Here is a 208287-nt window from a genome sequence, read left to right as displayed (position 1 = left end):
GTGTCCTCGGGATTTGGGGATCAAATCGCAGCTGATCCACATGGCGTTCTGTCGTTCGGCTTGTCGACCAAGACCCATTGGCATCCTCCTTCTCGTGGAAGGATGGTCGGATGTTTCGTGGAGAAAATCAACACGCTGCTAAAGGAGCTAGAGGCCGATCACAGAACCGACGGCCTCTTGAATGCTCTTCAAATCAAATGCTGCAAATCGACCTATTATAATCGCCTCAAGTGGACAACATACGGATAACCTGACTGGTCCTGGGAATACCCGGTTTTGCCCAGAAAAGTGTTATCCGAGCCATATTCTCATTAACTATTTCAACGCATAGCAAGGCAGAAGACGTTCTTCTAAGCAGCCGTCCAGGAACCGTGTCCCTGCCCAAGCCCAACCAGCCACATCGCTTTCGCTGTACAGGAAATCGGCTGACAGGGAACTTCTGTCTGGTGTGCAGGTCAAGATATATATTTTAATCTAGTTTGGTTATGTCGATTTTTCCATCAAGTTTTTTTATCGCTTTCTTCAAAGCGCCATTACCAAGATGAGCATATCTCTGAGTCATAGCTAAGTTAGAATGCCCCATAAGTTCCTTGACCGTGTAAATGTTCGTATCACCCTGAGCCAACCAAGAGGCAAAAGTATGTCTGAGAGTATGGAATACTACTTTCTGCCGAGGATCTGAAACTCCATCGTTTAATCCAAGACTTTCAACCACCTTACGAAAGGTCTGTGAAATTTGATTGATCTTCACCCCTTCTCGCCCAGGGAAAATTAAGTCGCCCCTCCCTCCTCGCTCAAATGACATAAGCAATTTCTTGATATTCTCAGTCATAAAAGCGGGACGTGACTTTGTGTTTTTGGAATCCCAAATCATCATCTGTTCATTTTCAAAACTTACATCCCCCCATTTCAGAGAAAATATCTCACTGGCTCGTAATCCGCATTCGAAGCTGATCAAAGAGATAGCATAAACCTGGTCACTTTTATCCTTCAATGCCTTCAAAAGCATCGAAGCTTCTTCTTTTGTTAAGAACCTTCTTCGTTGGTTATCGAATTTTAGCATCTTTGTTGTTTGAGTTGGCGAGTCGATCTCAGACACATGGCAAAACTTTGCATAATTAAATACCTGCCGAATAACAGCAAAGGCATAGTTTACAGACCTTGGTGCAATATCTTTCGCTAGCATATTAGACATAATCTGATTCAGATGAAGTGCTGAGATATTCTTAAAAGGCAGATCACCTATGACGGGAGAGATCCAGAGTCGAAAGAGTTGATCTTCACGATCAGTCGACTTTTTTGTTTTTGTCGTGAGCGAATGAGGTGCATATGTTGCTATGAAGAACTTACCAAATGTAAGAGCCTTTTTGGATTCTAGCATTTTGTTTGCAGCTGTTTGTTCATCCTGATCTATTTTGAGTTGCTTGGCTTGTTTAAGGGTCTGAGGCCCCTCTCCGATATTCCGATTAGTTTTAAGTTTTTGAAAAAGTATTTCGGCTTCTGATTCAGTGTGACCTTCCGATGCCCATCCAACTGCTTCTTGATGGAACTTACAGTTAAATTTGTAAAAAATGGTATAATAGCGATCAGGCTTGCGAAGATAACGGCGTGTAGAATGTTCTCTGTACCTGACGCCTTTCGATTTGCACTTGATCCACTGGATTGCCATGAATCCCTCCATGATTGGACAGGCGCTCTCCCCTGCTTCCGAATTTCAGGATTAAGGTCCGTTGCCTTTGTTGTACAACCATAGTACAACCGACATCGGGAAATCAAGGGAATTAGCAGGATGACCATGTCTAATTATATGTTTAAAAACAAGCTAGATAGGAATATGCGGGAAGTTATGGGAACTACTAGTTAACGGACTACGAATCCGTAGGTCGCACGTTCAAATCGTGCCGGGCGCACCAAGAAATCAGGGACTTAGGCGAATGCCTGGGTCCCTTTTTCTTTGCCGATCATTTTTTGCCAATTTTTTCCCATGAAGATGGGCGGACCAACGGTTCACACATCGCCACGCGTGATGCCGCACTTGCTTAGCCCCCGTTTTTAGCCCAAGAGTACCCCGGCAAACAGTTTTATTCATTGAACACGTACCATACGGGGCGTCGTATCGGCATGCGTATGAGCTTCATCACCCAGCGTCTTCCGCGTTTCACGATGCTTCAATGGCTGGTCTGCGTGATTGCCGCCCTCGGGTTTGCCTTCGACACCTACGAGCTGTTGATGCTTCCCTTGATCGTCAAGCCGGCCCTTCTCGAGCTGGGAGGCATTCAGCCCGGATCACCAGCCTATACCCTCTGGTTCAGCCTGCTGTTTTATGTTCCGGCATTGGCCGGCGGCGTGTTCGGGCTGCTGGGAGGCTACCTGACGGACTGCTTCGGACGAAAAACCGTCCTGACCTGGAGCATCCTCCTCTATTCCTTCGCCGCTTTCCTTGGCGGATATTCCGTCAACCTGCCTATGCTTCTGGTGCTGCGCTGCCTCGTCTTCATTGGCGTCAGCGTGGAATTCGTGGCCGCGGTGGCCTGGCTGGCGGAACTGTTTCCGAATAACCAGCGGGAGGGTGTCCTGGGCATTACCCAGGTTTTCTCTTCGCTTGGGGGTGTCATGGTGGCCATCGCCAACGGCATCATCACGGCCTGGTCCGTAAACAGCCCCGCTCCGCTCTTTCTCGGGATGAATCTCCCAGCCCTCCAGCTTCCGGCCATTGCAACCCCGCCGTTGCTGGACCTCTTCGGCACCATCTCCCACCCGCACGCGCATTGGCGCTACACGCTCATGTCCGGCCTTATCCCAGCCATCCCGTTGCTTCTGGTCAGGCCGCTTCTTCCCGAATCCCCCCTCTGGAAGGAGAAGCGCAGAACAGGGCAACTTAAGCGCCCCAGCATCACGGAACTTTTTCGCCCCCAATTGCGCAGGACCACCATTCTCGTCACGGTGATGTTCACCATGGGCCACGCGGCTTTTTATGGCGCGCTCGCCCTGACGCCGCAGATTGTTCCCGATCTGCCCGAGGTGAAGGAGGATGCCAGCGCCGCTCTGAAGAAGCAGCTGCCGGAGGGCTTGCGGGAAGAACTCAGGACGCGCTGGCGTAGCGAGGGCAAATCGGACGCGGACATAGCGCAGCGGATGGGAGCCGAAGAGCGCCGCATCGCAGGCCAGATCGAGCAGGCGCACACCGCCCGTATAATGAAAACCCCGCCCCTTGGCGGACTGTTGGGAAGGTTCGTCCTGGCCTGCCTGGCCATCGTTGTCATCAGCCGGCAACGGCTGCTGCGCGGCTTTTTGTTGCCCGGCATTGCCGTGATGCCTCTGACGTTCGCGTGGGCAGGGGTGAACAGCCTGTCCTGGCTGGAAATCGGCATCTTCCTGGGCGGTTTTTTGACCGTCGCCCAGTTCAGCTTTTGGGGGAACTATCTGCCCAGGGTTTTTCCGATTCACTTGCGGGGGACAGGGGAAAGCTTCGCAGCCAACATCGGCGGGCGCATGATAGGCACGTCCTTTGCCGCCCTCACCCCGCTCATTGCCTCCTGGCTCCCGGCGAGTCTCTCCACCGGAACCAGGATTGCCTATACAGCCGCGGCGATCGGCTTCCTCTGCTACCTGATCAACACCCTCTGCTCGTTCTGGCTGCCGGAACCCGGCTCGCGAGACGTGTCCAAGTAACTAACAGCCTGTTGAAAAACTCCCGCTGTCGGCGTTGCAGCGCAAAAGTCAAACCTTCGCGTATGTCAAATACGCTTGACCAGCCCCCGTCCTGGGGGCTGCCCCTGCGGGCAACGCCCAAAGGCGTTTCCTCAAAACGCTGTCCTGCGTTTTGGTCAGCCTTGACTTTTTTCTGCGCCTTGCCAGCTGGCTTTTTGAACAGGCTGCGCAGATCGATTTTTACAACGGCTGCTAAGGCCCGAACCCCTGCGGAAACGGCCGGGACTCATGCCCCCGGCTTCACCCCGCTTGGGATTTGGTCTGGGCAAGGTCCCTAAGGCCTGCCCGATCCACCTTGCCGCCCCGCGTCAGAGGCCACTGGTCGATCCGGTGAAATGCCACGGGGACGGACTCTACATCGACCCGTGCGGACACCAGGGCGCGAAGCGCGTCCTTTGCAGGATCGTCGGCAGCAAGCCTTAGCCGGTAAAACGCCACCGGCACCTGTCCGGCAATGGCGTCGGGCAGGCCCACGAGAATGGCCTCGGCAATGGAGGGGTGCTCAAGCAGCGTATCCGTCACCAGGGCGGAAGCGACATTGATGGCGTTGCGCACGACCACATCGCTTGCTCTGCCCCTGAACCAATAAAAACCGTCCTGGTCCATGCAGGCGAGGTCCTGGGTGTCGAACCAGCCGGTGCAGGTGGTCTGATGCGTTCGCAGGGTGTCGTTCCAATACCCGGCCATCCAGTTCTGGGTGCGCACCAGCAGCCTGCCGGTTTCCCCAGGACTTACATCGCGCCCGTCACCGTCCACCAGGCGCATTTGAACTCCTTCGAGTGGCTTGCCCATGGACCCCATATTCCGGGGCCCGGCCAGGGGATGCGCGGCGATAAGGCCTATTTCCGTCATTCCGTACAGGTTGAGCAGCGGTTTTCCCGTTGCTTCCTCCACCTTGCGGACCAGGTCCGGGCCTGGGTGGTCCCCGGTCGTCAGCAAAAATCGCAGGCGGGAATGGTCGGCCGTGGCGGCTGCGGGGTGCTCGAAGAGCCTCCAGGCAAGGGCGGGCATGAGCATGCTGTAAGTGGGCCGTGCCTGCGCGTAGAGGTCCCAAAACATGCCGCTGTCCTTGGGGCTCGCCAGGACCACGGTTCCCCCCACGCGAAACATGGCCAGCACCTGAAACACGAAACTTGTGGACCGAAGGGGGGAGAACGCCAGGAGCGTCGTGTCCCGGTCCGTCAGCTCCAGTGCCGCGCAGAGGTGCCCGGTCCTTTGTGCAAGGCGGGCCTGCGTGTGCGCGATGGCCTTCGGGCGGCCGGTGGTGCCGGAAGTGAAAATGAGGAAGGCGAGAGGGTCCTGGCAGCCCGTTGCCCGCTGCGGGAGGACACCCGGCTGCGTGCCCATGAGCGACGAAAACGGTACGCCGCCCGGAGCCTGCCCATCGGTGAGGATGCAATGATCAATTGTCTTAAGCGATGCTTCCGGCAAGAGCGGGAGGCCTTCCTGGTTTGTCACCACGGCTTTCGGAGAGGCGTCCGACACATAGAGGGCGTTCAGGCCAGGGGGGGCGTCCACGGGCAAGGAAACGACGATCAGCCCGGCACGGTGTGCGGCAAGACAGGCAGTAACCAGTTCCGTGGTGCTCGGCAGCGCCAGGGCTATCCTGTCGCCAGGGCGCAAGCCCAGGGAATAAAACCCAGCGGCCAGCCGTTCCACATCCGTTGCAAGGCGGCCGTAGGTGGTTTCCTGGCCGCCGCAGACTACGGCAACGCGGCCAGGCGTGCGGGTGGCTGTGCGCTCAACAATATCCCAGATCAGCATCTGCGCCCCTCAAGGGTCGTAAAGACAAGCCTGCCGGGTATTGGGCACCCCGATCGCTTCATCGCCCAGGGCGTCTCAAGGGCCTTGCGCGACCGGCGTGTCACCCTTGCCGCGCAGGGCCCAGACGAATCACGAAAGCTCTCGAACGGGATGAGACTATTTGCCCAGATTCGCCGGGTCGTTCTTCAAAGTCTTGGCAAGCTGAGCCCGCAACTTAATGCCGTATGCAGCGCTTTTCACTTCACCGGTGCGGTCGTTGCACTTGATCTTCAGTTCCACGTCGTCTGACATGTTGCAACTGAACTCAGTACTACTCCGCGTTTTTTCACTTTTATCTGCTCGCCAAAATTCGCCTTCATGGTGCTCAGAACATCTTCCTTATCTCTGCCAACCACACGTATTATTCTGGCGTAATACTGGCCGTCGACAAAGGCGTAGGAAATGGCTGGGCACGCATTTTGATGTACCTGCAGCCGGCAATTGCCAACATAATTATAATAGGAAACACCTTCTGCCTGCTTATACAATATGAAATTTCCATCATCGAGCTCGCTGAACTTCGCACCGAAATTCAGCTTGGTGCAGTCGAACGCATACGATACAGTGCAGAAAAAAACAGACAACACAAACAAACCAGCCGCTGTAAGCACTCGCATTGCCGACCCCTTTTTCTTACAGATTACCGTTTGAAATATATATTAAAATTTATAAGACACCACTCACATTGTCAACAAGGATGCTCACGCCTGGGTTGGGCGCTCTCCAAGGCGAACCGCCGGGTGCGCCCGTCCGGGCTGGCTGGCTCGATATCCCGGTGAGCATTGCCCAGGATGAGGCCGCGCCAGAATGAAACATGAAGTATTCAAAACCCGTTGTTGCGGGTTTCAAAACGAGCTACTTTGGCAGGGCATCGTTTCCTGCTGCACGGCTCATGATTCAATATCAGTCTGGAGGTACGTATGGCCACTCGCTTAAACGACGTGATCACCTGGGTAGGCAAGACGGATTGGGAACTGAAGAAATTCCACGGCGAGGAATACAGCACCCACCGTGGTTCATCGTACAACTCGTATCTGCTTCGCGGCGAGAAGACCGTGCTCATTGATTCCGTATGGGGGCCATACGCGGGTGAATTCGTGTCTTCCCTGGCCAGGGAGGTGGACCTCGCATCAATCGACTACGTCGTGGTCAACCACGCCGAGCCGGACCATAGCGGGGCCATGCCCGAGCTTATGCGCTTGATCCCCGGGGTTCCCGTCTACTGCACGGTAAATGGCGTGAAATCCATGAAGGGCATGTACCACAGCGACTGGAATTTCCATCCCGTGAAGACCGGGGACACCCTGAACGTGGGCCCGGGCCTGGACCTCGTCTTCGTGGAAGCCCCCATGCTCCACTGGCCGGACACCATGATGTCCTACCTCACCGGTCAGGCGGTCCTCTTCAGCAACGACGCCTTCGGCCAGCACCTGGCCAGCGAGGGGCTCTACAACGACACGGTGGACGAGTGCGAACTCTTCCAGGAGGCAATGAAGTATTACGCCAACATCCTCACCCCCTTCAGCAAACTGGTGACCAAGAAGATCCAGGAATTTGTCGGCATGAATCTCCCGCTCAGCATGATCTGCCCCAGCCACGGGGTCATCTGGCGCAAAGAACCCATGCGCATCGTGGAGGCGTATCTCAAGTGGGCTGGCGATTATCAGGAAAAGCAGGTCACCATCCTGTACGACACCATGTGGGGAGCCACCCGGCGCGTTGCCGAGCTTGTCGCCCAGGGGATAAGGTCCGCAGCGCCAGGCATGACCGTGAAGTGCTTAAATATCGGCAAAAGCGACAAGAACGACGCCATCACCGAGGTGTTCAAGTCCGAAGCCGTGTTGCTTGGATCATCGACCATCAACAGGGGAATACTGAGTTCCGTGGCGGCCATTCTCGAAGAGATGCGCGGCCTCGGATTCAAGAACAAGAAGGCCGCATCCTTCGGTTCCTACGGCTGGAGCGGAGAGTCCGTGAAGCAGCTGGAACAAGGGCTGGCCGCGTGCGGCTTTGAAATCATGGCCCCGGGCCTGAAGATCGCCTGGCAACCTGACGCAGAAACGCAGGACCAATGCATCGCCTTCGGCGCCACGTTGGGGAAAGCCTTGGCTGGCTGACACTCCTGTCAGTGAAATTCAGGACCACTCAGACTGCACTAGTACCTTGATGTTCGAACGACAAGATGCACACAATGGTCTTGGCGTTGCACATTGATTTATTCGCTTGTTGGAGAAGGGTTTCTCTTCTCACATAATTTGCGGAACAGGGGATTAGACCAAAAAGGGCATATATTTCCAGTGGAATGCCCTGTGGAACCATTAATAAGCAAGGGTTGGGACAAAATCCTGACCCTTTGCTTTTATCTATGTACTAACAATTCGTATCCTACCTGCATTTAGACAATCTTGGACATCAACGTTCTACATCATGCAAACACACCCTTCAGCATGAGCCTATGAGATCATAAACATAGGTTGCGGACGATTAATTTGCCATCACAGCTGCTGACCACTGTATTTACCGCCCATAATCGCCATTACCAGTCCAACTCTCCTCCATGATGTTTCCAAATAGATCGTTTGTGCCGGCCTTACATAGGACCGGAGTCATCGTCTAAGCCTTACGGCCCCCCCTCACATCAGGCTTGCAAATAGGGGAAGAAGGTACCCATGGCATGTATGTTGCTTAAGATGCAGCAAAACCAACCTGGATAATTAAATGACCATAAACCCCGTGCTCGTCATCTTCACTTCGCATCGAATCGACTGCCTGAAACTGTGTCTTAACTGCCTTGAAAAGCACACTAACCTTAGCATTTTTAAATCAATATACATAATCGCCAACAGCGTTCCTCTTCCTCATCTGCTGTTGGCGAAAGACTTCTGCAAAAAACATCCGAATGCGCACGTGATTAGTTGCTCCCCTCGCGGGCTTGTTCCAGCCGTTATGAAGGCATTCAACGATATCATAGAGCACCACAAGAATGATGTGATATTAAAAATTGACGAAGATGTTTTCGTTACAAACAATTGGATTGAGTCATTATACAAATGCTATATAACACATAAGGAGAGGGATGACATCCTCCTCTCGGCATCACTTTGTCCAATAAGCCTATCTGTATACAATACGTACATTGAAAATGTGATGCGAAATTACCATGAAGAACTATTTTTAAAGTACAAAAATGCAAAAATGAATTTTGATGCAAATAAATATTTACATAGATATGTATGGGATTCGATTATAAACCACGACATGGAAAATAACTTTTCAAATCATTATTCGGAAGACTACTTATACGTTGACAATATAACGATAAACTGTATCATATTTGATTCGAAATTAATATCAGAAGTATATCCATTCCCAATCGAGATAGATGCTGCAACAGGATTTGGATGTGTTGACGAGCTTTCTATAAACAGAGCTCTGCACGGACGCCGCGTTGCAATACCCAAGTACCCTTTCGTCCACCACTACAGCCACTGGCGGTCAGAGGATTACATGCGCAAACATATCCCAGTGTCGGATGTGCGTTCGTTCCTTCTTGGCAATGTAAGCGGCAGTATTCACATGTCATCCTAGAATATGGACCTTTTTCCTAACCACTTCCCAGCTGTTAAAGTATCGATTCCAAGCGATCGCTCCCTTGAGAACACAAGGCCATACTCAAGGGAACGGCATCTGATCTGCCACCCCGAGCGCCAAGCGCGAAATCTCATCCAGTCTTGACCGGTAACGCCGCTTGAACGCCGAATCCAAGCCGGGATCGGCCTCAAGCTTGCGCTCCTGAGCCCCGCACCATTCCACGAGAGACGGCGTGGGCGAAATCATGGCGTATTTATGCATCATGGACAGGGTGATCTCATGCAGGGGCATGGAATCCTTAAACTCAGTTATCCATTCGGAGAAGTCGTATTGGGAGTTCCAGATGAGAAACGCCAGCCCTCTGGCGCAGTCGAAGGCATCCCCGGAACCAAGCAGCTCGGCCAGCTGCGAGTGGCCGATGTGTTCGGGCGTGAAATCCCCGCTGGACCACTCTTCTGGAATTGTTTCATCCGCATCGTATTGGACTTTCCCGGTCTTTTGGAATGCGAGAACTTTTTCCGCCACGATATCCCAAAACTCCTGCCGGACGTGCTCCACGTCACGACGCACCGACAAACGCCTCGTGTTTTCGCAGTCAAAGACCCTCAGACGCAGAAACGGAAAAAGCGCCTGAACACCGAGCCCGGTACGCGCCAGCATTCCCGCCAGGAGCCTGTCGAGGTCCAGAACCGTGCACCCGGGGATGGTCTGGGCCATGGCCTCCAACCTGCCGAGTGCCTGCGGCCAGTAGTCATCCCACCCGGCGAGATAGGAGTGCGGCGCGGGTCCGAAGGCCGGATGGTGGGAAAACCGTTTGAGTATGAGGATTGGAGCGCTCTTCTGGCTTCTGGCTAGCCCGAGCAGGTCATGGAAGCGCTCGAAGTAGCCTTCGACTGGCAGCGCTCTGGTTCGATAATTGGAATGCATGAAATGCGCGAAACGAGGTTCGGCGGCCAGTGCCCCTTTATGAATGTAGAAGCGGGTATTGTCCCGCACATTGATGTGGAAATATTCAATCTCGTTGAAGAGCGTGAAAACAATGAGAGTTGGCTCAGGGTCCGACGCGGTAAAGAGGCTGTACTGGCGATCAAGCTCGCGCCAGTTGAGGTAGTGTTCGAGGTTGAAACGCCTGACAAGATCCTTCAGGACGCGTGGAGCATGGTGTCCCTGGTTGGCCTTGAGGATTTCAGCGGATGTCAGCCAGAGCCCCTGAGCTTGCGCATACTGCGATATGCTTGAATAAAGACTTCTTGCTTGGCAATTACCAAATATTGCAATCATTTTTTCTTTACTTTCATAACCCTTATTTCCACACCGAACATTTTTCCATACAAAGATTGATCATGATTCACATACAAATGCGCTATTTCCTTGTCTGAACTTGACACGATTATCTCCACTCCATCCATCTTATATTTCCCTGTGTAGCTCCCATGCCCGCTGCTTAACTTTATACCGCCATTTGGCTCAATCAGCACTAGAGTGTCGCCATTGAAGTTGGAATACTCACCAAGTATGCTTTTATCTTTATCCCGCGAGCAACTTAAACAAACCAGCAGAACAATAATGACACAAAACATGCTTCTTTTTGTAGGAAACATGACATCCCGAGCCTTGTAGTGGGTTGCGGTGCAGGGGCGGCTATCTGGCCTAACCTCTCGTATCAATATTCTTTGAACGCCGCTTTTGTACAGTTGTCAACGGTTCCAAACCTATGCCCATCCCGGCATAGATGACTCTGCCCGGCGGAGAAGGCCCGAGAACTCGAAGAAATTCATGAAGGATCTTGAACAGTACAACGGCAAAGCCGGGGTGCTGATGTACGAGTTCAGAACCTGGTTCACGGGCCTCTGGCAGGGGCGGACCTTGGCCCGGACGTTTTTTAGCATCACCGTCTTCGTTGTCGCCGTGCTCTTCTATATGGCTCATCGTACGCCGCCTCTCCGGCGTTGACCGGGCCCTGGCCCTCACGTACGTCCGTTCCGAGCTGAACTCTCGTTTCCTCAGTCTTGAAGCATCGAACGGATTACCCGCGACAGCGGTTTATCACCTTTCCCGGAGCCGGATGCCGAACGCAAGCGCCTCATGCTGTACAAGTAGGGTTCGCAAAGGCGTGAACACCAACTCCGACAATCATGGTTCACAACAGTTCAAACCCATCCTCTGCAAGTGGACACAAGATTGGAATAGCAAAATGTCCACTCTAAGTTTATGGTTACTCTCGTGAAAACTCCCTCCCTGCTCCCAGCATGGACCATTGCCGCGCCCATCCTTGCCTGGCTGCTGTTTGCGGGCATGAGCCTTGGCTTCGGCGGTTTCTACCTCGTTCTGTTGGCGGCGGGGCTTATGGGCGGGGTATTAGCTGGCGTGCACCATGCGGAGGTGGTGGCGCACAAGGTGGGAGAGCCTTTCGGAACTTTGGTCCTGGCTATTGCGGTCACGGTCATTGAAGTGGCGCTCATCGTCTCGCTCATGCTTGCGGGCGGCCCGGAAGCAAACGCCCTTGCCCGGGACACGGTATTCGCCGCGGTGATGATCATCCTCAATGCCATACTTGGTCTTTGCCTGCTCGCTGGCGGCGCCAAGTTTCACGAACAGATCTTTGGCCTGCACGGGGCAAGCGCCGCCCTGACCACGCTGGTGGCCATCTCCGTGCTCACGCTCATTCTTCCCAACTACACGTTGAGTACTCCGGGCCCCGTATACAGCAAGAGCCAGCTCATATTCATAGCCGTGGTTTCCCTGGTTCTCTACGGCACCTTCGTGCTGGTGCAGGCGGTCCGGCACAGGGACTATTTTCTCCCCGAGGATGGCGACGGCGACGAAGAGAAGCACGCCCCACCGCCTTCCACCCGCATCGCTCTTTTCAGCGGCGTATTGCTGATAGTCTGCCTCGGGGCGGTGGTGCTTTTGGCCAAAGCCCTTGCGCCAAGCATCGAGGCGGGCGTGGCGGCCATTGGCGCCCCGAAGTCGCTGGTGGGGATAATCATCGCGGCAGTCGTTCTCTTGCCCGAGGGGCTCTCCGCCGTGAGCGCGGCCAGAGCGGACCGCTTGCAGACAAGCCTCAACCTGGCGCTTGGCTCAGCCCTGGCCAGCATCGGCCTGACCATCCCGGCCGTGGCCATGGTCGCCCTGTACACCGGCATGACGCTGACGCTTGGCATCGACATGAAATCGACCGTGCTCTTTCTCCTTTCGCTTTTCGTCTCCGTGCTTTCGCTGGCCACAGGCCGCACCACCATTCTCCAGGGCGTGGTGCTCCTGATGATCTTCGCGGTGTATCTTCTCACGTCAATCGTTCCGTAAGCGCACCGCCGGCCTCGACAGCCCTTCGCGTCCGCACGTGCCGGGTACCGAAAAAGCTCATCCCGCCAGCAGTTTGAAGTCGAAATCCGCCTCCCTCATCTGCGGGGCCAACGCGCCCACATCGGCCTTCCGGTCCATGGCGGCCCGGCACTCCTTGATCCCGGCGGTCACTCCAAAAAAGATGAACCCCTTGATGACTCCGTTTTCCATCACGATCTTCCTGTAGGAATCGGCATCCTGCCACACGGCGGATTCAAGCTTGCCATCGGCGTCGATGTCTCCCACGGATGTGAGGTCGATTCCCGCCACCTTGAGCGAGCTGCTCAACACCGTGCCTTCGTAAACCGCCTGGCCGCCGGCCATGTTCACGCCCGCCACCTCGCCCTGGGCCTTGCTGGGCGCCCAGAGGCCGTACAGGCGCCCCCTGTGCTCCACATGGTCTCCAGCGGCCCAGACGCTCGGAAGGCTCGTGCTCATCCGGTCGTCCACAATAACCCCTTTGTCCATGGCAAGGCCCAACTGCCGGGCCAGCTCCACATTTCCCCGGATGCCCGCGGAGAAGAGGACAAGACCGCCTGTGAGCGTGCGGCCATCTTCCAGGATCAACGAAAAGCCGCCGTCATCGGGGACTATCTCCTTTGAGCGCGCTCCCAGGGCGAACGAGAACCCCATGCCCTCGAGCCGCGCCTGAAGCTTGGCCGCCCCCTGAACGTCCATCTGCCGCGGTAGGAGACGGTCGAAGAACTCCGCCACCCGCACCGTGAGCCCCATGCGGGCCAAGGCGGCCCCGGCTTCCAGGCCAAGCAGCCCTCCCCCGACCAGGACGGCCGTCTTGGTTCGGGACGCCGCCTGCCCGATTGCCCGGGCGTCGTCCGCAGTGCGCAGTGAAAACACCCCGGGAGCCTGCGCGCCCTGAACCGGCGGGACCAGGGAACTGGCCCCGGTGGCCAGGAGCAGTTCGTCGTAGGGCAGGGTCAGGCCGCCGGTCGCGGTGACCGTTCGGGCCTGGTGGTCGGCTGAAATGGCCTCGGTGCCAAGAAGCAGTTCAATCCCATGGTCCGCATACCAGGATTTTGAACGCAGGGTGATGCGCTCGACTGGCACTTCTCCCGCCATGAACTCGGGCAGGCGCGGGCGCGAATAGAACGAATCAGCCTCGGCGGAGAGCATGGTGATCCGGCCGTCCGGATCGAGGCGTTTGATGCTCTCCGCAGCGGTGGCCCCGGCCACGCCGTTGCCGATTATGAGATAGCGTTTCATGCATCACTCCTTCCCGGGATTTCCGTCCGGGCGGACCAATGGGTTGGCGCCCATTCCCGCCGCCCGATATGGCACTGTGCAAACATACAGGACTGCGGCGCGAACCGGTAGCCCTTATTCGCTCACGGCCCTTCAAACGCTCCCGCTGGCGGAGCCGGACACGGTGCAAACGGCTTATGGACTTGCCCGCGCTGTGCATGTATCCTTCGAAATAGGGAAAATTCGGCGTTGCCTGTTTTTTGGGGGAGCGTGATGACCGTATCCATCCGTACCCGCTTGCTGGCGCTCATGCTCGCCGCCGCGTTGCCGGCCATGGCGATCATGGTCATTACGGGCAACGAACTCGAAGAGAACGTGGTCAGCACCGCCGAGAGCAACGCCCTGCGCCAGGTCCAGAACATGGCCGCGCACCACGAACGCATCGTCGAGAACGCCCGCCTCCTGCTGGCCACCCTGGCCAAGACGTCCGAAGTACGAAGCCTTGACCGCAAGGCCTGCCAGGAACTGCTGCAGGACATCCAGCAGCGCAATCCGGTCTATGTCTCGCTGGCCCTGGCCGATGCCGGGGGCGCCGTCCTGGCTCGCGCCCCGGCCGACACCTCCGGGAACCTGAACCAAAACATGGCCCAAGAGGCTTTTTTCAAGCAAGCCGTTTCCAGGAAGGAATTCGTCACCGGAGACTATGTCTACCTGCAAGACGTCAAACGGGTGGTCATCGATTTCGCCCAGCCGGTTTTGCAGGCATCGGGCGAGGTCCAAGGGGTTTTGCTGGCCGCCTTCGATCTCAACCATTTCGGAAGCCTTTTTGCCGATGCCGGGCTGCCTAAAGGAGCGGTCTTCACCTTGACTGACGCCGGGGGCATGCGCCTTACCCGCTTCCCGGAAACGGATAAATATACCTGGGTGCCGGACCTGCCCCAGATGATCGAGAAGATGTCCGGCCCGAGCGACGAAGGAACCTTCCGGGAAACCGGGGTGGACGGAGTGATGCGCCTCTACGGCTACAAGCGCCTGCATTTCGCCGGAGCGCCCTTCCCGTACCTGATGATCCGGCTGGGAATACCCGTGGACGAGGCGCTGGCCCGGGCGCGAAACGTGGTGGACCGCAATCTGCTCATGCTGTTCGTGGCGGCAGTATTGTTCATGGGCTCCGCCTGGATGCTCGGCGAGGTGGCCGTGGTCCGCAAGCTGAACGGCCTCCTCGCGGCCGCGGTGCGTTTGGGCACCGGCGAGCTCGGGGTCCGCTCCGGCCTGGCCCATGGCCGCGACGAAATCGGCCGCCTCGGGCAGGCCTTCGATTCCATGGCCCAGGCGCTGCAACAGCGCGACCGGGAGCGCCGGGAGGCCGAGGACGAGGTGCGCACGCTCAACCTGGAACTGGAGGAGCGCGTACGGCTGCGCACCAGCGAACTGGCCTCGGCCAATCAGGAACTGACGCAAGCCATGGAGCGCCTGACCCAGGCGCAACTCCAGCTCGTTCAGTCCGAGAAGATGGCCGCCCTGGGCGTATTGGTGGCCGGGGTGTCGCACGAGATCAACACCCCCGTGGGCATAAGCGTCACGGCGGTCTCCTTCCTGGAAGAAAAAACCCGGCAGACCCAGACGCTCTACGACAGCGGCAAAATCACCCGCGCCGAGTTCCAGGAATTCATGAACACCGTCGAAACCTCGGCCAAGATCATCGCCGACAACCTGGCGCGGGCCTCGGAACTGATCCGCAGTTTCAAACTCGTGGCCGTGGACCAATCCAGCGAGGAAAAACGCGTCTTCAGGGTCAAGGAATACCTGGACCAGATCCTTTTGAGCCTGCGGCCCAGGCTCAAGAGGACCAAGCATACCGTGGATGTCACCTGCGACGAATCCCTTGAGATCGAAAGCTATCCCGGAGTGTTCTACCAGATCATCGTCAACTTCGTCATGAACTCGCTCGTGCACGCCTTTCCCGAAGATTTCGCCGGGCGCATCGCAATATCGGCAACAGTTGAGAACAACGGTTTGACCCTGGTGTATTCCGACAACGGCCTGGGCATGGACGAGCCAACCCTGGCCCGGATATTCGAGCCGTTCTACACCACATCCCGCAAATCCGGCGGCAGCGGGCTCGGGCTTTCCATCGTCTACAACCTGGTCACCCGGACCCTGGGGGGCGAAATCCGCGCCGCCAGCGAACCAGGCAAGGGAACCGTGTTCACCATAACCGTGCCCCTCGGCAGAGGAACCGGCCATGCCTGACCCGGACGAACCGCTCTTCACGGACGAGCCGGGCTCCCCGGCGCAACCCTCCGCTGCGGCCGAGGATGCAGGCAGAGAGCCCTGGAAAGTGCTCATCGTGGACGACGAGGAAGAGGTCCACACCGTGACCAGGTTCGTGCTGGGGGGATTTCGCTTTCTCGGGCGGGGGCTTAACTTCATAAGCACCTACAACACCCGCGACACCAAAACGGTCCTGGCCGAAAATCCCGACATCGCCGTGGTGCTGCTCGACGTGGTCATGGACGAATTCGACAGCGGGCTCGCCCTGGTCCGGTACATCCGGGAGGAACTCGGCAACGCATTCGTGCGCATCATCCTTCGCACCGGCCAGCCGGGCTACGCCCCGGAACAGAAAGTCATCATCGAATACGACATCAATGATTACCGGGAAAAATCGGAACTGACCGCGCAGAAACTCTTGTCCTCGATGATCACCGCGCTCCGGGCGTTCCGCGATCTCCACGCGCTCGAGAACAGCCGCCGGGGTCTGGCCAAGATAGTCGCCGCGGCCGGAGACATCCTGGCGCTGAGCTCGCTGGAAAAATTCGTCTCCGGCGTGCTCGATCAGTTCGTCTCTCTGCTCGGGTTGCGCCAGGACGCCATGTACTGCCAATTCTCCACCCTGGCCGCGACAGAGGAAGACTCCGGGCTCGTGGTCAAGGCGGCCTGCGGCGATTATTCGAAGTACATCGGCAAGAACACGGCCGACATCCCCGACGAAGACCTCAGGGCCTGCATCCAGGAAGCGGTTTCAGGCAAACGCCCGCACCTTTGCCGCAAGCGGGTCCACTCCTGGCGGTTCGAAAGCAAAACCGGTTCGCAAGGGGTGTTCTGCTTCGAAGAGGAACGCCCCTTGAGCGATCTGGACAGACAGCTCCTGGAAATATTCTTCGCCAACGTGTCCATAGGGTTCGACAACATCTACCTGAACATGCAGGCCGAGCAGAAAGCCCTGATCGCCGAGAAAGCCCTGGCCGTAGCCGAGAAAGCCAGCCAGGAGACCATCCGCCAAATCGCCCGCAGGGTGGAAAGCCTACGGAAAATATCCGACGGCGTGGCCCACAACCTTCGAAACCCCATGACCATCATCGCCGGACTGGCCAGGCTCATGCGCGGTAAACCCGAACTCGACGCCAAATACCACGAATACCTCGACGGCATAGTAGCCTCCGCCGCCCGCGTCGAAAAAATCGTGGTGGAGGTCAACGAATACAATTCACTGCAACTTGGCCCAAGGACGGAGGTCTTTTTGCCGGACCTGATCGAACGCGCCCTGCAAATGGTCAAAGCCGTTCCCGCGCAACAGGAACCGGCCGTGACTGTGGAAGCCCTGCCCGCGTCCGTCACGTTGGACGAGAAGCTCATGCTCCTGGCGCTGACGGAGCTTGTGCGAAACGCCTGGGAGGCCATGGCCGGACGCCAGGGCGAGATCGCCATTCGGGCCAAGAAGGAAGAGGCCGGGCTTTTGATAGAAGTCCAGGACAACGGCCCCGGCATCCCGGAACATGAACTGGCCTTCGCCCTGGACCCGTTCTACAGCAGCAAAACCATCGGTATCGGCATGGGTTTGGCAAAAGTGGAACGCATCGCCCAGGAGCACAACGGAACGTTTTCCCTGCAAAGCCAGCCCGGCCTCGGAACCACCGCCCAGATCCGCATTCCCGCCGAGTGAGGAGGCAATCGTGCGCCCTCTTTGCACGGGAAAAGCGCCAGAGCCGTCCTGAGCCGTCCTGAGCCGTCCTGAGCCGCCCTGAGCTGATGGTTGATCCCGCTGACGGGAGCCTTCCCCCGCTATGGCAAGGGCGAATCCTTGGCGCGCGAAAAGGCGACACTGCCATTGCACATGGATGCGACCATCCGGCCCGTCTTCCTGGCCTGACAGTGGCCCAGCCTTGCGCGCGAGACCGATATTTGCGATGCTTTTTTATATGTCTTTTGCGAGGTTGGCACATGAAACCCGTTCCACCGCTGCTTGTAAAACTGCTTTTGGTGGTGACCAGCCGCCACGCCATTGTCATCATAAACGCCTTTCTTCTGCTCTTAAGCGCGTTGTCATTGAAGGAAATGCTGCCGCTGCTCTACAACTCCCAGGATAACCTCAAGGAAATAGAGGATATACTCGAATGTCTGGGTGTAATCCTCATCGGCTACGGGGTGGCCATCGAAGAACGGCAGGCGTTTATGCGCATTTTCCGGCTCTACCCCGAGCATGACGACCCCATCCAAAAAATTGTCGACCACCACTGCCACGAATACGGCTTGTGCTACCTCCTGCTCGGGCTGCTCTTGGAGGTCTGCGTGGCTGTGGTCAAGATACCCAACAGCATCCTCAATACCGAGAGCCTTGAAGTGACCATCTTCTGCGTCGGCATCCTGTTTTTGGCCTGGAATGCGACACTGATGAGCCGCCACTGCTGGTTCCTGCTGCGCCCCCGCGGGGAGGACGCCGGGGAATGACACTGCGGCGGGCCACGCTCATGTGCTTCAACCGGGTAGACCCGGTGGTCCAATGAGGCGTCTGCCTCCAAAACCCCATAAAAAAATTGAAGATCACTGCCCTCCTGTGTATCTTGGAGTCAAAGAGTCAATTCTGATCCGCACCAAGGACACCCGCCCATGACCACCGAACGCGTTTCCGGCATCGATGCAACCAACGGCGGTCTGGCCTTTCGTGTCGACCGGATGGCCAACCGGTTGTGCAAGGGGCTCGAATGGGCCTGCGGCCTGTGCATCGCGGCCATGGTCGTCATCGTCTGGCTGGGGGCCTTCTCCCGCTACTTTTTCGACCTGGGCTTCACCTGGACGGAAGAGCTCTCCCGCTACGTGATGATATGGGGCTCGCTCCTGGCCGTTCCCGTGGCCGCCTACCATCGTGAACACATCGGCCTGGACCTTCTCTTCAAGCACTTCCCGCCCCCGATGAAACGCGCGGTGCGCTTCCTGCTGGACTTCATCGGCCTGGCCTTTTTCCTGTTCCTCACCTGGTTCGGCATCGGCATGACCATGAAAGGGGCCAGCCAGTACGCCACCATCTTCCACATGAGCATGGCTTTTCCTTTCGCCTCCATCCCTGTCACGTCGTTTCTCACGGCGCTCATGATCGCGGCCTCCATGCTGGTAGGCACCGCCGGTCTCCCGGAGCCGGAACAGCACTCGCCGGAGCTCCTCAATGATTAGCGTGGCCATCGCCTTTTTCGTGCTCATGTTCATCGGCCTGCCCATCGGCTACGTGCTTGGCGTGTCCGGGGTGCTGGGGCTCCTGCAGATCGGGGGCGCGAATTTCATGGCCATGGCTCCCAAGCGCTACTTCGAGGGCCTGGACCTCTTTACCTTCATGGCCATGCCCTTCTTCATCCTGGCCGGGGAAATCATGAACAAGTCCGGCATCACCATACGCCTCGTGGCTTTCACGGACGCGCTGGTCGGCTGGATGCGCGGCGGGCTGGCCCATTCCAACATAGTGGCCTCCACCATTTTCGCGGGCATGACCGGGGCTGCCGTCTCGGATGCGGCGGCCCTGGGCAACACCCTGGTTCCGGCCATGGTGTCCCAGGGATACACCCGCCCCTTCGCCTGCGCGGTCACCGTGGCCGGGTCCATCATCGGGCCAACCATTCCCCCCTCGAACCTCATGGTCATCTACGGCTCTCTCATGGGGGTGTCCATCGCGGGCCTGTTCGCGGCTGGCATCCTTCCGGGCCTTTTGATCTGCGTTTCCTGCATGGCGGTGATCGCGGGCGCGGCAAAACGCCTCTGCCTGCCCAAAAGCCGGGACGGCTTCAGCCTCTGGGAGATCTTGAAAGCCTTCAAGAACTCCATTGTGCCGCTTCTCATGCCGGTTATCATCCTTGGGGGCATACTGACCGGCGTGGTCACCCCCACCGAAGCTGCGGCCATCGCCGTGCTGTATGCCGTCATCGTCGGCATGTTCGTGTTCAAGACCATCACCATCCGCGACATCTTCGAGATGTGCGTTCGCACCGGCAGGGTCACCGGCATCGTGTTCCTCATCATCGCGGCGGCCTCCATCCTCTCCTGGTGGATGACCTTCCAGCAGATCCCCCAGACCGTGGCCGCAGGATTTCTGTCTTTGTCCAAAGACCCGGCCATGATTAAGCTCATGATCCTCGTCTTGTTGCTGTTCATCGGCATGTTCTTAGACATCAACGCCGCGCTCATCATCCTGGCCCCGGTGCTCGGCACGCTGACCGCCTCCATAGGCATGGACCCGGTGCACGCGGGCATCATGATCGTTCTGGCCCTGAACATCGGGCTCATGACCCCGCCGGTGGGGGCCTGCCTCTTCGTTTTGTGCTCCATAACCGGAGAACGCCTGGAGAACATCGCCAAGTCCCTCTGGCCGTTCATCATAGTCGAAGTCATCGTGCTCTTCGTCATTTCGTACTGGACCGACCTGACCATGTTCATGCCCAGGTGGCTTCTGGCCCCATAACGTGGGTCACCCGCGAACCTAAAACCAAGGCAGGATAGGCATGCGCAGAATGTGGACCGCCCTCGTGGCCCTTAGCCTCATCGTCGGACTGCTTCCCGCAGCGGCCCTGGCCCAGAAGACCATCAAACTCCACCACATCAACAAGGACGACCCCTACGACAACCCCACCGGGGCCATGGCCATGGTGTTCAAGGCGCTGGTGGAATCCGGGACCAACCGGTCGCTTACGGTCCAGACCTTCCCCAACGGCCAGTTGGGCAAGGACAACGAGGTTCTCTCCCAGGTCAAAGACGACGTCATCCAGTCCGGCATCTTCACCGTGGGCGGGTTCGCGGCCATGTACCCAATGATCTCGGTTCTGGACGTGCCCTTCGCCTTCCCGAACATCTCCTCCACCTACAAGGTGCTGGACGGCCCCTTCGGCCAAAAGCTCTCCGCGGACATCCAGAAGAAGACCGGCTTCAAGGTGCTGGGCTTCGGCGATTCGGGCGGTTTCTTCGCCATCACCAACTCCAAGAAGCCCATCAAGACCCCCGACGACTTGAAGGGCCTGAAAATCCGCACCATGGGGCTCGAGACCCACAAGCGCCAGATGGCGGCCATGGGCGCCATGCCCGTGGTCATCGCCTGGGCCGAGGTCTACACCTCGCTTCAGACAGGCGTGGCCGACGGGCAGCAGAATCCCATTCCGGTCATCGCGTTCGGCAAGATCGACGAGGTTCAGAAGTACCTCACCCTGTCCGAGCACCTGTTCGCGGCCTACGTGTGGGTGATGAACGACAAGTTCTACCAGGGCTTGACCCCCATGGAAAAGAACGTGGTGAACTATGCGGCCAAGTCGGCCATTGTGGCCGGGCGGGGCCTGGCCCGGGTCATCGAGGCCTCCGACCGCGGTCTGCCCGCGCTGTCCAAGAAGCTTGAGGTCTACGCGCTTACGCCCGAGGAAAAGGCCAAGTTCCGCGACGCGGCCGTTCCTGTTGTGAAGCAGTATCTTGTTGAAAACTTCGGCCCGGAAGGCGAGCAGATGCTTGGCGACTTCCTGAAAGCGGTGGAAGAGGCATCCAAAGAAACGTCGAACTGATCTTCACTCCTCTTGAACAGACGAACGGCCAGGGAATGAAACGTCCCTGGCCGTTTGTTTTGCCCGGACCGCTCGCGGGGGGTACGCGTATGCCGTCCTGTTCCCTGCTATCGCATTCCCGGGCTGGCAGATCATGGAGCCTCAGCACTAGAGGCGGCGCATGCCACGCCCGACCCGTTGCCATCACAACCGGAACCCGAGGAAATTCTTAGCAACGCCAGGTAAAAAATTAGGGATACTGGCAGTAAAAAAGGAGAGGACCAACCATGCCCAAAGAGACTCTCTTCTCATTGCCTTTTACCGAATATCTTGTACTTTAAGAAATATTTCCGGATGTCAGGCCTTTACCCAGGAACGGTCGCACAGTGTGCGATCAATTTCCAACAGCCTCGTTTCTTTTACTTTTTGTACTGGCAACAGGCCTTAGGCACTCAGAGGAAGAATGACTCGTTCCGCCATTGTGTCAGCCTGCATACTTCTCTTTTTGGCGTGTCCGTCCCGGGCGGACAATTCCGACCTGGGATTCGGCCTTATTGGAACCGAATCCTCGGACACGCTGCGTGCCCTGTGGCAGCCTTTTCTGGACGACATGTCGAACTCATTGGGAATCAATATCCATTCCATGGCTTTCGAGGACTATGCAGGTGCCGTCTGGGCGCTCAAGACGAACAAGGTCCAGATCGCCTGGCTCGGCAACAAATCCGCCATCGACGCCGTTGACCGGGCGGACGGCGAAGTGGCCTTCATTGCGGCTGAAAGGGGCGGCGCCACATCATATACCTCGCAAATAATTACCAGAGTGGACTCAGAACTGCACAGTGCGGAGGATTTGCTGAACAAGGCCTCCACGACAACTTTCAGAATGGGCGATCCCAATTCGACGTCGGGAACGGTGGCTCCGTCTTATTATCTCTTTTCCGCCAAGGCGCTCGACCCGAAATCCATCTTCAAACGTCTCGACAGGGGCAGCCACGAGGCCAACTTCCTGGCCGTAATCCACAAAACAGCGGATGCGGCCACGATCAACAGCTTTGATCTGCAACGCATGCAGGACAAATACCCGGACATGTTCCCTCTGGTTCGGGTCATCTGGAATTCCCCGGCCTTGCCGTCCGACCCCATAGTCTGGCGTAAAAACCTTCCTGCCACCCTGAAAACGCGCATCCGCGCCTTTCTTTTGAACTATGGCCAGCCCACGCCGGATAAAACACCGGAAAATCTGGAGAAGGAGCGACAGGTGCTGTACGCGCTCGGCCGCACGGCCTTCAAGCCGTCCAACGACCGGCAGCTGATACCTGTGCGCAAGCTGGAGCTTTTTACGCTCAAGGAGCATGTGCTTTCGGACAAGCATCTGAGCCCTGAGGAAAAAGCGGAGAGGGCCGGGAAGATCGATAAAAGCCTGGAAGCGTTCCAGGCGATGGAGGAGGCCACAGGAAAATGAGCCTCACCCGCGAGGATGTTCCCGTCAAGAAAGCCCCGAGTGCCAGGGGGATGCGGTTTCCCCTGGCGTTCAAGATACTTGCGCCCACCCTGACCATATCCCTGCTCGGTTCCCTGCTCCTTTTCCTGTGGCTGCACCAGGTGCTTGTCCAGAAAGACGAAGAGGACCTCCAGGAGAGAATGCAGACGTTCTTGTCCACCCAGGTGGAGCAGCTGTCCGACCCGGTCTGGACTTTCGACCAGGAGAACATCGAACGGCTCATCCGAAGCTATGAGCCCACCAGCGACCTCCTTCAGGCCACCCTCTACGATACGGAAGGCAATATCCTGGCCCAGGTCCGGGGGATATCCGCCAACAACTTCGAGCGGACCTTCACCGCCGTCAAGCACATCACTCGCAAAGCCGGAGGGGCCACGTTCGAACTCGGCCGTCTGGAGGTTGTCTTTCATGATGGACGTCTGCGGGAGGCGGCCTCTTCCAGGCTTGTGGCGGAACTGAAAACCCTTGTCCTTTTGCTGTCGCTCCTCATCGGGGCGTGCGCGCTGGTGGTGCATTTCCAGATAGGAGTGCCCCTTGCCCGGCTTAAGAAGTCCCTGGAACGCAATGCCCTGCCGGAAGGCAACGAGCCCCTCGCCTGGTCCAGCAACGACGAAATCGGCGATGTCGTGGCCTCGTACAATTCCATGCTCCAGGAAGTCGACGGAAAGACCAGGCATCTCAAACTGGCGGCCAAAGTAATTGAAAACGCGCTCGAAGGCGTTCTGATAACCGATCAGAACGGCTCGATTCTCCAGGTCAACCCCAGTTTTACGGCCATTACCGGATACTCGCCGGAAGAAGTCATCGGGAAAAATCCGCGGATACTCGGTTCAGGCCGTCAATCGCCCGAATTCTACCAGGAGATGTGGAAGAAGATAAGCCAGGAAGGAAGCTGGGCCGGAGAAATCTGGAACAAACGCAAGAATGGGGACATCTTCCCTGAATGGATGACCATAAGCGCCCTTGCCAACCCTTCCGGAAGCATAACGCATTATGTTTCAGTTTTTCACGACATAACCGAGAGCAAACAGGCGGAAGACGAGCTTCGCACCGCCAAGGAATCCGCCGAGATCGCAAGCAAGGCGAAAACCGAATTCCTGGCCAACATGAGCCACGAGATACGCACCCCGCTCAACGGGATACTGGGAATGCTCCAACTGATGCAGACAACAACAACTGATTATGAGCAGGATGAATACATATCCACCGCAATAAAAACAACAAACCGTCTTTCAGGACTCCTAACCGACATCCTTGATCTTTCGAAGATAGAATCGAACAAGCTTTCCGTTCACGAATCCACCTTCAACTTCCTGGAGCTGCAGCAGTCGGTACAGGAACTATTCACCACCGCTGCCGCAGAAAAGGGATTGGACCTCATCTTCACAATCGATGACAATACGCCGAATCATCTTATCGGGGACGAGGCACGGCTGAGGCAGGTGCTTTTCAACCTTGTCGGGAACGCCATCAAGTTCACGGAAAAGGGATCGATCACCGTCAATATCTCCATGATGTCCAAACCGGACGACACCCCCGTCCGGGTACTCTTCTCGGTTCGCGATACCGGAATCGGCATCCCGTCGGACCGGCTGCAGGAAATTTTCGAACCATTCACCCAGGTGGACAGGTCCTACGTCCGCCGCCACGAAGGCGCCGGACTCGGGCTGGCCATAGTGCGGCGCATAGTGAGTCTTCTGAGCGGAGAGCTTTCCATCGACAGTGCCGAGGGCCAGGGCACTACCGTACGCGCCGTCTTCCCCCTGAAAACGCCTGCAACAGGGCGGACGCGAAGACCTTCCGGGAAGTCCCCGAAGTTAAGCAAAACGGAGCGCGGGCTTCAGATTCTTTTGGTGGAGGATGAAGCCATCAACAGAATCACCATGGCGCGAATGCTTGAAAAGAGCGGTTATGCCGTGGCCACCGCGAGCAACGGCCACGAAGGGCTGCAACTGGCCGCCAAGCACTCGTTCGACATCATCCTCATGGACATTCAGATGCCGGAAATGGACGGCATCGAGGCCACCGGCCGGATACGCTCCGGCAAGGCCGAAGGGGTCGACCCGGCCGTTCCCATCATCGCGCTGACGGCATACGCCATGAGCGGCGACAGGGAGCGCTTCCTTGAGGCGGGCATGGACTCCTACGTGTCCAAGCCGGTGGAACTTGAGGTTCTCAAGCAGGTGATGGAAAGCGTGCTCAGGGAAAGAGGCAAGCTCTAGAAAAGGGCCGGGGGTGAACCCGGCCCCTGGCGTATTGCAGGCTGCTACGCCTCGATCTTGGACCCCAACAGAACAAGGAACTTGCGCATCCACTCGGGATGGGCCGGCCATGCGGCAGCGGTGACGAGGTTGCCGTCCACGTGCGCATTGGTGAATGTTTCGTTTATTTCAAGCCATTTCCCCCCAGCCATCAACACGTCCGGCTTCACGGCCGGGTAGGCGGTGCACCCTTTGCCGTCCAGCACTCCCGCAGCCACCAGCACCTGCGGGCCGTGGCAAATGGAGGCTATGGGCTTTTTGGCCGCTGCGAAATGGCGAACGATATCCAGAACGCGCTCATTGAGCCGTATATACTCGGGTGCGCGCCCTCCGGGTATGACAAGGCCATCGTAGTCGCCGGGGTCCACCCCTTCGAAATCGTGGTTCACGAGGAAATTGTGGCCGGGTTTCTCGGTGTAGGTCTGGTCGCCTTCGAAGTCATGGACCGCCGTCTTCACCATGTCTCCGGCCTTCTTTCCGGGGCACACGGCATGGACATCGTGCCCGACCATCAACAACATCTGGAAAGGAACCATCACTTCGTAATCCTCAACGAAATCGCCGATAAGCATGAGAATGCGCTTTGCCGACATGAGTATCCTCCAAGTTGGGAGACACCACCTTACCGGTGGAGCTGGTTGGTTGCCACATACCGGATTTTCCGCCGGATGTAAGCATTTTAAGGGATGGACCGGAGGGACCGGCATGGGGGGCAGGGAATGCGTCAGGCAGGGACAAACTCTTCGGGTGTTCGCCCAAGGTGATTTTTGAAGGCTGAAACATACGCTGACAACGAGTCATAGCCTGCATCCAGTGCCACGGCGCTCAGGCTGTCTCCTCTTTCCAGGCCGGACAAAGAGGCAAGCAGCCTCAACCGCGAGCGCCATTCGAGAAACGCCAGACCGGTTTCCCGTTCGAAACGCTCGTTCAGGGTTCCTGCGGTCATGCCCGCCGCGTTGGCCAGCTCCTCCAGGGTGCTTTGTGCGTCGGGCTGTTCCCTGAGTGCGGCGCATATGCCCGCAAGCTGTGTATCGGCGGGAAACGGCAAGGTGAGTTGAGCCTCGGCCAGGCTCTCCAGCTGATCAAGCAGAACAGACACCAGCCGTGCCGGAGGGCCGTCCAATGCGTAATCCGGCGGCAAGCCGGACATGGCCAGCACCAGCTCGCGGGCCAGGGGAGTCACCTCCAGCACCCTGCAAGGCGCCGTGGCGATCCATGGGGCGGCCTCGGCATCGATATAGAGCGAGCGCATCAGGGCGGGGCCCGTTGAGAGCATGGAATGCTCGATTCCGGGGGGAATCCAGATGGCGCGCCTCGGTGGAACCATATGGCTGCCCAGCCTGGTGCGGACTTCCAGGATGCCCCTGGAGGCATAGGTGAACTGGGCCCAGCCATGGGAATGCGGTTTGGCCCAGCATCCCCCGGCAAGGCTCTCGGGCCTGGCGTGGACAGGCCGGGGCAGCTTGTCGGGGATGGGGGAAGACCTGAAGGGAGCGGTATATCCTTTTTCCGGCATGATTTTTTTTATCGCCCTGCCGGATGCGCCGTCAATGAGTATCTGCCAGGCGATCATTCTGCGCTTCTGTTTCTAGTTTGTTACTATAAATACTTATATAAACGTGAGCCGCGCGGCGATGATGATGAAGGAAAAACCGTTTTGCTCGAACCGCTGCCTCCGCAATGGACACAGAAGCGTAACATGGGAAGCGTATCGTTTCATTATTCATCCCATGGAGATTTGAATGAAACGAGTCCTTTTCATCTGCGTCCACAACAGTGCCCGCAGCCAGATGGCCGAGGCGTATTTGAAATCCCTTGGAGGAAAGGAATTTCAGGTGGAAAGCGCCGGATTCGATCCCACGGCCATCAACCCGCTTGTGGTGGAAGCCATGGCCGAGGAAGGCATGGACCTCTCCGGCAAGCGCACCCAGAGGGTTTTCGATCTCTACAAGTCGGGAAGGGTGTTCGATTACGTGATCACTGTGTGCGAAGAGTCCGACGAGGCCATGTGCCCGATATTCCCCGGTATGACCCACCGGCTCCATATCCCCTTCGAGGACCCGGCCAAGATGACGGGAAACCACGAAGAGAAAATGGCCAAACTGAGGGTGATCCGGGACAAGATTCGAACAGTGGTGCTGGAATTCATCGAATGGGCGAATGCTCCGGGCGCGACGAAACTTGGAGACCTGTGGGAATTCAAGCCCGCGCGGAAATAAAACAAGGGGCGGCCCCGCACCACGGAACCGCCCCTGCCCGTCCTTGGGGAAAACGTTATTTGGACCAGATCAACTCGGGATTCAGAGAGTATGTCCAGGGCAATCCGTAGTTTTTCCAGCCGTTCTTCATGCGCTTGCCGTTGAACACGCTCTCCGGGTCGTTCAGCATATCACCCTCGAAGCTGTCCACTATATTGTAAGCGTTGGTGAATCCTTCCTTGGCGAGCAGGTTCACAGCCGTGGCGGCCCGCTGTCCGCTGCGGCACAAGACCAAAATGGTGTCGTTCTTGCCGAGGCGCTTGGACACCTGGGCCACGAACTCGGGGTTGGCGTCCATGCCGTAGGCCTTTTTCTCAGGGTCGAACTTCGCGTTGAAAAGAAGCACGGGCACGTTCACGGCCATGTCGGGGTGGCCGACGAAGCTGTACTCCTCGGGAGTGCGCACATCCAGGATCGTCACCTCCTTGGGCTTGCCCCGCCACATGAGATATGCCTCGAGCGACGTTATGTACTTGCCGAGCGTGGTCTGTTTGCGCGTGTCAGTGGGCACCGGAGTGGCCTGCGGCGCCTGGGCGAAGGCAATGGCGCTCCAGACGGTGGTGGCGGCCAGTACAGCGGCCAGGACGAGGGTCCGGATCTTCATATTCGCACCTCTTGTGATTGTGGTTAAAGGTGTAATCATTCTAGTACGTAAGTGAGTTACACCAGCCCACGAATCGATACAACTCATTCCTTAATCAGACCAAAACGCGAGGGAATACTCTCTTCACCCCGCGTGATTCATATGAAGCGCCTTCTTACGGGCATCGCACACGGGCGCGCCGCCCTGCCTGAAACCATGGAGAGTCATTGTGCCGGTGATGAACGCTCAACACGGCGTGCCGCTTCGGACCTGCAGGAGAGCGGGGAAGCCAAAAAAACCGCGGATGTTCTTGAGATCGTCATAAAGGGCCAATGGAACTCGTCTAGGATTACGACCACCACGCACACGGAGGAACCCATGAGTGAGAAACACGTCCTGATGGACATCAAAGAGAGCGTCCTGCGCTACGACGCGGCGGTTTTGCTGAGAAAACTCGCCGATGGCCTGGCCCAGGGCACCATCGTTACAGACAACGGAAACGTCGAGATTGGTGAGTGGCTAAAGATTGAGTGCAAGGGAAAAGCCAAAGAAAAAACGGGCGGGAGCAAGGGGTCGATTGAGATCAAAGTGTCCTGGTTCACGCCCAATCCCTGACCGCGGACACCCTTCAAGACCTGCTTGGGCGCGCGCATGATTCGGTGCAATCCGTCCGGATGGCAGCCAGGATTATGCCGCGCCCTTGGCCATCAACCGGGCATAAAGCTTCGCATAGTCCAAGGCCATCCGCCCGGCTGAAAAGTGCTTGAGCGCCCTGCTCCGCGCGTTTTCACCAAGCACCTTGGCCAGCCTGGCATCGGACAGGATACCGGCGGCCGCCTCGGCCAAGCCTTCCTCATCATTCACGGGCACCAGCCTGCCGCAAACCCCGTTCTCGATCTGCTCCGGAATGCCCCCCACGCCGTAGGCGGCCACGGGCAGGGCGTGGCCCATGGCCTCGAGCACCACCAGGGGATGGTTGTCCGCCTGGCTGGGATAGACGAGCACGTCCGCGGCGCGAAGCACTGTGGAGAGCAGCTCGCCATCGACATACGGCAGGCGCATCACGCCCTCGCCCCTGAGAGATTCCTCCCCTCCCGCCAGAAGGCACAGCGCCCCGGGGACCTTGGCCGCCACACGGGCAAACAGGGCTTCGAACCTGTCTCCCCCTTTGTAGGCCGCCTTCGTTCCCCCGTGGGCCAGAAAAAGGACGACCTTGGCCGCCGGGGATATTCCCAGCCGTGACCGGGACTGGGATTTGTCCGCAAGTTGCGGTGGGGCGTCGATTCCGTTGGGGATCACTTTCACCGGGATATCCGGCCATTCGTGGCGAAGAAGGCGCGCCAGCCAGGACGAGGGCGACACCAGCACGGGGCGGAGCGAGGACACCGCCTCATGTATCAGGGATCTGGCCCGCCTCGAGTCCGGATATGCGCGCGGGCATGGATCCGGGCAGCCGAACTGATGCTGGTCGCAGAAAACCGGGTAGACGCAGCCCCCGGTGATGAGGGTGCAGTCGTGCGCCGTGACGATCAGCGGCCCGGGAGTGCCGGGTGTGGCGCGAAAACCCGCCAGAAGGGCCTGCCAGTCCCTGGTGGCGTGCACATGGACCACGCTCCCGGCCGGGGCCAGGGCGGCGAGGTCGCCCGGATCGCATTGAAATGACCGTAGCGTGTCGGCAAAAACACCGGATTCAGGAATTTCAAAGCTCAGGCTGGTGCCGGCGCCGCTTCCCGGGCTCGCGGCAAGCATGCGGGCCACCTTGGCCGTACCGCCCCTGCGCTCGAGCAGGACATGGTGGTGCACGCTAGGGCCGTCAGCCATCCACTCGCTCGAGAAGGTCGTGCTTCAAGCACCAGAGGATGAGGGCCTGGGCGTTTTCTATGGAGAGCCCGGACACGGCGCCTCGTAGCCGCACGCACAGGTTGTCCGCGTCGCGGGGCTTGCGGGCCAGCACCAGGAGGGATCGAACCGTGTCCATGTCCACGATTTCCTCCAGCCCCGCGTACACGAGAGGGAAATCCTGCCCACGATAGACGGCGCTGCCGAACCGGCTGACGACAAGATTGGTCGAAGAATCCAGAGACGCCGTCGGGTAGCCCGCGAACACCTGCGCATAGGGTACCGCACTCGGATGGCGCTGCGCCAGCCGATTGGGGACCTCCCGGGTCCACAGCCTCTCCCAGAGATCAACATGCTGCCTGGCTATTTCCCTCCAGGAATACCGGCCGGCATTTCTCCTGGCCGCCTCGCCCATGGCCAAGCGCAAGGCCGCGTCCCCGGCGAACCGGACCAGGGCGGCCGCCAGGGCCGGGACATCCACCGCCATGCGCTGGGCAAGGGCAAGATGGATATGGTTGTCGAAACTCATGGGAGCCATGATGTCGATGGCGTCGGTGGCGGATGGGCCCACAGTGGGCACAAGCACGCCCGTCTCCTCCGGGATCACCAGGTCGCGGTAGCCGTCGAAGTCCGAAGCGATCACCGGCAGCCCCATGGCTTGCGCCTCCAGAAGCGTCAGGCCGAAGGTTTCCTGGAGGTTGTCCGAAGGCGAGAGGAACACGTCCGAAGCGGCGTACAACTCCCATTTCCGGGCATCGGACGGCCGGGAAACCACGGACAGCGGGAGGCCGATGTTGCCGGCAAGATCGGTCAGGGTCTGTAACCCCCAGTCTTCCTCATCCGTCCATCCTGCCAGAACCAGGCGGACGGTCCCAAGCTGGAACCCGTCGCGGGAAGCCCTGTGAAAGGCCCGCAAAATCGGCAGGAAGTCCATCTTGGAACTGTGGCAGAGCCTGGCCAGGACCAGAAACACCGTCTCCTGGCCGAAACCGAAGGCAGCCCGCAGGGCCTTGCGGTTCTCCTCGTCCGGCGGGGGACAAACGTCTAAATCCACGCCCAGCGGGATGTGCTCCACCGATGGCTCGGGAAACAAGCCCTCGGCAAGGCCGTACCCGTCGCGAAGGTACCGGTAATAGGCCTGAACAACGCCCACCGCCGTTCGCGAGGTGGCCACCACGGCGTCGCGGGGCGTGGTGCAGGGGCTTAAATGCTTGAGGAAGTCCTGGCCGTAGCGGGCGTAGCTCAAGGAGTGCGTCACCGCCGTGACGGGAAAGATTTTCCTTGAATAGGCGTTGCGCGCGGCGGCCAGAAACCCGGGAGCCACGATGCAGTCGGACAGGTGAAAGACGTGGTGGTCGGTTTCGGCAAGCCTTCTGGGGAGTTCGCTCCGGTTGATCACCTGGATTCTGCCCGAGTCCAGAAAATCCGGCCTGAGGTCCATGATCTTCTGGGCCAGATCCTGGCAGGAGGCGGTGGAAGGCGGATAGAAGCGATACGCGTCGTAGGGGTCGAGGCTCAAGAGCCCTTTGAGAAATCCCGCGTTGGCCTGGATTCGGCCGAGCATCGGTCCGGATTCCAGAAAAGGGTCCAAACTGGCCCAGAGGCGTTTGGTTGGCATGAATTTCAAAAACACGAGGGCGCCTGGAAGTCAAACTCCCTCGCCACGCGGCAATTCCTGCCGAATGGTTCGTAATTTGCAAAGAAGTTGGCGGCGAACAATACGCCAAGACCTCGGAGGGATGCCATGAAACGCGGAAATAGACCTGATCTGATATGGGGCCTGGGCCTCGACACCGAGTTCGTCAAGGCCATCGAAGACGCCCTGGGCTCGGGCTATCATCTGCGCAACTGGCCGCTGACCGGGCTGCCTTCCAAGCGGGACATGGACAAAACGAGCCCGCTCACCGTCTGGATTCCCATGTCGGTCTGGAACGCCCTGCCGCCCTCCTCCAAGAAGCACCTGCGCGACTGGGAGCTCACCCAGCGGGTTCTCATACTCGACGGCCCCCATGATGGGCCGGATGTGGAAGAGATTCTCGAACTCGGCTTCCTCACGGCGCTCACAGCGCCGGTGACCGCGAACAAGATCCGCGACGCGGTGTTTCGGGCCAAGGAAGTGCGCGGCCTCTACGACGACATCTTCAGCATGACCAGGGAGATCATGCTCGAGCGCGAACTTTTGGCTCGCAAAACCGATCAGATCATCTTCTTGAACACGCTGCTGACCCGGGCCTCCCAGACCCTGGATCCGGGCATGATTCTCTCCAATGCCCGCGAGGACCTGAACCTGCTCTTCGCCGTTCAGGGGCTCCAGGGAGCGTTCTGGCAACCTGGTGAAGACGGCAAGCTCGAAGCGGAACTCTTCCTGGCTCCCTGCCTGAACCAGCACGGCAAGCAGCTCTGGATCGAATACCTGCTGGCCAGCGCAGCCAAGCTTGCCGGCGGCCCCGTGGACGCTTTCACGGTTGAGCAGCTTTTCCAGATTTCGCCCGACTCATGCCTGGCCGATCCCGGCCAGCAGGCGTCCATACTGCTGCCGCTCAAGGTGGCGGGCAGCGCCTTCGGCTGCCTGGCCATCGCCAAGGACAAGGACTTGCGCCTGGGCAAGGACCAGGTCGCCTCGCTCAATGCGGCCGCGAACCACCTGGCGCTCGCGCTCAGAAACGCCATGCTGTTTCGCGAAGTGAAAGCCAAGGCGGACCACGACGGGCTCACGCGCATCCACAATCGCCAATCCTTTGACGAGCGTTTGACGGACGAACTCAAGCGGCACCAGCGCTATCGCCACAACTTAAGCCTCCTGCTTTTCGACCTGGACCACTTCAAGGCCATAAACGACACCTTCGGCCACCAGGCCGGAGACATGGTGCTCAAGGACATCGGGATAATCCTGGACGAATCGTGCCGCGAGACCGACTTCGCCGCGCGCTTCGGCGGCGAGGAATTCGTGGTCATCCTGCCCCAGACCACCGAGGACCAGGCCTGGGTGCTCGCCGAGCGGCTTCGGCGCAAAATCGGCCACAAAGTCTTCCAGTATGCCGACAAAACGTTCCAGGTCACGGCGTCCATAGGCGTGGCCACCATGACCCCGGGCTCGCTCGACAAACGCGAAGACCTGATCCGCATGGCGGATCAGGCCCTCTACCTGGCCAAGTCCAGCGGCCGGAACATGGTGTGCGCGTCCCAGGCGAAAAGCAAAAAGAAGGCCATGGCACTGGCCCGGCCTGCTTGACAGAATAGGCCGCTCGGAATACTGAAAAAAATTCGCGGGCGGTTAGCTCAGTTGGATAGAGCGTTGGCCTCCGGAGCCAAAGGCCACAGGTTCGAATCCTGTACCGCCCACCATAATGATATCAAGGGGTTAGATGCACAATCTAGCCCCTTCTTCTTTTCCGTAATATTCATTTTCCAACCGCATTTCCAACCTATCCGACAAATATCAGCTCCCCCCCCTGCTGAGTGGTTGCCACTAGCGGCTACTTGCACAAAACCTGGAAATGAGGTTTCGGTACAAAAAAGCTGAGGGCCGCAACAACTGCACCCCTATTCCGCACACATCGCCAACTGCTCGGGATGATTGAAAACCATGGGATACGGCTTACGATACTACCTGTTCAAAGATGACGGAGAAATTCAGAGAATTTCAAACGTCATGTTTAATTCATTCTTTAAAGATGACGTTCATATCCCAAAATTTGCCAATCAAAAGCTAAAGCTCGCAAGCGTTATCCTTGAACTTGAAAACCGTGTTCCAATATCAATATTGGAAACGCACGGGATGATATTATCTTTTGATGAACACGGGTCCCCCAGCAAATCGACCGAACAAATCATCAGGAATGCTCTCAACAGCATCCCGTCTTTTCAAGATGAACCTGGGGTGATTCCTATCCACACTCAAATTGCTAAAAACGAACGAAAGAAATTTGAATGGAATATTGGGAAAAATGAACTTGATCTGATTGCAAAAGATATATGGAAAAAACGGAAAAAAAGATCAAAAAAAATAATCTGCATATCCAAGAATACAGCAGAGAATCACGGGAACACTGAGGAAATAGAAATGAAAGATGACAACAACAAATTCATTGAAAATCACAATAACTTTGACAAACTAAAAGAAGCCATTAGAAAAATTATTCATCTCATTGAATACGCCGAAGACTCATTCCTTGAATACGCCTTTCGGAGTGTATCTACTCATGCAATTCCAAAATCAGAAACGGAGAGAGAGCGCCTACTATGGCAAGGAGTTAAGGCCGCGCTTCAGAGTGAGCGCGAAAGAGGGAAAAGATGGAAAGCTGGCGATGGGCAGTGGGTGGCTGCCATATATCTATTTAAATGGGATGACTGGAAGCAACAGTCAGCAAAGAGTGAGATAATTGAACACACCCTGTGTGACGGCAAAAAGGCAGCAGTTACCGCCGCCAGGAAGTTAACTGTGAAACATTCTATGAAGGTTGGTGAACTTTCATATGTTGAGCCATCTGTCATGCCGCTTGATGACTGGAACGAAATTCATGGCCCTGAGAAAAGTAACGATGACGACATAGATTAACAATACATCCACACTCAACGAGGATCGCATGAATTTATTCTTTCAATTTGGCTCAATCATTAGTGGCATATTCGCTGCATACTATTGGTATGAATCATCAATAATAAAAATTCCTACACATTATGGAACAATTAGCACAACAGCTATGTCATTGGATGGGCCTGTAACTTACGGAACCAATCCAGGTCTCAAAAAACTTGCAAAATCAATAAGAAAGCAGTCTCGACTAAACAGCGTTGCAGCTCGATTTACTGCATTCTCCATATTGTTCCAAATCGGTATGATCGTCGCAGATATATTTAAGGATCATTAAATATTATTTCTGCTTTCAAAGAAATGTCGTCCATGGGGGACATATCTGCTCTCACCTGACAAGTGACAATGAAAGCTATTGTATCTTGTCCTGCAACACTTTGCCCAACATGTCGCCATCAATTGCCGTTTCGATAGCTTCCTCTTGATCACGCAACAACCCTTTAAAGAAGTTTAAGCCCGCCCTCCCCTCGATATCCCGAATTGTCATCGCATCATCCCTGGAAAGTTTCCTGCGTGGCGTCTCCTGTGGAAAGAAGAAACCCACAGCCCTGGTGTTGGCTGGGTATCCAGCTACGATGATCTTCCAGTAGCCCGAGGGCACCTTGTGCGGGGTAGTTGCTTTCGGCAGGGGCGGCACTTCCTTCTCGTAAACAGTTCCTGTCATGACAAAGACCTCACCGCCCTGGGCAAGTTGACGCTCAGCGGCCTCCAGTTGCTCCCACGGCCCCATATTGAGGGCACCCTGCTGAGGCGTGATATTCGACAAGTAGTTGGTTTTATACCAGGACTCTGTGCCCTTAAAGTCAGCAAGCGGAGCCTGATGGCCGCGCTGGTAGCCACGTTCAGACAGGTTAGAAAAGTCAGCGGGTTTCAACGCAATGTTGGTTGGCAGTAGCGGATCAGCCTGCCACTTGCGTTCTTTAACCGAAGGGCCGGTAACGGTTTTTGCGTCCAGACGGTAGACAACCCAGTCTGCGAACTTGGTATTAGGGTTTACCGACAAGGCGTAAATGTCTCGGACCACAAGCTCGTTGGTTTCACCTCCCCCAAGCGGGAGGCCAAAGGGACAAAGCTCTAGGTGGACATTTTCAAGCGGGATTGCCCGCGCGACGGAAGTTAGGGCGAGGAGGAATACAAATATAAAACAGATTCGTTTCATACCGCTACCCCGGATGATGAGTCTGTATAACTTATGTTTTAGTCGGAAATCATAAGGCGAATTTGTGGCCATTGATAGCCTACTTCGTATACTCAACGGTCAGAACAATGTCATTGTAGTCAAAATGATCCCAATCATCATCATAACCAAACATTACATATTTATCAATCTCCCCTCCTACGACATTTACACGCGGGTGATTAAGCCAATAGTTTCCTTTACTGTATCTTCCATTCAAAAAAAGTTTAAAATTTTTATGTTCCTGTGTAATGGGAAGTGAGTACGCTATAGGCTCGCATGGTATTGGATCAGCAAACATATCAAACGAAGCCACTGGACATTCGTTGTTTTCATGAATTGCAAATACAACTATTTGTACCCACTGGCCCAAAGCTGCATCTTTTGTTATTGAGAATTTGAGGGCTTTTACACCGTGTGGAATTATGTAATACATTGGATTTGTAATATCCATTAAACATTCCTCCAGATTAAAACGTGACACTCGCAATGTGGGGTGGCCGAGTGCCTAAGTTATGGATGGTTGATATATTAAATACCCCTTTTGGGGAATAGATACATAATCCCCCCCCCGCATCCTGCTGAGTGAGACGGGAGAAGCCACGATCGCATCCCCGACTGACTCCGTAACGTTGGAGATCTAGGTAATGACCGTTTCCGCTGGCCATGTCCTTGTTGTGCGCTGTCCCCTGCTCTTATCATCATGAAAAATGCAGATTGAATGCTTGGCCAACAAGCCTCTGAATGGGTAGGCAAAACGAAAAGCCCACCATCGCGGGATGGCAGGCTTTGAAAAGTAGGTCCGTCCACCAGGGGTGAAACAAAAAGCGTGTGGGGTGGCGGGACGTCTTACCTTTTCGGCGGGAAGCCTCAAGTTAGCGGACGAACCTTAGGGCTGTAAGTAATCACCGCCTGAGGTTGGTCAAGACCACACTGCATTGACTCGCCTGTGGAGCTTCGCGCTCAGGGTCTTCGCGTATGCCAAAGCTATCTGCCAGTGAGCGAATGTCCCCCCGTTACGTCCCAAGGTCACATTCAGGAAAAGGGCAGGATTCTGCCCTTTTGAAACTTCCGCCACGAAGTCCTGGGCTTGTTGTGTTTCGAGCCAAGCCTTGGGGCGGTTACGGCTCTCAGAACCTTCCATCTTCCAAAGGTCGGACGAGTACATGCATTCATAACGCCTTAATCACAAGCCATTATTACGTCGAAAGAAAGCTAAACACTTTTCCCTTGGGCATTTCCATCGCACGTTTAAAAAATTCTGTCTCGGTAATTTGCCGTGGCCAATCAATATTGACTTTTAACTTTGTTTTTGAACCGTCCCCCTCTGCACTGACCTGTATTGCTTGAAGATTTAATAGGTAGTTCAAATCTCTTATAAATGCTTTTTGTGGATTTTTGACTGTGTAAAATTGTCTGCACTTTGAGTATAGGTCGATAAAACTAAGCTCTCCACCATCTAACATCACGTTTAATACCTGCACATTTCTGGCAGACATTACTCTTTTTCGTGGCGACTTAAGCCTTCCAAATAAATCTGTAAATGTATTGCGATATAGGGCTTTAGCAACCTGCTGTCTAATCTCTGAGAATAATTTTGTGCATTGCGTTTCGATACCTTTTAATGAAAACTTCAAGAAAGGAGTTAAATCATGATTCCTACTCCTAGCTTCATTTAAAGCAGTCAAATAAGCCGTCTTTTCTTCATAGTAATAATTTGACATGGCAATAAACAGCGTGTCTCTGAGGCCAACTCGTTGAAGCATTAAGGCTTCTAGAGCGCGAGCGGTCCGACCATTACCATCTAAAAATGGGTGCATCGCAGCAAAATGATAATGCAGGGCAAGAGCCTGAATTAACGGATCATGCCGCGGGAAAACATTCCGAACGGCTTCAGAAAGACCTCTAAAAGCTTCTTGGCACTGCTTACCGCCTTCAACCCCCCGATGGCGGGGAGCCCCAAACGTCACATTCTGGTCCGGTCCTCGAAGTATACCCGGAGCACAATGATCATCGTCGCACCCTTGTACTAAACGTCTGTGTATTTCTAAAATAAGCTCTTCATTTACTGGCAACCCCTCTGAGAGTTCAGCTATCCATCTATAAGTAGATACGGCGGCAGCCGCTTGCTTTTGTGAGCGAGTTTCGAGCTGCACAGGGGTTTCCTGCATGGCTTCGTCCAATTCCCCCTCGGTGAATTCAGCTCCCTCGATCCGAGAAGTACCGGCCACCTCACGTTTAAGTTGTATGCGTTGCAGTTCATCGGCCCAGCTTCGCTGGTATGGAATTTGAGTTAGGGCGATGAGGGCTGCTTTGGCGCTGAGGAGTTCATTCGCGACCTCTAGGAAATCATACCGTGCCCAATCATTTGGAACGTCATACTTAATAATCATGGCACCTCATTATCCCGTTCATTTCCAGGATGGAAGTTATTTTTATTTATTTAATTATTTAATTTTTAAGTATTTTTAGAATGGTGAGCAAAATTTATTTCACCTCTCATTTCCATCCTTAAGGTCAAAAATCACCGTGGTCCATGAAAGAATGGATAGGTTTCAGTATGGAAGCTCTACGCGCGAGGGAGGGGAAATCATCTAGCTCGATTGGGGGCTGTGGAGGGGGGCAACCCTGGCATTCAGCTTGACCAAGCCACATCCTAAAACCCTTCAACCTGTCTTGCAACGCTTGGATCAATTCGACCTTACCGCTCCACCGCATACCCGTAGCGCTCCATCAAGTTGGACGCGTTACCCCCTGCCAGTCCCTAGGACGGAATGATAAGCACGTTTCCCGCGTCCCGCTCGGTCTCAATATCCTCCAGCGGATCAAGCGTTTTGCTTAAAAGGCATTGCCAGCGACGCCGCCAGCTTGGTTTCCCCCGTGAATCAACCACGACCTTTGAGAGAGAGAAATCAAGCAGATCATCATGTTCAATTGCCTTCACCAATGAACGGATAGCGTCTTTTCTGGATTCAGCCACCATCAACGTTAGCTGACACTTACCCTGCTCCTTTTGTCTTTTCCTATAACTGGAGGTGGACTTACGCTGTCTTTCGAGCATCCTTTTGTACTTCTTGGCATCCTGGCTATCGGACAATAACGACATAAGGCCTCCTGTTGCGTGACTGGTGAGGTCATAGATTAGGCCTTATATCACATTATATGTAGCGAATCTAGGCAGTTAACATTTTTATGCTTTTCGGCCGTTGCTATCAGATTAAAATATTCTAACAGCGCACTTATACATCGGGGCGATGTGTACAGACCCCAAATGACAAAAACAGACGTCAAAACATGGAGCCTCGCCAACACAAAATTAGCCCCGCCGAAACGGGGCTCAATTGTGGCACTCCTCCTGGCTGGCTTATTTTTGTCCGCCCTCAATAATCCCGCCAAATCCCTGCGCGGCCATGATGCGCGGCAAAAGGGCGGCGAGTTGGTATGGCCTCACGTCCGGGGGGAGCATATTTTGCCAGTCTGCGGGGGGATTAAAAAGCAGTTCCGCCAACTTCGGGGCGTTTTTCTTGAATCTCCAATCCTGGAACATCCCAGCCCACGAACCCGGAGACACCACTGTGCCGAGTTCCAACGCCTTGGATATTCCGCCCTCAACTGGCCCCATAGACGCGCCCTGGAGGGCTTCTATTGAAGGTTTGCCAGCGAAGGTCCATGACTGTCCCCGTGAACCCTGAGAAGCCAAATTAAGGCCATCCACGAGGTTTTTTAGGGCAGAGTATTGTTCCGGACTCATCCCAGCCTGCCACATGTCCATTGCCGCCTGTGACCCTCCAAGCTCTTTCCCAACCTGCCCGGAGTAGTTACCAAGTCCGCCATTGGCGCTTGTTTTGAACCCTTGAGAAGCCTGCAAAATCCTCGCGGCCATCGCGTCCTGCCAGGATTGCGGGAACTGGCCTGCAATTTGATCCTTCCAGCCCGTCACCATGGCCGGGGTGTTGGGCATGCCTGCGTTTGGGTTGAAGAGCATTCCCGGAGCCTTGCTAGCGTTGTCCGGGGTGAGGTTGCGGACCTTATTGAGTATGCTATCCCAAAAAGACTGGATAGGCCCGGAGTGGGCAGCAAACACATCATTCGCCGTCTTGAACCCAGAGATATTCCTCGTCATGTAGTCCATCAGCTCAGTCTTCACACCCATGAGTGCGGACCTGGCTTGGTTCTCATTTTCCCCGAGACCCTCAATCAGTGAATCAATACCCTGCTTCGCAGCCTGGAGGCCTTCAGGTGTATTCCGGAGCTCACCGTTAGAGAACAACTGCGCCTTGGCCTTTTCGAGTAGAGACTTTACAGCTTCGGGGGTGCCCTGCCCCGCAAGTTTCGTGTCGATAGCCTGCACGATCCCGGATGCATCAAGGGGCGTATCACTAGGCAAACGTGCCATTTCGTAGAGGGGACCAGCCGCACGGGCCCGGAAGTTTTTAAGCTCCTGCAGAGTGTTGGAAGCAGCGTCCACTATGTTCTTGCCGAGCATAGCCGGATCCGTGCTCGAGGCCATGCCCCCGGCGAAACCCTCAACAGCGTCCCGGGCGGCCAAGTTCTGCGCCTCGCTTTGCCGTTTCGCGATATCAAGGGCACCTGGGAACATCCGTAAGCGCCCCTCGGCATCCAACAATGCCGGGTTGCGGGTAGCCTGCCCCAGAGACAGCGGGATGGGAGTCTTAGCAAGGTTCTCCGCTCCGGCGGCTACTTCTCCCGGGGTAAGGTTTTTGAGAATGGGATTCCCCCCGCCAAATGTCTTGTTCACCACACCAGCAAACAAGCCAGAGAGAAGACCATTGGCCGGAACAGCGACGGTATCGGGCATACTCCAAGGGCGCTGTCTGGTTCCGTACATATCCGGCATGATGTAATTGCCGACCATGCGGCGTGCGAACTCGTCACCTGCTCCCAAGGCACCCTGCACCCAGGGCGAAGCAATGAACTCCGGGGAGCTAAAAGCTAGCGCGGCATTCCCGGCGGTACTTACGGGGTTGCTGGCGGTTGTGGCCAAGGCCTCTTTACCCAGATTTGAAAGCGATTCCTGCGGGGTCATCCCGCCAAGGCCCCCCACACGCACAGGGCCTCTCTCACTGTTGAGGTAGACCGCGCCGTCTTTAACGGTGAAGTCGGACTCCGGACGGCCCAGGGCTTGAGCGGCAACCGCCACTCGCTGCCCGTCGTCCGCCGCATACTTTATGGCGATAAGGTCTTTGATGCCCAGGGGCTTAACGGCCGATGGCTTGAGTGCTGCGGAGGTTTTGGAATCCGCCGGAGGTTGGTAGAAAACACCTTCAGGGCCGATGGCGGAAAGATCGGGTGCCTCTTCCACAGGAGCAGAGCCAGCTTCCAAAAATTCAAGGGCTGACTGCTTTCGGGGGGGCCTGGCTTCAAGGAATTCAATCGCCTTAACCATACTCTACTCCATCCCAAACTGATTTTGCAGGATGCTGGCCGCGCCCTCTTTGGTGAGAGCCCCCCTCTCGAAGGCGGACCTGACTTCCTCCGGGGTTTTATATGTCGCCCCACCATGGGGCGTAGCCATTGTGTCCTTTGTAGCCCCAACCTTTGGCAGCGGTATGGAATCCAGAATAGGATTATCCTGGATGTACTGTTCCCAGTCCTGGCGCGCCTTGTAAGCGTCCCCGCCGTGCTTCTCTGTGCCCGTCTTGTAAAGGAAGGTGGCGTATTCCTGCTTACGCTTGGCGAGCGCTTCCGCGTAGTCGAGGATGAACTTGTTTGCCTCTGTGGTGTTCCCAAGCTGGGCAAAGGTAGCCATAGCCCGCTGGGCATCGCCCTCGGTCTGTGGTCCCTTCTGTGCCATCAACTCGGTCAAGAGGTTCTTCATCACCGCGCTTTGGAATATCTGCGGCGTGGTGGCGTCGGTAAGGCCGATGTTCTTGGGGTCGATCCCTAGCGCCTGAGATATGGCCGCGACCTTAGCCTTGAGCGGGGTGAAAGCGTCCGTCTCCATACCCTTGTTGAGCAGGCCCTTAGCCACGGATATCTGCCCAAGCGCCGCGCCCGCCGCCTTAGCGTCCTGGTGCGCTAGGTCGTATTCCTTCGCCCAGTTCTTCCCAAGCTCGACCTGGAGTTCCTTCTCCCGGCTCATGTCCACATTGTTGGAAATGTTGACCTGTTGGGTCGAATTGGCCCGGTTGTACCCCTGGACTAGGTTGGCCTCATTCGCGTTTGTGGGGTCGAAGTCCCGGCCGTATTTGGCCTTGAACCACTGGGCTCCGTCGAACTTTTCCGGGGCTTGCAGTTTTTTTACTGACTCGATTGCCCCAAGGAAATTCTTGGCCCCCTCAAACCCGGAGGCCGCTCCAGCGACCATCAGATCGACGAACTTCGGGTTGTTGGCAAGGTCGATAACGCGGTAGTTCCTTCCACCAACAGGGACCATAGCGTTAGGGTTTACGCCACCGCCGAACCCCATGGGGACGTCCGTGGCGGTGTTCCCTGTGTTGGCGGCGATATTGGTTCCAATAGCTTGAGGGTCGTAATCCTGGCCGGTTATCTTCTTGATGTAGTCCCGTGTTTCTGCGGGATAAACTCCCTTGTCTACGTTGCCGGTGCCTGCGTTGTAGCCCCAGAGCGCCTTTTTTGTGTCCCCGCCGTATTTATCCTTGAGCGCTTTCATTATCTGCGCCCCGGTCATCAAGTTTTTGTACGGGTCAAAGGCGTTCGAATCGTCCAGGCCATATGGCTTCCCAGCTTCGGGCATGATCTGAGCAATTCCCCGCGCGCCCTTGGGGCTCACCTCGTTAGGATTTCCCCCGGACTCCGCCGCGATCTGGTTTCTCCAAAGTTGCTGGTCGAGCCCGTGATATCTTCCCGTCCAATCTACGAGGTCGGACATGTTCTGCGGAAGTTGTGCCGTGGGGCTGGGGGACATGCTGGGAGAGAGTGTGGGTCCTTGTCCCGGTACCTGGAGGGGCGCATTTACGACATTAGGGGGGGTGCCCGGGGTCTGTAGATCACCATTAAATAGGGCGGACATGTCACCAGTGGCGATGGCACGCATGAACGCGTCTTCCTTGGCCATCTTCCGCTGGGCCATGGTTAGCGTGTTCTCCGCAAGCCTGTTCTGCCGTTCCATGTTCTGCCGCTGGATGTCGTCCTGCTGGCGTTGACGGTAAAGCAGCATCCCTTGGATAATTCCCTGATTAAGCCCATTAAGGGCATCACCAATTTCCTTCAGCACCGGCATGTTAGAAACCCTCCTTCGGGGCATATTCCCAGGAAACAAAAACCAGATCAGACCCGCGCCCGGCATGTGGATAGTCCGCCAGGGTTCTTGAAATGGCTTGAGTTTCCGTTTCTCCGTCCCTTCGATCCAGCCAGAGCGGTACCGTTGCGCCGCATCTCTTTGACTCAAGCTTTTCCAATCTGTTCATCATTCCCATTGATGGTTCTCCTCATCGTGCGAATATTTATTTACCCTGATCATTTGCGGCGAGTCATTCCAGGACGAATGAATGCTACTTTGTCTTCACCGGATATAACTTCCCCACTGGACTCATATCTATCTCTCGCAAGAGATTCATTCTCATGAGGCTTAACAACAATGATATGCACACGCCTGTACTCGTTGTGTTTTGTCATCCTGTCCATTCTGCTTACAACACTCACGCCACGCACCCTGCTTCTATGAAATCGTGGAATCTTTGTTGCTGGTGATCGAGATAGGCTCCTTTGCTTCGGTATTGCCTGGAGATCATCTCCGCCCGATCCTGCACTTCGCCCGGAGTTATGAAGTCTAAGCGGGCCTCTACCCCTGCACATTCCACACACCACGCAGGTACTTCCCCGTTGAGTGTTGAGGGCCCCTCAAGTCGCTTCAGTCGTTTGCCTATGCCGTTCATTTCGAGTTCTCCTTCGCTTCGAGAGCACTCAAACGTTGTTCTATTTCAGCTAGTTCAATCGCTTTGCGGTGATATTCCACCAGCCCCGCCACTGCCTGCCCTTCGCTGGGCGTAATGGTCCCCTCGGCGACTACTTCCAGTATCCTGGCAGTCACCCTGGGGATGTCTACCGCCGTTTCGATTTTAGGGAGCCCGGCCAAGATGACGGGACTATCCTTCCTAGGGGGGCACAGCCTCTCAAGGCATAGCCTCAAAGCTACACAGTCGCCCTCTAAAGCCTTCTCAACCGCCTTGCGGGTCAATGCCTCGGATTCACCATCAAGAAGCGCCAAAACGGTCCTTGTGGCGTGATTTAGCGCCCCCTTGGGCTTCCCTTTGGGATTCCCGGACTGCCCAGGCTTGAACGCCGTGGAGGGGGTTATTTTCTGTTTCATTTCTGATTTTTCAGGCATGGCTTGTTTCGCGTACCTTCTTGGGGTCCCCAAGCTTTGGAGCGTTCCAACGTTCGCTCAGGCTTTCGAGCTCTGCGACGGCCTTTGCCTCGAGATCCCTCTCCTCCCGCTCGCGTTGATACTTCTCCAGGGTCCAATAAGTGGCGTACTCCGCTCCCGCTCTGGTTCCTGCCCACACGAACGGGCACCGGTAGCGCACCTGGAAAGCGAGGATGCTTTGCAGGGCTGCGTGTGGGTCCATCCTGGAGCTATAACGATGGCGGGATACGTCTTCGAGACTGGCCTCAATGACTACCGCGAAGCACTCAAGGGAGCGGGCGCGGTCAAGCTCACGTTCAAACCGATCACGGCCCATGATCAGGCATCCAATCAGATCATCAAGCGACTTGCGCTCGATGGCGACGCAATGCTCAAGGCCAGCCAGGCTGTAGTCGCCGGTTTTCAGCGTTCCACGTTCAACTTGTGCGGGGTATTTGTCGGAGGCGAAGGGGAAAGGCAGTTGTTCTCGAGTGTCTATGATAACGTGTAATGTTCGTTTTCGGGTTTTACCCTTCATCGGCAGGCCTCCGTTGATCGTAGACCGCCAGAATGTGGCTGTGGGCGACCTGGTACGCCTTCCCAGACCTAACTACGGGGTCTGGGTGGCTACTGCCGTACCCCACCAAGCTCTTGAAGGCAGGGCGAATCTTGTAGAACCAAAGGAAGTCGTTATTTTCGCCCGCATACTTCAATGCTAAGGCCTCAGCCTCTTTAAGGCGAGGCTCGAGCGTCTCTAGGGTGTCGTAGGTAAGCCTCATGCCTGTTCCCTCCAGTTTGCCAAAGATTGCCCCGTGCCGCGCGAGGAATAGATGTCCCCATAGCTCGCTGCCAAGAAACAAGACTGCAGGTCCACAGCCACGCCAAAGGGGCAATTGTCGGGGATTCGCAGCCCACGCCATGCTGGCAGAACGTTAAAACCGTGCCGCATGTGGGCGTCTTCTGCCCGCTCCAGATAGTCCTTTGCCTGTTCTGCTGACATCACCGGGATATCTGCGGGCCATTCCCAGGACTCGCGAAGCATATCCCACAGTCTCAGCGTGTCCCGGGTCCATGGTGGAGGGGCCAAGAGGAGCTTTACTCCTTTGGGGGTCTGCCAGGGAGTGAAACTATCCATAGCTGACCTCGGCGAATGGGTTTTCTGCTTCCATCACCGGGAAAGAGGCTGATGGGGTACTGGCAGGGGTACAAGGGTACACCTCTAAAGAGGTGTGTACCCCATGTACCCCCCTTGTGCCCGGTACAGAGGGGTACATGTCCCCCCTTTGTACCCCATGTACCCCAGGCAATATGGAGCAGAGGTTGTTTTCGATTTGGACGATATCCGCGCCAATGAGATCCCTTGATGCGCGGTTGAAAGCCTTCTTACGTGCCTGGGGGGTTCCCGTGGATATCCCCATCTCGTAAGCTATTCTGCGCCACTCATCTATGTGAGCCGACCCACCTGCTGACTCACAGGCTTGCTTAAGGGCATCCAAGGCAATCCGCTTTGCCCCACTAATCGCCGTACGCTCGTCTTCCAGGGGCATCTCAGTTTGGCGAAGCACGCAAGAGGTGATCTCTTCCAGCGTCTCCAGGTCAGTCCAGCCAGTTCCTACTACTTCATGCTCAAAAGCCATGCTTTGGGGCGGTTCGTGGTCCTTGCACTTTGTGTTCGAAAGGACGCGTGTCCCATTGTTGGCGGCTAACTTATATTCAAAATCAATCGCACCTCGGAGAGCACCCGATCCGCGCGAGCGATTTTTATCGGATAAGCCGCTGTGGTGCACAACAAGTACTGAACAACCGAAACGAGCTTTTAACTGGTTCATCGCCGAAATAAAGGCGTTCATGTCCTCAGTGTCGTTTTCATTGCCATCGCCAAAGTTCCTATTCAGCGTGTCCACAATGACCAGGCGGGGTTGCCCATGCTGCTCGGCAAGGGATGCAATGGAAGACGCAACGGATTGGGCGTGTTCTTTGTCGAGAAATTGGGCGGGAGCCTCGGAAATGAAAAACGGAATTTTCGAGTAGTCCGCTTTGTGGGCGACAAGCCAGGCCTGTATTCTCTTGGACAACCCGTGGAACCCTTCACCCGCTATATAGAAGACTGGGCCGGGGTTGGGGATGGCCTGGCCGTGCCAGGGCGTTGCCGAGGCGATACAAAGCCCCTGGTCGATAGCCAGAAAGCTTTTCATACTCCCGGCCTCACCAAAGAGAACGGACAAGGTGTCCGCCTCAATGTAGTTCCGGATTAGCCAGCGAGGGGGACGCGGAGCCGATAAGAGGTCCGTCAGATTTAAGAATCCAAAGTCCTGATGCGCGCGGGAGGACTGTTTTCCGCCCTCCCCTAAGTTGTGCGCTTTTTCCACAAGGGCGGAGAGATCACGTGTCGGGTTCTTTCCGCCTTCTACGAGTTCCCATCCGACCTCAATAATCGCCCGCCGTGTTGACGCCTCTTGGAGTAGCCGGACAGACTCTTGGAATCCACCGGGGATCCCGTTGGTTATCTCAGCAAGACGGACTGTCCCCCCAATCTCATCCAACTTGCCCATGCGTTCCAGGGCGTCCGCTACGGTTAGAATTCCAACCGTTCGCTTCTGACTCCAGAGCGCGAGCATGGCAGAAAATACCGCGCGATGATCGGGGGAATGGAAGTGAGCTGGGGACAGTTCCCTCGCAGCCTCGTCCATCCGTTCAGGGCGCGCAAAGATTGAGCAGAGGGCGGACTGTTCCGCGTCAAGATTGGAGGGGATATCAGTGTACGCGGCCTCACTACCAAGCGCGCATGTCCCCTTTGTTTTATGGGGGGTGGGCTTACCGCGAGAGCTCACTGAATCGCCCCTCGGGCCGACCTCGCCGCCTGGATTAGTTTGTGAATATCGCTGTATTCACCGCCGATGTGGCGATCCATCATGGCGATAATATCAACAATGACCTCGCTAAAGTATTCTAGCTCGCACTCAAACTGTGAGGCCGATGCTTCATCTCCGATGGCTCTAGCCCCATCCATTTGCCGCAGGGAAATAGCGGCTAGCTGCAGAGTGGTGTTTAAGTTTGGCTGGAGAGCATTCTCAACGAGGATCAAGGCACCTGGGCGGGGTTCATAGACAATAGGGACGTTGTTTTGCGGTTCAATTCCATGGAGTGCCATTTGCTTTCCTTGTACCCCGCGAAGAGCTTGACGGGGCCAGGAACACGGCCTATAAAAATGCCGTTGTCCCTTGTAAGGGGTTCAACCAAGTACCAAGACGCCCACTGCCGCCAAGCTGAAGGGCGTTTTTGGTTTTCTTGCGTCTGCCAATATCTGTCTGACCACCTCCCCTCTAGACTGCTTCGCGGCTAGCAAGCACGCTCTCCCGGATGCGCTGGAAATCTCGCACCACGTGTGAAGGCATTGGCCGGTATTCGTTGAGGTACTGACCAACGCTTGGCACGCTATAGCCAACTTGCTGGGCTACTTTATGTTGCGTCAGTCCGTGCTCACGAAAGAATTCCTTCCATTCTGTACCCCTTGATGGACTCATGCTGACTCTCCCATTGATTCTTCTTATTGTAGCTTTGGAGAAAAAATATATGAGTTGTCCGTTTGACACTCGATTAACCGGCAAGATATTCTTGGGATTTGAAACTATGCGCGCAGGCATTGAGAGCTGATTGTGGAGGGACCGTACGCCTCTACCTCCCTCTACAATTGTTTTGTATCGTATAACAGCGACATATTCCATAATATCACGTCGCTTACCTGGAAATAATCTCTCTTGTTACACTACCAAGGCTTGTATAGAGGTAGTTCCAGCTATACCCTACCGCTTTTAACTCTCCTTGAGAGATATTCACCACAGGGACAACTCCACGAACTATGCGTTGTATGTGGCGTTGTGATATGCCGAAACGGTCAGCTAGACACTTTGTGCTCTCTCCAGCCCTGCGAAGATCACATATCTCCTCATCCCGCCTAACATTTGCGGCATTCCCCTGCGGAAGATAACAGCCTCCTAGGTCCGCGATGATGTTATCAACAACTTTCCACGCCGTGGGGACATCGACGCCCGCCCTCGTTACACAGGCATGTAGGAGTTCGTAATAGTCCCTCCTCACGGCGTCAGTCTCCAGCCCTAGTTTTCTCATCAAACCCCATTGGCAACACCCTACCCTCTGGCCTCAGTCTGGACCTTGTGGGCGTCCATGAAGACAACAACGTCTTCCAGTTTGTACCTACAAGCTCGGCCTATCTTGGCGTATGGGATCCCCTGTTTTAGGAAGCGATCCCGCCTGAGGGTCGCGGTAGAAAGCCCCGTGATCTTCGCCACGTCTTTGTCGTTCAAATACCTAACCTCACCCATTTGGTGTTTCTCCTTCACCGTGTTTGGCAGGCCAAACAAAAAGGCCAACCGTGATGGCTGGCCTTCTAAGTCAGTAGCGAAAGAAATACCCCCCCTGCTAAGGCATTCCTTAAGGGTTAAGAGAAACCTTAGCGGTTTATGGGTTAGCCCATTGGGAGTACTTCCATCCTTTCGATGCAGTTGTTAGTCGCATCAAGAAGTTCCGCAAGTTGGTTGTCAGATTTATATTTATCAATAAAAAGTTCAGGCTTGTTGGGGTTCTGAAAGTCTTTACGAAATGCTGAGTATGTCTTTGCACGATGCTTCCATGGGATTTGATTGATGACACGATAATCCCACAACCACAGGCCAACTGCCCTAGTAAGGTTTTTTTCTTCTCTTGGCCGCCGCCGAAGAGCTCCAGTTCTTTGAATTTCCTTATAACATGCTTCATCCCAACCTTCTTTATATATTTCATCTACCTCGTTAACCATTCCATAATACATTTTAACCTCTGACAATATGGAAGCAAGTGGTGCTGAGAAATCTATAGACATAATCCTTGGCTTGCCACCACTATCTATTATAATTTCTGCGTCATATAATTTCTTAACATAATCTTGAGTTTGACTATCTGCAACAATATTCATCAGTTGTACATTAGCCCTTTTTTCGATTATTAGACTACCATAATCAAACGTATCGCTCATCAAACAACACAAAATTTCTGTTGAGCTGCAAAGAGAGTCATAGTAGTCATCCGACATTATTATCGTGTTGTATTTGTCACAAAAGTGTTCAGCAGAGATTTCTCCTTTCTTAACCTTAAAAAGGTCACTAACGAAATCTACATTTCGTTTCATATATTGGTGTTTCCAATGAGTTATAAAATACCTGTAATCTTGAGCTTCGCTGTATTCCATTTGATTTCCTCTCCCCCAATACGTCGAGCCTTACGGATCGCAGCGTCACCCCATGGGCAAAATTTCCATTTTATCGACACACTCTTTTGTCTTATCTAGCAGATCAGCGAGTTGATTGTCGCTAGCATATCCTTGTATGAATAACTTAGGATTCAATGGATTTTGATACTTATCACGAAAAGCTGAATATGACTTTGCTCGATGCTTCCATGGAATGCTGGCGCTCTCAACATAGTCCCACAGCCAAACGCCAACCGCCCTGGCTGTATTATTAATTTTTACCCTGACAAAGTTAGTTGATGTTTCTTTTGACTGAGCGAATTCCCACTCATTAGCCATTTCACGATACATCTCTCTTTTATTTCTGTCGCATAACACAAAATTTTTTACTGAATAGAGATGCTTTATTTCAAGTAACACAGTATCAAGCGGTTGCCTATAATCAATCAGCACCGACTCTGTTACATCACCCTGCGTATCCATTGAGACGTGACATGAAATTGACTTGTATCCACTTTCTTCCCTGCGTATTGGATACCTATAAACAAAAGAATGCGACAACAAAGCGATTAATATTTCATCAGAACTATCATAAAATACATCATTAACTCCATTATAATAACTAACTATATACTTACTTAACTCAACGACGTGTTGTTGAGCAGGCTCAGAAAATGCAACATCTGATTCATAATCCCCCGAGCATTCTTCCACGAAATAGTCAATGGTTGTCTCAAAGTAGTTTGTTTTCGAAATTGCTAATTCCTTGTCATACTTAAGAGCCCTCCTGGTGTACTCCCACAACCAGAATTCAATATAATCTCTTTTTTCTGAAAATGTTGCTTTTCCCATGTTTCACCTTAACCAACAGTAGATTGAAATTGCCATCATTAACGGCGGATTAGCAGCAACAAAGCGTTCTTATGTTTCTCTATCTCGCCAGCTAAATAGTTTACGTTGGCTTCCAGCGTCGCGATCTTTTTATTGTACACCTCAACATTTTTATTAAAAATAGCTACATTTTCTGACGTCTGCTTCTCAGTTGCCGTTGCCCATGAGACAAACCCTTTTGTTCGCTTATCAAAATCATCGTATAGCGCTATCATCGCTTTCAATGTTTTATCCGTCCTAGTCTTGTCCATCTCATCAACAGCTACTGCCATAGCTACTATTTGCCCTTGCAGATTCTCGATCTCTTTCTTTTGCTTTTGCTGATATTCTAGCATTTCTTGTAGGGAGTTCTTTACGGCAAGCTGAGTGGCAATTGCGGTTTCATTGCCTGCTTTTAGGCTTTTCATTTCCGACTCATGCCAGAAGAACATTCCGGCCAGGAGACACAGCAGGACAAATGAAATATTATAGCTAATTATGAGAGGTGTAGAAATACGTGACTTGCTATTCGTCGCTGAGGGTACGCCTTGCTCTTCAGACATAAAGCACCTCCGATAGCGAGATATTCAAGCGATGATTTAATATAGGCTAAAATACAAATTCTTGAAACAATCTTACCCTTCCCCACCCTAGGACATGGCGGGGCGGGAAGTTATCCCGCCCCCTGGCATGTTGACCTATCCTTTGGCCACTGCGCACAATGGAGAGTCTGCGGTCATCTTGGGCAAAACCTGACGCCAGTGATTGTGTTGGGCGACAGTTTGGGATGGGTATATGTCGCCCGGTATAGACCAACATCTCCAAAATGGTCCGCTATGCCCTGATCAAAACTTTTAAGACGACTTTCTGCGGCCTCGAGTAAGCGCTCAAGGACCATCATATCTCCCGCAATAGCATCGTTGTCTTGGTGATAGGCCCCCATACGATCTATTGCCACCCGTAGGGGCTCGATGGCCTGAAAAAGCTCGTCAGCGAACCAATTCACATAAGTATCTCCATCGTCTGCACCGGAAGGCATAACCTGCGCTTCCCTCTTTAGGGTCTGACTGGACATGGTCTCGCCTCCATACGGTTGTGGTTTGCTACGCAGCCAACTCGCACGGGAGAACAGCCCGCACCTCATCCGCCCATGGGATGCCCTCCACGTGACTTACGGGGACGTACTCGTCTCTTGCCAGCGGGATGGGGGCTCTCTTGGCTCTGTTTGCATACCTGTCCAAAGCGGGCGCATAGGGCCTACATATATGTTCAAACTCTGTCGCGAAGTAGAGTCCCCTTTGACTTAATTCGGGGGAAGACCCTGGATACATCGCCTTCCAGGCGAGCAAATTGGCACGCATCTCGGCAAATTGTTGGATTGCCCAAAACTCCACACCACCAGAGGGAATGTCTCTGTCAAATATCAACACGTTGTCCCTGGAGCGGACGTGCATAATCTCACGCCAAACGACGAAAGGATAAATATCTCCTGGGGGAACGGGTTGAAGGTCGATCCCCGAATCTTCGGAGTAGAATCCTTCCAGGTGAATCCTGTTTGCTAGAGAGATGACTGTCATCTCCCTACACCCGCGTTTGCCGAGCTTAATTCTCACCCCACTCACCATAGGATGAACAAAGGCCAACATACTGGGCGCATCTGACCAATCGTACACCTGTATTGGGACGCGTGCGTGAGTTCTGGCGAGGATGTCTAGCTTACGGAAGAGAGGCGGGGTCAAGAGGACGCTGTTGCCATCAAAAAGACCATTGGATAGGGACGGGCCAGCCATAATCGCACCTCCATGCGGTTACTGGTTAGGCTTGGCTGGGGAGGTCGCAACTCCCCAGCCAAGCCGTCCAACTATTCTACAGGCTTGAAAAACTCTTCATCAGCTCTGGTTGCCAAATCGATTAGTGATTGTATCATTATGTCTTCAATGCTTTCGGTTTTGTTGAAATGTTTAAAGTCATGGGCAGTTGAGTCATCAATTTGCCCTTTGATACCCGTGTATTCTCCATCAATATATACATCAAAGTAAGTGTCGAACCCGTCTCTTGAAACCCGAACCTCTCCCTTCACGTCACCCAGTTCAAAATCAACAATTTTTACCATCTGCATTGCACACTCCTTAACGAACAAAGTTACAAATAATGATATTTCAAGGCCGACTTAGTTAAATTATAGATTTTTCATTTTTTGTTCTATCTTCGCTATCTGTAGTCAGCTTGCTGAATATTTCCCCAGCGACTCCACTTGCCCGCTTCAGGGCATCATCTCTCAAGTGTGCGTAACGCTGGGTCATTTGCGGGCTCTTGTGCGTCATGAGTTTTTGAAGGGTGTACATATCCACGTCTCCAGAACTCGCCAACATGGTTGCGTAGACATGCCGTAAGCCGTGGATGGCTCGAAAGCTATCAGGGAGCCCGGCCTTCTGCTTGATCCGCGCTACTTGGTGGTTGATATCTACTCGCTGCTTCCCCCCCCTGCCAGGGAACACAAAAGGGCTATCAGTCCTTGGGAGTGACTCGAAAAGCAGACGGGCAGGATCGTTTAGCGGGACCTTCTGGCTTGGCCCACCTTTGGGGTCGCGGATGTGGATAAAACCCCGCTCGAAATCAACGTCTTCCCAATGGAGCTTAAACATTTCGCCGCGCCTCATGCCCGTGAGCAGGGCCATTTTCATAATGCCTGCAGCCCAGGGGTTAGGATCATCCTCCATTGCTTCGATGAGTGCCGAAAGCTGATCTGGTGTGAGATCTTCTGTTTTACAGTTGTCGACACGAGGGATTTCGAAAGAGAGCCTGGAGGGCTCAGGGGCGGGACAAAGCCCTTTAAGGACGGCGAATCGAACAAGGCGACGTAAAAGAGCTATGACATGCTTAACAGTCTGGGGGCTCTTCCCTTGTTTCTTGGTCAGAAGAACCCGTAGCCGGTCAACGTCTAATGTCAGGATCTCAGCGGGGACCTTGTTCGCGAACCTAGGGGAAATATATAGTGTATAGCGGCATTCGTCCTGTTTAAGACCCTTAATTTCTCGTTGATGTTTGTACTCTTCCCAAATGCGCTCGATGGTCCACCTATTTGCCTCAGCCTCTTTTGCGGCTGTGTCAGCTTCTCTCAAGTCTTTCCGTGACTGACGTTTCCCCTCTATCCGCTCAGCTCTGTAGGCGGCGGCCCTAGCTGGGGTCATATCATCGGCAAACTGTCTTCCAACCTTCTCTTCTATCAGCTTCCCATTCTTTTTGAAGACGACGTAGTAGACCAACTCTGTACCGCGCCCGCCAATCCTTCGGGCCTCACGAGTGAAAACACCTGGGTATTTCGTCTTTTGGCGCTTGGCCATTTTCCAACCTCAACTTTCCAACCCTATTTCCAACCTATTGGTTGGAAAATAGTAAAAGCCAGTAAAAAGTCAAGGCAATACTTATCAAATAAACCTCATAAATTTGAGCTAGTGTGGCTATCTGTAGAAACCAGTAAAAATAAAAACCTTGGGCCTCCGGAGCCAAAGGCCACAGGTTCGAATCCTGTACCGCCCGCCAGTAAAATCAAGGGTTTAGGCATGACGCCTGAGCCCTTTTTCCGTCTCTCGCCCTAAAACTTCTCAAAATCATCATCGTGCGTGTCCGAAGTCAAATTCAGGACCACCCCCTTCTTGGGTGCGGACGGCCTTTTTGGCGCGGCTTTGGGCCTGGGCGCTGCCGTTTTCGCGGGAAGGGCCTTGGGATTTGAATGGCGCACGCCCTGGGTCCCCCTGAGCTTGAAGTAACTCACGGCGGAAAGCAGCTGTTCGGCCTGGCTGGAGAGCTCTTCCGAGGTGGAGGCCATCTCTTCCGAGGCTGAGGCGTTCTGCTGGATGACCTGGTCAAGCTGCTGGATGGCCTTGTTTATCTGCTCCGCCCCGGCATTCTGCTCGCGGGAGGCGGCGGCGATTTCCTGGACCAGTTCAGCTGTTTTCTTGATGTCCGGCACCACGGCCATGAGCATGCTTCCCGCCTTTTCAGCCACTTCCACGGATTCCGACGACAAAACGGATATCTCGGAGGCGGCCTGCCCCGAGCGCTCGGCCAGCTTGCGCACCTCCGCGGCCACCACGGCAAAGCCCTTCCCGTGTTCGCCCGCCCTGGCAGCCTCGATGGCCGCGTTCAGGGCCAGAAGGTTGGTCTGGCGGGCGATCTCTTCAACTATCGATATCTTCTCAGCGATCTGCTTCATGGCGCCCACGGTCTGGCTAACGGCCCGGCCGCCTTCCTCGGCATCCTGGGCGGCCTTGAGGGCCATGGACGCGGTCTGGATGGAGTTGTCCGCGTTGTGCTGGATGTTGGAGGCCATTTCTTCCATGGACGAGGAAACCTCCTCCACGCTGGCGGCCTGCTCGGAAGCGCCCTGGGAAAGCGACACGGACGTCGCCGAAAGCTGCTGGGAGCCGGAAGCCACGTTGTTGGCCCCCTCCAACACCTCGCCCATCACCTCGTTCAAACGGCTGGACATCTCGCGCAGCGCATCGGCAAGCATGCCTATCTCGTCCTGCTGCTTCACCGTCAGGTCCTGGGACATGTCGCCCTTGGCCATTGCCTGGGCGAAAGCCATGCCCTGAACCACAGGGCCGGCAATGCCCTTGGCGATGATGTAGGCCAGCAATGCCCCCAGAATCATGGCCCCGACCAAACCGGTCAGGGAGGATTTGTAGATCACCCAGTCCAGGCCGTGCAGGGTTTCGGCCCGGTTCATTCCGAAATAGATTTTCCATTTGAATGGCGGGTAATCCTTCAAAGCGGCGACTTTCTGCGTCCCGTTGAATTCATAGGAGATAAATTTCTGTGTGTTCTCAATAAGCAGTTTCCCAAGTGCACCAAGTGTATTTACATCCTGGTTTATCAACTTCTGGTCAGGGTGGTAGACAAAGTACCCCTTGTCGTTGACGATGAATGCATACCCTTTTCCATCCACATTCACGGACTTGAGATACTCTTGCAGTTGTTTGCTGAACACGGTCTGGCCCGCAAAGATGGCACCAACAACCTTGTCGCCAGACAGAAGCGGCTTGTAGTCCACCAATTTCAGCACGCCGCCTACGGTTGCCAGGCCTGAGTAAGATTTCCCGGCGGCAAGGGCTTCATAAACGGGGCCTTCCTTGATTGAAGTGCCGACCATGCGTTTGCCTTCCTGCTCCACATTCGTGGAAATACGTACGAAGCTGTTGCCTTCGCGAAGGAAAATTGTCGCATCTGAATTATACTTTTTCTTTATACCATCCACAACCTCGAACTTGTTGTCCGTATCTTTGTTAAGTTTTGATGGATCTACACTGGCATGAAGACTGTCACAGACGGATTCCAAAAGGCTTTTTGCTGTTTGATGATACAGCATGACCGCCTCGCTGACTCCGGTCGCGGAGGTTTCCGCCAGGGCCTGACCCAATGTGAGAGCACGACTGTAAATGTTAAATACAGCTACGCCAGCTGAAACGAGAACAGCAAAGAAAACGATAGCCATCACTGCTGCCTGAAGCTTTGTCTGGATTTTCAGTCGTGCAAACACAGCTTGTCTCCTATATGTCAAGAGAATGACCACGCGCAGGAAATGCCAATTTCATCAACACTGCATTATACATGAACCGGAACAATGAAAAACACCGTCACAGTGATCACGGTTCTGGCAGCGTAAGGATTACCGGACCGAACAGATAATCTCCAACGACCGACAGCCACTGCAAGATTTCAAGGGTTCAGCCGATTAAAGCTGTCAGCCTGTAACCGCCTTACCATTGTCCGGGAAGCTTCGCAAACCTTCCCCCATGTATTTACTCGTCCGAGATCAACACCGGGAGGACTTACCCCAGACAGCATTGAGAACTCAAAGACACATGGAGATTGATCCGAGACGCCTATGAATACCATATGCATGGACCATACGGCCTAGTTCTCTCCAAGCAAGCCGTCCAAGAACGTGTGCCATTACTCTCTGATGCGCTGTTCTGAATTCGTTTCCCCGATGGCAACAGACTGGTGACACCTGGTACAACTGTTGTTGCTGTTTCATGTATGCTGTTAAGCCAGCCTATTCTGGGTTGAAGCAGAGAGGAATGCCTCTTTTTATATTCCGCGCCGCACTTCGAACAAGGCAGGAAAACACGAAAACACCGGCGCGCAAGCGGGCGAGTTTCACGCCTTGCGCACCACTGCTTGATGACTTATAAAATGGGGCTTGGCGTCCCGTTGTGACCGGACATCCGCCGCTGCGTAACCGCAACTGCATTGCGCCCGAGACAAACAAAGCCGCTGGCCGCCCCCCAGAGGCGCTCCTGGCACCTGGAACGATAACGCGGAAGCTGTTTCAACACCGAACGCCCTCGACAGAACCAACAGAAAAGCCGGACATAAGGCCATGACTTTCAAAGGCCAGCAAGCATAAAACAGGAGTTCACGATGAAGACTATATTTTCCATAATATGCGCACTTATTGTATCAGCACCTTCATTTTGTCTTTCAAATACAATAGACGGGTATCAAGACATCAAGTTCAACATGTCTCTCGATGATGTGAAGTCGAAAATAAACGCAGACAAAAACGGAATAACAACTCATGACTTATGGACAATATTTAGGCTGGCAAGATTCGAGGGAAGCCTGGGCTGTCTATTGAATGACAATGCAGTATATGAACAAAAAAATATTATTGAAGTATACAATACCGTTCGAGAGGCAGACAGCAAGCTTGTTGACGTGAAAATCCTAACGTACGCAGACATCAAAACGAAACAACAAGTTCAGATTTACTTTTACAAAAACAGGGTAATGTACATTATCCTTGCATCAAGCCACGACCACAATCTCGAAATGAAAAGCATGACTGATAAATACGGAAACCCGGTTCAATGTGGTTCAAAGTACAAAGAGGACTATTTCATTACTGGACAAGGGGCCATCAAACTCACCCGTTATTCCATAGAATACTTCAACATCCCCCTCTGCAAGGAGCATGCTGACGCAATGCGTTCCCTGGCAAAGAACTTGACGCCACAAGCCGGGCAGTAAGAATGTTACCCAATTGCCAGCTCCGGCTGCCTTAATCCGGAGTTGGCAATTGGTGCTCCACCACCCGGGAGAGGCCGTGGTAGCAACCGCCATCGCCAATCGCCCGAACATGTCCAAACGCTTCAACAAACCTCGATAATCCACCAGTACCCCCCCCAGGGCGTTCCATACGCCCGGACCGACCTGCGTTTTTACCGGCTTGCTCGCGCAGGCGGCGTGTTAGGCCGCTCCCCACCGGTCTGGACCACGACACCTCGCATCCACCCGTTTTCCTCTCCACCGGCCCGGCCGGTTCCGAACTCCACGGGAGGACGCCGGACGGGCGGCACATCATGCGCCAGAGCGACGGATCGCTCTGGGAGCTCCACTCAGGCGACGAGCAGCAGGGCCTGAAATAATTCACGCTCTCTCCCCTTGTGTGTTACAATCAGGTGACATAGATGATAAATAATGGCGTACCGCCAGCGCGTCTGGCTCGTCAGTTGGATGGCGTCCGCCTTATGCCCCTGCAACAAAGCCCGGAGCGTGACGATGTTCGGCAGGTACCTGGGACATGTTGACCTTCAGGACCCGCTGCATGCCTACATGCGCGACCATATCCTGCCGCAGCTTGGCGCCCACCCGGCCCATGCGGATTTCCGGGTTTTCCAGGCAGCCTGCTCGCGAGACGTCTACCTCTATGAGGAAAAGCACAGCAACGCGCGGCTTGTGGCCAAGTTCTATCCTCCCAAATTCCTCCACGGCCATCACCTGAGGACCGGAGAAACCGAATTCTCAAACCTCCTCCACCTTCGGGGCCTCGGGTTCGACTCCTGGCCGCACTACGTGGTGAAGCCCCTGGGCTTCAATCCGGCCATAAACAACGTGCTGATGATGGAGTTTCTCACCGGGGACTCGCTTAGCAAAGTGATCACCGAGGCCATGCACCTGGGCGCACGCGACAGGCTCTACCGCAAGCTCACCGCCCTGGCCCATTTCCTGGCCGCCATGCACAACCGGACCGTGGGAGACTGGGGGGTCATCTTCGACCACAGCTGCGCCTACATGGACCGCCTCATCGGTTCGCTCGTCACCAAGCGGGGAATGGGGCCGGACCACTCAGACGAACTCCGTTTCCTGCGTGAAGCTTGGCGCGGCCGCGGCGCCATGTGGGAAGACCGGGCCGTGCTGGTGCACGGGGACGCCACTCCCTCCAACTTCCTGTTCGGCAAGGGCCGGTCCGTCCTGGCCATCGACCTGGAGCGCATGCAATGGGCGGACAGGGCCTTCGACCTTGGAAGGCTCTGCGGCGAGCTGGCCCATTTCTTTTACCAGGGACAGGGAAATCCCGCCAATGCCGAGCCGTTCATCGGCCACTTCCTCTGGGAATACTGCTGCCACTTCCCGGACCGGGCGAGCGCCTTTGGGGCCATCACCAGGCGCATCCCCTTCTACATGGGCATCACCCTGCTGCGCATCGCGCGCAACTCCTGGATCGACTGGGGTTACCGCTGGCAATTGGTCAACCAGGCAAAAAAGATATTGAGGGCACTGCCATGAACGTGAAGGGCATCATTTTCGACATCAACGGAACCCTCGTCGACATCCAGACCGATGAAGGCAACGAGGAAATCTACCGTGGAATCAGCCATTTCCTGACCTATCAGGGCATACCGGCCCACCGCTGGGAGGTCCGGGACGAATACTACAGCATCATGGACGAGCAGCGCAAAAAGAGCACCGAGCAATTCCCGGAGTTCGACGCCGTGGAGCTGTGGCGGGAGTACCTGCGCCGCAGGCCGGAAGCCTGCAAGGCCCTGCCTCCGGGGAAGCTCAAGTGGATGCCGCAGTTCATGGCCGAGATGTACCGGGGCATCTCCCGGTACCGCTTGCAGCTCTACCCGGAAGTGCAGAACATACTGGACGAATTGTCGCAGCGCTACGAGCTGGCCGCCCTGTCCGACGCCCAGAGCGCCTGGGCTTTGCCGGAAATGCGGGCCGTGGGAATCGATCGCTACTTCGACCCCATCATCGTCTCCGGCGACCTGGGCTACAGAAAACCCGACAGCAGAATCTTTAAAGCCGCACTTGAAGGATTGGACATGCTGCCCGAAGAGGTGCTCTTCGTGGGCAACGACATGTACCGCGACGTTTTCGGGGCCAGCCAGATGGGCATGAAGACCGTCTTCTTCTCCTCCAACCAGGGCAGGAAAAAGCCGAGCGGGGCCGAGCCGGACTACATCATCTACCAGTTCGCCGAATTGCGCCAGGCCATTGCCTTTCTGGAGAACCAGAAATAATACAGGATAGCTTCTATCGATCGACCGGAGGTGCTGTCATGGCTCGCCTGCTGCTCTCGGCTGCCCGGATTCCGGCGCTGTGCCTCGTCCTCCTCGCATGGGCCGCCGAGGCTCCCGCCGCGCAGTACTCCTTCACCACAGTCAAGGACCGGCTCACCATGCCGGACGGGGTGGAACTGGCCCGCCCACTATGACGAGAACACCGGCACCACCACATACACCACCGGCGACGACGAAACCTTCACCGTGGGCAACGTCTCCGTGCGCCGCCACGAAACCAACACCTTCAAGGTAAAGGACGACGACCCGGCCCACGCCTCCTATGTGGCCGTCTCGGACTACGCCATCACCCTGCCCGGCCGGGCCATCAAGCTCGACGCGAAATACACCCTCGTATCCGACGAGAAGAACTTCAACCTGACCGTTACAAGGCGCCTGAGCGAAAACGGCAAGGTGGTGCGCGAAAAACGCTGGGACAAGATGATACCCCGGAACCTGCAGTGACGAGAAATGAGAATGTGATACCATCTCCAGAGCACGCTTTGTCCCGGAGATCGCGCCCTGCAAACAACGCATGACGGCGAAGGGCTCATGTCGGCGTTTCGAGTGTTGGCCATGATACAAAGACACCCTATCTTCACTGCGCCCTGTGTTATGCACAAGGCGCAAGCAACTTGCGCGCATCTCTTTGCATTTCAGCGTGCGCAGTAAATGTCATGTTCTGATTTTTTAAACATTGTTCGCACCCATTATACGTGCGAACAAACCGCATCTCATCAAAATACATAGGTATTTCGCCCTAGAAATCCATGCCGCACGCGTGTTGCATGAATCAGGTGAGCAAGGCAGGCAATCCGATCCATCCAAAAAAATTCAAGAACCTGCCGCACTTCGCAGGAACTTTCTTTCTTGATGTGTCCTCGCATTAGGCATAATAGAGCTGATGAAGCCAATCATTCATCCTTCCGGCTTTTATTTGGTTGCGGCTCGCAGTGGCGGCTACCCTGTCTTCAAATAATCCAGGAATCACGCCCCTGCCCCACGCTAGCCCACCGTATCCCTCTCCAGAAGCACGAGGTTGGACATGAGCTACGACAGGCAATTGGCTCTTACCGAAGTTGGCACCAATGAAGTTGAGATCATGGTTTTCTACCTGGATCTAAAGAATGGAGATTCGGTCAGCCGCGCATTCTACGGCATAAACGTCGCCAAGGTTTTAAAAATCACCCGCCTTCCCCAGCAAATAATGCGGCCGCCGGTCTCAGCGCACCATTCGGTCTGGGGGGCCTTCCATTTCAAAGACCGGGACAAGGTGGTCCCCATCGTCTCCCTGTCCAGATACCTGGAGCAGAACCAGGTGGAGGATCACGACACCCAGAAAATGATCATCACCGAATTCAACCAGGTGATGACCGGCTTTCTGGTCTCGGGCATCACCAGGATTTACCGCCTGAGCTGGGCGGATGTGGAACAGCCCAACAAGCACATCAACGAATATTCCAAGAACGCCTTCACCGGGCTTGTTAACCTTGAAGGCCACATTGTTTTCATTCTCGACATGGAAAAGATCGTCATCGAGCTCAACCCGGAATCCGGGAAGGACTTCTTCGGCGTCTCCGCGGGGATAAAGTCCGACCACAACATCAACGTGCTGCACGTGGACGACCAGCTTCTGGTGCGGCGCATGGTGAAAAAGGCTTTGGAACAGGACGAGGCTTTCAGCGTGATTTCCGCGGACAGCGGCAAGAACGCCTTGGACATATTGAAAGAAAAGGCGGAGGAAGCCAAGGAAGCGGGCGTGGAACTCACGGAGCTGGTGAACGTGGTGATCACGGACGTGGAAATGCCGGTCATGGACGGCTACACCTTGTGCCGGTCCATCAAGGACGATCCCGACCTGGCGCGCCTGCCCGTTTATCTCTTCTCGTCGCTCATCACGGAAGAGACCCAGCACAAGGGTGAATCCGTGAAGGCCGACGGGCAATTCCCCAAGCCCCAGACCGAAATGATGGCCAGGGAGATCATGGCGGACCTGGCCAGAAAATGCATCGCCAGCGCGTGAGCCCTCGCCGCTGACACGCTCCCCCTGTTCCTAGGAATTCAAACCGGGAACGTTTTCCGGACTCCCAGCGAACCGGCTTTCCAATTCGGCCAGCATAGTTTCCATTTCCTTGAGCGCGGCGGCGGCCCGCGATTGGTCGCCCTGGCGGCAGGCGCTCTCCAGAGCCTCTCCGGCCACTTGCAGCCCCGCGACTCCCCCGGACCTGGAGACGTCCTTCATGTCCCGGCCCATTCCGCCTGCCCCGGAAAGGTCCCCGGAATCAACCATTTCCTTGGCCGCCCGATATTTCGCACGCAGCGAAAGGATGAACCCCTTCAGGGCGCTCCCAAAGGGGGCACCCCCGCCCCGGCCACCGGCATGCGCGGAAGCAGCCTTATTTCCCAGCTGGCGGGCGATCTCACTTTGGACATCCCCCAACGAGACCGGCTTCGACAGGTATCCGGTCATGCCGGACGCGAGAAAGCGCTCCCTGTCTCCTTGCATGGCGTAGGCGGTCAAAGCCACCACAGGAATGTCCACGGTCCGTTCCCCGCACTCTCCGGACCGTATGCGCCGCACCACCTCCAAGCCGTTCAAGTAAGGCATCTGAACATCCAAAAAGACAATATCAAACTGATTGTCGCGCAGAAAGTCCAACGCGGCTTGGCCGTCCGGAACGGATGTGACCTGGTGCCCCAGCAGAGCCATGTACTCCTCGATGACGATGCGGTTGAAGTCGTTGTCCTCGGCCACGAGCACCCGGGCGGAACGAACCTGTGGTTGGGGTGCGTGCTTGTGTGTATCAGCTTTGTCACCGGACACTTCCGACTCGAACGCGGCGGTAAAATGAAACGCGCTCCCCTTGCCGGGCGTGCTGTCCACCCATATCCGCCCGCCCATCAGGGACGTCAGTTCCCGGCAGATGGCCAGTCCGAGCCCGACGCCCTGATACGCCTTCGAATAGGACGAATCCGCCTGGCGGAAACTTTCGAATATGGTGGGTATGTCCCCGGGGGCAATGCCCGGGCCTGTATCGCGCACGACAAAATGGAGAACGGACAGTCCGGGCCGGGATTGTTCCGCCAACGAAGCCTGTACGGTAACGCTCCCCTGTTCCGTGAACTTGCAGGCGTTACCCACAAGATTCGTCAACACCTGGCCAAGCCGGACAGGGTCCCCCTTGAGAAGATCCGGGATATCCGGGGCGATGCTGGCTAAGAGCCCTATGGCCTTTTCGCCGCAGGCGTAATTGAAGTTCGCAAGGACCTTGTTCACCACGTCCGCGAGCGAGAATCGCCTGGATTCCAAGGTGAGCTTTCCGGCCTCCACCTTGGAGAGGTCAAGCACGTCCCCGATAATGGTCAGCAGGGTCTGGGCCGAATCGGAAATCATGCTCAGGTGACGGGAGACTTTCTCGGGGTCCGGCACACGCTGCGAAAGTTCGGCCAGGCCGAGGATGGCGTTTATCGGGGTGCGGATTTCGTGGCTCATGTTGGCCAGAAACTCGCTCTTGGCCCTGGTGGCCGCCTCCATGGCCCGCACTGCCGCCTGAAGCCTGTCCTGGCTGAGCCTGCGCTCGGTGATGTCGCGCGCCACCCCGAACATTTTAACCGAGTCGCCCCGCTCGTTTCGCAGGATGCGCCCCCGTGAATGGACAAGCCGGACCTGTCCGTTGTCCGCCCGTATGATGCGGTGCTCGATGTCATACGGCGCTGTGCCGTCAATGGCCGCCTGCAAGGCAGCCTCCACGTGGGCCAGATCCTCCGGGTGGGCAAGTGGCATGACCTCATCCGGTGTGCGCGGAGGTTCTTCGACGCCGTGAATGATGAGCCATTGGTCGGAAAAGACCACTGAGTTGTCCAAAAGGTCCCATTCCCAGGAACCGAAATTGGCCAGGCTCTCGCCCTCATGGAGGATGGAGTAGCTTTTTTGCAGCGCCTCCTCGGCGCGCTTTCGGCTTGTAATGTCGCGGGAGACCCCAAGAAAGCCGGTGTGCGCCCCGCTTGCGTCAACTTGCGGCTTGACCACCACCTCAATCCAGACAGTGGAGCCGTCCTTGCGGTACTGTTCCAGCTCGACCCGCCGGGCGGGTTCGGAGTCTTCCCCCTTTTCCACCGCGCTCCGCCAGCTCTTCCATACGGCCAGCACATCGGCGAAAGACTGGGGAGTCATGGTTTCCTGAAGGGACTGTCGGCACGCTTCTTCCGGAGTCAGCCCGCGCAGACGCATGACGGATGGGCTTATGTAGGTGAAGCGAAGGTCGAGATCCAAGGTCCAGATGACATCTTCGGCATTCTCGGCCAGGATCCTGTAACGGCTGTCGGATTCACTTTGGAGGCGGTCCAAAGCGCTTCGAAGCTCGCGCACTTCCGCCAGGAGTTCCTCCCGGCTCTTTTCGCTATCCGTCTTCATCTCGGTTCCATACTGCAACTACTCCCAAGGCAACGGATCACGAGTTCATTAGGCACTGAGCCAAAATTATCCTTGTATTCCAGCCAATTCCAGGGCCCGGTCGATATAGGGCGGGATCACCAGTCCGGCCCTGGCCAGATTGTCCCTGGCCGCTTCCACCTTTGCGAGCTCTATCCCCGCCGTTTTCCAGTACGCCGCCGGGTCGTCCAAAAACGACTTAATGACGGCCAGGGCCTCAGGGTAGGACTTCACCAGATGGCAGCAGTTCACCACCCACATGGGCCCGAGCGGGGGAATCTCGGCCTGGCCCGCGCTATGGGCCGAGGAAAGCTCCTGGAACTGCTCGATGGCCTTGCGCCAGAGGTGGCCTCCGTCGCCGCCCAGGCCCATGGGGTCCACGAACACGTAGGGGGCGGGCAGGCAGTGCCCGATCTTCATGAAGGTGAGCGCCATGTTGATTTCGTAGCAGGTGCCGTAGCCGCCGATGTTGAACACCTTGAACAGCGAGCGTCGGTCCAGGATGTCTTGGCGGGTGTTTAAGGCGATGTTCACGAACTGCACCACGGCCTCGGGGGAGAAGTTCGTTTCCTGGCCGATCTTCTCGCCGTCTATGCCCACGCCGATGCGGTAGATTCCGTACCGGGCGGCCGCGTCGTCCACGGCCTTCATGACGCCCGGGCCGCTGCCGTGCGCCACGGCCAGCCCCTGCCCAAGGCGTTCGTCCCCGGCCAGGGCGGCGAAAAACTCCTCCAACTGCGGAAGCAGGATGGGCTTTAATTCGTCCACCACGGAACCGAAGAAGGCCACCGTGGTGTGCAGCCTGGAAATGCGCTCCTTGCCTTCAGACGTGACCCAGAAGCCGTTCTTGAATTCCCGGACATGGCAGTGCCCGTTCGATTCGAAAACCATGTAGAAGCGCATGCCCTCGCGCCACAGGCGGGTGATTTCCTCATAGGAGGACTGGTCGACGTAGTACTCCGGCTTGCCGCCGTTGTCCGCGTCGCGCATGTTGATGCTTTTTATGAGCACCACGCCCACGCCGTTTCTCTTGAGCACCCGCAGGGCGTCCACCGGGGGCAGCGAATCGCACACGAACACCTTGGAGAGGCTCTGGTCGCCGCCGACGTACTTGAGGTCCTGCAGGAACGACCTGAAACGCTTGGGGATTTCCTCGTCGGCCAGGACCGATTCCGGCACGTTGCCGCGCGCGCACTCGTACACCAGGCGCCACTGGAATTCCGGAATCCACCGCATGTCCTCCTGTTCCCAGGGGATGTTCACGATGCGCCCGGGCATCATGATGCGCCCGTAGAGCCCTCCCCGTCCCGGAGCGGCGGATATCTCGTCGAACAGCGCGTTGCAGGCCTCCGGGTTGAAGATGTCGGTTATTTCCGCGAAATCCACGCCCCGGCCCAGGATGGCCGTGGCCTTTCCGGGCTTCAACACCCGGCTGGAGATCGAGGCCACCCGCTCGTCCGCGGGATAAAGCTTGATGCGCACCCGCAGGTCCTTGCAGCTGACCGAATCGTCGCCTCGATTGTATATTTCCGCCTGGCGCAGGGTGCCCATGCCGGTGGTGCGCACCCCGTCCAAAAGCCTCGACGCCAGATGGAACACCGTCGGGTGGCTGAGATGCCGCGAGATGAACGCCGTGTACGGGCCAAGGGAAATGCGTATGGCGCTGACCAGAAACTCCTTGGGGCCAAGCTCCTCCGGCAGGCCTGACGGGGCTGGCTGCTGGAACATGGAGAGGCCGTGCTTGCCGCGAACGATCATCTCGGAAAAGTTGTTGGGAATGGAGATGAGGCGCTGGGAAATGATGTAGCGCACGTTCTCCAGGGGAAGCTCCACCACCCCGTGGGGGCTTATGTCGTGGTGCTCGGGAAGAAGCAGCTCTTCGCGTTCAAGCGCGGCCAGGACGTCCTCGCGCCCGAGATGGTCCCCCAGGGGCACGAAGAGCCTGCCGATGTCCACTGGGGCGCGCAGGGTCAGGGCCTGCAGGTCCGTCAGCGACTCGGCCAGGTGCCTGTTGAGGGCTGTGACCACCACCGGGAGTTCGATGGACCTGTGCTTGTCCGACACCACGGGATCGCCGTCGCCCAGGTGGATGTCTATGCCGATGCGCGAATGGCCGCTGCGGCCGCTTATGTCCAGGTAATGGTCCAGGGAGCGGGCCTGGCTCTTGGACTGCTCGGCGATATCGCGAACAAGCCCTCGCAGCGCGTCCGAAACGTGGTTCAGACGCCAGGTGCCGAAGAGCTGCGGCGCGGCCAGATCCTGATTGAAATGGATGACGCTGGCCTCGACCAGCTGCCCGTCGCCGGTGACAAAAGGAGCTTGTTTCATAAAAAGCGCGGAATCCTTTGCATGGCGTTATAATTCCAAAAAAATATTTTACGTCTATTCCTCCCACCTGGCAACAGTCACTCCTGGCCGTTCGTAACGCTCTGAACATGTTGCGGGACGGGAGGAAACAACCGCCTCACGCAACGCACCTCTGCGTGCCCATATGGTCGCCCGGCTCCCGACCGGTATTTTCCGCTTCCCTTTGGCCGAAGCATGGTTATTCTTCCCGAACGTTTTCAATTGATTCCGGAGGCAGAGATGGAAGAGATACAGTGCCTGATCATCGGCGGAGGTCCGGCCGGGCTGTCCGCCGCCATATACACGTCCCGGGCCGGGATGGACACGCTGGTCATCGGGTGCGACCCCAAGGTCGCGGGCGACTACGAGATAGACAACTATTTCGGGTTCGAAACCACCATCACCGGCAAGGAGCTCATCGAAAAGGGCCGCCGCCAGGCCGCTCGCTTCGGAACGGACATCCGCTGCGAAAAGGTGCTGGGCGTGCACCACGGGGACTTGGGCGGCTTCCACATCAAAACCGACCACGGTGAGTACCACGCCTGCGCGGTGATACTGGCCACCGGGGTAAGCCGGGCCCGGCCGAAGATACCGGGCATCGGCGACTACGAAGGCAAGGGGGTGTCCTACTGCGTTTCCTGCGACGGGTATTTCTACAGGGGCAAGCCCGTCGTGGTGGCCGGAGAGGGCGTCTTCGCGGCCAACCAGGCCCTGGAGCTGACCAACTTCACCCCGGACGTGACCATCTGCACCCTGGGCAAAAAGCCGACCATCCCGGCCGAGTTCCAGGAACGCTTAAGCGCCCTGGGAGTTCGCATCGTAACCGAAAACATAACCGCCCTTTCCGGCTCGCCGGGCCTTGAATCCGTCACCTTTTCCGAAAGCGGCGAGCATACGGCACAGGGTCTTTTCATCGCCCTTGGCGAAGCCTCGTCCACCGACTTCGCCTACACCCTGGGCGTGGCGCGCAACGGCAATTTCATCGAAGTCGATACCGAGATGAAAACCAACATCGACGGCGTGTTCGCAGCCGGGGACTGCACAGGCGGATTTTTACAGATCGCCGTGGCGGTCGGCGAAGGCGCCCTGGCCGGGAAATCCGCAATCACCTGGCTCAAATCGAAATGCCCGAAGACCTGATTCATTCATTTGTTTCTTGACAACAATGCAAAGCTTGGATTATTGACTCAAATTCACACTTGAGCTGTGGGCCTATAGCTCAGTTGGCAGAGCTTCCGGCTCATAACCGGGTGGTCCCAGGTTCGACCCCTGGTAGGCCCACCACGCACCACGAAGGAAGATTCGTTGCCGATCATCGCACGGAACACTTTTTGGGATAACAATTTGAAAATCGCTCACTGGAAGGTGCTTTCCTAGGGGTCTACCCGGAAAGCGCCTTCTTTTTTTTGACAAATGAACATAAGCGACCTCTTTGGCCTGATCGAGCAGGCCGCTCCGCCACATATGGCAGCAAGCTGGGACCGTTGCGGCGTGCAGGTGGCTGCCGCCCCCACGAGTGCCGACAAGCTGGCCGTGGCTCTCGACCCCACCCCCGAGGTCTTGAAAAAGGCTCTTGGCTGGGGCGCCCAGGTGGTGCTCACCCATCATCCGCTGGGCAAAACCCCGCGCCTGCCCGACCGGCTGGACCCTCACCACGAGGTTCTGCGTCTTCTCTTGACCCACGGCGCCTGGCTCTACGCGGCCCACACCTCCCTGGACTGCGCCCCGGCGGGCCCCGCGGCCTGGCTTGCCGACGAGCTCAATCTTTCCAACCGCCGCATTGTCGATCCTCAAGGGGTTACGCCGCGCATCATGGGCATCTTCAAGGAAGTGGCCATGGACGGGTTCGACGCCCTGGAATTTCCCGACCATCTCGACGTGGACCGCCTGCACTTCGACCGGGACGCCCTGCGCCACGCTCCCCAGGCTTTTTCCTGCCCCGAGCCCCAATGGCCGGCAATGGCGAAGATCCTGCGGGACTGTCCCGACGTTTCGGGAATGGCGGGCGCGGTCCGTCTGGCCGAGCCTTCTGAACCTTTCGGCTACGGCATCATCGGCGATCTTCCCGAGCCCGCGTCCATGGAAACCTTCCTCGAGGCATTCTGGCGGGCTGTTCCGCGTTCCTTTGTCACCCTTGTGGGCAACGCCCCCGCCACTGTCCGGACAGTGGCCTATTGCACTGGGTCCGGAGCGTCCGCGGCCGAAAAGGCTTTCGCCAAAGGCGCGGACGTCTACATCACCGGCGACGTCACGCACCACGCGGCCCTGGATGTTCGCCATCTGGGCCTTACCATCGACGCCGGGCACCGCGTTCTCGAAGAGGAAATGATGCGCCGCATGGCCAAGCACTTGGCCGACTCAACCAGCGACGCGGGGCTTACCGTGCGTTTCTTCGAAAGCCCGGACCCCATGCGGGCCATCTTGCGGCCCTAGATTCGGTTGAAAAACACCCGCGTGTTTTTTGATATATTGATGTGACCTTTTCGGCCGGCACCTGCACAGGCGGACGGTTTCCGCCACCGGCAAACAGGCCAGCAGGCAACGGCGAACACACCCGGAGACGGCAATGTACCAGAAACAGATCGAACAATTGGTTATGCTCCAGCAGATCGACGGGGAGATGATCTCTCTGCGTTCCGAGCTGGATAACGCTCCCATGGAAATCCAGGGACTGGAAAAGAAATACCAGGACATGGAAGCTTCCAGGGAAATCGTGAGGGAAAAACTCACCTACCTGACCGACCAGCTCAAGCGCCTTGAGACGGACATGGAAGAAGACCATGTGCGCCTCAAGAAGTCCAAGAGCAAGATGATGATGGTGGGCAACTCCAAGGAATACCACGCCATGGTGCGTGAGATGGACACCCTGGAGAAGCTCAACCGCTCCCGCGACGAGGAGAAGGCCGCCTTTGCCGAAGAGCAGGAGCGCCAGACCGCCCTGGACCAGGAAGTCTCCGCCCAGGTCGACACTGTGCGCGTGGAGCTGGAAGCCGCCCGCGCCGGACTTGCCGACCGCATGAGCGCCGCCCAGAAGCGCCTCGATGTGCTCGCCAAGCAGCGCAAGGAAGCCTGCAAGGTGCTGCCTCCGCCGATTCTGTCGCGCTACGAGTTCATCCGCTCCCGCCTGGCCAATCCGGTCATCGTGTCCGTGGATATGGGCGTGTGCTCGGGATGCAACATTTCCATCCCGCCCCAGGCATACATCGAGCTGCAGAAGGGACAGCAGATACTCTCCTGCCCCAACTGCCAGCGCCTTATCTACTGGGTGCAGCACATTCCCGGAGCGGACAAGGCTGAAGAGCCCCAGGTCGCCGCTGCCGCCCAGGCCTAGACGGTCCGGGCCGCAGGATTTAGTTTTCGAGGGGGAGCCGGACAGGCTGTCGCCGCGGGGAAACCCGGGGAGGAAAGTCCGGACTCCGCAGGGCAGGACGCTGGGTAACGCCCAGGGGGAGCGATCCCCGGAGAAGCGCCACAGAAAGCAAACCGCCCGGAAGGCGAAAGCCTTTCGGGTAAGGGTGAAACGGTGGGGTAAGAGCCCACCAGTTGCCGTGGCGACACGGCAAGCTAGGCATGCCCCGTCCGGAGCAAGACCAAATAGGGAAGCGATCGAGGCTGGCCCGGCCGAAGCTTCCGGGTAGGTTGCTTGAGGCGGCGGGTAACCGTCGCCCTAGAGGAATGACAGCGCTTTCGCCGCAAGGCGTGAGTCACAAAATCCGGCTTATGGCCGGCTCCCCTCTCTACTTCGTGCTCAATCCTGAACGGCCGTAAGGGTGCGTGCCTCGGCCGCGCACTTGAGGTGCTCGGACAGGGCACCCATTACAATTCTAAGACTCTCTTCCGGCTTTTCCTCATAGGCGCGCACCACGGCCTCCGGCTCAGGCGGGGCTTCATACGGTGCGCTGATTCCCGTGAAGTCCTCCAATTGGCCGGCAAGCGCCCGGCTGTAGAGCCCCTTGACGTCCTTGGCCACAAGGGTGGCCAATCCGGCCGAGCAGTACACTTCGACGAAATTGCCGATCCGCTCTCTCACCTTCTCCCGGGCCTCCCTGTACGGCGAAATGGCCGCCACAAGGCACACCCTCCCGCTCATGTTGTGCATCAGGGCGAGTTCGCCAAGCCGCCTGGTCTGTTCCAGGCGATCCTCACGCGAAAAACCCAGCTTCCAGTCGTGGCTGGAGCGAATTTCGTCGCCGTCCAGCCTCACCACCGGGACGTCCCGGGAGCAAAGCGCCTGTTCCACCAGGCGGGACACCGTGGTTTTACCCGATCCCGACAGCCCGGTGAACCAAACCGTGAAGCTCACAGAATCTCTCCGAAATACTCCCTGGGGGCGGGCACCTGCCGCGCGGCGACACATCCTCCCGCTGGCGAGTCCGGGTCGTAGCCGAGAAGGGTCATGGTCTGGTGGCAAACTTCCGAGATGAGCCCGAATTCCCCGTAGGTGTTCACATGGGAAACATGCCCGGTCTTGGCGCAGAGGGAGGCAAAGGCCGCATTCCCGGGTGCGAATGGTTCAAGTCCGCAAAATTCCAGAATGCGGTTCACGCACCCCTGGGGATCGGCCAGGATCGACTCGAATCGAACTGTCAAAAGGTTGGGCAGCCGGTCGCCCTTCTCACCCATGTAAAGGAGCGAATCCCGCCACAACCGGGCCGTGGTCCGCACGTTTCCCGCACCGAACCGGTCGACGTACTCGGCCAGCCGCGGCAGTCTGGGATAGGGAACGAAACTTTCCAGATTCATTGCCATTTTTTTACCAGAGGCGCGAATCGAACGCAATTGAGAGTCGCAGCGCTGCCAGAGCTTGACCATGGAATTGGCCGTGGGCCTCGGATCGCGGACCAGATGGATGAAGTAGGCGTCCGGAAAAAGCTCCGCGAGCACCGGGGAATACGGTATGAACCCCGGGTTCTTGCAGAAGAACCGTCTTTGACCCGGAAATTGGGCCAGAGCGGTTGCAATGGTCGAACGAATCTCTTCAATGGTGGCGGCGTCCAGGTCATCCATCCGAAACTCGTCATAAAGAAGGCATGCGGGGTCCTGGCTGAACCACTCCCCCCAGAAGGCCAGCCCTTCGGACGCTCCGTGCAGCGAGTTGACCACGGAATCTCCTATGAACCGCTCCCCCCAGGCATCGAGTTTCAGAAAGTCGCTTACTGCATAGGCGCCTCTGATGGTTTTCCGAAAATGATGCATCCAGTGCGTGAAGTATCCCAGGTCCGGATGCGAACACAGAAGCGTTTGCAGCCATGTGGAACCGGTTCTTGGCAGGCCGATGACGAAGATCGGCGCGCGCACCTCGGGCATGTTTTCCGGTTGTGGAAGACACTTTTCGACCAGCTCGAAAACCTTTGCGCCAAAGGCGGTGGAGACTATGGGAAAAGCGAACTGGCTGGAAAACCCGCCGCTCAAGAGTACTTTCGAAATGAAGTTAGGGTATTGCGTCTTCACAATCCCTCCTTGGCGCACGCGTCGAACACTTTGATCGGCTTCCAGCCAAGAAGCCGGGCGGCGTGCAACACCGCCGGAGTTGCAAGGATCATCGCCTGCGAGCAGAGCCGCTGCGTGGCCCCCTGCCCGTTCAGGGCGTGGCGGGCCCCGATGGGAATCCGGATGTAGTTCGAAGGGTCGCTCGACTCGGCCATGAGTATCCGGGAGGCCAGCCTGACCCCGTCCAGGGGGCATTCCCGAGGTTCTCCGGCAAGCACCCGCCCAAAGAGGCTACCCGAGGCCTTGACCAGTTCCACGGGCACCTGGGCGGGCGCGATGCCGTGGCAGCTGGCCGCGGCCCGCAAAGCGGTGATCGTACGCCGGTAGTGTTCGAGCCAGGGAGCGAAGTGGTCCTGATGCTTGCCCGAAGGACGCTGATACGCCACCACCTTGAAACCAGGAAGCATCTCCGCGAAAGCGGGCGGAAGCATGACGCCCTTCCATCCCAGCATGCCCGTAATGCCGTATTCCCGGGCGATGTTCATGAACCTCCTGGCGCCTTGCTCCCGGATGAGATCATAGAATCCGGCTTCCATTATCTTAAGAAACGTCAGGAAGGTGTGCTGGTTCACCCGTCCCAGGGCCTCCACGTCCGTGCAATCGAGGCCCATGCGCGCAAGGATTGCCAAGAGAAACGACGTACAGTTTCCGGTTCCTTTGCCCGGTTCACCAACACGTCCGAAATGGTCCGCCATCAGGCCGAAACGAGTGGTTTTGGAAATATCGTCCACTGCGCGAGCGCACGATGAAACATCAAGCGCGGTATGACGCAGGGCGAGCCAGTGGACCATGCTCGTGCCGGATTCTTCCCTGCTCCACGTTTCGAAAGGAATAAAACGGGTGTTTCCGCCCTCCCCTGAGCCCGACGGGTGACAATCCGCGACAAATATCCGTCCCCTCTCTTCCACGGCGATTCCGCAATGCGAATAGCCTGAAAGCATGACCGAGGCGATGGCCAGGGACTCCTCCATGGCCGGGAGCCTGAGCAGGACGTCGCCGGTTCTTATGGGTTCATGCCCGGCGTCCCCGGAAGGAACATTCTCGAACAAGCCTCCGGCGATGTACGCCCTCAGATCCCTTGTGTACTTCTCGAAGACTTCATGTGCCGATTTCGCCGCCATGGTCACCCCTCGCTCAACGATTGGACGGGGTCCATCTTTGCAGCGGACATGGCCGGAGCCAGCCCGAAAACAAACGCCACAACGCTCGCCCCTAAAAGCCCCACCACCCAGACCGACGGGGAAAATGAGACCGTGAACACCTGTACGTGATTGATCCAGGCCGTGGCGGCCAGGCTCAGCACCATGCCGGAAACCGCTCCGGCAAGGCAGAGAAACGCGATCTCGGACATGAACTGCACGAGGATGTCGCGCCTGCGTGCGCCAACGGCCATGAGGATGCCTATCTCCTGCTTGCGCTGATCGATGACCACATAGGTCAAATTTGCCAGCACGATCCCACCGACCGCCAAGGTGACGGCGGAAAACGCTCCGAGGAATATGCCGATGCCGTGCTTGAGCACCTTGAGGAAGCGTATGATCTCGCTTGAGGAGACGATGCTGAAATCGTCCGGGAATTCCGGGCGAATGCCGTGGCGATGGCGCAATAGACCGCGAAGATTCTCCAGATTCTCCGCTATGGCGTTGGCGTCGTGGAAGCGGATCCGCAGGCCGTTGACGTATTTCGGGTCCTGGTTGAAGTATCTGGTCAGGGTGCTCAGAGGTATTATCACCCTGTCGTCCATGTTGGTCTGCCCGGAAGAAAAGCCCCTGACAGCCAGCCTGCCTTTCACGGTGAAGATGTGTTTGCCAATGGTCACGGTCTGCCCCACCGGCGAATCGTTGCCGAAAAGCTCACGGCTCACGGTTTCGCCCAGGAGGCAGACCTTCCGGCTGACCGCAGCGTCGGCTCCGGTGATGTCCTCGCCTTCCTCGAGATCCCAATTCCAGGATTGGCAGAATGGCGGCGAGCTCCCGACCAGCACCTGGGTTTCATACGCCTTTGCCTCCCGGCTTACGCTCACGGACCGGATGTTGCGCCCGGACGTGACCATACGCACCCCCGGCAACTGATCGACGACGGCTTCCACATCCCCCCGGGTGAGGGTGAGCTTTCTCTGGCTGAGTTGAGCGTAGATATCCCCGCCGGTGATGAACGCGGCGTCCGCGCCGAACCATTCGACGAACTCCTCGAGCCTGGCGTCCGCGCCGTCCACGACCGCCTTGGTGATCGTGACGCTTGCCACGCCCAGGGCTATGGAGATCACCGAGAAGATGCTGCGCAGGCCATGGGCCTTGAGGCTGTTCAGGGAATAGAGGCTAAGCCGGAGGACCCGCCCGGAGGCCGAGCGATACTCCGCAGGACAGCCGCCTGTTGCAGGACCAAATCCCGGCAACAAGGCAAGAAGATCCTTCACGCGTGTGAAAACGTCACTGCGATGCACGGTGGGCATGGAACCCTTCGGTGTCTGAAGAAAACCCTCCAACATGGAACCGGCTGGACGCCGGAGCTCACAAGAGCACTCCGTCACAAGGCTCTTCATCGGAAGGCTATGATGAAGAATGAACAGCTCTGCGATTATTTGCTATCCGATCCGGCCTTCCCTTGCAACCAACGCTCTTTTGCCAGCACCCGACGCTCTGGCGATGGTGACAACGCCATGAGATTGAGGCATTGAAGCGGCTCGCAACCCAACCACATACCGAACACCCATGATTGTCTGGACTATTCTCCTGGCCGCTGGAAGCGGCACCCGAATGAAAGAGGCCGGGCTCTCCACCAGGAAGCAATTTCTGGACGCCGGAGGCGAGCCGGTCTTCTGGAAATCCGCAATGGCTTTTTCGCGTACCGCGAATGTTGCGGGCATGGTGTTCGCCCTGCCTCCTGACGAACTCGAATCCATGACCGCTCTGATTGAGGACCTGGACAGCCGCTCCCCCCTGGGGCTTGAATGGATCGCCGTATCAGGGGGAGAACGCCGCCAGGACTCGCTCGAGAACGCCCTGGCCGCGCTCCCGGCGGACTGCACCCACGTTCTGGTGCACGACGCTGCCCGGTGCTTCGTCACGCCAGACGTCATCGTCAGGGTGATCGATGCCCTGCGCGCCGGGGCCAAGGCGGTCATTCCGGCCATTGCGGTAACGGACACCATAAAGGAAGTCTCCGAAGGCGTGGTCACCTCCACACCTGACAGACAGAGGCTCATGGCCGTGCAGACCCCCCAAGGCGTCGAGCTCTCCGTTCTGCGCCAAGGGTTCGAGCACGCCAGAACACACAACCTTACCGTAACCGACGACGCCTCCCTGGCCGAGGCCCTGGGCCTGCCCGTCCGGGTGGTGGCCGGTTCGGAGCAGAACGTGAAGATCACCACACCCGAGGACCTGCGGCTTTTGGGCGGCCAGTCCGTCCCTGTGGCCATTCCCCGAGTGGGCTTCGGCTACGACGTCCACCGCTACGTCACCAAGGACACCCCGGCGAGCACGCCCGGACGTCCCATGGTTCTTGGCTGCGCCCCAATACCCGGCGCGCCCGAGGTCATCGCCCATTCGGACGGGGACGTTCTCCTGCACGCCCTGACGGACGCCCTGCTCGGTTGCCTCTGCCAGGGCGACATCGGCCAGCATTTCCCGGACACGGACCAGCGTTTCGCGGGCGTGGCCAGTTCCGTTCTGGTGAGCGAGATTCTGGCAAGGTTCGGCCCGGCCGGGCTCACCCTGGTGCATGTGGATCTTACCATCGTGGCCCAGATACCCAAGATCGGCCCCCACCGCGAGCACATCCGCCGCAATGTGGCCGGGCTCCTGGGACTTCCCCAGGAAAGGGTGAACGTGAAGGCAACTACCGAGGAAAAGCTTGGATTCACTGGAGAAAAGCGTGGCATCAAGGCCTATGCGACCGCCACGGCCGTGAGTTTTTCATCCTCCCTGTCCGGTTGAGGGGCGTAAGCAGCATCTGAAAGCACTGCCGAATCCATCTCAATTTCACTCGCCTAACAAGCGAAACCAAAGCCTGCCTTGACTTTTGCCCTCCGCTCTGCAACGGGATTCTGCCCTAGCGAGACATCAAGGAACAGCCATGCAGCTCTATAATACTCTTTCACGCTCCAAAGAAACGTTCACCCCCCTCACAGAGGGCAAAGTGAACATGTACGTCTGCGGCATCACCGCCTACGACTACTGCCACATCGGCCACGCCCGCTCGGCCGTGGTGTTCGACGTTCTGGTGCGTTATCTGCGCTCCAAGGGCCTGGAGGTCCGGTTCGCCCGCAACTTCACCGACGTTGACGACAAGATCATAAAGCGCGCCCAGGAAGAGAAGTCCACGTCCGAGGCCGTGTCCGAAAAATACATTGGCGCCTTCTACGAGGACATGGACAAGCTTGGCATCCTGCGCGCCGACATGGAACCCAAGGCCACCCAGTACATCGGCGAAATGATCAAGCTGGCCCAGCACCTCATCGCAACCGGCTATGCCTACGCCACCCCCTCAGGCGACGTGTATTTCCGCGTCCGGGCCTTCAAGCCCTACGGGAAGCTCTCCGGGCGAAACCTGGAGGAGCTCCAGTCCGGAGCGCGCGTGGCCCCGGGCGAGGAAAAGGAAGACCCGCTCGATTTCGCCCTGTGGAAGGCGGCCAAGCCCGGCGAGCCCACCTGGGAGAGCCCCTGGGGGCCGGGCCGTCCAGGCTGGCATCTGGAATGCTCGGCCATGAGCGAAGACCTCCTGGGCCTGCCCCTGGACATCCACGGCGGCGGCCAGGACCTCATCTTCCCCCACCACGAAAACGAGATCGCCCAGACCGAAGCCGCTGCGGGCAAGGATTTCTCGCGCTTCTGGGTCCACAACGGCTTCGTGCAGATAAACTCCGAGAAGATGTCCAAGTCGCTTGGCAACTTCGTCACCATCCGCGACATCTTCGGCTATTGCCTGCCCGAAGTGCTGCGCTTCTTTCTGGTCACCTCGCACTACCGTTCGCCCCTGGACTACTCCACAGACGCCCTGGACGAGGCCGAAAAGGCCATCAAGCGCATCTACTCGGCCCTGGCCCAATTGGACGAGACCCTGGCCGGGACCAAGTGGTCCGCCTCGCCCGCTCCCAAGGAGCTTCTGGACGAACTCGCGGCCCTCGAATCCGGCTTCGACCAGGCCATGGAAGACGACCTGAACACCGCCGCCGCATTGGGGCACATTTTCGGAATGGTCAGGCTGGCCGGGCGGGTCATGGAAGACAAGGGGCTGCGCAAGAGCCAGGGTGGAAAGGACATGCTTGAGCGCATCCGGGCCGGTTTCAGGCGCTACTCGGAGATACTGGGCGTGTTCGCCACTCCTGCGGCCCAGTTCCTGCTCTCGCTTCGCGACAAGAAGGCCTCCCGCAAGGGGCTCGACGCGCAGAAGGTCCAGGCGCTCCTCATTGCCCGCCAGGAAGCCCGCAAGAACAAGGACTTCCCCGAGTCCGACAGAATACGCGACGAACTGGCCGCCATGGGCGTGGAGGTGAAGGACACCCCTGCCGGAGCGGTGTGGGACGTGGCCTAACCTCCCTCCCTTGACGTACTGCCTTTTTTCCTCCACATTCGTATCATGGCGGAACTTCCCATGCTTCGTTTAAACCCATCCAGTTTTTATTCCATTCCCACGATGCTCATTTCGTATGACTGCGGCATCAAGTTCGACGTCTATATCCGCAAGGGAAAAAACTTCTTTTTGTTCGCCCGCCACGGGGAGTTGACGGACACCCACAAGCACAAGCTGAAAGAACATCATGTCGAAGTCCTCTATATCCATGCCGAGGACATCCCGAGCTATGATGAATACATCGAGATGAATTTCTCGAATCTGCTGCAGGACAATCGGATTCCGCTCAAAGACCGTTCGAAAATGCTCTACGACTATTCAATCGGCCTGAGCAAATCGCTGCTGCAATGCGAAGGAAAGATGCTTCCGTCGCAAGATACGAAAGAAAAGCTTGAAGCGCTTGCCTCGAACACCTTCGAATATCTGGCGAGAAAGAAAGGGGCGGTAAAAAGCGTCGGGGGATTTCTTTCCCACAATTACCGTACCTTCAGCCATTGCGTGAATGTTTCCATCTACGTGATGCTGACCCTGGTCGGCCTGGGAGTGGACAAGCACAGCGCGAAGATGACCGGTGCCGGGGCACTTCTGCACGACATCGGCAAAGCCAGGATACCCAAGAAGATACTGAACAAGCCGGGCCACCTGACTCCTGAAGAGCGCGAGATAATAAACACGCATCCCTCCCACGGGCTGGCGATCTGCAGGGACATGGCCCTGGACGACCTCTCCAAGGAATGCATCATCCACCACCACGAAAAGCTCGACGGTTCCGGCTATCCGGCCCAGGCCCGCTGCATTCCGGAACAGGTGCGCATAGTCACCATAGCCGACATCTACGACGCCCTCACCACGGAGCGCCCCTACTCCAAGGCCTACAACGCCTTCGAAGCGTTCAAGATAATCGCCAAGGACGCCGAAACAGGGCGCCTGGACAAGGACATCTGCAGGGAGTTCGTGAAGATTCTTACCGAAGGGCAGATTATAACCGGTTAGAAGCCGGTAGTTGAAGCGGGCCTTGCCAGATCAGGGACGTTCACCAAGCACTTCGGCCATAGCCGACGCATCCCCCCGGACGAATCATCCAGCCCCGAACAGGGCCCGCTGAAAATCCTTGAGCGTCGCTGTGCCTTTGCCTTCCACCGGCGGGTGGAAGATGGGCTTGTAGCCCAGGCGCTTGGCCTGCTTGAGCCTGGCATCGTGCCCGGAAACCGGCCGGATGCGCCCGCTTAAGTCCACCTCGCCCCAGAACACCGCCCTGGGTGGCAATGGCCGGTCATAATAGGACGACAGCACAGCGGCCACCAGACCCAGGTCCAGGCCCGGGTCGGTGAGCTTCAGTCCCCCACCGGTTTTGGCGTAGATGTCCGACTGTCCAAGCTGCATCCCGAGGCGCTTTTCCAGCACAGCCAGCAGAAGGTTCAGCCGGTTCAGATCAAGCCCCAAGGCGGTACGCCGTGGCATGGCCAGGTAGGACTTGCTGGCCAGGGCCTGCACCTCCACAGCGAAGGGGCGCTTGCCTTCAAGGGCAAGGACCACTGCGCTCCCGCTGGCCGTCTCGTCGCGTTCGCCCAGAAAGTACGTGGAGGGGTCCGGTACCGGGGTCAGCCCGTCGCCCAGCATTTCAAGCACCATGAGCTCGTCCGTGGGGCCGAAGCGGTTCTTGAAGACCCGCAGGATGCGGTAGAAATGCTGCCGGTCCCCTTCCAGGTAGAGCACGGTGTCCACCATGTGCTCCAGGATCTTGGGCCCGGCGATGAGTCCTTCCTTGGTGACGTGTCCCACCAGAATGAGCGTGGCATTGCTCTTCTTGACCGCTTCCACCAGTTCGGCGGCAACCGCCCTCACCTGGCCCGGGCTCCCGGGGACCCCGTCGGCCAGGGACGAGGCCATGGTCTGAACGGAGTCCACCACCACGATGGTCGGAGATTCTGATTGTCCAAGGATATCCACGGCATCGGCCGCGCTGGTTGTGCACGATGCCAGAAGAAGTTCGGAGTCGATGCCCAGCCTGCGCGCCCTGGATGCCAGCTGGCTAAGCGATTCCTCGCCCGAGACGTACACGGCCTTGCGCCCGGCCGAGGCAACCTTGCCCGCCAGCTGGAGAAGAAGCGTGGATTTGCCGATGCCCGGTTCGCCGCCAAGCAGCACTGCCGAGCCTGGCTGGAGGCCCTGGCCCAGAACGCGGTCCAGGTCGGGAAGGCCGCTGGGGGCTGTGGGAGCATGGTCTTGGGTGAAACCGGAAAGCGAAACCGGCCCCTCTCTGGGGCCAAGTGTGGAACCAAGGCGCGGAGGCTGTTTGACGCCCGCCTGCTGCACCAGGGTGTTCCATTCGCCGCAGCCCTGGCATTGCCCGCGCCAGCGGGGGCTCACGTCGCCGCAGGCCGAGCAGGCGTAAACGAGGCGTGTCTTGGCCACGCGGCTACTTCTTCTGGCCCGGCTGTCCCTGAGGTTGCGGGGCCACCTCGAAGTAGTCCTTCAGCTTCAGCGAAAAGTTTCTCACCGTGTCCGGGATGTTCACGAAGACGACCATGAAGGGGACTTCGTCTCCGGGCTTCACCTGGCTGTTGTTCAAAAGGATTTCCTGGCGGGAGCTGAGCCGGTTCTCCAGGTCCTCCTTGTTCAGGGTCTTGAGTTCGAAATTGGTGGCCTTGGGGCCCGCGGTGAAAATCTTGGAGACCACGGGGTTTTCCTTGGCGTCCAAGAGCGTGGCCTCGATGGAGATCTGCCCGAGCATGACCGGGGACTTGTTGGAAAGCTTGCCTTCGATGACGAAAAGCTTGCCCACCTTGTCGTTGTCCACAAAATAATTGGTGTAGGACTCGAAGGGCAGCTTGTCGGTGTAGTCCGGCCCGGCTTCCTGCTTGGGAGGCGTGGGCGCGTTTTCCATGGCCGAAGTGGCCGGTTTCTTGGCGAAGGGCCAGAATTCGAAGAAGTAGGCCGCGGTGCCGCCGATGCCCGTCAGCACCACGAGGCCGAGCACGATAGCCACAATCAGGGACCGCTTGGAAAGGCCCTGGGAAGTCTTTTCCGGTTTTCCGAAATCGATGGAGGTGAAGTCGGCCGAGGAAATGCTGGCGTCGTCGAAGGGATCTTTCTTGCGGTCTTCGGCTTCTTTCTCTTTGGCCTCGGAGAGCCCCTCTTCCAGTCCGTCCACCGGCCAGGAAGGGGTCGCGCCGGAATCGCCGAAGCCCGGAAAGTCCTCCGTCTCGGGTGCATCTATGTGAAAGACATGCTTGCACACGGTGCAACGGACGTTGGCTCCATCCGGACCGATTCTGTCATCGGGCAGGTTGTACTTCGTCTGGCAACTGGGGCATTCGACTTTCATGGCATCAAGGACCTTCTTGCTGGCTCAGTTCATAGACACCGGAAAGGCAACGGTAGTCTTCTGCAAAGTCCAAGCCGTATCCCACTAGGAAGCCCTTTGCCAGTGTAAATCCTGAAAAGTCAACTGTTACTTGCGTCTGGCGTCTCTCAGCCTTGTCGATAAGGGCGCACAACTTTACCGAAGCCGCCCCTCTGGTGCGAAGCACCGTCAAAAGCATGGACATGGAGTGGCCCGTATCGACGATGTCTTCCACAACAAGGATGTGCTTTCCCTCGCACGGGGTTTCAATATCCTCGAGAAAAGACAGCTCGCCCGGGGAGTCCTTGGAACCGTAGCTGGCCAGGCGCACGAAATCCACATGGGCCGGGACCGTGACGTGGCGCACCAGATCGGCCAGAAACATGAACGCGCCCTTGAGCACGCCCACGATGAGCAGGTCCTTGTTCTCGTATTGCTTGGAAATATCCGCGCCCAGCTGTGCCACCCGGGCGGCGATCTCTTCCTTGGTGATTACGGGGAGAAGCTTGGCCGACACGGTCACATCTCCATGACCATGGCGATCTCGTCGCATTCGGGGAACTTGGGGCAGTTGATGCAGTCCGCCCAGACCTTCTGGGGCAGCTTCTCCTTGCTCACTTCCTCGAACCCCATTTTGGCGAAGAACTCGCGCTGGTAGGTGAGGGTGAACACCTTGTACACGCCAAGAGTCACCGACTCCGACAGGCAGGCTTCCACGAGTTTGCGCCCCCAGCCCTGCTTCTGCAGGTCCGGATGCACCACCAGGGAGCGGATTTCGGCCAGTTGTTCCCAACAGATGGACAAGGCGCAGCAGCCCTTCACTTCCTTGCCCTCCTTGGAGGCCAGGACGTAGAAGTCGCGCAGGTGGGAATAGAGCTGGTTGTAGGAGCGCGGCAAAAGAAGCTCACCCTTGGCGCAGGCCATGAGCAGGCCGTGGATGGTCTTCACGTCGTCTATGCGGGCCTTGCGCAGGTAGAACCCGGGCATTCCTTAAGCCCCCATGTGCTTCTTGACGAGCTTTTCAAGTTCGGGGCCGGGCATGTAGCCCTCCTGGGAATGGATCACTTCCCCCTTGGGCGAATAGACTATGGTGCGCGGAATGGCCCGGATGGAAAACGCCTGGGACACGTCCGCCCTGGCCAGATACACCGGATAGTTGAAGCCGGTCTTGGCCGCGTACATGGCGAACATGGCCGGGTCCTGGTCCACGGAAACGCCCATGATCACCAGTTTGCTCTCCGGGATGCGCTTGCGCAGGTCCATGAGTTCGGGAATCTCCTGGCGGCACGGCCCGCACCAGGAAGCCCAGAAATTGAGCACCACCACCTTGCCCCGGGCCTGGCTGATGTAGCGCAGGATGTCCTGGCTGGAGGCCTGGGGTTCGCCCTTGCCCTGGGCATGAGCCCCGGTAGCCCCGGTGGCCGCGCCAAAGGCCAGAACAAGGACGATGAAAAACGTACGCAATGTATTCATTCAGCTGCCATAAAGTTAATGAGTTGGAACATCAGGTGGTTGTATAGCGCGTGCGTGGCTATGCGTCCATGAGCCTTTTTGCCAGCCGGACCGCTTCCACCGCGTCGGCCGCGTGGCCGTGAGCGCCGATGGACTTTGCGTAGGCGTCCGTGACCACGGCTCCGCCCACCATCACTTTCTGGTCCATGCCCCGCTGGCCAAGAAGCTTCACCGTTTCCTCCATGCGGACCATGGTGGTGGTCATGAGCGCCGAAAGCCCGATGAGCTTGGCCCCGGTCTCGGAGGCGCAATCCACGATGCGTTCGGCCGACACATCCTTGCCCAGGTCGATCACGTCGAACCCGTGGTTTCGAAGCATCAGGCCCACGATGTTCTTGCCGATGTCGTGGATGTCCCCCTCCACGGTGGCCAGCACGATCTTGGCGCGCTCCTGGCCCTTGGACGCGGCATCCAGCAGCGGGCTCAAACGCTCATACCCGCCCTGCATGGCTTCGGCGGAAAGCAGAAGCTGCGGCAGGAAGTATTCCTTGCGCTCGTAGAGAACGCCCACTTCCATGATGCCCGGGATCAATTCGCCGTTCAAAATGGCCATGGGTTCCTGGCCCTTGTTCAGGGCCTCCTCCACCATAGACAGAACGGCCTCCTTGCGCCCGGCCACGACGGCCTCGCGCAGGGAGGTGACCGCCTGGGTCTTGGCCTCACGGACCTGGACGCCGCTTACTCCGCCGTATTTCCAGTCCGCGCAGGAGGCGATGTAGCTTGCGGCCTGCTTGTCCCTGGCCAGAAGGACTTCCGAGGCCAGGCCAACTTCGCGCGGCAGGGGCGTGGACGGGTTGGAGATGTGCGCGGCCATGCCGGCGCCCAAGCACATGGTCAGGAACGTGGCGTTCAAAAGCTCGCGGGCGGGCAGCCCGAAGGAAATGTTGGAGAGCCCGAGCGTGGTCGGCAGCCCCCACACCGCGGCGCAGTGGCGGATGGTCTCCAAACAGTGCAGGGCGGCCTCCGGTTTGGAGGACACGGTAAGGGCCAGGGCGTCCACCAGGATGAGGCGCTTGGGGATGCCCAGGGCTTCGGCCTGAATCAGCAGCGCCTCGATGGCCGCGATGCGTTCCGAGGCCGTGACCGGCAGCTTTTTTCCAGCCAGGGGCAAAAGGATGAACGGCGCCCCGTGCAGCTTGCACAGCGGGCCGAGCTCGTCCATGCGCCCCGGCTCGCCGCTTATGGAATTAACCAATGCGGACCCAGGAACAGCCCACAGGGCTTCGGAAATGGCCTCGGGCTTGGTGGAATCCAGGCACAGCGGCGTAAGCAGGCGGGCAGTGAGCTGCTTGACCAGGGCGGGCAGCAGCACCTCTTCCTGAACCATGGGCGCGCCCACGTTCACATCGAGCACCGAGGCTCCGGCCTGCACCTGCTCCTCGGCCAGACGGATGGCCTCGGCGAACTGGCCGGTCTGAAGCTCTTCGGTGAGCACCTTCTTGCCGGTGGGGTTTATGCGCTCGCCGATGCACACCGCCGGAAGCCCGACGCCGATACACACCGACTTCGAGCGGGAGGTGAGCACCAGCGGGCGGCCCTGGGCGGGCTCGGGCCTGGTCCAGGTGCGCCCGGCGGCCACCTTGGCCAGGGCCCCGATATGCGCCGGGGTTGTCCCGCAGCAGCCGGAGACGCATTTGGCGCCGATGTCCAGAAACGGGATCATTCCCTGGGCGAACTCGTCGGGGCCCATGGGGAATACGGTAACACCGTTCTCCAGCCTGGGCAGGCCGGCATTGGGCTTTATGAAAAAGGGCACGTCGATGCGGGGGAGGAAGTCGCGGGCAACGTCCAGCATCTGCTCGGGGCCAAGCCCGCAGTTGATGCCCAGAAGATCGACGCCCAGGTTCTGCATGGTGTCGGCGAAGGTGGCCGACGGGGTGCCGGTGAGCGATCCGCCCGGCTCGAAGGTCATGAGGATGGCCACGGGCAGGTCGCACACCTGGCGCGCGGCCAGGACAACGGCCTTGGCTTCGGCCAGGTCGAAGTGCGTCTCCGCGATGACCAGGTCCACCCCGCCCTCGGCCAGGCCCTCTATCTGCCTGGCGAAGGCGTCCACCAGTTCGCGCATGGAAAGCGTGCCCAGGGGCTCGACGAAGTGCCCGGTGGGTCCCACGCTTCCGGCAACAAAGCAATTCTCGCCGGCGGCCTGGCGGGCCACCTTGGCAATCTCGGCGTTTACCCGCCTGATGTCCGTCCCGGAGGGCAGCTTGAAGCGGGTGCCGCCGAAGGTGTTGGTGGTGACCACCCTGGCTCCGGCCCGGAGATAGTCTTCATGCACCGAACGGACCACATCCGGGTGCTCAAGTCCCCAGAGTTCGGGCGAAGCGCCCGGCGGGAGGCCCCTGGCCTGCAGCAGGGTGCCCATGGCACCGTCAAAAACGATGATGGAATTGTCCGAAAGTGCCTTGCGAAAGTCCGCCACCGTAATTCCTCCTTGGCTCGTAAGCCTTAGGGTCGTACTGAAAAACGTTGAATCCGGCAAATGAAAAGCGTAAGAAGGAATGCTTCAGGCGTTTCTCGCTAAACGGACAGTCACAATGAGCACCAGCAAAGAAGTTCCCGAGGAGGAGAGCCTCCTTTCCGCCAACGGCGATGACGCCGCGCTTCCGGAAGACGAGACAGACCAGGACGACGGTCTGGAATCTTCCGAGGATTCCGACGTTTCCGTGGGCGGCCTGGATGAAGACATACTGAATCTTCCCGTCCCCAAGGTTCCCACCGTTCCCGCCACCGGCCGGGACAACCTGCATGTCTACCTGCGCGAGATAAGCAAGTTCCCCCTGCTTAACCCTGACGAGGAATTCGAACTGGCCCGGCGTGTCCGGGACAACGGGGACCAGAAGGCGGCATTCAGGCTGGTCACGTCGCATCTTCGCCTTGTGGTGAAGATCGCCATGGATTTCCAGCGCCGCTGGGCCCAGAACGTCGCCGACCTCATCCAGGAAGGCAACGTGGGGCTCATGCGCGCGGTGAAGAAGTACGACCCGGAGAAAGGCATCAAGTTCTCCTATTACGCGGCGTACTGGGTCAAGGCCTACATCCTCAAATACATCATGGACAACTGGCGGCTGGTGCGCATCGGCACCACCCAGGCCCAGCGGACCCTGTTCTACAATCTGAACAAGGAGCGCCAGCGCCTCACCTCCCTGGGGTTCGACCCGTCGGTCACCAACATTTCCAAGAATCTCAAGGTATCCGAGACCGACGTGATGGAAATGGACCAGCGCATGGCCCGCAACGATCTGTCCTTGAACATCACCCTGGGAGACGACTCCTCGTCGACCCGCCTGGACTATCTCCCGTCGCTCACCCCGGGCATCGAGGAAATACTGGCCAAGGACGAGATCGCCAGCCTCGTGGACAAGCACCTCCAGACCATCATGCCCGATCTTTCCGACAAGGAACGGGACCTTTTGGAGCAGCGCATCCTTTCCGACTCCCCCATCACCCTTCGAGAGATCGGAACCAAGTACGGCATCACGCGCGAGCGGGTCCGCCAGATCGAAACCAGGCTTTTGGAAAAGATCCGCGACCATTTCTCAAAACGAATCGACGATTTTTCCGCGGAGTGGATCCGTAAGGAAGAGTGATACGCATCATGCAGAAATTCATATGCGCCCTGCTCGCGGCCCTGGCCCTGGCCGCCTGCGCGCCCAAGAAAACCGCCCCCGTGGACGTGACCGCCAAAGGCCTGAGCCAGAGCGCCGCCGCGGATTATTATTTCCTCCTGTACCAGGAGCTGAGCAGACAGGGCCAGGCCAGGCAGGCCACGGCCGTTCTGGAAAAACTCATCGAGCTTGCCCCCTCGCCGGAACTCTATAGAGACCTGGCCAACCTTCACTGGGGCCTGGGCGATCCGGACAAGACCCGGGAAGTGCTCGCCCAGGGTTTGGCCAAGTACCCTGACGAGAGGATTCTCCATTTCTATCTGGCCAACTCCTATCTCCTGCAGCGCCGCTTCGACGAGGCCACCAAGGTTCTCAGGGAATACCTGGCCAAGCATCCCAAGGACCAGACCACGCTCCAGGAATTGAGCGCGGTTCTCGTGGAGGCGGGCAAGTTCCAGGAGGCTCTGGATTTTCTGACTGCAGTTCCCAAGGACAGGCGCACCCCGGCCATGTCCTATTACGAGTCCAAGGCCTACGGGGGGCTTGGCAAGCGCAAGCAGGCCATGGAAAAGCTCACCCAGGCCCTCAAGGAAGACCCGAATCTTCTGGCCGCCTGGTCCGAGCTGGCCTTTTTGTACGAGCAGAACAACGATTTCCGCCACGCCGAGGAGGCCTACCGGCGCATCCTCGACTTGGGCGAAGACGGCCCCGAAGTCTGGATCAGGCTCATCCGCCTGGCCATCAAGCAGAAAAACGAGGCCAAGGCCATCCAGTTTTTGGAAAAGGCCCCCAAGGACCGGACCATGCTTTTCGAAGCCATGGGAATGTTCGCGGACGAAGGCTACCAGCAGGGAGCTGCCAAGGTTCTCGAGATCCTGGCCGAGGATCAGCCGGGAAATCCCGACGTGCTGTTCATCCAGGCCATGCTGGCCGTGGACAAGGAAAAGAACCTGGACAAGGCCTTCAACCTTCTGTCCCAGATTCCCAAGACCCACAAGCTCTACGACAAGAGCCTGACCACACGCATTCAGCTTGCCCTGGACACCGACCAGTACGACAGGGCCATGCCGCTCATCAGGGAAGGCCGGAGCCTCTTCCCGGACCGGGTCGAATTCTGGTTTTACGAGGCCGTGCTGTACGACAAGCAGGGCAACCTGCCCAAGGCCTCGGAAATCTACTGGGACGCGGCGAACAGATGGCCCGAAAACACCGAGGCCCTCTACCGCTACGGCGTGGTCCTGGAACGTTTGAAGAACCGCACCGAATCCATGCGCGTCATGGAGCGCATCCTCTCCATGGAGCCCGGCAACCCGGACGCCCTTAATTTCGTGGGCTACGCCCTGGCCGAGGACGGACGCGACCTGGACCGGGCCCTGGAGCTCATCGGCAAGGCCCTGATGGCCAATCCGGAAAGCCCCTACTACATCGATTCCTTGGCCTGGGTGTATTTCAAGCGCGGAGAGCTCAAGAAGGCCTGGACCGAAATCCAGCGGGCCGTGGCGAAACCCTCCGAAGACCCGGCCATCTGGGAGCACTACGGAGACATCGCCAAGGCCATGGGAAACCGCAAGGAAGCTGAAAGGGGATACCAGAAGGCCTTGCAGATGAATCCTCCCAACGCCCCCGAAATCACCGGCAAGCTGGAAGGGCTGAAATGATCCCGGCTTCCGGCGCCCGCCGTTCGCCAGGCTGGTTCTCATGCTCTTTGGCCTGCTTCGCAGGGACGCCAACCCCTGTGTCGCCCTCCCGGCTTGGCCTGCTGGCGGCCCTGACCGGGGTGATTCTCCTTTCCCTGGCCGGGTGCGCGCCCAAGACCGGGCCGGCCGCGCTGGATATCGGACAGGCGCAGGCGTTCTGGTCGGCCTTCGCCGAAGGCTCAGGCGAACAGCCCAAGTCCTTCACCTTGAACGCCAGCTTGAGTTTCCAGAGCTCCCAGAAATCCGCCCGCCTGCTGGTGAAGTTCTGGGGCAACCTGGACCGCCCCCTGCGCTTGGACCTCTCCACAGGCATGGGACAGACGTTCTCCCTGTGGCGGGAGGATTCCCTGGGCTGGATAGCCGTATACCCTCTGTCGAACCAGGCCTTCACCCACTCGGATACGAAGGCGGCCCTGTCCAAGCTCGGCATGCCGTTCCCCTTCGGCTTAAAGGACCTCGCGGCCCTTGCCGTCGGCCGCTACGGCCTCATCTTCCCGCCAGCCTACAAGAGCGTGAAGAAAACCGCCAAGGGCTTCGAATACACTCTGCCCGCATCGTCCTCCGTGGCGGTGGTCACCCTTGACTTCGAAGGCAAACCCATTCATCTCACCGGCCGGGGCATCGAACCCTGGTCCGTTGAAATGGGTGAATTCACCCCTGCGGAACCAGGCCGAAAGCCATTGGCTCAGAAAATCCAATTGACCACTCCGGGCGGACTGCAGGCGCTTTTTCGAGTGAAGAAACTCGACCTGGGCACCGCCCCCATGGAAGCGCAGCTTCTGGACCTGCCGCTCCCGCCCAAGGCCAAGCACATTCTCCTGGACCGGGAAGGCGAGTTCAAGGCACCGGAACTGCCGTGATGTTTCACGCTTTCTTCGTCTCAAGCATCTTCTTGTTTTCTGACCATCCAGGCGCTTGTTTCAGGGTGTAATGTGAAATCTTTAGGGGAAACGCCATGAGTACTCCCGTCATCTTCGGTTCGGACCACGCCGGCTTCAACCTGAAGGAAGTCCTCAAGAAGCATGTCTCGGGCATGGGATTTACATGCGTCGACGTGGGCACGGACTCGCTTTCCAGCTGCGACTACCCGCTGTTCGCCTTCAAGCTCTGCGATCTGGTTATCGAGAAAAATTGCCTGGGCATCCTGATTTGCGGTACCGGTCTTGGCATGTCCATGGCCGCCAACCGCCGCCAGAACATCCGGGCCGCGCTGTGTTCCAACGAGTACATGGCCAGGATGACCAGGCTGCACAACAACGCCAACGTGCTCTGCCTCGGAGAGCGCTGGATGGGCCCGGGCCTGGCCGAGTCCATTACCGAAACCTTTCTGAACACCCAGTTCGAAGGCGGCCGGCACCAGCGGCGCATCGACCTCTTCGACAACCTTTAAAAGGAAACTGCCATGTCCTCGATCATCGAGAAGGACCGCCACGCGGTCAACGTCATCAAGGGCCTCATCATGGACCAGTCCCGCAAGGCCAATTCCGGCCATCCCGGCGGGCCAATGTCTTCGGCCGACATGGCCTACATCCTTTTCAAGGAGTTTCTGAACTACTCCCCCGACGACTCCGAGTGGTTCAACCGCGACCGCTTCGTGCTCTCGGCCGGGCATGAGTCCACCCTGCTCTACGCCCTGCTGGCCTTCCGGGGGCTTCTGACCCTGGACGACCTCAAGGCCTTCCGCCAGTGGAAGTCCCGCACGCCGGGCCACCCCGAGGTGCACGTCACCCCGGGCGTGGAGGCCACCACAGGCCCCTTGGGCCAGGGATTCTCCATGGCAGTGGGCATGGCCGCCGCCGAATGCATGCTGCGCGCCCGCCTGGGAGACGACGTCTGCGACCACTTCACCTACGCCCTGGCCTCCGACGGCGACCTCCAGGAGCCCGTGGCCCTGGGCAGCGCGTCCCTGGCCGGGCTCTGGGGCCTTAGTAAGCTCATCGTGCTCTACGACGCCAACCAGATCCAGCTCTCCGGCCCCACCAAGGTCTGCGACTGCGCCAACTACAAGACCGTGTTCGAGGGTCTGTGCTGGCAGGTCATCGAGATCGACGGCCACGACCACGAGGCCATCCGCAAGGCCATCGCCCAGGCCAAGGCCGAGACCAAGCGCCCCACCCTCATCATCGGCCACACCGTCATAGCCAAGGGCACAGCCACCCGCGAGGGCGACTTCGAAACCCACGGTTCGCCCCTGCCCGCCGAGGAAATCGCGGCCACCAAGAAGAAGCTCGGCCTGCCCGAAGACAAGACCTTCAACATGCCCCAGGACGCCGTGGAGGCTTTCCGCGTGCGCGTCCCCGAGCTTCGGGCCATGGCTGCCGCCTGGAACAAGACCTTCGAAGCCAAGTTCGACAAGGACCAGGCCTTCCAGGACCTCTGGCGCATCGTGAAGCGCAACCCCGGCAACCGCACCTTCTCCTGGCCCGCCTTCGAGACCGGCAGCAAGATCGCCACCCGCTCGGCCTGGGGCAAGTGCCTGGAGGCCCTCATCGACCAGCTGCCCATCTTCGTGGGCGGCTCGGCCGACCTGGACCCCTCCAACATGACCGCCAAGTTCCGCGACAAGGTGGGCAACTTCAGCTCCTGCGAGCCCCTGGGGCGCAACCTCTCGTTCGGCGTGCGCGAGTTCCCCATGGGAGCCATCGTCAACGGCATCGCCCTGCACGGCGGGCTGGTCCCCTTCGGAGCCACCTTCCTCACCTTCTCGGACTATGAGCGCAACGCGCTTCGCATGTCCGCCCTGCAGCACCTGCCCGCGCTGCACATCTTCACCCACGACTCCTTCTGGCTGGGCGAGGACGGCCCCACCCACCAGCCCATCGAGCACGTGAGCGCGCTTCGGCTCATCCCCAACATGCTGGTGATGCGCCCGGCCGACGCCCGCGAGACCGCCCTGTGCCTGGAGACGGCGCTCAAGCAGACCAGCCGCCCCACCTGCATGATGCTCTCGCGCCAGAACCTGCCGGTCATGGACCCGGCGGTGTACCCGGCCGTTCTCGAAGGCGCGAAAAAGGGCGGCTACATCCTGCGCGACGCCCCCGGCGGCAAGCCCGACCTTATCATCCTGGTTTCCGGCTCCGAGGTGCCCATGGTTCTGGCCGCTGCCGAAGCCCTCACCGAGCGCAAGGTGCGCGTGGTGAACATGCCCTGCATGGAGCTCTTCGACGAGCAGCCCCAACTCTACAAGGACGAGGTTCTGCCGCCCGAGTGCATCTGCCGCGTGGCCGTGGAGGCCGGACGCCCCGAGCTGTGGTACAAGTACGTGGGCTGCGGCAGCCTGGTGCTGGGCATCTCCCACTTCGGCGACTCCGCCCCGGCCGAACTTCTGGCCGAGAAGTACGGCTTCACCGCCGAGAACCTCTTGAAGCTCATCCGCGAACGCATCGCCCTTGGCGACTGATCTCTGACCTTCTGAATCTCATGAGCTCCCTGTTTCGCAGTGAAACAGGGAGCTCTTTTTTTGTCCAAAGAGCTCTTGAAGGCATAGTGAATCATCTTGCTTTCCTTCTTCCCTTGCGTTCTTTTTTTTGCGGATTGCCCACACTTTTTGCTTCGCACTCTTTTTTCAAGATTCGGTTTGATTCGTTCCTGGCCAGCTACCATCAGTAGGATTTATTCTTACTATTGCCCCCTAACAGGCAGAATTTACTCAAATTAAACCTTCCAAGTTTTCTTCCATCTGACCAATAATTTTTTTTCAAAAAACTTACTTTTTTCTTGACTATCTCTGGAATGCATTTACCTTCTTACGGCAACGGCATCGGTCTTGTTGAGAGTTGGGTTAAGCATGTGCTTCGCTCCAATTTGATAAGAATGAATGCCAAATACTATTTGGAGTTTATGCACATGGCTAAGAAACTTTACGTCGGCAACCTTCCCTTTTCCGCTTCCGAAGATGATGTTCGCGACTATTTCGCCCCTTATGGCGAGGTGATCTCCGTTGCGCTGATCACCGACCGCGAAACTGGCCGCCTGCGCGGCTTCGGCTTCGTCGAGATGAACGACGAAGGTGCGATGGCTGCCGTCGAAGCCCTGGACGGCCAGAGCTTCCAGGGTCGTAACCTGAAGATCAACGAAGCTCAGGAGCGCCCCCGTCGTTCCTTCGATAACAACCGCTCCGGCGGTGGTGGCGGCGGCGGCCGTCGCCCCTGGTAGTCTTCTACCACTTCGTGTTGTCTTTAAGCCCCATCCCGAACGGGATGGGGCTTTTTTCTTTCACCTCAAAACGCCGGGGAGGGAACCAATGGCGAAAGAAGACGGGATAGAAATTCCCGGAATCGTGCAGGAAGCGCTTCCCGGAACCGTATTTGAAGTCAAGCTGGAAACCGGACAGACCGTATTGGCCTACCTGTGCGGCAAAATGCGCAAGTTCAGGATCAAGATACTGCCGGGCGATTCCGTGAAGGTGACCATGTCTCCCTACGACCTCACCAAGGGTCGCATCACCTTCAGAGCAAAATAGCCTCGAACACGTTTTCCAAAGGCCTGGACCCCGCTCCACGCCTGGCGGCACGGGCCGGTTTTCCGTAATGGGAATCCGGCCCGTGCCGTCTTTACTGGCCACGCGTTTTTCTCTACTTTCTCTCCACCACAAAACGATGGAGGCATCATGGAAGCTCCCGACCGCAATCTCGCATTGGACCTCGTCCGCGTAACGGAAGCCGCTGCCCTGTCCAGCGCCCGCTGGCTCGGCAAGGGCGACAAGAACGCCGGCGACCAGGCCGCGGTTGATGCCATGCGCCTCTCCTTCAACACGATAAACATCCGGGGCCTTATCATAATCGGCGAGGGCGAAAAGGACGAAGCCCCCATGCTCTTCAACGGAGAAGAGGTCGGATCCGGCTTCGGCCCGGCCATGGACGTGGCCGTTGACCCCGTGGAAGGCACCCGTTTGCTGGCCTACGGGCGGCCAAACGCCATCGCCGTTGTGGGCGTCGCTCCCAAGGGCTCCATGTTCGACCCGGGACCAAGCTACTACATGCAGAAGCTGGTGGTGCCCACCCAGGCCCGCGACGCCGTGGACCTGGACGCCCCCGTGGCGGACAACCTCAAAAACATCGCCAAGGCTCTGGAAAAGGACGTGGACGACCTGGTCGTCTTCGTGCTGGACAAACCCCGCCACAAGGATCTCATCACCCAGATCCGCTCGGCGGGCGCCCGCATCCAGCTGCACACCGACGGCGACGTGGCCGGCTCCCTCATGGCCCTGGACCCCAAGGACATGGTGGACGTGATGATAGGCACGGGCGGCACCCCTGAAGGCGTGCTCTCGGCCTGCGCCATCCGGGCCGTGGGCGGGCAGATGTTCGCCCGGCTAGACCCCCAGTCCGACGAGGAGCGCAGGAACCTGCAAGATGCCGGGTACGACCTGAAACGGGTGCTCACCGCCGACGAACTCGTCTCAAGCTCCGACACCTTCTTCGCGGCCACCGGCATCTCCGGCGGCACCTGGCTGGAAGGGGTCTCCTTTTCAGGCAGGGGGGCTGTGACACACTCGCTGGTGCTTCGTGGCAAAACCGGCACCATGCGGCGTATCGAGTCACACCACACCTGGGACAAGCTCATGAAGTTCAGCTCGGTGAAGTACGATTAGTGGCGCGTTTTTGTAAACCGGTAACGAGTAACACTGTGAGGATTGTTTATGCTGAATCAAGTGGTTGCTGTTCGTTATGCATAGCAAGGGCTATTGCATAACGGTTTGAGCTTTAGGCAATAGCTCTTGCTCGATCCTGATACAAATTAGGAGGAGCATAATGAGCTATAAAAAGGCGAACGATGTCTTGCCGCATTCTTTATTGAGTGCTGTTCAACAGTATATAGACGGCGAATATATTTATATCCCACGCAAAGAGAACAACAAGCTTCCGTGGGGTGCAAATACGCAGACAAGAGAGACTCTCCAGGCAAGAAACAGAGACATTCTGGCCAAACGTCTGGAGGGATGTTCCGCTGCCGAACTGGCCGAACAATACTTCTTGTCCACAAAGGCTATATACAAAATCCTCAACGCCGCTAAAATCGGCTGAGATCCGAAAGCGCCCTGATCTGGTTCAGGGCGCTTTCTTTTTTCGCAAACAATAAGTGGGGTGCATTCACGGCCTGTACACCATAGCGTGCTTTCAAACAGTCTTGGACTTAAAGGAAATGACTATGAGCACGCCGTTTACCGACGACTATGACAGGGCTTTTCTTCTGGACACCATGATGGGGCCCAATGCCATGCGCATTATGGAAGAGATGGCGAATCATCTCCCTCTTTCTCCGGGCATGCGCATTCTCGACCTGGGCTGCGGAATGGGAATCTCTTCCATCCTGCTTGCCCAAAAATACGATGTGACGGTGTTCGCGGCCGACTTATGGATTGCCCCCACCGAAAACGCGGAACGCTTCGCACGCCTGGGTCTTGATTCGAAGATATTTCCCTTCCTGGTTGACGCCACAAAAGAGATTCCGTTTGCTCATGACTATTTTGATATGATCACAAGCGTGGATGCCTATCAGTACTTTGGCAACAACGAGGCCATGCTAGCGAAGCTCCTGCCTTTTGTGAAAAAAGGCGGCCATGTGGCCGTTGCCGTGCCTGGCTTTACGCACGATTTCCCCGAAGGGGGGCTGCCGGAGGAAGTGAAGCCCTTCTGGACGCCGGAGTGGTATTTCTATTCTCCCGGCTGGTGGCGGGCGCTCTGGGAAAAGGAACCCGGCATAGCGATTACCGGGTTGCGTGAAATGAACTCATGCAAACAGGCTTGGGATGAGTGGCTGCAGTCTCCCAACCCCCATGCTCAAAATGATATTGCAATGATGGAAGCTGGAGCCGGGAAATATTTCAACATCATCCAGATCGTGGGCCGGAAAGTTTGAGAGAGGCCCGGAGCAAGGTTGCATGCGTCTTGCGCCCATGCCGCCGCGCACAGCAAGGCGTCAACACCAGCATGCCGCGTGGCTGACCTGTTGCCACGGTGATTTCGCTTCGCGGGCCAGCCCGGCCCGCGAAGACAGGCATGAACTGAGCCGGGGATTTCAGAACGTGATGATCCGGTATCCCTTCAGGATGAACGCGGCCATGCCCGAATGCCCGTGCATGTCGTCCAGAACGGTCAGCCCTTCCTTGAGAACGGCGTCCAGGCTCCCCGTGGCATGGGCGCAGGCCTTGCACGCCCCGGCGAAGAGCCCGAGCGACTTGGTCTGTTCAAAAAGCTTGTGCATGGGGTGAGTGTCTTTCGAGAGTTCCGCCAGAACCTTGCTGGACTCGCCCTCCAAAACCACCTGAACGTCCATGCCCTTCTCACGCATGTCCATGGCGTTTAGCATCACATGCACGAAACAGGGGACTTCCCCGCGAAAAGCGAACAGGACGACCTTTTCCATGTCTGTCTCCTCAGCGTAGCGCAACCACTCGTTACGCGTAAGTTTCCAAAATTTCCGCCAGCTTGCCCAGGTCCGGCTTCGAGGTGGCCAAGGGCCTGCGCACACGCGCATCGATACGGCCTTCGAACGGCGGGCGTGAGCCCTTGTAAATCACCCCGATGGGAATCTGGTCCCCGAACTCCTGGGCCTTGCGCATGGCCGATGCCCAATCCGTGGGATCGTACTCCGGGCCAAGCTTGTAGCAGCGCTGTTTGTACCAGGCGTAGGTGTTCACCTTGTTGAACGACACGCAGGGCTGGAGGATGTCCACCAGGGCGAATCCGGGATGCCTGGCGGCCTGGACGATGAGATCGGCCAGATGGTCCGCCTCGGCCGCATAGGCCCGGGCCACGAATGGCACGTCCATGGTGACGGCCACAGCCACCGGGTTGAAGGGCATCGAAGCCACTCCGCCGGGCTGGAACTTGGTGGTCTGCCCCTGGGCCGTGGTGGGGCTGGCCTGGCCCTTGGTGAGCCCGTAGATCTGGTTGTCGTGCACCAGGTAGGTCATGGTCACGTTGCGGCGCATGGCTGCCAGGAAGTGGTTGCCCCCCTCGCCGTAGCTGCACCCGTCGCCGCTCTCGGCAAAGACCGTCAGCTCCGTGTTGGCCAGCGCCGCACCCTGGGCCGGAGGCAGGCTGCGCCCATGCAACCCGTTGAAGCAGTTGCAGCGAAGGTAATGCGGCGACTTGGCTGCCTGGCCGATGCCGGAGCAGATGAGCACCCTGTGCGGCGCCAGATCGAGCATGGACAGGGCCTTCTTGACGGCCTTGTTGATGGAGAAGTTCCCGCAGCCGGGGCACCAGGCGGTTTCGAATTCGCCGTATTGTTGGGTGGGGATCATGACGATTCCTTTTCGTTTGCCACTATTCCAGGGGGAAGCATCTCTTATTCTTAGCGATGGTTCCCAAGGATGCGTTTGAAATCAGACTACAACCGCTCAAGAATGTAGGCCGCCGTCAGGGGCAGCCCGTCATAGCGAGTGATCACTTCCTTGAACGCAAAGCCCGTTTCCTGTTTGATGAGAAGCGCAAGTTGCCCGGAATAATTGCCCTCCACCATCACCACCCGGCGGGCGGCTTCCAGGGTGGGGAGGAAATGCTCCGGACTGAGCGGATACACCTGGAGAAAGTGCATCACAGCCGCGTCCACACCTTGCTCTCTCAGGTTCCGGGCCGCTTCCAGGGCCGGGCCGTAAGTGGACCCCCAGCAGACCAGCAGGGTGTCCGGGGCGGCGCTGCCCGTCACTTCCGGAGCCAGGCAGTCCGCCAGGAGCCCTGCGGCCTTGCGCATGCGCTTGTCCACCATGCGGATGCGCACGCCAAGGTCTTCCGTGATGTGCCCGTCGGCGGTGTGTTCGTCGCTGTCGAGCACCACCAGGTGTTCCCCGAAGCCGGGAATGAGCCTTGGCGAAACGCCGCTTGGCGTGTCGGCGTAGCGTTCGTATCGATCGGGAGCGTCCGTGCCCAGTTCCGGAGATGAAACCCGGGGCAAGCGGGACAAGTCGAAGGGTGTCACGGCCCGGAAAGAATCGGCCAGGTACTGGTCGGTGAGCACGAACACCGGGCTCTGCCATTTCTCGGCCTGGTCCATGGCTCTATAGGTCACGTCGAAGCACTGTTCGGGTGTTCCCGGAGCGTACACGGCCCTGGGAAAATCGCCGTGCCCGGCATAAAGCACCATGCTCAGGTCGCCCTGCTCGGTGCGGGTGGGCAGTCCGGTGGCTGGGCCGGGCCGTTGCGCCAGAACGATCACCACGGGGGTTTCGGTCATCCCCGCAAGGCTCACCCCCTCCACCATCAGGGCGAAGCCGCCGCCCGAGGTGGGCACCACCACCCGCGCCCCGGCGTAGGAAGCCCCCAGGGCCATGTTGATGGCCGCGATTTCGTCCTCGGCCTGCTCCACCAGCATTCCCATCTGCCCCCCCTTGTCGATGAGAGTGGCAGCAACCGACGTGGACGGTGTCATGGGGTAGTAGGAGCAGAAGTTGGCCCCGGCGGCCAGGGCGCCAAGGGCGATGGCCTCGTTGCCGTTCATGAAGTAGCGTTTCTCGGTTCGCTCGGCCGGGGCGATGCAGGAGAAACCGGCATTGCGCGCGTGGGCCCAGGCCAGGGAGTCCGCAAACACCTTCAGGTTCTCGGCCACCACCTGGTCGCCCTTCTTGTGGAAGGTCTCGGTTATGAGCCCTTCCAGCCAGGCCGGCTCGATGCAGAGCAGCTGGGCCAGAACGCCAAGCGCGGCCATGTTCTCGAAAATCGGTTTCGGGCACAGCGTTTTGAAAGGGATCGAAAGGCCGGAGAGCCCGGCCAGGTCGATGGCTTCATCGGCCAGGACCATGGCCCGGGCGGTCAGTTTGTCCTTGTGCAGGGAGACTGTCTGGGCGTTTAAGGCCACCAGCAGGTCGATGGTCTCTCTGGGCCCGAACACGGCCTCGTGGCTTGCCCGGATGGCGTAGGTGTTGTGCCCGCCCCGTATGCGAGACTGGTAGTCCTGGGTGACGACTATCTCATAGCCCGCCCGGACCAGGGCCTTGGCCAGAAAGTCGCCCACGGTCACGAGCCCCTGCCCCGCCTCGCCGCCAATGACGATGTTCACGCTGCTGTCAGGCATACCGGATTCCACCTTCTTCGTGCCGAAAAACAGGAGGCCACCGGAGAACTCCGGCGGCCTCCTGCCAAATGATTAACGTGTACGGTTTGTTACGCCATAAGGTTTATGCGTTGGCAGGGGGCGTGAACACCCTGGTGGCCAGCTCCTTGTCGAGCATGTACAGGGCCGACGCATTGCCCTCCACCAGCTTCAGCTTGTTGATCACGTCCTGAACGCTGGCTTCCTCCTCGACCTGCTCGTCAATGAACCACTTGAGGTAGGAGGCCGTGGCGTGGTCCTTCTCCTTGATGGCCAGGTCCATGAGCGCGTTGATGCGCGCGGTGACGCCCTGCTCGTGCTTGAGGGTCTCCTGGAAGGCGAACAACGGCGTCTTCCAGGTGTTTTCCGGGGCTTCCAGGGTCTGGAGTTTGATGCGTCCGCCCCGTTCGAAGGTGTAGTTGTAGAACTTGGTTGCGTGGAACTTCTCCTCCTGCTCCTGGACCTTCATCCAGTTGGCGAAGCCCATGAGGCCTTTTTCCTCAAAGTAGGAAGCCATGGAAAGGTAGAGGTAGGAGGACCACAGCTCCCATTTGACCTGATCGTTCAGGGCCTGTTCCATCTTCTTGCTGAGCATAAACTATTCCGCCTTCCACAGGCCGTGAATGTTGCAGTATTCACGGGCGACGATCTTGTCGGCCTTGATGCAGAATTCGGCCTCGGGTTTCTGGCCGGGGGCCAGGTCCTGGCGATAGACCTTGCCGTCCGCCATGACCTCGATGAACTCGATGTAGTGCTTCTCTTCCATGGGGTGAGCCACGCTGCCCACCATCACCTTGAAGCCCGTGGCGGTCTTTTCGATCACGGGGACGTGCTTTTCCTTGGCGGCGTCCACGGTGTTCTCCTGGAAGTACTTCATGGGCTGGCCGCAGCAGACCAGGTCGCCTCCGCCTGTATGCAGAACCTCGACAATATTGCCGCAGATATCGCATTTATAAACGCCATTCTTCTCAGTCATATAGACTCCTTTCCAGTTGATGTCATTGCGGCTGCTCTCATGGGGAACAGTCGGGCATGTCCATGAAATAAACCACTTTCCGCCCGATTCCGCAAGGCCTTTCGGAGTCGCCTACTTCAAGGATTCGAATATGTAGCGCGCGGCCAAAAACAGGATCGTGGCCGCGAGAAAGCTCTTGATGTACTTGGCGGGCACATATTTCTGGCAGCGCGCCCCAACGTACATGCCGGCGAACCCTCCCAGGCCGAACAGGGCCCCCAGGGTCCAGTCCGGAGCGACAGCCATTTCCGGATAAAAAGGCGCAATGGCCTGATAGAAGAGCACGCCGCACACCGAGGTGAGAAACGTTCCCATGAGCGCGGCCCCGGCCACGGTGTAGACCGGCAGGCCGAAGAAGGCCACGAAGAACGGGGCGATGATGGCTCCGCCGCCAATGCCGTACACTCCGCCCACCACTCCGACGATGAGGCTCATGAGCAGCACCCCGCCCGTTGAGAAGCCGTAGGTCTCTCCCTGGAACGTGAATTCCACGCGCTTCAAGGTGTACTTGGCGCCGCTCACGGCGAGCTGCTCCACAAGAGTGCCCTGGGGTCCGCACCCCTGCGCCGCGCTGCCGCCCTGGGGTCCGCCTGTGCAGCTGGCCTGCTTGGGCGCATCCCGCATGGCGCAGCCTGGGCCCCCGCCTTGCGCGGGCTTGGCCGGAGCGGTTTTCTTGAAGAAGGTGTCCCGGACGAGGCGCAGGCCGATGTAGCCCAGCACGCAGGCCGCGAAGAACTTGAAGCTCTTGGGGTCGGGCAGATATTTCACCCGGATGATCGCCCCCAGGAACACGCCCGGAAGCGTGCCCACGGCCGTGGCCAGGGTGAGCGGCCACACCATGCGTTTTTCACGGATGTAGCGGTACACGCCGCTTGGTATGGCCACGATGTTGAACACCTGGTTGGTGGCGCTGACCGACGGTGACGTGTAGCCCAGGACGGACATCTGGAACGGAAGTAGCAGAAACGCTCCGGACACGCCGCCCATGGAGGTGCAGAAAGAGACGCAGAAAGCCACGACAGGCGGCACCCACGGCGAAACCTCTATCCCGGCGACAGGAAAATACATGGCTCACCCCTTCAGGGCTTTGGCGTCCCTTTGCTTATCAACCGCCGGCGGCTGGAACGCTTGTCCGCCAGCGGCATCAGGGCTCCCCTCGAATCGATTCCCATGCGAAGACGAACGCGAAACGTTAAGTCACGAATTTAACTTTCTTCGTGACCATTCAATACACACTTGATCCAAATCTGTCCACTTTTCCGGCATGGACTTTGCGAGAGATGATGGTTACCGGGTAAGTGGGAAAAAAACGCCCACGCCGCATGGGGTAAAGCGTTTCAGCAGATCGCCGATGAGATGAAAAAGCCTCGGAGGGTACATACATGCGCGCGACACTCTTCCTCGCCGCGCTTCTGGCGGCGGCCGCCAGCGCGGACAGCGCCAGGGCGCAAGTAATCGGTCCTGTGGACCCGGGCGCGCAGGTGGATGTTTCCAGTTCGAAAAGCGTCACGATAAACGGGGTCACGGGTGTTGGCGTGCGCACCACCACGGGCGTTTCCCAGGGATACATGGTCCCGGACGACCGGGGCGGCTACGTGTACTACGCTCCAGGCTCACCCTTGGCCCAGCCCAAGCCCGCCCGGGCCGATGCCGAGGAGATACGGCTCTACGCCAGGGAGCTGGCCTCCCAGATCACCCGTGGAATATCCGGCGACGCCCCCCTGTACGGCGTGTCCAGCATCCCCTCGGCATTCGTCAACCAGGACACGCGCGAAACCACGTCGTTCGGCAGGCTCATGGGCGAGCAGATGATCTATGAACTCAACAGCCGGGGGTTCCCGGTCAAGGAAGCCCGGGGCGCGGCCCCGGCCAAGGCCAAGGGCAAGAAAGCCCCGGCGGAGGCCCTGGCCGTTCTGGCCGGTTCCTACTACGTGGACAAGGACAACCTTTTCGTGAACGCCCGCCTGGTGGAGCCTTCGGGGCGGGTCCTGCGCACAGGCTCGGTGCTCATCCCCATGACCCCAACGCTCAGGCGCATGCTTGGCATCCCTGATTACAACGGGCTGCGCCCGACTCCGCCCACGCTCATCGGTTCCCGCAATTCGGACGATCCTCCGGGCTCGGGCGACAAGACGCCCATGCCCTATTCGCCAAGCGCCAAGAAAAAGGCTCCTGCCAAAAAATCGACTAAAACCGCGTCGAAATCGCCCTGCCCGCCAGGCTGCGAACCAATCGACACGGCCGCGAAAAGCGCGACGCAACAACCCGCCGCCAAACCGGACCAGAAATAGGAGCGGCCCATGAAGATCATGGCTGTCATCGTGTTGACCATGGCCCTGGCCGCGTGCGGGCGCGGGCCCGGCCTCACCGTGATTCCCCAGGACCCCCACAGCCTGGAACACTACGCCCAGGGGCTGCGCTGCAAGCAGGAAGGGCGCTATCTCCTGGCCAGGGAGCATTTCCAATTGGCCTTGGCCACCTCCCGCGACACCGGCATGAGCCGCCGCTGCGAAGCTGAAATCGCCTCGGTGGACAGGGCGCTTTTGCAGCTGAGGTAAGATACTTCCCGGCCCGCGCCCTCTTCAGTTCTGGCAAGGCACAATCCCTGCATCGGGTGCATGGTGGGAAATATCCGCCATGTTCCTTCGCGCGTAGTTAAGCCGCGCTGGGAGAGGAGAATGTCATGAAACGCTTCGCCTGGATCCTTCTGTTTCTTTGCAGCGCGTGCGCTCCCATGGCCAACGGCGAGATGGCTTCACTCATCCCCTCGTTCGGCAGCGGGCCGGACACGAAGGAATACTATCCTGAAATGGCCAGAACCATGGCCGACGAGCTGGACTTCCAGCTGGCCCCCCGCCTGGGCTTCGACCACACCACCACCCGGGGCCTCCAGTGGCTGGTCATCACCACTCCCGCGGACTTGAACAACATGGGCCAGGCCGCCCCGCTCTCTCGGGCTGTGGCGGAAGAACTCGGCGCTGCCATGAGCGCCAAGGGCTACTATGTTCAGGAAATCAGGAAGACCTCAGAGGTGATCTTCAACAAGACCCAGGGCGAATTCATGCTCTCGCGCAACGTGCGCGAACACGCCACCAGGAAGTTCCAGAGCACCTTGATCATTGCCGGCACCTATTCGGCCACGCCCTACGGAGTGCGCTTCAACGTTGAGGTCATGGACGCGCGCAACAACGACGTGCTGGCCAAGACCAGCAAGGTCATCCCCATGAGCCGCCCGGTGGCGTTTCTCATGGAGCAGAACACCCCCGGCCAGAGCAATGTCCGCCCGACCGTGGCCACCGTTCCAGGTGCCGCTGAACCAGGCGTTTCCTATCAGCAGCCCGGAGACTGGCGGACCGGCAGGCAGAAGGTGCCAAACTTCCTGCTGCCGTAGCGGCCACGCGACTTTCACTCTTGAATTGTAAAGGGGTCGGGCTCGTGCGAGCGCGACCCCTTTGTATTTTGGATGCCTCCGGCGGCCAAATGGCCAATGGCCCCTTGGAATCCCCTATCGCTTCGCGGTATTCACCGGGTTTCCGGTGAATGCCGCGAAGCAACTGAGGGTCCAGGGGGATCATCCCCCTGGCGGGTGCAGGGCAGCGCCCTGCCGGATCAAGGGCGGAGCCCTTGATCTCAATTAACCGGGCAGGCTGCTAAGCTGGCATGAAGAGCCAGGCCTTATCCACCACGTCTTCCTGGCGTCCGAACACGTAGACCTTGTCCCCGGCTGAAATCTCGAAGGACCCGTCCGGGTTCATGTGGTTCTCCCCGTCGCGCTCCACGGCGACCACGGTGAGAGCGTGCTCCTTGCGGATTTCCGCCTCCTCCAGGGTTTTCCCGTCCAGGGGAGCCCCAGGCTCAACACTGAAGACAGCCAGGTCCATTCCGGTGAGATGCGGCGTCATGAGTTTCTGGCCGTCCACTGGGATGTCCGGGGTGCGCAGCATGCGGTAGTTTGCCCCGCGCGCCGTAAGTATCAAGCGCTCGATGGTCTGGTTGGGCACCAGGTATTCAACCAGCACGCGGGTGAATATCTCGATGGATGTCTCGAATTCCTCGGGAACGACTTCCGTGGCCCCGAGTTCGAGCAGTATCGGTGCTTCGTTCACGAAGCGGGTGCGCACGATGATGTTCAGGTTGCGGTTGAGCGCCCGCGCGGTGGAAACCATGCGACGCGCCGCGGTCATGTCGGACACGACCACCACCAGCACCCTGGCGTGCTTGATGCCGGCATGTTCGAGCACGGCCGGGTAGCCTGCATCGCCGTATCTGATGGGTAGGCCCTCTTTGCGCTCGCGCCGCACCGTGTCGATGTTCATTTCCAGCACCAGAAACGGGATGCCCGCACGCTTGACCGCATGCACGATCTGGCGCCCGCCGGGCCCGTAGCCCACGATGATCATGTGGTCGCGCAGTTCCTCGTGCCCTTCCGGCTTCGCCTCTTTGGGCTTCTGGGTTTTGCAGACCTTGGACGCGAGCTTGGGCGCGAACTGGATGAGCCACGGCGTCACCGCCATGGTCAGCACGCTGGACGCCAGGAAGTTCTGGTAGGCGTCGCTGCCGATAAGGCCGCAGTCCAGCCCCACCTTGGCCAGCACGAAGGAGAACTCTCCCACCTGCCCCAGAGCCATGCCCCCGAGAATAGCCACCCGGAGCGGGTACCCCAGGATCAGTACGGCCCCGGCCGCGGCCAGTATCTTCACCACCATGACGGCCATGGACCAGAAAAAGACGTGCCCCGGGTTGGCCGCGATGAAGCCTACGTCCACGAGCATGCCCACGGACACGAAAAACAGGCTGGTGAAGATGTCCTTGAAGGGCATCACGCCTTCCATGGCGTTCAAGGCGTATTCGGATTCGGACAGCATGAGCCCGGCCAGGAAGGCGCCAAGCGAGAGCGACAGGCCAACGCTGGCCGTGAGCATGGCCACCGACATGCAGAACACGATGGTGGCCATGAGAAAGAGCTCCCGGCTGCGCACCTGGGCCACCATGAGAAACAGGCGCGGCACCGCGTACCTGGCCAGGACGAGCACCACCACGACCACGCCCAGCCCTTTCGCGAGCATCAGGCCAAGCGAGGACCAGATGTCCCCGCCTTGCCCACTGAGAAAGGGAGTGAGCAGCATCATGGGCACAATGGCCAGATCCTGAAAAATGAGGATGGACAGGCTCACGCGGCCCTGCGGGCTTTCAAGCTCGGCCCGGTTCTGGAGTTCCTTGAGCACGATGGCCGTGGAGGACAACGCGGCCAGAAAGCCGGCAAAGACCCCCTTGCCCAGGCTCATGGACGGGGTAAGCAACATGGCGAGACCGCCGAAGGCCACGATGGTGAGCGCCACCTGGGCGCCTCCACCCAGAAACACCGGGCGCTTCAGGCGCATGAGCTCCGAGGTGGAGAGCTCCATGCCGATGGTGAAGAGCAGAAACACCACGCCAATCTCGGCCATCATTTCCACCTGATGGACCGACTTCACCAGGCCGAACCCTCCGGGCCCGCACACCACGCCGGCGGCGAGAAATCCCACCACGGGAGGCAGTCCGAGCTTGTTGCAGGCGAATATGATGCCGACGCTCAAGGCCAATATGAGAACGATTTCAGAAAGAATCGGTATTTCCATCAGCTACTCCGCAGGGATTTCCGGTACGATAGCGAAGCGGGCCGTGGCTGTCATCTTGTTGGCTCCGCCAGTGCTCTATCCATTTGCTTGAAATTCATTCCGCCCTGCGGTGCTTGCGAGACGACAAATCGCCCGGAGGAAGCACTTCCCCCGGGCGACATAGCATTCCCGAAGAGAGCAGCAGGGTTAGCTGCCTGTTGAAAAACTCCCGCTGGCGGCGTTGCCGCTCAAAAGTCAAACCTTCGCGTATGTCAAATACGCTTCAGCCTTAACTTTTTCCCGCGCCTTGCCAGCAGTATTTTTGAACAGGCTGCGGAAATAGACTTTTGCAACGGACTGTTAGAACATCATCACTTCGCCACGGTGCAACGGTCCACCAGGTACACGATGGACTGGTAGGGCTTGTCGGTGTTTCTGGACAATCCGATTTCGCAGGTGCGGCTGTTGGAGTATCCTGCTGCGGTTTCCGGAGGCAGCTGCGGGTTCAGCTCGGCCAGGGCGGCCTCGTTCAGCTCCGGGAAATTGAAGCCCCTGTCGCCCGCGAACCCGCAGCAGTTCACGTTGCGTGGAACCACAACTTTCTTGGCGCAGGCCTCGGCAACGGCCTTGAACTTTCCGGCCAGCCCCATCTTCACCGAGCTGCACGTGGAATGGATGGCCACGGTCTCGTCCACCTTTGTGAACACAAGCTTGTCCATCAGGTGGTCGTGGATGAACTCCACCGGCTCGAAGATAACAAGATCGGGCTCCACCTTGCGGCGCATGGTGTAGAGGCAGGGGCTGGTGTCGAAGAGTATGGGTATGCGCCCGTTGTCGCTCACCCTGCGCAGTTCGCGCTCCAGCTCGCGGGCCTTCTGGTCCGCCTGCTCCATGAAGCCTTTGGACTCGAAGGTCAGGCCGCAGCACAGCTCCTGCATGTTCTGCGGATAGAGTACGTCATAGCCCGCCTTGTTAAGCACCGAGAGCATGGCCTCGTACAGGGCCCGCTGGTCCGGGTCGCCCTTGGCAGGGCCCATGGACCGGGCCACGCAGCTTGGGAAATACACCACCTGGCGGTTCTTGCCCCGAACCGTGTCCGTGAAGTCCGGCGGAGTGACTCCTCTGGGCATCCACTTGGTCCACAGGGGAATGCGCCCGCCCGAAAGCTCCCTGAAGGATTCGGCCAGCTGGCCCATGAGCCCGCTTCCGAGAACGCCATGAACAAAGTTGGCGGCCTTGAGCCCCTGGCGCACGATGTTCAGCACGCACCCGTAATTGTCCGCCACTCCCTGGGCGATCTTCTTGGCGCGCGGGCTTGACCGCTCGCCGCGCAGCTCCTTGGTGAAGCGGCCGGTGTCGATGGATACTGGGCAGACCGTGGAGCACAGCCCGTCCGCGGCGCAGGTCTGTTCGCCGAAGTAGGTGTAATGCTCCCAGAAGCGCTTCATGAGCTCGTCGTCGTGGGTGTGCTTGAGCTTGGCCATGTGCCGCTGCAGGGCGATACGCTGGCGCGGGGTGGTGGTTATGGAGCGCGAGGGGCAGACGGGTTCGCAGAATCCGCACTCGATGCACCGGTCGATTATCTCGTTCACCGCGGGCATGGGTTTTAAGTTCTCAAGGTATACCTTGGGGTTGTCGTTAATTATCACCCCGGGGTTCAGAAGGTTTTCCGGGTCGAAGGCCTTTTTCAGGCGCACCATGTAGGCATACGCCTGACGCCCCCACTCCATCTCCACGAAGGGGGCCATGTTGCGCCCGGTGCCGTGCTCGCCCTTGAGCGAACCGTCGTAGCGGCCCACCACCATGTCCGCCACCTCTTCCATGAGCGCCTGGTAGTTCCTGATCATCTGCTGTGAGCCGAAGTCCGGGCAGAACACAAAGTGCAGGTTGCCCTCCAGGGCGTGCCCGAAGATGATTCCCTCGGGAAAGCCGTGCTTGTGCATGAGCTCCTGGAGTTCCACCGTGCCGTGGGCCAGCTTGGCTATGGGGAAAACCACGTCCTCGATGACCACCGTGGTCCCGGGATTTCGCACCGCGCCAACAGCCGGGAAAAGACCCTTGCGGATGTTCCAGAGCTTGTTGAAATCATCGGGCTGGTCCATGAACACGATGGGGTGGATGGCCTTGATCCCGGCCACCAACGCTTGAATCTTCTCAATCTGCGCAAGAAGCGTCTTCTTGTCCGCGGCCCGGGTCTCCACCAGGATGGCCGCGGCCGTGTCCGGCAGCCCCTTCAGGAAGGCTGGCATGCCCGGCTTGTCCTCCACAGAGCGCAGCGAAGCCCTGTCCATGAGCTCCACGGCGGAAACAGGGCCTTTCTTCAGCTTTATCGTGGCGTTGCAGGCGTCCTTTATGGTGGCGTAGTACATCATGGCCGAGGCCTTGCTCGGGTGCTCCACCACTGTGCGGTAGGTGACTTCCGCGATGAAGGCCAGGGTGCCTTCGGACCCCACCATCAGGTGCAGCAGGATGTCGATGGGGTCGGAGAAGTCCACGAAGGAGTTGATGCCGTAGCCGGTGGTGTTCTTTATCTTGAACTTGGTCTTGATCCGCGCTGAAAGTTTGGCGTCTCCGGCAATCTCGTCGCGGATGGCCGCCAGTTCCGCCAGGAGCCCGGGGTGGCTTTTGGCAAAGGCCTCGCGCGACTGCGGATCTGCCGTGTCCAGGGTGGAGCCGTCCACGAAGATGAGCTTCATGGACTCCACGGTCTTGTAGCTGTTCTCAGCCGTGCCGCAGCACATGCCCGAGGCGTTGTTGGCCGCGATGCCGCCGATCATGGCCGCATTGATGGAAGCCGGGTCCGGCCCGATCTTCTTGCCGTGGGGAGCCAGCTGGAAATTGGCTTCGGCGCCTATGACGCCGGGCTCAAGGCTAATGTGGCTGGCGTGATCGTGGATGTGAAGCCCCTTCCAGGCTCCGGCCAGGTAGATGAGCACCGAATCCGTGAGGGCCTGGCCGGACAGGCTGGTCCCGGCGGTGCGGAAGGTGACAGGCACCTTGAGTTCGCTGGCGATGGCCAGAAGCCTGGACACCTCGTCCGCGGACGTGGCCTTGACCACAATTTTGGGGACCAGCCGGTAGAAACTGGCGTCGTCTCCATAGGCCAGGTTCGTGAACGCGCCGCAGAAGAGCCGCGCAGCCGGAATGAACGAGGCTATGCGGTCGTGGTAGGTCTGGTATACGCCGGGCAGTTTGATGCAGTCGTTTCGCTCGAGCATGACTTCTCCTTGGGGTCCATTGGTGCGGGCCAGGCAAGAGAAAGGAATCACTCAAATCTTAACGCGAAAAACCGGTTATGGGAAGCTTGGATGGCGTTCTTTGCAAAAGTCTGAAGGGTCTGCCGGCGGACCGGCAGACCCTTCAGACTACACGCCATTTGATGGATTGAGAAAGCTCAGTCGTGTTTCAAAAAGTTGCGCATGATGAACTTCTGGGCATACTCCGCCCGGCCCTCCAGCGAAAGCTGAGCCACCCGCACCAGCCTGAGCGCTCCATGCGGGCAGGTGCGCACGCATTCGGGCAGTTCTCCATGGGCGGCCCGGCCGTCGCACAGGTTGCACTTAACAGTCGGCGTATCGCCCAGCACCCTGGGAACGTGCCAGGGGCAGGCGTGGGCGCAGTCGGCGCAGCCTTCGCAGTTGTCCTCGTTCACTCGCACCACGCCGTCGGCTGTGCGCTGCATGGCGTTGTGGGTGCAGGCGGCCACGCACTTCGGGTCTTCGCAGTGGTGGCAGGACAAAAAAGCGAAGTGATGGGTACCGGGTTTGGTGGCGTGCGGGGCCACGATGTCCACCATGCGGACCCTGGCAGGGAAGTGATTGGATTTCATGCATTTGGCAACGCACGCTTCGCAATGCCCGCATTTGTCGGCATCTTGAATTACAACATAATTACTCATGACAAATCCCCCCTTTTATCGAGATACAACATGCTGGAGATCTGTCAATTACGACCAAAATGGAGTGTGATTGCATTTATTCATCACCAACTACCGACTTTTCAGGTATGATATTTGCGCACCGTGGCGAATAAATGCCTAGACATTAAAACAGCAACACGCATCACAAGACTCCATTTCTAAGCGTGCATGAGGCTACCGCAGAGCCTCCGCACACAATGTGCATTTCCTGATACCGTTCCACCTTGGCGTCGCTCCGCTTCCAGGAAGAATGCAGTTGCCAGGCAGGCGCGTTGCGGAAGATGGCGGGAAACCGGCATAGTATTTGCCCGAAAAAAAAGAGCCGGAGTATCCCCCGGCTCTTGGTAGCGTTGTTATAAACCGGCTTAGTGCCTGGTCTGGTTCTGGTACTCTTCCTTGAGAAGGCTCGCTGCCAAGGGCTGCACATTGGCCCCCCTGGCGCAGAAGAGCTTGTTTGACTCCTCGCACAGGATGGCCTGCTCCAGCACCTCGTCCATGTTCTTCACCTGGACGATCTCCAGTTCCTTAAGGATGGCCTCGGGCACTTCCTTCAGATCTTTGGCGTTCTCTTCCGGAATGAGCACCTTCTTGATCTGGCCCCGGTGGGCGGCCAGAAGCTTTTCGCGAAGCCCGCCGATGGGCAGCACCCGTCCGCGCAGGGTGATCTCGCCGGTCATGGCCAGTTCGTTGCGGACCGGCATGTTCAGAAGGGCCGAGACCATGGCCGTGCACAGGGTGATGCCCGCGCTTGGGCCGTCCTTGGGAGTGGCGCCCTCGGGCACGTGGATGTGGATGTCGATTTCCTTGTGGAAGTCGGGCTTCAAGCCGAAGCTGGCCGAGCGGGAGCGGATGTAGGAAAGCGCGGCCTTGGCCGACTCCTGCATCACGTCGCCAAGCTTGCCCGTTATCTCCACCTTTCCGGCGCCGGGCATGAGCGCGGTCTCCACCATGAGCATCTCGCCGCCAAGCTCGGTGTAGGCAAGGCCAGTGGAGACGCCCACCTGGGGTTTCTCCTCCATCTCGCCGTGGCGGAACTTGGGCACGCCAAGATACTGGGGCAGGGTCTGCTTGGTGATGGAGAACGTGGCGGCAAGATCGCCCCCCTCCACCAGCTTGCGGGCGGTCTTGCGGCACAGCGAGGCCAGCTCCCGCTCCACGTTGCGCACGCCCGCCTCGCGGGTGTAGCGCCGGATGACCTCCAGGATGGCGCCCTCGGACACGGAGATGTTCTCGTCCTTCAGGCCGTTCTCCTTGATCTTCTTGGGCAGCAGGAACTCCTTGGCGATGGAGAGCTTTTCGGTCTCCATGTAGCCGGGGATGCGGATGATCTCCATGCGGTCCTGCAGCGGCAGGGGGATGGTGTGCAGGGCGTTGGCCGTGGTGATGAAGAACACCTTGGATAGGTCGTAGTCCAGGTCCAGGTAGTGGTCGCCGAAGGCGTAGTTCTGCTCGGGATCGAGCACCTCGAGCAGGGCCGAGGACGGGTCGCCCCTGAAATCGGTCGACATTTTGTCCACTTCGTCCAGGCAGAACACGGGGTTGTTGTATTTGACCCGCTTCAAGGACTGGATGATCTTGCCGGGCAGCGCGCCCACGTAGGTGCGGCGGTGGCCGCGTATCTCGGCCTCGTCGCGCACGCCGCCAAGAGACAGGCGCACGAACTCGCGGTCCATGGACCTGGCGATGGACTTGGCCAAAGAGGTCTTGCCCACGCCCGGAGGGCCCACCAGACACAGAATGGGGCCCTTCATCTTCTCCACCAGGCTCTGCACGGCCAGGTACTCCAGGATGCGCTCCTTGGGCTTTTCCAGGCCGTAGTGATCGGCGTCCAAGATCTCCTTGGCCTTGTTCACGTCGATCTCGACGTCCTGGAGCACGTTCCAGGGCAGGTCCAGAATCCACTCAACGTAGTTGCGAACCACGGTGTATTCCGCTGAGGAAGGCGGAGTGTGCTTCATCTTCTTAAGCTCGCGCATGGCCTTTTCGCGAGCCTCTTCGGGCATGTCCTTTTCCTTCAGGCGCAGCTCGAACTCGGCCACCTCGGCCAGGGGGTCCTCGTCGCGGCCCATCTCCTTGTGGATGGCCTTGAGCTGCTCGTTCAAATAGTATTCGCGCTGGTTCTTCTCCATCTGCTGCTTGACGCGGCCCTTGATCTTCTTCTCGATGGAGGAGATTTCGATCTCCCCCTGGAGAAAGGCGAAGGACTCTTCCAGGCGCTTGACGGGGTCCAGCTGCTCGAGGATTTCCTGCTTCTTGATGTAGTCCACCTTCAGGTGGGGCATGATGGCGTCGGCCAGGCGGCCCGGGGCGGTCTGGGCGTTAATGGCCAGGATGGTCTCGGGAGCGAGCTTCTTGTTGATGCGCCCGTAGTGCTCCATGGCCTCGTGGGCCGTGCGCACCATGGCCTCGGCCTCGCTGCCCTCCCCGTCGTCCTCCTGCATGCGGACCACGCGGGCGGTGGGGAAGTCGTCCTCGAAGCCCTCCATGCCGTCCTCTTCCCACTCGGCCCGGTACAGGCCCTCGAAGAGCACCTTGATGGTGCCGTCGGGCAGGCGAAGCATCTGGAGGATCTTGCTCACGGTGCCCATGCGGAACAGGTCTTCCGCCTGGGGTTTCTCCGTTTCCGGGGTGCGCTGGGCCACCAGGAAGATCTTCTTGTCGTAGGTGGAAACGGCGTTCTCAATGGCTTTTATGGAGGCCTCGCGTCCAACGAACAGGGGAACGATGGACCTGGGGAACATGACCACCTCGCGCAGGCTCATCACCGGCAGGCGCACGCGGTCGGTCCTGCGGGGTTGGTCATCGGAGAAAAAGCTCGTCATGAAGGTCTCCTGGGATGGTATGATGTCACGCCGCTTTGCAGCGCTTATCGGCCGGGTTGTAAGATAATTGAGAGTAAGTCAGGTACGGGAAAAGTCAAATCAAGTAATAATCAACCATTCCGGGTTGTTATACCAACACAGGTTCTCGCGGCCATCGCGGATTAGTTCGTCCGCTTCCAAGCGCCCTTGCAAGCCCTCCCTGCAATCCCCCGCATCTCCCGCCATGGCCAGGTATCCTGCCTTATCGGTGGAATATTTGACAAGCACACGCGAACCATGGTTCTGTGATATAGCATCAACAATTAATTCGTATAATAAATATATACTGACAATCCAAATTCAGATCGTTCCGGAAATGGCATGCTTCAGTGAAGGATGAACCCTGGCAAGCACACCTGTAACAAGGAGGTCCGCAATGGAAGAATGTGGAGTGTTCATAGTGTACCGCTACTTGTCGGAGGCTGCCGCGAACGAAGGGAAGAGAGAGTACGAGCGGCTTGGCCTGACAGTTTCCACCATTCACGTTCAGACCGAAACCCAATGCGCCTGGGACGCCACCAAACCGCCCCTGGTCGGCTACGGGGACGCCTGGCTCGTCATCGCCAAAAAATAGGCTTCGCCGTATCTTCGGCATTGCCTATGAAGAGATGACGCATTCTGCCAATACGAACGCATAACAGTCGACGAGAAAAAGAAGCCCCCTCCCTGAAACGGAAGGGGGCTTCACCATTTCGGATTTCAACGCGGACTTACGCGGACTTCACTTCCTGCTGGTAGAAGAGCAAAGGGTCCTGCCCCTTCTCCACCACGGCCTTGTTGATCACGCATTCGGTAACGCCCGACAGCGACGGCAGCTGGTACATGATGTCCAGCATGATGTTCTCCATCACGTTGCGCAGTCCGCGCGCCCCGGTCTTTCTTTCGATGGCCTTGCGGGCAATGGCGGACAGGGCGTTGGAAGTGAAGCGCAGGCGGACCTTATCAAGCTCGAAGAGCTTCATGTACTGCTTCACCAGCGCATTCTTGGGCTCGGTGAGGATGCGGATAAGGTCTTCCTCCACCAGCTCCGTCAGGGAGGTGATGATGGGTATTCGGCCCACGAACTCAGGGATAAGGCCGAACTTCACCAAGTCAGAGGGATGGGCCTGCAGGAGGAGCTTGGAGACGTCCTCCTCGCGCTTGCCCTCCATCTTGGCGCCAAAGCCCAGGGCAGAGCCGCGCATGCGCTGCTGCACGATCTTCTCGAGCCCGATGAAGGCGCCGCCCACGATGAACAGGATGTTCGACGTGTTCAGGCGGATAAATTCCTGCTGGGGGTGCTTGCGGCCGCCCTTGGGGGGGATGTTGGCCTCGGTTCCCTCGATGATCTTCAAAAGGGCCTGCTGCACGCCCTCGCCGGACACGTCCCTGGTGATGCTCGGGCTGTCCGACTTGCGCGCGATTTTATCGATCTCGTCGATGTAGATGATGCCCTTGGACGCGGCCTCGATGTCGTAGTCGGCGTTCTGCAGCAGCTGGACGAGAATGTTCTCCACGTCCTCGCCCACATAGCCGGCCTCGGTCAACGTGGTGGCGTCCGCGATGGCGAAGGGCACCTTGAGCACGCGGGCCAGGGTCTGGGCCAGAAGCGTCTTGCCCGAGCCGGTGGGGCCGATGAGCAGGATGTTGGACTTGTCCAGCTCAACGTCGTCGCCCTTGGCGCCGCCCGCATAGAGAACGCGCTTGTAATGGTTGTGCACGGCCACGGCCAGGATCTTCTTGGCCTGGTCCTGCCCGATCACGTATTCATCGAGCAGATTCTTTATTTCTGCGGGAGCCAGGAGTTTGCCGTCCTCCACTTCCTCGTTCAGGCTTTCCTGGGCAATGATCTCGTTGCACAAGGAAACGCACTCGTCGCAGATGTAGACGTCGGGACCAGCGATGAGGCGCTGCACCTCTTCCTGGTTCTTGCCGCAAAAGGAGCAGCAGAGGTCGGTGGAAACTGGGGTCTTCTTTTTGGTCATGGCATCTTCCCTGATGTCGCGCGGGGGCAAACTTTGCCGCTGCCGGTGAATACAGAGCCTACTGGTTTTCTTCTTCCTGGGACTGCCGCGAGGTGATGACCTTGTCGATGAGGCCGTATTTCATGGCTTCGTCCGGGGTCATGAAGTAGTCGCGTTCCGTGTCGTCACGGATTTTATCAATATCCGTGCCAGTGTGTTTGGCAAGAATTTCGTTGAGCCGTTCCCTCATGCGAATAATCTCGCGGGCGTGGATGTCAATATCCGTGGTTTGTCCCTGGAACCCGCCCGAGGGCTGATGGATCATGATCCGGGCGTTGGGCAGGGCGTAGCGCATGCCCTTCTCGCCGGCCGCCATGAGCAGCGCGCCCATGCTGGCCGCCTGGCCCATGCACAGGGTGGCCACCGGGCAGGAGATGAACTGCATGGTGTCGTAGATGGCCATCCCGGCTGTTACCGAGCCGCCCGGGGAATTTATGTAGATGGAGATTTCCTTTTTCGGGTCCTCGGACTCGAGAAAAAGAAGCTGGGCGCAGATCACGTTGGCCACGTGGTCGTCTATGGGGGTGCCCAAGAGGATGATCCGGTCCTTCAGCAGGCGCGAATAGATGTCGTAGGCGCGTTCGGTGCGCCCCGTGGTCTCGATTACTATAGGTATCTGGGCGTGCACCCTGAAACTCCTTGGCTGGAATTAGTTCCTCACGGAGAATCTGAAGCCTCCGTCCACAGGGCGACTTTTACCCAACGCGCGCGGAAAGACAAGACCGCCCGCATCGGGACTCCGGGCGGCCGCCGCAGAAAAACGGCGGCCGTACCGTGGGAAACGCTGTTGCTAGGCCTTCTCTTCTTCCTTGGCCGGCACCTTGGTGACCTTGGCCTGGGAATAGATGAACTCCATGGCCTTGTCAGCCAGGATCTTATCCCGCACGGGAATGATGAGCCCCTTCTCTTCGTAGTGCTGCTTCACGGCCAAAACGTCCTGGCCGGTGCGGGAAGCCACCTGCATGAAGTAGGCGTCCATCTCCTGGGGAGTGGTCTCGATGCCTTCCTTGTCGGAAAGCTTGATCAAAAAGAGCTGGGCCTTGACGATCTCCTTGGCCTTGGGCTCGAAATCCTTGCGCAACTCTTCGTCGGTCTTGCCCAGGGCCTCGGGAGCCTTGCCCTGGCGCTCGACCTTGTTCTTGGCGTCCTCCACCAGGATGCCGATCTGCTCCTCCACCAGGGAGGGAGGCAGGGGGAAGTCCACCTTGGTCAAAAGCTCGTCGAGGAGCTTCTTCTGGGCGGCGGCCCTGTAGAGCTGCTGGCGGCTCTGCACGTAGGAGCGCGAGATGGCTTCCTTGAGCTTCTCCAGGCTCTCGAAGTTGCCGGCCTTCTGGGCCAGCTCGTCGTCGATGGGCGGAAGCTCCTTTTCCTTGATGATGTGGACGGTGATGCTTAGGTCCACGGTCTTTCCGGCCAGCTCCTGGTTGATGAAGTCGGCGGGGAAGCTGAGCGTTCCGGTATTGTCGGCCCCGGCCTTGGTGGCCTTCACCAGGGCTTCGAAATCGGGAAGGGCCTGGTTTTCTCCCAGGGAAAGCTGGAAGTTCTCGGCGCGCACGCCGGGAAGGGGCTCGCCGTTCTGGCTGCCGGTGAAGCTGACCACGACCACGTCCCCGTCCTTGGGCAGGCGGGATTCCTTGACGACCTTCAACTCCGCCAGGTTGCCGCGGATGCGCTCGATGACCTGGGAGACCTCGTCGTCCTTGGTCTGAGCTTCTTCCTCTTCGATCTCAAGGCCCTTGTATTCGGGCAGATCGAAGTTGGGGCAGTGCTCGAAGGTGATGACGTAGTCGATTGCCTTGTCCTTCTCCAGTTCCACGGGGCTGACGTCGAGCTTGGCGATGGCCAGGTACTTGAGGGTGGACATGACCTCGTTGATGTGGACGTTCATGAGGTCGTTGGCGGCCTCGCGCATAATCTGCTTGCGGAACTTGGACTCAACGATGCTGGAGGGGACCTTGCCCTTGCGGAAGCCGCGAAGATCGAGGTTCCGGCGGTACATGGCCGTGGTGACGGCCAGGGAGGCGTTGATCTCTTCGGCGGGTACTTTGACCTCGATCTTGGTTTCGACCGGGGACACTTCAGTGACGTTATACTCCATGGGACATGGCTCCTCAAAGATATGGGGATGCGGACAAAGGGGTTTTGTTTAGATTAGATCGGGCAAAAAGGAAAGCCCCACGGAGCACATCCGGTGGGTCTAGGCGTCCTGGGGCTTCACAGGCAGTTTCACCGACACGGTGGTCCCTGACCCCGGGGCGGACTGCACGCTTATCCTGCCTTCGTGCTGTTCAACCACTATGTAGTAGACCACGGAAAGCCCGAGCCCCGTGCCCTCCCCCGGCCCCTTGGTGGTGAAGAACGGCTCGAAAAGCCTTTCCCTGGTGGCCTCGTCCATGCCGGGGCCGTTGTCCTCCACCTCGACGCAGGCCATGCCGTCGTTTAATCCGGTGCGGACATTTATCGCAGGATTCGGTGTGGCGCTCGAAGACAAGGCCTGGGCCGCGTTTTTCAAGAGGTTCAGGATAACCTGCTCGATCTGGGTGGGCACGCACCAGACCGAAGGCAAATCAGGATCATCGTCGCGGGTGATGCGTATATGGCGGAAGTCGAACTTCTTTGTGAGGTCGAACTCGCTCAGAGCCAGTTCCAGGGCCTTGTCCACCATCTGGGCGAGCGGGACCTGTGCCTTGCTCAGGTCCGAGCGGCGGCTGAAGGCCAGGATGTTGGTGACTATTTTCGCGGCCCGCACACCGGACTCCTGGATCGATTGGAGCATCTGGACCAGGTCCCGGTCGGCCAGATATGCCGCCAGGACATTCATGTCCAATCCCACTTTCGACGCGGCCGCCCGGTTGGCCTCGAGGTCCGGGGTCAGCCTGCGCAGCACCGACTGCACGCCTTGCAGAATGCCGGCCAGGGGGTTGTTGATCTCGTGGGCCATTCCCGCGGCCAGGGCGCCCACGGAGAGCATCTTTTCCGTCTGCATGAGCACCTCGTCCATGCGGACCCTGGCGCTCACGTCGTCTATGCGGGCCACTGCCTCGGCGCGGCCCTGGCCCAGCGGGAAGATGGTGGCGTCGTACCATGAAGCGCCGGCCGGCCCTCTTCCCGGCATCTTGCGCAACACCCGGGGGGTGTTGTCCTTTATGGTCTCAAGCAAAGCCTCCGGGAGCTTCGGCAGCCACGGCAGAATATGGGCAAGCACTTTTCCCTGGGCGTCAGCGGCGGAGACACCGATGGCATCTGCTGCCTGGACGTTGATGAGGGTTATCTCGAGGCGATCGTTCACCCCCACCAGAAGCGACGGCATGGAGTCCACTATGGAGCGAAGGTAGCCCCAGGCGCGAGACAGCTCCCGTTGGGCCTCCATCCGCGAGGAGACGTCCCGGGCCACCACCACGGCCAGGGAGCGCCTGTCCATGCCCAGAACGTTCATGGTGAGTTCCGCCGGGAACCCCCCGCCGCCGGCCAGAGGCAGGTTGAACACAAACCCTTCCATAACCGGATTGCCAGTTGCCAAGAGATCGAGAAACACCGGGGCCTGCTCGGCGGACAGAATGTCTCCGAATCGCATTCCCTGAAGACTCGCGCGGGCGACGCCCAGCTTTCTCCAGGCGGTTTCGTTCACGTCCGTTATCCGTCCTGTTTCAGCCTCGACGACAAAGACGAGATCGCTGGCGATGTCCAAAAGCGTGCGGAAACGCTCCAGTTCCTCCATGCGCTTGCGCAGCTCAGGATAATAGCTTTTGCGCATGGAATGTTCGCCAAGCCCCATGAGCTTGTCGCGCAGGGCCTGTGGCGCTTCGCCCGGCTGAAAACTCCCCTCAGAGCGCCGCTTCATAAATGGCTTCAATGTCCGCCTGGACGGGTGGACGGGGGTTGGTGAGCAGGCACGGGTCCTTCATGGCCATTTCCGCCAGGTGCGGTATGTCCGCGCGCGTCACTCCCAACGCCCCCAGGTTGCGGGTCAAATCAACATCGGCGCGCATCTGTTTGATGGTCGCAAGCAATGACGCCAGGACATCGCTGTCGGAAACGCCCTCGACCGCGCATCCCATGGCTTGGGCCACATTGCGGTAACGCTCCGGCGCGGACGGGAAATTGAAGGCGATGACCGGACCCAAGAGGATGGCGTTGCATTCTCCGTGGGGCAGGTCGAGGTTGCCGCCCAGGCTGTGGGCCATGCCGTGCACGGCCCCGAGTATGGCGTTGGAAAAGGCCAGACCCGCGTCCAGGCTGGACAGGCACATGCGCGAGCGGGCCTCGATGTCCTGCGGGAATCTGACGGCCTGCACAAGATACCCTCGGGCAAGGCGCATGGCTTCCAGGGCGAAAAGGTCCGTAACCGCCGAGTTGGCGTTGGACACATAGGCCTCGATGGCGTGGGTCAGGGCGTCCAGGCCCGTCTCTGCCGTAAGGGAGGGGGACATGGTGGTGGTTAATTGGGGGTCGATAAGGGAGACGTCGGGAACGAGCATCTTGCTCACCAGTGCGATCTTCACCTTGCGCACCGTGTCTGAAATGATGGCGAACTGGGACACGTCCGCCGAGCTTCCGGAGGTGGTCGGCACGCACACCAGCGGAGGCAGCGGGCAGGAGATCGTGTCCACGCCCTCGTAAGAGAGAATGTGTCCGCCACAGGCGGTGACGATGCCGATGCCCTTGGCGCAGTCCAGCACGCTGCCTCCGCCCAGGGCAACCAGGGCGTCGCAGCCCTCGTCCTGGTAGATCCGCGCCCCCGCCATAATCTCATGGTCCTTGGGGTTGGGCGTTACGGAGCTGAAGACCACGCAGCCAAGCCCGGCCGTTTTGAGTCCGTCCAGAAGCGTTTTGGACCACCCGGCTTCTATGAGCCCGGCGTCCGTCACCAGCATGGGGCGCCGTGAGCCCAGGTTGACGGCGTACTGCGCCGCAAGGCTGGAAGCCCCTTCCCCGAAGACGAATTCCGGGGCCACGAATTTTCTCAGCTCGAAATTCCGGGTTTCAGCCATGGCGGGTCTCCCTGTGAAGGCCAAGAGGAGTCACGCCAAGTATTAACACACCCAGGCGAATGCGTCAAAAGAAGTCCTGACAATGTTCGGTTATATTCTGAAACGGCCTGGTGGAGAGTGCACCTTGGCGGATTCGCCTCCACGGCGGGCAAGAGCCGGTTTCAATTCAAGGGGATGGGAATCGAATGGCGCATGGGGGGGGAACCGGAGAGGTTGGAATCATTCACTTAAAGAAAGTCGTCCATCATAAGAAGGCTCGCACGGACAAAGTCCCGTAAAATCAGAAGGCCGGGCTTTCGCCCGGCCTTCAAGACCGTTATTGCCAGGTGCAAAATGTAACTGCATTTTGCTCCGAGCGGCGGCCGCCGCTGTCGCCGCCTGCGGCGGCTGGCACTTATAACCGGAGAGCACGAAAGTTAAAACTTTCTGCTCCCGGTAATATCAACCGGCCCTGTCCACGAATCGTGCGCCATGAGGAGAGACTCGAAGCGACGAACGATACCCCGTCAGGCGCTGGTTCTCCTGCCTGGCTCTCAAGAGGTCGCGTCGGATGGCCTCGTGCAAGCGGCGCGCTTCAGCCGTTATCTGCCCTTGAAGACTTTGCAGCTGCAGGAGTTTCTCCTTGAGCACGCCGATCTTCAACGGGTCGCGCATGCGCCACGCCTCGTCCATAAGGGCAAGACGCTCCTGGGCCAGTTGCTCCGCCCCCTCCACTTCGCCATCAACGAGCTGCTGCAGCTCCTGGCGGCCAGACCGCAACGCTTTGTCGAGAATTTCTATTTCGTCGCTCATACAATGCCGCCTTTGTTAGGCCGCGCGGGCAACTTCCTTGATGTCCTCGCGCAACTGGGCCACGATCTTCTTCCAGCGATCCACCGTGGGGATGAATTCGAACTCAAGAAGATCCGCAAGAAGAATCCAGTCCTCGTTCTCGATGACCTCGAGCATCTCCGAGAACAGGCTGGAAAGTTCCTCGGCGGCCTCGTTGAAATTGGGGGCGTGCTTGAGGCTGAATTCGCCCCGGAGCACCCCGACCATGCCGAGGAAATCGCGGGTGACGTCCATGAGGTCCTGATAGACCTCCAGGGCCTCGTTGTCGTCGGCCTTGCGGAACAGCTCGGCCACGCGGCGTGCGCCGTGGTCCATGAGGGTCACCACCTTGTACAGCTCGCGGGTGATGTTCACGGCCATTTCGTGGGTCGGCACGCTCAGGATCTCAACCGACTCGATTTCCGAAGACTCCACGTCCTCGGCCTGATGTGGATAAATTTCGGAGAAAGGCTCCTTGTTCACCAGGACATCCGTTACGATGCGGCCTTCAAGGTAGTTCTCCCCCTGCACCTTCACAAGAAGCTGTTCCAGGTTCTCGAAACTCTGGATTTTAAGCCCGGTTTCCCGGCCGTCCACAACGATCATGTCTCTCCCTCCTCAAATAAGGATGTGGCGGTGGTGGAAATAAATTCCTGCAGCACCGTCAGTGCAAGGAGGATGCCAGATGTTGTTTACTGCCGCGGAGCGAGCAGGCGGGCAAGCGACGAGACGAATTCGGAGACCCTTCCGGCGAATCCGGTGAAGTGAGAGAGATCGTGACTTTCGGCCTGGGAGAGGTGCATCCACAGATGCGACAGGGCGCTCAAGGAAGGCTCGGAAGCAAACAGGGATTCCAGGCGCTGCCAGGTTCCCATGAATTTGGAGCGCATGGTCTGGTGTTGCGCATGGGACAGCACCTGGGCCTGCTTGAGGAGCACTTCGCAGAGCCCGGAGGCCTGGGAGAGAACACCGTGCAGCCTGGTTCTGAATGCAAGCGGCAGGTTCTCGGCTTCGTCGCCCGTGAAAACAAGCGGTTCGCCGTCAAGAAACCGCCGCCATGCGGCGCGCTGAATCGCGTTCCATACGGCGGGCAGGCTCTTCCCGTGGCCGGAGCGGGACGCAAGGGACAAGAACCCGCCCTGCCCGTTCACACTCTCCCAGGCCCTTGCCCCAAGTCCTGAGAGTTCGGGCCACCTGCCGCTCGTGAGGAAACCGTCCAGAAAGGCCGTTGCGGCTTCCGGAGTGACGGCTTCCCGGCAGGACCAGCCTGTCTGGCATTCGTGGGAGAACGAGCAGGGGTGGCACTCCATGTCCGGTTCCAGGCAGCAGGTCCCGGCCCGGTACGGTCCGGTGTCCCACGGCTGGGCCGTGGCCAGAAAGATCGCCAGGATGGGCACGTCAAGCCCGGCGGCCAGATGCATGGTGCCCGTGTCGTTGGTGACCAGAAGCCGCAGCATGCCGACGGCCGCTGCCAGTTCGCTAAGGCCGGTGCGCCCAACCAGGTTCACATGGGGCACGCTGGAACCGGCCGCGAAGGACATTGCCAGAGGCTCTTCCTCTTTTGAGCCCAAAAGCACCGGCAGCAGCCGGTGACGCTCCCATAAAAACTCAGCGGTTCTGGCGAAATGCCCGGTGGGCCACTGGCGTTTGGCCGCGCTTGCCCCGAGCTGCATGCCCACAAGGCCGGAGTTCGCGAGTGCGCATTGCTCCGAGACCATGCCTTGCACGGCCAGCAACGCCTGAGGGTCCGGGTCGGCCAGGCGGAAGTCTCTGGGTGCGTCTCCCAGGTGGGCGGCCTTGAAAAAGAGATCCACGAGATTGAACGGGCTTGAGCCCCTGTACCGCGATGTGGCCTCCAAAAAAGCGGCCCACGGCGTGGAGTAGGAGCCGAAACCAAAGTCGTCGAGCGCGAAGCCCAGCACGGGAACATCCCCGAGAATCTTGGCCAGGAGCCTCCCGGGGAGCGAAGGGGTCAGGTTGATGATGCACTCAGGCTTAAAGTCCGCGCGGACGCCATGGGCCCAGCCGAGACAGTCGCCCAGAGCCAGGGGCCAGCCCCGGTCGAGTTCGGCCAGGAATTTCGCACCAGCCACAGGGAACACCGAATCCAAATGCCTCACAAGCCTGGTGGCGGCCTGAAAGTTCTGGAGGCAGACCAGGCCGACCTCGCCGCCTGCCTGCTTGAGCCCCGTAAACACTGGTTGCGTCTGGAGCAGGTCCCCGAAGCGGGTCAAATTTATGACCAATGTGCGCATTGCGTCCTTTACGAATCAAGAATCAGGCCACGCGAAACATGTTGCGCAATCCGGCGGAGTGACCTAAAAATCAAATCGCTCGCTCTCGCCCGCTTCAACGCTTGACCGCATTTTGGAGGTCACAAATATGGCCCTGTTCACCAAAGAGGAAGCCCTGCGCTACCATTCGGCAGCGCGTGTCGGCAAGCTTGAAGTGGTTCCCTGCAAACCCTTCCGCAACCAGAAAGACCTCTCCATGGCCTACTCGCCGGGCGTGGCGGAGGCGTGCCGCGCAATCCATGCCGACCCGTCGAAGATTTACGACTACACCAACCGCGGCAACAACGTCGCCGTCGTGTCCAACGGCACCGCCGTTCTGGGCCTTGGCAACATCGGCCCCAAGGCCGGCAAGCCCGTCATGGAAGGCAAGGGTTTTCTCTTCAAGATCTTTGCCGACATCGACGTCTACGACCTGAACATCAACGCGGCCAAACCCGAGCAGGTCATCGAGTTCTGCAAGATGCTCGAACCCTCCGTGGGCGGCATCAACCTGGAAGACATAAAGGCTCCCGAGTGTTTCGAAATCGAGCAGACCTTGATCGAAATGCTTGAGATCCCCGTTTTCCACGACGACCAGCACGGCACCGCCATCGTGTCCGCAGCCGGGCTTCTGAACGCCTGCGAGATCACCGGCAAGAAGATCGAGGATCTGCGCGTGGTCGTTTCCGGCGCCGGCGCGGCCGCCATCGCCTGCTCCAAGCTGTACGTGGCCATGGGCATCGCCCGCGAGAACATCGCCATGTTCGACACCAAGGGCCACATCAACAAGAGCCGCACCGGCCTGCACGCCACCAAAGCCTTCTTCGGCGACGCGCAGAAGAAGGAATACGCAAGCCTTGGCGAAGCCATGAAGGGCGCAGACGTGTTCCTGGGCCTTTCCGTCAAGGACGCGGTCAACCAGGACATGGTCAAGGGCATGGGCAAGTCTCCGGTGATCTTCGCCATGGCCAACCCCGACCCCGAAATCCCCTATCCCGACGCCAAGGCCGCCCGCCCCGACGCCATCATGGGCACCGGCCGTTCGGACTTCCCGAACCAGGTCAACAACGTCTCCGGCTTCCCCTTCATTTTCCGCGGAGCCCTGGACGCCGGTTCCAGGATGATCAACGAAGAGATGAAGATGGCCGCTGCCAAAGCCATTGCCGAGTTGGCCAAGGAGCCCGTTCCTTCCGAAATCTGCGATATGTACGGCGTGAAGGAACTCAAGCTCGGCCTGGACTACGTCATGCCCAAGGCCCTGGACTTCCGCATGCTCGAGTGGGAAGCCCCCGCCGTGGCCAAGGCCGCCATGGATACCGGCGTGGCCACCAAGAAGCTCGACCTCGAACAGTACAGGAAGGACCTGCGCAAGCGCATGGACGATGCCCACAAGCGCATGAACCAGTTCCTCACCACCTACGACCTGAGCATGATCGTCTAAAACACCGCTTTTGACCTCTACAAGGCGCGCCCTCGGGCGCGCCTTTTTTTTGCTGCTCCTTCACCATGAAACCTTAGGCGGAAGGTTCGCCGCGCCCGGGTTTCGCAGGCAATCGCCGTAAAAATTGTCCTTGCCAAACGCACTTGATTTTCCCGGGCGATCATGGTGTAAGAGAAACTGAAAGACCCGTCGGGATCGGATATCCTATTTGGAATGGCTGCATGATAAAGATGAATGCATAGACTACTTGTAACAGTAAAACAAAAATTCCTGCATCTCGCATTTATTTTAATGTCTGCTGGTCACACAACTGCGTGGCACCGTGTTGCCAAGTCAAGGCGTCGAGGTTGTTTCGGAAGTCCAGTGGCCACTCAAACAGTATGCCACTGCGGCTGACCAAGGAGGCGGAGAACATTATGCCAGTCATTAATGCCACTCCTACACCCAGAAATGCTCAATCCATTATAATTGACTATATAAACAAAGACTTTGGGCACATTATCGTTGCAAGCGACGACAGGATATTTATTAATGTGTTTCGAAGAACAATAATAACGGAACTTGGGCTACCATCAAATGGCATGACGGTACTCACATGCCAAGAACATATACTCAAATGTGTAAAGGAGATGAGCGTCAGGAAAAAATCGCTCATATTCTTTGCGCAAACAATGATCAACAACGCAAGAATAGATGAAATAATCAAACAAGTCGCGTGGAAAATTCGGAACTGCAAGGTGGTGATCGTCACCACAGAGGCAGAGGTGCATCAACTTGCGCTCTTAAGAGAGCAGCATATCGCCGACAACTGGATATCAAAGCCCGTTGTGATCAACCAGCTTCTCAACAAAGTCGCATCGATAATAAAACCACACGGCAATCTGGAAAAGCTGATCGCGGGGGCGGAAGAATACCTAAAACAAGGCTCCTACAGGCATGTTCTTGTTATATGCAAAAAAATATTTGAGACGTTTCCGGACAGCGCCGTCGCCTACATGCTCATGGGAGACGCATACAAAGGGCTGGAGCAAGAAGAGGAGATGGTTGAGGCCTACGAACACGCGAGTTACGTGGACGAACTCTTCTTCGAGCCCATATCAAAGCTTGTTACGTACTTTCATGAACGGGGGGAGAAAGACAAGGTTGTGCACTACCTTGAAAAGTTGGACGCTCTTTCTCCACTCAATATGGAGCGCAAGATGGAGATCGCGCGGCTCCACCTTCAGCTCGGCCACTCCGACGATGCGCACGGGACATTCGACTCCGTAATGAAGATGACTACAAAGAAGGTTTCCGACACAATAAGTGAAACCGCTATAAAAATTGGCGCAATCTGTGCGGAAAACAACGATCCTGAAGCAGAGGTATACTTTAGAAAAGCGATCGACATCCATGGCTCGAATCTTGACAAGTCACATATCCACCTCTTCAACAATCTCGGGATATTTCTGAGGAAGAAAGGCAAGTGGAAAGACGCAGTACATGAATATCAAAGAGCGCTTGAAATAGATAAAGAGAACGACATAGTCTATTATAATCTTGCCCTAGCATACAACGACGGCGAGGATTTCGACAACGCCAGCACCTGTATGCGACGCGCCCTGCGAATCAACCCCTCTCTTCACAAAAACGATCCTACCGTATCGTACAATGCTGGAATGATATTTTCAAAGAACAAGGAGTACAACGACGCCGTCAAGTTTGTGGACAACGCGCTTCTGCTGGTTCCAGACTATGAACCAGCAAGGAAGCTCTCAATGGAATTGCACAAGATTACCGCTGGGGCGAAAGCAAATCCTGCGACCGTGTAGAGAACATGTTATAGTTTACTACACTCATACTCCGCTGTTGTTGTTTAAAATTTGAAGCGGGAGAAAACACAATGAACGACAACAGAAAGCTCCTCTCTAAACTCTCTGTGGGAACACCATTATATCTTGAGATCGACGGGCTCGAAGAACGTCTCAATTCCTTCCTGATCGGCATCTGCCCGAAACGGTTCATACTCGTCAGCGTTCCGAAGCAAGCCGAAACGGAGCCGAACAGAATCTATCCCCTGCTCTATTCCGGAAACAACATGACCTGCTACACCTTGTGCCCGGGCATGGCCGTGGCCTTCAACAGCCACATCATCCGTTTCGTCATGTCTCCATATCCCATGCTCTTCCTTGGCTATCCGGCAAATCTGGAATTGGTCAACGTTCGCAAGCACACCCGGATCAACTGTCTGTTCGAAGCTGTCCTGCACGCTGGCCAGGAGCAAGTGCACGGAATGATCACGGACTTGAGCAACGGCGGATGCAGTTTCGTCTTTCCTTCGGACTCAGGCGCTCCGCAGCTTGGAGTCGACACGCCGGTTGTCCTAGAAAGCCGCCAGTTGGCCGCTCAGGACGACAACACGTTCAAGGCGTCAGTCAGATCACTGAGAAACACACCGGACAACAAGTGCATAGGCCTTGAGTTCGGCTCCATGACCAGCAGCATGTCGGAGAACCTCCATCGGTTCATTTCCGAAGCCGTGCGGCTCGGCCAGGCTTAAGGCGGCTCATGCATCCCGGGTGCGGCACGAACTAGCGGTTCCAATACCCGCCACGGAAACATGAACCACACCGGGGAGCGGATGCCCCCACCATTCCTATTTTCCGCTGTTTGGGGTACGAGGAGCCATGAAGCACTCGTCGCCTTTCTCCCGCCAGGTTTTCCTTCTCTTCCTTGTCGCCCTGCTGCCCTTCTGTGAAGGACACGCCGCCACACCCGACCGCATTCTCTCTTCCATGACCCTGGAGGAGAAAGTCGGGCAGATGATGCTGGTGGCGTTCAAGGGGCCCGTAGTTTCGCCGGAACTGGCCGAGATGATCTCAAAGCGCGCCATCGGCGGCATCATCCTCTACTCGGCCTGGGGCAACGTGGAGAACCTGGGGCAGGTGGCCGCCCTGAACGCCGGGGCCCAGGCTCTGGCAGCCAAGAACCCCAACCCCATCGGCCTTTTTGTGGGCGTCGACCAGGAGGGCGGCCCGGTCAATCGCTTGCGCGACGGGGTGACGGTGTTCCCCAGCCAGATGGCCATAGCCGCCACCGGCAACAGGGAACACGCCCGGGGCATGGCCCGGGTATTGGCCAGAGAGCTGGCGGTGCTGGGCATCAACATGAATTATTCGCCTGTAGCGGACGTCAACTCCAATCCGCAAAACCCCGTCATCGGCATTCGCTCCTTCGGGTCGGACTCCAACGCCGTTTCCCGGCTTACCGCCGCCATGGTGGAGGAATACGTCAAGGCGAAAATGCTCTGCACGCCCAAGCATTTCCCCGGGCATGGCGACACCGATGTCGACTCCCACCTTGGCTTGCCGGTCTCCAACCACAACAAGACGACCCTCGAGCGCGTGGATTTCCCCCCCTTCACCGCCGCCTTCAAGGCGGGCGCCCCGGCGGTCATGACCGCCCACGTGGAGGTGCCCGCGCTCGAGCCCGCGAAAGAGCTTCCGGCAACGCTGTCGACGCGCGTTCTGGAAGGAGTATTGCGCAAGGACATGCGCTTTGGCGGGCTCATCATAACCGATTCGCTCGGCATGGGCGCCCTTTCCAAAGGTGTCGGCACTATCCGGGCTGCCGTGCTGGCAGCCAAGGCCGGGGCGGACATACTGCTCTTCGGCGCCGATATCGGCCATGACCCCAAGGACCAGATCCTGGCCTTCGACGCCCTTGTCTCGGCCGTGAAATCCGGCGAGATTCCCATGGCCGCCATAGACCGCGCGCTAGGGCGCATCCTGGCCGCCAAGCAACAATACGGCCTTCTGGACGCGGCGGCCATCCGGGACCGGTCCCAGGAGATCGCCTTCGAAGTGGGCTCCGCCGAAAACCGTCAAGCGGCCCTGGCCGCCGCCCAGGACAGCATGACCCTGCGCCATGACCGTCTCAAGCTCCTGCCCTTCAAGCAAAAGGACAAGATTCTGGTGGTCTGGCCTGAACGCGCCTCTTTCGACCCTGTGGACGCCTTGACGCTGCCTTCGGAGACTCTTCTGATCCGCACGGCCAAGGAACCTTCGCCGCAGGATTTCAACCGCGCCGTGGAAGCAGCAGGGCAGGCGGACAAGGTGGTGGCCATCACCTACGACGCCATCCGCAACCCCGCCCAGCAAAGCCTGGTGCGCGCCCTGCTGGCCGTGAAGCCCCAGGGGCTCGTTCATGTGGCCATGGGTGCCCCGTACGACCTGTCGCTCTTTCCCGACGCCCCGGCCAGCATCGCCACCTACGGGGACGTGCCGGCTTCCGTACAGGCCCTGTCCTCGGCCATGATGGGCACAATAGCGTTCAGGGGGCGCCTGCCGGTCCGCCTGCCATGATCATAAGCGCCACCAGGCGCGCCGACCTGCCCGCCCACTACGCGCAGTGGTTTTTAAACCGCATTGATGCTGGCTGGTGCGCGGTGCCCAATCCGTTCAACTCCCGCCAGGTGGCCCGGATAAGCCTTACGCCCGAGAACGTCTCCGCCCTGGTGTTCTGGACCCGCGACCCGAGGCCCTTGATGCGGCATCTGCCGGCTTTGGATTCGCGTGGCTACCGGTACGTTTTTCAGTTCACCCTGGTCGAATACCCTGTGAACATGCACCCGGGCATGCCTCCCCTGCCCCTGCGCCTGGACGTCTTCAAGAATCTCGCGGGCACCCTGGGACCGGAGCGCGTTCTGTGGAGATACGACCCTGTCGTTCTTACAAGCGCTACGGACACGGATTTCCACATCCGGTCTTTCGAACATCTTTCCAGGGAGCTTGCCGGCTTTACCCGGCGGGTGACAGTGAGTGTGATGGAGCCGTACAAGAAGATCCGCAAACGCATGGAACTGGCCAAGGCGCACCTTCTGGTGCCGGACGAGAAGAGCCTTGCGTCCATGTTCACGTCCATGGCCGCCATGGCCAGAGAGGCGGGAATGGAACCGGTCAGCTGCGCTGACGAAGCAGCGCTTCAAGGTTTTGGATTCACTCCGGGGGCGTGCGTGGACGCAGGGTTCTTGAGCGGGCTTTTTGGCCTGGACATTCCGGATGCCAAGGACCCTTCACAACGGGACGCCTGCCGCTGCGCCCCAAGCCGGGACATCGGCATGTACGACGCCTGCCCGGCCGGATGCGTCTACTGCTATGCGACTCAGAATTTCGAAAGGTCGCGCCAGGCGAACGCCCGGCACGACCCTCTCTCGCCTTCACTCATTGGAAACCACATGCCAGGGGACGCCCAGCACACCCTGCCCATGTAACATAATGCCCGGCGCTATTTCAGCGCCCTTACGGCCCCCCCGCCTGACTTCATTGAGTCGATAAGGTTCTTCAATACGTTCGACTGATCGGCGAGCTCGTCCACAGCCTGGGCAGATTGGCGCATGGCATCGGCGGTCTCGGAGGATATCCTGTTTATGTCTTCGATGCTGCGGTTTATCTCCTCGCTGGCGGCGGACTGCTCCTCGGACGCGGTGGCAATGGACCGCACCTGGTCGGAAGCTGATTCCACGAGAGACACGATCTCCTTGAGCGCCTGTCCGGATTGCCCGGCCAGTTCGGTGGCCTCCTGAATGGTCACTGCGGATCTGTCCACATTGTCGATGTTCTTTTTCGTGCTCTCCTGAATGCCCTGTATCGAATCGCCGACGTCCTTGGTGGCGTTCATGGTTTTCTCGGCGAGCTTTCGCACCTCGTCGGCGACCACGGCGAACCCGCGACCGGCCTCGCCCGCGCGGGCCGCTTCGATGGCGGCGTTCAAGGCCAGCATGTTGGTCTGGTCGGCAATGTCGGTGATCATGTTCATGATCTGGTTGATGCCCTCGGCATGCTTGCCGAGCGCCCCCATGTCCGTTTTCAGCTCATCGGCATGGGCCTTGACCATGTTGATACCCTGGACCACCTTGCCGACTATCGCCGCTCCCTCCTCCGCCTTGAGCTTGGCCCGTCCGGACGTTTCCGAGGCTTGGGCCGCGTTCTTCGCCACCTCAAGCACAGTGGCCGTCATCTCCTCCATGGCGGTTGCGGTTTCGTCCACTCGCCTGGACTGGTCCTGGGAGCCTTGGCTGGATACTTCAATCTGGGAGGCAAGCTCGCTGGACGCGCTGGTGACTATCTCAACCACGCCCTCAAGCTGCTGGGCGGCATGCAGCATGCCTTCTTCGCGCGCCAGTTCCGCACGCCCTCGCGCCTCTTCTGCTTCCCGCGATGATTCCAAGGCTTTCGCGGTTTCCTGGTCGGCCAATTTGAGGGCCTTGTCCGCCTCTTCGATCTTCAGCTTAAGATGATCCACCATCTGGACGTTGCTTTGCTCAAGAACCTTCAATTCACCCCGGAAAGTCCCTTGGATGCGCGCGTTCAAGTCTCCGCCGGCGATTGCCGATGCGTAACGGACAAGGTTGTTGATGGGTGTGGAGATGCTTCTCGCCAATAAATACGTGACGATGAACGCGAGCAGGCCAACAATTCCGGAGAGCAACGTGACGAACCACTTCAGGGTGCCGAGTTCCCGCTCAACATCATCAATGTATATCCCGGTCCCTATAACCCAGCCCCAGGGCTCGTACAGGCGGACCAGCGATTCTTTGGGATAGGACTTCGTGGAAAGTTTCCCCTGAATGAGCTTGGGCCATTCGTAGGATACAAAGCCTTCCTTCGATTTCTTCACGACCTCAACCATGGCCTGGAAAAGATTCTTGCCTTTGACCGCTTCGCCTTTCCCATTGGAACCGAACGTCATCTTCGTGGCCGTATTGAACTTGTCAGAGTCGAGAACTTTCCCGTCCAGTCCGGGATTCGTGGCATGCATTATCATCTTCGGGTACGGCAGCGCGGCATCCTGGATCCAAAAATAGTTTCCCTCACCGTACATCATATGCTTAATGCGTTCAGCAGCTCTTTTTTTCGCCTCATCAAGCGTGAACTCGCCTTTTCCGACTCTTTCCTGATACTCTTTCACAAGATTATAGGAAATATCCATCGTGCTCGAAAGCAAGTCACGTTTTTCAGAGATAAGCCGACTCTCAACCTGGGGAAGCAACATCGTAAATATTGCCGCAACAAACAGGCTTATAATAAATATTGCAACTCCAAGTATTTTTACCATCATCTTAGCGTTCAATATTTTGTCTATCATAATAGCCCACCTTTCCATGACATTTCCGGCCATGTTCCGTGTGTTTTATTCCGAACTATCTAGGTTCATTACTAGGATAATAACACAAAAACCATTTAAAACAATAGACCAGGAATAATATGCTCCAAAACCTACCAACAATATATCCTATCGCGAATGCACGATAACGCAGAGCGGAGATCGATAAAAATACGTAACGGCGCATAACAACACGCAATGAAACACCCCGTGTTTCTGCCACAAAAAAAACCGCCAAGCCGACCATGATGGTCGACTTGGCGGCAAGGTTGCCTCTGAGAAACGAGCGTCACCGCTCTCGCAGCCCACCCTTTCCGGGAGTGCGGCCTTGATCAAGGCCAGAGTTCATGACGAAAACACCCCGGCCCGCAGGGCCACCGTCACGTGGCTAGATGAAACTCGCTAATTCCCCTTGCTCTTTTTCTCCTGCTGGTTGCCGTACAGGCCGCCGGCCAAGGCTCCCAGAGCGCCGCCAATTGCTGCGCCAACCCCCACATAGCCGCCCGAAATGGCGGCGATCCCAGCCCCCGCACCGGCTCCGATGGCTCCACCGCTCAGGGCTCCCTGCTGGGTCTTGGACATGTTCGTGCACGCGCCGGTAAACACCAGGGAAAAGGCCAGGACGCCGGCCGCTATGGTTTTACTCATGATCCTCACCTACTTATTGTTCGTTTTGGGAAAGGCCACTTCGTACCAGAGAACCTCGACCACCGGCTTCTGCTTCATCTCCGGTTTTTTCTTGAACACGTCGTCCAGGGCGGTAACGATATCCTTCAGCTGAAACCGCGAGAGCCCGCTCACCCAGCCGGGAATCAAACTCTTTTGTTCCTTGGGCGGAGTGGCTCCCTGGATTTCCTTCTCAAGCTCGATCATGGTGGTCAATCCGGCGATGAAGGCCAGCCTTTCCTCAGGCGAGGCGTTCACCCAGTGTTCGCCGGTGATGACCGGAAAGGAGTTGACCTCCGCCATGGCTGGCGAAGAGGCCGACAACAGGAACACGCCAAAAATGGCCGTGAGTAGGATCATACGTCCGTGAGTCACCGCGGGCCTCCAGGTTTATGGTCTGACGGATGGATACCAAGCATTTCCACGCTCCCACTTCTTAAACCATATTCCCCGCCTGATTCAAACCATTTCTGACCCTCCCACAACACGGTCCCGGCATCTGCACGAAGATTGACTGTGTCGCGAACTGTTAACCACACTCTCATATTTCAGTACGGAAATAATTAACGCATTGGTAACCAGAAGCTTTCCAGAACACACATTGTAGGTGGAACATCCCAAAGCACCTGGAATCCAGAAAGGAGAAACTTACGTCCACAAAGCATTTGGAATGTAACCTATTACATGTTGCATACCAAAACAATGGTCAACCGGGACAGATCCATTTCAATGGAGTGTATCGTCCCGTTTAGTATCCGGCATCCATTCATGCAAAAGGAGTAATGAGAATGAAGCGTTTAACCTGCCTGGCACTGTTCGCCGCCATGGTGTTCGGCTTCGCGGCCCTGGCCGCTGCCGCTACCGAGGTCAAGATGACCGGCGACGCACGCATCCATGCGAATTTCTGGAACAACACCAACTATACGGGCTGGAACGCCAAGGGCACCAACACCGGGGACTCCCTGACCATCTGGGAACGCTTCCGCCTGCGTTCGGACTTCATCACCAACGAGAACCTGAAGTTCCGCTTGGGCATCCGCGTGAACAACAAGGCCTGGGGCAACGACACCTTCACCGTGGACAACCCGGCCGTGTCCATCGACGTGTACCAGGCCTTCCTGCAGTTCAAATGGCCCAGCACAGACGTAGAGTTCACCATCGGCCTGCAGGACATGGACCTGCCCATCTCCTCCCCGGCCTTGCTGAACGCCAACCCCGTGTTCGGCGGCACCCGCGCCGCCGCGGCCGTGGTGTCCATCCCCGTGGTGGACCAGTTCAAGATCATGGCCGGATTCGCCCGCCTGCTCGACTCCAACAAGGACTTCGACACCACCACGACCCAGAAGGCCGACGAGCTCGACGCCTACTTCCTGGTGCTGCCCATCACCCTGGACGGTTTCTCTGCCACCCCGTGGGGCATGCTGGCCGTAGCCGGCAAGGACGCCACCTACACCACCGCCGTGGGTTCATCCCCGCGCTACACCAACCAGTCCCTGGCCACCAACCTGGCTTCCGCAGGCTACATGACCGGGACGAACACCGGCTTCAGCCAGGCCCAGACCGTCTACTGGTGGGCCGGCTCGTCCTTTGCCGTCACCGCGCTTGACCCGTTCAAGTTCTATGCGGACGTGATCTATGGCGCAGGCGCCACCGATCAGGGCAGGAAAAGCCGCTCCGGCCTGTTCTTCGACGTGGCCGCCGAATATACCGGCTTCGACATGCTGACCCCCCAGCTGACCTTCTGGTATTCCACCGGCGAGGACAACTCCACCAGCAACGGTTCCGAGCGCATGCCCACCATCGTCGGTTCCTGGGGACCCTCCACTTCGTTTTTGTTCGACTCCAGCCAGGCCTTCGCCGGCGGACACATGGGCTTGAACCCCATCGGCTCCATGGGCGCTGCGTTCTCGCTGAACAAGATCTCGTTCATGCAGGACCTCACCCACCGCCTGACCCTGAGCTACGCCCGGGGAACCAACAGCGCCCGCGCCCTGCGCTATGCCAACGCCATCTGGGGCACCGGCAACTACGTGCAGATGGGCCGCGACCTGACAACGGATGAGTATGTGGTGGGCGTCAACTTCGACAACCAGTACAACATCTACGAGAACCTGGCCGCCATCGTGGAAAGCGGCTGGGCCCACGGATCATTCCAGTCGAGCGTCTGGGGGCACAGGCTGGTCAATCAGTCCCAGAACGGCGACGCCTGGAAAGTGGCGTTCGGCCTGCAATACAAGTTCTAGGAAGGTTTGCCGGACATGACCATGGCGGCCGGGACGAAAGTCCCGGCCGCTTTTGTTTGATCGTATTCGTGGAGCGGCCGTTATTGGTTCAAGGTGGCCTGGGTCAAAAGGGTCACATTGGACTTGGTGAAGAATCCGTCGAACCCGTCGTAGCGGTGGATGTATTCGTTCACCAGGAGCGTGTTCCTACTCATCTTGGTGAATATCTGCTTGAGCCCTTCCTCGCGCGACCCCACTAAATCAGACAGGAAGCCCTGGCCATTAGCCGTCAGCGCCTCCACCGTGTTCTCGATGTTCTCGGTGGTGAAGGCCATGTGATGGCTGCGCGGAGCGTAGTTGTAGATGAAAAGCTCGGTTGGCCCCGAGGTCTCGGGCGTGGTGAAGGGTGCGATGCCCGAAGTGAACACCTGGGCGTAGTCGTTGGGACTGAGCCTGGCCACGTTGGTGATGGAGTTCAGAAATTCCACGTACACGGCAAAGGCGAAGTCATAGCTGGTGAGTTCCATGAATTCCAGGATGGCCGCGTCGCGCTCCTCGGCGCGCACCCGGGTGGCCACATGGTCGAGTTCCTTGATGTTCTTCAGATACGGCCTGTCGGGTTTTTGGAACGAATGGGCGAGAGGCGCGCAATCAGGGGTGACGTAGTCGGATTCCGTGTTCGTCCATTCGATGAGCCCGATGGCGTTGCCCGTGAAGCGCGAGGGCATGGTCTGGGCGTATGTGTAATTGGGGGTCTTGAAGATGCGGTCCTCCAGGAAGGACACCCCGCGCTTCTTCTGGGTTTTGAAATACTCAGCCACGTCCCGGCATTTGAAGATGAAGGTCTCCAGGCGGGTGTTGGGAACGTTTGCGGTCTTCGCTCCCTTGTTGGCCGCCGCGAAAGGGTTCACGCCCCCCTTGCGCGACTGGACCAGGAGGTCCGCCGAGCCTTCCTGGGAGAGCACGCAGACGTCGAACTGGCCCTGGCTGTATGCGGCGTATACATCATGGCCGGTGTTGCCCAGAAGCTCGTTCACGGCAGGTTCGAAACGGTCCGGCTCGGTGGCTATCACCACGGCCTCCAGGCCTCCCACCAGGCCTTGCAGGCCGGCGGCCTTGCGTTCGCGGCGTATTTTATCAACAGCCGTCTGAAGAACGGAATCGTCATTTTGCTTGAACTCCGCCATTGGCTTACCCCTTGGAATTGGAATGATTCGTATCAAGGTGATAGCGCATCCGGCAGGGAAGTCCAGCATCCACTGGTCACATCATGTCCACCGGGTCCAGATCCAGCTGTAACCGAAGCTTAGACGACGTCCCTATGGCCCGCAGGGCCTTGTGAAAGCTTTGCCGGATGGACGGCCAGTCAGCGGCCTTCAGGAGGCAGTTGAACCGCCTGCGGTCGCGCATGACGGCGATGGGCGCCGGAGCCGGGCCAAGCACCCTGACCCCCGCCACGCCTCTAAGAGCCCTGGCGAGCTCCATGAGCATATCCTGCCCCAATTCATACTCCCTCGGGAAGCTGGCCCGCACCAGCCCCAGCTTCACGAAGGGCGGGTAGCCGTACTTGCGCCGCTTCTCGATTTCCTGGGCGAAGAACCCGTTATAATCCGCGTTGCGCACCAGGTTCCAGAACGGGTCGCCAGGGTTTCTGGTCTGTATGAGCACCCTTCCAGCCTTGTCGCCGCGCCCGGCCCGCCCGGCCACCTGCACCAGCATCTGGAAGGTGCGCTCCGTGGCCCGGTAGTCCGGCAGGTTGAGCCCCATGTCGCCGTCCGCCACCAGCACCAGGGTGACGTCCGGAAAGTCGTGGCCCTTGGTGAGCATCTGCGTGCCCACCAGTACCTGGGTTCGCCCCTTGGAAAAATCGGCCAGGATCTCCTCGGCCCTGCCTGCCCTGCGGGCCGCGTCCCGGTCCAGGCGGGCCACGGCTGTCTCCGGGGGCAGCGCGGCGGCTAGCTGCTCCTCCAGAAGCTCCGTGCCTTCGCCCATGGGCAGAAAGTTGCACCCGCCACAGGAGGAACAGGGCCTGGGGAAACCGAAACTCTGGCCGCAGTAATGGCACACCAGGCGCTCACGGCCCTTGTGGTAGGTGAGCGACACCTCGCAGCTCGGGCAGCGAAGCACCTTCTCGCAGTCCAGGCAGAAAATAAGCGGCGAGTAACCCCGGCGGTTAAGTAAAATCATGGCCTGGTCGCCCCGGGCCAGGGTCGACTCCAGTTCGGCGATGCTCGGAGCGGCCAGCATGCCCACGCCATCCTTGTCCAGACGCTGGGCAAGCTGCACGGCCTTGTCCCTGGGTGCCAGGTCAACAAGCTCCACTTCGGGCAGCCGCCCCGCCCCCGCCCGGCTGGGCATGGACACCATGGGGGTGGCTCCGTCCAGGGCGGACTGGAAAGTCTTCACGTCCGGAGTGGCCGAGCCCAAGAGCAAGAGCGCGCCATCCTGCCTGGCCCTGAAGTAGGCCACTTCCTTGGCCTGATAGGGCAGGCGGTCGTCCTGCTTGAAGGATGCGTCGTGCTCCTCATCCAGGATGATGAGCCCGACATTGGGCACCGGCAGAAAGAGCGCCGAGCGCGTGCCCACCACCAGACGCGGCGTACGCGACAGAGCCGCCTCCCGGAAAGTGCGCTCGCGCTTGAGCGGGGTCTGGTAGCCGTGGGAATAAACCGGATCAAAACCGAACCAGGAGCGGGCCCTGTCCCGCAGCGCCGCCGCCAGGGCCACCTCGGGAGCCAGCAGCATGACCGACCGGCCCTGGCGCAGCGTTTCCCCAGCCAGCTCGAAATAGAGCCTGGTCTTGCCGCTCCCGGTAACGCCGTGCACCAGGCGCTCTCCACCCGTACCCTGTGCAAGAAGCGGCAGAAGTTCCTCCAGGGCCGCTTGCTGATCGCCGGTCAAGGGAGGGCGTCCCTCGGGTTCGCCGATAACCGGCTCCTCCTCGGGTTCCTCGGGCGGCGGGCCAAGAATGATGCGCCCCTTGCCTTCCAGCGTCTTCAAAGCCTGGGATATCCCAGGCCCCAAGGCTTCACGCAGTTGCGACGCGGTGGCCTGGCCCCTGGCAAACAGCATTTCGAGAATGGCCAACTGGGCCGACGCGGCCGGGCGGACAGGCCAGGGCGGGTCCACCAGCAGCCGGTAGGCCGGTTCGCGCTCGGCCGAGGAGAAGCTCAGCAAGGCCTCGCCCCCGCGCCAGGCCACGGCCAGGTCAGCCAGAGGAACAGGAGCCTCACCCAACTTGCTCAACAAGCACTTGAGCTTTTTACCGCCGTGGCGAAAGGCCAGCGTGGCTTTGGCTATCTTCAAGCCAGCGGGCAAAAGGGTGGAGAGCACCTGGCCAGCATGGGCCATCTGCCTGGAAGCGAGGTTCTCGGCAAGGCTGACATACTCGGGCGTCAACAATGGCGACAGTTCCAGGGGCCAGATGATGTCCTTGGCCGCAATGCTCGGCGGGAGCGGTTCACCCGGGCCAAGCACAACACCGGCGCGGACGGACCTGCCCATGGGCACGCAAACCCGCAGGCCGGGTGGAAAATCCCAACCCGAGAAGTGCGGGGGCAGCGAATAGGTGAGAGCCGCGAAAGGCGGCGAAAGAAGCGCGACGCGCACAAGAGGACTAGGCGGCAACGTCATAGTAACCTGGGTAGTGGAAAGTGAAGCCTCCGGCGGCCAGCGAGGGCTCCGCCCTCTCTGGACTCTCCCGCCAAAGGAACGAAGTTCCTTTGGAATCCCCTATTGCTTCGCGGCTTTCACCGGTTCCCGGTGAAAGCCGCGAAGCAATAGAGGGTCCAGGGGGATCATCCCCCTGGCGGGTGCAGGGCGGAGCCCTGCGTAATCCTGGGCGATCTTAACGACCGCGCCGCCCACCGTCAAAGCGGCGGGCGGCGCGAAACAAGCAGCAATCATCCCGGTGGCACAGCATCACTCGGAAGCTGTCAAACCGGAACGAGCAAACGCTAAACCGGCATGAAATCCCGCAGCTTGGAAATAAGCGGGTAGCGCAGCTCCTCGTCCTGCAGGGCGAAGTAGATGTTGGCGGCCAGGTAGTCCACCCAGTCGCCGGCATCGAAGCGCTGTCCACGGATTTTCACGGCCAGCAGCCTGCCGTTCTTGGCCAGGCCCTTGAGCGCGTCGGTGAGCTGGTACTCGCCGTCCTTGTTGGGCTTCAGGTTTTCCAGGTGTTCGAAGATATCCGGGAAAAGCACATACCGGCCGACGATGGCCAGCTTGGACGGAGCCTGGCTGGGCTTGGGCTTTTCCACCAGGTCGCGCACGCGGTATAGCCCGGAGGAGAACTCGTCGGCATCGATGATGCCGTAGCTGGAAACCTTGTCCGCGGGCACTTCCATAACGCCAACCACGGGCATGTGCTCGGACTGGGCAACGTTGATGAGCTGGCGGATGCCGGGCTCCATGCTGAACATGAGGTCGTCGCCCACCATGACGGCGAAAGGCTCGTTCTTCACCACTTCCTTGGCACACAGGACAGCATGCCCGAGGCCAAGCTGCTTCTTCTGGCGCACGGTGATGATGTTGGCCATTTCAGCGGTTTGGCGGACGGTTTCCAGCAGTTCTTTCTTGCCGGATTTCTCCAGGATCTTCTCAAGGGCCAGGTTGTAGTCGAAGTGGTCCTCGATGATGGTCTTGTTGCGGTTGGTGACGAACACCACGTCGGTAAGCCCTGCTGCCTGGGCTTCCTCAACGATGTACTGCACCACCGGCTTCTTGAAGACCGGGAGCATCTCTTTGGGAAGGTTCTTGGTGGCCGGAAGCGACCGGGTGCCCCACCCCGCTACCGGAACAACGACTTTCGATATCTCCATGGGCCTTCTCCTTCAAAGCTATTGTCACATCAGGTTGGCTGGCGCGGGTCACGGGGTCGGCCCCAGGGGACGCGAGTCGTCCATCCCCGAAACAGCCCGTGCGCCATTTTTCTCCAAAAAAGAATTTTAGGAGAATCGCCTGAAATGTCCAGCGAAAACGGCCAGCCCGGCAGCCCGTTGAAAAATCCGATATTCTTGAGCCTGCTCAAAAAACCAGATGGCAAGGCGCGGAAAAAAGTCAAGGCTGAAGCGTATTTGACATACGCGAAGGTTTGACTTTTGCGCGGCAACGCAGCCAGCGGGATTTTTTCAACAGGCGCCTAGCGCAGGTGCTCCTTCAAGGTAACCGCGAGAGATTCGGCCAATTCCTTGACCTGGCCGGTGTCGCAGCCCTCCACCATGATGCGCGCCACGGATTCCGTTCCGGAATAGCGAAGAAGCACCCTTCCCTTGCCGCACAGGGTCGCTTCGGCGTCCTTCACGGCCTCCATGACCTTTGGGGCGTTCTCGAAGGGAATCTTGCGCTCCACGTGGACGTTTATCAGAATCTGCGGATAGGGCTCGAGAAGGGTGGCCAGCTCCGATAGGGGCTTGCCCCGCTCCAGCATGATGCGGATAAGCTGCAACGCGGCCAGGGTGCCGTCTCCGGTGGTGGCGTGGCGTTTGAAGATGATGTGCCCGGACTGTTCGCCGCCGAGCACGGCGCCCTCACGCCGCATGGCCTCGAACACGTAGCGGTCGCCCACGGGAGTGCGCAAGAGCCTGCCGCCACGCTCGTTCATGAAGACTTCAAGGGCCATGTTGCTCATCACCGTGGCCACCAGAAGATTGTTCGAGAGCTTGTCCTTCTCCAGCATATCCTGGGCGCAGATGGCCATGATCTGGTCGCCGTCGAGCACGTTGCCCTTCTCGTCCACCACGATCACCCGGTCCGCGTCACCGTCCAGGGCGATGCCGATGTCCGCGCCGGTCTCGCGCACCATCTGGGCCGTCACCTCGGGGTAGAGCGAGCCCACCTTGCGGTTGATGTTGGTGCCGTCCGGTTCCACGCCAAGCTTTATCACCTTGGCCCCGAGCTCCTCGAACACCAGCGGCGAGACGCGGTAGGCCGCGCCGTTGGCGCAGTCCATGACGATCTTGAGGTCTTCGAAGGGGAGTTCGGAGCGGATGGTGGATTTTAAATAGACGTTGTAGCGGCCCGGGCTGTCCTGAATCTTGAAAGCACGGCCCACGGCTTCCGGGGCCGGGAATTCCCACTCGGGCTTGGGGTTTAAAACCATGGCCGAGATCTGGTCCTCGGTTTCGTCCGGGAGCTTGAAGCCGTTGCGGTCGAAAAACTTGATGCCGTTGTCCATGTACGGATTGTGCGAGGCCGAGATGACAACGCCAACGTCGGCGCGCATGGAGCGGGTGAGAAAGGCGATGGCCGGGGTGGGCAGCGGCCCGACCAGGAAGACGTCCATGCCCGAAGCGCAGAACCCCGAAGCCAGGGCATACTCGAATATGTAGCCGGAAAGCCTCGTATCCTTGCCGATGACCACCTTGTGCCGGCCCTTGCCGTTGCGGAAGTGCGCACCGGCGGCCAGGCCCAGCTTCAGGGCCACTTCAGGGGTCATGGGATAAATATTCACCTGCCCGCGCAGTCCATCAGTACCGAAAAGGCGATTATGCATCTTCTCTCCCTATCATTTGACCAGCACGGACACCTTGTCCGGCCTGGCCTGTATCAGTTCGCAGCCTTGAGGCAAGGTGACGCGATATGTCATTTCATGGCGTCCCGGCGGGGTCTTGGCGTCCACCTCGACAAAGGCGTCCACAAGCCCGCGCCAGGCCCCTTCGCGCAAGAGCGTAAGCGGGGCCTTGAATTTGAGAAGCACCGATTCCGGCGACACGCTCACGGAGCCGCGCCCCTGATAGACCACCCGGACCGGGGCGTCCACAGCTGCCTCACGGGTGTTCAGCTGGTACTCCACGTGCGCCTTGACCGTGCGCGGAGTGGCTTCCACCTGTTCGGGGAGAACCAGCCCGACCAGGGTATCGAACCTACCGGAGACGTCGTCCGGAAGGGTCAAGGGCTGGACGGGAACGTCCTTGACGTTTCGTATCAAGGATTCCGGCCCGGTAATGGTCACCTGGGGAGGATCGACCGAGGCCAGAAGCTTGTAGTCCCGGCTGACCGAATCGCGGAACATGACGCGCACCGGCACGGACTTGACCTGGCGGCGCTCCACCACAAGCTCAAGCCTGGAAGGCCTGGTCTCCACAACCTCGAACAATTTGGAAACCGGGATGGCGTCCGGTTCGATGGCCACGGTGTTCACCCCGGGGGCAAGCTTGCGGGCGTCCAGGGTATAGACCAGGCTGTCCGATCCGAGCTTTCGCACCAATCCCTTGGGGCCGCGCACCAGAACGTCGAGATAGTCGTTAGGCGCGCCCCGAATGAGCACCCCCTCTGACAAACCGGAAATCTCGATCTTGACCTGCACCCAGGAATCGACCCGTTCCCGCCCAATGACGAGATACCAGGACAAAACCGCCAGCAGGACCGCGAGGCCGCGATAGTACCATTTGGAATTCATCAGCGCCCCACCCATTGCGACAACAAGAGAGACCTGAGTTCCTCCGGGGGCAGGGGGTCCGAGAGTTTCCCGCCCTGCGCGGCCCGAATCTCGCCGCGCTCTTCGGAAACCACCAGGGCCAGGGCGTCCGTTTCCTCGGTGACGCCCACTGCGGCCCTGTGCCGCGTGCCGAACGACGCGGGAAGGGACTGGTACGACGCCAAAGGCAGGATGCAGGCCACAGCGGCCACCTGGTCGCCACGGGCTATCAGGGCGCCGTCGTGCAGCGGTGTTTCATGGTGGAAGACGGTCAGCAGAAAATCCGTGCTCAACTTGGTGGAGAGTTCCACTCCCCTGGCCATTATGTCGCCCAAAAGGATGCCTCGCTCCAGCACCACCAGGGCCCCGACCCTGCGGCGGGCCAGTTCCTCCAGAGCATCGGCCAGTTCGTGGGCGCTCACATCCTTGGAGGCCGTGCTTCCCCCCCCGAACCAGCGCAGGCCGACCTGGGAAAGAGCCTTGCGGATATCGGCCTGGAACAGGATGACCAGAACAAGGAAGAAGGAACTCAGAAAATTCGTGAGCAGCCAGTGCAGCGTGAACAGGCCGAACTCGCCGGAGAGATAGTAGGCCACCAGCACCACGATGATGCCGTTTATTACCGACACGGCCCTGGTGCCGCGCACCAGAACGATAAGGCGGTGAAACAGCAGGGACACCAAAAGGATGTCCAGGATTTCGCGCCAGCTGATGGGCAGAAAAGCGAGGGAGTCTTTCAGCCAGTCCATCAGGCAAACGCCTCCGCAAGGGTAAGGGCCTGAACGGCCCCGGCCACGTCGTGCACCCGGTGAATGGCTGCACCGCGCTCCTGGCACAGGGCCGTGGCCACCTGGGTTGCGGGGCCTCGCGCGCCGACATCCAAACCCAGCAGTTTGCCGAAAAACGACTTGTTGGAAAGCCCCATGAGAACGGGCCGCCCCAGACGGGTGAAGGACTCAAGACCGCGTAGGATGGCCATGTTGTGCTCAAGAGTTTTTCCGAAGCCGATGCCGGGATCGAGCACGATCCGGTCTTCCGGCAATCCAGCCGCAACAAGTGTCTTCATGTTCGACTCGAAGAAGCGGGATATTTCCGCCACCACGTCGCTGTACACGGGTTCAACCTGCATGGTGGCCGGCCTGCCAAGCGAATGCATGAGCACATAGCCCGGCTTGTGTTCGGCCAGCACATCCGCGAGCGCCGGATCGAAGGCGCAGGCTGACACGTCGTTCACTATCGCCGCTCCGGCCGTGAGCGCCCTGTCCGCAACGTTCGCCTTGTAGGTGTCCACCGAGACAACCGTTTGAGGCTGTTTTTCGAGAACCCTCTCGATGACGGGCAGCACCCGGCGCATCTCTTCACTTTCCGAAACGGTGTCGGCAAAGGGCCGGGTGGATTCACCGCCGATATCCACGATGTCCGCGCCGTCGGTTACAAGACGCGCGGCATGGGCCACGGCCTGGTCCTGGTCGAAGCTAATGCCGCCGTCGGAAAAAGAGTCCGGGGTGACGTTGACGATACCCATGACAAGAAAGGGGACGGGTCCCAAGACCCGCCCCCCCTTAACGGTCCACGTCACGCCTTTGGCACAGTCGCCGGTGGCGGTGTTGCGATAACCATGCATTCTCAAGCAGCCCGCCTCGAAGGACACCTGGTCCCTGCAGGCAAAAAAGCCACGTCCGGCCCGGAGATCAGGAGCTTTTGCCCTCTTTGGGGGAAGCTTCGCCGGAAGCGGTCGCGGTTTCTTCATTCCCGCCGGAAGCGGCCGGTTCCTCTTTGGCCTGGGCTTCACCGGAAGCGGAAGAAGAGCTGCTTTCGGCCTCAGGGCTGGCCTTGGCCTCCTCAGGCTTGGATTCCGGAGCCTTGGGCGCGTCCGCCATGATATCGACCGGAGGAAGTTCCTCGCCCTTCATGATGAGGTCGATGTCCGCGCCGCTTATGGTCTCGCGCTCCAGCAGGGCCTTTGCAATGAGGTGAAGAACCTCGATGTTGTCCGAGAGAAGCTGCTTGGCCGTGGCGTGGCAGCCTTCCACGATGGAGCGCACCTCGGCGTCGATCATGCGGGAGGTGTCCTCGCTGAAGTTCTTGTGCGCCACCATGTCGCGGCCCAAAAAGATCTCCTCGTCCTTCTCGCCGTAGGAGAGCGGCCCGAGCTTCTCGCTCATGCCCCACTTGCAGACCATCTTGCGGGCCACGCCCGTGGCGCGCTCGATGTCGTTGCCCGCGCCGGTGGTCAGCTGGTTCAGCACCAGCTCTTCGGCCACGCGTCCGCCCATGAGCATGACGATGGAGTCGGTCAAAAAAACCTTGGAATAGGTGTGCCGGTCGTCCTCGGGCAGCTGCATGGTGACGCCCAGGGCGCGTCCGCGCGGGATGATGGATACCTTGTGCACAGGGTCGGAGCCCTTGATGAGCTTGGCCACCAGGGCGTGTCCGGCCTCGTGGTAGGCGGTGGTGCGTTTCTCCTCGTCGGAGATGATGAGGCTGCGGCGCTCCTTGCCCATAAGCACCTTGTCCTTGGCCATCTCGAAGTCGGCCATGATCACCCGGTCACGATTGAGCTTGGCTGCGGACAACGCTGCCTCGTTCACCAGGTTCTCAAGATCGGCTCCGGAAAAGCCCGGAGTGCCCTTGGCCAGGATGTCCAGATTCACTGAGCCGTCCAACGGGGTGCGGCGGGTGTGGACTTCAAGAATATGCTTGCGGCCGCGTACGTCCGGGGTGGGCACCACCACCTGGCGGTCGAAACGACCAGGACGCAGAAGGGCCGGGTCGAGAACGTCGGGGCGGTTGGTGGCGGCGATGAGAATGACGCCCTCGTTTGATTCGAAGCCGTCCATTTCCACCAGAAGCTGGTTCAAGGTCTGCTCGCGCTCGTCGTGGCCGCCGCCCAGGCCCGCGCCGCGCTGGCGGCCGACGGCGTCGATTTCGTCGATGAAGATGAGGCACGGGGCGTTCTTCTTGCCCTGCACGAACAGGTCGCGAACGCGGGCCGCGCCCACGCCCACGAACATCTCCACGAAGTCGGAGCCGGAGATGGAGAAGAACGGCACGCCAGCCTCACCGGCCACGGCCCTGGCCAGAAGGGTCTTGCCGGTGCCGGGGCCGCCCACCAGGAGCACGCCCTTGGGGATGCGCCCGCCCAGGCGGGTGAACTTTTTGGGGTCGGAAAGAAACTGCACGATCTCCGAGAGCTCTTCCTTGGCCTCGTCCACGCCCGCGACGTCCTGGAAGGTGACGCGCTGGGTGTCCTGGTTAATGAGGCGCGCGCGGGAACGGCCGAAAGACATGGCCTTGCCGCCGCCGCCCTGCATCTGGCGCATGAAGAATATCCACACGCCGATGAGCAGAAGCATGGGGAACCAGGAGACGAAGATGGACACGTACCAGGGCGACTCCTCCTCGGGCTCGGCGCGGACCTGGACCTTGTTGTCCAGAAGCGTCTTGACCATGGTGGGGTCGTTGGGCGTGTAGGTGATGAAGCGCTGGTTGTCCGTGGTGACGCCGTCGATGCGGTGCCCCTGAATCTTTACGGCTTCGATCTGGCCCGAAGTGGCCTTCTTGATGAACTCGGAATAGGCGAGCTTCGAAGACTGGGCGGGCTGCTGATTGAGAAGATTGAACAGGACGATCATGACTACGCAGATGACCGCCCAGATGCCCAAATTCTTAGTGAAATTATTCAAGTCAATTCCTCCGTGGGTGTTTCCCACAGCGATTTAGGTAACACTTCGGGACAACCCTGTCCATGCGCCCGGAGTTGAATTCATGGAGTGTTAAGGTTACAAGGGCCGTTCGGCCGGAAGCGTATCGTCACCGGTGTGGCGCCTGGACTTCAAATCCAGTGGAAGGCTCATCCCCTTCGGTAGGTTCGACCCCTATACGCTTCCGCCATCCTTGACTTTTTCCCATCACCCCTGTTCACTTGATCCACCTCGATTACTCGAGTCTAGCCTTTTACCCCACTCCTACCCCACAATTGACGACGGACCGTCGCCAGATTCCATCTGGTCAGCATGTGTAAGGTGCGGCCGCAGCCTTATCCTTGTGGGTCTATGTGGTCAACCTGGACCTTATGAACAGACGATAGCTGCGGCCGCATCCGCTCAGCCTTGGGGTCACCTGCCTTCCGCCCCCTACCCCCCTTCCCTTTGGATAAACCAACCAATGGTCACGAACAGTCGCGATTTGAGCTTGCTGCTTCCCGAATAAACGCGGGTCCTTCCGGAGCCCTATTAAACAGGGTTCACATACACCTCGGGCGGTCGCGGATTTTCGTGGAAAATATCTCATGGAAAAATGGAAGAGCTCCGACGCGCCTCATGGGTTTGAGGCATTTTTAGATATCGAATCTGTTCACGGCAGATGAATCAGGAATAGTAGTGAGTCTAAATGGTGTGAGGGTAAAAATTGAATTCCGCTCCGACCAAGGTCATCACCGAAACCATGGACAAGTACCAAAGCTACAAGTATTATATCGAGGAGTTCATAATCGACCGCGCAGAAGCGTCTGTGCATAAAACGGCCGGCGCAACGTCCATATAGGATGTCTAATCCGAATAGTGGCTTAAGAACGATAACAAAAACGTGAAGTCAATCCCATCACAGGCACTCTTTAATCCATGCATCGAATAGCGCCCAGAGAACAAAGAATATGAGTAACTACAAATACTTATTATTGCCGCTCAACACGGATGTGGAGCTCAGAGGGGAGAATTCTGGATCCTAAAGGGTGCGGACCATTCACCCCATTGGACCATGAAACGACCTAAACGCCCATAATAAAGGTGTGCTCATTTTTTAGGACCTTTATCTCCATTAATGGTCCTATAGGGTAAAAGTATAATTAAAAGTAAATAATATAAGATAAATACAATATTGGACCATTGAAATTGATGGTCCGCAATGGTCCAGAAGGTCCAGAAAGAACTTCCTAGAATTACGCTGTTCCAACTGTGGCGCACCTAGATTCTCAAGAACCACAAACACTTAACCCTTCTTAAGACTTCCCACCAGATCGATAGGCTTGCTCTACATGGCATCAATGCGAGACCGTCGAGCTCCACCTTTGGGGAGAGCTAGGAGGGGACGAGGCCCGCTACTGCGTAGTGCACAACGTGTTCTTTAGCCCTATTGTTCGATGGCATAAACTCGAAGAGGGAGCAATGGGGACTGCAGTGGCAGAAGTTTGGTGAGCCACGAGGTGGGTCCTCAACCAGGGTCCATGCTACTTCAGATTCATTAGGTTGTCCGACTCGTTTTATACTTACTGGCGGTCACTAGTCAGACTCCATTCAAGCAATGCCACCGATGGATGGTCAGAGTGCCGATTTTATCATTGCAGATGAAGAATATCATCCGCAAACCATAGTCGATGCCATCGAGGCAAACGGGGCAGTGTCTGTGATACACCCTCGCTCGAGACCCAAAACAAAGCGCGAGGACGTTCGACATTGCATCCTTAACAAAAGAGAGGAGCACACATTGAAAAAGGGCCGGAGCACATGCTCCGGCCCACCACACTATACTCAGGATCAGACAGCGGAACTAGAACTTATACTGCAGACCGAAGGCCACCTTCCAGACGTCGCCGCCACGGGTGGCATTCGCCATGCGATGACCCCAGACGGAGGTCTGGAAATCGCCGTGGGACCAACCGGTCTCCACGATGGCTGCCAAGTTCTGGTAGATGTTGTACTTGGTGTCCAGGTTGACGGCCAACACGGACTCTTTGTCAGTCAGGTCACGTCCGATCTGCACGTAGTTGCCGGTTCCCTGCAGGGCGTTGGCCTTGCGCAGGCCAGCGGGGCTGTTGGTGCCGCGGGCGTAGCTGAAGGTCAAACGGTGGGTGAGGTCCTGCACGAAGGAGATCTTGTCCAAAGCGGCGACAAAACCCCAGGAGCCGACAGCGTTGATGTTGGTGAATCCGTTGGCGAAAGCCTGGTCGCCGTCGAACAGGAACGAGTTGCTCGGGCTCCAGTAGTTGACGACCACGGGCATGCGCTCAGAGCCGTTGGAGATGGAGCTGTCCTCACCAGTGGAGTACCAGAAGGTCAGCTGGGGAGTGACCATGTCAAACCCGGTGTACTCGGCCGCCACATCGAAGAAGAGACCGGCGCGCTTGTTGCGCGAGCGGTCGTTGTCGTTGCCGGAACCGTACATGATGTCCGCGTAGAACTTGAAGGGATCAAGCGCGGTCACCGCGAAGGTCGAGCCGACCCACCAGTAGACGTTCTGATTGTTCTTGAACGAGGTGGACGTACCCATCGAGCCGGCCGCCAACAGGTTGTTGGCCAGGGTCTCGTTGGAGTAGCCGCCGTTGCCAACCCACACTTTGTTGTAGGCGGTGTCGCGGCCAGCCACGGAGATCATGCCCCACGGGGTGGCCTTGAAGCCTTCAAGGGTGATGGGCAGCGCCATGAAGTAGCCGTCGAATTCGTCGGACTTCTGGGTGGTGGTGGGATCGAAATCCTTGTTGGAATCGACCAACCGGGTGAATCCGGCGATGATCTTGAACTGGTCAACCACCGGGACTTTCACGATGGCCGCCGCAGCGCGGCAGCCGCCGAGCACGGGGTTCGCATCAAGCCAATCGGCCGACAGGGGCAGGTCCATGTCCTGCATGCCCACGGTGAATTCGACATCAGAGCCAGGCCATTTGAACTGCATGAAGGCCTGGTACACCTGAATGGATACGGCCGGGTTGTCCACGGTGAAGGTACCGGAACCCCAGGGCACATCGCCGATCTTGATACCAAGGCGGAACTTCAGGCTTTCGTTGGCGATGAAGTCCGTGCGGACGCGAAAACGCTCGTAAATGGTCATCGCGTCAGCGGTTTGTGAACCGTTGTAGTTCCAGCCAGTGTACTGCATCTTTGACCAGAAGTTCGCATGGACGCGAACGTCGCCGGTCATTTTGACTTCAGTCGCAGCTTCGGCTGATGCCAGGCAGCCGAGAAACATTGCTGCGGCCAAGACCAGATGGCCAATTAACCTCATAATTCCTCCTCCTCAAATGCCGTTAGATGGTTACAACACACCATATAGACACACTCCGCGCAGTTATTGCGGGAGGGGCTGCTGCCCTGCGATCTTCAGGAACTTGTCGGTGACGATCCCGGCCTTCTTGAACTTCTCAAGCTCGGCAGGAGAGAAGCGCCCCATGCGGGTGAAGAACTCGGCGGCTTGGTTCTGCCAGCGGGTCATCTCAGCCTCGCCCTTGGCGGCGTCGTTCAACTTGGTCGCTTCGGCCAGGGTCCAGCGAGGATGCACGTCCAGGTCCTTCTTGGCATCATCGGCGCTCATCTTGGTGCCGCAGAAGTCGTTCATGAAGTCCTGATAGGACTTGACCATCTCAGGGGAGGAACCCTGGGCCTTCAGGAGCTGGGAGACGCGGTAGTACACGCGCAGGAACTTGGCGGCGGTTTCGGGGTTCTTGTCGCACCACTCCTTGTCGCCGACCAGGACGGTGGCGGTGTAGGCTTTGGTGGTACCGGTGGAACCGGCCTTCACCCAGCCACGGGATTCGGCCTGGAAGGTGACGGGCGCCCACACGGAAGCCACGTCGCCGATGCCCTTTTCAAAGGCGGCCACGATGGAAGGCATTTCCATGTTGGTGATCTTGACGTCGCTCTCCTTGAGGCCAAGGATCTCGAGCCACTTGCCGATGATGTAGTGCACGGTGGTCTGGGAGGTCAGCAGAATGGTGCTTCCCTTGACCGTCTCAGGCGTACCATAAACATCGGGGTATTCGGGGTTGTAGCCCTTCTTCTTAAGGATCGGGCTGTCCTTGCGGACGTAGAAAGCGTTCACGTCGTCTTCGGCATTGGCGCCGCCGACCAGGTAGATGTTGTAGCGCATGCCGCCGATGAGCGTACCGCCAACGCCAGTGCCGCCCAGAACCCACTGTTTGGCGGGAAGGGCTTCCATCTGGGCCGGGCCGCTGCCGAAGGAAATCATCTCGATATCAAGCCCTTCTTCCTTGTCCCAGCCCTTCTTCTTGGCATACCAGATGTTGAAGGCTTCGGAGGAATCCATCCAGCATGTGGGTACCTTGACCAAAGGCTTCTGCGCCATCGCGCCTGCAGCTAGCGAGAGTACGAACATAAACGCCATCGCGAACACCAACATCTTCTTCATAAAGGCCTCCCTCGAATGGGTTTAGATTAGCCCGCTTCCAAGCGGATCACTCGGCACAGGTTGCTACAACGTCAGCTCTTGCTCGTCGGTTATGGTCTGGCGCAGCCTGAGGAATTCGATGTCCATCGGATCCCTTGGCCGGGGCAGGTTCACCTCGTAGGAAGACTTGACCCTGCCGGGCAGTTTCCCTTCCATGGTGACGATCCGGTCGCCTAAGATGAGAGCTTCATCAATGTTGTTGGTGACGAAAACCATGGTCCGCTTCTCTTGCAGCCAGATGCGCTCGGTTTCCTTTTCCATGAATATCCGGGTTTGGGCGTCGAGCTGCCCGAAGGGTTCGTCCATGAGCATGACCTTGGGGCTCGTGGAGAACGCCCTGGCGATTCCGACCCTCTGCTTCATGCCACCGGAGAGCTGGTGGGGATAGAACTTCTCAAAGCCGCCCAGACCAACGAGCTTGATGTAGTGTGCGACCTTTTCCTTCACTTCATCCGCAGTATGGCCGTTCATTTCCAGCCCCACGGCAACGTTCTTTTCAACGGTTTGCCAGGGGAAAAGCATGTAGCTCTGGAAAACGAGCCCTCTGTCAGGGCCTGCCCCTGTTACCTTGGCTCCGTCCAAATAGACTGAACCCTCTGTGGGAGTTTCCAGGCCGGCGATAATTCTCAGAAGAGTCGTTTTCCCACACTGTCCAGGCCCAAGTATGACAAGCAGCTCCTGATCATACACATCGACAGATACGTCTTTAAAGACTGGAACGATGTGCGTTCCCTTCTGTATGAACGTCATAGTCAAGTTCTTGCATGAAATCTTGACTGGTGCTTTTGCATCATGAGTATTCACAGTGACGTCCTTCATGATTGTAGAGTGTTCTCGATGTGACTTTGCATCCCCTTAGACGGAGGAGATGTCACGTCTCCAGGGGCAGAGCTTGCGGTCGATCCATTCGAGTGTCTGTGAGATGATCCAGGCGATGATGGCGATGACCACCATGCCGCCTATGACCATGGCCGGATCCGACACTTTCATGCCCTGGATGATGATGTAGCCGAGTCCCGATTTGGAACTCACCAGCTCAGCCGCGAGCACGCATCCCCAGGCGCTGGACATGGCGATCTGCAGTCCCGCGGAGATGGCCGGCATTGACGCCGGTATGCATACGAGGCGGATCTCGTCCCACCGTTTTCCGCCCATGATCCGGACCACGTCGTAGAGTTCGGGATCGATGAGCAGGACGCTGTTGTAGGCGTTTAAGAGCGCCGGGATGAAGGAGCCGATGATGATGATGAATATCTTCGGTGTCTCCTGGACGCCGAACCACAGGATGGCCACGGAAATCCAGGCCAGGGGAGGCATGGGTTTGAAGATGTCTATGATTGGCTTCACAATGGCGTTCACGTAAGGGTTCAGGGCCATAATGAGGCCCAGGGGAACGCCCAGCAGGGCCGCCAGGATGAACCCAATAAGGACGCGCTTTAAGCTGGCCCAGATGTGCCCCCACATGGTCAGTCCGGCCAATGTGGTGGTGAACAGATCATTGAGCTTGTTGACAACATCCATGGGAGTGGCCAAGGCGCTTGAATGCCCGAGCACATTGCTCGAAGCGGCCAAGTGCCAGATTCCAAAGAAAGCCAACAGGGACATCACGTTGAGGAAATACTCGTTGCGCAGAAACGCGACGATGCTGAACGGCTTCTTGTCCCCGTTCGAGATAATGACTTCGTTGCAGACATTCTGGGAGGTGCTGGACATGTTCTATCTCCTGATGCCGGCGAGAAGTTTCGCTTCGACTCTGTCTATGATCACGCCGATGAACGCGCCGGCCAATCCGACACTGACCATCCCCAGGATAACGATATCCGTGCGCCCGAGGTTTCGCCCCATGGTGATGAGGAATCCCAGCCCCTGGTCAGAGGCCAAGAGCTCAGCGCCAACCAGGGTGACCCAGCAATACGCCAGGGCGATCTGCAGAGCTCCGAACACCATGGGCAGAGCCGACGGCACGCAGATGCTGGTGAATATCTTCCAGTCCGAAGCGCCGAAGGTTCTGGCCATTTGGATGTGTACCGGGTTGGTCATGCGAACGCCCATGAAGGCGTTGATGACGCACGGAACGATTCCCGAGATCCAGATAATGAACACCTTGCCGCCAAGACCAATCCCGAACCAGAAGATCGTGAGGGGGATCCAGGCAATCGGGGGGATGGGGCGTACCAATTCGAAAATCGGGCGCGCTATGCCCCGGACCACGGAGAACCATCCCATCATCAGTCCGAGCGGCAGGCCAACGAGAAGGGCGAGGACATAACCGATGAACGCCTCTTGCATGCTCACCCAGGCATGGGTGAGCAGCGTTGCGCCGTCGGGATTCACATTTGTCAGTTTATCAATGGCGAGCGTAAGGGTGGTCGAAGGGCTTGCCAACAACGTTGTCGGTATTCGCCAGTCGTTCACGCCCGGCGGAGCCACCGACACCTCCCATACTGTGAAGAACAAGACGATGCTCAGTACGGGGAGTATTCGGAGCAAGAGAGGCTTTCGGAACTTGACCGTTTCAAAGGCCATTAACGCTTCTCCTTTCTCATGATATTCACAGGCTTTACCACCATCGGATAAGTTCCGTGACCTGCCGGCGAATCTCGATGAACTTGGGGTCCAGGAAGTTCCTCGGCCGTGGAAGATCCACCACGACCTCAGCCCTGACCTTGGTGGGCTTGGGCGTGAGCACAATGATGCGCTCCGCGACGTAGACAGCTTCCTCAATGTTGTGGGTCACGAAAAGAACCGTGCTCTTGAGAGTCTGCCAGAGCTTCACCAGTTCGTCCTCGAGGAAGAAGCGGAGCTTGACGTCCAACTGTCCGTACGGTTCGTCCATCAGAAGCAGGTCCGGGTTCACGGCGAAAGCCCTGGCCACGGCGATGCGCTGCATCATGCTGGCGGACACCTGGTTGGGATAAAGGTCGGCCGTGTCCTTAAGACCCACGAGCTCCAGGATATGATCGAGCCTTTCCTGAAGTTCCTTATTCGGGAACTTCTTTATCTCCATCCCATAGGCGACGTTCTCGGACACTGTTCGCCACGGAAGGGCGGTTGGCTCCTGGAAGACGAATGCAAGGTTGTGCTTGCGCGGATTTGCTACTTCACCATCGATGAAGATATTGCCATCAGTTGTTTCGGAAAGCTTCGACATGCAGTTTAAGAAGGTTGTCTTCCCGCATCCAGTCGGACCGACAATACTAACCAGCTCACCCTCTTTGATGTCAAAGTTAATATTATCAAGAACAAGCAAGTCACCGAACTTCTTGGTGAAGTTTTTGACCTGTATTTTAGTCTTTCTTTGTATGCATTCGGACACTAGTATTACCTCATGAACCGTTTTCGCGTGTCATCCATGACAGCCTAAAAGGTAGCGGTTGCGTCCGCATCCTGTACCATGTCCGCTACATCTTCCTTGTCAACGACCTTCACCCCTTCAATGAAGTCCTTCTCTGTAAGTCCAAATTCCACCATGCTGTCGCGAAGCACGCTGACTTCGCCGCCTTCTTCAATGAAGCGGCCGAGAAGGTCGCCAATATAGCCGGGGACACCAAGAAGGTTGAACACACCGTCGTTCATGTAGACCAACTGCGTATCAAGGCCGCCGCTGGACATCACCGCCCAGGCGGCCCTCAATCCGAGCACGGCGGCCTCTTCTCCAGGGGCCTTACGCACCACAACATTCATTGAATGCAACATCACGCCCTCCTAGCGGCCAATCGACAGAAGCACATCCGTGCTCAGCAAGTAACGGTTGAACGTATTTCCCACGTCTCCCCATTCAACTCCGTCCAGGTAGGCGCACCCTTCAATTCCACGGCTGTACTCTGTGGTATGGCACGTGGCAATCTTGGCCCCTTTTGCGGCAAGTGCCTCAATCTTATCGGACAACACAAAGCCGTCCATGTGCTCACGAAGCGCATCAGATATCGGAGATCTTCCATCATATGGAACGGGCTTGCTGCCAAGGTTGCATCCGTTTCCGTAGAGAAAAATATTCACTCCATCGCCACGTTTCAGAATGGCCTCCGCGAGATTAATGCAGAATATGGCATCATCGTTTTCCGTGCTTCCGGAACGTAGAATCATGGTCACTGTCTTACTCATCACATTCCCCTACAGAGATACAACACGATCATGATCTTCAACGATCATCTCTGCTATTCTCTCGTAATCGATTGCTTCAACGCTACTATCTGGAGAAATGTTCCTTGCGGAAAGCGCGTCCTGGCAGGCGAACATCTCTTCTGGCTCCAGGTGAGCCAATTTTCCTACCATGCTTGGAGCCGCGTAATACACCGCATCTCCGTACAATAGGATGCTTTTATCTTCACTCCCACCCAGGACACCAATTTCTTCCAGCTTCGAATGGTCAAGAGAATTCAGGATAAATAACATTCTGCTTCTCCTGCATCACTACTTGACAAGATTGATATCGTAGTCAAACTCAACGCCTTCTTCCATGGAATACGTGACCAATGAACCTCTATACAGCGCGTCACGGATCCTCTCGAAGGCAGCATCATCCAACTCATTGGCACTGAGTTCAACAGAAAGCTCGATGTGGGTGAAGGCCGTCCGCATGGAATCAGTCTTTTCTTTTGTAACCGTTGCCGAGGCAGACATGCTGACAGGCTTTCCAGCAGCTCTCTTTATGTCGTTCCACAAAGAGTTCGTGTAGCAAGCTATGGCCCCAGCCACCATGAGCCTGCCCCCCATGTGCTCATTCGCCTTTTCTTCCTGCGTAAGATTTGAGCTATTATAGTCGATCACCGGCATAGCAGCTGATCCAGTATGGATTTTCCAGTTGCTGTCGCTGCTTCTGTCGAAAGTAAGAGTAATGGTCTCGGACATTAAATACTCCTGACTATCTAAAGTTATTCGCCTTCTACCTGTCAGTAATTTTTCTTAACAATTGTTCGGCAACAATTTGTTCAAGACCTCTGCACATACGTATAACTTTCATTCAAAAGCTCCGGGACCATATTACCAAGAATCCACTGGCTTTAGCGCCCAATTGTGCAAGCGGTATGCCACCCTCCCGCAAGATATTTCAGCATTCAGGCGGGAGAGACAGCCTGACTACTTGCCTGAGCAGGCATTCATGAATTTTGTGATTTTTTTAACTCGCGTTTGGCTTCAACACTACACCAATCCAGACCGAGAAAGTATACTTAATACCATCCACGCAACAAATACTACGTTATTATAGCTCGTTAGATCGGCGCGACTTCGCGCAACCGATACAAAGTGTCACCTGGAACACATGCGTCGGGGGCGCCATAACACCGCGCACATCCGCGGCAAGCATGCCCCAAACACCCAACTCCTGTGCTTACGCCTCATATACATTGTTTTTCATGAAACCCGCGACATGATTGTCGCGAATCGAGCTCGTCTCGTCGTTCCAGAAAAAACAAGTAATTACTCACATATACATGGCGCTCCTCACCCCCGGCGACATTCTTGACGCATGACAAGACAAACCATCCATTTATTGATTTCGCGCGATTCTAAAAGCCTCCCCCGATGAGGCTCAAATCCAGGCATCCGAAACTTTTGGAATGGAAAATGCTCAAGGGGAAGCCGTGAAGTTCGGCAAAGACTTCTGCACAGTTGATCTGTCGAGTGTTTGGATATGAGTTTTCCGTGAATTCATCAGGCGCAAGCAAGTCGCGATGAGCACGGCAAACAAGGTTACATCGAACATAAATATTCATACGACAAGGATCGCATAATGGCTAAATTGGCAAAGAAAGCCGCACTTGTTGGATTCGACTGCTGCATTCCGAAACGTCTGGAAGCTCTCGTTGCAGAAGGTGCACTTCCGAATTTCAAAAAATTCATCGAGAGTGGAAGCTACATGTCGGAAGGATACAATCTGCCTACTGTAACTCCTCCATCCTGGGCAACAATATGCACCGGAGCATACCCAAGAACCCATGGTGTCGAAGACTATTACTACTACCTTGAAGGCGAAAGCCTCGAGCACAAGAAGACTTGCCAGGCCTTCGGCGCTGAAATCCTCACCGCGGAAACCATCTGGGACGCGTGGGACAAGGTGGGGAAGAAAAGCATTGTCGTGAACTACCCCATGTCCTGGCCCAACAAGATGCAGAACGGCGTCATGATCATGGGTCAGGGACTGTCCCCGGCCGAATCGCGCTGGGAGATGCTTGGCAACGCCCACAAGGAATTCCTCGCATCTGAAAGCGTCGTCTCCACCGACTTCTACCCAATGGGACTTCAGGTCCGTTTCGACGATGCCAAGGGATGGGCGAACCTCCCGGAGGGCGCGGAAGAACCCCTGGAAGCAGTCATGCACATGACCTTCAAGGAGTCCATGGACCCGCTTGAAAACCAGGTGTGGTACGGATTGACCTGGGAGAGCGACGACGACGGATACGATGTCTTCGCGCTTTGCCCTGAGAAGGATTTCTCCAAGGCATTTTTCGTGATCCGCAAGGGTGAATGGAGCGACGTGGTGCGCCACCCCTTCACCATCAAGGAAGACAAACGGACTGAAGACGGCACCTTCAGATGCAAGCTGCTCGAGCTTTCCGACGATGCTGAATCCTTCAAGCTCTACGTCACCGGCATTTCCGGGTTCAACGGGTTCATCTCTCCGCCGGAAGCGCGCGACCACATCAACCTTGCCGAGCATGTCATCTGCAACGACATCGGCCTGGTCGCCTTCATTCACGGCGTCATCGACATGGACACCGTGGTCGAAGTCGCCGAGTTCCATTCGCAGTGGCTTATCGAAGCGGCCACTTCGGTGCTCAAGGCCCATTCCGACTGGGACCTTTTCTACATGCACACCCACCTCATCGACTGGTTCTACCATGGCTGGCTCTCCGAGATGGAAAGCTCCGACCCGGTCATCCGCCAGCGCGCCTACGACATGGAGCGCAAGATCTACCAGATCGAGGACCGTCTGCTTGGCAAGATGATGGAGGCCTTCGGCGACGAGGCTCTGGTATGCCTCTGCTCCGACCACGGAGCCACTCCGTTGGGCCCCATATTCAACACCGCTGAGGCGCTGAAGCAGGCCGGGCTGTGCCACTACGAGCCCAAGACCTCCGAGAACTACTGGGAAATCTACGAGGAGTCGGAAGGGTTCAACTACACCCTGGACGTAACGAAATCCAAGGCCGTGCCCCAGCGCTACATGTTCGTGTACGTAAACATGAAGGACAAGTATCCCGGCGGCATCGTGCTCCCCGAGGAATACGAGACCGTGCGCAACCAGATCATCGACGCATTGCTTGACTACAAACACCCCGAGACCGGCGAGCGGCCGGTGCTCATGGCCATCCGCAAGGAGGACGCCAAGGTCTTCGGAATGGGCGGCGCCCAGGCCGGAGACGTGGTCTTCGTGCTCAAGCCCGAATACATGGCCGAGCACGGCTACGGCCTGCCCACCGGCGAGTCCGGCTGCGGAGAGCTTAAAAACGTGCTCATCTTCAAGGGCCCCAACATCAAGCGTAACTACCGCTACGAGCGCCCCCGCTGGCTGGCCGACATCGTACCGACCATCTGCTACGCCACCGGCAATCCCATCCCGGCCGACGCCGAGGGCGGACCGATCTACCAGATACTGGAAGATCCGAATCTGGTGAAGGGCAACTAGGACCGTGCGCCGGGCAGGACCATGCGGTCCGCTGCCTGTCGACGATGCATGAACCCACACGAAAGAAATTAAACCGGGCTCCAGGGCATTGGTTTTCCCGGAGCGAATAAGGAGACGAGTCATGGCTGAGAAGAAAGTAATCCTGCTTGTAGCCGGAAAAGTGAATACCGATGGCGACGGTGCTTCCTGGAAGAAATTCCAGAAAAAAGCCGTGGTTGTTACGAACTATACCGCTGGTGACGCCGCCGCCTTCGCGGCCAAGGTTCCCGGAGGAGTCAAGACCACCGCGGACGCACTGGCCGCCACGTTCGAAGGGGACACCGCTTTCGCCTATGTGGCTGCCGGCGACCTGGACGCTGCCGCTCTTGAAGACATCATGGGCAAGATTCTCGCCGCTGCCGACCGCCGCACCCTGGTGGTGCTGGCCGCGGCCAACACCCTGATGTTCTACGGCCTTGGCACCAACTCCAAGACCGCTTCCATCGACCGCGCCGCCAAGGTCGAGGACATCGTCCCCACCGCTGCCTACATAGCCGACCTGCCCCTGCCCGACGATACCACCGGGGCGGTTCTGTACCAGGTGCTCAAGGAAACCAACCTGAAGCTGAACGAATTTTTGAAGCTCAAGGAGGCTTTGACCAGGATGGAAGCGGCATTGCAGCGCGACAGCCGCGAACCCTGGGACAAGCACGACTGCGCATAGATCCCACACCCCTCATAACCCTCAACGCGGGATCACCACCTCCTCCCGCACACGCTGGATGGGCATGTGTTACAGGCACATGCCCATTCTCCGTTGCCAGTGACAGACCCAGAGCTGCAAGAACGAAGACCATGAAACAACACATTGGACTGAAACACATCACCAATTCCCTGCCCTGGAACCTCTGGCTCCTCTGCGCCGGAAGCTTCCTCTATGTCCTCGGCTACAACGGCATCGCTAGGCAGCACGAGTTCATCCCGGGGGGGCTCTACGGACTTGCGGTTCTCATACAGCAGGGTACGGGCATGTTTTCCGTGGCCTCCCTTTACGCCTTGTTCAACGTTCCCATCTTCATCCTGGCTCTGCATGGCGTCAGCAGGCGTTTTTTCCTGCTGAACCTCTTTTGCATGGCCGTGGTCGCCTGGCTCACCTCCGCTCTCCAGGTGGATTTTGCCATTCATGACCGCCTGCATGCGGCCATCGCGTCAGGAGCCCTGATGGGGGCCGGCTGCGGCGTCATCCTTCGCTCAAGCGGGGCTGGGGGGGGGCTGGACGTGCTGGCCGTGATGCTGAACCAGCGCTATGGGATACGATTTGGCCTTTTCTACTTCGTGGTGAACGTGCTGCTCATGCTGGCTGCCGCCACGCGCATCGAACCGGATCTTGTGGTGTCTTCAATCGTGCTGCAATGCATCTGTTCGGTGGTCACGGAGTACATTCTCTCGCTTTTCAACCAGCGTAAATCCGTGTGGATCATCTCGGCAAAGACCGAGGAAATCTCCCGCAGGCTGGCTGACGAGACCCCGCTGTCCGGAACGGTTATCCGTGGCCGCGGCATCTATTCCGGCAAAGAGATCGACATGCTCTACTCCATCGCCCACAACTTCCACATCAAGACCATCGAGGACATCGTCTACGACATCGACCCCGATGCCATTTTCGTGGTGGAGAACACCTTCACCGTGTTCGGAGGCAACATCGCGTCGCGCAAAAAGTACTGACCGGCAAATCCCTGAGAAAAACCTCAGATTCCGTATTGCTTCACCTTGCGCTGCAGGGTCCTCAGGTTGAGCCCCAGAACACGCGCGGTTTCCCCCTTGTGCCAGCGGCACTGCTCGAGGGTTCTTTGTATCATGGCCTTCTCCAGCCGTTCCACCGCGTCGTTGAGCGTTTCCGTATCGCGCAGCTCAATGTCCACCTCGCAACCCGGCAAGAGCTGGTTGCACAGCCGCACATCCGAAAAGTTGACTTCCCCAAAAGTGACGTAGCGGTCGAGCACATTGTGGAGCTCGCGGATGTTGCCGGGCCAGTCGTACTTCATCATGGCCATGCGAACGGCCGCCGACATGCTCACCGTCTTCTGGCCGCGCTCCTCGCAGCGGGCAAGGAACTTGTCGATGAGCAAGGGGATATCTTCGGGCCTCTCGCGAAGCGCTGGGATGTGGATGCTTAAGACGTGGATTCTGTAGAAGAAGTCGGCCCGCATGGTTTTTTCACGGACCATCTCCTTGATATCCTTGTGCGTGGCGGTGATGATCCTGAAATCGGAGCGCCTGGGGACCGTGTCGCCCACGGGCACGTACTGTTTGGTTTCGATGGCGCGCAGCAACTTGACCTGTAGGTTCAGGTTGAGCTCCCCGAGTTCGTCCAGAAAGAGCGTCCCCCCGTCCGCCGCCGCCAGATACCCCTGGCGATTGTCGTACGCCCCTGAGAACGCGCCTTTCTTATGCCCAAAGAATTCGCTTTCGAGCAGCTGCTCCGGGATGGCCCCGCAGTTGACGGGCACGTACTTGCCCTTGCGCCCGCTCATCTCGTGAATGGTCCGCGCGACCAGATCCTTGCCGGTGCCGGTTTCCCCGAAAATCACCACGTTGGTGTCGCTTTGGGCAGCCTTCAGAATGAGCTTGTAGACCTGCTGCATGGACAGGCTCATTCCCACGAGTTCCCCAAGCCCGCACCCCCCGTTCACCGAAGAGCGCAGCCGCTCGTTTTCCTCCTGCAAGGTGATTTCGCGCATCTTCTGGACGCTTACGTCCATGATGATACCTTCGAGCAGTACGGGTAGGCCGCTCTCCTCGAAGACCGGTTCACCCTGGTCCCAGAGCCATTTCGTCTCGCCATTGGCAGCGGTGACGCGGTACATGAGCTTATACGGCCTGCCCTGAAGGATGGCTTCGCGCTCCTCCTTGCGGACCCGCTCGACATCCTCAGGGTGCATCATGCGCTCTATGGTGTTCACCTTTTGGGTGATCAGCTCTTCGGGCGTGAACCCCAGCAGATCGATGCTCCCCCGGCTGACAAATTCAAGAACGTAGGAAAACTCTTCGCCGATCCGGCAACAATAGGCCATGCCCGGAAGATTGTTCAACAATCGCGTCAGTTTCCTCTCGCTTCGATGCAATTGCCTGCGAATATCGTCACCATCCGCGACTGCGGTGATTGCGCTGTCTTGTTCCGGGGCAAACTGATTCGGACCGTATGTGCTCATAATGTGGATTCCCGGGGTCTTCCTGTCATAGATGGTGTCAAATCTGTCGCTGCCAAAGCCTGGTAATGCTTGAAATTAAAATACGCAACGACAATTTCGTCGCGACCAGGACTTCCATTTCCATTCGTACAACGCACTGCGCCCCTTTCTGCTGTGATGCTGCATACGTGGCACTCCCTGTGCAATGTTTAAGAAAATTTCACATCCGGGAGGATACTCGGTGCCTGAATTCACCGGCCGGTCTCCAGCGGCGGCATTGGTTCAACGCGACCTTGATTTCGCCAAACTTGGCCTCATCTGGGGGCTCCTCTCCGGCATGCTGTGGGGCTTAAATAGCGTCGTGCTCGACCAGGGGCTCAAACACGGGCCTTTCGCGAATTCCGCCCTCTGGCTGCTGGCGCCGCTCACCGCCGCAGCCATGCACGACATTCTGGCAAGCTGTTGGCTTTTACTGTTCAACGTCTCCACTGGACGAATCCGCGAAATCGGGCGCAGCCTCTTCACCCGGCCGGGGATCAAGATCTGCTTGGCCGCGCTGTTCGGAGGCCCGCTCGGCATGGGCGGATACATCATCGGGATCAAGCTTGCCGGCCCCGCGTACGTCCTGCCCATCACCTCGCTGTACCCGGCGGTCGCTTCGGCCTTGGCAATGGTGTTCCTCAATGAGCGCATAAGCCTGAGGGCCTGGCTGGGACTGGCGCTCTGCGTCGCCGGAGCCATCATCATTGGCTATTCGCCGCCTGACGCCTCCCCGGGAAACGATTTCTACATCGGCATTGCCATGGCCATAGTAGCCACGTTCGGCTGGGGCACTGAAGGCGTTTTGTCCACCAGCGGCATGGACCTGCTGGACCCGGCCGTGGCCTTGAACATCCGCCAGCTGGTGTCTGGCGTGGCCTACATGCTTATCATCCTCCCGCTCCTCGGGGGCTGGCTGGTACTCGAAGATGCCCTGGCAGCTCCCTCGTCGCTCATCCTCCTGGGCGCTGGCGGACTTGGCGCTGCTTCGTACATGCTTTGGTACCGGTCCATGAACATGACCGGGGTGAGCCGGGCAATGGCCCTCAATGTGACCTACGCGCTCTGGGGCATCCTTTTCAGCGCCCTGTTCTCCGATACGACCATCACCCTGGCCCTCACCGTGGGCGCAGTGACCATCACCACCGGCATGATCCTGGTCGTCGGCAACATCAAGGAAATGACCAACCTGCGTAACGGCGCATAGCCAAGGACCGGCATTCATGTTCGGATTCAAGCCACCGCTCAAATTCATGATCGTTAAGTCCCTGCTCGACTCCAAAGGCAAAAACGCCAAGGAGATCCACGACCATCTCAAACATGATTACGGCGCCGAAAAGCAATTGAGCATTGAATCTGTTGAAAACCATCTCCAGACTTTAAAGACCGTTGGAGTTGTAAAAGTCGTATCAGTCAACCGAGGGGAGGACGAGGAACTCGTTATCCAGTATAGTATCACGAAAAACGGCAGAGCTCTCATAAGCAAATCGTTGCTGTAATCTGTAAATAACGTATATGCTCAGGAGCGCACTACAATGATGTTTCTCCTTCCTACAACTGTAAGAACGAGTACAAAAATTATCCTACTCGTACTTGTGCTTTCTTCATTTACCGCAATTGTGGGGATATACAGCATATTCGGACTTGCTACCGTTAAAGAACAAACCGACAAGCTTTCAAACCTGGAGCTTCCTGGAACATACTACATAGGCCGCCTCCACATTGAACTCTTCAGTATTGCCATGGTTGAAAAAGACATCCTCGTTACGGTGGAAGACTCGGACCTGGCCAAACACGAGAAACGCCACAAGGAGGAGATGGCCCGCTTCGCCGCTGACCTGGAACAGGCGAAAGGATACTTCTGGACCGAGGAAGGCCAGACGGCTTTCCAAAAAATGGTCGATGCCGCTGACGCATGGAAGCGGGTGAACATCGAGGTGGTCCGGCTGGCCCTCTCCAGGTGGGACACCAAGGCCACGGCATTGTCCACCGGCGAAGCCAACAAGAAGCTCCAGGCCGTGGAGCAATGCCTCGAAACGCTCAGCCAGATCAACAAAGCAAACGCGGCCAGGCAGATCGAAATCATCGACGCCACCACCGGGAAAATCAAGCAGACGGCTTTCGCGGCCATCGCCGTCTGTGTCTGCCTCGGGCTCGGAATGGGACTTCTCTTCGCCAGGACGCTCAAAAAGCAGCTGGGAGAAGAACCGAAGGTGCTTGCGGACGTGGCGCAGCGCATAGCCATGGGGGATCTGGATGTAGCCGGAGATTCGGGAAGCGCAGCCAGCGGGGTTTACAAGGCCATGTTGCAGATGAGCGGCAACCTGAAATCCAAAATTCGCGAGGCACAAGAAAAAACCAGCGAAGCCGCGGAAGAGGCTTCACGCGCCACCAGCGCCCTGGCCTCCGCGGCCGAGGCGCATGCCAAATCGGAATCCGCCAAGCGCGAGGGAGTTCTCCTGGCCGCCAACTCCGTCCAGCAAATTGCTGAAAGGCTGTCCGTTGCCACGGAAGACCTCATAAGCCGCATAGACCAATCCAGCAAAGGCGCCGAGCATCAGGCGGCCCGGACCGGCGAAACCGCCTCGGCCATGGAGGAGATGACCGCTTCGGTTCTCGAGGTGGCCCAGAATGCCTCCCATGCTTCGGAAACGGCTCATTCGGCCAAGGCCAAAGCCCAGGAGGGAGCTCGCGAGGTCGGGCAAGTCATTCGCGAAATCGGGGATCTCCAGAAACAAGCCCAGGAATTACGCATGGATATGAGCATGCTCGGCACCCAGGCACAGGGGATCGGGAACGTGCTCAATGTCATCACCGACATAGCGGACCAGACAAACCTGCTGGCCTTGAACGCGGCCATCGAGGCTGCCCGGGCCGGGGAAGCCGGCAGGGGGTTCGCCGTCGTGGCTGATGAAGTCCGTAAGCTGGCGGAGAAGACCATGACGGCCACCAAACAGGTTGGCGACGCCATTGCCGGCATCCAGAGCGGAACTACGAAGAACATCGGCAATGCGGCGCGCGCCGTGGAGATCGTCGAATCAGTCACGACTCTGGCGACGCGGTCTGGCGCCTCGCTCTCTGAAATCGTTCAGCTCATTGACCTGACCTCGGACCAGGTGCGAACCATCGCCACCGCGTCGGAACAGCAGTCGGCCACAAGCGAACAGATCAACAGGGCCTTGGAGGAAGTGAGCCACATTTCGAATGCGACATCGGAAGCGATGGAGCATTGCTCGACCTCCGTCGACATGCTTCTCTCACAGGCCCAGAGCCTCAATTCGCTTGTGGAACAAATGCTGTCTGAATGACATGGGCGCGAACAAGCAGTCTCTGCCGTACAGCTTTTGATCATTGCCCGACTGTGGGGTTCCGCGTCTTCCTTGGCGCCACTTGGCGTCAAGGAAGACGTTCGACCATCACGTATCAGGGGACAGGCAGAGGTGGTTCCAAGATTTCCCCCTCCCATATCCCTCCACCTTCGCCATTGAGTTGAACTCTCTCTTCTTTCCCTCAGTTGTGGCCTGGCACTGCAAGGACTCTATGTGCACTCTTCAGGCCATCATGTCATGAGTCATGCCAATTTTGTCGTCTCCAATAACCACTAATAATTGAGATAATAAATGCAGACGACAGCTTTGTCGCACCGGACTTTTCCCGCAAGCACAAAACACCTCGCAATGTCGCATTTCACCGTCTTTATCCGAAGTGGCATTTCCTGTGCAAACAGCAAAGAAATCAGCGCCTTTCAGCGGGGGAATGGTGGTTGAACTGACCAATCCCGCATTCGCATATGAAAACACACTCTAAGCACATCGTGATCAAGCAAACACTTCTTCCGCCGCCATGCGCGCGGTGAAACAAAGACATACCCGCCAAGCGTCAAACAAGAACCTTTTCTAACTTGCCAGCCCACTCAACCGTTGCGAGACGGTTTGCCGGGAGCGCTCGCAGGACAACTCACGAACTGGCGGAGCAAGTACGAGGAAACGCATGAGGTATTACGGCGAGGAGGCCTTGGGCCTCATCGAGACTCTGGGAATGGTCCCGGCGATCAACGGGGCGGACAGGATGCTCAAAGCGGCCAATGTCGCCTTGATCGCCTATGAAAACGTAGGCTCCACCCTGGTTGCCGTCATGGTGAAGGGGGATGTGGCCGCCGTGAAGGCCGCAGTGGATGCTGGGGCGGCTGGGGCAGCAGAAATTGGCAAGCTTACGGCCCGCAACGTCATGCCCCGCCCAATCCGTGGGGTTGGCGACATCGTTTCCGTGCATGCCGTGGACGATGCGCACCACCAGGAAAACGGCAAGCACCGGCCCAGGGCGCTTGGTCTCATTGAAGTGTTCGGCATCGTCTTTGTCCTGGAAGCAGCGGACGCCATGCTGAAAACAGCGGATGTGGAACTCGTCGGCTACGAAAACGTCGCTTCGGGATACATCTCGGTTCTGGTTCAGGGGGATGTTGCCGCGTGTACCTCGGCGGTGGAAGCCGGAGTGAAGGCCGTCGAAGAGATGGGAGCCACGGTCTACAGCTCTGTTGTCATTCCCTCGCCCCACCCGAGCCTGGCCAGCATCCTTAAACGATACGACCTTGAGAATCTCCTTCCCCACTGAACCGAATGCCCAGGATTCTTGACTCCACGCGCGCAACAAGCGCCCCCACCTTGCACCGCAGGCAGGAGAGACATTCATGATTGTCGACAATGATTTGCTCTCCATTCAGCACGCCAGAATCATCGCTGAAAACGCCTTTGAGGCGCAAAGGAAGCTGGCGGCGTTTCCTCAGGAGAAGCTGGACGAAATCGTCGAGTACGTGGCTGACGCGGTCGAAGCGCATACCCAGACCCTTGCGGTCTTGTCTCATGAGGAAACGGACTACGGTAGATGGCAGGACAAGTGGGTGAAGAACCGCTTTGTCTGCGGCCATGTACGCGAACGGTTGCGGGGCATGCGCTGCGTGGGCGTCATAGGTGAAGACAGGCAGAGCCGCATCATGGATGTCGGCATCCCGGTCGGGGTGATCGCAGCCCTCTGCCCGGCGACCAGCCCGGTTTCCACAACCATCCATAACACGTTGATTGCCTTGAAGTCTGGTAACGCCATCATTTTCTCTCCCCACCCAAGGGCCGTGAAATGCATCGAAAAGGTGCTGCACATTATGATCGACGCAGCGCAGGCCCATGGTCTGCCTGAGGGGGCCCTTGCCTGCCTGCACCCGGTGACAAAAAGCGGGACCCTTGAGCTGATGAACCACAAGGCGGTCTCGCTCATTATGATCACAGGGGTGCCGGGCATGCTTCATGCGGCCCGGAATTCTGGCAAGCCCCTCGTGTATGGGGGAACCGGCAACGGCCCGGCCTTTGTTGAACGCACCGCCGACATCCAGCAGGCAGCCAAGGACATTGTTGCGAGCAAAACTTTTGATAACGGCATCGCCGCCTCGGCGGAACAGTCCATCGTGGTGGACGCCTGCATCGCCCGCGATGTAAGGCGCGCCTTGCAGGACAATGGCGCCTACTTCATGTCCGAGGAAGAATCGCACAAGCTAGCCGTGCTTTTCTGCCCGGATGGAAGGCCAAATGCAGGGGTAATAGGCCTGTCTGCCGGAACCCTGGCCCAGAAGGCGGGTTTTTCGGTTCCGGCTGATGTGACGGTTCTAATCGCGGAAAGAAAATACGTCTCCGATGCGGACCCCTTTTCCAGGGAAACGCTCTCCCCTGTCCTGGGCTTCTACGTGGAGGACGACTGGATGCACGCCTGCGAAAAGTGCATCGAATTGCTCCTTTACGAAAGAAATGCCCACACCATGGTCATTCATTCCAACGACGAAGAAGTCATCCGCCAGTTCGCCCTGAAAAAGCCCGTGGGCAGGCTCCTGGTGAATACGCCGGCCGCATTCGGCGGCATGGGCGCTACCACTAACCTCTTTCCCTCCATGACCTTGGGCAGCGGCTCCGCCGGATACGGAATCACCTCGGACAATGTGAGTCCGCTGAACCTCATATACACGCGCAAGGTTGGTTATGGCGTGCGGCAAATGCCTGCCATGGACGGCAGCATCTCAGAGCAGGAGAAACCCGACCCGCAAAAGAGCATGCCCGGCGGCAGCGACCACTCCATGAGCTCGGAAACCATACACCAGCTCCTGAAAGAAGTGATCCGGGTCATGAACGACCCTGCGGCCCGATGATCAAAGGTACCCTGTAGAACGGAGGCAACAACGTGGATCTTCGAGATTTTTCAAATAAGCTTGCAGAGGCGACAAAGAAACTGACTCCTGAAGAGCGTGCCTCTTTGAAAAAGATATTTGAGGGCGTTTCCGCGGAGGTTCTGAAAACTCCACCAGTGAAGCACATGCCTGAGTCCTCCGGCGGCTCAGGCATTCCGGATGGCCCCACGGAACGACACGTCAAGCTCAAGGAGACCTTCCTCAAGCAGGTTCCCAGCATCACCACCCACCGTGCCCGGGCCATCACCCAGATCGCCAAGGAGCATCCCGGTATGCCCAAGGCCATCCTGCGCGGAAAGAGTTTTCGCCGCTCGTGCGAAACCGCTCCTCTCGTCATCCTGGATCAGGAACTGATCGTGGGCGCCCCAAACGGTGCCCCCCGGGCGGGAGCGTTCTCCCCGGACATCGCCTGGCGCTGGATGGAAAACGAGATTGATACAATCGCCACCCGCCCGCAGGACCCGTTCTACATCTCCGGAGAAGACAAGCGGATCATGCGCGAAGAGATCTTTCCCTTCTGGAAAGGCAAGTCCGTGGATGAGTACTGCGAAGATCAATACAGGGAAGCCGGCCTGTGGGAACTCTCCGGCGAATCCTATGTTACGGACTGCTCCTACCACGCAATAAACGGCGGAGGTGACTCCAACCCCGGCTACGACGTCATCCTGATGAACAAGGGGATGCAAGATATCAAGCGTGAGGCCGAAGAGCATCTCGCCAAGCTTGATTATGAGAACCCCGAGGATATCGACAAGATCTATTTCTACAAATCCATCATCGACACCGCCGAAGGGGTGATGATCTACGCCAAACGGTTGTCCCAGTATGCGGCGGAGCTGGCCGCCAGGGAACAGAACCCCAAGCGCAAGGCCGAACTGCAGAAGATTTCCGAAGTGAACGCCAGGGTGCCGGCCCATAAGCCCAGCACGTTCTGGGAGGCCATCCAGGCGGTCTGGACCATCGAATCCCTCCTCGTGGTGGAGGAGAACCAGACCGGCATGTCCATCGGACGCGTGGACCAGTACATGTACCCCTTCTACAGGGCGGACATCGATTCCGGCCGCATGACCGAGTACGAGGCCTTCGATCTCGCCGGCTGCATGCTGATCAAGATGTCCGAGATGATGTGGATCACCAGCGAAGGGGGCTCAAAGTTTTTTGCCGGGTACCAGCCCTTCGTCAACATGTGCGTGGGCGGCGTGACCCGCGAAGGCCGCGACGCCACAAACGACCTCACCTACCTGCTCATGGACGCGGTGCGCCATGTCCGGATCTACCAGCCCTCCCTGGCCGCCCGGGTGCACAACAAGTCCTCGCAGCGCTATTTGAAGAAGATTGTGGATGTCATCCGTTCAGGCATGGGCTTTCCCGCGGTCCATTTCGACGATGCCCACATCAAGATGATGCTGGCCAAGGGCGTTTCCATCGAGGATTCCCGCGACTACTGCATTATGGGCTGTGTGGAGCCACAGAAGTCCGGCCGACTCTACCAGTGGACATCCACGGCCTACACCCAATGGCCCATATGCATTGAACTGGTGCTCAACCGCGGCGTCCCCCTCTGGTATGGCAAAAAGGTCTGCCCGGACATGGGGGGCTTAAGCGAGTTTGATACATACGAAAAGTTCGAGGCCGCGGTAAAGGAGCAGATCAAGTTCATCACCAAGTGGTCGAGCGTGGCCACTGTCATCTCCCAGCGCGTCCACAAGGAGCTTGCGCCCAAACCCCTGATGTCGCTCATGTACGAAGGATGCATGGAGTCAGGGAGGGACGTCTCCGCCGGAGGCGCCATGTACAACTTCGGCCCCGGGGTGGTCTGGAGCGGTCTGGCCACATACACCGACTCCATGGCTGCCATCAAAAAGCTCGTATTCGACGACAAGAAATACACGCTGGAGCAGCTAAACACTGCCCTGAAGGCGAACTTCGAGGGCTTTGACAAAATAAAGGCCGACTGCCTGGCCGCCCCCAAATACGGCAACGACGACGACTACGCCGACCTCATCGCGGCGGATCTGGTCTATTTTACCGAAGCGGAGCACCGCAAGTACAAGACGCTCTACTCCATATTGAGCCACGGCACCCTTTCCATCTCCAACAACACCCCCTTCGGCCAGTTGCTTGGGGCATCGGCCAACGGCCGCGAAGCCTGGATGCCTCTCTCCGACGGAATAAGCCCCACCCAGGGCGCGGACGTCAAAGGACCCACGGCCATCATCAAATCCGTCTCCAAGATGACCAACGACAGCATGAACATCGGCATGGTGCACAACTTCAAGCTGATGTCCGGCCTGCTCGACACGCCGGAAGGCGAGAACGGCATCATCACCCTTATCCGCACCGCCTGCATGCTGGGCAACGGAGAAATGCAATTCAACTACTTGGACAACGAAGTGCTCTTGGATGCCCAGAAGCATCCGGAGAAGTACCGTTCTCTCGTTGTGCGGGTGGCAGGATACAGCGCTTTCTTCGTGGAACTGTGCAAGGACGTGCAGGACGAGATCATCAGCAGAACAATGCTGCACAGCATATAAGTGGACAAGAGATGCCTGAAGTATTTCCCGTTCAAGCAACAGAGACGCCCGCATGATTGAGAGAAAGGCGCTCATCTTCAACATCCAGAAGTACAATACGCATGATGGGCATGGCGTACGGACTCTGGTGTTCTTCAAGGGGTGCCCTCTGCGCTGCAAGTGGTGCTCAAATCCCGAAGGTCAGGTTCGACAATATCAGGTGCTCTTCAAAAAAAACCTCTGTGTTCACTGCGGTGCCTGCGTCCCGGTCTGTCCTGTGGGGATCCACAAAATGCCGCCACACTCCAGGCAGCATGAAATCGCACGCAACATCGAATGCATCGGCTGCCGAAAATGCGAGGAAGCCTGCACTGTGTCCGCTCTGGCTGTGTCCGGAGAAAAGAAAACCATATCGGAACTCGTAGAGATCATTGAGGAAGACAAGCCATTCTATGACATGTCCGGCGGTGGTGTGACCCTGGGTGGCGGCGATCCGCTCATGCAGCCGGAAGCGGCGGCCAACCTGCTTATGGTGTGCAGGCAGCGAGGGATAAACACAGCCGTGGAGACCTGCGGGTATGCCAGGCCAGAAACCCTGATGAAAATCGCCGAATACACGGACCTCTTTCTCTATGACGTGAAACACATGAACTCAGAACGTCATTATGAGCTGACAGGGGTGCGCAACGAATCGATCCTGAGCAATCTTAAAATGCTTTTTGAGTACAGACACAATGTACGGATCAGGATTCCGCTTTTGAAGGACGTCAATGACACTATGGATGACTGCCGCAAGCTCATTCAGTTCCTGATGCCATTCAAAGATTTTAAGAATTTTAAAGGAATAGACATCCTCCCCTACCACAAGCTTGGCACCAACAAATACAGCCAGCTGGGGTGGGACTACAGAATGGGTGGCGACCCCGTGTTGAACAGCACGGACCTGGACCGAATAACGGCCTGTTTCGACGAACATGATCTTCGGGTTTCCGTGCTGAGACATTGATGAACAACGCGGTGCACATCTTACGCGCGTGAGGAGGATAACGCTGTGACGGCACTTGGACTCATAGAAACAAAAGGCCTTCTTGCTGCCATTGAATGCGCTGACGTCATGCTCAAGGCCGCGAATGTGCGCCTTTTGGAAAAGAATCTCGCGGGCGGCGGGCTCGTGACCATCTCCATCGCGGGCGATGTGGCCGCAGTGAAGGCCTCCGTGGACGCCGCCGTGACCGCTGCTCAGCGCATCGAGGGCTTTGTCCTGGTTTCCTCGCACGTCATCGCCCGCCCAGACGAAGAACTTTCGCGCATCCTCGCCCTGGGCGAGACGCCAAAAGCGCCCCGCCCCACCTCCCCCAGGGCCGCAGCGAAAACCGGAGGCGGCGGGCACGCCCCGCCCGTCGTCTCCGGAACAGCGCTCCCTGACGCGGCGAAGCTTAAGAGGATGAGCGCTAAGTCGCTTAAGGAGATAGCCGCTTCCCTGGCCGGATTCCCCATAACCCAGGAAGAAATGGCCTCAGTCAGCAAGACGGATCTGGTCGAAGCAATCATCGCTGCCAGCAGGCAGGAAGAGGAGTAGGCGCATGGTAGACAAGGATTTGCTGTCCATTCAGGAAGCCCGTTCCCTGGTGCGCAGCGCGCGAAAGGCTCAGGCTGAATTTGTAGAGCTCGGTCAGGAGCGGGTTGACGCCATTATCAAAGCCATTGCCCAAGCCACCGCCGCGCAGGCGGAAGCGCTTGGCGCCCTGGCCGTGGAAGAAACCGGTTTCGGGAAGGTCCTGGACAAGAAAGCCAAGAACATCCTTGCCAGCACGCAGCTCTACGATGCCATCAAGGACATGAAGACCATTGGCGTACTCAGGGAGGACAAGGCGAACAAGATCGTTGAGATCGCCATGCCCATGGGCGTGATCGCGGGAATCATTCCCTCCACCAACCCCACGTCGACGACCATCTACAAGTCCATCATAGCGCTCAAATCCGGCAACGCCATTGTTTTCACCCCTCACCCCAGCGCACGCAAATGCATCGGCAAAACCGTGGAGATAATCCGGGACGTCCTGGTTTATTGCGGTGTGAGTGAAAACCTTGTCAGCGTCATGAGCGTCCCCACCATCGAGGGCAGCCATGAGCTCATGAAGATCGTGGACTTGATCCTGGCCACGGGCGGCCCGGCCATGGTGAAGGCCGCCTACAGCTCAGGCACTCCCGCCCTGGGCGTGGGCGCGGGCAACGTGCCTGCCTTTATCGAGAGGAGCGCCAATATCGAGGACGCCATCACCAAGATATTCGCCAGCAAGACCTTTGATAACGGCACGGTGTGCGCTTCGGAGCAGGCCATCATAACCGAGACTGTGATCGCCCAGAAGGTCAAGGCAACGCTGATCTCCCAGGGCGCCTACTTCCTGGAGGGCGAGAAGCTTGAAAAGGTCAAGCGGGTGATGGAGCGCCCCAACGGGGCAATGAACCCCGACATCGTGGGCCGGGACGCCGCCTATATCGCCCGTATCGCGGGAATCGATATTCCCCAGGGAACCCGCCTGCTGGTTTCAGACGAAAAGGGCGTGGGGCCTCAGTACCCATTTTCCAAGGAAAAGCTCACCGCACTGCTCGGTTTCTATGTGGTGAACGACTGGAAAGAAGCCTGCGAACTCTGCCACGCGCTTTTAAAAAACGGCGGGATCGGCCACTCCCTGGCCATTCATTCTCAGAATGAAGAGGTTATCCGGGAGTTCGGCATGAAAAAGCCCGTTTCCAGACTCCTGGTCAACACCCCGTCCACCCAGGGCGCGGTGGGCATAACCACAGGCCTTTTCCCCTCGTTCACTTTGGGCTGCGGCACAGTAGGCGGAAGCTCCACCTCGGACAACGTCACGCCGCTGAACCTCATGAACATCAGAAGAGTGGCCTACGACCTCGGAAACATGCCTTGCCCGGCCGCTCCGGTGAAGACGGACGCCTCCTCCATCGACGTCAATGCCATCACGGCAATGATCATAGAGCAGTTGAAGAAAATGGCGTGAGCGCAGTTAGGGAATTAATCAGTATATAAAGCAACTTAGAATACTCTTTAAAAGGAGCGAGTATGTCGACGCAGACTGCATTGGGAATGGTTGAGACCAGAGGACTTGTTGGCGCAATCGAAGCGGCGGACGCCATGGTGAAGGCCGCCAACGTGACCCTTATCGGCCGCTCGCAGGTGGGCGCCGGGCTTGTGACCGTCATGGTCCGCGGTGATGTGGCTGCGGTCAAGGCGGCAACGGACGCGGGCTCGGCAGCTGCCTCCCGGGTGGGGGAACTGGTCAGCGTTCACGTGATCCCGCGCCCTCACAGCGAAGTGGAAATGATTCTCCCCAAGGTCGAAGGGTAGCACGCCATGGAAGTCCTGACGGGATTCTTCTCTGAGAGGGCGTTTCAGACAAGGAGCTCCCGAGGATTTCACAGTGGAGGGGGGCAGGCCCTTGCGCCCTCCCCTCCATTGCTTTGCGCGAAAGAGAGAACACGCCGGAACCACCGGCATGCGGAGCCTGACATGTACGAGAAAGCCGTACAGGACATCCTGGAGGGTATCCTGAGAAACGTCGTCGAACAGCTGGGCGACCAGAATTCAAGTGAGCTGCCCTGTTTCGACGTCTTCGAGGCCATACCTGTGGAGCTTTCGGCACGCCATGTCCATCTGAGCGAGAAGGACGCCCTGGCCCTTTTCGGCGGCCCCCCGACCCCTGTCCGGGAGCTCTCCCAGCCGGGGCAATATTTGTGCAAGGAGCGGGTGCGGCTCATCGGCCCCAAGGCGGTCATCGACAATGTGGCGGTCCTGGGGCCCGTGAGGGGCAGCTCCCAGGTGGAGATATCCAGGACCGACGCGCGAACCCTTGGTACCGACACTCCGGTTCGCCAGTCCGGCGACACAGCCGGGACTCCAGGTATCATCCTGGCTTCCCAGACGGGCATAGTAGGTCTGGAAGAGGGTCTCATAGTCGCAGCCCGCCATATCCACATGACGCCCCAGGAAGCCAAGCGCTTCGGCGTGTCAGATAACGAAAGGGTCTGTGTCCGCCTTAATGGAGAACGCCCCGTGATCCTCGAGGATGTGGTGGTGCGCGTCAGCGACACGTTCAGCCTGGCCATGCACATAGACCTGGACGAGGGCAACAGCGCCGGCTGGAACGCCAATGTGTCCGGCAGGATAATAGGGAAGAAAGAGGCCGGGAATGGATTTTGCCACCATTGATTCTAAAATCGCGGCTCTTGAGCGCTGCATAGAGAGCACAGTGCCCGTGAGTGCGGACGAGACGCTCCACGTGGGAGTGGACCTCGGCACGGCCTACATCGTGGTGGTGGTCTTAAACAGCGCGAAAGAGGCCGTGGGCTGCGCCATGGAATTCGCCCAGGTGATCAGGGATGGCATCGTGGTGGACTACACCGGGGCCACCCAGATTGTTCGAAAACTTGTGGGGCAGCTGGAAAAACGCCTGGGACGCACCCTCACCCATGCCGCCATTGCCGTTCCGCCCGGCACGGGAGAGGGCACATGCAAGACCCATCGTTATGTGGTGGAGGCCGCCGGATTGGAAGTGACCGGCGTTCTGGACGAACCCACGGCGGCCAATGCCGTGCTCGGAGTGACAAACGGCGTGATCGTGGACATCGGCGGCGGCACCACCGGCCTTTCAATCCTTGAAGACGGCAAGGTGGTTTACGTGGCGGACGAAGCCACGGGAGGAACCCACCTCACCCTGGTGCTGGCGGGCAATTACCGGGTGAGCTTCGAAGAAGCAGAGGATCTGAAAAAACAGGAAGACCGCCAGGAGGATATTCTTCCCCTGGTTCGCCCGGTGCTTCAGAAAATGGCCTCCATCGTCAGCAGCCATATCCAGGGGCGCGATATTTCAGCCATTTACCTGGTGGGGGGGACCTGCTGCCTGAAAGACATGGAAAAGGTGATGCACTTTGAGACCGGAAAGCCGGTCTACAAGCCCGCCAACCCCTTTCTGGTCACGCCCCTGGGCATAGCCATGAACTGCGGCGCGTAGGAGAACCCCGTGGACGTTCAGGAACTGGTTCGCGCCATTGCAAAGGAAGTTCTCAAACAGATTCGCAAGGAGGCTGACAAGGCCTGCGTCATGGTTCTGGGCACAAGAGACCAGGCTCTGGCCGCAAAGGTCCGGGAATGCCTGGGTGAAGAGACTGACGTGCTCTTCCTGGGCGAAGAGGCTGAAAAACGTGCCTCTGTGCGTTACATCCTCCCCCTCCTCTCCTGCAGTGCGATGGCTGATCTGGCCTGCGGCAAGGCCATCGGGCCCTTCCTGACCGAGGCGCTACGGCTTCTCCTCACAGGAACCGAGGTTCACGTTCTGGACTTCGAGTACAAAACCTACCGCGAAACAGCTCCAGCGTCCTTGTACGGCCTGTATGAGTCCTATGAAAAAGCGTTGGCCTCGTACGGAATGAAGCAGTTCAGGCGGGAACTTCCAGCTACTGTCAGGCATTGGGAAAACCTTGTGACCGAGCAGACCGTCATAGAGGCACGGGAGGCGGGAGCAACTGTTCTCTGGGTTCCGGTGACGGCAAAGGTGACCCCCCTAGCGGCCGATGCGGCCAGAAGCATGAACATAAACATTGTGTACCGTTCATGAGGGCGACGGGAATATGATTATTGGAAAAGTTATCGGCAATGTGTGGGCTACCCGCAAAGAAGAAACCTTAAGCGGCTTGAAGCTGATGATCGTCAAGCGCATGGACCTTGCTGGCGGCGGCGAGCATGAGAGCTTTGTCGCTGCGGACTGCGTGGGCGCCGGCATTGACGAGCGTGTGCTTGTGGTCACGGGCAGTTCCGCGCGCAAGGCTCTTAGAAACACCGACACCCCCATGGATGCGGCCATCATCGCCATCATCGATGAAGTGGAAGTGAGGCCGGAGGGCTAACGCATGGACACGCTGGGCATCGTGGAAAGCAAAAGCATTGCCGCCGGCGGGGAGCTGGCGGACGCCATGGTGAAGGTGGCTTCCGTGGAGCTTGTCCGCGCCACGACCATCTGTTCCGGCAGATACATGATCCATGTGGCCGGTGACCGCGAGGCTGTGGAAACCTCGGTTCGAGTGGCCCGTGAATCAGGGCGCGTTCTGGCTGGAAGCTTCGTCATTTCCAACGTGTCCTCCCAGGTGATCGACGTTCTGAAAAAGAGCTCCATGGCCAAAGAGGGTGATGCGCTGGGCATCATCGAGTGCCGCACGGTCTCTTCCGGGGTGGCGGCGGCGGACAGTGCCGTGAAACGCTCCGTCGTAAGCCTGCTGCGCCTTGTCATGGGCCAGGGCATCAACGGCAAATCCTATTTCGTCATCAGCGGGGACGTGGCTTCCGTTGAGGAAGCTGCCGAGGCCGCCAAATCGGCATTGGGCAAGGACCTTGTCGAGGCGGTGGTGATACCTAGGCCCAGCGCCTCTGTGGTTCAGGCTTTAACAAGCGTTGCGAGGTTATAAATGGGAAAGAAACTCGTTGGGACAGACAACCTGGATGAAGCAATCTGCCAGGCGACCGGCAAGGTATACGCCGACGGGACGATCATCCTGACGCCCGGCGCCAAAGACGAATTGTCAAAGAGAGGGGTCCCCATCGTCTACGGGCCCGCACCGGAAAGAGCGGAATGCGCGCCTACGCCCATGGCTGAGGCAGCGTCTCCGGGCCTGGAGAAGCTCGTCCTGGCCGTATCCGCAATACTGAACACGCAATACGGGATCAAAAATCCTGAGCAGTTGAAGGTCTTGAGCTGTCAGGTGGTCAAAACCATCAAAGAAAACATCTGAGCAGAGAAATAAAGAAGGAGAACCATATGAACGCGTTGGGAATGGTCGAAACCAAAGGTCTTGTTGGAGCCGTTGAAGCCGCGGATGCCATGGTCAAAGCCGCCAATGTGGTGCTTGTCGGCCGCGAGCAGGTTGGCAGCGGGCTCGTGACCGTGCTTGTGCGGGGAGATGTGGGCGCGGTGAAGGCCGCCACGGACGCTGGCGCCGCTGCCGCCGGGCGTGTTGGCGAACTGGTGAGCGTGCATGTGATTCCCCGCCCTCACAGCGACGTGGAGAAGATTCTTCCAAAACGTCCCGCCTAGCGGGAGGCCTTTCACTCTCGGCTCGGATCCACTTTCGGGCCGGACACCTTTTGGAGGAATCGAGGGGTGACTCAGTTTTTTGGCAAAACAAAGATCTGCTATGGCCCGGGCGCTCTTGAGAGCCTTGAGCAACTGCCGGCCAAGCGGGCCTTCATCGTAACGGACCCCGTCATGGTGAAGGCCGGTTTTACGGACCGCATCCAGAGCCATCTGGACAGGTCCGGGATCGGACACAGCACGTTTGATGATGTGGGGCCGGACCCTTCCCTGGAAACGGTCACCAAGGGGACGCTCCATTATCTTAGGGACCAGACCGACCTGGTGATCGCCCTTGGGGGAGGCTCGGTCATCGATGCGGCCAAGGCCATCATGTTCTTTGCCCACAAAGCGGGCAACAAGACGGCAAAGCCGCTGCTGGTGGCCATTCCCACCACCAGCGGCACCGGTTCCGAGGTGACATCGTTCTCCGTGATCACGGACAAGGCCAATGAGGTGAAAATCCCCCTCAATGACGAGCTCTTGATTCCGGACATGGCCATTCTGGATGCGCGCTTCACGCGGACGGTCCCTCCTCCCGGGACGGCTGCGACCGGGATGGACGTACTGACCCATGCCATCGAGGCCTATACCTCTCTGCAGGCCAACGCGTTTACGACCATCTACGCGGAATATGCCATCCGCTATGTGTTCCGTTATCTTTTCAGGGCCTTCCAATGCGGGGACGACATGGAGGCCCGGGAAATGATGCTCCTGGCGTCCTGCATGGCGGGCATGGCCTTCAACAACAGCGGCTTGGGGCTCACCCACAGCATTGCCCACAGCCTGGGGGGCCTGTTTCATATCCCTCACGGTCTGGCCAATGCGGTGATCCTTCCCTACGTGGTCCGGTTCAACAGCTTTCACGTGGGCGTGAAGTATCGGGAGATTGCCGAGATCGCGGGCATTCCCGCCGCCACGGTGGAAGAGGGGACCACGAACCTCATTCAGGCGATACGGGAGATGAACGATTCCATGGGCATCCCCAACCACATACGCGCCTTGAACATCGATGAAGCCGTCTTCCGGGAGCACCTGGATGTGATGGCCAAAAACGTTCTGGAGGACATCTGCACTGGGGGCAATCCAAGAAGACCATCCCACGAGGACGTAAAGAGGCTTCTGGAGCAGGCCTGGTAAGGGCATCATCCCGATGTCTCCCAATTGGTTGGCTGTGACTTGAAAAGGCGACTGTTCGTTCACCCGGGCAGCAAGGAAAAGCTATGAGAGAGCGGATTGTTGAAAAGATTCGAAACGCCGGAGTGGTAGGTGCCGGTGGCGCCGGCTTTCCAACCCATGTGAAGGTTGCCGCAACGGTGGATACGGTTCTTGTGAATGGCGCCTCCTGCGAACCTCTGCTCATGAGTGACCCTTATATCCTGGAAACGCACATACAGACGATGGTTCGCGGCCTGGAAGCGGTTCTTGACTGCACTGGAGCCGGGAAAGGGATCATCTGCCTGAAGGGGAAGCACTCCAAAGCCATGGCATCCGTCCGGGAAGCAGTTGCACGAGATGGCACGGGACGGCTGGAACTCTTTGAACTTAAGGACTTTTATCCTGCCGGTGACGAACAGGTCCTCGTCCGGGAGGTTCTTGGCAGAACGGTTCCAGAAGGCGGTATCCCCCTCCAGGTGGGGGCGGTGGTGAGCAACGTGGAGTCGCTCTACAACGTGGCCCTGGCCCTGGAGGATACGCCCACCACCCACCGCTATGTAACGGTTACGGGCGAGGTGAAGAAGCGCATGGTCGTGAAGGTTCCCGTGGGGACCCAAGTCTGCGATGTGATCGCCTTTGCTGGCGGCCCCACCATTTCCGACTTCAAGGTGGTGGACGGAGGCCCCATGATGGGCCGGGTGCTGCCGGACATGCTCCAGCCCGTGACCAAGACAACCAGCGGCCTGATCGTTTTGCCGCCGGATCATACCGTGGTGGCAAGGAAGATAATGGACCCAGCCCGGGTGCGGCGCATTACCAACACAATCTGCTGCCAGTGCTCACAATGCACGGATCTTTGCCCTAGGAATCTTCTCGGCCATAGCCTCCATCCCCATAAGCTGATGCGGATTTTGGACACCCAGGAATACTCCAGTCCTCAAGCCAAAGAGGCCCTGCTCTGCTCCGAATGCGGCATCTGCGAGAAATTCGCCTGCCCCATGATGGTCTCCCCCAGGGAGGTCAACGCCCAGATCAAGAAGGCCCTGATGCAGAAGGGTGTTCGCTGGGAATCCTCCACAAGGGAGCTTGTGGGCCACCCCTTCCGGGAGAGCCGCTCGATCCCCACCAAACGCCTGATGCAGCGGCTGAACGTGGCGCAATACGACACCCATTTCGATCACGCCTGCGAGTTCACACCATCCAATGTGGTAATTCCGCTCAAGCAGCACATCGGTGCGCCTGCCGCGTGCGTTGTGTCCTGCGGCGCCAGGGTAACGAAGGGCGATCTGATCGGGGAAATTCCTGAAAAGGCTCTTGGAGCAAGGGTTCACGCGAGCATCAGCGGCGTGGTGGAAGCCACCGCGGACGGCATGGTCACAATCAGAGCGCACTAAAAGGGACGAACGCAATGAATTTACGCACTATCGGTTGTGTTGAACTAAACAGCATCGCCATGGGCATGCACACTGCGGATGAGATGGTGAAAGCCGCTGAAGTGGAACTTGTGCTTGCCCGGCCCACCTGTCCGGGGCGCTATCTTGTGATTGTGGCCGGAGACACGGGAGCTGTGAAAAGCTCCGTGGAAACTGGCCGGGAGATCGGCGGCGAATTGATCGTCGACTGGTTTCTGCTCCCCAGCGTTCATGCGGACGTCATCCCCGCCCTTAGCGGAACGTCCTTACGAGCCACGATCGGCGCCCTGGGCATCATTGAAACGTGCACCACCGCGTCCTGCATCCTGGCGGCCGATGCCGCGGCAAAGACCGCCCAGGTGGACCTTCTCGAGATCCGCTTCGCTGCCGGGCTTGCCGGCAAGGCTTTTGTCGTGATGACCGGCGACGTGGGGTCCGTAAACGCCTCTGTGCGCGCCGGAGTGGACGGGGTTGGCGACGCGGGGCCAGTGCTCAGCCATGTGGTGATTCCCTCTCCCAGTGAAGGGCTCAAGGCGCAGATACTGTGAAACGGCTGCCCGGGGATACAAGCTTTTGCTGAGCAAGGGCGACAGGGAGGTTATTGTGAAGATAGCGAACGAACCAAAGCAGAGAGTTATCCAGGAGTATGTGCCTGGCAAGCAGGTCACCCTGGCCCATGTGATCGCAAGCCCCCAGCAAAGCATCTACATAAAGCTTGGCCTGGACCATGAGGCGGGCGACGCCATCGGCATCCTGACCATCACCCCGAGCGAGGGTGTTATCATCGCCGCAGACATCGCCACCAAGGCGGCGTCCGTGGACATCGGCTTTCTGGACCGGTTCGGCGGTTCGCTGGTTCTGGTGGGGGATGTGGCCAGCGTGGAGGCCGCGCTTGGCGGAGTGCTCGCCTATTTCGATGGGGTGCTTGGCTACGCGTCCGTAGAGATGACGCGGTCCTAGACGGCCCATGAAGATAATGATGCTCATAGGAGAAACCGGTGCCGGAAAATGCTCGCTCATCCGGGCTCTCTCGGGTGAAGAGTTCCCCAAGAAAAGGAATATAGCCGTGGAATTCCGGGGACAGTTCATCAACACCCCCGGGGAGTTTCTGGAGAACAGACGTTTCTATCGCGCTCTCATCACCACAGCGGTTGATTGCGACGTTCTGGCCCTGATCCAGGATGCCACCAGGTCAAGCAGTCTTTTCCCCCCGCAGTTCGCCACCCTGTTCAACCGGACCGTGGTTGGCGTAGTCACCAAAGTGGACGAAACCAGCGCAAACGTGGAGCGGGCGGAGCGGTTTTTAAGAAACGCTGGAGCGGAAGATATAATCCACGTGAGTACAAGAACAGGAGTCGGCTTGGACACCATACGAAAGATGTTCATTTAAGAACAGATGATACAGAGTTGATCCTACTCCGTGAATAAGAGTAGAATTGTCTTCAGACATAAATAAACTACGTCCGACTACCACCAATTTCGATCACGCATGTGGGGTATAGCGTGGGGAAAAAAAATGTTCACAGAAAATATTCTGTAGCCACTTGTTTTTCTTTGATGTCCCCGAGGGAACTTGACCCCCTGTTAGCGGCGTGAGAGGCTCTTGCGACTTGACCCCATTTTCTCTTCTGTTCCTGGGCCTGCCCCTCTAAACCTGAGCCAGGGACCTTGTTAGTCCCTGAGTCATGGAGGGCAGGTTATGGGCAGGCACGGACAGGCCCCAAAGCCGATAATAGCTAAACTGCGTAAGGCCGAGGTTTCAGTGGCACAATGTAAGACTGTGGCCGAGACATGCCGGGCGCTGGGCGTCTGCGAGCAGTCTTTTTACCGCTGGCGCAATGAGTAAGGTGGGCTCAAAGTCGACCAGACCAAGAAGCTGAAAGCCCTGGAGCGTGAGAACGCCCGGCAAAAAAAGGCTGTGGCAGAGCTGACATTGGACAAGCTCATTTTGCAGGAGGAGCAAGGGGAAATTTCTGTGCCCTTCCCGACGCTGGAAATCCGTGACTCATGTGCGTTCGATCTTCGATATGCCGGAACGGCGAGTGTGCCGGGTACTGGAACAGCCCCGAGCGAATCAGCGGTAACGTCCCCTCGAGGCCAGAGATGAAGTGCCGCTGAAAGCAGCCATCATCCACTTCGCCTCGAGCACGGCCGTTATGGGTATCGCCGTGTCCAGGCCTTGATTGAGCGGGAAGGCTTGGGTGAACCACAAACGCATAGAGCGCATCTGGCGTCAGCACGGGCTGAAGGTTACGCAGAAGCAGCCAAAGCACAGTCGGATTTAGCTCAACGGTGGTTCATGTGTCCGGTTGAGGCCATGATGGCCCAATCACATCTGGTCTTACGACTTCGTTATGGACAGGCCGCCTTCACCCTGCGCAATGGCAACCCGGACACGAAGATCAACGCCACCGTGGAGGCTCTGTGGAACGTCTGAGCTCCCCAGGCCGACATCAGCGGCGAGGAGTCGGTTTATTCACAGCAGAAGCTCGGATTAGGCCACGTTATCGAAGACGCCGAGTATCTGGTCCAAGAAGTCTGGGACCGTGACTTCCCCGTCCTGCCCCTGCGCTTTGAACTCATCGAGGAGGACCAGATGGACGACTATGTGGACGGACAGCTGCAAAACGTGAACACGGCCCGGCGCGGTGTGGAGTTCACCCCCTGGGGCCAGATGGTGGCCTACCAAATCCTTCCCTACCATCCAGGAGACAACGCGCTCTAAGCCTTCCACGGCGTGGGGCCCATGCGCATCCCGGCCCAGTCCTACAAGCTGATCTATCTTCGCGAACGCATCACCCAGTCGCGCGGTATAAAGAAGAGCTGCGCTAATCCTCTGGCTTCGGCTCTTCAGAGAAGCAAATCTGCTCAACGGCCTCACGCTTCGCGTCAGGGATAAGATGGGCATACCGCATCGTCATTTCGATGGAGCGATGGCGCAAAAGCTCCTTGATGGTAAGAAGAGGCGTGCCCTTCTGCGCCAACCAGCTCGCGAACGTGTGTCGCAAGCTATGGAATGTGATCTTATTCCTGGAATCTTCAATGCCCTCATTCAATCTGGCAGCGTCGGCAATGCGCCTGAAGATCTTGCTGATGTCCTTTAAGCCATCTTGGCCTGGGAAAACGTCAGTGGCAGAGCCTTGAGTCTTCTTTCTTTGGCGCAAAAGATCGAGAGCGATGGCATTCAAGTAAACAACGCCCTTCCCCTTCGAGCGCTTGCCGTCCACTCCTGGTATAGAAAGGGAACCGTTCTCAAGATTCACATGCTCCCAGCGCATGGATTGAATCTCATTGCGGCGAAGCCCGGTGTTGAGCGCCAAGAGGATTATTTCAGCCATATCGTGGCTAATCACCCTGGCCGTTGCGACCAGGTGGTCCGCTTCTTTGCGGGTGAGAAATCTCTCGCGCTCGTTATGCACCGGAGGAATTCGCACTGCAGCCGTAGGGATATCACCCATGTAGTACGGGCCGTGGCCGCCCTTTGCATGGTTCTGACGGCAGAAGCTGAAAACGCGATGAATAAGCACCAGGCACTGGCGAACAGTGGCAGGCGCCTTGGTTTTGATGAGTGTATTCTTGATCCGCTCGATGTCATTTGGAGTGACATTGGAGAGAGCGGTAAGGCCCAGGGCGGGGAGGATGTGCAGCCGAAGGCGTGTATCATCTGCTGCCCAACTGGATTTGTTGGTGCGCGCCCAGGTCAGGTACGCATTGGCCGCCTCGGAAAAGGTGAAGAGCGAGCGGTCCAATGTTGCTTTAGCGGCAACTTCAGCGGCCATTTCCTTTGCAACGGCTTCACGCATCGCACGCAGGCTTTGTGGTCCTTTGCCTGTGCGAATGTTCTCGCGAATATCGTTAATCCACTTGATGGCCTTGGAGTCATTCCACCCTTGGAAGCCCATCCGAGGGCTTCCTCATGGCGTTTTCCTTGGGAATCGCTGTAGCGGATGAGGTAGTATTTATCTGGTTTGCGGTTGAATTTCCGATCTGCGTGTTCGTAGCAGGTAACCCCATCGCATGGGCCTGCGATGCGTCTATGCTTGCCCATCATTTACCCCCTACCTACCCCCTGCCGGGAAGGCCGAAACGGGATACTGTGGGAAGCATCGATAAGAAATTAATCGAGGATTGGCAAGGCGCAGGGACGAATCGGGAAAACGCAGGAAATACGTTTGTGCGGGACTTTAAATCCAGTGGAAGGCTCATCCCCTTCGGTAGGTTCGACCCCTATACGCTTCCGCCACTTCATTCAGCTTTTAAGACGCCCCAAGGCCCTTCCACTCAGTTTTTGCCTAGTACTTATTAAAAGACAACTCCAGCAGAGCAGCAGACAAAGGACGGGGATCAGCTAGAGAGAAGGTCTCTTCAGGAGTTCTGTGGTTCCACTTCCCGAAAATGAGCTTAACCTGATTCTTCCCAGGTACAAAACGAACCGGGACTTCGATGCTCTCTGGAGTGTCTAACCATTTTCCATAAGGCATATTCTGCTTGTTAGCGACTTCACTACCGTTCACAGTGATGGCGACGTTCTGATTCGGAATCGGATTGCTAATGAGCATTCTTAGGACACCCTCTGCCTCTTCCAAACTATCGAACTCATAATTTGCCTCTGACCCATTAATCCAACGCCAATTTCCGTTATCGTCTCGCTCGATGCCCTCAATTCCATGTAGATATGCACCGTTTGGAATGGTAATTGGCTTTAGTAAATCAAATAAAAGTCCCTTCTTATCAAATAGAAAGGTTATATTTTGCAGTTTAATAGTCTGTTGATTTCCTGCTTCATAATCTGCAGTTCTATCTGCAGCCAAAAGTCGATATTCAAATGCAATACGATCATATTTTTCAGGCGTTTCAATACGAAGTTTAACATGCTCTCCGATTATTTTTCCGACTTCTCCGTATATTTCATTCCGAATATGATCATCATAGCCAACCAAAAATTTGAATATATTATCGCGCCCTGCGTTAACACGCTTTATATCAACAAAAACAGTTCCTGTTGTCCCAATATGGTTTTTTGCCTCTAAAACAAAACTGCCAAAAGTCATATTTTTCGTCGGGACTACAGAAGGCCCCATATTGTCAACGATTGTAATATCGCTAAGCTCTTTTGAGTTCGTATAAACGTTTAAAGGCGTAGCATCCCAGGACACAAAGGAAGACAATTTAAATATATCAACAAACTCTTTATATTTAGCAACATAGCTACTTTTGTATAGGTTCTCACCCACATACGTCTCGAAATTTTCTTTTGGAGCGAGGGAGTCCTTTCCAGGAGTATCATTTGCTATATACCAAACATTTCGGAATTTCTCGGAACTGGTTACACTCTGATTCATCAACGGGTTACTTGCCGTGAACCTATCAAGATACCAACTAACGCTATTAATAAACCCAATGCTGTCAGAATAAACAACTCGAGGCATATCTGAATCAAAAGGTAAAGATAAAAACTCTTGGGTTGCTGGACGAGACAATTTTGAAAATGGACCAACTGCAAATTTACTATGGCTATCTACAGAATAAAACCTATTCTCCCCATCAGAATAAATATTGAATAGCAATACAAAGGAAACCGCCAGAGACACAAGCATCTGAACGTACACATGTCTAATAAAAAAACATACACCTACAGAAAACATCAAAGAAAAAGTAGGTATCAAGAAACTAATATGCCAAAAGTACACATACGTATCTTTAAAAATATACAATATTGAGAGAGGGACAATCGCCATCAGCGGAATTAAAAAACCAATTCTTTTCCTCGTAAGGAACAAAATAACGGCACCAAACGCTATAAGAAACAATTCTATATGATAAATATCAGAACGAAAAACCAGCTGAGAGATCTCAATCACCTTGGCTTTCAATACAGTGAAAACTTCACTGTATGAATTCTCCTCTTTCACAAAGGATGATTTTCTCCTCTCTAAAAGAGAATAGAAGAACGGTATAATAGCAAGAAAAAAACTAGATAATACTGCAAAATACAACGACAAACGTTTCCACTCAACTCGCATTTTCTTCTCGAATATCAATCCAACGGAAATTGCCAGTGCTTGTGAAAAAACTAAAAATATTGATACATAGTGGAGGAGCAACTGAAATCCACTCATGATGGCTACAGCCAGCCAAGAGGCTTTCACATCCTCTTTATCTTGCCTTGACACAAGATGCATTACGATTGAAATTGACAATAATAATAAAGCGTACGGCCTAACCTGCCGTGACAACCAAATCATATATGGATTTGCCATCATCACTGACGCAGCAATGAGCCCTACGCCATAACCAGAAATTTTTTTCCCTACAAAATATACAACAGCAACAGTAGCAGTCCCAGCAAGCGCGGATATGGAACGTAAAAAAAACTCTGACGAACTAAAATACATAAGAAGTTTAACTAAAAATGCATAATACGGTGGGTGCATTTCTGGACCCAGCGAAAAACTGACAATATACTCCCATGAATGACTAGCCGTTAACGGAACAAGGATTTCATCCCACCACATTGCAGGAATATCTAAGCGATAAAAACGAATAAGTGCAGACAACAGCACAAAAAATATAAAAAATTTATCTATTATATATGAAGTAAACCGCGACTGCATACTATCCATCTCAATTTCATCATGCTAAATTATGACAGCAATTAGACCGCCGCATCCAGGGCGACAAGAACGACACTTAACAAACTATTATTCTTGAACTTCTCTTACCCACTTCATCAAAAAAGTGATCTGCTCCTCAACCCTTTCCGGGGCCGTGCCGCCCGGGGTGTTTCTTCTCTTCATGGCCGTCTCGTATTTTAACACCTCGGCCACATCGGCTTCAATCTTACTCGAAAGCGACTGGAGCTCGGCCAAAGTGAGATCCTCCAGCCCGCAGCCCTTCTTCTCGGCCATGGCTACGGCCGATCCGGCCACGTGGTGGGCATCCCTGAAGGGCACCCCCTTGGCAGCCAGATAATCGGCCAGCTCCGTGGCGTTTAAAAATCCCAGCTTCAGGGCGTTGCGCATCTTTTCCGGCCTGAAGCCCATCACCTGCATCATCTCGGCCATGATGGCCAAAGAATCGCTCACGGTGCGGTCCGCGTCGAAGAACTGCTCCTTGTCCTCCTGCATGTCGCGGTTGTAGGCCAGGGGCAGCCCTTTCATGAGCGTCATAAGCCCCAACAGCGCCCCATACACCCTGCCGGTCTTGCCGCGCATGAGCTCGGCCACGTCCGGGTTCTTCTTCTGGGGCATGATGGAGCTGCCCGTGGCGAAGGCGTCCGGCAGGGACACGTACCCGAAGTTGGGGTTGGCCCAGATGATCAACTCCTCGCACAGGCGTGACAGGTGGGTCATAACCGTAGACCCCACGAACAACGCTTCCAGCGCGAAATCCCTGTCCGACACGGCATCCAGGCTGTTGTTGAACGTCCCGTACAGGCCGAGCTCCTCGGCCACGGCCTTGGGGTCCAGCGGAAACGTCGTGCCCGCCAGGGCGGCCGCTCCCAAAGGGGACACCGCCGAGCGCTTCAGGGCGTCCTGGCAGCGCTCATGGTCGCGCTTGAACATCCAGGCGTAGGCAAGCAGATGATGCCCCAAACTCACGGGCTGGGCTGGCTGCAGGTGCGTGTAGCCGGACAGGATGGTGTCCACATGCTCGCCGGAACGTTCAACCAACACTTTAACGAGTCCAGCCAGAAGCTCGCCCCAGGCCTCGAGCCTTGCGCTCACGAACAGCCTGAAATCCAAACACACCTGGTCATTCCTCGAGCGGCCCGTGTGCAGCTTGCGCCCGGCATCGCCGATCATCTCGGTGAGCCTGGCCTCGATGTTCATGTGCACGTCTTCCAGCTCGTCCTTCCAGACGAACTTGCCCTCGTGGATCTCGTGCAGGATGATGTCCAGGCCGCCTACGATCTTCTTGGCCTCATCGTCCGATATGATCCCCTGGCGGGCCAGCATGCGGGCATGGGCCTTGGAGCCGGCGATGTCCTGCTCGTACAGGGCTTTGTCGTAACGGACCGAGCCGGTGTAGCGTTCGACGATCTTGGAGGTGGGCTCGGCGAACCGGCCGCCCCAGGGTTTGGACGAAGAAGTGGTCATGGAAGAGTGCCTCCGGCGGCCAAAGGGACAAGTCCCTTTGGAATCCCATATAGCTTCGCGTTGATCGATGCTTGATTTGAACGAGGCAGAAAGCGCGCAAGGCCGCGCCTTCTGCCTTCAAAAATATCGCCGCTTGCGGCGATGGCGATCCGCCGGGATAAGCCGCTTTGGGCGTTCCCGGCGGCTCATACTCCTCGCCCACCCGCAGCGCCTCGCGAATCCCGCGAAGCAACTGGGGGTCCAGGGGGATCATCCCCCTGGCGGGTGCAGGGCGGAGCCCTGGTCTCTTACATCTTCTTGTAGCCGCGCAGCCTCAGGCCCTGCAACCTGATGAACCCGGTGGCATCGGACTGGTCGTAGACCGAGTCTTCCTCGAAGGTCACCAGCTCGGTATTGTACAGGCTGTTCGGCGACTTGCGTCCCACCGGAGTGGCCTGGCCCTTGTAGAGCTTCACGCGCACCGTGCCGAACACCTTCTCCTGGCTCTTGTCGATCAGGGCCTGAATGGCCTCGCGCTCGGGCGCGAACCAGAAGCCGTAGTAGACCATCTCGGCGTAGCGCGGGATGAGCGAGTCGCGCAGGTGCATGACCTCGCGGTCCAGGGTGATGCCTTCCAGGTCGCGGTGTGCGGCGTGGATGATGGTGCAGCCCGGGGTTTCGTACACCCCGCGGGACTTCATACCCACGAAGCGGTTCTCCACCATGTCCAGGCGCCCCACTCCGTGCTTGCCGCCAAGCTTGTTGAGGAAGCGGATGATCTCTGCCGGGCTCATCTTCTTGCCGTCTACAGCGATCGGATCGCCCTTCTCGAATTCCAGCTCGATGTACTCGGCCTCGTTGGGCGCGTCTTCGGCGCGGCAGCAGAGCAGGTGGCTGTGCGGGCCGGGTTCGTTCCAGGGGTCTTCCAGTTCGCCGCCCTCGAAGGAGAGGTGCATGAGGTTGCGGTCGCAGCTGTAGGGTTTTTCCTTGGTCACGGGCACGGGGATGCCGTTGTCCTTGGCAAAGGCCATGAGGTCGGCGCGGCCCTTGAAGTCCCATTCGCGCCAGGGGGCGATGGTTTTGAGTTGCGGGGCCAGGGCCATGGCGGTGAGCTCGAAGCGCACCTGGTCGTTGCCCTTGCCCGTGGCGCCGTGGGACACGGCCTGGGCGCCCTCCTTCAGGGCGATCTCCACCATGCGCTTGGCGATGCAGGGCCTGGCGATGGACGTGCCCAGCAGATAGCGGCCCTCGTACACGGCCGCGGCGCGCAGGATGGGGAAGACGAAATCGCGCGCGAACTCCTCGCGCAGATCGTCGATGTAGGCCTTGGAGGCACCGGTGTTGCGGGCCTTCTCTTCCAGGCCGTCGAGCTCCTCTTCCTGGCCCAGGTCGGCGGTCATGGTGATGACCTCGCACTGGTAGGTCTTCTTGATCCACTTGAGGATGACAGACGTGTCCAGGCCGCCGGAATAGGCCAGGACCACTTTCTTGATGCTGCTCATGATTTAGATCTCCGCGAGGGTATAGGGGGCGGTGTCGTATTGTAAGGTGTAGACCCACTCCAGAATGGCCATCTGGATGTGCATCCGGTTCTCGGCCTGGTCCCAGACGATGGAGGCTTCGGATTCGAAGACGTCCGTGGTCACTTCCTCGCCCTGGTGGGCGGGCAGGCAGTGCATGAACTTGGCTCCGGGCGCGGCCTTGGCCATGGCCTTGGCATCGACCTGGTAGTCCTTGAACACCTTGAGGCGTTCTTCTGTCTCGCCTTCCTGGCCCATGGAGGCCCACACGTCGGTGTTGACGAAATGCGCGCCGGAGATCGCCTGGCCGGGGTCGGCCGTCAGGGTGATCTTGGCTCCCTGGGCCAGGGCCGCGTCCAGGATGTCCTTCTTGGGCAGGTAGCCTTCGGGACAGGCCAGGGCCAGTTCGAAGGGGAAATACGTGGCGGAATTGATCCAGGACTGGGCCATGTTGTTGCCGTCGCCGATCCAGGCCACCTTGGTCTTTTCCAGATTCGCGCCGTTCTCCACCATGGTCATCACGTCTCCCATCACCTGGCAGGGATGGAAATCGTCGGACAGGGCGTTGACGATGGGAATGGAGGACTTGGCCCACATGCGTTCGAGCTTGGAGTGCTCGAAGGTGCGCATGACCAGGCCGTCAACGTAGCGCGACAGCACGCGGATGGTGTCTTCCACGGGCTCGGAACGCCCCAGCTGGGAGTCGTGCTGGGTCATGTAGATGGTGGACCCGCCCAGATGGCGAACCGCCATTTCGAAGGACACGCGGGTGCGGGTGGAGGCTTTCTCGAAAATAAGCGCCACGGTGCGTCCCTCAAGCAGGTCCGACCGGAACTTGATGTGCTTCATCTCGATGGCCCGAGCCACCACGGCGCGGGCCTCGGCGGGGGACATGTCGTGGATTTCCAGGAATCTTTTAGGCATATGCGCCTCCGAATAATTGCTTGGAGAAAAGGGAACGATTAGCTTCTGGATGTGCGGATGTAAAGTGGCTTAGAGAACTGCGGACACGGCGTGGGCCGTCATCTCTTCCATGGCGTCGCCGTGGTCGAACCCGGCCAGGTGCAGAAGCCCGTGGGCGAGCAGCCGGATGAGATGCTCCGTGGGTTCCTGGCCGTAGAGCGCGGCTTCGCGGGTGAGCGTGTCCACGGAAAGGGCTATTTCGCCGAGATAGCCGGGGCGTTGCGGGCCTTCGGAGGGGAAGGAGAGAACATTGGTGGGGCCGGGCATGCCCAGAAATTCGCTGTTCAGCCGGGCGATCTCAGCGTCGTCCACGAGCCGGATCTCCACGGCGGCACTGTGAAGGCCGAGAACGTCAAGAAGCCTGGCCACAAGGGGCTTGAGCTCGCTGCGGGAAAGCGGCAGCGTGGGGTTTAGGCGAGCGCCCGGTTCGATCCAGATGGAGGAAGGCATAGGGGTGCGGGAGCCTCCGGCGGCCAAAGGGACAAGTCCCTTTGGAATCCCATTTTGCTTTGCGTGGTGAACGCCACGCCGATTCGATTGAGCGTGTTTGACATACGCGAAGGTTTGACTTTTGCGCTGCAACGCCGCCAGCGGGAATTTTTTGGGCAGGCTGCTAGGCTGGCTAGGCTGCTTTCTCAGCCCTCCCGGCCTTTGCTCCGTTCCCCTTGGCTTTTTCCCCGGATTCCTTGGGCTTCTCTATGTTGTCCTTGGTCTTGTCGGAGAGTTCCTTGGGCTTGACGCTTAATTCCTTGGTCTTCTCGCCGTTCTCCTTGGGCTTGTCCTTGCCCCTGTCGCCGCCGGGATATTCGATGCGGTGGTGGAAAATGCCGGTGAGAATCCTGTGGAAGGTGTCCGAGGCCTGGGTAAGGTCGCGCAGCGTCAGTTCGGACCCGTCCAGCTCCCCTTCGTTGTAGAGCTTGCGCATGATGGCCTGGATGTGGCCCTTGATGCGGCTGGGCGTGGGATCGACCAAGGTGCGGCTGGAGGCCTCGATGGCGTCCGCCAGCATGATGATGCCCGCTTCCTTGGTCTGCGGCTTGGGGCCGGGGTAGCGGAATTCGTCCTCGCGGACCGGCTCCTCCCCCTTGGCCTCGGCCTGTTCCTGGGCCTTGTGGTAGAAGTAGGTGATGAGCGTCATGCCGTGGTGCTGGCCGATAAGCTCGGCGATCTCGTCGCCCAGCTTGTGTTCGCGGGCCAGCTCCACGCCCTTCTTGGCGTGGGAGATGAGGATGAGCGCGCTCATGGAGGGCGAGAGCTTGTCGTGCTTGTTTTCCCGTCCGTACTGGTTCTCTATGAAATACTGCGGGTTCTTGAGCTTGCCGATGTCGTGGTACAGGGCCGCCACCTTGGCCAGAAGCGCGTTGGCCCCGATGGCCCGGGCCGCCGCTTCCACCATGTTGGCCACTATTATGGAGTGATGATAGGTGCCCGGCGCGGTGACCATGAGATCCTGCAGAAGGGGCTGCTCCAGGCTCATGAGCTCCATCATCTTAAAGCGCGATGTGTAGCCGAAAACCATCTCCAGGATGGGGCTTAGCCCCAGCACCAGGAGCAGCGAGAACACCGCGTTGAACGCGGCATGGACAAAGCCGGCCCAATAGAGCTCGCCCCCGCCCCCTTCCTGAACCAGCACGATGCCGAACCAGGACACCACGCACAGAGCGGCAAGGGGCAGTACGGAACGCAGCACGTCGTGGCGGGTTTCGCAGTTGCGTATGATGTTCGCGTAAACGAACCCGCCCAACAGGTAGTAGCTGAACAGATAGAGGTTGCCGCCCACCTCGTTGGTAACCAGATATGAAATGAGCAGGACGGCGAATGAACACAATGTCGGGGATAAAAACATGGCCAGCACGCCGGCGGCCCCGGCGATGGGCAGGCCGAAGGCCACCTGGCTGGTCCGCAAGAAGGCCGGGACATGGGCATCCGAGAGCCGGGCCAGTTCCACGAACTTGGCCAAGAGCACCAGAAACGCCGTGGTCAGGGCCAGGGCCAGCCAGTCGCGGTTGCTCACTGCGCGGATGCCGGACTTCTTGCCCTGGGAAAGATGGAGCAGCACGAAGAACAGGCAGGCCAGAAGAAACGTTCCCGGCACCGCGAAGGGCCTTATGGAGCTGGTTCTGTGGGCGTACAACGTCTGGAGCTTGGTCTGCTGCTCGGGGGTGACCCGCTCGCCCTGGCGGACCACCACTTCGCCCTTGTAGATATTGGAATAGACCGGCTCCATAGCCACGACGATTTCGTGCTTGCGGGCCTGGGTGGTCTCCTGGTTGAAAACCAGGTTGGGTTGCAGGAACGGACCCACCAGAGCGAAAACCGCCTTGCGGACCTTGATGGTCTTCTTGATGTCCTTGCGGAGCAGCTGGTCCAGCTCGTCCTTGAGCCTTTCCAGGTCCACCATGCCCGGCCCGTCCAGATAGAGGGTCTCCATCCCTGAAGGGAGCTCGCGAAGAAGGATTCCCTGCTTGTAGGACAAGAACACGCCCGGATGCGAGGCCACGCCTTTGGCGTATGTCTCCTTGAGCCATGGCAGGATTTGCAGGTGCATGAGGTCCTGGAACTCAGGCGAACGCCAGAGCGACACGGTCTCCCTGCTGATTTCGGCGTTCAGATCTTCCGAAATGGCGGCGCGGAGCTTTTCTAAGTCCTCGTCTTGTTTTCTGGTCTGGGAGAGAATGTCGGTGACGTGTTTTCTGATCGATTCGTACGGGGCGGGGCTCAAATCGAACACGGGGGGCTGGTTGTCCGCCACCTGCTCGCGTTTTCGTATGGTGGCCTCGCGGTCTTCGTAGCGCAGGTTCTGGTCCGCGGTGACCGCCTGGGTTGCAATCTCGCCAGCCAGAAAGACCTTCACCGGGGATTCAAAGCGCACTGCGGAGAGAACGCTCGCCCCGAAGATTACAAGAAGAAGAACTCCCAGTCCCCAGGTAAGGGGCTGGCAGGCCTGTCCCGGCTGGCACGGAGCTGCCGGTTTGGGAGGCTGGTTATTTCTTTTCAGACGGCTGAGTATGCCGCTCATAGGCTTGCACGATCCGCCCCACCAGGGGATGGCGGATAACGTCCTCCTCGGTAAAATACACAAAATCCAGGCCCTGCACGCCGGTAAGGATATTGCGGGCCTCGACAAGGCCCGATGGCGCTCCACGGGGCAGGTCGACCTGGGTCACGTCGCCGGTCACAACCGCTTTGGACCCGAACCCAAGCCGCGTCAAGAACATCTTCATCTGTTCCGGCGTCGTGTTCTGGGCCTCGTCCAAAATGATGAAGGCATCGTTCAAGGTTCGCCCGCGCATGAACGCCAGGGGGGCCACCTCGATCACGCCTTCCGCGAGCATCTCGTTCACCCGCTGGAAGTCCAGCATGTCGTGCAGGGCATCGTAGAGCGGGCGCAGATAGGGGTTCACCTTCTCCATGAGGTCGCCTGGGAGAAAGCCGAGCTTCTCACCGGCTTCGACAGCCGGGCGGGTGAGTATCAGACGCTTGACCCGCCTGGCCAGAAGGTCCGCCACGGCCATGGCCACGGCCAGATACGTCTTGCCGGTTCCGGCGGGCCCGATTCCGAAGACCATGTCCCCGGCCCGGATGGCCCCGAGGTATTCGCGCTGGGTTGTGGTTCTCGGAGTGATTGTCTTTTTCGGGGAGACGACGAAGGATTGCTCCTCGAAGAGCTTGCCGAGCCCCGATCCGGGATTTTTGGCCAACTGGGCCAGAGCGGGCTCTATGTCGCGGGGGTACACCGGGATGCCCTTCTTGAGCATGCCGTAGAGTTTGACCATGACCTCCGACACTTGCTCCAGCACCTCCGGGGACTCGCCCCGCAAAGTGAGCACGGACCCTCGGGAATCGGCGCGCACTCCCGTTTTTTCGGTGACGAAGGACAGATTGGCGTTGTGGGGGCCAAACAGGTCGCGGGCAAGACCCGCGTCGTCGAATTCGAGCTTTCGCTCAAGGCTTGAATTTTTTGCCATTCGTGGACTGTGAACACCTTGTTACACGGACAGACTCACACCTGTTTCACTCGCCGCAGAGCAGTAATCACTCTCTTCCATAAAGCAAGAAAAACCGTGCGCGGACTTACGGACTCCTTGCTCCCGGAAGGCCCGGCCGTCAAGTGAGACCGAAGAGAAAGAAATGGAGCGAGCTTTTCCCGATCGCCACCAGAAGATGCCTGTGCGCGGGGCATTAGCGATGGATCACCCATCCCGGCGAAGCCGCGCCTCAAGCAAAGGATCAAGCTCAACAAGCACTGTTTTGGCGTTCTCAAGCCTCACCCGCCCCAGCGCCGCACCCTTGATCTTCCGGACCTCGCTGGCCAAAGCGTAGAGCACGTTCGCCTTGGCATCGGCCGCGCGCCAGCTGGAGAGTCCGGCCAGCACGGCGGCCTCCCTGAGAGTCGTCTCAGGGACTTCCTTGCCGGGATGGTCCCTTTTTATGATCACGTGCGCGCCGGGGCCGCCCTCGGCGTGGAGCCAATAGTCGAACGGGCTGGCCAGTTCGGAGAGGAGCTTGTGGTTGGCCGCGCTATTTTTGCCGCGAAGGATCAAAAAACCGTCCGAGGATGTGAATCGGTGCAGGGGAATCGTGGATCGCCTGTCCGGTGCCACGCTTTTTTTCACACTCTGCGGAGGGCGGGTCTTGGCCTTCGGGGCGACACCCTGCTCCGCCTCCAGGCGCAGGCGCTCCACATGAACCTGGCCCCGCCTGCCCTTGGCCGCTTTCTTGAAAAAGCGCTCCATGTTCTCAAGAACCGTACGCGACGGATCAAACGGCACGGTCATCACCCCGTGCACGGGATGCTCGAGGGCCATGGGGGCAGACTTTTCCCTGGGATCCAAAGCGGAAAGATTGGCGGCCACTGCTTCGCCATACAGCTGCTGTTCTTCCAAACCCTTAAGCCTTTGTGTGTCTTGATCCAGCAGGGCCAGGCGCTTCTTCCGCCTGGTCTCGGCGCGTTTGGGTTCCTGGTCCACCGGGAGCAGCGCGCTGAAAAATGAGGTTTCGCCATAGGCGGCGCCAGCAGCCAGAGCGGTTGGGTAGCGAACGGATTCCCGGCCGGCCGGCCAGGGGAGCGGTCCTTCTTCCTGCTGGGATTCAGCAAGGAAGAAGCCGGCGCTCCGCCCGTCCTTAAATGCCTGAAGCAAGCCGTCCCGGTCTTCGGGCTCCTCGCGTTCCAAAGCCCGGCGGATGCTTCGGGGGCACGCGGCGTCACCGGCCGCTTCCTCCGGCGTATTCCAGTTGCCTCCGGTGGCGAATCCTTCGGGCAGGCTTTCGAGCACCGTGGGGTCGTCATCCATGGACAAAAACAGATACCGGCCCTCGCCAGCGGTGAGTTCCAGGGCCAGACGCCTAGTGGGCCAGTCGCACGCGCCGCCCGTGACCCTGCGACCACGCAACCGCTTGCGCAGCCACATCACCTTGGCGGAGGGTTGCGGGGGATTGACGGGCTTTGTGGGCGAGAGCAGCAGCGCACCCGCCCGGGAATGAACTCGAAGAAGCAGAAAGCGGCAATCGGGTGGAGATTCTGGGGTCGGGCTGACCGGAGGAGAGAAGACAAAAGTCCAGAAGCCGGGAGCGGGACTAAAGACCGTGTCAAAGCGGACGCCGCCAAGGACGTTTATGAGTTCAGGCCCCAGGAACCTGAAGAACGCGGCGTCCATTCACCCGGGCTACTCGCCCCGCAAATCCTCGTCAGCCTCCTGGCGGGCCTTGCATTTGATGCACAGAGTGGTGACGGGCCTGGCCTTGAGCCTGGCGACGCTGATGTCCTCGCCGCACTCCTCGCAGATTCCGTAGGTGCCGTCCTCGATGCGCTCCAGGGCTTCCTGGATCTTGCGGATGAGCTTGCGCTCGCGGTCGCGCAGGCGAAGCGTGAACGCCCTGTCGGATTCGGCGGTGGCCCGGTCAGCGGGGTCGGCGTACACCTCGACGGTGTCGGTCATGTCCTCGATGGTCTCCTCACCCTTTTTCAGGATGTCCTGGAGAGAATCGTTCATGTACTGCCGGAAGAAATCCAGATCTTTCTGTTCCATAGTGAGCCTCCGGGTGGGCCAGCATGCCCTGGGGGTCAACGAAGTGAGTCCACTTAATGGATTTGCCGCCCCAGGTAAAGAGCCAACATGCGCCAAATTGAGCTTCAGGCATTTTTTTGATCTTCTCTTTGGTAAGATTTACCCTGCAATTACTCCCGGCAGAGATCGCATTTATACGGTACGAGGCATGCTGCCAGGCCCGCGCCACTCCCCGTGCCTGGATTATCAAGTTCCCGGCATCCACAGGCTGACAATAGAAGCAGCTATTTCAAGCTGTTGTGTTTTTCTTGAAGTGGCCCCTTGACTTCACCCCCGAGCCCATTTAAAAGCGCCTCTCGCCACGAGCGGGAGTAACTCAGTGGTAGAGTGCAACCTTGCCAAGGTTGAAGTCGCGGGTTCAAATCCCGTCTCCCGCTCCACTTCCCCCTCGGGGGACTTTTTTTTGGATGTAAGCGAATTCGTTGACAGGGAAGGATATCTTCACTAAAGCTGACTTCCCTTTGCGCGGGGCGGCATAGCCAAGTGGTAAGGCAGAGGTCTGCAAAACCTCCATTCTCCGGTTCAAATCCGGATGCCGCCTCCAGATTGCGGGAGTAACTCAGTGGTAGAGTGCAACCTTGCCAAGGTTGAAGTCGCGGGTTCAAATCCCGTCTCCCGCTCCACCAGACCAGACACAGGCCGGAGCGTCAGCGCGTCCGGCCTTTTCTCTTTCTCGCCTTTCCCGCGTCTTCCCAAGGTTTGCGGCTTGCCCCGCGGACGCTCAGGTCCGTGCCGGGCGTTTGCAGCTTCACCACGAGCACGACCGACTGGCTGGAGAGACCTCGCATGAAGAACACATCGCGCATCCTTGAAATCGCCCTGTCCCCCACGGCCACCCTGGACGACATACTGGCCCTGGCCGGTTCGCGGTATCCTGTGGGCTTCGAGACCGTTACCCTCGGCAGCATGTCTTTCGAGATGCTCCAGATCACCGATCTGCCAAGCTACATTGACCAGCTGGTGGAGACCGCCCGGCCCGGCGAAAAGGTGGCCCTGCCCTTTTGGGCGAAAATCTGGCCCGCATCCTTTCCCCTGGCCCTGCTCGCATCCAAGCTTTCCCCGGCAAGCGGCTCCACGTTTCTGGAACTCGGCGCAGGACTCGGCTTGTGCGGTCTGGTTGCCGCGAAAAGGGGGTACAGGACCCTCATCACCGACAAGGAACCCGAGGCCCTGCTTTTCATCAGGGCCTGCATCTTAAAAAACGATCTGTCCGGCATGGCCAGCCCGGCATATTTGGACATCGCCGCTCCCGAGACTTCGGACCTGTTCGATGTCATAGCCTGCTCGGAAGCGCTGTACCTGCCGGAACTGCACGCCCCACTGGCCAATTTCCTGGCCAGCCATCTGACCCCGAAGCCGGATTCCCAAATTCTGCTCTCCTGCGACCGCTGCCGGGAGGCCGCGCCTTTTTTCGCACAAGCACAACAGGACTTCCAAATACAGCGCACGCAGTCCACCTGCCGTTCAGAGTCAGGAGAGTCCCAAACCTGCGTCCTTTACCGCATGCGGAGACGAACCAATGCGTAAGTTGCAAAGCACCCCCAAAGGGTACACGTCCGATTCCGACAAACTCTGCACCCCCGCCCAGACCGTGGCCAGGGTCAAAGAGCTCTTCGCCAGCCACGGGGGCATACTCGGCGAACTCAGGCGCACCGACACAGGGCGCCTGGGCATCCCGGTCTATTTGAGCATCTGCGGCCCCCAGGCGCGCACGGTAATGCCCACCCGCAAGCAGATGGGCAAAGGGGCTTCCCCGGCCCAGGCCGAGGCTTCCGCCCTGATGGAGCTGGCCGAGCGCTTCAGCTATTTCAGCTTCTGGGCCAGGGGGGAGAACTTTGTCAGCGCCACATGGTCCGAGGCCCAGGCCTTGTGGCCAGGCAAAGTCATGCCCATTTCGGAGATCCTTCAGTCCGTGGACGACACGCTTGCGCAAGAACAGGCCGCCAGGCTCATGGACCTTCTTTCCTGGCGTTTTTACCCGGCCACGCGTGTGAAGGATGGCCAGGAAGTCATGGTGCCCCTGGACTGGTTCAAGAAGCTCAACGAGTTCAACGGCTCCTCCGCCGGCAACTGCCTGGAGGAATCCATCCTGCAGGGCGCCTGCGAGCTGGTGGAACGCCATGTGAGCGCGGTGATCGACAGGGAGCAAACAGTTCTCCCCACCATCCGCACCGCAGATTGCTCCGACCCCGTGCTCCGGGAGCTGGTGGAAGCCTTCGAGCGAAACGGGGTCAAGCTGTGGCTCAAGGACTTCAGCATGAACATGCCCGTGCCCACCGTGGGCGCGTTGGCCTATGATCCCGCGACGCTCGGCTTAAAGAGCGAGATCGTGTTCACGGCCGGCACGGCGTCCTCGCCCGTCAAGGCCGCTGTCCGCGCCGTCACCGAGATCGCCCAGTTGGCGGGCGACTTCGAGACGGGCAGCAACTACGAAGCCTCCGGCCTGCGAAAATTTACGGAGCTTGATGAAATCGGTTGGGTCGTGGACGGACCGGAAACCGGCCTTGAAACCCTCCCCAACCTGGAGCGGGCCGACATGCTTTACGAGATCGAAGCGTTCGCGGCAGGCCTCGCGGATCAGGGCTTCACGCTCTACACCGTGGAAACAACCCAGCCGGACCTTGGCGCCTGCGCCAACTACAACTTCGTGCCGGGCTTTTACTTCCGCGAACGCACCCCCAGGGCCAGCCTGGGCATGTTCGTGGGGCGCATGCTGGCTGAGGAAGCGCCCGTGGAAAAGGCGGTTCCCGGTCTTAACGTTCTGGCGGAAATCTGTTCCGGCCAGCCCTACCTCCCGTTTTTCCAGGGACTTCTGGCCATGCGCCAAGGTGAGACCGGCGAGGCCATGACTCTCTTTGAAAAAGCCGAAACCCTGCAGCCCGACCCCGAGGACGGGGCGCTCACGATTTTTTACAGGGCCTACGCCCACTCCCAGTTGGACCAGTGGGGCAAGACCGAAGCGCTCCTTGAAAGAGCCATCAGCATGAGCCCGGACGTGAAGGAATATTACAACCTTCGCGGTGTGGCCCGCTTCAAGGCCGGGAATTTCTCCGATGCAGCGGTCGACTTCGAAGCGGCCCTGGCCCTTGATTCAGGCTCGGCCATGGACTTGGCCAACCTGGGACTGTGCCATAAGTTTCTCGGCCATGGCGAAGCGGCCGCGGAGTTTTTGGGCAAGGCATTGGAGATGGACCCGGGCCTTGATTTTGCTCGCAAACATCTCGATGAAATACGACCGGAATGATTCGTTATCGAAATCAATTGACAACAGCTTGAATTGGACTTTAAGACGTCACGAATTCGGGTGGGGACCACGGAAGAACGCCAGGAAGCTTTCAGAGCGCAATGGCAACGGGTATAGTGCCCATGTTCTTACCTGGTGTTCCATAACAGCGGAACGCTGTTTAAATGGTTAGGCGCCCTCCCACGAGGGTACCGGCAACTCTGGGCAATCGACAGATAGTTCAAGCAACGCCAAGGAGGATGGAGAATGGCCACTGTTGAATTCAAGGGCAAAAACTTCGAGGTCGATGAAGACGGCTTCCTGCAGCGCTTTGAGGACTGGACCACCGACTGGGTTGAGTACGTGAAAGAGTCCGAAGGCATCAAGGAACTTTCCGACGAGCACAACAAGGTGATCGAGTTCTTGCAGGACTACTACAAGAAGAACGGCATCGCCCCCATGGTCCGCATCCTCTCGAAGGTGACCGGATTCAAGCTGAAGCACATCTACGAGCTGTTCCCCTCCGGACCCGGCAAGGGAGCTTGTAAGATGGCCGGCCTGCCCAAGCCCACCGGCTGCGTGTAGTCCGTACAGCATTCTTGAATGCAAAGCGGGGTTCCTTTCGGAGCCCCGCTTTTTTTATTCGCACGTAGACCGTCGCGCATGCACCAGGTTCACGCCCGGGCTGAATCACTTCCCCTTGGTTTTGCCTTTCCCCGCGTCCTTTTTCGCGTCCTGCGCTTTTGCTGCGCCGCCTTTGCCCGGCGGCAAGGCTTTGGCCTGCTTGACGGCTTCCGGCTTCTTTTTCCCTTTTGCCTGGGCCTTGTCCGCCATTTCTTCGCGCGCCTTGAATATCGCGGCCCTTTTCTTCTCGAAGCTGACCGCCGTCTTTATCGCTGCAATGGCCATGGCCACTATGCTCACGATGAGCAAAAGGCCTTTCTGCACCTGCCATTTCTGGGTTTCCAAGAGACCGGCCAGCCAGAACTGCCCGGTTTTCTGGGCAAGATAGATGGCCCCCGGCACAGCGACCAGGGAAAGCGCCAGGCCCAAGAGCTCCAGCCACATGAAGCTTTTGCCCAGCAAGAGAACAAACAACGTGGAGTCCCGCACGATGCGCAAGGTCACCAGTCTGGCTTTCAAGAGGACCACGGCCGAATCGATCTCATCGACATAATCCAGGCTTTTCCGGAAGTTGGCCGGGACCTGGAGGGACGTGCTGTGCATCCAATTGATTTTGTTGGCGCACGCATTGAAATCTTTGTTGAACTCGCGCAGCAGCTTGCCGAACGGGAACCAGGCCGCTTCGTGATGAATGTTTTTGAGATCAACGTGGAGTTCTTTGAGCCTTGCGTTTAAAGCGGCGATTTCCTTTTCAACGGTTTGATTCAAGTCCTTCTGAAACTTGTCGTAGTCCTTCACCACCCGGTAGAAGCTGACGTAGTTATTGATTTTTGCGAGTTCCCGTAAGAATTTGGCCCGCTCGAGACCTTCCTTCAGAAAGGGGTGGTCCGGCCTGAACCAGCTTTTCAAAAGTTCGGGCAGCTCCGCGAGATGGGTGGCTTTCTCGTCCCTTACGGCCAAGGCCTCGCACCACGGTTTCCAGAGGGCCGCAAGGATATGCACGCGGCCCCGCTCCAACTCGGGATCGAGCAGAATGCGGTTGAAGAGGCTGGGATTTCCAAGCAACGGGCCCAGCAACTCGGTGAGTCCCTGATCGGTGAAGCCCATCTTCACCAGGCAGACACCCATGCGGTAGGTAGGCTCCATCCACTTCGGGCATTCCGACTTGGCTTGTTTATAAAGGCCCATGGCCCGCTGGTAATCCCCCTGCACTTCCATGGCCCGGCCTTCGAGAAAGGCCAGCCAGCCGTGCTGCAAGGGGGAGAAGGCGCTGCGCGCCGCCTCCTGCCAGAAATAGGCGGCCCTGCTCCAATCCCCCTGTTCCATGGCATGGAACCCCTGGATGGAGCGGGGCTGGAATCCACGTTCGTGCTTGGCCAGACCGGCTGAAATTTCGTTTTCGAAACCTTCGTCGTCGCAGCGGCGCACCATGTCCACGGCGTTCCAAAGGTATTCTCCGTCGTCCGGAGCGGCCAGGTCGGCAATGCCGTCAGGGAGGGTTTTGCCCTTGCTCCGCCAGATGCGGTCCAGGCATCTGAGCTGGCAGGCGAACGTCAGTTCGAAAACACCGCGCAGCAAGAGCCCCCGGATGTCCTGGCCTTCCATGAGCCTGGCCATGACCTCGGGTCCGGCCCCGTCCAGCTCCCGGTTGAGGCTCATGCCGCCTTCCTCGAGTCTGGCCATGTCCACCAGGCTCAAGTCTTCCCACACATCGTCGTTCAAATCCGGTATGGCCTTGGTGGGGCATTGTCTGGCGGAATGGTTGGTCAAACCGCAATAGAAGCAGGTGACATCGTTTCCGGCCAGGAGATTCGCCGGCAGCTGGAAAGGAACCTGCCCCTCGCCTTCACCGGCTTGCTCGTGGGAGGTGAGCGATATGTGGCACCAGTCGTCGATATCCAATTTCCCGGAAGAGCGGCGAACGTCGTTCACCCGGAAATCCCTGCCCAGGTAGAGCGCCGACTTGAAGCTCATGTGCGGGTAGTCCGGGGAGAGCTGCTGCCAATCGAGCTTGATCCTCTTGGGCAAATCCTTGTTGAAATGGTACCCTTGTTTGAGCACGCAGGCCATGACGCAGGGCCAGTATTTTCTTCCTCCGTCCTCGGTTCTGATGGTCTCTTCGAGCTGGAGCAGCTCGCGCGTTACGATGCGCAGTGCCCGGACGGTGTCCAAGCCGAAGATGAGATAGCCTTCGTGGGAGAGGTGCTTGATGGCCAACCGTTCAAGCAGGGCCTGGAGCTCTGAGAAAATGGAGCGCCACCCCTCGGCGGTGTTTTTATCGAGCGGGTCCCCCAAGGGCCTCAGCATATAATACCAGCCCAGGGGCGAGTTGTAGCCCACCGCCGCGTCCGTGGTCATGAGTCCGAATCCGGCCGGGGTCAGTCCTTCCCTGGTGGGAAACTCCTTGATGTTAAGCCCCGTCATGCCTTCCACTGTGGGCATGAAACTCGGATGGATAAGGATTTCCAGATCCTGGGAGGCCTCCACCTCCTGGTTCAGGAATTCTTCAGGGCACGTAAAGGACGTCTCGAATTTATTACCGACCAGAAGCGACGCGGGAAAGGTTTGAATGAACAAGGGAAGCTTGTTGACCCGGGCATAACTGCTAAGCCTCGCGAAAGCCTTGAACACTTCGTCCCCGAAAAAGAACCATAGGGATTGTTCTTCTACCTGGCTCTGCTCGAAACCTCCAAAGTCATAAAATATCTGATTCAGAACAGGGGAAAGTTGCCCATCCCAGACGACCCATACACCAATGCCTGAAGCAACCAGCTTGGGTTGCGCAATGGGTGGCACCATCTGTGTGAGCTGCGACATCGTGTACATGGGCGCGCTGATCCTCTTTCAAATCCCGGATGAAACATCAGCCGGCACGGCTCACATCGGCAAAAGAGTCATTATCCATTAGGGTGTTAGATCGTAATGCCCCCTTCCTTACAGTTTCCTGGCGCGATAAGGAAGTTGTCATGCGCGGGTGGGGAGCATTCCCCCCTTGTCCGGCCAGGATTCACGTGTCAGATTCCTCGCGCCGTGATCCGGAAAGGAGACCCCCATCGGATGATCATCCACAAAGACCCCGACAGGGCGTACCGTTCCCTGCTTCAGCCCGCTCCCGGAGAAACGAGCTTCAACGTCGTGGTTGAAGAGTCTGATTTGAGAATAACCACCCGGCAGGACCTTTCCCATCAGATTGCCCAGTACCTGAACGCCATCAGGGGCGAGCTGAAAAATTACATCCTGCTCCACCCCGCGTTCGCCACGTCCCTGGTGCCTCTGCCGCACGATTCAAACGCGCCGCCGCTTGTGCGGGACATGCTTCACGCCTCCCGCCTCTGCCAGGTGGGGCCCATGGCCGCGGTGGCGGGTGCGGTGGCCCAGGCGGTTGCCGACCGCTTCGTCAAGGATTCCCCCGACATTCTGGTGGAAAACGGCGGGGACATCTTCATGCATTCCACCCGGGAGCGGACCGTGGCCCTCTTGGCCAAGCCCGTGCAGGGAGCCCGCCTGGCGCTCAAGCTTGCTCCGGACCAATTTCCGGCGGCCCTGTGCGGAACATCCGCCACCATCGGCCACTCGCTCTCGTTCGGCAAGGCCGACCTGGTGACCGTGATGGCCCGCAGAGGAGCCCTTGCGGATGCCGCCGCCACCACCCTGGGCAACCTGGCGCAGGGTGCGCGGCAGCTCCCCCTCGTGCTTGAACGGGCCCAGGAACTCTCCAGGTTCGGTGTCACCGGCGTGTTCGCGCAGGTGGAGGGGAAAATCGGCGTTTGGGGGGATATGGAGCTGGTTGTTCTTGAATGATGACGGACAGGCCCCGCGCCGGAGCCATGTGGCTCCGGCGCGGGAATACTTTACTGAGCCAGGCGTTCGATGGTTGATTCGATCTGGCGCCCCAGAGGGGTTTGCAGGGAGAGCTGGCGCTCGACCGCGGTGATGCCTTTGACAACGGTGGAATGGCGCCGGTTGAAACGCTCCCCGATGTCCTGAAGCGAAAGGTCGGTGTGCTTGCGGGCCAGGAAGAACGCCGTGTTGCGGGCCACCACGTGCTGGCGCTTCCGGCTTTTGGAAACCAGGGAATCGGGCCTTATGTCATAGGCCGAACAGATGAACTCCATGATCTGGTCCAGACCCAGGACCGGCTGGTCAAGATCGTAATTTTTGAGCACTTCCCAGGCCATTTCCATGGATATGGTCCGTCCGAGAATGCGGGCCTTGAGAGCAAGGTTCTGCAGGCAGGACTCCAACTGCCTGATATCGGTCCGGATGCGGTCAGCAAGCAACCCGGCGATCTCGTCCGGCAAGATGACCTGATGAAGCTTCGCCTTGCGTTCCAGAATGTTCAGCCGGGTCTTGAAGTCGGGGTGCTCGATGGTGGCCATGAAGCCCGCGCACAGCCTGGAAGCGAGCTGGTTATCCAGGCCGGTGAGTTCCTTGGGAAGAAACGAGCTGGTAAACACCACGCGGCAACCCCGGGACTGAAGCGCGGAGAGGGTATTGAGCAATTCGTCCTGGAGCTTCAACTTGCCCTGGAAAAAATGAATGTCCTCCAGAATCAGGATGTCCACATTCTCCCGGAAATTCGCCTTGAAGCGTTCAACCTCGCGGGTCTTGATGGCCAGTATCAGCCTCGATGAGAACTCCTCGGCCGTGATGTAGACCACCTTGGGCTTGGCCTTGGACTCCCCGTCCAAAAGGAAGCGCCCCATGGACTGGCTCAGGTGGGTTTTGCCCAGTCCGGGGCCCGCGCTTATGAAAAGCTGATTCGCGGGCAGCGTGTCCCGACAGAGGCCCAGCGAGGCCTCATACGCCAAGGCGTTGCAGGGGCCGACCACGAATTGGTCGAAGGAGAACCTGAACAACCGTCCGGATTCGTCATCGTGGCGTTTCTGGCGTTTTGGAGCCGCGATGGACTCCTGGGGGGTTCCGGGAGCGTTTTGGGGCACTTCAGCGGCCGCCCCGGCCACCACCACCACGGTGGGCGCCTGGCCCATGACCTGGGCGGCCGCTTCAGCAATATGGTTTGTCAGTCGGTCCCGCACCCAGGCGGCAACGAATTCATTGGGAGCATGAAGGGTTATGCGGCCATCCTTGAAGGCGGCTGTCAGAGGTTTTATCCAAACCTGGTAAAGACCGGGATTGAGACTGCGTTCGAGAATGCGGAGGATGTGGTTCCAGGTCGGGTTCGTCATGGAGAGTGTGATGCGCCCGAGGGTCTTTTTTCTCAACCTGAATGAGCGGCTTGAGCCGCACGGGTGGCCAAACGATTATCCCAAAGCTAACCTCTTGTAATTATTAATTAGAAGTAGAAATGACGATTCGGTGTCAGCCTTGGCCTGCAGGCCGGAAAGTGACGGCTCGCTTGGCATTCCACTGGGAGAGATAAAAATTTATCAACATGGTTGAAATAAGTTTTCCACAGCCACAATTTCTGATTTCGCGAGAATACTAATGAATGATTTCTTTTTCGAGGCAAAGCTGAAGCTGCTACCCATCATTTTTCAAAGATTTGCCCTGATACCAAGCCATTTCTTCATTCCCGTTGAAGTAACAGAACGTTCTATTACACGCCAATACTCCGAAACCATTTGATTATTTTTTTTGAGTTTTCTCTCATCGTTTCTGTAACTAAACATTAATATCGAATTCCAGTATACTGAATACCCTCGTTTCCAGGAGAATTTGCCGATTATCCACGATGCGAATGACGCAATCGCTCAGCCTGCCTGGATATAATCCTTTCCGGGCAGGTATCCCAGGCCTGTTAGATACTCCGCCACATGCTGAGCGGCTCCCGGAGTGGAAACATAGGACACCACAAAACCCTTCCCCGGGACCGGGGCATGCCGGTGGTGCAAAACAGGCCTTCCCTTATGAATCCGACCGATCTTTTTCGGATCGATGTCCAGATATGCCGTTATCCGCACCCCATGGACGCACAGCCACTCCGCCCTGCGCCTTGTGACCCTCCCGGCGCCCACAACCACCACGTCGGGATGGTGCGCGTTGTTGGCTTCCAGCCATCTGGCCAAAAACGCGGACTTGAGGCCGTGAAACGAGTCCGGGGAATAACGGGAATCCGATCTGGAAAGCCTGCCCGGGGGATCGTTCCAGGTGAGAAGTTCCCCGGGCAGCTTGGCGAATCTGGCCCCGGATTCGAACCAGCGCAGCCACAGCTCGTAATCCTCCGGGTACTCCCCCTGCCGATACCCCCCGAACCGCTTGAACGCCTGGGCCCTCACCATGACCGACGGGTGGGCCAGAGGCGCATCGCGGAATACGCCAAGAGCCATCTCTTCATGGGTGACCAGGCCATTGACCCACTCCACATGGCGCGCGTAGCCGCTGGCCGAGGCGTGGTCGCCTCCGAAGCGCACCCGGCACCCCAGCACATCTACCTCCGGATGCGCGTCAAGGTAGCCCCCCTGGAGGCGAAACCTCTCCGGGTGGCTCTCGTCGTCCGCGTCCATCCGGGCCAGGTATTTCCCGCAAGCCTGCCCGGCGGCGAGATTCAGGGCATTGGCAATGCCCACCCGGCCCGCTTCGATTATCTTGAGACGTTTATCCTTAAGAGCATAGTCCTTGAGAACCGTAAGAGTGCGGCCGTCATCGTCGGAGCCGTCGTCCACGGCCAGGACTTCATGGTCCGCAAGGGACTGGGCCGATAGGCTCTCAAGAGCCCGAGGCAGGCAGTCCGCCGCATTTCGGACCGGAAGAAGGACGGAAATAAGAGGTGCCATAAAAAAAAGGCCGCCCCCGAAGGGCGGCCATGATCTCCTACAGCACCGCGGCCTTTATGGCCTCGATGCCCACACGCTCCACGAACCGGGCGCAGCGTTCCTTTTTCTTCGCGTTCTCCCGGTAATACTCGAGAAGCTTCTTCACCAGGGCGACCACCTGGTCCTTGTCCAGGTCCTCGGCCACGACATCGGCTACCCGGGGCTTACCGCCCGGATGCCCGCCAAAGGACACGGTGAATCCGCTCTTCTTGCCGATCACGCCCACGTCGCGCACCAGGGAGCTGGCGCAGCAGAGCGGACAGCCGGAAACGCCCATCTTCACCTTGGCCGGCAGCTCCATGCCCACGTAGAGTTTCTCGAGCTCCATGCCCAGGCCCAGGGAATCCTGGACCCCGAACTTGCACACGCTGGTGCCCGGGCAGGCCTGGACGAAATGGACGCACAGCTCGATGGCCTGGCCCACCAGCGTCCCCAGGTCCTTCCAGATGTCCTCGACCTGCTCGGCCCTAACACCCACCAGGGCGATCCGCTGGCCGGAGGTGATCTTCACGATGGGAATGGAATACTTCTTCACAACGCCGTTCAAGGCGTCCAGCACTTCCGGGGTAATGAGGCCCACGGGAGTGCGGGGGACGATGGCCCAGGTTTCCCCGTCACGCTGCAGTATGGCGCCACGGGGCGTATCGGTATTGCTCATTTGATTGACTCCTGTTATTAAGAGAAATTACTAAAAGGCCGCGTTTGATACCAAGCGCTGCCCTGGTTTGCAAGCGACTCTCCGAACCAACAAATCTGGCTATTGAACCCACAACCATTGATATCCAAACTGTAACTATTGGTCCCTTGCGAATAGTTACGGTACTGGTCTAGGCTACCGGGAAGAAAAGAGGGATACAATGAACACGAAAATCCTGTTTTACCTTCTTATTGGCGTTTCAACAGCTTTGGCTGCCACCGCGGCAGCCATGGCCCTTGGCCCTTCCGGCGCACCCGCCGCACTCGTGATGCTTACGGCAGCGGTGAACCTTGTCACACTCATCGTCTTTGCTCTGTTTCTGGCCGGCCCTCTGGGCAGGCTCATTCTCATGGTTCAATCCGCCGCCAAAGGCGAACTCCCCTCTACAACAAGCGTAGGCCCCTGGGAATTCGCCACTGTCTCCAAGGCGCTGGCCGACCTTTGCGTCTGTCTCAAGGACGCCCGAAACGCGGCTGCCGAAAACCAGAAGGCGCTGGATCTGGTGCGCAAATCCTGCGACGAGTCCATCCTCCAATCCCAGGAGGCTTCCAGACTGTCCGAAGAATCCAGGGTGGCGAACCTCTTGTCCGCGTCCACCAAGCTTGAATCCGCCGTGGGGCGCATCCTGGCCTCGGCCGGCGACCTTTCCAACCAGATGGAACGCATCTCCGAGGGCGCCGACCTTCAGAAACAGCGCATGAACGAGACTGCCACGGCCATGGGCGAAATGAACCTGGCCATATCCGACATCTCCCGCAGCTCTTCCGACGCCTCGGTGAGCGTGGAAAGAGCCAAGGAACAGGCCGGCTCCAGCGCCCAGATCGCGGCCGAGGCCGTGGCGGCCATTTCCAAGGTCAACGAGGCCACCATGGTGCTTAAAGACAATATGGGGAGCCTGGGCGACCAGGCCAAGAGCATCGACCGCATCATAAACGTCATCAACGACATCGCGGACCAGACAAACCTGCTGGCCCTGAACGCCGCCATCGAAGCGGCCCGGGCCGGAGAAGCCGGGCGCGGCTTCGCCGTGGTGGCCGACGAGGTGCGCAAGCTGGCCGAAAAGACCATGTCCGCCACCAGGGAAGTCGGCGATTCCATCATGTCCATCCAGAGCGCCATTCACCAGAACGTGCAAGAGATGGACATGGCCGTGACCCGCGCGGACGAAGCTTCCACCATGGCCAAGCGCTCCGGGGAGTCCGCCGGGGTCATCCTGCGCCACGTCGAGGACAACACCGCCAAGATTCTCTCCATCGCCACCGCGTCCGAAGAACAGTCTGCCAGCTCCGAACATATCAGCAAGGCCATCGACGAGGTGGACCACGTTGCCACTGAAATAGCCGGAGGCATCCACGATTCGGCCCAGGCAGTGCTGGAGCTCTCCGAACTGGCCCAGGAGCTTTCGATCCTCATCGCCGACTTGAAAAGCGGAATGCAGGCGAACATCCTCATGCCCTGGACCAGCGAGCTGGCCACAGGCGTGAAGTTCGTGGACGAGCAGCACCGCGTGCTCGTGGACATGATCAACGCCCTCTACGCCGCCATGAAGGCGGGCGAGGGAAAGGGTGCGCTGGAGAAGCTGCTCGACGGCCTGGCCGAATACACGGTGTACCACTTCGGGGCCGAGGAGAAGTACTTCGACCAGCTGAAGTACTCCGAGACCGGGCCCCACAAGAAGATCCACGAGGAACTCAAGGCCAAGGTCATTGGTTTCATCAACCAGTTCAAATCCGGCCAGGCCAACGTGTCCATGGATCTTATGAACTTCCTCAAGGACTGGCTGGAAAACCACATCTGCAAGACCGACAAGCGCTACGTGAAAACCTTCCTGGACGGCGGCCTGGAGCGCAGTCCAGGCGTGCACGTGGCCAGGGCCCTGGGCAGATAACGCGCGGCACTTCCCCTGGAAGCGCGTTCCCGTCCAGGCATATCGAGTTTTGGGGACGAATACGCCGCCCATGAAAAACAAGCGCCCGTGCCGGATACCGGCAACGGGCGCAATCGTTTGATTCACTTCCCCTTCAACGAATCCGTCTGAAGCGCTCGGCCCGGCTGGGGCAGTTGGCAAGAACCAGCTCATCGCCATCGAAGATAACCCGCGCCGCACCAAGTTGATCGGCAAACCAGAATTCAACCCCGTTCTCGGTATACATGGGCAAGGGCGCCACGTCCGGGCGCGTCTTCACCTGGGCCATGCCGTCACAAGCCGTCACTTCCACAGTAGCGTTGTTGCCCGCATACTTGCCGCACAAATTGACCAGGGCGTTTTTGGAAAGCCTGCGCGGCGTGAAGGAGGCCGGTTCGAACCCTGGCCAGCATTGGAGCGCGGCCACCGAGCGCACAACTTCGGCAATGAGCGCCTCGCCGTTGTCGCCCGCCGCCAGCACGGCCACGCCCTGGCCCTTGGACGGACGGCATATGAAAAGCGCGCGATAGCCCGCGTTGGCTCCCCAGTGCAGCAGGTAGCTCTCCCCGGCGGCCTCCATGGTGAAAATCCCCAGCCCGGACTTCATGCACTCCGCCAAGGCGGCGTCTTGCACCATTCTGCGCCCCAGTTCCCTGGGAAGAAAGGGGGCGCCCGAGTCGGCACGCACAGCGGAAACCCCCGATTGGGCGGGCGCCATTTTCCCGGCATCCCCCCCTTCGGACGACGCTAGAACAATCCTGTTCAATGCTATGACCAGGCGCGCCAGGTCCGTGGCCGTGGTCCACAGTCCGGCCGCGGCCAGCTCGGGATAGACCCTGAAGCCGCCCGGAAGCTCCCTCCCCTTGCAGTCATGCCCTTTGGCAGCCCTCGCCTGATACTCCGGAGGCAAAGGCTGGGCGAACATCGAAGAGGCCATGCCCAACGGGCCGAACACGTATTCGCGGGTCAATTCCGCAACGTGGCTATCCCCTTAACTCCGCATAGGTGACAGGGGTGGCACTGGAGCAGGCCCTCAAGAGGCGGTCGAAGCCCTGCCCAGGCCAGAAACGGCGGTTGAATCGGTAGCAGAATTCATCGAGGTATTTTTGAAGATGC

181 protein-coding genes, 7 tRNA genes, 1 other RNA gene and 1 pseudogene are annotated in these 208287 nt (G+C 58.1%); 90 read left to right on the top strand and 100 right to left on the bottom strand.

The features are described 5' to 3' along the window. Positions 1 to 469 precede the first annotated feature (469 nt). A complete protein-coding gene (locus HY795_15895; protein ID MBI4806705.1) occupies positions 470 to 1669 on the bottom strand; it encodes a site-specific integrase in 1200 nt (399 codons plus the stop codon). 167 nt (positions 1670 to 1836) lie between these two features. Here HY795_15895 and HY795_15890 point away from each other — a divergent pair. Then, positions 1837 to 1913, top strand: a tRNA-Leu gene (locus HY795_15890). A 214-nt stretch (positions 1914 to 2127) separates the two neighbouring features. Next, on the top strand, positions 2128 to 3672 hold the full coding sequence (locus HY795_15885) for an MFS transporter (GenBank protein ID MBI4806704.1): 1545 nt from the start codon (positions 2128 to 2130) through the stop codon (positions 3670 to 3672). A gap of 279 nt (positions 3673 to 3951) precedes the next feature. On the opposite strand, the gene HY795_15880 is transcribed toward HY795_15885, so the two are convergent. Continuing rightward, positions 3952 to 5475, bottom strand: coding sequence for an acyl--CoA ligase (locus HY795_15880; GenBank protein ID MBI4806703.1), 1524 nt, complete (start codon positions 5473 to 5475; stop codon positions 3952 to 3954). A 156-nt stretch (positions 5476 to 5631) separates the two neighbouring features. Beyond that, positions 5632 to 6131, bottom strand: a pseudogene (locus HY795_15875) (hypothetical protein). 303 nt (positions 6132 to 6434) lie between these two features. Between HY795_15875 and HY795_15870 the strand changes: the two are divergent. Both HY795_15870 and HY795_15865 read left to right on the top strand, forming a co-directional pair. Then, positions 6435 to 7631 (top strand): anaerobic nitric oxide reductase flavorubredoxin, encoded by a 1197-nt coding sequence (locus HY795_15870; GenBank protein MBI4806702.1) that lies wholly within the window; start codon positions 6435 to 6437, stop codon positions 7629 to 7631. Positions 7632 to 8232: 601 nt separating this feature from the next. Then, entirely contained in the window at positions 8233 to 9102 is an 870-nt protein-coding gene (locus tag HY795_15865; GenBank protein ID MBI4806701.1) for a hypothetical protein, read from the top strand. Between the two features lie 84 nt (positions 9103 to 9186). On the opposite strand, the gene HY795_15860 is transcribed toward HY795_15865, so the two are convergent. Together HY795_15860 and HY795_15855 are read right to left on the bottom strand one after the other, a co-directional pair. Then, positions 9187 to 10386 (bottom strand): hypothetical protein, encoded by a 1200-nt coding sequence (locus tag HY795_15860; GenBank protein ID MBI4806700.1) that lies wholly within the window; start codon positions 10384 to 10386, stop codon positions 9187 to 9189. Beyond that, entirely contained in the window at positions 10383 to 10706 is a 324-nt protein-coding gene (locus HY795_15855) for a hypothetical protein (GenBank protein MBI4806699.1), read from the bottom strand. Before HY795_15855 ends, HY795_15860 begins: the two co-directional genes overlap by 4 nt. A gap of 175 nt (positions 10707 to 10881) precedes the next feature. On the opposite strand from HY795_15855, the gene HY795_15850 reads away from it, so the two are divergent. Then, positions 10882 to 11058 carry a hypothetical protein gene (locus tag HY795_15850; GenBank protein MBI4806698.1) on the top strand — a complete coding sequence of 59 codons (177 nt, stop codon included), beginning with the start codon at positions 10882 to 10884 and terminating at the stop codon, positions 11056 to 11058. Between the two features lie 258 nt (positions 11059 to 11316). Next, positions 11317 to 12411 (top strand): ionic transporter y4hA, encoded by a 1095-nt coding sequence (locus HY795_15845; GenBank protein MBI4806697.1) that lies wholly within the window; start codon positions 11317 to 11319, stop codon positions 12409 to 12411. Positions 12412 to 12468: 57 nt separating this feature from the next. Here the strand turns inward: HY795_15845 and HY795_15840 are convergent, their stop codons facing one another. Further along, entirely contained in the window at positions 12469 to 13671 is a 1203-nt protein-coding gene (locus HY795_15840) for an NAD(P)/FAD-dependent oxidoreductase (GenBank protein ID MBI4806696.1), read from the bottom strand. 252 nt (positions 13672 to 13923) lie between these two features. Here HY795_15840 and HY795_15835 point away from each other — a divergent pair, with 252 nt between their 5' ends. From HY795_15835 to HY795_15800, 8 genes are all read left to right on the top strand, one after another. Then, a complete protein-coding gene (locus tag HY795_15835; protein MBI4806695.1) occupies positions 13924 to 15903 on the top strand; it encodes a HAMP domain-containing protein in 1980 nt (659 codons plus the stop codon). Further along, complete coding sequence (locus tag HY795_15830) at positions 15896 to 17596, top strand: DUF3369 domain-containing protein (GenBank protein MBI4806694.1); 1701 nt, start codon at positions 15896 to 15898, stop codon at positions 17594 to 17596. The genes HY795_15835 and HY795_15830 overlap by 8 nt, the downstream gene beginning before the upstream one ends. A gap of 278 nt (positions 17597 to 17874) precedes the next feature. Further along, positions 17875 to 18381: a hypothetical protein gene (locus HY795_15825; GenBank protein MBI4806693.1), complete on the top strand. Its 507-nt coding sequence runs from the start codon at positions 17875 to 17877 to the stop codon at positions 18379 to 18381. Positions 18382 to 18540: 159 nt separating this feature from the next. After that, entirely contained in the window at positions 18541 to 19101 is a 561-nt protein-coding gene (locus tag HY795_15820; GenBank protein ID MBI4806692.1) for a TRAP transporter small permease, read from the top strand. Beyond that, positions 19094 to 20377, top strand: a complete 1284-nt coding sequence (locus HY795_15815) for a TRAP transporter large permease (GenBank protein ID MBI4806691.1) — start codon at positions 19094 to 19096, stop codon at positions 20375 to 20377. Before HY795_15820 ends, HY795_15815 begins: the two co-directional genes overlap by 8 nt. A gap of 40 nt (positions 20378 to 20417) precedes the next feature. Further along, positions 20418 to 21458 (top strand): DctP family TRAP transporter solute-binding subunit, encoded by a 1041-nt coding sequence (locus tag HY795_15810; protein MBI4806690.1) that lies wholly within the window; start codon positions 20418 to 20420, stop codon positions 21456 to 21458. A gap of 442 nt (positions 21459 to 21900) precedes the next feature. Then, positions 21901 to 22899 (top strand): phosphate/phosphite/phosphonate ABC transporter substrate-binding protein, encoded by a 999-nt coding sequence (gene phnD / locus HY795_15805; protein MBI4806689.1) that lies wholly within the window; start codon positions 21901 to 21903, stop codon positions 22897 to 22899. Further along, positions 22896 to 25160, top strand: a complete 2265-nt coding sequence (locus HY795_15800) for a response regulator (protein MBI4806688.1) — start codon at positions 22896 to 22898, stop codon at positions 25158 to 25160. Before phnD ends, HY795_15800 begins: the two co-directional genes overlap by 4 nt. A gap of 44 nt (positions 25161 to 25204) precedes the next feature. Here HY795_15800 and HY795_15795 read toward each other — a convergent pair whose 3' ends face one another. Both HY795_15795 and HY795_15790 read right to left on the bottom strand, forming a co-directional pair. Continuing rightward, entirely contained in the window at positions 25205 to 25792 is a 588-nt protein-coding gene (locus tag HY795_15795) for a DJ-1/PfpI family protein (GenBank protein ID MBI4806687.1), read from the bottom strand. A 131-nt stretch (positions 25793 to 25923) separates the two neighbouring features. Beyond that, complete coding sequence (locus tag HY795_15790) at positions 25924 to 26715, bottom strand: helix-turn-helix transcriptional regulator (protein ID MBI4806686.1); 792 nt, start codon at positions 26713 to 26715, stop codon at positions 25924 to 25926. Positions 26716 to 26941: 226 nt separating this feature from the next. Between HY795_15790 and HY795_15785 the strand changes: the two genes are divergently transcribed. Beyond that, positions 26942 to 27418, top strand: coding sequence for an arsenate reductase ArsC (locus tag HY795_15785; GenBank protein MBI4806685.1), 477 nt, complete (start codon positions 26942 to 26944; stop codon positions 27416 to 27418). 55 nt (positions 27419 to 27473) lie between these two features. Here HY795_15785 and HY795_15780 read toward each other — a convergent pair whose 3' ends face one another. After that, positions 27474 to 28061 carry a sulfurtransferase gene (locus tag HY795_15780; GenBank protein MBI4806684.1) on the bottom strand — a complete coding sequence of 196 codons (588 nt, stop codon included), beginning with the start codon at positions 28059 to 28061 and terminating at the stop codon, positions 27474 to 27476. A gap of 141 nt (positions 28062 to 28202) precedes the next feature. Here HY795_15780 and HY795_15775 point away from each other — a divergent pair, with 141 nt between their 5' ends. Beyond that, positions 28203 to 28655, top strand: a complete 453-nt coding sequence (locus tag HY795_15775; protein MBI4806683.1) for an amphi-Trp domain-containing protein — start codon at positions 28203 to 28205, stop codon at positions 28653 to 28655. Between the two features lie 72 nt (positions 28656 to 28727). On the opposite strand, the gene HY795_15770 is transcribed toward HY795_15775, so the two are convergent. Further along, positions 28728 to 29861: a glycosyltransferase gene (locus HY795_15770; protein ID MBI4806682.1), complete on the bottom strand. Its 1134-nt coding sequence runs from the start codon at positions 29859 to 29861 to the stop codon at positions 28728 to 28730. After that, a complete protein-coding gene (locus HY795_15765) occupies positions 29854 to 31497 on the bottom strand; it encodes a glycosyltransferase family 4 protein (GenBank protein MBI4806681.1) in 1644 nt (547 codons plus the stop codon). The genes HY795_15770 and HY795_15765 overlap by 8 nt, the downstream gene beginning before the upstream one ends. 126 nt (positions 31498 to 31623) lie before the next feature. Between HY795_15765 and HY795_15760 the strand changes: the two genes are divergently transcribed. The 4 genes from HY795_15760 (at position 31624) to HY795_15745 (ending at position 34750) form a co-directional block, all read left to right on the top strand. Next, positions 31624 to 33111, top strand: a complete 1488-nt coding sequence (locus HY795_15760) for a GGDEF domain-containing protein (protein MBI4806680.1) — start codon at positions 31624 to 31626, stop codon at positions 33109 to 33111. A 36-nt stretch (positions 33112 to 33147) separates the two neighbouring features. Next, positions 33148 to 33224: transfer RNA gene (locus HY795_15755), tRNA-Arg, on the top strand. A 241-nt stretch (positions 33225 to 33465) separates the two neighbouring features. Further along, on the top strand, positions 33466 to 34437 hold the full coding sequence (locus HY795_15750; GenBank protein MBI4806679.1) for a hypothetical protein: 972 nt from the start codon (positions 33466 to 33468) through the stop codon (positions 34435 to 34437). A 28-nt stretch (positions 34438 to 34465) separates the two neighbouring features. Beyond that, a complete protein-coding gene (locus HY795_15745; protein ID MBI4806678.1) occupies positions 34466 to 34750 on the top strand; it encodes a hypothetical protein in 285 nt (94 codons plus the stop codon). Positions 34751 to 34825: 75 nt separating this feature from the next. Here HY795_15745 and HY795_15740 read toward each other — a convergent pair whose 3' ends face one another. The 22 genes from HY795_15740 to HY795_15635 form a co-directional block, all read right to left on the bottom strand. Then, positions 34826 to 35632 carry a DNA/RNA non-specific endonuclease gene (locus HY795_15740; GenBank protein ID MBI4806677.1) on the bottom strand — a complete coding sequence of 269 codons (807 nt, stop codon included), beginning with the start codon at positions 35630 to 35632 and terminating at the stop codon, positions 34826 to 34828. 79 nt (positions 35633 to 35711) lie between these two features. Beyond that, complete coding sequence (locus tag HY795_15735; GenBank protein ID MBI4806676.1) at positions 35712 to 36104, bottom strand: hypothetical protein; 393 nt, start codon at positions 36102 to 36104, stop codon at positions 35712 to 35714. 468 nt (positions 36105 to 36572) lie between these two features. Then, positions 36573 to 36818 carry a KilA-N domain-containing protein gene (locus HY795_15730; GenBank protein ID MBI4806675.1) on the bottom strand — a complete coding sequence of 82 codons (246 nt, stop codon included), beginning with the start codon at positions 36816 to 36818 and terminating at the stop codon, positions 36573 to 36575. 31 nt (positions 36819 to 36849) lie between these two features. Further along, positions 36850 to 38043: a Fic family protein gene (locus HY795_15725; GenBank protein MBI4806674.1), complete on the bottom strand. Its 1194-nt coding sequence runs from the start codon at positions 38041 to 38043 to the stop codon at positions 36850 to 36852. Positions 38044 to 38414: 371 nt separating this feature from the next. After that, entirely contained in the window at positions 38415 to 38756 is a 342-nt protein-coding gene (locus HY795_15720) for a hypothetical protein (protein ID MBI4806673.1), read from the bottom strand. Between the two features lie 258 nt (positions 38757 to 39014). Beyond that, positions 39015 to 40697, bottom strand: a complete 1683-nt coding sequence (locus tag HY795_15715; protein ID MBI4806672.1) for a hypothetical protein — start codon at positions 40695 to 40697, stop codon at positions 39015 to 39017. A gap of 363 nt (positions 40698 to 41060) precedes the next feature. After that, on the bottom strand, positions 41061 to 42854 hold the full coding sequence (locus tag HY795_15710; GenBank protein ID MBI4806671.1) for a lytic transglycosylase domain-containing protein: 1794 nt from the start codon (positions 42852 to 42854) through the stop codon (positions 41061 to 41063). A 651-nt stretch (positions 42855 to 43505) separates the two neighbouring features. Beyond that, positions 43506 to 43961 carry a hypothetical protein gene (locus HY795_15705; GenBank protein MBI4806670.1) on the bottom strand — a complete coding sequence of 152 codons (456 nt, stop codon included), beginning with the start codon at positions 43959 to 43961 and terminating at the stop codon, positions 43506 to 43508. After that, positions 43954 to 44517: an ERCC4 domain-containing protein gene (locus tag HY795_15700; GenBank protein ID MBI4806669.1), complete on the bottom strand. Its 564-nt coding sequence runs from the start codon at positions 44515 to 44517 to the stop codon at positions 43954 to 43956. Before HY795_15700 ends, HY795_15705 begins: the two co-directional genes overlap by 8 nt. Then, a complete protein-coding gene (locus tag HY795_15695; protein MBI4806668.1) occupies positions 44507 to 44758 on the bottom strand; it encodes a hypothetical protein in 252 nt (83 codons plus the stop codon). The genes HY795_15700 and HY795_15695 overlap by 11 nt, the downstream gene beginning before the upstream one ends. Continuing rightward, entirely contained in the window at positions 44755 to 45114 is a 360-nt protein-coding gene (locus HY795_15690; GenBank protein MBI4806667.1) for a hypothetical protein, read from the bottom strand. The genes HY795_15695 and HY795_15690 overlap by 4 nt, the downstream gene beginning before the upstream one ends. Then, on the bottom strand, positions 45107 to 46810 hold the full coding sequence (locus HY795_15685; GenBank protein ID MBI4806666.1) for an AAA family ATPase: 1704 nt from the start codon (positions 46808 to 46810) through the stop codon (positions 45107 to 45109). Before HY795_15685 ends, HY795_15690 begins: the two co-directional genes overlap by 8 nt. Further along, positions 46807 to 47130, bottom strand: a complete 324-nt coding sequence (locus tag HY795_15680; GenBank protein ID MBI4806665.1) for a hypothetical protein — start codon at positions 47128 to 47130, stop codon at positions 46807 to 46809. The genes HY795_15685 and HY795_15680 overlap by 4 nt, the downstream gene beginning before the upstream one ends. 587 nt (positions 47131 to 47717) lie before the next feature. Next, positions 47718 to 48107, bottom strand: coding sequence for a hypothetical protein (locus tag HY795_15675; protein MBI4806664.1), 390 nt, complete (start codon positions 48105 to 48107; stop codon positions 47718 to 47720). 358 nt (positions 48108 to 48465) lie between these two features. After that, entirely contained in the window at positions 48466 to 49224 is a 759-nt protein-coding gene (locus tag HY795_15670) for a hypothetical protein (protein MBI4806663.1), read from the bottom strand. Between the two features lie 45 nt (positions 49225 to 49269). After that, the gene (locus tag HY795_15665) at positions 49270 to 50076 is read right to left on the bottom strand and encodes a hypothetical protein (protein ID MBI4806662.1); all 807 of its coding nucleotides are present in this window, start codon (positions 50074 to 50076) and stop codon (positions 49270 to 49272) included. Positions 50077 to 50114: 38 nt separating this feature from the next. After that, entirely contained in the window at positions 50115 to 50657 is a 543-nt protein-coding gene (locus HY795_15660; protein ID MBI4806661.1) for a hypothetical protein, read from the bottom strand. Between the two features lie 173 nt (positions 50658 to 50830). Beyond that, positions 50831 to 51169 carry a hypothetical protein gene (locus tag HY795_15655; GenBank protein ID MBI4806660.1) on the bottom strand — a complete coding sequence of 113 codons (339 nt, stop codon included), beginning with the start codon at positions 51167 to 51169 and terminating at the stop codon, positions 50831 to 50833. 28 nt (positions 51170 to 51197) lie between these two features. After that, entirely contained in the window at positions 51198 to 51884 is a 687-nt protein-coding gene (locus tag HY795_15650) for a hypothetical protein (GenBank protein MBI4806659.1), read from the bottom strand. A gap of 71 nt (positions 51885 to 51955) precedes the next feature. Then, positions 51956 to 52213, bottom strand: a complete 258-nt coding sequence (locus tag HY795_15645; protein MBI4806658.1) for a hypothetical protein — start codon at positions 52211 to 52213, stop codon at positions 51956 to 51958. A 55-nt stretch (positions 52214 to 52268) separates the two neighbouring features. Beyond that, positions 52269 to 53438, bottom strand: coding sequence for a site-specific integrase (locus HY795_15640; GenBank protein ID MBI4806657.1), 1170 nt, complete (start codon positions 53436 to 53438; stop codon positions 52269 to 52271). 251 nt (positions 53439 to 53689) lie between these two features. Next, a complete protein-coding gene (locus HY795_15635; protein MBI4806656.1) occupies positions 53690 to 55354 on the bottom strand; it encodes a Cache 3/Cache 2 fusion domain-containing protein in 1665 nt (554 codons plus the stop codon). Between the two features lie 1169 nt (positions 55355 to 56523). Between HY795_15635 and HY795_15630 the strand changes: the two genes are divergently transcribed. The 6 genes from HY795_15630 to HY795_15605 all read left to right on the top strand — a co-directional run bounded on the left by HY795_15630 (position 56524) and on the right by HY795_15605 (position 61473). Further along, positions 56524 to 57132 (top strand): hypothetical protein, encoded by a 609-nt coding sequence (locus HY795_15630; GenBank protein ID MBI4806655.1) that lies wholly within the window; start codon positions 56524 to 56526, stop codon positions 57130 to 57132. Between the two features lie 531 nt (positions 57133 to 57663). Continuing rightward, a complete protein-coding gene (locus HY795_15625) occupies positions 57664 to 58671 on the top strand; it encodes an aminoglycoside phosphotransferase family protein (GenBank protein ID MBI4806654.1) in 1008 nt (335 codons plus the stop codon). Further along, positions 58668 to 59411, top strand: coding sequence for an HAD family hydrolase (locus HY795_15620; protein MBI4806653.1), 744 nt, complete (start codon positions 58668 to 58670; stop codon positions 59409 to 59411). The genes HY795_15625 and HY795_15620 overlap by 4 nt, the downstream gene beginning before the upstream one ends. Before the next feature lie 38 nt (positions 59412 to 59449). Beyond that, positions 59450 to 59605, top strand: coding sequence for a hypothetical protein (locus HY795_15615; GenBank protein MBI4806652.1), 156 nt, complete (start codon positions 59450 to 59452; stop codon positions 59603 to 59605). Positions 59606 to 59657: 52 nt separating this feature from the next. After that, positions 59658 to 59915 (top strand): hypothetical protein, encoded by a 258-nt coding sequence (locus tag HY795_15610; GenBank protein MBI4806651.1) that lies wholly within the window; start codon positions 59658 to 59660, stop codon positions 59913 to 59915. 580 nt (positions 59916 to 60495) lie between these two features. Next, the gene (locus HY795_15605; protein MBI4806650.1) at positions 60496 to 61473 is read left to right on the top strand and encodes a chemotaxis protein CheV; all 978 of its coding nucleotides are present in this window, start codon (positions 60496 to 60498) and stop codon (positions 61471 to 61473) included. A gap of 30 nt (positions 61474 to 61503) precedes the next feature. Here the strand turns inward: HY795_15605 and HY795_15600 are convergent, their stop codons facing one another. Then, positions 61504 to 63864 carry a PAS domain S-box protein gene (locus tag HY795_15600; GenBank protein ID MBI4806649.1) on the bottom strand — a complete coding sequence of 787 codons (2361 nt, stop codon included), beginning with the start codon at positions 63862 to 63864 and terminating at the stop codon, positions 61504 to 61506. A gap of 66 nt (positions 63865 to 63930) precedes the next feature. After that, positions 63931 to 66210 carry a Rossmann fold nucleotide-binding protein gene (locus HY795_15595; GenBank protein MBI4806648.1) on the bottom strand — a complete coding sequence of 760 codons (2280 nt, stop codon included), beginning with the start codon at positions 66208 to 66210 and terminating at the stop codon, positions 63931 to 63933. Positions 66211 to 66468: 258 nt separating this feature from the next. Between HY795_15595 and HY795_15590 the strand changes: the two genes are divergently transcribed. The 5 genes from HY795_15590 to rnpB all read left to right on the top strand — a co-directional run bounded on the left by HY795_15590 (position 66469) and on the right by rnpB (position 69964). Next, on the top strand, positions 66469 to 67368 hold the full coding sequence (locus tag HY795_15590; protein ID MBI4806647.1) for an NAD(P)/FAD-dependent oxidoreductase: 900 nt from the start codon (positions 66469 to 66471) through the stop codon (positions 67366 to 67368). A 68-nt stretch (positions 67369 to 67436) separates the two neighbouring features. Further along, positions 67437 to 67512, top strand: a tRNA-Ile gene (locus tag HY795_15585). A gap of 129 nt (positions 67513 to 67641) precedes the next feature. Then, positions 67642 to 68661 (top strand): Nif3-like dinuclear metal center hexameric protein, encoded by a 1020-nt coding sequence (locus HY795_15580; GenBank protein MBI4806646.1) that lies wholly within the window; start codon positions 67642 to 67644, stop codon positions 68659 to 68661. A 133-nt stretch (positions 68662 to 68794) separates the two neighbouring features. Beyond that, on the top strand, positions 68795 to 69559 hold the full coding sequence (locus HY795_15575) for a hypothetical protein (GenBank protein ID MBI4806645.1): 765 nt from the start codon (positions 68795 to 68797) through the stop codon (positions 69557 to 69559). A 33-nt stretch (positions 69560 to 69592) separates the two neighbouring features. After that, an RNA gene (gene rnpB, locus HY795_15570) (RNase P RNA component class A) lies at positions 69593 to 69964 on the top strand. Between the two features lie 12 nt (positions 69965 to 69976). Here the strand turns inward: rnpB and cysC are convergent. From cysC to HY795_15550, 4 genes are read right to left on the bottom strand one after another with little or no spacing between them, the layout of a single operon-like run. Beyond that, positions 69977 to 70585 (bottom strand): adenylyl-sulfate kinase, encoded by a 609-nt coding sequence (gene cysC / locus HY795_15565; GenBank protein ID MBI4806644.1) that lies wholly within the window; start codon positions 70583 to 70585, stop codon positions 69977 to 69979. Next, the gene (locus tag HY795_15560) at positions 70528 to 71679 is read right to left on the bottom strand and encodes a sulfotransferase (protein MBI4806643.1); all 1152 of its coding nucleotides are present in this window, start codon (positions 71677 to 71679) and stop codon (positions 70528 to 70530) included. Before HY795_15560 ends, cysC begins: the two co-directional genes overlap by 58 nt. Further along, positions 71676 to 72839 carry a hypothetical protein gene (locus HY795_15555; GenBank protein ID MBI4806642.1) on the bottom strand — a complete coding sequence of 388 codons (1164 nt, stop codon included), beginning with the start codon at positions 72837 to 72839 and terminating at the stop codon, positions 71676 to 71678. The genes HY795_15560 and HY795_15555 overlap by 4 nt, the downstream gene beginning before the upstream one ends. Before the next feature lie 2 nt (positions 72840 to 72841). Beyond that, a complete protein-coding gene (locus HY795_15550; GenBank protein MBI4806641.1) occupies positions 72842 to 74170 on the bottom strand; it encodes an ABC transporter permease in 1329 nt (442 codons plus the stop codon). A gap of 259 nt (positions 74171 to 74429) precedes the next feature. Here HY795_15550 and ispD point away from each other — a divergent pair, with 259 nt between their 5' ends. From ispD to HY795_15535, 3 genes are all read left to right on the top strand, one after another. Continuing rightward, positions 74430 to 75653, top strand: coding sequence for a 2-C-methyl-D-erythritol 4-phosphate cytidylyltransferase (ispD, locus tag HY795_15545; protein ID MBI4806640.1), 1224 nt, complete (start codon positions 74430 to 74432; stop codon positions 75651 to 75653). 139 nt (positions 75654 to 75792) lie between these two features. After that, positions 75793 to 77250, top strand: a complete 1458-nt coding sequence (locus HY795_15540; GenBank protein MBI4806639.1) for a cysteine--tRNA ligase — start codon at positions 75793 to 75795, stop codon at positions 77248 to 77250. A gap of 60 nt (positions 77251 to 77310) precedes the next feature. Then, the gene (locus HY795_15535; protein ID MBI4806638.1) at positions 77311 to 78282 is read left to right on the top strand and encodes an HD domain-containing protein; all 972 of its coding nucleotides are present in this window, start codon (positions 77311 to 77313) and stop codon (positions 78280 to 78282) included. Positions 78283 to 78366: 84 nt separating this feature from the next. On the opposite strand, the gene radA is transcribed toward HY795_15535, so the two are convergent. From radA to HY795_15505, 6 genes are read right to left on the bottom strand one after another with little or no spacing between them, the layout of a single operon-like run. Beyond that, positions 78367 to 79704: a DNA repair protein RadA gene (gene radA / locus HY795_15530; GenBank protein ID MBI4806637.1), complete on the bottom strand. Its 1338-nt coding sequence runs from the start codon at positions 79702 to 79704 to the stop codon at positions 78367 to 78369. Between the two features lie 4 nt (positions 79705 to 79708). Continuing rightward, on the bottom strand, positions 79709 to 80617 hold the full coding sequence (locus tag HY795_15525; protein MBI4806636.1) for a zinc-ribbon domain-containing protein: 909 nt from the start codon (positions 80615 to 80617) through the stop codon (positions 79709 to 79711). A gap of 4 nt (positions 80618 to 80621) precedes the next feature. After that, the gene (hpt, locus tag HY795_15520) at positions 80622 to 81188 is read right to left on the bottom strand and encodes a hypoxanthine phosphoribosyltransferase (protein MBI4806635.1); all 567 of its coding nucleotides are present in this window, start codon (positions 81186 to 81188) and stop codon (positions 80622 to 80624) included. After that, the gene (locus HY795_15515; GenBank protein ID MBI4806634.1) at positions 81155 to 81622 is read right to left on the bottom strand and encodes an N-acetyltransferase; all 468 of its coding nucleotides are present in this window, start codon (positions 81620 to 81622) and stop codon (positions 81155 to 81157) included. Before HY795_15515 ends, hpt begins: the two co-directional genes overlap by 34 nt. Positions 81623 to 81625: 3 nt before the next feature. Beyond that, positions 81626 to 82108 carry a TlpA family protein disulfide reductase gene (locus HY795_15510; protein MBI4806633.1) on the bottom strand — a complete coding sequence of 161 codons (483 nt, stop codon included), beginning with the start codon at positions 82106 to 82108 and terminating at the stop codon, positions 81626 to 81628. A gap of 58 nt (positions 82109 to 82166) precedes the next feature. Beyond that, on the bottom strand, positions 82167 to 84569 hold the full coding sequence (locus HY795_15505) for a homocysteine S-methyltransferase family protein (GenBank protein ID MBI4806632.1): 2403 nt from the start codon (positions 84567 to 84569) through the stop codon (positions 82167 to 82169). A 115-nt stretch (positions 84570 to 84684) separates the two neighbouring features. Between HY795_15505 and HY795_15500 the strand changes: the two genes are divergently transcribed. The 10 genes from HY795_15500 (at position 84685) to HY795_15455 (ending at position 94313) form a co-directional block, all read left to right on the top strand. Next, on the top strand, positions 84685 to 85737 hold the full coding sequence (locus HY795_15500) for an RNA polymerase factor sigma-32 (GenBank protein ID MBI4806631.1): 1053 nt from the start codon (positions 84685 to 84687) through the stop codon (positions 85735 to 85737). A gap of 8 nt (positions 85738 to 85745) precedes the next feature. Further along, positions 85746 to 87413: a tetratricopeptide repeat protein gene (locus tag HY795_15495; GenBank protein MBI4806630.1), complete on the top strand. Its 1668-nt coding sequence runs from the start codon at positions 85746 to 85748 to the stop codon at positions 87411 to 87413. Continuing rightward, positions 87410 to 88312 (top strand): hypothetical protein, encoded by a 903-nt coding sequence (locus HY795_15490; protein MBI4806629.1) that lies wholly within the window; start codon positions 87410 to 87412, stop codon positions 88310 to 88312. Before HY795_15495 ends, HY795_15490 begins: the two co-directional genes overlap by 4 nt. Positions 88313 to 88407: 95 nt before the next feature. Further along, positions 88408 to 88842, top strand: coding sequence for a ribose 5-phosphate isomerase B (gene rpiB / locus HY795_15485; protein ID MBI4806628.1), 435 nt, complete (start codon positions 88408 to 88410; stop codon positions 88840 to 88842). Positions 88843 to 88854: 12 nt separating this feature from the next. Next, entirely contained in the window at positions 88855 to 90852 is a 1998-nt protein-coding gene (tkt, locus tag HY795_15480; GenBank protein MBI4806627.1) for a transketolase, read from the top strand. Between the two features lie 446 nt (positions 90853 to 91298). Continuing rightward, positions 91299 to 91607 carry an RNA-binding protein gene (locus tag HY795_15475; GenBank protein ID MBI4806626.1) on the top strand — a complete coding sequence of 103 codons (309 nt, stop codon included), beginning with the start codon at positions 91299 to 91301 and terminating at the stop codon, positions 91605 to 91607. Between the two features lie 88 nt (positions 91608 to 91695). Next, positions 91696 to 91914 carry a translation initiation factor IF-1 gene (infA, locus tag HY795_15470; GenBank protein MBI4806625.1) on the top strand — a complete coding sequence of 73 codons (219 nt, stop codon included), beginning with the start codon at positions 91696 to 91698 and terminating at the stop codon, positions 91912 to 91914. A 147-nt stretch (positions 91915 to 92061) separates the two neighbouring features. Continuing rightward, entirely contained in the window at positions 92062 to 93045 is a 984-nt protein-coding gene (gene glpX / locus HY795_15465) for a class II fructose-bisphosphatase (GenBank protein MBI4806624.1), read from the top strand. Positions 93046 to 93205: 160 nt separating this feature from the next. Continuing rightward, positions 93206 to 93478: a hypothetical protein gene (locus tag HY795_15460; protein ID MBI4806623.1), complete on the top strand. Its 273-nt coding sequence runs from the start codon at positions 93206 to 93208 to the stop codon at positions 93476 to 93478. 124 nt (positions 93479 to 93602) lie between these two features. Next, positions 93603 to 94313 (top strand): methyltransferase domain-containing protein, encoded by a 711-nt coding sequence (locus tag HY795_15455; protein ID MBI4806622.1) that lies wholly within the window; start codon positions 93603 to 93605, stop codon positions 94311 to 94313. Positions 94314 to 94472: 159 nt separating this feature from the next. Here HY795_15455 and HY795_15450 read toward each other — a convergent pair whose 3' ends face one another. The 6 genes from HY795_15450 to HY795_15425 all read right to left on the bottom strand — a co-directional run bounded on the left by HY795_15450 (position 94473) and on the right by HY795_15425 (position 99570). Continuing rightward, positions 94473 to 94820 carry a cytoplasmic protein gene (locus tag HY795_15450; GenBank protein MBI4806621.1) on the bottom strand — a complete coding sequence of 116 codons (348 nt, stop codon included), beginning with the start codon at positions 94818 to 94820 and terminating at the stop codon, positions 94473 to 94475. A 31-nt stretch (positions 94821 to 94851) separates the two neighbouring features. Next, positions 94852 to 95703 carry a 2-oxoacid ferredoxin oxidoreductase gene (locus HY795_15445; protein ID MBI4806620.1) on the bottom strand — a complete coding sequence of 284 codons (852 nt, stop codon included), beginning with the start codon at positions 95701 to 95703 and terminating at the stop codon, positions 94852 to 94854. Between the two features lie 86 nt (positions 95704 to 95789). Then, the gene (locus HY795_15440) at positions 95790 to 97469 is read right to left on the bottom strand and encodes a 2-oxoacid:acceptor oxidoreductase subunit alpha (GenBank protein MBI4806619.1); all 1680 of its coding nucleotides are present in this window, start codon (positions 97467 to 97469) and stop codon (positions 95790 to 95792) included. Positions 97470 to 97572: 103 nt separating this feature from the next. After that, positions 97573 to 98082, bottom strand: coding sequence for a ferritin (locus HY795_15435; protein MBI4806618.1), 510 nt, complete (start codon positions 98080 to 98082; stop codon positions 97573 to 97575). A gap of 3 nt (positions 98083 to 98085) precedes the next feature. After that, complete coding sequence (locus tag HY795_15430; protein MBI4806617.1) at positions 98086 to 98463, bottom strand: desulfoferrodoxin; 378 nt, start codon at positions 98461 to 98463, stop codon at positions 98086 to 98088. A 111-nt stretch (positions 98464 to 98574) separates the two neighbouring features. Next, positions 98575 to 99570, bottom strand: a complete 996-nt coding sequence (locus HY795_15425) for a sulfite exporter TauE/SafE family protein (protein ID MBI4806616.1) — start codon at positions 99568 to 99570, stop codon at positions 98575 to 98577. Between the two features lie 314 nt (positions 99571 to 99884). Between HY795_15425 and HY795_15420 the strand changes: the two genes are divergently transcribed. The 3 genes from HY795_15420 to HY795_15410 all read left to right on the top strand — a co-directional run bounded on the left by HY795_15420 (position 99885) and on the right by HY795_15410 (position 101893). Beyond that, positions 99885 to 100793, top strand: a complete 909-nt coding sequence (locus HY795_15420) for a hypothetical protein (protein ID MBI4806615.1) — start codon at positions 99885 to 99887, stop codon at positions 100791 to 100793. A 9-nt stretch (positions 100794 to 100802) separates the two neighbouring features. Next, positions 100803 to 101060 (top strand): hypothetical protein, encoded by a 258-nt coding sequence (locus tag HY795_15415; GenBank protein ID MBI4806614.1) that lies wholly within the window; start codon positions 100803 to 100805, stop codon positions 101058 to 101060. Between the two features lie 125 nt (positions 101061 to 101185). Further along, positions 101186 to 101893, top strand: a complete 708-nt coding sequence (locus tag HY795_15410) for a hypothetical protein (protein ID MBI4806613.1) — start codon at positions 101186 to 101188, stop codon at positions 101891 to 101893. Between the two features lie 259 nt (positions 101894 to 102152). Here the strand turns inward: HY795_15410 and HY795_15405 are convergent, their stop codons facing one another. From HY795_15405 to lon, 4 genes are all read right to left on the bottom strand, one after another. Further along, positions 102153 to 104120: a cation:proton antiporter gene (locus HY795_15405; GenBank protein MBI4806612.1), complete on the bottom strand. Its 1968-nt coding sequence runs from the start codon at positions 104118 to 104120 to the stop codon at positions 102153 to 102155. A 350-nt stretch (positions 104121 to 104470) separates the two neighbouring features. Continuing rightward, the gene (locus HY795_15400; GenBank protein ID MBI4806611.1) at positions 104471 to 107317 is read right to left on the bottom strand and encodes an FAD-binding oxidoreductase; all 2847 of its coding nucleotides are present in this window, start codon (positions 107315 to 107317) and stop codon (positions 104471 to 104473) included. Between the two features lie 176 nt (positions 107318 to 107493). Continuing rightward, positions 107494 to 107997, bottom strand: a complete 504-nt coding sequence (locus HY795_15395; protein ID MBI4806610.1) for a 4Fe-4S ferredoxin — start codon at positions 107995 to 107997, stop codon at positions 107494 to 107496. A 386-nt stretch (positions 107998 to 108383) separates the two neighbouring features. Then, complete coding sequence (gene lon / locus HY795_15390; GenBank protein ID MBI4806609.1) at positions 108384 to 110840, bottom strand: endopeptidase La; 2457 nt, start codon at positions 110838 to 110840, stop codon at positions 108384 to 108386. A gap of 415 nt (positions 110841 to 111255) precedes the next feature. Between lon and HY795_15385 the strand changes: the two genes are divergently transcribed. After that, entirely contained in the window at positions 111256 to 111453 is a 198-nt protein-coding gene (locus tag HY795_15385; protein MBI4806608.1) for a hypothetical protein, read from the top strand. 136 nt (positions 111454 to 111589) lie between these two features. Here HY795_15385 and clpX read toward each other — a convergent pair whose 3' ends face one another. The 8 genes from clpX to HY795_15345 form a co-directional block, all read right to left on the bottom strand. Further along, positions 111590 to 112843, bottom strand: coding sequence for an ATP-dependent Clp protease ATP-binding subunit ClpX (clpX, locus tag HY795_15380; GenBank protein MBI4806607.1), 1254 nt, complete (start codon positions 112841 to 112843; stop codon positions 111590 to 111592). Between the two features lie 58 nt (positions 112844 to 112901). After that, entirely contained in the window at positions 112902 to 113498 is a 597-nt protein-coding gene (clpP, locus tag HY795_15375) for an ATP-dependent Clp endopeptidase proteolytic subunit ClpP (protein MBI4806606.1), read from the bottom strand. A gap of 174 nt (positions 113499 to 113672) precedes the next feature. After that, on the bottom strand, positions 113673 to 114980 hold the full coding sequence (gene tig / locus HY795_15370) for a trigger factor (GenBank protein MBI4806605.1): 1308 nt from the start codon (positions 114978 to 114980) through the stop codon (positions 113673 to 113675). 99 nt (positions 114981 to 115079) lie between these two features. Continuing rightward, positions 115080 to 116723, bottom strand: coding sequence for a PAS domain-containing protein (locus HY795_15365; protein ID MBI4806604.1), 1644 nt, complete (start codon positions 116721 to 116723; stop codon positions 115080 to 115082). Then, complete coding sequence (locus HY795_15360; protein MBI4806603.1) at positions 116707 to 117873, bottom strand: iron-containing alcohol dehydrogenase; 1167 nt, start codon at positions 117871 to 117873, stop codon at positions 116707 to 116709. The genes HY795_15365 and HY795_15360 overlap by 17 nt, the downstream gene beginning before the upstream one ends. Positions 117874 to 118314: 441 nt before the next feature. Continuing rightward, entirely contained in the window at positions 118315 to 118665 is a 351-nt protein-coding gene (locus HY795_15355; protein ID MBI4806602.1) for a hypothetical protein, read from the bottom strand. 15 nt (positions 118666 to 118680) lie between these two features. Beyond that, entirely contained in the window at positions 118681 to 119289 is a 609-nt protein-coding gene (locus HY795_15350) for a hypothetical protein (GenBank protein ID MBI4806601.1), read from the bottom strand. Between the two features lie 86 nt (positions 119290 to 119375). Next, entirely contained in the window at positions 119376 to 120938 is a 1563-nt protein-coding gene (locus HY795_15345) for a glycosyltransferase family 9 protein (protein ID MBI4806600.1), read from the bottom strand. Between the two features lie 127 nt (positions 120939 to 121065). On the opposite strand from HY795_15345, the gene HY795_15340 reads away from it, so the two are divergent. The 5 genes from HY795_15340 to HY795_15320 all read left to right on the top strand — a co-directional run bounded on the left by HY795_15340 (position 121066) and on the right by HY795_15320 (position 127648). Further along, positions 121066 to 122397 (top strand): malate dehydrogenase, encoded by a 1332-nt coding sequence (locus HY795_15340; protein ID MBI4806599.1) that lies wholly within the window; start codon positions 121066 to 121068, stop codon positions 122395 to 122397. Positions 122398 to 122813: 416 nt separating this feature from the next. Then, positions 122814 to 124208 carry a tetratricopeptide repeat protein gene (locus tag HY795_15335; protein MBI4806598.1) on the top strand — a complete coding sequence of 465 codons (1395 nt, stop codon included), beginning with the start codon at positions 122814 to 122816 and terminating at the stop codon, positions 124206 to 124208. A gap of 71 nt (positions 124209 to 124279) precedes the next feature. Beyond that, positions 124280 to 124936, top strand: coding sequence for a flagellar brake protein (locus tag HY795_15330; protein ID MBI4806597.1), 657 nt, complete (start codon positions 124280 to 124282; stop codon positions 124934 to 124936). Positions 124937 to 125063: 127 nt separating this feature from the next. Next, positions 125064 to 126740 (top strand): beta-N-acetylhexosaminidase, encoded by a 1677-nt coding sequence (locus tag HY795_15325; protein ID MBI4806596.1) that lies wholly within the window; start codon positions 125064 to 125066, stop codon positions 126738 to 126740. Beyond that, positions 126737 to 127648 (top strand): DUF1848 domain-containing protein, encoded by a 912-nt coding sequence (locus tag HY795_15320; GenBank protein ID MBI4806595.1) that lies wholly within the window; start codon positions 126737 to 126739, stop codon positions 127646 to 127648. Before HY795_15325 ends, HY795_15320 begins: the two co-directional genes overlap by 4 nt. 14 nt (positions 127649 to 127662) lie before the next feature. Here HY795_15320 and HY795_15315 read toward each other — a convergent pair whose 3' ends face one another. The 3 genes from HY795_15315 to HY795_15305 all read right to left on the bottom strand — a co-directional run bounded on the left by HY795_15315 (position 127663) and on the right by HY795_15305 (position 130581). Continuing rightward, positions 127663 to 128964: a HAMP domain-containing protein gene (locus HY795_15315; GenBank protein ID MBI4806594.1), complete on the bottom strand. Its 1302-nt coding sequence runs from the start codon at positions 128962 to 128964 to the stop codon at positions 127663 to 127665. A gap of 978 nt (positions 128965 to 129942) precedes the next feature. After that, a complete protein-coding gene (locus HY795_15310; GenBank protein MBI4806593.1) occupies positions 129943 to 130188 on the bottom strand; it encodes a cell envelope biogenesis protein OmpA in 246 nt (81 codons plus the stop codon). Positions 130189 to 130197: 9 nt separating this feature from the next. Further along, positions 130198 to 130581 (bottom strand): hypothetical protein, encoded by a 384-nt coding sequence (locus HY795_15305; protein MBI4806592.1) that lies wholly within the window; start codon positions 130579 to 130581, stop codon positions 130198 to 130200. Positions 130582 to 130994: 413 nt separating this feature from the next. Between HY795_15305 and HY795_15300 the strand changes: the two genes are divergently transcribed. Then, positions 130995 to 132449: an outer membrane homotrimeric porin gene (locus HY795_15300; protein ID MBI4806591.1), complete on the top strand. Its 1455-nt coding sequence runs from the start codon at positions 130995 to 130997 to the stop codon at positions 132447 to 132449. A gap of 80 nt (positions 132450 to 132529) precedes the next feature. Here HY795_15300 and HY795_15295 read toward each other — a convergent pair whose 3' ends face one another. From HY795_15295 to HY795_15260, 8 genes are all read right to left on the bottom strand, one after another. Continuing rightward, positions 132530 to 133615, bottom strand: coding sequence for a hypothetical protein (locus HY795_15295; protein ID MBI4806590.1), 1086 nt, complete (start codon positions 133613 to 133615; stop codon positions 132530 to 132532). A gap of 76 nt (positions 133616 to 133691) precedes the next feature. Continuing rightward, complete coding sequence (priA, locus tag HY795_15290) at positions 133692 to 136061, bottom strand: primosomal protein N' (protein ID MBI4806589.1); 2370 nt, start codon at positions 136059 to 136061, stop codon at positions 133692 to 133694. Between the two features lie 323 nt (positions 136062 to 136384). Further along, a complete protein-coding gene (galU, locus tag HY795_15285; GenBank protein ID MBI4806588.1) occupies positions 136385 to 137251 on the bottom strand; it encodes a UTP--glucose-1-phosphate uridylyltransferase GalU in 867 nt (288 codons plus the stop codon). 320 nt (positions 137252 to 137571) lie between these two features. Next, on the bottom strand, positions 137572 to 138924 hold the full coding sequence (locus HY795_15280; GenBank protein ID MBI4806587.1) for a phosphoglucosamine mutase: 1353 nt from the start codon (positions 138922 to 138924) through the stop codon (positions 137572 to 137574). A gap of 12 nt (positions 138925 to 138936) precedes the next feature. After that, entirely contained in the window at positions 138937 to 139830 is an 894-nt protein-coding gene (locus HY795_15275; protein ID MBI4806586.1) for a hypothetical protein, read from the bottom strand. Further along, positions 139830 to 140597 (bottom strand): TIGR00159 family protein, encoded by a 768-nt coding sequence (locus HY795_15270; protein MBI4806585.1) that lies wholly within the window; start codon positions 140595 to 140597, stop codon positions 139830 to 139832. The genes HY795_15275 and HY795_15270 overlap by 1 nt, the downstream gene beginning before the upstream one ends. Further along, positions 140597 to 141472, bottom strand: a complete 876-nt coding sequence (gene folP, locus HY795_15265; protein MBI4806584.1) for a dihydropteroate synthase — start codon at positions 141470 to 141472, stop codon at positions 140597 to 140599. Before folP ends, HY795_15270 begins: the two co-directional genes overlap by 1 nt. 67 nt (positions 141473 to 141539) lie before the next feature. Beyond that, a complete protein-coding gene (locus HY795_15260; GenBank protein MBI4806583.1) occupies positions 141540 to 143534 on the bottom strand; it encodes an ATP-dependent metallopeptidase FtsH/Yme1/Tma family protein in 1995 nt (664 codons plus the stop codon). Positions 143535 to 143649: 115 nt separating this feature from the next. Here HY795_15260 and HY795_15255 point away from each other — a divergent pair. Next, positions 143650 to 143742 (top strand) — tRNA-Sec (locus HY795_15255). Between the two features lie 1653 nt (positions 143743 to 145395). Here HY795_15255 and HY795_15250 read toward each other — a convergent pair. The 10 genes from HY795_15250 to HY795_15205 all read right to left on the bottom strand — a co-directional run bounded on the left by HY795_15250 (position 145396) and on the right by HY795_15205 (position 152877). Beyond that, complete coding sequence (locus HY795_15250; protein ID MBI4806582.1) at positions 145396 to 146847, bottom strand: outer membrane homotrimeric porin; 1452 nt, start codon at positions 146845 to 146847, stop codon at positions 145396 to 145398. Positions 146848 to 146910: 63 nt separating this feature from the next. Further along, entirely contained in the window at positions 146911 to 147987 is a 1077-nt protein-coding gene (locus HY795_15245; protein ID MBI4806581.1) for an ABC transporter substrate-binding protein, read from the bottom strand. 63 nt (positions 147988 to 148050) lie between these two features. Next, complete coding sequence (locus HY795_15240; protein ID MBI4806580.1) at positions 148051 to 148845, bottom strand: ABC transporter ATP-binding protein; 795 nt, start codon at positions 148843 to 148845, stop codon at positions 148051 to 148053. A 36-nt stretch (positions 148846 to 148881) separates the two neighbouring features. After that, positions 148882 to 149739 carry an ABC transporter permease gene (locus tag HY795_15235; protein ID MBI4806579.1) on the bottom strand — a complete coding sequence of 286 codons (858 nt, stop codon included), beginning with the start codon at positions 149737 to 149739 and terminating at the stop codon, positions 148882 to 148884. A gap of 3 nt (positions 149740 to 149742) precedes the next feature. After that, positions 149743 to 150552 carry an ABC transporter permease gene (locus tag HY795_15230; protein ID MBI4806578.1) on the bottom strand — a complete coding sequence of 270 codons (810 nt, stop codon included), beginning with the start codon at positions 150550 to 150552 and terminating at the stop codon, positions 149743 to 149745. Between the two features lie 34 nt (positions 150553 to 150586). Beyond that, a complete protein-coding gene (locus HY795_15225) occupies positions 150587 to 151342 on the bottom strand; it encodes an ABC transporter ATP-binding protein (protein ID MBI4806577.1) in 756 nt (251 codons plus the stop codon). Between the two features lie 44 nt (positions 151343 to 151386). Beyond that, positions 151387 to 151722, bottom strand: coding sequence for a DsrE family protein (locus HY795_15220; protein ID MBI4806576.1), 336 nt, complete (start codon positions 151720 to 151722; stop codon positions 151387 to 151389). Between the two features lie 9 nt (positions 151723 to 151731). Continuing rightward, on the bottom strand, positions 151732 to 152130 hold the full coding sequence (locus tag HY795_15215) for a DsrE family protein (protein MBI4806575.1): 399 nt from the start codon (positions 152128 to 152130) through the stop codon (positions 151732 to 151734). Between the two features lie 9 nt (positions 152131 to 152139). Next, positions 152140 to 152421, bottom strand: coding sequence for a hypothetical protein (locus tag HY795_15210; GenBank protein ID MBI4806574.1), 282 nt, complete (start codon positions 152419 to 152421; stop codon positions 152140 to 152142). An 18-nt stretch (positions 152422 to 152439) separates the two neighbouring features. Then, positions 152440 to 152877 (bottom strand): OsmC family protein, encoded by a 438-nt coding sequence (locus tag HY795_15205; GenBank protein ID MBI4806573.1) that lies wholly within the window; start codon positions 152875 to 152877, stop codon positions 152440 to 152442. An 883-nt stretch (positions 152878 to 153760) separates the two neighbouring features. Between HY795_15205 and HY795_15200 the strand changes: the two genes are divergently transcribed. From HY795_15200 to HY795_15190, 3 genes are all read left to right on the top strand, one after another. Further along, the gene (locus tag HY795_15200) at positions 153761 to 155656 is read left to right on the top strand and encodes an alkaline phosphatase family protein (protein ID MBI4806572.1); all 1896 of its coding nucleotides are present in this window, start codon (positions 153761 to 153763) and stop codon (positions 155654 to 155656) included. Positions 155657 to 155777: 121 nt separating this feature from the next. Next, positions 155778 to 156359 carry a hypothetical protein gene (locus HY795_15195; protein ID MBI4806571.1) on the top strand — a complete coding sequence of 194 codons (582 nt, stop codon included), beginning with the start codon at positions 155778 to 155780 and terminating at the stop codon, positions 156357 to 156359. Positions 156360 to 156490: 131 nt separating this feature from the next. Beyond that, a complete protein-coding gene (locus HY795_15190) occupies positions 156491 to 157360 on the top strand; it encodes a YitT family protein (GenBank protein ID MBI4806570.1) in 870 nt (289 codons plus the stop codon). A gap of 23 nt (positions 157361 to 157383) precedes the next feature. On the opposite strand, the gene HY795_15185 is transcribed toward HY795_15190, so the two are convergent. After that, the gene (locus tag HY795_15185) at positions 157384 to 158847 is read right to left on the bottom strand and encodes a sigma 54-interacting transcriptional regulator (GenBank protein MBI4806569.1); all 1464 of its coding nucleotides are present in this window, start codon (positions 158845 to 158847) and stop codon (positions 157384 to 157386) included. A 184-nt stretch (positions 158848 to 159031) separates the two neighbouring features. Here HY795_15185 and HY795_15180 point away from each other — a divergent pair, with 184 nt between their 5' ends. From HY795_15180 to HY795_15065, 24 genes are all read left to right on the top strand, one after another. Then, complete coding sequence (locus HY795_15180) at positions 159032 to 160072, top strand: DMT family transporter (protein ID MBI4806568.1); 1041 nt, start codon at positions 159032 to 159034, stop codon at positions 160070 to 160072. Positions 160073 to 160088: 16 nt separating this feature from the next. Further along, on the top strand, positions 160089 to 160364 hold the full coding sequence (locus HY795_15175) for a hypothetical protein (GenBank protein ID MBI4806567.1): 276 nt from the start codon (positions 160089 to 160091) through the stop codon (positions 160362 to 160364). 36 nt (positions 160365 to 160400) lie between these two features. Then, positions 160401 to 162173: a methyl-accepting chemotaxis protein gene (locus HY795_15170; protein ID MBI4806566.1), complete on the top strand. Its 1773-nt coding sequence runs from the start codon at positions 160401 to 160403 to the stop codon at positions 162171 to 162173. Positions 162174 to 162855: 682 nt separating this feature from the next. After that, on the top strand, positions 162856 to 163476 hold the full coding sequence (locus tag HY795_15165) for a BMC domain-containing protein (protein MBI4806565.1): 621 nt from the start codon (positions 162856 to 162858) through the stop codon (positions 163474 to 163476). A 76-nt stretch (positions 163477 to 163552) separates the two neighbouring features. Then, entirely contained in the window at positions 163553 to 165052 is a 1500-nt protein-coding gene (locus HY795_15160; GenBank protein ID MBI4806564.1) for an aldehyde dehydrogenase family protein, read from the top strand. Positions 165053 to 165084: 32 nt separating this feature from the next. Further along, complete coding sequence (gene cutC, locus HY795_15155) at positions 165085 to 167625, top strand: choline trimethylamine-lyase (GenBank protein MBI4806563.1); 2541 nt, start codon at positions 165085 to 165087, stop codon at positions 167623 to 167625. 52 nt (positions 167626 to 167677) lie between these two features. Then, complete coding sequence (gene cutD, locus HY795_15150) at positions 167678 to 168610, top strand: choline TMA-lyase-activating enzyme (protein ID MBI4806562.1); 933 nt, start codon at positions 167678 to 167680, stop codon at positions 168608 to 168610. 45 nt (positions 168611 to 168655) lie between these two features. Further along, on the top strand, positions 168656 to 169183 hold the full coding sequence (locus HY795_15145) for a BMC domain-containing protein (GenBank protein ID MBI4806561.1): 528 nt from the start codon (positions 168656 to 168658) through the stop codon (positions 169181 to 169183). Positions 169184 to 169187: 4 nt separating this feature from the next. After that, positions 169188 to 170627: an acetaldehyde dehydrogenase (acetylating) gene (locus HY795_15140; protein ID MBI4806560.1), complete on the top strand. Its 1440-nt coding sequence runs from the start codon at positions 169188 to 169190 to the stop codon at positions 170625 to 170627. A gap of 62 nt (positions 170628 to 170689) precedes the next feature. Beyond that, positions 170690 to 170974, top strand: coding sequence for a BMC domain-containing protein (locus HY795_15135; protein MBI4806559.1), 285 nt, complete (start codon positions 170690 to 170692; stop codon positions 170972 to 170974). 162 nt (positions 170975 to 171136) lie between these two features. After that, positions 171137 to 171835 carry a phosphate propanoyltransferase gene (locus HY795_15130; GenBank protein ID MBI4806558.1) on the top strand — a complete coding sequence of 233 codons (699 nt, stop codon included), beginning with the start codon at positions 171137 to 171139 and terminating at the stop codon, positions 171833 to 171835. Beyond that, positions 171816 to 172637 carry an ethanolamine utilization protein EutJ gene (eutJ, locus tag HY795_15125; protein MBI4806557.1) on the top strand — a complete coding sequence of 274 codons (822 nt, stop codon included), beginning with the start codon at positions 171816 to 171818 and terminating at the stop codon, positions 172635 to 172637. The genes HY795_15130 and eutJ overlap by 20 nt, the downstream gene beginning before the upstream one ends. Positions 172638 to 172646: 9 nt before the next feature. Beyond that, positions 172647 to 173240, top strand: coding sequence for a hypothetical protein (locus HY795_15120; GenBank protein ID MBI4806556.1), 594 nt, complete (start codon positions 172647 to 172649; stop codon positions 173238 to 173240). 13 nt (positions 173241 to 173253) lie between these two features. Beyond that, entirely contained in the window at positions 173254 to 173529 is a 276-nt protein-coding gene (locus tag HY795_15115) for a EutN/CcmL family microcompartment protein (GenBank protein ID MBI4806555.1), read from the top strand. 3 nt (positions 173530 to 173532) lie between these two features. Next, the gene (locus tag HY795_15110) at positions 173533 to 174084 is read left to right on the top strand and encodes a BMC domain-containing protein (protein ID MBI4806554.1); all 552 of its coding nucleotides are present in this window, start codon (positions 173533 to 173535) and stop codon (positions 174082 to 174084) included. Next, positions 174085 to 174408 (top strand): hypothetical protein, encoded by a 324-nt coding sequence (locus tag HY795_15105; GenBank protein MBI4806553.1) that lies wholly within the window; start codon positions 174085 to 174087, stop codon positions 174406 to 174408. It abuts the gene before it with no gap. A gap of 26 nt (positions 174409 to 174434) precedes the next feature. Beyond that, on the top strand, positions 174435 to 174710 hold the full coding sequence (gene pduA, locus HY795_15100; GenBank protein MBI4806552.1) for a propanediol utilization microcompartment protein PduA: 276 nt from the start codon (positions 174435 to 174437) through the stop codon (positions 174708 to 174710). Positions 174711 to 174776: 66 nt separating this feature from the next. Then, the gene (locus tag HY795_15095; protein ID MBI4806551.1) at positions 174777 to 175886 is read left to right on the top strand and encodes an iron-containing alcohol dehydrogenase; all 1110 of its coding nucleotides are present in this window, start codon (positions 174777 to 174779) and stop codon (positions 175884 to 175886) included. Positions 175887 to 175969: 83 nt separating this feature from the next. Further along, positions 175970 to 177298 carry an SLBB domain-containing protein gene (locus HY795_15090; protein ID MBI4806550.1) on the top strand — a complete coding sequence of 443 codons (1329 nt, stop codon included), beginning with the start codon at positions 175970 to 175972 and terminating at the stop codon, positions 177296 to 177298. A 14-nt stretch (positions 177299 to 177312) separates the two neighbouring features. Further along, complete coding sequence (locus tag HY795_15085) at positions 177313 to 177864, top strand: BMC domain-containing protein (GenBank protein MBI4806549.1); 552 nt, start codon at positions 177313 to 177315, stop codon at positions 177862 to 177864. 61 nt (positions 177865 to 177925) lie between these two features. Then, positions 177926 to 178276: a BMC domain-containing protein gene (locus HY795_15080; protein MBI4806548.1), complete on the top strand. Its 351-nt coding sequence runs from the start codon at positions 177926 to 177928 to the stop codon at positions 178274 to 178276. Positions 178277 to 178283: 7 nt separating this feature from the next. Continuing rightward, the gene (gene eutP / locus HY795_15075; GenBank protein ID MBI4806547.1) at positions 178284 to 178706 is read left to right on the top strand and encodes a EutP/PduV family microcompartment system protein; all 423 of its coding nucleotides are present in this window, start codon (positions 178284 to 178286) and stop codon (positions 178704 to 178706) included. Between the two features lie 793 nt (positions 178707 to 179499). After that, a complete protein-coding gene (locus HY795_15070) occupies positions 179500 to 179601 on the top strand; it encodes an IS3 family transposase (GenBank protein ID MBI4806546.1) in 102 nt (33 codons plus the stop codon). Between the two features lie 167 nt (positions 179602 to 179768). Beyond that, entirely contained in the window at positions 179769 to 180041 is a 273-nt protein-coding gene (locus HY795_15065) for a phage portal protein (GenBank protein ID MBI4806545.1), read from the top strand. A 103-nt stretch (positions 180042 to 180144) separates the two neighbouring features. Here the strand turns inward: HY795_15065 and HY795_15060 are convergent, their stop codons facing one another. The 10 genes from HY795_15060 to dksA form a co-directional block, all read right to left on the bottom strand. Next, positions 180145 to 181218: a site-specific integrase gene (locus HY795_15060; protein ID MBI4806544.1), complete on the bottom strand. Its 1074-nt coding sequence runs from the start codon at positions 181216 to 181218 to the stop codon at positions 180145 to 180147. Between the two features lie 390 nt (positions 181219 to 181608). Beyond that, entirely contained in the window at positions 181609 to 183939 is a 2331-nt protein-coding gene (locus HY795_15055; protein MBI4806543.1) for a glycosyltransferase family 39 protein, read from the bottom strand. A gap of 78 nt (positions 183940 to 184017) precedes the next feature. Continuing rightward, positions 184018 to 185415: an argininosuccinate lyase gene (gene argH, locus HY795_15050; protein ID MBI4806542.1), complete on the bottom strand. Its 1398-nt coding sequence runs from the start codon at positions 185413 to 185415 to the stop codon at positions 184018 to 184020. A 287-nt stretch (positions 185416 to 185702) separates the two neighbouring features. After that, positions 185703 to 186896: an argininosuccinate synthase gene (locus HY795_15045; GenBank protein MBI4806541.1), complete on the bottom strand. Its 1194-nt coding sequence runs from the start codon at positions 186894 to 186896 to the stop codon at positions 185703 to 185705. Between the two features lie 3 nt (positions 186897 to 186899). Next, complete coding sequence (gene argF / locus HY795_15040; GenBank protein ID MBI4806540.1) at positions 186900 to 187838, bottom strand: ornithine carbamoyltransferase; 939 nt, start codon at positions 187836 to 187838, stop codon at positions 186900 to 186902. A 69-nt stretch (positions 187839 to 187907) separates the two neighbouring features. Next, on the bottom strand, positions 187908 to 188327 hold the full coding sequence (gene ybeY, locus HY795_15035) for an rRNA maturation RNase YbeY (protein ID MBI4806539.1): 420 nt from the start codon (positions 188325 to 188327) through the stop codon (positions 187908 to 187910). A gap of 172 nt (positions 188328 to 188499) precedes the next feature. Then, the gene (locus HY795_15030) at positions 188500 to 190896 is read right to left on the bottom strand and encodes an HDIG domain-containing protein (protein ID MBI4806538.1); all 2397 of its coding nucleotides are present in this window, start codon (positions 190894 to 190896) and stop codon (positions 188500 to 188502) included. Continuing rightward, positions 190862 to 191845 (bottom strand): PhoH family protein, encoded by a 984-nt coding sequence (locus HY795_15025; GenBank protein MBI4806537.1) that lies wholly within the window; start codon positions 191843 to 191845, stop codon positions 190862 to 190864. The genes HY795_15030 and HY795_15025 overlap by 35 nt, the downstream gene beginning before the upstream one ends. A gap of 225 nt (positions 191846 to 192070) precedes the next feature. Continuing rightward, on the bottom strand, positions 192071 to 193534 hold the full coding sequence (locus tag HY795_15020; protein ID MBI4806536.1) for a DUF814 domain-containing protein: 1464 nt from the start codon (positions 193532 to 193534) through the stop codon (positions 192071 to 192073). Between the two features lie 9 nt (positions 193535 to 193543). Continuing rightward, on the bottom strand, positions 193544 to 193906 hold the full coding sequence (gene dksA / locus HY795_15015; GenBank protein MBI4806535.1) for an RNA polymerase-binding protein DksA: 363 nt from the start codon (positions 193904 to 193906) through the stop codon (positions 193544 to 193546). A 344-nt stretch (positions 193907 to 194250) separates the two neighbouring features. Between dksA and HY795_15010 the strand changes: the two genes are divergently transcribed. The 6 genes from HY795_15010 (at position 194251) to HY795_14985 (ending at position 197753) form a co-directional block, all read left to right on the top strand. Continuing rightward, a tRNA-Gly gene (locus tag HY795_15010) sits at positions 194251 to 194325 on the top strand. 89 nt (positions 194326 to 194414) lie between these two features. Continuing rightward, positions 194415 to 194489, top strand: a tRNA-Cys gene (locus HY795_15005). Between the two features lie 4 nt (positions 194490 to 194493). Beyond that, positions 194494 to 194568, top strand: a tRNA-Gly gene (locus HY795_15000). A 163-nt stretch (positions 194569 to 194731) separates the two neighbouring features. Continuing rightward, the gene (locus HY795_14995; protein ID MBI4806534.1) at positions 194732 to 195472 is read left to right on the top strand and encodes a methyltransferase; all 741 of its coding nucleotides are present in this window, start codon (positions 194732 to 194734) and stop codon (positions 195470 to 195472) included. Then, positions 195465 to 197189 carry a YcaO-like family protein gene (locus tag HY795_14990; protein ID MBI4806533.1) on the top strand — a complete coding sequence of 575 codons (1725 nt, stop codon included), beginning with the start codon at positions 195465 to 195467 and terminating at the stop codon, positions 197187 to 197189. Before HY795_14995 ends, HY795_14990 begins: the two co-directional genes overlap by 8 nt. Positions 197190 to 197435: 246 nt before the next feature. Then, positions 197436 to 197753 carry a TusE/DsrC/DsvC family sulfur relay protein gene (locus HY795_14985; protein ID MBI4806532.1) on the top strand — a complete coding sequence of 106 codons (318 nt, stop codon included), beginning with the start codon at positions 197436 to 197438 and terminating at the stop codon, positions 197751 to 197753. A gap of 105 nt (positions 197754 to 197858) precedes the next feature. Here the strand turns inward: HY795_14985 and HY795_14980 are convergent, their stop codons facing one another. Continuing rightward, positions 197859 to 200618 carry a tetratricopeptide repeat protein gene (locus HY795_14980; GenBank protein MBI4806531.1) on the bottom strand — a complete coding sequence of 920 codons (2760 nt, stop codon included), beginning with the start codon at positions 200616 to 200618 and terminating at the stop codon, positions 197859 to 197861. Positions 200619 to 200849: 231 nt separating this feature from the next. On the opposite strand from HY795_14980, the gene HY795_14975 reads away from it, so the two are divergent. Continuing rightward, on the top strand, positions 200850 to 201593 hold the full coding sequence (locus HY795_14975) for a UPF0280 family protein (protein ID MBI4806530.1): 744 nt from the start codon (positions 200850 to 200852) through the stop codon (positions 201591 to 201593). 50 nt (positions 201594 to 201643) lie between these two features. Here HY795_14975 and dnaA read toward each other — a convergent pair whose 3' ends face one another. From dnaA to HY795_14960, 3 genes are all read right to left on the bottom strand, one after another. Continuing rightward, on the bottom strand, positions 201644 to 202981 hold the full coding sequence (dnaA, locus tag HY795_14970; GenBank protein MBI4806529.1) for a chromosomal replication initiator protein DnaA: 1338 nt from the start codon (positions 202979 to 202981) through the stop codon (positions 201644 to 201646). Positions 202982 to 203506: 525 nt separating this feature from the next. After that, entirely contained in the window at positions 203507 to 204529 is a 1023-nt protein-coding gene (locus HY795_14965) for a glycosyltransferase (protein MBI4806528.1), read from the bottom strand. A 37-nt stretch (positions 204530 to 204566) separates the two neighbouring features. Next, positions 204567 to 205226, bottom strand: coding sequence for an NAD(P)/FAD-dependent oxidoreductase (locus tag HY795_14960; protein MBI4806527.1), 660 nt, complete (start codon positions 205224 to 205226; stop codon positions 204567 to 204569). Positions 205227 to 205425: 199 nt separating this feature from the next. On the opposite strand from HY795_14960, the gene HY795_14955 reads away from it, so the two are divergent. Then, positions 205426 to 207153: a bacteriohemerythrin gene (locus HY795_14955; GenBank protein MBI4806526.1), complete on the top strand. Its 1728-nt coding sequence runs from the start codon at positions 205426 to 205428 to the stop codon at positions 207151 to 207153. 133 nt (positions 207154 to 207286) lie between these two features. Here HY795_14955 and HY795_14950 read toward each other — a convergent pair whose 3' ends face one another. Then, positions 207287 to 208141: a serine hydrolase gene (locus HY795_14950; protein ID MBI4806525.1), complete on the bottom strand. Its 855-nt coding sequence runs from the start codon at positions 208139 to 208141 to the stop codon at positions 207287 to 207289. Positions 208142 to 208287 lie beyond the last annotated feature (146 nt).

The sequence above is a fragment of the Desulfovibrio sp. genome (assembly GCA_016208105.1).
In the GTDB taxonomy this organism is placed as follows: Bacteria; Desulfobacterota; Desulfovibrionia; order Desulfovibrionales; family Desulfovibrionaceae; genus Fundidesulfovibrio.
This window is presented reverse-complemented; position numbering and strand designations above follow the sequence as displayed.

Excerpts from the sequence above, each read along its gene's own strand:
- HY795_15895 (MBI4806705.1), bottom strand. The coding sequence starts at position 1,669 with ATGGCAATCCAGTGGATCAAGTGCAAATCGAAAGGCGTCAGGTACAGA.
- HY795_15885 (MBI4806704.1), top strand. The coding sequence starts at position 2,128 with ATGAGCTTCATCACCCAGCGTCTTCCGCGTTTCACGATGCTTCAATGG.
- HY795_15880 (MBI4806703.1), bottom strand. The coding sequence starts at position 5,475 with ATGCTGATCTGGGATATTGTTGAGCGCACAGCCACCCGCACGCCTGGC.
- HY795_15870 (MBI4806702.1), top strand. The coding sequence starts at position 6,435 with ATGGCCACTCGCTTAAACGACGTGATCACCTGGGTAGGCAAGACGGAT.
- HY795_15865 (MBI4806701.1), top strand. The coding sequence starts at position 8,233 with ATGACCATAAACCCCGTGCTCGTCATCTTCACTTCGCATCGAATCGAC.
- HY795_15860 (MBI4806700.1), bottom strand. The coding sequence starts at position 10,386 with ATGATTGCAATATTTGGTAATTGCCAAGCAAGAAGTCTTTATTCAAGC.
- HY795_15855 (MBI4806699.1), bottom strand. The coding sequence starts at position 10,706 with ATGTTTCCTACAAAAAGAAGCATGTTTTGTGTCATTATTGTTCTGCTG.
- HY795_15850 (MBI4806698.1), top strand. The coding sequence starts at position 10,882 with ATGAAGGATCTTGAACAGTACAACGGCAAAGCCGGGGTGCTGATGTAC.
- HY795_15845 (MBI4806697.1), top strand. The coding sequence starts at position 11,317 with ATGGTTACTCTCGTGAAAACTCCCTCCCTGCTCCCAGCATGGACCATT.
- HY795_15840 (MBI4806696.1), bottom strand. The coding sequence starts at position 13,671 with ATGAAACGCTATCTCATAATCGGCAACGGCGTGGCCGGGGCCACCGCT.
- HY795_15835 (MBI4806695.1), top strand. The coding sequence starts at position 13,924 with ATGACCGTATCCATCCGTACCCGCTTGCTGGCGCTCATGCTCGCCGCC.
- HY795_15830 (MBI4806694.1), top strand. The coding sequence starts at position 15,896 with ATGCCTGACCCGGACGAACCGCTCTTCACGGACGAGCCGGGCTCCCCG.
- HY795_15825 (MBI4806693.1), top strand. The coding sequence starts at position 17,875 with ATGAAACCCGTTCCACCGCTGCTTGTAAAACTGCTTTTGGTGGTGACC.
- HY795_15820 (MBI4806692.1), top strand. The coding sequence starts at position 18,541 with ATGACCACCGAACGCGTTTCCGGCATCGATGCAACCAACGGCGGTCTG.
- HY795_15815 (MBI4806691.1), top strand. The coding sequence starts at position 19,094 with ATGATTAGCGTGGCCATCGCCTTTTTCGTGCTCATGTTCATCGGCCTG.
- HY795_15810 (MBI4806690.1), top strand. The coding sequence starts at position 20,418 with ATGCGCAGAATGTGGACCGCCCTCGTGGCCCTTAGCCTCATCGTCGGA.
- phnD (MBI4806689.1), top strand. The coding sequence starts at position 21,901 with ATGACTCGTTCCGCCATTGTGTCAGCCTGCATACTTCTCTTTTTGGCG.
- HY795_15800 (MBI4806688.1), top strand. The coding sequence starts at position 22,896 with ATGAGCCTCACCCGCGAGGATGTTCCCGTCAAGAAAGCCCCGAGTGCC.
- HY795_15795 (MBI4806687.1), bottom strand. The coding sequence starts at position 25,792 with ATGTCGGCAAAGCGCATTCTCATGCTTATCGGCGATTTCGTTGAGGAT.
- HY795_15790 (MBI4806686.1), bottom strand. The coding sequence starts at position 26,715 with ATGCCGGAAAAAGGATATACCGCTCCCTTCAGGTCTTCCCCCATCCCC.
- HY795_15785 (MBI4806685.1), top strand. The coding sequence starts at position 26,942 with ATGAAACGAGTCCTTTTCATCTGCGTCCACAACAGTGCCCGCAGCCAG.
- HY795_15780 (MBI4806684.1), bottom strand. The coding sequence starts at position 28,061 with ATGAAGATCCGGACCCTCGTCCTGGCCGCTGTACTGGCCGCCACCACC.
- HY795_15775 (MBI4806683.1), top strand. The coding sequence starts at position 28,203 with ATGAAGCGCCTTCTTACGGGCATCGCACACGGGCGCGCCGCCCTGCCT.
- HY795_15770 (MBI4806682.1), bottom strand. The coding sequence starts at position 29,861 with ATGGCTGACGGCCCTAGCGTGCACCACCATGTCCTGCTCGAGCGCAGG.
- HY795_15765 (MBI4806681.1), bottom strand. The coding sequence starts at position 31,497 with ATGCCAACCAAACGCCTCTGGGCCAGTTTGGACCCTTTTCTGGAATCC.
- HY795_15760 (MBI4806680.1), top strand. The coding sequence starts at position 31,624 with ATGAAACGCGGAAATAGACCTGATCTGATATGGGGCCTGGGCCTCGAC.
- HY795_15750 (MBI4806679.1), top strand. The coding sequence starts at position 33,466 with ATGGGATACGGCTTACGATACTACCTGTTCAAAGATGACGGAGAAATT.
- HY795_15745 (MBI4806678.1), top strand. The coding sequence starts at position 34,466 with ATGAATTTATTCTTTCAATTTGGCTCAATCATTAGTGGCATATTCGCT.
- HY795_15740 (MBI4806677.1), bottom strand. The coding sequence starts at position 35,632 with ATGAAACGAATCTGTTTTATATTTGTATTCCTCCTCGCCCTAACTTCC.
- HY795_15735 (MBI4806676.1), bottom strand. The coding sequence starts at position 36,104 with ATGGATATTACAAATCCAATGTATTACATAATTCCACACGGTGTAAAA.
- HY795_15730 (MBI4806675.1), bottom strand. The coding sequence starts at position 36,818 with ATGTACTCGTCCGACCTTTGGAAGATGGAAGGTTCTGAGAGCCGTAAC.
- HY795_15725 (MBI4806674.1), bottom strand. The coding sequence starts at position 38,043 with ATGATTATTAAGTATGACGTTCCAAATGATTGGGCACGGTATGATTTC.
- HY795_15720 (MBI4806673.1), bottom strand. The coding sequence starts at position 38,756 with ATGTCGTTATTGTCCGATAGCCAGGATGCCAAGAAGTACAAAAGGATG.
- HY795_15715 (MBI4806672.1), bottom strand. The coding sequence starts at position 40,697 with ATGACCCCGCAGGAATCGCTTTCAAATCTGGGTAAAGAGGCCTTGGCC.
- HY795_15710 (MBI4806671.1), bottom strand. The coding sequence starts at position 42,854 with ATGCCGGTGCTGAAGGAAATTGGTGATGCCCTTAATGGGCTTAATCAG.
- HY795_15705 (MBI4806670.1), bottom strand. The coding sequence starts at position 43,961 with ATGCCTGAAAAATCAGAAATGAAACAGAAAATAACCCCCTCCACGGCG.
- HY795_15700 (MBI4806669.1), bottom strand. The coding sequence starts at position 44,517 with ATGAAGGGTAAAACCCGAAAACGAACATTACACGTTATCATAGACACT.
- HY795_15695 (MBI4806668.1), bottom strand. The coding sequence starts at position 44,758 with ATGAGGCTTACCTACGACACCCTAGAGACGCTCGAGCCTCGCCTTAAA.
- HY795_15690 (MBI4806667.1), bottom strand. The coding sequence starts at position 45,114 with ATGGATAGTTTCACTCCCTGGCAGACCCCCAAAGGAGTAAAGCTCCTC.
- HY795_15680 (MBI4806665.1), bottom strand. The coding sequence starts at position 47,130 with ATGGCACTCCATGGAATTGAACCGCAAAACAACGTCCCTATTGTCTAT.
- HY795_15675 (MBI4806664.1), bottom strand. The coding sequence starts at position 48,107 with ATGAGAAAACTAGGGCTGGAGACTGACGCCGTGAGGAGGGACTATTAC.
- HY795_15670 (MBI4806663.1), bottom strand. The coding sequence starts at position 49,224 with ATGGAATACAGCGAAGCTCAAGATTACAGGTATTTTATAACTCATTGG.
- HY795_15665 (MBI4806662.1), bottom strand. The coding sequence starts at position 50,076 with ATGGGAAAAGCAACATTTTCAGAAAAAAGAGATTATATTGAATTCTGG.
- HY795_15660 (MBI4806661.1), bottom strand. The coding sequence starts at position 50,657 with ATGTCTGAAGAGCAAGGCGTACCCTCAGCGACGAATAGCAAGTCACGT.
- HY795_15655 (MBI4806660.1), bottom strand. The coding sequence starts at position 51,169 with ATGTCCAGTCAGACCCTAAAGAGGGAAGCGCAGGTTATGCCTTCCGGT.
- HY795_15650 (MBI4806659.1), bottom strand. The coding sequence starts at position 51,884 with ATGGCTGGCCCGTCCCTATCCAATGGTCTTTTTGATGGCAACAGCGTC.
- HY795_15645 (MBI4806658.1), bottom strand. The coding sequence starts at position 52,213 with ATGCAGATGGTAAAAATTGTTGATTTTGAACTGGGTGACGTGAAGGGA.
- HY795_15640 (MBI4806657.1), bottom strand. The coding sequence starts at position 53,438 with ATGGCCAAGCGCCAAAAGACGAAATACCCAGGTGTTTTCACTCGTGAG.
- HY795_15630 (MBI4806655.1), top strand. The coding sequence starts at position 56,524 with ATGAAGACTATATTTTCCATAATATGCGCACTTATTGTATCAGCACCT.
- HY795_15625 (MBI4806654.1), top strand. The coding sequence starts at position 57,664 with ATGTTCGGCAGGTACCTGGGACATGTTGACCTTCAGGACCCGCTGCAT.
- HY795_15620 (MBI4806653.1), top strand. The coding sequence starts at position 58,668 with ATGAACGTGAAGGGCATCATTTTCGACATCAACGGAACCCTCGTCGAC.
- HY795_15615 (MBI4806652.1), top strand. The coding sequence starts at position 59,450 with ATGGCTCGCCTGCTGCTCTCGGCTGCCCGGATTCCGGCGCTGTGCCTC.
- HY795_15605 (MBI4806650.1), top strand. The coding sequence starts at position 60,496 with ATGAGCTACGACAGGCAATTGGCTCTTACCGAAGTTGGCACCAATGAA.
- HY795_15600 (MBI4806649.1), bottom strand. The coding sequence starts at position 63,864 with ATGAAGACGGATAGCGAAAAGAGCCGGGAGGAACTCCTGGCGGAAGTG.
- HY795_15595 (MBI4806648.1), bottom strand. The coding sequence starts at position 66,210 with ATGAAACAAGCTCCTTTTGTCACCGGCGACGGGCAGCTGGTCGAGGCC.
- HY795_15590 (MBI4806647.1), top strand. The coding sequence starts at position 66,469 with ATGGAAGAGATACAGTGCCTGATCATCGGCGGAGGTCCGGCCGGGCTG.
- HY795_15580 (MBI4806646.1), top strand. The coding sequence starts at position 67,642 with ATGAACATAAGCGACCTCTTTGGCCTGATCGAGCAGGCCGCTCCGCCA.
- HY795_15575 (MBI4806645.1), top strand. The coding sequence starts at position 68,795 with ATGTACCAGAAACAGATCGAACAATTGGTTATGCTCCAGCAGATCGAC.
- cysC (MBI4806644.1), bottom strand. The coding sequence starts at position 70,585 with ATGTGTCGCCGCGCGGCAGGTGCCCGCCCCCAGGGAGTATTTCGGAGA.
- HY795_15555 (MBI4806642.1), bottom strand. The coding sequence starts at position 72,839 with ATGGCGGCGAAATCGGCACATGAAGTCTTCGAGAAGTACACAAGGGAT.
- HY795_15550 (MBI4806641.1), bottom strand. The coding sequence starts at position 74,170 with ATGCCCACCGTGCATCGCAGTGACGTTTTCACACGCGTGAAGGATCTT.
- ispD (MBI4806640.1), top strand. The coding sequence starts at position 74,430 with ATGATTGTCTGGACTATTCTCCTGGCCGCTGGAAGCGGCACCCGAATG.
- HY795_15540 (MBI4806639.1), top strand. The coding sequence starts at position 75,793 with ATGCAGCTCTATAATACTCTTTCACGCTCCAAAGAAACGTTCACCCCC.
- HY795_15535 (MBI4806638.1), top strand. The coding sequence starts at position 77,311 with ATGCTTCGTTTAAACCCATCCAGTTTTTATTCCATTCCCACGATGCTC.
- HY795_15525 (MBI4806636.1), bottom strand. The coding sequence starts at position 80,617 with ATGAAAGTCGAATGCCCCAGTTGCCAGACGAAGTACAACCTGCCCGAT.
- hpt (MBI4806635.1), bottom strand. The coding sequence starts at position 81,188 with ATGCGACGAGATCGCCATGGTCATGGAGATGTGACCGTGTCGGCCAAG.
- HY795_15515 (MBI4806634.1), bottom strand. The coding sequence starts at position 81,622 with ATGCCCGGGTTCTACCTGCGCAAGGCCCGCATAGACGACGTGAAGACC.
- HY795_15510 (MBI4806633.1), bottom strand. The coding sequence starts at position 82,108 with ATGAATACATTGCGTACGTTTTTCATCGTCCTTGTTCTGGCCTTTGGC.
- HY795_15500 (MBI4806631.1), top strand. The coding sequence starts at position 84,685 with ATGAGCACCAGCAAAGAAGTTCCCGAGGAGGAGAGCCTCCTTTCCGCC.
- HY795_15495 (MBI4806630.1), top strand. The coding sequence starts at position 85,746 with ATGCAGAAATTCATATGCGCCCTGCTCGCGGCCCTGGCCCTGGCCGCC.
- HY795_15490 (MBI4806629.1), top strand. The coding sequence starts at position 87,410 with ATGATCCCGGCTTCCGGCGCCCGCCGTTCGCCAGGCTGGTTCTCATGC.
- rpiB (MBI4806628.1), top strand. The coding sequence starts at position 88,408 with ATGAGTACTCCCGTCATCTTCGGTTCGGACCACGCCGGCTTCAACCTG.
- tkt (MBI4806627.1), top strand. The coding sequence starts at position 88,855 with ATGTCCTCGATCATCGAGAAGGACCGCCACGCGGTCAACGTCATCAAG.
- HY795_15475 (MBI4806626.1), top strand. The coding sequence starts at position 91,299 with ATGGCTAAGAAACTTTACGTCGGCAACCTTCCCTTTTCCGCTTCCGAA.
- infA (MBI4806625.1), top strand. The coding sequence starts at position 91,696 with ATGGCGAAAGAAGACGGGATAGAAATTCCCGGAATCGTGCAGGAAGCG.
- glpX (MBI4806624.1), top strand. The coding sequence starts at position 92,062 with ATGGAAGCTCCCGACCGCAATCTCGCATTGGACCTCGTCCGCGTAACG.
- HY795_15460 (MBI4806623.1), top strand. The coding sequence starts at position 93,206 with ATGAGCTATAAAAAGGCGAACGATGTCTTGCCGCATTCTTTATTGAGT.
- HY795_15455 (MBI4806622.1), top strand. The coding sequence starts at position 93,603 with ATGAGCACGCCGTTTACCGACGACTATGACAGGGCTTTTCTTCTGGAC.
- HY795_15450 (MBI4806621.1), bottom strand. The coding sequence starts at position 94,820 with ATGGAAAAGGTCGTCCTGTTCGCTTTTCGCGGGGAAGTCCCCTGTTTC.
- HY795_15445 (MBI4806620.1), bottom strand. The coding sequence starts at position 95,703 with ATGATCCCCACCCAACAATACGGCGAATTCGAAACCGCCTGGTGCCCC.
- HY795_15440 (MBI4806619.1), bottom strand. The coding sequence starts at position 97,469 with ATGCCTGACAGCAGCGTGAACATCGTCATTGGCGGCGAGGCGGGGCAG.
- HY795_15435 (MBI4806618.1), bottom strand. The coding sequence starts at position 98,082 with ATGCTCAGCAAGAAGATGGAACAGGCCCTGAACGATCAGGTCAAATGG.
- HY795_15430 (MBI4806617.1), bottom strand. The coding sequence starts at position 98,463 with ATGACTGAGAAGAATGGCGTTTATAAATGCGATATCTGCGGCAATATT.
- HY795_15425 (MBI4806616.1), bottom strand. The coding sequence starts at position 99,570 with ATGTATTTTCCTGTCGCCGGGATAGAGGTTTCGCCGTGGGTGCCGCCT.
- HY795_15420 (MBI4806615.1), top strand. The coding sequence starts at position 99,885 with ATGCGCGCGACACTCTTCCTCGCCGCGCTTCTGGCGGCGGCCGCCAGC.
- HY795_15415 (MBI4806614.1), top strand. The coding sequence starts at position 100,803 with ATGAAGATCATGGCTGTCATCGTGTTGACCATGGCCCTGGCCGCGTGC.
- HY795_15410 (MBI4806613.1), top strand. The coding sequence starts at position 101,186 with ATGAAACGCTTCGCCTGGATCCTTCTGTTTCTTTGCAGCGCGTGCGCT.
- HY795_15405 (MBI4806612.1), bottom strand. The coding sequence starts at position 104,120 with ATGGAAATACCGATTCTTTCTGAAATCGTTCTCATATTGGCCTTGAGC.
- HY795_15400 (MBI4806611.1), bottom strand. The coding sequence starts at position 107,317 with ATGCTCGAGCGAAACGACTGCATCAAACTGCCCGGCGTATACCAGACC.
- HY795_15395 (MBI4806610.1), bottom strand. The coding sequence starts at position 107,997 with ATGAGTAATTATGTTGTAATTCAAGATGCCGACAAATGCGGGCATTGC.
- lon (MBI4806609.1), bottom strand. The coding sequence starts at position 110,840 with ATGACGAGCTTTTTCTCCGATGACCAACCCCGCAGGACCGACCGCGTG.
- HY795_15385 (MBI4806608.1), top strand. The coding sequence starts at position 111,256 with ATGGAAGAATGTGGAGTGTTCATAGTGTACCGCTACTTGTCGGAGGCT.
- clpX (MBI4806607.1), bottom strand. The coding sequence starts at position 112,843 with ATGACCAAAAAGAAGACCCCAGTTTCCACCGACCTCTGCTGCTCCTTT.
- tig (MBI4806605.1), bottom strand. The coding sequence starts at position 114,980 with ATGGAGTATAACGTCACTGAAGTGTCCCCGGTCGAAACCAAGATCGAG.
- HY795_15365 (MBI4806604.1), bottom strand. The coding sequence starts at position 116,723 with ATGAAGCGGCGCTCTGAGGGGAGTTTTCAGCCGGGCGAAGCGCCACAG.
- HY795_15360 (MBI4806603.1), bottom strand. The coding sequence starts at position 117,873 with ATGGCTGAAACCCGGAATTTCGAGCTGAGAAAATTCGTGGCCCCGGAA.
- HY795_15355 (MBI4806602.1), bottom strand. The coding sequence starts at position 118,665 with ATGAGCGACGAAATAGAAATTCTCGACAAAGCGTTGCGGTCTGGCCGC.
- HY795_15350 (MBI4806601.1), bottom strand. The coding sequence starts at position 119,289 with ATGATCGTTGTGGACGGCCGGGAAACCGGGCTTAAAATCCAGAGTTTC.
- HY795_15345 (MBI4806600.1), bottom strand. The coding sequence starts at position 120,938 with ATGCGCACATTGGTCATAAATTTGACCCGCTTCGGGGACCTGCTCCAG.
- HY795_15340 (MBI4806599.1), top strand. The coding sequence starts at position 121,066 with ATGGCCCTGTTCACCAAAGAGGAAGCCCTGCGCTACCATTCGGCAGCG.
- HY795_15335 (MBI4806598.1), top strand. The coding sequence starts at position 122,814 with ATGCCAGTCATTAATGCCACTCCTACACCCAGAAATGCTCAATCCATT.
- HY795_15330 (MBI4806597.1), top strand. The coding sequence starts at position 124,280 with ATGAACGACAACAGAAAGCTCCTCTCTAAACTCTCTGTGGGAACACCA.
- HY795_15325 (MBI4806596.1), top strand. The coding sequence starts at position 125,064 with ATGAAGCACTCGTCGCCTTTCTCCCGCCAGGTTTTCCTTCTCTTCCTT.
- HY795_15320 (MBI4806595.1), top strand. The coding sequence starts at position 126,737 with ATGATCATAAGCGCCACCAGGCGCGCCGACCTGCCCGCCCACTACGCG.
- HY795_15310 (MBI4806593.1), bottom strand. The coding sequence starts at position 130,188 with ATGAGTAAAACCATAGCGGCCGGCGTCCTGGCCTTTTCCCTGGTGTTT.
- HY795_15300 (MBI4806591.1), top strand. The coding sequence starts at position 130,995 with ATGAAGCGTTTAACCTGCCTGGCACTGTTCGCCGCCATGGTGTTCGGC.
- HY795_15295 (MBI4806590.1), bottom strand. The coding sequence starts at position 133,615 with ATGGCGGAGTTCAAGCAAAATGACGATTCCGTTCTTCAGACGGCTGTT.
- priA (MBI4806589.1), bottom strand. The coding sequence starts at position 136,061 with ATGACGTTGCCGCCTAGTCCTCTTGTGCGCGTCGCGCTTCTTTCGCCG.
- galU (MBI4806588.1), bottom strand. The coding sequence starts at position 137,251 with ATGGAGATATCGAAAGTCGTTGTTCCGGTAGCGGGGTGGGGCACCCGG.
- HY795_15280 (MBI4806587.1), bottom strand. The coding sequence starts at position 138,924 with ATGCATAATCGCCTTTTCGGTACTGATGGACTGCGCGGGCAGGTGAAT.
- HY795_15275 (MBI4806586.1), bottom strand. The coding sequence starts at position 139,830 with ATGAATTCCAAATGGTACTATCGCGGCCTCGCGGTCCTGCTGGCGGTT.
- HY795_15270 (MBI4806585.1), bottom strand. The coding sequence starts at position 140,597 with ATGGACTGGCTGAAAGACTCCCTCGCTTTTCTGCCCATCAGCTGGCGC.
- folP (MBI4806584.1), bottom strand. The coding sequence starts at position 141,472 with ATGCATGGTTATCGCAACACCGCCACCGGCGACTGTGCCAAAGGCGTG.
- HY795_15250 (MBI4806582.1), bottom strand. The coding sequence starts at position 146,847 with ATGAGGTTAATTGGCCATCTGGTCTTGGCCGCAGCAATGTTTCTCGGC.
- HY795_15245 (MBI4806581.1), bottom strand. The coding sequence starts at position 147,987 with ATGAAGAAGATGTTGGTGTTCGCGATGGCGTTTATGTTCGTACTCTCG.
- HY795_15240 (MBI4806580.1), bottom strand. The coding sequence starts at position 148,845 with ATGAAGGACGTCACTGTGAATACTCATGATGCAAAAGCACCAGTCAAG.
- HY795_15235 (MBI4806579.1), bottom strand. The coding sequence starts at position 149,739 with ATGTCCAGCACCTCCCAGAATGTCTGCAACGAAGTCATTATCTCGAAC.
- HY795_15230 (MBI4806578.1), bottom strand. The coding sequence starts at position 150,552 with ATGGCCTTTGAAACGGTCAAGTTCCGAAAGCCTCTCTTGCTCCGAATA.
- HY795_15220 (MBI4806576.1), bottom strand. The coding sequence starts at position 151,722 with ATGTTGCATTCAATGAATGTTGTGGTGCGTAAGGCCCCTGGAGAAGAG.
- HY795_15215 (MBI4806575.1), bottom strand. The coding sequence starts at position 152,130 with ATGAGTAAGACAGTGACCATGATTCTACGTTCCGGAAGCACGGAAAAC.
- HY795_15210 (MBI4806574.1), bottom strand. The coding sequence starts at position 152,421 with ATGTTATTTATCCTGAATTCTCTTGACCATTCGAAGCTGGAAGAAATT.
- HY795_15205 (MBI4806573.1), bottom strand. The coding sequence starts at position 152,877 with ATGTCCGAGACCATTACTCTTACTTTCGACAGAAGCAGCGACAGCAAC.
- HY795_15200 (MBI4806572.1), top strand. The coding sequence starts at position 153,761 with ATGGCTAAATTGGCAAAGAAAGCCGCACTTGTTGGATTCGACTGCTGC.
- HY795_15195 (MBI4806571.1), top strand. The coding sequence starts at position 155,778 with ATGGCTGAGAAGAAAGTAATCCTGCTTGTAGCCGGAAAAGTGAATACC.
- HY795_15190 (MBI4806570.1), top strand. The coding sequence starts at position 156,491 with ATGAAACAACACATTGGACTGAAACACATCACCAATTCCCTGCCCTGG.
- HY795_15185 (MBI4806569.1), bottom strand. The coding sequence starts at position 158,847 with ATGAGCACATACGGTCCGAATCAGTTTGCCCCGGAACAAGACAGCGCA.
- HY795_15180 (MBI4806568.1), top strand. The coding sequence starts at position 159,032 with ATGTTTAAGAAAATTTCACATCCGGGAGGATACTCGGTGCCTGAATTC.
- HY795_15175 (MBI4806567.1), top strand. The coding sequence starts at position 160,089 with ATGTTCGGATTCAAGCCACCGCTCAAATTCATGATCGTTAAGTCCCTG.
- HY795_15170 (MBI4806566.1), top strand. The coding sequence starts at position 160,401 with ATGATGTTTCTCCTTCCTACAACTGTAAGAACGAGTACAAAAATTATC.
- HY795_15165 (MBI4806565.1), top strand. The coding sequence starts at position 162,856 with ATGAGGTATTACGGCGAGGAGGCCTTGGGCCTCATCGAGACTCTGGGA.
- HY795_15160 (MBI4806564.1), top strand. The coding sequence starts at position 163,553 with ATGATTGTCGACAATGATTTGCTCTCCATTCAGCACGCCAGAATCATC.
- cutD (MBI4806562.1), top strand. The coding sequence starts at position 167,678 with ATGATTGAGAGAAAGGCGCTCATCTTCAACATCCAGAAGTACAATACG.
- HY795_15140 (MBI4806560.1), top strand. The coding sequence starts at position 169,188 with ATGGTAGACAAGGATTTGCTGTCCATTCAGGAAGCCCGTTCCCTGGTG.
- HY795_15135 (MBI4806559.1), top strand. The coding sequence starts at position 170,690 with ATGTCGACGCAGACTGCATTGGGAATGGTTGAGACCAGAGGACTTGTT.
- HY795_15130 (MBI4806558.1), top strand. The coding sequence starts at position 171,137 with ATGTACGAGAAAGCCGTACAGGACATCCTGGAGGGTATCCTGAGAAAC.
- eutJ (MBI4806557.1), top strand. The coding sequence starts at position 171,816 with ATGGATTTTGCCACCATTGATTCTAAAATCGCGGCTCTTGAGCGCTGC.
- HY795_15115 (MBI4806555.1), top strand. The coding sequence starts at position 173,254 with ATGATTATTGGAAAAGTTATCGGCAATGTGTGGGCTACCCGCAAAGAA.
- HY795_15110 (MBI4806554.1), top strand. The coding sequence starts at position 173,533 with ATGGACACGCTGGGCATCGTGGAAAGCAAAAGCATTGCCGCCGGCGGG.
- HY795_15105 (MBI4806553.1), top strand. The coding sequence starts at position 174,085 with ATGGGAAAGAAACTCGTTGGGACAGACAACCTGGATGAAGCAATCTGC.
- pduA (MBI4806552.1), top strand. The coding sequence starts at position 174,435 with ATGAACGCGTTGGGAATGGTCGAAACCAAAGGTCTTGTTGGAGCCGTT.
- HY795_15090 (MBI4806550.1), top strand. The coding sequence starts at position 175,970 with ATGAGAGAGCGGATTGTTGAAAAGATTCGAAACGCCGGAGTGGTAGGT.
- HY795_15085 (MBI4806549.1), top strand. The coding sequence starts at position 177,313 with ATGAATTTACGCACTATCGGTTGTGTTGAACTAAACAGCATCGCCATG.
- eutP (MBI4806547.1), top strand. The coding sequence starts at position 178,284 with ATGAAGATAATGATGCTCATAGGAGAAACCGGTGCCGGAAAATGCTCG.
- HY795_15060 (MBI4806544.1), bottom strand. The coding sequence starts at position 181,218 with ATGGGCTTCCAAGGGTGGAATGACTCCAAGGCCATCAAGTGGATTAAC.
- HY795_15055 (MBI4806543.1), bottom strand. The coding sequence starts at position 183,939 with ATGGATAGTATGCAGTCGCGGTTTACTTCATATATAATAGATAAATTT.
- argH (MBI4806542.1), bottom strand. The coding sequence starts at position 185,415 with ATGACCACTTCTTCGTCCAAACCCTGGGGCGGCCGGTTCGCCGAGCCC.
- HY795_15045 (MBI4806541.1), bottom strand. The coding sequence starts at position 186,896 with ATGAGCAGCATCAAGAAAGTGGTCCTGGCCTATTCCGGCGGCCTGGAC.
- argF (MBI4806540.1), bottom strand. The coding sequence starts at position 187,838 with ATGCCTAAAAGATTCCTGGAAATCCACGACATGTCCCCCGCCGAGGCC.
- ybeY (MBI4806539.1), bottom strand. The coding sequence starts at position 188,327 with ATGCCTTCCTCCATCTGGATCGAACCGGGCGCTCGCCTAAACCCCACG.
- HY795_15030 (MBI4806538.1), bottom strand. The coding sequence starts at position 190,896 with ATGAGCGGCATACTCAGCCGTCTGAAAAGAAATAACCAGCCTCCCAAA.
- HY795_15025 (MBI4806537.1), bottom strand. The coding sequence starts at position 191,845 with ATGGCAAAAAATTCAAGCCTTGAGCGAAAGCTCGAATTCGACGACGCG.
- HY795_15020 (MBI4806536.1), bottom strand. The coding sequence starts at position 193,534 with ATGGACGCCGCGTTCTTCAGGTTCCTGGGGCCTGAACTCATAAACGTC.
- dksA (MBI4806535.1), bottom strand. The coding sequence starts at position 193,906 with ATGGAACAGAAAGATCTGGATTTCTTCCGGCAGTACATGAACGATTCT.
- HY795_14995 (MBI4806534.1), top strand. The coding sequence starts at position 194,732 with ATGAAGAACACATCGCGCATCCTTGAAATCGCCCTGTCCCCCACGGCC.
- HY795_14990 (MBI4806533.1), top strand. The coding sequence starts at position 195,465 with ATGCGTAAGTTGCAAAGCACCCCCAAAGGGTACACGTCCGATTCCGAC.
- HY795_14985 (MBI4806532.1), top strand. The coding sequence starts at position 197,436 with ATGGCCACTGTTGAATTCAAGGGCAAAAACTTCGAGGTCGATGAAGAC.
- HY795_14980 (MBI4806531.1), bottom strand. The coding sequence starts at position 200,618 with ATGTACACGATGTCGCAGCTCACACAGATGGTGCCACCCATTGCGCAA.
- HY795_14975 (MBI4806530.1), top strand. The coding sequence starts at position 200,850 with ATGATCATCCACAAAGACCCCGACAGGGCGTACCGTTCCCTGCTTCAG.
- dnaA (MBI4806529.1), bottom strand. The coding sequence starts at position 202,981 with ATGACGAACCCGACCTGGAACCACATCCTCCGCATTCTCGAACGCAGT.
- HY795_14965 (MBI4806528.1), bottom strand. The coding sequence starts at position 204,529 with ATGGCACCTCTTATTTCCGTCCTTCTTCCGGTCCGAAATGCGGCGGAC.
- HY795_14960 (MBI4806527.1), bottom strand. The coding sequence starts at position 205,226 with ATGAGCAATACCGATACGCCCCGTGGCGCCATACTGCAGCGTGACGGG.
- HY795_14955 (MBI4806526.1), top strand. The coding sequence starts at position 205,426 with ATGAACACGAAAATCCTGTTTTACCTTCTTATTGGCGTTTCAACAGCT.